Source organism: Psychrobacter sp. SC65A.3, from assembly GCF_025642195.1.
GTDB classification, from domain to species: Bacteria; Pseudomonadota; Gammaproteobacteria; order Pseudomonadales; family Moraxellaceae; genus Psychrobacter; species Psychrobacter cryohalolentis.
This window is the reverse complement of sequence record NZ_CP106752.1, coordinates 346,028-576,713: the sequence shown is the minus strand read 5'-3', so window position 1 is coordinate 576,713 and position 230,686 is coordinate 346,028. Positions and strand designations below refer to the sequence as shown.

Below are 230,686 nucleotides of genomic sequence, written 5' to 3'. Positions count from 1 at the left end.
CAGCAACGTCTTCAAAATTTACTTTGATTTGGTCTTCGGTTAGCATTTTGGCTTTTGATTTACCAAAGCTCATCGGTCCACCGCCTTTACCGCCAGCGCCGCCTTGCATATTACGCATAAAGAATAAAAACAGACCAATAATCAGCAAAATTGGGAAACTGGCTATCAGCAATTGCATCAATACGCTTTGGCGCTTCGGTGCAGTGCCTTGGACTTCAACTTTATTTTCACGCAGCAATGGCATCAGCTCGTCATCCATCACAGCTGGACGAATGGTTTCAAATTCAGAACCATTTTTCTTCTCGCCGGTGATTTGCTCGCCATCGATCTCAACACTGGCTACTTGATTTTCTGACACAGCGGTCACAAATTCAGAGTAGTTAAGGTTATCGGGCTCAGATGATTTATCAAAGCCACTAAACACCAGCACTAAAACGCCGATTACCACCAGCCACAATAAGGTATTTTTTACCATGTCGCTCACTAGTTATTCCCATCCCATACTTATTGGTGTGTTTACTAAACACGTGACGTCTATATATAAACGTATGTCTCGCTATTCAAAGTCTATTGGCGAATTATCATTTCTCATTGCAAATTTAAGGTATAAAACAACCTTATATTTTTATTAGAGAAATAAGCCGCGCAATAACGATAAATAACTGAGTTTATAAGGCGCTTACTGTCAGACGACTTTGCTAAAAATATCATATAAGCACTTAGAAAAATGCTTAAGAGTTGATTTCAAACAAAGTTAATATATCATGATATGTGGTATTAACCTGAATAATTCAAGCAGCATTCCCATTTATTCAGTTAACGATTGTAGCCGTTTTCATTCAATGATTTTAACTGGCTAATTTTGAGGTGAGAGTTTCATTTCATATTACTTGATTGCAATCCAAAATATCTCTTTTGAGCGCGGTCTAGAAGCACCAGGCTTAATACTACGGATTTTACTAAAATCCGCCTGCATCTGCTTGCGTAATTCTTGTGTACCCTCGCCTTGAAACACTTTCATAATAAGCGCGCCACCTTCTGGTAAGGTTGCCAGCGCGAAATCGACCGCCAGCTCACATAAGTACATCATACGCGGCTGGTCAATGGCACTATTACCTGCTGTATTGGGCGCCATATCAGACAGCACCACATCAACTTGTCTATCACCAACCTCAGCCATGATACGGTCAAAAACTTCTGGCTCGCGAAAGTCACCTTGGATAAAGGTAACATCCGGCAAGGTATCCATCGGCAAAATATCAGAGGCAATCAAGATACCTTTTTCCCCAACCAATTGACCAGCCACTTGAGACCAGCTGCCAGGGGCACTACCCAAATCAACAACGGTCATACCTTTTTTGATCAGATTGGTTTTTTCATTTATTTCTAATAATTTATAAGCAGCACGGGCACGGTAGCCATCTTTTTGGGCCTTTTGCACATAGTGATCATCAATGTGCTCTTTCATCCAAGCACTACTGCTCTTTGACAACTTTTTGTTTTCAATACGTGTGGCCAAAATTCCTGCTCCTATAACGTGCTTTTCTATATGCGCATATGTATTTATTAACTAATGTCTTAATATACTTTTTGCTTTATGTCACTTTCTACAACCATGCAATCAAAAACACTATTAACTATGATTTTCAATACTATCAAGCTATTTATTAGCTTCAAAAGACTAAACCGTTAATTTTTCTTAGTGAAAACACTGCTTTATAAGAGCGTAGCGTTTATAATGTACCCATAATGGCAGTTTAACATTTTCATCACGTAAAATCGTGCAAAATCCTGCTGATCTCATGCAAGATGATCATAGATTAATTATAATGGTCATCAATTGCTCTCAATTTTATTATATTTTGTTTTTACCAACCCCTAGGAATTCTATGCAACTTGATAACGCAACCATCAAACGCTTAAAAGGCATTGGTCATGATTTGAAACCGATTGTCATGATTGGCAATAAAGGTGTTACGCCAAGCATTACTGAAGAGATTGATCGCGCCTTATCAGATCATGAACTGATTAAAATAAAATTGCCTGCTGGTATCAAGGAAGAGCGTGATGTCATCGGCGCTGAGCTTGCTGCTACTGCAAAGGCGACTTTGATTCACTCAATTGGTCGTATGGCGCTATTGCTACGCAAAAACCCAAATGCCAATCCTAAACTTTCAAACCTTGCTCGTAATGCATAATGCGTCATTACTTGCTTCATATCGTCTGTTGAATATGAAATGGCTTAAAATAGCGTGCTGATTTATTTTTAGACAGATGATAACGGTAAATCATATAGTTAAAATATCTCAAAAACGCTACAGTGCTGCTGGTATAAATTTTTTGCAGCCTCTGTCGGCTAGCTACAGCAAGCAAGAAAAATTGATACCAGCAGTACATAATGTGTAGATATTACTTTTCATTGACTATAAAAGCCGCGATGCACTTTTGCTCGCGGCTTTTATGTCATTTATAGTTCACTATTTAATATGCGATGTTCGTTGGCAGCTATATCATGTTTTATGGTGCTAATAATTTTTGAGATAATAAGAATATGAGCCAAAGTTTTGATTTATACCTAGCAACTGAAACCTTAGCAGATGACGCGCAGCAACTTGGCGTGACAGTAAAAGTTTTACAGGATATTAGCATACAGGTAAGCGCAACGCTTGTAGCGCGGCCAGAAGCTTACTTGCAGCTAGAGTATCGTGTGACGTTGCCCGCTGAATCACTAGCTGCTCTATTAACTTGGCCAAAGTGGCAAGCAGATAAAATAGGCTTTAAGGATTATCTGTGGGAACAAACCTGCCTTGAGTGCTTTTTAACAGGTTCTTTAATAAGTAGCCGTTCAGAAGATAGCGATAAGTCCCCCAAAACCAATATGGCAATGTCCTATATTGAAATCAATGCCAGTCCTGAAGGTCAGTATGCTCTTTATGAGTTTGACAGCTATCGCTCTCCTACAACACTACCGCCAAGACCTCTTATATACGCTGACGGACAGACACGTGCTGCTATCGATTGGATAGACGGTAACAATCCGAAACTGTTAATAGACTACCCAATATCAACGCATGAACCTTATCACTACCAACGCAGCTTTAGAATGCCATTAGATTCATTGACGTCCTTGAATCGCAAGTCAGATTACAGTAATGATGCCCTTATCAAATACATACATCCTTGTGTTATTTTATCCTTTGGCGAAATCACTCTATACTTTGCGCCCAAACATGCCTCGCCACCCGACTTTCATAATCGTCAGTATTGGACACCATTTGATAGGCTATCCGCCGTTGCCAAGTAAAAATATCAACTTAATAGCTAGCCTTATTTAAGACATAAAAAAACTCAGTAATGTCATAAAGAGCATTACTGAGTCCGGAGAGAGCGCTTAACTGATACTTATTTGTCAGCCATAGCAAGGTAGATACCACGATCTGAAGCATCATCGACGTATCTAGCATCGCGCCACGTCGTATAGTTGTAATGACCGCTGTATGGGCTGATGCTGTTTTGACGGAAGTCAGACACCCAGTCATTACCATCAAATATTTGAATATGGCCATGAGGACGACTTGAGGTACGGTCATAAACAACCACATCACCAACCTGTGGTTCCATGTTATTACTGATTTTGGTAAAACCCGCTTGTGACAGTGTGCCACGAGACGCATATTGATACGCTGAAGGATTAGGCGTGAATTCGTAGCCCGCTGATTGTAACGCTTTACGGACATAACGAGCGCAATAGCCTGTGCTACTAGATAAAGCGACTCGTGAAGCATTCGCTGCTGCAATAGCAGGCGCCGAATAACGATCTGGCACTGAACTTACTTTCTGCTGACGTTGCTCATAAGACAAACGATTGGTTAGCGAAGCAAGCTGATATTCTTTTTGTTTTGCATGCGCGCTTAAATTATCGATTGCTTGGCTGATTTCATCATTGCTAGAAACATATGCACCGCTGTTGGTGCTGTAGATGTTACGACTAGAACCATAGTTCGCAGAAGTAGTGATATTGGTGATGGTATGACTCAAGGTATTATTTGATTGAAAGGTTGTTTCGGCAGCACCACTTGTCTGTGCTACGCCCATTCCCAATACTGATAAAATTAATAAAGCTTGTTTCATAAATTTACTACCTATTGTGAAAACAGAATTGCTCGTCATCCGTGACAAAGCATGAATTAGTTTAGAGAATATAATCATGAAATAAACATGATAAAATATTTAGTACAATCGCTCTTTTACTTCTTAAGTAGCTGATGCTGATATCATTAGCAGCTTAATCATCTACTACATAAATCGTTTGCTACGTCATACCTTGCTTTAAAAATGAGCGTTTAGAGCCTGTTTATTATGAGTATCGATTTTTCACCTATTAGATGAGTCATTACGATGTCCAAAAAAAACCCTAACCGCCTTGCCACTCTCATCGATCATCAAGCTTTTGCTGGTAGTGCGCTACCTCAAAACCTATCTGATAGTATGCGTTTATATGTGCAAGCGACCACTGAAATAAAAGCGCTTTTGGTAGATTGTCTACCTGAGGAAATCCTCAATAACTGCTGGGTCGTAGGCTTAACGTCTGAGCAATTGACACTCAGTGTCGAGTCCGTCACTGCTGCCAATCATATTCGCTATTTGCAGAGCGCGTATTTGCAAGTGTTAACAGAGCAGTCAATTACATTTAAACAACTCAAGCAAATTCGCGTCGTCATAGCCAATAAATCTACCAATAATAATTATTCTAAATCATCATCAGGCTTGTCAGCATTACGCTCAATGTCCGTTAAAGCCCATGAAAATCAGGCTCTTAGCCAAAACACAAAGCGGACTATATCACAGGCAGCAGAGCATGTCACCACTGATGAAAACCTCAAAAAAGCACTATTACGCCTTATAAATCCTTAAAAAACCCCTGCAGATAATGTAAAGTTATGTAAACTAATCCGGTAAATGATACGATTCAGGCTGGGTTTTTGTAATTCCAAAAACAAAAAAAATCATCTGTCAGTGTTATTCACATTGTGAACCTCACTGACAGATGATTTTGCTATTCGCTACAGCTTTTATCTCATCTACTATACAGACAAGTTATCATAAAATAAAGAAATATATATCCACTTATATGAATATAATTTCACTCTACTTATAACCATTTTATGTAATATTGCGTAAATGTTTCGATACTTCGTGTATATTCCTGTATTCATCCTTCGACAGTTATACCATTCAAAGGTAAATATTCGATAGGACATGTTACATTGTCATCAAAAGTTACAATTTCAAAGTTATTATGGTCAGATAAAATCTCACGTACCAATAAGTTATTTAAAGCATGACCGGATTTATAAGCATTAAAACGACCCAAAATGGGATATCCAATCAGATATAAATCACCAAGTGCATCTAGAATTTTATGACGAACAAATTCGTCATTAAAACGCAGACCTTCTTCGTTCAAAATATTACTTTCATCGATAACAATCGCATTATCCATGCTACCGCCTAATGCCAGATTGTTCTGACGCATGGCTTCGATATCACGTAAAAAACCAAAAGTGCGTGCTGAACTCAGCTGCTCAATGAAGTTTTGGGTTGAAAACTGCAATTGGGCATGCTGAAAGTTTTTATCAATCGCAGGATGATCAAAATCAATCTCGAAATTAAGCTCAAATCCATTATAAGGACGTAGCTCTGCCCATTTATCGTCAACTTTGACACGTACCGTACGTACAATCCTGATAAATTTCTTTGAAGCATCCTGTTCGCAAAAACCTGCTTGCAATAACAGTCCTACAAAAGGCGCAGCACTGCCATCCATAATAGGTATCTCTGATGCTGATACACGAATTAATAGATTATCAACGCCAAGTCCCGCTATCGCGCTCAGCAAGTGCTCAACCGTGCCGACACGTGTACCACCAAACACCAGATTAGATGACATCATGGTATCTTGTACCAAAAAGGCACTGGCAGGAATTGGCATGCTGCCAGTAATATCAGAACGCTCAAAGACGATTCCAGTATCGATTGGTTGCGGATGAAATTCTAAATCAACAGGTTGACCACTATGAAGACCAGTACCTGTAACAGCAATTGCTGTTTTTATGGTTCGTTGATTCATGGCTGTCTTCTCACATATTTTGTTACAATTGCCATAGTGTATCATTACCCGAACCCTGTTCGCTAGCGATAAAAAGCGTTAATTTACCTATCTCTTTGATTGATAACACTTATCGAAGCATTATTATCGGTGACTGTTTAGTCGCAATCACCAACAGACGGCTATGAAATATCGGGCTTTGAAAGGCTTCCTCTCTTGAAAATACCGCCTAAATTGGTATGAGTAGGTAACATTTTCTGATAAATAGGAATAACCAATATATAAGTAGTTGGTAAATAGCAGAAATTATGAATAGGCACAAAAAAGCCAGCGTTTGAACGCTGGCTTTTTTAGAGAGCAATATTTATACGAATGAGATCTATTTGTTCTGCTGACGCTTTAGATAATCTTGAATGCTATTGGTCTTAGTTTTAGTCTGTTCAGGCACAGTATTAGAGCGAATTGGGTTTTCTTGATACTGAGCTTGAGACTGTTTTTGACTGTTCAATGCACTGGTATGCAAGTTTGGGTCAACAGGTTGCGTACTATTTACAGAAGGCACAGGTTGCTCCACCACTTCAGGCTCTTCACCAGCGTTTTCATCTAAGGTTAAACCAGTTGCAATAACCGTCACATGCAAGTCGTCGCCCATTTTTTCATCAATCACTGAGCCATAGAAGATATGCGCTTCATCGATATCAGTAATTTCTTCGACGATCACACTGATCTTGCTCATCTCATCTAGAGATAAGGATTCAGATGAAATCACGTTGACGAGTAAGCCTTTGGCATTCTCTAGGCGCAAATCATCAAGTAATGGCGATCTGATGGCTTTTTCAGTCGCTTGACGCGCACGATCATCACCGCTGGCACGACCGATACCCATCATCGCATGGCCCTTAGCGGTCATTGCGGTACGGATATCGTTAAAGTCAATGTTGATCATACCTTCGCTAGCGATGGTCTCTGCAATACCTTGGACTGCATGCAATAGCACATCATCTGCTTTTTTAAACGCATCTTGCATAGAGATGTTGCCGTAGACACTCATCAACTTATCATTTGGAATCGTAATGATAGAATCTACAAAGTTAGTCAGCTGCTCGATACCCGCTTTGGCAGCTTTGATACGTTTGCCGCCTTCAAATTTGAACGGCGTGGTAACTACAGCAACGGTCAGTACTTCCATTTCTTTAGCAATACGTGCTACGACTGGTGCAGCACCAGTGCCCGTACCACCACCCATTCCAGCAGTGATAAAGACCATATCTGAATGCTCAAGCAGTGCACGAATTGCTTCTTCGTCACTTTCTGCTGCTTCACGACCCACTTCTGGATTCGCTCCTGCACCAAGACCACGGTTGGTTTTTGCACCAAGTTGTAGCTTATGCGGTGCGGTCAAACGATCAAGCGCCTGTTTGTCCGTATTGGCACAGACGAATGTTACACCTCTAATCCCTTGCTGTACCATATGTTCAACTGCATTACCGCCGCCGCCGCCTACACCGAATACAGTGAAGCTTGCTTGGCCATTATTTTGAAGCTGATTATCATCTGGCATGGTGTATTTTGACATAAAAAAGTTTCTCCAGTTGCAGATAGCGTGATGGTCGATACGTGGTAACACACGCATATGGCGCGCTATCGACTTACTATATATAAATGTATTTGATTAAAACAGGGCCATGGCTTAAATAGTAATGCTTAACCAAGATATGCCGTTATTATACAGGGTATTGCTTTTAATATGCTTGCTTGGTCTTGCTGACAAACCGCTTATCTAATTACGGTAAGTAGATTGTCAGCAGGATTATAGGACAATTATAATATCTTTTTTAGTACACTGGCAAAACGTTGACCAGCACTTTGAAAAACACCCGTCACACGATTTTTTTGAATCGCTTCAGGCTCGCTTTTTTCACTGCGCCGAAACTGCTCGCTTTGGCTATATAGTAGTGTACCAAATGCCGTTTGATAAGCCCGATCATTAACCTGAAGATTCAGCTGCTTAAAGGATTCATCATTATCAAAATGATTATAAGCACTAATCGCAGGATGCGTATTGGTTAATACCACTGGCATTTTTAATAATTTTTTCGCAAACGGTATCATGCCTTTAATCGCACTACCGCCGCCTGTGAGCACAATGCCCTTATCAATATAGCCTAATAAGTCCGCTTCATGTAACTGGCGTACTACTTCAGTGAAAATCTGCACGTAACGGGCTTCGATAATACGCGCAAGGTTATAGATACCAATGTTGATTTCATCACCTGACCCTTGCGGTTTAAACAGGAAAAACGAGCTTGGATCTACGCTGTTCACATCCACTGTACCATGCGATTTTTTCAGCTTTTCAGCCTCTATCATTGAAATACCAACGTCTGCTGAAATATCCATCGTCACTTCATGACTACCCGTTGCGATACAATGGGTAAAAATCAGCTTATTTTCTTTATAAACGCAAATACTTGTGGTGCTGGCACCTATATCTACCAAGCAAACGCCTTGTTGGCGCTCTTCGCTCATCAAGCTATATTCGGCACTGGTTACCGCATCGAAGACAATATGATCAATACCCACATCACAGCTTTGCAATAGTTTTTGGATATTTTGACGACCAGCAACTGGCATCATCATCATGTGATACATCACAGCTATATTGTGCGCCACCATATCAATGGCATCATCAACCATAAACTCTTGGTTATCGATATAAATACCTTGCTGACAACAATGCATCAAATAATAGTCAGATGACAAATCTTGCGATTTGGCATTTGAGAGCGCTTGCACCATATCTTTAGCACGAACGAATTCATCTTCTACTCTAACATCGCCCGCACTATTTTTGCTCAATAGCTCAGGAGTCGCCAGCGTCAGCCACACACTATGCACACGGCAATTAGCGGTATCTTCCGCTTCTTGAATAGCCTGTTTGATAGCGCCTTGCAAGCGTTCGCGATGCTTGATTTGACCTTGATAAAAGTCGCTATTCTTAACTTGCCCCACACCCATAATACGGATGTCTTTTGCAGACACAACACTACCAATGACGACATAAACTGCCGTGGCACTTAAATGGACAACAACCAAATTTTCAGTATTTTTCATGGTACCAGACAAATTATCGCTAAACAGGAGAACAAATGATGTCTCCATTAAATCATTAAAATAAGTCTATTATCAGCTGATAATAGCGTATGTATACTCTGTATAAAAAATAAAGCAGACAAGTTTAGCGTGTTGGCTACTTTATATATTACTTATAGAGGTGCTTCAGTTGTTGGTTTTTCTTTTACGGGTGTATCATTATCTTTTGGCACTGCTATATTCCATGCAATCGTAAATCCATTTTTGTAACGAAGATCTACTGATTGTATCTCATCACGGCGGTTTTTTAATTGATTACCCAGCAGCTGGCTTAAGTTCAGTAGCTTTTGCGCCGTATTCTCATTATCAACGATAATACGTAACCCATTATCAAAACGAATCAGCCACGTCATTCTTGGCGACAAAATAATATCTTCAACTTGTAAGCCAAGCGGAGCATACCAGTCATTGACTTGCTGCATCTGTTGCATAATGACTGGCGCTTGAGTCATATTGCCTTGCAAAGTTGCAAAGTTCTCTTGCGTTAAATCTCTACTATCAGCAGGGACAAACACATTGCCCGTTGCATCCACTAGACGTTCAGTACCAAAATTTGCCACTGCTTGCTTAGGTAATACAGTAACCACAATACCTTTTTGCCAGTTACGACTGATACTGACCTGATCAACCCAAGCCAAACCAGTGGTAATATCTCTCAGCGCTTGCAAATCAGAGGTGAAAAAGCTGCTCACACTTTGCTGATTCATAACATGCTGTAGCGCCCGATATTCGGCAACCGTCAATCCTTGATGATCGACATGAATAGCTGCTGGAGGTGCGTTACGTAAAGCCTTACCGCCCATTATCAATATCAGCACTAATAACCCAAGCACCAATACGGTAAAAAAGTATCTAACCGCAGTGGGTACTTGAAAGTTTGATTTTGGGTGACGGGTTTTATCACTCATCAAGTCAGCGACGTCATTGACAGTTTGAGCCATATTAAACTTCGTCCCTATATTTAATCAAAATAATCTGTATATTTCATACATTCGATTCATATTTACGTAAATCGATGATCTTTTTTATTTATGCAAAAGCGCTTATCACCATTATGCAGGTGTAAAATCCATTCAATAGATATGCTATCAATTCGTAACTTTAAATGGCAATATAAAGTGTGCTTGTCGGCCTTTAAATGTAACATTTCTCTTATTTAATGAAGGACTTACCAAAGCGTTGCATAACTATCACCAAAACCACTAGATAGTTACAATATTAACGCATTTTACCTTCAAACAATAGCCTAACCCCTACTACTACTAACGAATTTACACAAGTTTACATGAAGCTGTGGTATAGCAGCTATAGCGATACATTACGAATAATGAGAAGCTACTATTCAACAATGATAAATAGTTTAAATACCTCATTTATTGAAATAATCACTCTTGTATAATTACTAAGAACAGCTTGTTTTATGTAGGCAGTGACTTATTTAATAAAGTGTTACACCGTTTGCGCCAAAATATGCCAGCACAAGCTCTCGAAATCCATGCCACGAGCTTTGGCTGCCATGGGTACCAAACTATGACTGGTCATGCCCGGTACGGTATTAATCTCAAGTAGCCAAAAGTTGCCCGCTTCGTCTTGCATCGCATCGATACGTCCCCAGCCTTTTGCATCAACGGCACGAAACGCCGATAAACTTAGATCTTGCAAATGCTTTTCATCCGCAGCACTTAAACCACAAGGGATATAGTAGCTGGTATCGTTACGATTATACTTGGCTTCGAAGTCATAAAAATTGGTGATATCCGCAGGCTCTAGGCGAATGACAGGATAAGCTTCATCATCAATGATAACGATAGTAAACTCGCGACCAGTTATCCAGCGCTCCGCCATCACTACATCGCCACATTGTACGGCGGTTGCATAGGCAGCAGGAAGCTCATCAAGGTTATTAACCTTAGTCATACCAATGCTTGAGCCTTCATGAACAGGCTTGATAATCAGTGGTAGTCCTAACATATTAACCACCTGCTGCCAGTCGGTATCAGCGGTTAGCAGTGAAAACGGTGCAGTCGATAATCCGCAGCCTTGCCACAGCTGTTTGGTACGTACTTTATCCATACCAAGTGCTGACGCTAAAATACCTGAGCCAGTTTGAGGAATATCAAACCACTGTAGTACGCCTTGCAGCAGACCATCTTCGCCACCACGACCATGTAAGACATTAAATACACGATCATACTGACGTAGTTCAGTAATGTCTTGATGCTTAGGATCAAAATGCGTGGCATCAACCCCTTGGTTTTGTAGTGCTTGCAATACAGCTGCACCGCTGTCTAAAGACACGCTACGCTCATTACTATTACCACCGTAAATGACAGCAACTCTACCAAACTCACTCGCCTCTTTTACTTTACTTTCTTTAATAGCGGGTAACGTATTAGCGCTTTGGCTATTGTTATTTACTTTATCCTGCTCTGCTTGTGCAGCAGCTGCTAAAGCTGTTTCTGGATTGATAATAGGGGCAGCGTTATTTTGAACATTGCCTTTAATGTTGTTTTTACTGTTATCTGTAGCGTTTTGCTCAACATTAACGCCATCTTTATCAATATTATTATTTTCTTTAGTATTATTCATGGTCATCGTTAGTGCTCCTAATATTTTTAAAGCAATGCTTCTAATGCTTCTAAGGCTTATTTGATATAAAGATTATTGGCGGCGAGATCGATAGCTATTTGCCCAACATTACCCGCGCCTTGGGTGATCAGCATATCACCTGCTTTCAATAATCGCTGCATGACAGGGGCAATATTATCTTTATCCACTATCGTTGGCTCGACGGCACCGCGCAAACGTATACTACGTGCTAAGGCTTTGGTGTCCGCACCAGCAATAGGGCTTTCACCAGCAGAATAGACATCCAACAATAATAACTCATCAACACTTGAGAGTACTTCGACAAAATCATCGAAGCAGTCACGGGTACGGCTGTAACGATGAGGCTGGAACATCATCACTAAGCGACGCTCAGGAAAGCTTTGACGCGCCGCTTTAATGGTGGCATCAACTTCTTTTGGATGATGACCATAATCATCAATCAGCAGCACATTACCATCATCTATCTCCACAGAAGCATGTTGCTCAAAACGACGACCAACCCCTTCAAACTTCTGTAGCGCACGGGTGATTGCAGCATCATCGACGCCTTCATCAGTCGCCATAGTAATGGCTGCAAGCGCATTGTAGACATTATGCACGCCCGGAATATTCAGTGTCAGACGCAATGGCTCATGATCACGACGTAGCACTGTAAAATGGGTTTTTGTACCTTCGGTGACCAAATCAACGGCTTGTACATCATTAAATGGCTCAAGACCAAAGGTCAATACTGGACGCCCAATATCATCAATCATCGCGTACAGCTCAGGATCATCACCGCAGACTACTGCCAGACCATAAAACGGCATGTTTTGTAAAAACTGAATATAAGCTGCCTTTAATTTATCAAAACTATTGCCATAAGTTTCCATATGATCTTGATCAATATTGGTGACAATCGCCGCCATCGGATGCAATGACAAGAATGAGGCGTCAGACTCATCAGCCTCGGCAATTAGAAAACGACTGCTACCAAGCGCGGCATTTTTGCCCGAAGCATTAAGCTTACCGCCAATCACATAAGTAGGATCTAAATTGCCTTCTGCCATCATAGTGGTCAGCAAACTGGTCGTGGTGGTTTTACCATGCGCCCCAGCAACAGCAATACCGTGACGATAACGCATCAATTCACCAAGCATATCCGCACGGCGTACCACCGGAAGACGTGCTTCGAGTGCTGCTTTTACTTCGGGATTGCTACGATCGATGGCAGACGATACAATGATGACATCAGCATTGGCAATGTTTTTGGAATCATGACCGATAGCAATATCGATACCAATCTGCGCCAAACGTTTGGTCACTAAGCTCTCAGTAATATCAGAACCACTGACTTGATAGCCTTGATTATTCATAACCTCAGCAATACCACACATCCCCGAACCACCAATACCAATAAAATGTAGATGCTGAATACGGCGCATTTCTGGTATTTCAATCAAACGTTTGGTTAAGGCTTTAGCAGAGGTTGGCATAAGGGTTTCTCTTTTTATAAGACGGATAAAATATAGTAAGGCAAAAATATCAGGTATTTATTTGTTTATCTACAAAGCTTGCCAGATAATATTGGCAACGTGCTGGCAGGCTTGGCGATTGGCAAGCTCATGACCTTTTTTTGCCATCTCTAAGCAAGCAGGTCGATCAAGGTTTGTAAGCTCTTCACTCAAGCGTTTGGGCGTCAGTTCATTTTGCGGTAATAGAATCGCTGCTTTATGTAATGTTAACGTCCGCGCATTTGCCGTTTGATGGTCATCAACTGCACTTGGCAATGGTACAAAAATCGCGGCAATACCCACATTTTGGATTTCAGTAACGGTCAACGCACCAGCACGGCAAACAATAATATCTGCCCAGTTATAAGCCGCTGCCATATCATCGATAAATGGCTGTACGATAAACTGATGTGTACTTAAATTCTTACTATCATATGCTGCTTGCGTCGCCGCTTCATTATTGCGCCCACATTGATGACGTACCTCAAACGGACTCTCTATTAACGCCAGTGCTTTTGGCACGGTCTCATTTAGCACTTGTGCACCCAGTGAGCCGCCAACCACTAGCAGTTTTAATGCTGAGCGATCATTTATATCATAACGCGCTATAGGTTCAGCGACACCAGTAATCGCGTTACGTACTGGATTACCAACTGTTTCAAGTTTTGCATCAAGCTGACTATTACCAAAGGTATTTTCAAACGCTTGCAAGACTTTGGTCGCCATCTTTGCCAAGTAGCGGTTACTCATGCCAGCAATGGCATTTTGCTCATGGATAATAAGCGGTGTCTTGGTCAAACGGGCTGCTATACCGCCGGGTGCGCTGACATATCCGCCAAAACCAACCACTATATCAATATTATTACCACGAATGATTTTGATCACTGCCATAGTCGCAGAAAGCAAGGTAACTGGCATTTTAAGCAAACGCCCAATCCCTTTACCGCGTAAGCCTTGCATCTCAATCGCATGAAAAGGATAACCGGTTGGCGCCACCAAACCATTCTCCATACCGTTTGGTGTGCCTAACCAATGAATCACCGCACCGCGCTTAGTCAGTTCTTCACTAACCGCAAGTGCTGGAAATACATGCCCGCCAGTACCAGCAGCCATCATTAATATGTGCGGTGTCTTCATGAAACGCCTGCCTATCTTTTTTGTATTGATATGAAGGACTTATTGTCCTATAGCCATCTTACTCATTGGGTCATTAGAGCTGTTTAAAAGCCCGCATAGTATAGTGTAAATCGTGGTCTGATATATAGTCATTTCTGCCCGACCAATAACAAAAATCCAAGCCGTGAATAATCGCGACTTGGCTTTGGTAAATACCGCGAAATCGTTATCAAAACGCTAGTACCCTGACGTTTTAACGATCTATGTTAGCACAACTATTTTTACTCATTGTGCCAGTAGATGAGCATTACATTACTCTATCCTTACAGCTTATTTAACTAACAAACTTTAGCAGCCTATCAGATTGCCAGTCTTCGCTCTATTGCGATGATAAAATCGGTCGCAATGTCTGTACCACATTGGTCATCAATCTCACGCACACAGGTTGGACTGGTGACATTAATTTCCGTAATGCGTCCACCAATTAAGTCTAAACCAACGAACATTAAACCTTTTGCTTTGACAATAGGCGCGACCACTTCTGCGACTTGGCGTTCGATATCGGTCAGCGGCATGGCTACACCGCTACCACCAGCGGCAAGATTCCCACGCGTCTCACCCTTTGTTGGAATACGAGCCAAGGTATAGTCAACCACAGTGCCATCAACAATAAGCACGCGCTTATCACCTTCTTTAATCTCTGGTAGATAACGCTGTGCCATAATCGGCAGCGTTTCAAGCTCAGTCAACATCTCAAGCGTCACGCCAATATTTGGACTGTCAGCAGTCAGGCGAAATATGCCTGTACCGCCCATACCGTCTAATGGCTTAACAATAACGTCTTGCTGCTCAGCGATAAATTTGCGAATGTGAGCCTGTTTACTGGTCACAATCGTTGGGCTCATATAATCGCTAAACCAAGTGGCAAACAATTTCTCATTACAATCACGAATGGCTTGTGGGTCATTGACGACCAGTACACCTGCGGCCTTTGCATGATCAAGCATGTAAGTTGCATAAATAAAGCGCATATCAAACGGTGGATCTTTACGCATCAAAATCACATCATAATCGCTGACCGAACCTGTCGTCTTATCCCCTAACGTATAAAAATCCTCAGGATCACGCTTGACAATGACTGACTGCGTATCGACCATCAACTGCCCACGATCAAGCCATAAATCATGAATCTGACAGTAACCCAAACGATGACCGCGATCTTGCGCCGACCACATCATAGCCAGACTGGTGTCTTTTTTATAATTAACTTGCTCAATGGGATCCATAACCACAAGTATGTTCAAAGATTTTTTTGTCTGTTCTAGGCTCATAAGAATACTCATTTACAGGATGTTATTAATAGATAAAATACACACAAATCACATATCAGCATGCCAATATATACAAGTATAGATAGCAATAGTTACGCTTAACTATACGCCATACTGGGTACGGTAATGCTGCATTTTTGCAAGTTGAGTTGCATTTTGATTCGAATGACCACCCTCTGCCAGATAGCTGATTAAGTCGTCAATATCGACAAGGGCGCGCACTGGAACGTTTAACGTTGCCGCCAGTTCCTGAATTGCCGAGCGCTCTGCTAAGCCTTTTTCCTTACGGTCAAGCGCCACAATAATACCGGCAACATGTGCGCCTGCTTGTTCTAAAATCTCAACCACTTCACGCATCGCTGTACCAGCGGTAATGACATCATCCAATACCCAAACGGCTTTGCCATTAACATCAGCGCCGACCAAATTACCGCCTTCACCATGCGTTTTGGCTTCTTTACGGTTATAGCCCCAGTTGGCATTGATACCATGATGTAACCATAAAGCCTGTGCAGTTGCTGCCACAAAGGGAATACCCTTATAAGCGGCACCAAAGATAACCAGTTCTTGTGCGCCTTTACCCTCATTTGTAGCAGCCATCTGTTCAGCTAAGGCATCTGCATAACCACGTGCTAATAGCGACAACATCTCACCTGATGCAAGCAAACCTGCATTAAAAAAATACGGACTAATGCGACCAGACTTTAAGACAAACTCGCCAAACTTTAAGACTTGGTTGTCTAACGCCAGTTGAATAAAGGCATGAGATGAAAATGGGGCATTGTTAGCGTATTGGGCATGGGGCATTAGAGAATTCCTATGAACAAAAAGAAAGGTTTAAAAATGATTATCATGACGCGCATTATAGGCGTTGGCGCTTAACTTGACCAACCATTGATATCATAATCTTGTATATTGGGATATCGGGTCAGAAGACCGCAACGTGAGGAGAGGTCAAAATAACAGTGACCATCACGACTCATTTGAATATTCCAGCCCAAATGATGAGCGGCTATGATCACATGCCCTGCAAAAATTCGAATTTGGCGATAGGCATGCCGCTGAGCAGGCTCACAGATACTCTGACTGAGTAAGTAGCTGCGTATATGCTGGCAAATTTGCGCGGCACTATAACTATGGTTGATACTTTTGCGGCGGCTGCACTGCTTTAAAGCATGAACAGCAACGCTACACGCCATAATATCAGTCGCTAAGCTGCCTTCACCTAACTCGAACTGCTGCGGCTGCAGTATTACGTGCCAGTCATCAGCATACATACTATTTAAAAGCTCATCAGGGTTATAGCGTTTGGTCAGGGTGCGCAGAGATAGTGCAGCAGACGCTTTGGTTTTAGCATTAATATCTTTATCACTCTCTTCGCTCTCCGTCTCTGAAAATCCATAACGATTCAATCTTGGATACGCCCGAATTGCTTGTTGAATATCTGACATATCTAGCAAAACCATCTCATTTAACGACGACATTAATGGCTGCTCGCTCTGATTGTGATAAAAACTATCAGGCAGCGCTATCAATTTAGCAGCGTTTAGTAATGATAAATGTTCTGCTAATGCCTCTGACGCAATAAGCGACCATTTTGACAAGCTGTCCTTATCAGGCTGATAAAAACGGGCAGCATTGCCATATAATCGGCGTAATTGCCCATTTAAGCGTCGCGCTGGTTCTGGAATATCTGTCAGCGGTCTTGCAGGATCTAATGGCACTTGCGTCGGATCAAAATTAGGATGGACAATCGCAGGCTGGTCACTACTGAATAAAACGGCTGATTGCGCCGCATTATTATTTGCAAACTGACCCTCTGCCACAAGATCAACACTGAATAAACCCTCATCAGAAGTAAAAGGCTGGGTCATGAAATCTCCCTAAGTGAGTGCTATTATAAAACAGCACTCATGAACAATATATTTGAAAACGTATTTAAGCGCTATAGCAACTTATGAGTCTTGATGACGCAAAATATCTTCATATCCCATTTGCCAATCAGGATACGTCAGCCACGCTAACGGAATATTGCTATGTAGGCGCTTTCCGGTCATGGCGCTATTCTTATCATCAAGTACTGGCAGTGCTTCACCCAGTCGCTCACATAGCCAAGTGGTCAGCGTAAAGGAAGTCACTGGCAAATAATCGGTTGCAATATAAACAGGCTTTGGTACCTCTATCGTCAGTACTTTGGCGATAATATTGACCAAATCAGAGTCCATAATGCGATTGGTCCACACGCCAGCTACTATCGGCTTTTTCTCTGACTCTTTAGCTTTACGCACACGCATTAAGCGCTCGCGCCCATAAATACCACTTGGGCGGATGATAATTGCTTTATCATCAAAACCTTGTTTCAGCATTTGCTCTGCTTGCAATATCACCTGTGATGCTTCGCGTTTAGGCAGCATCGGCACGGTATCTTTATCTATCCATTCACCGTTATCTTGCCCATAGATGCCAGTTGAAGAAATAAAAACAATGCGCTGAAGATTGGCTAGTTTATCCGCAAGCGCCGCTAAATGCCGATTAATCGCCAAGTAGCTATTGTGATAACCATTGGTTGAGTACTCATCAGGGGTGACAATGATAGCAATATGAGTAAAGTCTTGCAGTTGCTCAGCGCTAAGCGTTAACACATCTGCTTGCATAAATTTAGCTTTATCATCCAGTGCGTAATGCTGTCGCTCATTACGTGCCAGCCCTGTGACATTTAAGCCATCTTGCGCAAGCTTATTGGTCACTGGTAATCCAATGTCACCTTGACCGATAATTAATATATTATGCGTATTCATCATAATTCCTGCCTGCCTTTGAAGATGTTACTTAAAATATTGGTGGCTACTAAAAATAACGTCGATATGACAGCTGTACATCGTCATTAGCATCAATGCGATCTTGCCATTCATAATTGGCATTGATACGTAATGCTTGTTTTTTATCGATATCGTATTGCAGCCCTAAGCTTGATATCGGCTGCCAATAATGACTGCGCACATTAGAGTCGTCGCTGCTGCCATGATACCAATATGGCAATTGCAATTCAGCCTGTGCACGTAACTGATTGTTAATCTGATAACGGCAGCCAGCGTTTACGCCTGCGCCGACACGAAAGCCTTTATTGATACCACGCCCCGTTTGCGCGGTACCTGCCAAAAAGGTATAACAAAGCTGCGGCGGCATCTCGCCTGTACCTGCACTAGGCGTACCAAATGCCCATGACCATCCTGATTCATAGCCCAAGCTACCAACTAAATGGTCAGTACCGTCTTGCTGCGAGCCATCGTTTACACGCGTGGCCTCTATACTCGCGCCCCAAGTCTTGCCCTTCTTAGCCGAATTGACAGGGTTAAAAGAACGCCCTTTAATCAAAGTCAAATTCTGTAACACCACACTTTTTGGCTGATTGGCTTTATCATTATCTGTGTCATACAAACGCACAGTCGCAGAAGCACCTTCTAAATCAAAGAACTGTGGAAAACCAGACGGATGATCAAGGGTATCGTGATAGCCTGCGCGTGCGCCAAGATCGATGTAATTATTATCGCCGCGCTGACCGATGCCAATACTGCCCATTTGCAGCGAATGTCGATTGAGAGGATTGGTATCTGAGACCGCAATCTGGTGAGTCAGTAACGTCTGACCATCAGCTGACATGCTCGAAACTTTATTGAGCTGGGCCGACTTAATCTCATTAATCGTCTGTTTTGGGTTGTTATGGTAGCCGAGCTGCTTACGCTCCTGTTTGACTTTGTTCAATTGCGCTTGGCGTAAGGTACTATCAGCCGGCGTATAATTGGTGCTAGCAAGAAAACCTTCTTTGTTCAGCAGCTGTACCACATCTGATGGAATAACGGCATAAGGCAGCTGACTTAATAAATGCTGCTCTGGACGTACCACATCTATCAAGCGCAAAATCTCAGAGGCGCAGTTGTCAGAGGTAAAGTAATAGGGCAATTTTAAATCTTTGGTTTCCCAAACGTGCAATATGATTTGCTGTACTTCCTCTGGGGTCAAATCCAATTGATATGTCCACGCATCACGCTCATCGTCTTGCAGATATTTAGCCAGCTTTTCTGGATAAGGGTCAATCTCGATCAGATTGTTATAGCCGCCCGTCATAGATTTGATGGCATACAATACAAAGTTATCTTTGGTATCGCCATCGACCGTATCATTTAGCGCATAAGCATGATGAATTTGGCTTGGATCAGCCACACTTGCTTTTGAATCGATACGCAACAAGGTATGCGCAAAAGCAGACAAAGGATTGTCTAAGTACTCTTGGGCAAACATAATAGACAGCTGCTCAGGTGCAAGCTTTTGCATCCATTCCGTCAGCTCTGGACAAGTTACCTGCATCGCTGACTTATCAATAGCCAAGGTATCGCTTAGCCATTTTGCTCTTGCTGGGAAACGGCATAGCGCAGAGTTGCTATTACTAGCTTGGGCAGTATGATTAGTTTTAAAGTTATTGGTTTTATTAGCTATTTCATCAGCAAAGGCAACAAGCATCGCATCAAGCTCAGCACCTGAATCCTCACGCCCATTTGAGCTCAAAAAGAAGCGAGCGTCATCAACCGCACTGATATTTTTATTTTTGCCAAACAAACCTTTTTTCTCATCAGAGAAATATAATAAGCGGCGCCACGTCGTATCTTGGGCAAGATTCTTTGTCTTAGCCTGCTCACGCCATAGATTTAGCAGCTGATTTGCATCTGTTTCGGCTTTAGCCTTGTTAGTATTAGTATTAGTATTAGTATTGGCATCAGTATTAAGTGCAAGCTCACCAGTCGTAACCAGTGATGCAGGCGTTGGTAAAAATGCCTGTGCTTGCGCAGTTAGCAGCAGTCCAGCTATCGCCCATGACAAACGTGCACGGCGGCTAAGCTGTATTGGCGTACCATCTAGCGCAATACGATTTGAAACTGAGTGTATGGACATAAGTAAAATCTCGCACTGTAAAGGTGATACGCTTATCGCGTGATGGACGCTCATTAAAAATTTGAACATTTATGAGTAACAATAGACTTTTAGCAAAATATTATTGACGTCTCTCTTGTTTATACTGAAATGACGATATATTTGCTATTTGTTTATACAAAATTTACGATAAAACGCATTCTTCTGCTGATTAATAACCACGATAAAAGAGAGCATTATGTCTATAGCATCATCAATGACTATCAACGAGGGTCAATTATCTGCCGCCACGTGGCTTGCATCGCCAAACACTAATAAAAGACCTGAACATATCAGCATTGATACAATTGTTATTCACAATATTAGCCTACCGCCTAACGAGTTTGGCGCGTGCGGTTCTGATGGCAACCACTACGTCAAAGCCTTGTTCACCAATCAATTAGACTGGGACGCCCATCCTTATTTTCAGACGATAAAAGGTGCTGAAGTTTCCGCACATTTATTTATCGAGCGTGACGGTACTATCACCCAGTTTGTGAATTTTAACGAGCGTGCATGGCATGCCGGCAGGTCGAGCTATCTTGGTCGAGCTGAGTGTAATGATTATAGCATTGGCATTGAGCTTGAAGGGTCAGATTTTGTGCCCTTTAGCGCGGCGCAGTATGAGTCATTGGCAAACGCAATCGTCGCAATCTATGACGCGTATCCCAAAACCCGTCGGCATCTGACTGGTCATAGTGACATTGCACCTGTTCGCAAGACTGACCCCGGTGATTGTTTTGAATGGACAAGATTGCGTGAAATGGTAGCCCGCCTTCTTGAGGGCTAAACCTTACTTCAATGAGGATAAAGTCTCAAGAAATAGAAGAATACATATTCCATATTCAATGCATTTACCTAGGTTATGAAAGTGCTATAATCTGACAGTTTTTTTGACTCTCGTAAATCAGCAAGCAACCATCACTAAACAAATTGGCATAATAGGTTCTCATGGCAAAAAGTCGGTTATTTCGTTCAACCATGGTAGTCAGTAGTATGACTATGCTGTCGCGTATTTTAGGTCTGGTACGCGATATTGTGTTATTAGGCGTCTTTGGCGCTGGCGGTCTGATGGACGCTTTCTTGGTCGCCTTTAAGATACCGAACTTTCTGCGACGCCTGTTTGCTGAAGGCGCATTTAGTCAGGCCTTTGTACCTGTTTTATCTGAATATAAAGAAAAATATAGTCTACGAGAAGTACAGATATTAGTCAGTCGCACGTCAGGTGCGCTGATGTTAATTTTATCGATGCTTACCGTTGTGGTTATTTTAATGGCACCGTGGGTCGTGACTTTATTTGCGCCCGGTTTTGCTGATCAACCTGATAAGTTTGCGATTACCGCTGAGCTGTTGCGCCTAACCTTCCCTTACTTATTATTTATCTCAATGACCGCTTTTGCCAGTGGCATTTTACAAAGTTACGGACGTTTTGCGGCACCAGCCTTTGCACCTGTATTGCTCAATCTGTGTATGATTGGTGGCGCGCTGGTTTTTGCACCTATGTTTGAGACGCCCATTATGGCGCTCGGTTATGCGGTCGCTATCGCCGGTTTATTACAGCTCCTACTGCAATTGCCACAGTTATCCCAGCAAAAACTACTGGTGATGCCCAAAATCGACTTCCAGCATGAAGGCGTCAGACGCATATTAAAGCTGATGCTACCTGCTATCTTTGGGGTGTCGGTTACTCAAATTAATCTGCTATTAAATACTATCTTTGCCTCTTTGATGATTGGCGGCTCAGTCTCGTGGTTATATGCCGCTGAGCGTATGAGCGAGTTACCCCTTGGTTTAATTGGTGTGGCAATTGGTACAGTCATTTTGCCAAGCCTATCAAAAAGTGAAGCCCAAAAAGACGATGTCAGTTTTAAAAAGACCATCGATTGGGCAGCTCGTTTAATTATCTTAGTCGGTGTACCTGCATCGGCAGCACTGTTTATTCTGTCTGACGTGCTCATGCAAGCGCTATTTTTACGTGGCGAATTTACTTTACGTGATGCGCAAATGAGTTCGCTTGCGCTAAAAAGCATGGCGGGTGGCATCTTAGGCTTTATGTTGATTAAAGTCTTTGCCCCTGCGTTTTTTGCTCGTCAAGATATCCGTACGCCCGTCAGAATCGGTATTATTTCCGTTTTCGCTAATATGATCTTTAGTGTTATCTTTATTGGGATATTTTACTTCCTTGAGATTCCATTGCATGGCGGTCTGGCACTTGCGACAACTGGCGCATCATTTGTGAATGCAGGCTTACTGTATTATTTCTTGCATAAGCGTGATATTTTCCGTTTTGGAAGTCACTGGAAAAAACTGTTTGCGCAGTTTGCAATCTCTACCAGTGCCATGATCGCTGTGCTTTATATCATGCTACCGTACTTTCCAACCGATAAGGCACAGTGGCAACGTTTGGTTGCGCTGCTGATTATGTGTGTGGTCGGTGCGCTGGTTTACGGCGGAGTATTATTGGCAACAGGCTTCCGTCCTCGCCAGCTCAAACATGGTTAAAAGGGTGTGATAAATTATTGGTTTACCAAACCAAAACAAGCTCAATATGAGAATTGACAGTGCATACTGCTGATAGTTGCCATAATGGCTTATTGTTAAATTACTCAATATTAAGGTTTTATATGACTACTCAGCAGCTTGCAGCTCAACGCTTACCTATGATTTTTGCGACCGGTCTACTCAGTGCTGGACTATTAATAAGCAGTTGTAGCGATAATAACAAGGTAGAGACCCAGCCAGCAGACGAGACAACGGACAGCTCATCTGCCATAAATACTGTTAACAGCACGGATGATGTCGATAGTACTGCTGATGTTAATAAGACTGATAGCATAGCTAACAGTGATGCGGCTAAGACAGATAACGACATCGTCAGTCAAGATATCAGCCCTATCGCAGCAGCTGTAAAAGAGCCAAGTATACTAACCAATCGAACCGAAGCAGGTACACCAGAAAATACGGTGAAACTAGCGCTTGATACCTTATATTATGGCGACGTTAAAAAAGCGGTGTCATACTATAAAGTCGATATGGAGAATTTCGCTGAAGAGTTAAAAAACACCCAGTTTGCCTTTAAGCAGACGGTTGAAGCGGTCACTATTATTGATACCAAGTACAATAGCGATAAAACAAAAGCCACGGTCACAGGTGAGCTAAGATTAAAAGGTCAAAGTGAGCCTGCGCCTTTGGCTTATGAGCTGCAAAAAATCAATGGTGAATGGAAAATTTTGGGGTAAAAAATTCTTGTTTAAAGCAGGAATGTCACCATAGTTATCTTAGATATCATTGTCATTATCTAGCACCCGTTTACCCAGCATCACCACATCAGCGATAAATCCATCCATATCACAGACTTGTGGCATCAACCCCCATTGCTCAAAGCCAAGCTTACGAAATAACCCCAAGCTTGGCTGGTTATGGGCAAAAATAAGCGCTGCAACATTACGAATACCGAGGCTTGGCGCTTGCTGCAACATCCAGCGAAGCAATAAACTGCCTAGACCTCGACTATGATAGTTGTTGTGAATATAAATGCTGATCTCGCTACTAATATGATAAGCCGGACGCGCATACAAATCACTAAAGCTGCCCCATGCGACAATTGACGGGTGTTTTTTATGCATATCGTCTTCCACAGCTATATCTATCATTCTAACGACATAGATAGGTCGTGTTGCACTCTCGATATGTTCTACAAACCAAGCTACCCGCTCTTCATAAGTCACTGGTTCTAGATTGGCTGTTGCCTGCTTACCAGCAATACTTTGATTATAAATGGCTAAAACTTCAGATAAATCATTTGCAGTCGCATACTGCACCATAAATGTATCGCCAAACTTATTCGTCAATATAGGCAAATTAGTCCGATCAAAAATAGGTTTAGAATGTGGGTTAGCTGTTATTGCAGACATAGCACCTCCGTAATGGGTTATTCATCGTTAATAGTTTGATCACCCTATAAAGCGATATCTAGGTAGTCAAACAAGCTTCAGTCAGTAAAATAACTGTGATATAAAACGGACAATACCGTTCTGCCATTATCAGCAGACTATAGGATGTTAGTCTGGCTATTTTACTTTATAATGGCTGATTTTAAACACATCGATTTTATATCCAAATGTGTTTTTCATTTTTTATCTGGTTTCATCTATCATAGCTGAACATTTATGAATACCTATTTTCTTGAGCAACTGCTGGCGTCTTCAGACGCTTCGCCTACCAATACCAACCCAGTAGCTTTAGCGCCCTGTGTGCTCACTATTGGCAATTTTGATGGCGTGCATTTGGGACATCAAGCGATGCTTACTCAAGTGCGCGAACTTGCAAAGGCGCGTAATCTTGGCTCTGCCGTGATGATATTTGAGCCACAGCCAAGAGAGTTCTTTGCTCCTGCTGCTGCCCCAGCCCGTTTAACCAATCTTGCTGAAAAGCAAGCGTTGCTAGCAGAATATGGCGTTGAAACCTTGATTGTGGCAGGCTTCGACAACGAATTTCGCTCATTATCAGCGCAGGCATTTGCAGATATTTTAGCACAGCGTTTAAATGTACAAGCCTTGGTATTGGGTGATGATTTTAAATTTGGGCATGATCGTACTGGTGACAGTCAGTTTTTACGCGATTATGGTTTGCATGTGACCAATCTAGATACGATTACTGACGATAATCATAAAGCAGCACGCATCAGCTCCACTCGTATTCGGGATCTCTTATTGGCAGGTGATATCAATGCGGCTAATGCATTACTTGGTCGAGATTACGCTATTACTGGCACGGTCGTTGGCGGTGATAAAATTGGTCGCACCATGGACTTCCCGACTGCTAATATTGACCTAAAACGTATTAAGCCTGCCTTACATGGTATTTTTGCGGTCGATGTGGTTAGCCTAGATAATGATGGCAATGTTATACCAAGCGATTTAGTCAAACGTGCAGATGATGGTCATAAAGGCATAGCAGGTTTGCAGGCACACAGTTTGTTTGGTACTGCTAATATCGGCACTAGACCTTCCGTCGACAAAACCCATGATTGGCGTTTGGAAGTACACTTTCCACAACTACAAGCCGACTTATATGGTTTAACCTTGCAGGTGCGTTTTTTGCATTATTTGCATGGTGAACGTCATTACGAAAGTTTGGATGCGCTAAAAGAAGGTATTCATCATGATGTACAAGAATTGATTGAATGGCGAGACAAGCAAACGGGCGGTTAAGTAGTGACCCTTTTAAACAAATCATTAATAAATAAAAACCCACAACTTTTAAAGTTGTGGGTTTTTTAATGGCTAGTTTATTATCAGGTTATTTTTTATTGCCTAGCTGATAACTTACGCCTGTGGGTGCAAACGTACATTCAACTCATCAATCACTTCTACCCACGCTGCATCTTTTTCCCATTCTTCTTGTAGGAACATACGTTGGTTGTCATTCCAGATACTGGCTTCTGTCAATTTTTCTTCTTTTGCTAATTGATTGTTTTCAATAAAATGATCAATCGCCTCATCAGAGCTATCAAGACCCAACTGAGCGAATAACTCACTCATATTATATTCAGGTTCGCCTAACATACATTTTCTCCTTAAATGGCAAAATTTACTTATGCTTATTATTTAAATGAACCTGATTATTGTAGCAAGCTTTATAGTAATAGCTGTTAATCAACGTTTATCTAACGTTATCAATTGTATTAACCTTTAAGCATTATGCGGAAATAGGCATCATAAGTAGGCTATTTATCGATGAACTATAAATAATGCTGACAGCATGCTAAAACTTAAACAAAAAAAGCCCTCATGATAAATGAGGGCTTTTTACTTAGTGCTGAATATAAACAGCCCTAATATGACAATAGCCTAAAAGCTTACGGTAATAAGTGTGCTACTGCATCACGCTCTTCGCTCAGCTCTTGCTCAGTGGCTGCCATTTTCTCTTTTGAGAAATCTGATGACACATCAACGCCATCTACGATAGACCAATCGCCGTTAGCACAAGTCACTGGGAATGAGTAAATCAAACCTTTGGCAATACCGTACTCGCCGTTTGAATAGACACCCATAGATACCCAATCATTCTCATCAGTACCCATTACCCATGTGCGTACGTGTGCGATAGCCGCGTTGGCAGCAGAAGCAGCAGATGATGCACCGCGTGCTTTGATGATTGCAGCGCCACGTTGTTGTACTTCTGGGATATAAGTACCTTCATACCATGCGCGATCAACCAAGTCTAACGCCGGTTTGCCATTTACAGTGCTCGCCGTCAAATCAGGATACTGAGTTGATGAATGGTTGCCCCAGATGATCATTTTCTTCACGTCATTAACCGTGCTGTCAGTCTTACCAGCTAACTGTGCCATTGCACGGTTATGATCTAGGCGAGTCATGGCAGTGAAGTTACGTGGATCTAAATCCGGTGCGTTACGCTGAGCGATAACAGCGTTGGTGTTAGCAGGATTACCTACTACTAATACTTTAACATCACGGCTTGCAACATCATTCAATGCTTTACCTTGCGCTGAGAAAATCGCAGCATTGGCTTCTAGCAAATCCTTACGTTCCATACCAGGACCACGAGGGCGTGAGCCTACGAGTAACGCATAATCGACATCTTTAAAAGCCACGGTCGCATCATCAGTTTGGACGACACCAGCCAATAATGGGAATGCACAGTCTTCTAATTCCATGACCACACCCTTTAGGGCGTCGAGTGCTGGAGCGATTTCAAGTAATTGCAGAATCACTGGCTGATCTTTGCCTAGCATCTCGCCAGAAGCAATACGAAATAACATAGCATAGCTGATATTACCAGCGGCACCAGTCACGGCAACGCGTACAGGCTGTTTCATTGACATTGAATACTCCCTAATTATTGATTAGATATTCACGATTCTAATTGGTGATTATCGATTTAGATAGCGATTTACTCGCTGAATGCTTACTAGATTAATATAGTAGTCATAAACCGAGAGCTAGTGTAGCACTTCAGTCTATTAAGCGTCTAGATAAAGCAAGAAACCTATCCCTAACTATATTGTTACATTTTACACGATGATATATTGGCAATTTATATAGCAGGATAGAAATAGGTTAAACGTAAGGTGTGCGATGTAAAAGGAGAGATAATCAAACCAGACAAAGGCGGATTATTTACCGCCTGAAATAACGAATTTGCTGCCACAATTGTCCACGACATTATGACAGTTGCCAAATTCACTGCCTTCATAACAGACATGTACATCCGTCAATATCATTTGACGTTGCGTACCTGCCTGACAAATCAGATCGACACTAGCAGGAGTCATACCACTATTTAAGCTGGTCATTTGACCGATAAAACGAGATTTTAATACCGTATAACTATTGCCCGTGTTTAGCTCATTTGGCAGCTTGAGAGCGCCCGCATAATTAGTGATTTGGCGGAAGTAATTACTGGAGCTTAATGGACTACAAGCGCCATAACGTTGCCACGCTTGGGTACGCACTGTGGTATCGGGCATAATACGGTTGACGACTTTTAACTGTAGCGGTGTAATACGCGGTTCACTACCACGTCCGCAGCGTTCTCCATAACCCATGTCTAAACCTGACACAGTCAAAGAATAGCCTTCTAAGCACTGACGCATACGCGAACGCGTTGGTTGCAAGTTACATAATGCTGGTGTCATCTCAATCATCAGCACGCGATGACCACTTTTACTAGCGTTAGCGGCTTGGGCAGACATAGCCATTGTCCCTTGCAACAGTAGCAAAGTGGCAATACTAAAAGCTGTCCAACCGCTATAGTTATACTGTTTACTTGTCATATTGTCACTTACGTACTCTGATATCACTGTTTTTTGGCATCAAGCCCAGTTTGGTTTAAAGAGTTCAACGATATAGGCGGATTAAGGTGTTTTTTATTATATGAAGGTAAAGTATAGAGTAATGATAAGGATCAGCTTTTGCAAAATAGCTTCTAGATTCGGGTAGTACTATTCAAATTGGCTAATCAGGCTCAAAGCATTGATTGATTGTCTCAAAAACACCTTATGAAAAAATCACTCATAATGACAACAATGGTAGCAAAAACCCTCTTTTAATCTATAGCAAAAACGTAAACATGCATGATAGATGAATCATCTATATTAACCACTGTCATTATTGAAAAAATTTGGTCGTCAAAATACGATTGCTAAGCTAACAAATTACAGCTGTAAAAAAACCATTAACCTTTTATCGTTAATGGTTTTTTGATATTACTCAAATTAAAATGCGGCAGGTACGGTACCCATACGCTGAGTGATTGGCTGACCATTACCCAATAAGCTGCTATAGATGGTGGCATTTTCCATCACGTGTTTGACATAATTCCGTGTTTCAGGAAAAGCAATAGACTCAACGTACTGATCCGCCGCCAGTGAGCCATAGGTTGGCTGCCAACGCTTGGCATTGTTTGGACCAGCATTGTAGCCCGCCGTCGCCAATACAGGCTGACTGTTTAGCTTCCCAAAGATATCACCCATATACCATGTACCATAACGGATATTGGTATCACCGCTATTGGCACGACTTGCGCTATATGTCTCGCCCAAATTACGAGCAATATATTTTGCGGTATCTGGCATGACTTGCATAAGTCCACTTGCGCCGACATTTGAGCGCGCAGAGGCTACAAATCGGCTCTCTTGACGCATGATGCCATATGCCCAAGCGGGATCGATACCAGCCGACTGACTATAGCGTACTACAGCATCTTGGTGCGGCATCGGATGCGATATTGCAACGCTATTGACGTTGTCAGTATTGTCAATGGCATATATCGCACGGTCTAGCCAGCCCATATCATAGGCTTGACGCGCTGCTGCAATGATTAATTTTTCATCACGGTTATCACGTGCTTTTTTGACCGCCCAGTTCCACTCACGATTGGCATAAGCTCGGCTGGCATCAGCGTTATATAACGCAAATGCACGGGCAAAATGTGGATTTTGCATGACGCGCGCACGATCCGCACTACTGACATTAGGTAAATTACTACCACCCAAACGGCTAGCATCAAAACGTTGACCAACTTTTTCCTTTGCCATCAAACCATAATATTCGTTACTTTTAGCGAGATTTTGATACATTTTCTTAGCAGTATTGCGCTTGCTGCCATCATTTGACTGCTCATAAGCGCGTGCCAACCAATACTGCCATTGATTGGCTTTTTGGGTTTCGGCATCCATTCTTGAGATGGCTTCGACCACATCATCCCAGCGACTAAAACGAATCGCTGCCATGGCATAATATTCTGCTTCTTCAAAACTAAAGTCATTGTCTAAGCTGTTACGGAACCAGTCGACGGCTTCAACGTTAAAGCCATCATCGGTATTGTGATTCATGCGTTGTACACCAAGAGTACGATAAGCTGCGCGGCGAGTATCATCGGTTAACAGTTTGGCTGAACGCTGATTGTCTTGCTTTATATCAAACTCTAACTGCAACGCCGCCTCACGATAAGACTTTTCAGCGACACGTCCCATCGCATAAAGGTACAAATATTGATTGGTTTGGCTGGCAGGTTCGCGGGCGAAACGACTAAAGAATGATGATGGATTAAGCTGGATGTCACTCAGTGATGCATAAGGAATGGGCATACCTAAGCGCGAAGATAACGCCATGATATCACCGGTTTTGCCTTTACGCAGCATACGTTTGAGGCGAGAAACTCTCTCTGGATTGCTAATCAGGGCATTGTTATTCATCTCAAGCGCTAGTTGATCACATAAAGCTGGCTGTTTTTTGGTGGTCAACCAGACATCAGACTTCGCTGCCATAGCACGCATGGTATCGCCGCCATTATTAAACCCAAGCGCAACGGCACACTTCTCACTGTCATCAGCATTGGTGATCAGATTTGCCACTTGGCGCACGGCAGCATAATCATTTGAACCCGCTTTGGTTTCAGCAAAATCAGCAGCCAGTTTTTCTGCCATGACCGTATCTGGGTATTGGCGCACAAACTGCGACACTGCCGCAGGGCTTTGCGAATTCAAATCTACATTCATCCGCCAGTAAGTAGGATACATGGCAAATAAGCCACCGCTCATAGCTTGCTCATAATCATAAAGCGCATTGACATCGCCGCGCTCTGCCGCAATGGCTGCTGCGGTGAATGAACCCACGCCATTATCTGATTGATAAGCATTGTTTTGTTGAGAAGTGTTTTGTTGACTGTTTGGTTGATAGCCATCAGGCTGATAGCGCTCTACTTGATATTTGCCTTGTTGCTCAGAACTGCCGCTCTCACCCCATGTCAATTCTGCACAGGCTACTTGCGAAAAGCCCAAAGCACCGACAGCCGCTGCCAAGCTCAGCGCGCTTTTTTTAAGCGTCATTTTTTTAGAACTCTTATGCGTATTATTTTGATATATATTTTTATCAATCATATCAGGAGCAACCTGCGGCTTTTTCATACTGACTCTCTTTTATAGTGGGTCTTATATAATTGGTCTTAAATAATATTTTAAAAAGGCTTTTAAAAAAGTGACTCTAATCAAATGATTCTAAAATACAGGTTTAAAAAATACATTCCTAAATCGATATTTTAGACAGATAGAAATCAGGATTTATTCAATGACGCTAATAGGATGGCATTCATCATACTATACTCGTTGCACTTTCAACCATAAGCTTTACTTTTCATTAATAAATTGGATAGCACCGCGTAACACGAAGGTGGTATTGCGTACAAATCGGCATCAATCATTATGCATCTTAGTTATAACCAAATAACGATCGATAAGCAATTGATACTATTATAAATAATCCAATCTACTTATAATAATGAGCAGACGCTAACTTTTCACATTAGCGCGGGGTTGTGATAAAATACGTCACCTGTTAATCGGCTAGCCCGCTATATTTTTGGTCAATCATGGACTTATCCTTATGAGTGTTACTTTATTCAATCCCCGTATCGATGACGCTGCTGCCTCTGACATTACCGCTGTCACGCCTGCGGTCACCGCACTCAATGAACTAAGTTCAGCACAAGCTCCTGTAAAATCAGCTACCAAAAAGGTTTTTGTCACCACCCAAGGCTGTCAGATGAATGTCTATGACTCGGGAAAAATGCTTGATGTGCTTGGCGACTCACATGGTATGGAAGTGACGCATAATATCGACGAAGCCGATGTACTGCTGATGAATACTTGCTCCATTCGCGAAAAAGCCCAAGAAAAAGTCTTTTCAGAATTGGGTCGCTGGCGCAAATTGAAAGAAAAACGCCCTGACCTTGTCATCGGTGTTGGTGGTTGCGTGGCTTCGCAAGAAGGCGATAACATTCAAAAGCGCGCGCCGTATGTCGATATGGTATTCGGTCCGCAAACGTTGCACCGTTTGCCAGAGCTGTATGACCAATCGCATCAACAGCGTGAGATTGCGCCTAAGAACCGTATTGGTACGGTGGATGTATCTTTTCCAAGTATCGAAAAGTTTGATTTTTTACCAGAACCAAGAGTAGAAGGATTTAAAGCCTTTGTATCAATAATGGAAGGCTGCTCTAAGTATTGCTCATTCTGCGTCGTGCCTTATACACGTGGTGAAGAATTGTCACGTCCACTGGACGATGTATTGGCTGAAATTGACAGCTTAGCGGCACAAGGTGTACGTGAAATCAATCTACTCGGTCAAAACGTTAATGGCTATCGCGGCGAAAAAGACGATGGCAGTATTTGCCGTTTCGCAGAACTCTTACATTATGTGTCACACGTCGATGGGGTTGAGCGTATTCGCTATACAACCAGCCATCCGCTAGAGTTCACTGATGATATCATTGACGCTTACGCGCAACTGCCAGAGCTGGTATCACACTTGCATCTGCCTGTACAAAGCGGCTCAAATGCTATCTTGGCGGCAATGAAGCGTAACCATACTATTGATGTTTATATCAATCAGATTAATAAGCTCAAAGCCATACGCCCTGATATTCACTTATCAAGCGACTTTATTATTGGCTTCCCAGGTGAGACAGAGCAAGACTTCCAAGATACGCTGAACTTGGCAAAAGAGTTAAACTTTGATCACTCTTATAGCTTTATCTATTCTAAGCGTCCAGGTACGCCAGCAGCAGAACTGCCGGACGATGTGAGCTTCAAAACTAAGAAAGAGCGCTTGGCAGAATTCCAAAAAGTTATTATCGACTCAACGCTTGCTAAAACTCATGAGATGGTCGGCACCACGACTCGCGTCTTGGTCGAGCAAGTCGCCAATCGTCATCCTGATTGTCTAATTGGTACAGCAGACAATACCCGTACGGTCATGTTCCCTTACGATGTTGATAAAATGGATGAGATGTTGGGTAAAATTGTGAGCGTACGTATTACCGATTTTGTGAGTCCGCACATGGTAAAAGGCGAGATTGGAGCAGTTTTAGCTTAATCATTGGTGCAAATAAAACAGCCAAAAAAGCCGTTCACTATTCACTAGTAAGCGGCTTTTTTATGACTATAGTCAAGCCACTATAAATCAAACACAGTGCTACTGGGATAAGTTTTGCGCTGCCTCTGTCTGCGCAGGCACAGCAAGCAAGAAAAATTTATACCAGTAGCGCGTTATAATATTTGTACTTATTTTATTTAGGACTGACTATAACTAATAGCGACTTTTAAATCATAAAACTATTGAACACATCAGCCAATAAAGCGACTGCAATTAATATAAATATAATGCCGCAACCACGATTGAGCCAAGCTAAACGCTTACCAACATCTAACCACCCTGCCAGCTTTTTACCGCCTAATGTATATATTATCTGCCAAATCGTCTCACTGAGAAACAGTCCTAAGGTAAGCACAATATATTGCGGCCATAGTGGCGCACCAAAATTAATGAATTTAGGAAAGAAGGCTGCAAAAAATAAAATTGCCTTTGGGTTAGAAAGTGATACCCACATCCCTGTGCGAAATAGCATAGCATTACTAGGTGCCATCTTGACCGCAGCACTAGAGAGCGAGCGCGGCTTGAGTGTCTCAGATTTATGAATGCTATCAGGGCGATTTGAGCTTGTTGCTAACTCTGCGCTAATTTCTTCGCTCATAGAATTGGCGTCATTCATTAAGCTACTATTGCTGCCACTATCACGCCACGATGCAACACCCAAATAAACAAGGTAAAGGGCACCGACTGTTTTAATGACCGTCAATAACCATGGTGACTGACGGCTAATGACATCCAAGCCTAGTAGCGTTGAGAGCAACAGAATAAAGAGCCCAAGACTGAGACCTGCTAGCGTCCATAATGTCCGCTTGACTCCGTAATTAATCCCATATTGAAATGCCAGTAGCATATTCGGACCCGGTGTCGCTGAGATAAAAAACGTACTTGCAAAAAATACCGCAAACAGATGCCAAGACATCAACCAACCCCTACTTTTTTATTTTAAACTGACTAAACGAAAAAATAAACACCGCCATAAAGACGGTGTTTATTATACCAACCATGACCTAAACCTTGCGGTTTATCTATCCATAGTACAACTTTCTAATAGACGCTGTAAGAAGCTATCACAGCGCTCAATCTCATTTAACTTAACATATTCATCGGCTTTATGCGCCTGCTCAATACTGCCGGGACCACAGATAATCGTTGGGATACCGCTATTAGTAAACTGTCCGCCTTCGGTAGCGTAAGCAACTTTATGGCGTTGAGTGTCACCTGTCAGTGCCGCTATCAATGCTTGTAGCTCGGCACTGTCATTATCTGTCATTGCCGGTACACTTTCTTCTTGCATCAGCTCAATGCCGGTATCGGCAGCGCGCGCTTGCATCTGTGCACTTAGTTCTGCAACTTTTGCTTGAATCGGTAGCAGAATGTCGTCCTGTGTCATGTGTGGCAGGTTGCGATAATCAAAGGTGAACTCACACAGATTGGGCACAATATTGGTCGCTGTACCACCTTGTATGGTGCCCACAGACAATGTCGAATAAGGGACATCGAACAGTGCATCATTATCGTCACGATGGCTTATTTGTTCTGCCAAGGTATCAACATAGCCAATCAAACGACTGGCATAACTGATGGCGTTCACACCTGTTGCTGTCAATGATGAGTGCGCAGATTTGCCGTGGACGCGGCAGCGATAAACAGCAATACCTTTATGCGCCACGACCATCGCCATATTGGTGGGCTCACCGACGATACAATAATCAGGAGTGATACCGCGAGCTTTTAAGTCTGCCAAAATTAATGGCGCACCCAAGCAGCCGACTTCTTCATCAAATGACAATGCCAAATGAAGAGGACGACTCAGCTGACCACTATTTGATAACTCCACCGCTTTTGGCAATAAAGTTAGCGCACACGCAATAAAGCCTTTCATATCGCAAGCACCGCGTCCATATAGCTTGTCACCACGAATCGTCGCAGTAAACGGCTCTGATGTCCATGCTTGACCATCAACTGGTACGACATCAGTATGCCCTGATAGCACCAAACCATGATTGATGATATCAGCACTGTTATTAGCATTGCCACCTGCTGCTACGGTGACAAATAAATTGGCTTTATTTTTGGCATCATTAAAGGTCAAATCTACGCTTAAGCCTAATTGCTCACAATAGCTTTGTACGTATTCAATCAATGCCAAATTTGAATGGCGACTGACCGTATCAAAAGCAATCAGCCTTGTAAGCCAGTCAATGCTATTCGATGGATAGTCAGTCTCCATTACAGCGTGAGATAAGCCATCAGTACGAGTTGATACAGTCATAAAAAATCCTTAATACGATAAAGATAAAAAGAGCTTAGCGTCTTTGAAATGCACGTTGTTGCAGCATTTTTACTTCTGCATCTAATCCAGCAATCGGACCTTCAACTGGCACATTTGGTGCTACCTCTTGAATACTTAATGAATTGATTGGTGATGAAGATTTTACACCCATCTCCTGCATCCATTCATCCAACTGTTTTGAGGAGCTAACATAAACAATGCGACCAAGCCCTGACCACGCATGAGCAGCGGAGCACATAGCACAATGCTCACCGGAAGTATAAACCACTGCTTGCGCACGCGCTTCAGCCGTCATATGCTTTGCTGCCCATTGGGCAACAGCAATCTCAGGGTGATAAGTAGCATCGACGCTATTGGCGCGATTACGGTCTTCGTGCAACACTTGACCATCACCAGCGACCAACACACTCCCAAATGGCTCATCACCTGCCTCTAAAGCTTCGGTAGCAAGCTCAATAGAGCGGCGCAAATGAATCATATCATCGGCTTTATCATCATTGTCAGTTATCATCTCAGTCTCCCTTTTATTACGTTATAGCAAATTACAGTCCTTTATTAGGCTTTATATTACTCCATATCTTACCAAACCCTTTATGACGGATCTGACTTACGATGGATGATTCTGATTCATCACATCAATGACAGGTGGCATCGGTTTTGGCTTAGTATTAGAAGCCTTACCTTCTGATTGTAACTCTTTAGTGGTTTTGGCATCGATAGCAAGACCAGCAATGAGCGCAATGTCTTTCACAGGCTTACGCTGACGAGTAGCAAAGCTCACTGGTACCATACGGGCAAATTCATAAATGTACAAATAAGACTCTTCGCCGCCTTCAAAATCTTCATCATCTTCTAAACGAATGCCACCAATTTTTGCCAAATCAGTAAGCATCTCGTTTTCTTCACTGCTCAGACGACAATCAGTGATACCAAAGCCGGTCATAAAACCATTTGCCCACTGTTTCAATGCCATTACGCGCTCGTATAGGTCATGTTCATCATCTGGCACAAGCGGCGTATAGGAATAAGCATCGTCCTTGTCTTTTAGCTGAAATACGGTGTCTTCGGCTTCTTCAGTTAACAAGGTTAACGCTTCGTCAGGTAATGTTGCAAAACTCAGTTCTTCAAATACCTTGGCCCATACCTGTTCATCAGGCGCGTCACAAGCAGTCATCAGCCCCGTCATTAGACCATGTACCTCACTGATAGACACATCAGTCCAGTCGTCAAAAGCCTTTAGCCACGTATTCCAGCCAGAGATATTGTCATTCATAATAGATGTCCTAATAATTGATGGTTAATGATTGCTTGTAAAATAAAATCAGTACAATGTTATCGATGAGGCAGTGATTCATAAAAAATAAAGAGATCAAGCCCAATGCTGGTAATTACTTTGTTGGTATAGATATTATGCGGTCACCTATGGCATTATTAAACGCAGACAACAACATTCATTTACGCTTATTTGTTAAGGATAAAAACTGACTATGTATGACCAACTTAGAATATTAGAAAAAATGATACTCGACATCAAAAAACAGTATCAGCTTGTCAGTGCTGAACTTAGCAGTCTCAAGCAACAACCATTAACCGACCCAAAAGAGCTTAGCGCCCTAAAAACCAAGTTAGATAGCAGCTATACAGAACGCGATGGTGCCAAAAAACAATTTAATGATCTTGATAAACGCTACCAAAGCTTGGCTGAAGCGCACCATATGATCGGTGAAGAGCAAGATAAACTTCATAAGCAGATTGAGCTGCTAGCACAACAAAACCATGACCTAAAACAGCATAATAATGAATTAAAGCAGCAGTATAGCGATATCAAGCAGCAAAACAGTGACTTAAAAAAGAAGAATGAATTGGCAGCGGAGCGTACACAAGTGGTATTACAACGCTTAACCCGTATTGATCAAACAGAAAGCCAGTAGTGTCTTATAGTCAAAAGTTAGCACTATTTTCGTTAATGAAGCTCACAAACGCTCACGATGACAGCATCCCTCTTCCACTTTATTGACCAGACATTGTAGGATTTATCATGACCGACAACCATAACAAAATCACTGAAAAACAGAAAAACAGCCCAGTAAAGAATGCTCAATTAGAAACGAACCAAGTAAAAAATAGTCAGGCACAAAAAACTGAGCCTCAAGCACAAAGTACTGTATCAACTAATGCAAATACGCAAAGCAGCCCCACTGCTAAAGTAAATAGCGCACCTGAGCCGCAAATCAAGAAAGTCGATATTGCGATTGCTGGCATTACTTATCCTATCTACTGCCCAGTACATGAACAAGAAGAATTGCGTTCAGCGGTATCTTATATCAACGACTTTGCTTTAAATTTAAAAAGAGACGCACCAAGTCTTAGCCAAGAAAGCTTACTGGTATTATGCTGCCTAAATTTATATGAAAAAATCCAAACTCATGAAAGAGGTGAAGAAGATCGCGGGCAACAGGATAAGCAGTCTATGGCTTTGCTAAACAAAGTTATTCAAGATGCTCATTCTATTTTATAAGTTAATGCAGTTCTTGATACTTATAAATCTATCAAACGCTTAGTTTATGAAACTAAGCGTTTTTTATAATCAATAGATAATGCTGTTTTTAGACTTATGGCTGGTAAACCTTACCTGCATGAAAATCTGCTTGGTGCTCATAATTGCAAAAGAACAGCTCACCAGATGCTGATTTATCCATAATCTCTGATCCCATGTTGGCATCAGCATCAGCGCTGATATCAATCGTTTTAGCGTTAATATTGCTTTCAAGCACGCCACGATATTCAGCCAAGCTATTGCCACAAAAGTCACACTGACGCGGTGTAATAACATCGCCTTTTTTGGGCATCATGCTTTTGGGCGCACGCGGGTACATGAACTTATAAAATCCCCACATCGAAACCCAGATAATGATGATGATAATAATAACAGCTAACACGGCAGCGCTCCTTCAAATATGGCTGAATACATTATAAACGCAACGCTTCAGAATAATCATATAAAAAACTGGCTACAGTGAGCCAGTTTTTATTTTATAGAATACATTATTTAGCCGTTATAGTGACTAAGCTATCAGGGACCAAACTATAACTGTAGCTCACTGATATCAGCCACAGTTAAAAACAATGCGCGTACTTGCTTAAGCAATGCTAAGCGGTTGGCTTTAAGTGCCGTATCTTCACTGTTGACCATCACATTATCGAAGAATTGCGTCAATGGCTCATCTAAGCTAGCAAGCGTTTGCAATACTTGCGTATAGTCAGCTTGCTCAAGTAATGGTTGTACCACTGTCTGTGCTTGCTTCACACTCGCATATAAATTTTGCTCAGCAGGTTCAGATAGTAGAGCTTCATCAACAGTGTCAGCAACGCTCACTTCTGACTTGGCTAATATATTGGCAACACGCTTGTTTGAATCAGCAAGCATCGACGCTTGAGGTAAGTCGCTAAACGTTTGAACGGCACGAATACGTTGATCAAAATCAAGCGGCATATGTGGATTAATCGCTTGCACTGCCTGAATCGTATCGACGCTAACGCCCTGCTCTGTATACATCGCACGATAGCGCGAGTTCAAAAATGCCATGACTTGGGTAAAAGTATCACCCATTTTGGCAATCTTGCTACCATCGCTCGTGCTATAGCCTTTGATGGCTTGCTCAACCAGCGCTACCAAGTTAATCGGTAGCTGCTTCTCAATCAAAATACGCAGAATCCCAATCGCTGAGCGACGTAAGCTAAACGGATCTTTTGATCCTGTCGGTGCTTGGTCAATCGCAAAAATACCGACGAGCGTATCTAAACGATCTGCTAACGCTAAGCAGATACCAATCGGCGTCTGTGGTAAAACGTCACCACTGAATTTCGGAAGATACTGTTCTTCTAAACTGGCCGCTACGGCTTCTGGCTCATCATTCAAACGTGCATAGTAAGTACCAGCGATACCTTGTAATTCAGGATATTCACCGACCAGTGAACTTGCCAAGTCTGCTTTGGACAAAATACCCGCACGTACCGTTTCATCGATACTAATCTGCTGACCTTGTTGTTGCATTAAGGCAGCGATAAATGCAGCAAGCTTGGCAATGCGTTCAGATTTTTCCCAAATCGTACCCAGCTTGTCTTGGAAGACGCGAGTTTTTAGGCTTTCTGTCAGCGCAAATAATGGCTGCTTTTGATCTTGTAAGAAGAAAAACTCTGCATCAGCCAAACGTGGACGCACGACTTTCTCATTACCTTCAATGATTTGGTTCGGATCTTTTGACTCAATATTGGTAATAAAGATAAAGTATGGCTGCAATTTTCCTGCTTTATCGGTTAAGCAAAAATACTTCTGATCCGCTTGCATAGTAGAAATAAGCGCTTCTTGCGGCACTTGTAAAAAACGCGCTTCAAAGCTTGCACGCAGGGCAATAGGGAAATCAACCAATGCGGTGACTTCGTCTAGCAACGCTTGCGGCACAATGGCATCAGAGTTGACTTCATCTGCCAATGCTTTGACTTGATTTTTGATCAGCATTTGACGCTTATCAAAATCAGCAACTACTTTTAAACCACCTAGTAATTCTTCATAGTCATTGGCATGACCAATGTTATGGTATTCAGGGCTGTGGAAGCGATGACCACGCGTTTGTGTCCCTGTCTGATGACCTTGGATAGTGGCATCAATGACAGTACTATCTTGCATCAATACTGCCCATTGTACTGGACGCACGAACTCATTGCGGCTCGCGCCTGAACGCATACGTTTAGCAATCGGCAAATTATCAAGTGCAGTTTGAAAAATAGCAGGTAGCAGCTCAGTGGTTGCTTGACCCTGAATCGTTTGTACATAACCGACGTAATCACCTTTATCGGTACTAATAGTGGTCAACTCGCTGGCTTCAATACCCAAACCTTTTGCAAAGCCCATCGCCGCACGGGTAGGATTACCATCAGCATCAAAGGCAGCTTTAATCGCAGGTCCACGTTTTTCCTCAGTACGATCCGGCTGTTTATCACTAATGCCTTGAATCTGTATTGCTAAACGACGCGGTGCCGCAAAGGCTTTGATACTATCGAAGCTGATATCAGCTTCAGTCAGCTGCTCAGTGACACTCGCTTGTAGCGCATCACGTAAAGGTTTTAGACTTTTTGGAGGCAGCTCTTCACACCCCAGTTCAAATAGAATAGTACTCATGGGATGCTCCTATTTATTATTGTTAGTTGATTGGTTTATATTTAATTCTTCAATTGCCATGTCAGTGTCTTCTTTTGGCAAATACTTATCGAGCGCCGCTTGACGATGCGCCTCATCCGCCAACGGGAAGCCCAGATTAGCGCGTGCTTCAACATAACCAAAGGCCACTTTCCGTGCTAGCGTACGTACTCGTAGGATAAAGCGCTGACGTTCGGTCACTGAAATCGCCCCACGAGCATCGAGCAAGTTAAAGGCATGTGAGGCTTTTAGTACCATCTCATAGGCTGGTAGTGGCAAACCTTCAGCCACAAGCTTATCTGCTTGCTGCTCATAAAAGTCGAACATCTGACCCATCATTGGCACATCGGCATGTTCAAAGTTATAGGTAGACTGCTCAACTTCGTTTTGATGGAAAACATCACCATAAGTGACACGACCAAACTCACCATCTGCCCAAACCAAATCATATACGCTATCGACGCCTTGCACATACATTGCCAAGCGCTCAAGACCATAGGTAATCTCGCCAGTCACAGGGAAACATTCAATACCGCCCACTTGCTGGAAGTACGTAAACTGTGTGACTTCCATACCGTTTAGCCAAATCTCCCAACCAAGTCCCCATGCACCTAGCGTTGGCGATTCCCAGTTGTCTTCCACAAAACGCACATCATGCACCAATGGATCAATACCAATTGCCTCAAGTGAACCTAAATACAGCTCTTGGATATTAGGCGGATTGGGCTTAAGCACCACTTGAAACTGATAATAATGTTGTAAACGATTTGGGTTATCACCGTAGCGACCATCGGTTGGACGACGTGATGGCTGCACATAGGCCGCGTTCCAGCGCTCAGGACCTAATGAGCGCAAAAATGTTGCGGTATGAAATGTACCTGCGCCGACTTCCATATCATAAGGCTGTAAGATCACGCAGCCCTTATCCGCCCAATAATTCTGCAAGGTCATGATTAAATCTTGAAATGTCATCGGTTGAGAGTCTTTTTCTTGTGTCATCGAGGTTGTCGCTTGTGATGTCATAGTTTGGATTGTCATAGTTTGGGGCATCGTAATAAAGCCACTGTGGAATTAGTATTATGAAATAAAATATTGATAGCGCTCGTATCGCCTATATAGCAACGAGTCTATTTGACTGCTCACCTTACTAAAAATTGACTATTTTATCTATATTTACCTGAACTAAATTTACACCCTATGCCGAAATATTTAGTGTATGGATCATCAATAAGTAGATTTATGAGTGAATTCTAATTTTAAAAGCAATCAATGGTATGGATAAAAAAATACCCAAATGCGTGAGCATTTGGGCAGGAGGAAAGGTATGTCTTGGGCATCCTGATTGTTCAGGCTTTTTGTTTTTTGGGGTATTGCAATTTCTTATTGAACTATTTTACTTTATCACTGCTCTTATAAATCAATACTTTACTGATAAGACTGACCATTTGCCTTCGGCATGATGATCCATAATATGATATAAATCAAAATACCAGGTACTGCGGCACTCAAAGTTGAGACAATAAAAAACAGTAATCTCACCCAGGTTGGTGACCAACCGACATATTCTGCAATGCCACCCATCACGCCCGCTATCATGCGATTATTCTGTGAACGATGTAATTTTGCTAGCTTAGCCAAATCAAATACCTCTTTTTATTATTTATTTTAATATTACTCTTATAAACTGCTTTATGATTTTATTTTAAAGACAGTAAAGACGTTTTACGTTTGTCTTTAAACTTATGAATAATTATAGCAATTATTTCTCTTCTATCTGTTGGCTGTGTAGACGTGCTTTGTGAATTTATGCTACTTAAGCTTACTCTAACCTCTCATTAACACTCGTAAACCTCTGATTTTAAATAGTTATTTCAAATTGTTTCAGAGGTAGCTTTGTTTCTCGCATATTACACCTTTTGTTACATATGCTATATTCTTTAATGAAACCAAATGCTTAGACCTTATTATTCTATCTTAAAAATAATCGCTTATTTATTGGAATCATAATCTAGTAAAACGAAAACATAATAAGCAGATAAATCATTATTTTATTGATAAATACACCATAAAATAGGGACTATTTACAATAATCTACGGGTAAGTCTTCACGAACCTTTATACCATGCTTATAAATACTAAAAACTTTAGACAACTAAAAATAAATTGCACTCAGTAAGTGTGAATAAGGACAGCTATGTACGAGTCAGGATTGATGATTGGACATTTTGAGCCGCTACATTTGGGGCAAATGCGCAGTATATTGGATGCAGCAGGACAAGCAAAAAACTTACATCTTGTCATTATGACGCACCCGTCGCCGCATCCAGATTTTAAAATCACGTTGCAAGATAAAGCGCGTTGGTTACAAATGGCTTGTGCTGATTTACCTTTTATTCATATTCATACCACTGATGAGATTGAGCTACCAGTACATGAAAGCTTTGCAGATGTGACGATTGATATCACTGCCAGTAACGCTAAGCTGCAACATTTGATAGATGCGTTAAACTTGCCTGCTGAAACCGTAGTATTTGTCGCAGAGAACCACCCTTTAGCACAGTCTGATATTTGTAAGCAGCTAATCATACAGGTGGTCACAACACCGTTACAGCCTGACTTTGACTCTTATGCCATTGCACGAAATCCGGTCGCATATTGGTCAGCGCTACATCCGCAAGCACGCAGTAACTATACTAAGACGGTTGCTATTGTCGGCGGCGAAAGCTCAGGTAAGACGACCTTGGTGCATAAGCTTGCCAATTATTATGGTGCTAGCTTTGCGCTTGAGATGGGACGGGTTTATGTCGGTACAGATTTGGGCGGCACCGAAATTGGACTACAATATAGCGATTATGGACCGATTGCCTTGCACCATGCGCAAGCGATTCGTGATGCAACAAGTATAGCCACGGTGCCAGTGACGATAATTGATACCGATTTTGTCACGACCCAAGCGTTTTGTGAAGAGTACGAGGGTCGCACCCATCCTTTTGTGGCTGCTTGTATCGATGAGTTTCGCTTAGACCATACAATTATGCTCGATAACAATGTGCCTTGGATTGATGATGGTATGCGCTCTTTGGGTACACCTGAGGCACGTGGTCGTTTTGAGGCGCGTCTATTGGATATTTTCGCCCGTCATGATATTAAGCCGCATATGATTGATCAACCAGATTATGAGGCGCGCTATCAGCAAGCATTGTTATTTATCGACCAGTATATTTATGGTCAAAAGCCGTAAAAGATAACCCAAATTAAAAAAGCATCACTGACACTATTATTTATTTTAGGAATATAACGCCATGCGTATTCAGCTACTAGACAATATCACTGGGAAATGGGCCATACAATGGATTGTCATTTGGTTTATTTGCGGTGTGCTTGCCTTATCTACAGGGTTTTGGCTGACCACCGAACATACCACGCTTGATTGGTTTTACTTAGGCGTGTCTTTTATCGGACTGGTATGCGTGGTTTCATTATCCTTTCGTAAAAACATTTTAGGCAATGGCTTTGGTATGGGCGCGACAGCCGGTGAAGTGGTCGTACAAGCGACCTCTGGCGCTGTTGGTCTGATGCTTGCGCCTTTGTTCAATTTCTTTACCCACGTCTATGGTATTTTTTATTGGTCAAAGCATACTGATGCTGATGGTGATATGGTGCCCAAATCTGCGAGCAAATGGATTTGGCTACTGACCATTAGCTTTATGGTGATTGGACTTGCCTTATTCCCAACGGTAAATAATTTACTAGCAAGCTATGGTTATGCGGTCGTTGAAGATGATAATAGTAAATTTTTAGGCCTTATCTCTTTCTTTTGGATTAACGTCATTGCCTTCGTACTGTCTATTACCGCTCAGGCAGCGATGATTCTGCGCTATTCGTTTAACTGGTGGTTATGGATTTTATCCAACTTCGTTTGGTTGACCGTAAACTTGATGTCTGGCAATTACATCTTTGCCATTCAGACCATGGTGTATCAAGTAAACTCGTTTGTCGGACTCTATGAATGGTATCGCAGCGAGCAAGAATCGGTCGAGACACCAACACATATCAGAAAATAAAAACCAATAGGCCGATTCTATATGAAAAGTAATGTGGCACTTCAGCTTGAGTAGATGAAAGGGTCTTAGATTAGAGTATTTGACTCTACGGTCTAACAGATAAAATGGCGAATTACTCAGATTAGTGCTACAACTGGTAGTCGTAAGTAACTTTATTTATCTATTAATCAGTCATTCATTTACTAACAAGGAGGTTGGTATGTCTGTCACTCAGAAAAAACGAATGTCCAAGCGCACTCTTGAGCAATGGCTCAGTGAGTATTCAGTCAGTCATCAAAATCTTATCAATAAAAAAATCCATTGGCTCTGTGTTCCGGCTATTTTTGTCAGTCTACTTGGGATGGGGATGTCGCTATCCGTTTGGTTTACCTTAATAATGAGTGCCTTGGTATTGTTATTTTATATGCGCTTATCAACGCCACTATTTATGGCAATGGGTATTTTTATTCTTATTTGTCTTTCAGTAATGACTCTATTCCCTTGGGGTTTTAAAGTTTGGGCGGCTGTCTTTGTGGTAGCATGGATTGGGCAGTTTATCGGTCATAAGCTTGAAGGTAAAAAACCTTCTTTTTTTGAAGATTTACAATTCTTGTTGATTGGTCCGGCATGGGTTGCAAATAGCTTAATGGGACGTAAGCGAGCTAGTAAATCATAGCTAAATAAGATATTGAGAGTCGATATTATTTTTAAATGGAAACGACTATACAATAAAGAAACGGCACCCAATCTCTTATTAAGTGCCGTTCCTATAGTCAGTCCTAAATAAAAGAAATACAAATTTTATAAAGCACTACTGGGGTTAATTTTTCTTGCTTGCTGTGCCTACGCAGACAGAGGCTGCGAATAATTAAACCCAGTAGTTCTGTACTCTTTTAAAAGTGGATCACCTATATCATAAAAACTACTGTCTATTAATCCAAAGTCTGTACACCGCCACCATTCACAAATATGGTTTGACCACTGACCCAAGTCGATATTGGCGCAGCAAAATACAACATAGCACCAGCGATATCATCTGCCTCACCCAAACGCTTAATAGGCGTATTTGCTAGCATTTTCTTCTCAATCTCTGGCGTTAGTACCGTCTTCAAAGCATCGGTACGCGTAGCCCCTGGACCTACCGCATTGACACGTACTTCAGGACCAAAGTCATGCGCCAAGTTTGCTACCATATGATTGACAGCCGCTTTTGAGCCTGCATAGCCGCTCATGTTCGGGCTTTTATTAACACTTGACATCGAGGTAGTAAATACAATCGAGCCATACCCTGATTTTTTCATATGCGGCGCGCACAGTTGACTTAAGCGCCAGCCACTAAAAACGTTTAACTCAAAATCACGGCGAATGTCATTGACCGATGCTGTGGTTGGGTTTTCACGACCGCCACCACCGCCGCCCGCATTGTTGATTAAGATGTTAACAGTCCCAAACTCAGCGACTACTGTATCGACCATAGTGACCAAATCATCGTCTTTTAGAATATTACATTCTACGGCAAGTGCTTTTACCCCAAGCGCCTCAATATCTTTTACTGCTGCTTGTGCATCTTCAAGTTTTAAATCAGCAATGGCAATGTTAGCACCTGCTTCTGCCAAACGTAGCGCCGTGGCTTTACCAATACCATTTGCGCCGCCCGTCATAATGGCAACTTTACCTGACAAATCGAATAGTTCGTTAAAGGCTTTATGTTGAAATTCTTGCATCATGATTCCTCAATATAGATGTACTCAGCTCGTTTACAGCACTATTAAATGCATAGCTATTGAAAGCGTACGGCTAATACCTGCATCAATCTTAAGAATAAGCAGTTGCCAGTACGACTATTTCAACGCGATTGTAATCAAAGCGCTGACTAGAAATAATTATGCGTGGGATAGTTTGTTCTAATGTGATAAGTTCACGCAGTTTTTGTAATGATTTATATTTGACTGAGTATCATGCCACTGTAGGCATTGTCATTAGCTGTGGATGCTGCTAACTGATTGTTAACTCAAATTTCAGACATAAAAAAAGCCTCACTTCTTATAAGAAGTGAGGCTTTTGTGCTTTTACAAGCCATATTTGGAGCGGGAAAAGAGATTCGAACTCTCGACCCCAACCTTGGCAAGGTTATGCTCTACCACTGAGCTATTCCCGCTTAATATCAATCTATAGCGTTATTGCTAACAGCTACGTCTCGATAGGCTGGCTATTTTAGCAAATATTCTGAGCGTGTCAACAGGTTTTTTTAACTTTCTTATAGATATCACAACTTTTAAGTGTTTATTAGCACGATAACTCTCATATACAATTGATTTTATGGTTTATTTTTCTAACCATTCATATCCAATTATTTTTATAAATAATTGCTCAAATGTTCTCTTTAACGTATTTGCTAATTATTCAAGCAGATTTATCAGCAAGTTATACATGAATGCCACTTACAATCCTACCTTGTATTGTTACTTTTGCTCTATTGGTTTTTAACAGTTAACATAATTATACTTATGCACAAGGACGGTTCAGGTAGAATTTTACTGTTTTAGTAGATTGAGAGAAGGTAGTAGAACGTCAATAATAAGCTTCCCTTACCTCTACTGCATCAACATTGCTGTTATTTACTTTAATTTTCTTATTTATAGCGAGGACATTTACTATGAAAAAACTACTTACCACGACAGTTATGGCAGCTTCATTGTCAGCACTGGCATTAACAGGTTGTACTAGCACGACCAGTACGGGTGCCGTTGGCGTTGATCGTCAGCAGTTGCTACTCGTATCAAGTGAGCAAGTATTGCAACTATCCGCTCAGAGTTATAATAAAACGATACAAGAAGCACGATCGAAACGTTTGCTTGATACCAATACTGCCCAGCTGAATCGCTTGAAGAATATCTCTAACCGTTTGGTCAATCAAGTTGGCGTCTATCGCCCTGATGCGGCAAAATGGCCATGGGAAGTGCATACGATTAAATCTAATGACTTGAATGCTTTTGTGCTGCCGGGTGGTAAAATCATGTTCTACACAGGCATTATCGATCGTCTGAACTTAAGTGATGATGAAATCGCTGCTATTATGGGTCATGAGATGTCTCATGCCTTACGTGAGCATTCACGTGAGCGCCTATCGCGTCAATATGCAACTCAGACCGGTATCGGTGTCGCAGCCAGTATTTTTGGTCTATCACAAGGTCAAGCTCAGCTTGCAAACGTCGCTGGTGACCTAGGTTTGAGCCGTCCGCATAGTCGCACCCAAGAAGCTGAGGCGGATCAAATCGGTCTTGAGCTAATGGCACGTGCAGGCTACAACCCACAAGCCGCTATTACCTTGTGGCAAAAAATGCAGCGCGCCAGCCAAGGCGAGCCACCACAATTCTTAAGCACTCACCCAACCAGTAGCAATCGTATCGCTGAGTTGCAGTCACTGATGCCAAAAGTAATGCCGCTCTATCAAAGAGCACGTCGTTAATAGTGCTTTTTAGGCAGAATTTTTAAAGTAGACACTCATAAGTCATGACAAGCAGAGCCCATATCATCATGTGGCGCTCTGCTTTTTTATACCTGTTACTAATAGAATGCATTCCATCAATACCATGCAGACTCGATATCAGCGTCTGCTATAATGGTGACGATATATTGTCTAACGACAATGAAGCTTAATAGAATAAAGGATTGTTATGACTACCATTACCTCTACCATCAGTAGCACCCCTACTGCCGACGCACTTAGTCAGCAGTTGCAAGAATTACAACCGCTGCATATGCAACTCGTTAACGAATCAGTGAATCATGCCGGTTACTTTGACGGTAAAGAAAGTCATTTTAAACTTATTATGGTCAGCGAAGCGTTTACAGGCAAGCGCTTGGTTGCCCGTCACCAAATGGTTTATCATTTGGCAGATGCATTATTAACCTCAAAAGGTGGTCAAATCCACGCCTTAGCGATTCATGCCTATACACCGACAGAGTGGCAAGGTCAAAACCCTGATAGCCCGTTATGTGCTGGACAAAATAAAGGCTAAATGATATTTATTTTTTGCAATAAACAATCAAATGCTATCGATGAAAAATATAATTTTAAAGGGAACCATATTTAATGAAACATTTACATATGCTCATGGCCGTGCTGTTGATTGTGCTGTTTTTATATCAAAGCTATCTGGTATTAAGCGCAAATAAGCAAGCACCACGCGTGGTCAAGATATCGTCGCACATCCTCTACGCTGTTATGATTCTTTCGGGCGTTGGTATGCTGATGCAATTGATGAGCGCCAATGCACCTGTACAATGGGTATTTGCCAAAATCATCTTGCTTGTGGCTGCTATCAGCGCCAGTATAAAAGCCTTTAATAATACTGCAACACCGAGCCAAAGAAAAACCGGTATTCTCATTGCTGGGGCAGCATATGTGGGTATTGTGATACTTGCCTTTACCAAACCGGGTAACTTATTCTGATAAGCACTTAGATAAGCACAAATACTCCTGCAATGAAAATGACGAAATATTCTATGTATTTTCAATATCTTAATGAGAATATTTTTGCTATCTTAAATAAATAAAAACGCAATATTAGCTTACTGGAGCCGCTATGAAAACTCTCACTGTAACAGCATTACTAGCAACCGCTGGCATTTTTGGTCTCTCAGGCTGTGCTTCTACGGGTAATATTACGCCGCAATACATCCCGCCAAGCACCTATCAGAGCTATGATTGCCAAGCATTAAATCAAGAGTATATCCGTGTCAATAGTTATGTGAATGCTGCCCGTAACGAGCAATCAACCTTAGCATCGACAGGTGTGGGTGTTGGGATATCTGCAGGGCGCTGGGGCATCTCCCCTAATATCAGCTTTGGGGTTGGTCAAAGCAACAATAATAAGGCTCGTGATGCCAAGTTATCGCGTCTATACGGCGAACGTGATGCGATTATCCAGTCAGCACGTATTCAACGCTGTAGCTTTGCTAATGGCATCAAGATTTATGGTGAGTAGGCTAAAACTGCTCTAATTCATCCAGCATAATAAAAAAGCCAATACGCGATACACGTATTGGCTTTTTGTTGAGTTCAATAAAGTCAGACTTATGAGACAGCATTTATTGCAATAACAACTACTTTAAGCTTTGTACCCATTGCACGATTTGATGGCTTGGTAGCGCTCCCGACTGCCGTGCTATCTCTTTACCATTTTTAAACGCTACCATCGTTGGTAAACTGCGAATATTATAAGGCGCCGCTGCTTGCTCATATTTATCGGTTTGTATTTTAGCAAACACGATTTGTGGCAACTGGCTGGCAGCTATCTTGAACTCCGGTGCCATCATAAGACAAGGTTGACACCAACTGGCCCAGAAGTCCACGATGGTCAGCACTTCATTTTTTTGAATGACTTTACTCACCGTTTGGGCATTTAACTCATGCGGCGTTGCAGTCAGTATAGGCTTGGTACATTTACCGCAGTTTGGTGCAGCACTGAGTCTGGAATCTGGTACACGATTCGTTGCTTGGCAATGTGGGCATACTACATGAGCATTTTTTTCACTCATAATAAGACTCCGTTAAATTATCATAAATATGAAATCATCATAAAAATCTATGAATTAGATAACACTGTACTAATACGGTGTTTATTCCCCAAGGACATTGATAGGTACTTTTAGATAACGTGTACCATTGTCTTCAGGTTTCGGGAAATGACCGGCATCGATATTGACTTGTACTGCTGGAATAATAAGCCTTGGCATCTCAAGATTGGCATCACGCCGCTCACGCATCTCTACAAACTCTGCTTCGTTGATACCCTCTTTTACATGAATATTGCCTAATTTTTGCGCAGCGACCGTCGTAGTTGGACAATGTTTACGACCCTTACTGGGATAGTCATGGCAAAGATACATCATCGTATCTTCGGGCAATTCGAGCAATTTTGTAATCGACTGGTATAGAGTTCTCGCATCCCCACCTGGGAAGTCACAGCGCGCCGTACCCAAATCAGGGGCAAATAAAGTATCACCGACAAACACCACTGTTTTTTCGTCGTCAGTGGCAAGATAAGCTATGTCAGCACGTGTATGACCGGGGACATACATAGCAGTAACAGTAATGCCGCCTAGTGCTAAAGTGTCGCCATCATCGGTCAAAACATCAAACTGACCGGCATCGGTACGAAAACTACTATCAAAGTTAAAAATCTGCTTAAATATTTTTTGAACTTCAGTAATGTGCTGACCGATTACTAATTGCCCGCCAAGTATCTTTTTGACATGAATAGCTGCCGATACATGATCAGCATGGGCGTGAGTTTCGATAATATAGATGAGCTCCCAACCATGATCTTTGACAAATTCAACCACTTCATCGACGCTCGTTGTACTCGTACGTCCTGACTTGGCATCAAAATCCAATACGGGATCAATAATCGCACACACTTGCTGCTCAATGTCGGCGAGCACATGGGTATAGGTTTCTGTATCGCTATGTAAGAATGAATGAACTTGCATGGCTACTCTCCATTTTTATATGAATGTTTTAATTTTCGATGAATTGTTACGTATAATAGGACGATATCTATCGTATTTAAAATAAGTATATCAATTGGCTATGAGTATCAATATAGCAATTATTATATACTATATCAATTTATATAATGTAAATAATGATAACTTGCTATAAATGGCGATATGATTGATAATTAACCCTATACAGTTATATATAATTTTTCCATTTATATTTTTATCTCTTATCTCTTATCTAAGGAGCTCGCTCTGATCACTTCTACTTCAGTACTGAGCACATTTGATACCAATGGTGACAGCAATGACGGCTTTGCGCCAAAAGACCTTGCTGAAAAAATGCAGCAAGCATCAATGCAAGCCAGCCAACTGCTTAAGTCACTCTCGCATCCTGATCGCTTGCTCCTCCTCTGTCAGCTAACTCAAGGAGAATACTGCGTCAGCGAGCTTGAAAGCTTAGTTGGCGTTGGGCAGCCAAGCTTATCGCAGCAGCTCGGTATTTTGCGTAAAGATGAGCTAGTGACGACACGCCGTGAAGGCAAGCAGATTTACTATAGTATCGCTAGTGATGATGCATTAGCCGTACTAGAGCTGTTATATCAGCGTTTTTGTGCCCCTGCTGAGGCATAGATGATTGGCTAAATCTCATTGATTAAATTCTGGTGTTCATGAACATTTTTTATTGTGAGGACGTACTGCCATGCCCTCTATTGCCACTCGACTGATACCTGTTTGGTTACGTCAATACCAGCTGTCTGCCTTGCCAACCGATATCATTGCAGGGATAGTCGTTGGCGTGCTCGTTATTCCGCAAAGCTTGGGCTATGCGGTCTTGGCAGGCTTGCCTCCAGTCTATGGCTTATACGCGGCTATCGTGCCTGTGGCGGTATATGCGTGGCTCGGCTCTAGTAATGTACAAGCCGTCGGACCTGCTGCTGTGACCGCCATTATGACTGCAAGCGCGCTGCATCCTTATGCGGATAAGGGCGCTGAGCAGTATATATTGATGGCAGCCCTACTAGCACTCATGATGGGTGCGATTTTGTGGCTGGCAGGACAGCTGAAATTGGGCTGGATTATGCAGTTTATCAGCCGCGGCGTCTCTGCTGGATTTATCAGTGGTGCCGCTGTGCTTATCTTTATAAGCCAGCTTAAATATCTAACTGGCATACCTATTTCAGGCGATGGCTTAATCGGTTATTTATCGAGCATGCAGATGTATGCCAATCAGCTGCATCCGTTGACGCTAGTAATTGGTATCAGCGCCTTTGCACTCATGCTTCTTAATCGCTATGGTAAAAAATGGGTTTGGCAGTCTTGGTTATCCGCCTCTTATGCGAAATGGGCAGAGCGCCTGTTCCCTCTTATATTGCTGACCGCTGCAATCGCTCTCAGTATCGTTTTACATTGGACGACAAGCGGTGTGGCAACGATTGGTAATGTACCGCAAGGACTGCCAAGCTTTACAGCGCCATATCTGCCAGACTTTCATGAAGCGCTCAATTTATTACCGACTGCAGGACTGATGGCGCTGATTGCGTTTGTATCGAGCAGCTCTGTTGCTAATACTTATGCACGTTTGCGCGGTGAGCTATTTGATGCCAATCGCGAGCTGACAGGGCTTGGACTGGCTAATGTTGCCGGTAGCTTTTTTCAAAGCTTTCCTATCGCTGGCGGATTTTCGCGTACGGCTATCAATGTCGATTCAGGTGCCAAAACGCCTTTAGCGAGCTTGGTCACAGTGTTAATTATGATAGCTGCCTTGATAGCATTTGGGTATCTGCTTGCCCCGCTGCCCTATGCAATTTTGGGCGCAACCATCATGGCAGCTATCATAGGTCTTATTGACATAGCGACGCTAAAGTCGGCATGGCACCGCGACCGCTTAGATGCAGCAAGTTTTATCGCCGCGTTTGTCGGCGTATTGATATTTGGGTTAAATACAGGGCTCGTGATTGGACTTATGGTGTCATTTGCTAGCTTAATTTGGCAGTCAAGCAAACCGCATGTCGCTATCGTTGGGCAGCTCGCAGGGACAGGTCATTTTCGTAATATTAATCGTCATGACGTAGTGACCTTTCATAATCTATTGATGCTGCGTATTGATGAGAGCTTGTTTTTTGGTAATAGCGAATCAGTGCATCGTCACGTGGTACAAGCCACGCGTCAATATCCAGAGGCAAGCGAGATTATTCTTATTATGTCCGCCGTTAATCATATCGATTTGACCGGACAAGAGATGCTTATCAGCTTAAATCAAGAGCTATTAAATCAAAATAAGCATTTGAGCTTTAGCTTTATTAAAGGACCTGTCATGGACATCATTGAGCACACACCGGTGATTACTGATTTATCAGGACACGTTTATTTAAGCACTATGGATGCAGTTAATGGTTTAAAAGACACTCATTAATGTCATTTGTACTGTTTATTAGGCTAAGAATAATTAATGGTTATCTATAACATATAGATATGATAAAAGCTGTGTTATGCTAAATTATTAGGATTACTAAAAAAACTACTAGCCTGTAGCGCTTTTTTTGAACTCATTATATCCTCTACTTTTTTTATAACCTTTATTGATATTACTTATGACCGATGACTTAACTATTTATAAACAAATTTACCCAAGCCAATGTATCAAAATTGCAGAGCTTGGCTACCGCTCTGTGCTCAATATTCGTCCTGACGCTGAGGTTGATTCGCAGCCTAATAGCTGTGACTTTAGCAGTGCAACGGCGAAAGCCAATTTGAATTATCAGCATTTACCCTTTGATGATGAGCGCTTGAGTATGGCGACTGTGGAGCAGTTTGCTGCTTTTTATCGTACGATGCCAAAACCCATATTGATGTTTTGTGGTACGGGCGCACGTGCCAAACTGTTGTACCAAAGCGCATTGATGCAAGGGCTGATATAAGCGTTGATATAAAAAGGCAATAAAGCTTACATACTTTATCTTTAGAAAATTATCCATTGCGCTTAGGCTTTGTATTCTCGTACTATCTATTTAATTTTAATATAAAAAATAAAAGGAGCTCTTATGAGCCATCAAGTAAGTATCACCGGACAAATCACCCCTGACCAAATTCCAATGATTGCAGAAAATGGTTTTAAAACCATTATTAACAATCGTCCAGATGGTGAAGAGCCGAACCAGCCAACCAGTGCTGAGATTGAAGCCGCTGCTAAAAAGGCAGGACTTGCTTATAAAGAAGTGTCTTTTGCTGGTAGTGAGCTAAATCAAAACCACGTTGAAGAGTTTGCTGACTTTTTTAATCAAGCTGAGCAACCAATGCTGATATTCTGCCGTACGGGCAATCGCTCAACTGGCATCTATGAAGCGGCTAAGCGTATGGACTTGCTAGACGACTGATATCATAATCAATAATTTAAAGCAATAAACCAAGAAGCCCATATAAAAATATGGGCTTTTATAATATTTAAGACTATATTTTAGATGCTGTAAAGCAATATATCGCCACAAGGAATGGGCGTTATAAATATAATGCAAGTATAACCGTTAACTTTACAAGGAATGTTCCATGAGTAATACCGCATTAGCTCTGCTGCCATTAGCCCTTGCTTATATTATGTTTACCTTAGGAACAGGGCTTAAGCCCAGTGACTTTAAGGTTATCGCAAGTCACCCCAAAGCATTCTTTATAGGGTTGATTAACCAAGTTGTCTTTGTACCACTCGTGGCTTTAGCAGTCGTCTTACTGATGTCGCCACCACCTGCCATCGCCTTTGGTATTATGCTGATTAGCTTTTGTCCCGGCGGCGTGACCAGTAATATGCTCACCTACTATGCCAAGGGTAACGTAGCACTGTCGGTCGCGCTCACGGGCGTAGTCAGTCTATTATCAGTAGTGACCCTACCTATCTTAATCACCTTGGCTTTCAATCACTTTATGAAAGACCAAGCAGGCTCTATCAGTGCAGTAAAAATCGGCGTTGTAATGTTTTTATTGACCACCTTGCCAGTGACGATAGGTATGCTCGCCCGTTATAAATTCACTGATTTTATGGTGCGTAGAAGCGGCATCTTAAATGGCTTAGCCAGTGTCTTTTTTGTCTTAATCGTCCTTGCTGCTATTGCTACTAATTGGCAATTACTACAGGAGCAATTGGCTTCTATTGGACTTGAGCTTGTGCTGATTATTGTCACCTTATTTATCATCAGTATTTTGACAGCAAAGGCGTTACAGCTAAGCTGGTTTGATACCAAAACCATCGCTATAGAAACCAGTATTCAAAACAGTACGACGGCGATTACCTTAGCCCCTATTATTATGGGCGTGAGTACATTGCCGGTCATTGCCCTACCCGCTGCTTTATATGGCGTACTGATGTATGTGATTGCGCTGCCAATTATTTTTCTGATTAGGAATAAAAACTGATTGAATAAGTAAGCCTGAATGAGACTATGAGCTATGCCCGTCTATATCGGATGGGCATTTGCACAATGAAATACCTAAATAACAAAATCGTTTAATTCAAGTAGCCTATAAGTGCTACTTTTTAAAAAACTATAGAGTATGACTATGAAAAAACCGCTACTCATTATCGGTAATAAAAACTATTCATCATGGTCACTGCGAGCTTGGCTACTACTCAAGGCATTCAATATTGACTTTGATGAGCAACTGATTGAGCTGTTTCATTCATCAGCGACACCCATTCTCAATGAACATGCGCCAACAGGAAAAGTGCCGGTTTTGATCTATGGTCAAGGTGATGAAAAAGTTACGATATGGGATACTTTAGCGATTGCCATTCATGCCAATGATTATCTGACAGACTTAGATATTTGGACAGGATTGAGTAAGTCTCATACTGAGAGCAATACTAGCAACAGAATAAATAGTGCTTATTGCCAAAGTATCATTGCTGAGATGCACTCAGGGCTAATAGGTATCCGTAGTGAGATGCCGATGAACATTCGAGCGACTGCTAAAATACGTCCGAGCGCTGCTTGCTTAGCTGATATTGCCCGTATTGAGCATATATTTGTAGAATGTTTGACCAACAGATCGTCAGATAGCTATTTGTTTGGTGATTTTACTGCCGCTGATGCGTTTTTTGCTCCTGTTGTTTTACGGCTGCAGACCTATGCCAAGGCTTCAGGAATCATATTAACACCGCTTACTGAACAATATTGCCAGACTCTTCTAGACAATCCCCATGTCCAAGCATGGCAAAAGTCAGCACTTAAAGAAACTCGTATCATTGAAGAAGATGAAGCAGGTGAGATACTATCTGTAGAAGGGATATTGGCTGAATAGCATTTACTTAACGTCTATAAGTAACAAAGCTCCGATACCTATTAGGATATCGGAGCTTTTTATTTTAGAAAATATTAAAGACTGGCTTACTGCATAACCAAGTATTCGAAAGCTGATAATGCCGCTTTACTACCTTCACCCATCGCAATATTAATCTGCTTAAAGGGTACGGTCGTGACATCACCACAAGCAAAGATACCTTTGCGATCTGTACGGCAGCGCTCATCAATTTCAATCTCACCAAAGCGGTTTAAATCGACAAAGCCTTTAACGAACCCAGTATTTGGTATCAAGCCAATCTGTACAAACACCCCTGCAACATCAAGCTTTTTATTCTCGCTGCTATTGCGATCTTGATAGACGATAGACGATACTTTACCATCAGTCGCTTTAATTTCTTGAGTCGCTGCACTGGTAATGATATCGATATTTGCCTTTTCTTTGGCTTTATTAATCAATACCTGATCCGCTTTCAAATCATCAGCAAACTCAAGCACGGTCACATGCTTCACGATACCAGCAAGATCTAATGCCGCTTCGATACCAGAGTTACCACCACCGACGACGGCAATATCTTTACCTTTGAAGAATGGACCATCACAGTGCGCACAGAAAGCCACGCCTTTACCGATGTTTTCTTCTTCGCCAGCGACCCCAAGCTTACGCCACTGCGCACCAGTCGCCAAGATAATACTACGCGTCTCAAAGGTCTCACCGGTATTTAGATGAATGCGATAATTTTCATCAGATGTCTCACTAATCTCTTTGACACTGACGTGCTCTTTAAGCGTAATATTATATTCACGCAAATGCTTTTCGAAGTTCATCGAGAGCTCGCCACCTGTGGTTAAAGGTACTGAGATTAAGTTTTCAATATCTTGCGTATCTTTTACTTGCCCCCCAATACGGTCAGCCACCATGGTGACTTTTAAGCCTTTACGCGCGGTATAAATCGCAGCAGCAACCCCAGCTGGACCCGCACCAATAATCGTCACATCTTGTTGCTCTAACTGTTCAGCATCATCTTCAGCTTCTGCTAACAAATCAGGGAATTGCTCTTGTAACTTCTCAATCAATTTAGCCGTGTCAATCAGACCATTAGCAAATGGCTTGCCGTTTAAGAATACTGCTGGTACGCCTTGGATATTATTCGCTTCTACTTGCTCTTGGAATAGTGCACCATCGATCATCTCATTACTGATGTCATCGTTTAGCAGCGCAAATTGGTTTAGCGCTTGCACAACTTCTGGGCAGCTGTGGCAAGAAAGCGACACGTAAGTTTGAAACTGTAGTGGCTTATTAAAGCGTTTAATCAGCTTTTGAATGCCTTCGTCAAGTTTTAAGGTATGACCACCAGCCTGTAAAATTGCCAATATCAATGAGGTAAACTCATGACCACCTGGAATACCACTAAAGACAATACCTGTATCCGTCAAAGCACCATCAATGTGACTGATTACTTTAAAACTGATTGGGCTTGGCAAACTGTCATCGTTAGCTTGTGCGTCAAAATTAATCTTATCTGTCGTACCGGCGATTTTGCTCAAAAAATCAATCAACTCAGCACGCTTGCTATGCTCGCCACTACCTAAGACAAAGCTGATTGGGCGGGTCATATTTACGCTATAGCTCTTTACTGCATCTAATAAGCTTTGGTCTATCATAATTGTTCCTTGTTATTATCGAATATGTAACGTCAGCATCAGTGCTGCGCGTTTAAATGAGTAAGAGTCATATGCCAATACTGCTATTTATATGCGGCATATAACCTTTGATACGTCTATTATCAAAGGTTTGAGGGTTTTGAGCAAGCGGATAAACTCAAACCTTATGTTTTATAAAACCTATCATAAATCAATATTTTTATTTAATTCCAAAATTACTTCTAAATGATAATCAATACTAACTATAGTATCTAAGTATTTTTTTCGCTACAATCGAGTGAAGCGGATAGAAGAATTCTATGCGTGTTATGGCAGATTTACTTTTACAAGTATTCGATAAATCTGTTTATCAAACATACTTTTTAAAAGTAGATTCGCTGGTATTAAGCCTCATCGTTATTCAGTTAAATAACGGTTCGGTTCCATAAAATCTAAGTCTCATAATTATAGTAATTCATCAAAACAATCTTAAGACCATGCGCGGATGCTTATACAAGCTTGCGCTTCATAACAAGGATGACAAGATGAGAAAGACAGATACATGGCAAGATAACAAAGATATTATTGCTGAGCTTAAACAAAAAGACAGTCACTTTGCGACTATCTTTGATGAGCATACCCAGCTAGACCAGCAAATCAATCAGCTTGATAAAGATATGGTCACGCACGCTAGCCGTGAAGAAGAAATCGAGCAGATGAAGCGGCGCAAGCTGCATCTAAAAGATGAGATTTATAAAATAATCGATAAAAATAAATTAGGATCTCATGCCTAACTAATAGTTATTTAGACCATTAGCTATCATGAAAAATGATAAAATTTAGATAAGAAAAAACCCCATTAGTGAACCGACCCCCATAAGTTGGACACAACTTATGGGGGTATTTTTATGCGTTACGATCTAGACTTTAAGATGCAAGTCATCGCATACTATCGGCAAGGACATACCGGACTTGCCACAAGTGAGAAGTTTAAAGTAGATTCGAAACTTGTACAAAAATGGGTTAAGCAATATCAAAGCGGTGGTATAGACGCGATCAAGCCAAAGACAAGTAAGGCCAAATACAGCAGTGGGTTTAAACTTAACGTACTAACCACCATGCTTAAAGATGATTTGAGTCAATCTGAGGTGGCACTTAGATTTAACATCAGCTCACCGGCGCTAATCAGTCATTGGCACAAAGCATATCGACAACAAGGCATGTCTGGCCTAATATCCAAACCCAAAGGTAGAACCGCCATGAGTAAACCCTTTATCACAGACAAACCAGATGATGAGAAAACCTTAGCAGAGCTTAAGCGTGAGAATGAGTACCTACGTGCAGAGAACGCCTACCTAAAAAAGCTCGATGCCTTGCTCAAAGCGGAGGAACAAGCAGGCAAAAAGCAAGGCTCATCGAAGCACTAAGACAAGCGCACCCTTTATCTGCTTTGCTAAACATCGCTAAGATGGCTAAGAGTGTCTTTTACTACCATAGGTGCCAGTTTGACGTTAAAGACAAATATGCAGACTTAAAACAGCGTATTGCTAAGCTGTATCATAAGCACAAAGGCAGGTATGGCTATCGCAGAATAACGGCCGCGCTAAAGCAGTTAGATTGTCATCATAACCATAAGCTCATTGCTAAGCTGATGCATGACATGACCCTTAGCGCAAAGATAAGACGTCAGAAGTATCGCTCCTATAAAGGACAACAAGGTAAGATTGCGAAGAACTATTTAAAACGCCAGTTTCATGCAGATAGACCGAACAAGCGCTGGCTCACCGATATTACCGAGTTTAAGGTCGGTGATGATAAGCTGTATTTGTCGCCCATACTAGATTGTTATAACAATGAGATTGTCAGTTATACACTCTCAAAGAGACCGACTTATGACTTAGTTGGCAAGATGCTAGGTGATGCTTTAGCAAAGACGAAAGCGTGTCGTGATAAGACGCTCATGCTACATTCTGATCAAGGATGGCATTATCAAATGAGACTGTTTGGACAGGTGCTGAAACAGCATGGTATTAAGCAAAGTATGAGCAGAAAAGGCAACTGTTTGGATAATGCGCTCATGGAGGGGTTCTTTGGTACCCTAAAGTGTGAGACGATTTATATTGAAAAGCCTAATTCGATTGAAGGTTTAGAGAAACAGATTCATGAGTATATTCACTACTATAATCATGAAAGAATTCAACTCAAACTAAAAGGACTGAGTCCTGTTAAGTACAGAACTCAGTCCTTGATATAAACTAAACCGTCTAACATTTGGGGGTCAGTTCATAGCATAAGTTAATGGGGTTTTTTATACTTCATTTAGTATGATGAATAAGCAGATACTGCCTTCACACTATCCAAGCAATATTTGCTTAGATTTTACCAACTAAATCAAGGCTTGGTTTTAGCGTTTCTTGACCGGCTTCCCAAGCGGCTGGGCAAACTTCGCCGTCGTTTTCACGAACATATTGTGCCGCTTTTACTTTACGTAGCATATCTTTTGCACTACGGCCAATACCACCAGCATGGATCTCAGCAACTTGAATTAAGCCGTCTGGATCTACTAAGAATGTACCGCGCTCAGCTAAACCTGCTTCTTCAATCATGACGTTAAAGCCACGAGTGATACGGCCAGTAGGATCACCGATCATTGGGTAAGTTACTTTACCGATTGCTTCTGAAGAATCATGCCATGCTTTATGGGTGAAATGTGTATCCGTCGATACTGAGTACACTTCTACGCCTAAACCTTTTAACTCGTCGTAATGACCTGCCATGTCTTCAAGTTCAGTTGGGCAAACAAAGGTAAAATCGGCTGGGTAAAATAGGAAAATTGCCCAGCTGCCTTTTACGTCTTCTGAAGTAATGGTTTTAAATTCACCATTTACAAACGCATCTGCTGAAAATTCTGGGATTTCTTGATTGATAATAGACGCCATGAGTGGCTCCTTTTTTTGATTGATTAAAGTTTCGTTAATTGAAATTTATTTATAGATTTGCATCTATTAACCCTTACACTATCGGGGCTACCTGACAAACTATACGCGAATTCTATGGTTAATCCAGTTAAAAGTTTTTAATGTGATGTTTTGTTTTATTAAACTTGTTAAACTATTCTCTCTACTTTTTATATCTATACATCAGTGAACATTGATAGTGTACACAAGATAAATAAGTAAAACAAATTACATGAAAAACTCATTATTAGAGAGGTTTTATGATTACTTTACGTCAACTTGAGTTCGCCTTAGCCGTTGCCAAACACCGTCATTTTAAACGTGCAGCAGAAGATTGCAATATCTCGCAATCGGCGCTGAGCTTGGGTATCGCTGAGTTGGAAAAACAGCTTGATACACAGATTTTTGAGCGAAATAATAAACAAGTCTTGATCACCCCTATCGGTGAAGATATCTTGGTGCGGGCGCAGCGGGTGTTTTCTGAAGTCAACGACTTGACCACGCGCGCGCATAGCCATCAATCGCCGCTTGCCTACCCTATGACCGTTGGTATTATTCCAACGATTGCGCCTTATCTGCTACCAAAAGTGTTGCCTGCGCTGCGTGAGCACTATCCAGAATTTCGTATGACTATCGTCGAGCAACAAACAGAACGCTTGCTTGAGCAAGTACGTTATGGACATATTGATACCGCTATTATTGCCCTACCTTATGCGGTAGATGGCTTACATAGTTTTGAGTTTTGGAGCGAAGACTTCTTTGCCGTCTTCCCAAAAAATGATGTACATGCCAAGCTCAAAACGATCAACGCTGATGAGCTGGCAACAGCAAATCTCATGTTACTTGGCGAAGGGCATTGCTTGACTGACCAAACGCTATCTGTCTGCCATTTTGACCGTGCGCAGATGAAATCCAGCTTTTCAGATGCCAGCTTAAACACACTTATTCAAATGGCACTTGCCAATATGGGGACGACATTAGTGCCAGAGATGGCGTTAGACCAGCTGCATCTGCAAAATCAAAATGCAGTTGCGGTGCCACTAGCCGAGGAAGGACCGCATCGTCATATCGCCTTTGTCACTCGTTTAAATTATGCCCGCGTCGATGATGTTAATTTATTAGGTAAGCTCTTTAAACAAGCATTTGAAGATGCGGCTAGTAAGAAGTAAGCATTTGCTAATAGATTGCAGTCATTAAATAAAGGCTAACTATGGACGGGTTGTCGCAAATAGATACTGAGCTTGGGACGACTTTCGAGTGGCATTTAACGGCTATTAATAATGCTATTGAGCCAGCAATATTAAAAGCACTTTGGCAAGATATCGCCGTGCGCTATAACGAAAGCCAGCGCGCTTATCATAGCTTGCAGCATATTCAGCAATTATTTTTGCAGTTCGAAAAGATTAAGCATCAGCTGCATGAGCCGCATATTATCGCTTTGGCGCTCTATTATCACGATATCATTTATGATCCAAGGCGCTCAGATAATGAACTAAAAAGTGCAGAATATGCGGTAGAAGCATTAAAAGGATATCTGAGTGCTGAGCAATGCCAACATATCTACGCACTGATTATGATGACAGCCACTCATGAGCTGCATGAATGTCTAGATACCGATACCGTCAGTGACGCCGCTTATTTCTTAGATATGGATTTAAGTATTTTGGGTACGCCTTGGTCTGAATATCAGGTCTACGCACAAGCGGTGCGTCAAGAGTATCGCCATATAGCAAACGAGGATTATCGTACTGGGCGTATTGCGGTCTTGCAGAAATTACTCGCACACCCAGTACTTTATTTGACAGCGTATTATCATAACCAGTTCGAAGTACAAGCTCGAGACAATATCAAGCGTGAAATCAGTCTTTTACATGCATCTTGATAAAAAGCTCACTGCCTTGCCGTGCTGGGTGTGAATTGTAACTCGGCTCCATAATATCAATGTTAAAATGAGTCGCAAAACGCTGCTGATATTCATCTTTTGTACCGCCAAACGGCGGCTCATCTCGCCCAAAATCTTTGTCAAAGAGCAACCCAATCAGCTTACCATTCGGTTTCAGTAATGCTGCCATCTGCTGCATATACTCGTCACGGCGTGATGGATTTATCGCACAAAAAAACGTCTGCTCAAGCACCCAATCAAACTGATATTGCTCAGGCGATAACTCAAAAAAGTCGGCACAGGTTAAATGCTCAACTGGAAAGTCAGGATAACGCTCAGCAAACGCTGCAATCGGCGCAGGGGCAAAATCAACCAAAGTCACATTGGTAAATCCTTGCTCATGCAGATAACCGACCTCGTAAGCATTACCTGCCCCTGGAACCAGAATCGCTTGGTCTTTGGCAGATTCGGGCAGTTGGTCAATATAAGCTTTGAGCGGTGATGACACCTGTCCCATATCCCAGCCGATACTATCCTCTTCATAACGCTGCTGCCAAAACTGCGCTTGATTGACATTTTCCATAAAACATCCTTGTCTCTCTAATTTTCTTATTCAACACGGTTTATATAATATACTCATTAAACAACACATTTTGTATCGTTATTATCTATCATATCAAGCTTATCGACATTACTGAAACCACCTAAGTATTATCTCTAATCGAGCTGACCACCTTTACCCGCCAACATATCGTGCCAACGCTGATAGTCAGGCATCGCAGTCGCCACTGCTTGCCAGAACGCGCTACTATGATTGGGATGATGTAGATGACAAAGCTCATGGACGATGACGTATTCTGTGCATTCAATAGGGTAAGCAGGCAAATAGATGGATAGCCAAATACGGCGTGCGCGAGTGTTACAGCTGCCCCAGCGCGTATGCATCTTTTTTAGGCGTATCTCATTGGCTGTTGCACCGACAATCGGTTGCCATTTATCAAACAATGTAGGCATTGCTTCAAAGAGTTGCTGCCGATAGTAGGCAATCTTTTTATCGTGGTTTAAGGTGAATGGTTGCTTTATCCCCCACAATAGCAAGGTGCTGTCAGCCTTTGAAGGAAATTGTTGGCGCTTATATTGTTCTAAGACTTGTGGGTGGTTTTCTATCGCCCATGGCACACGCTTCGCTATAGCCTGTGCGACTTGTGCTGAGCTAATAAACGATGGCACAGACACCATTAGTTTATGTGGCTTTAAGCGAAAATTAATATTTTTAACCCGCTTTTTGCTTATTTGTAATTCAATGCTTGCCTCTGACAAACATTGAATAGTGTTTTGCAACAAAGGACTATGGTACTCAGGTGTCACATTCATATCATAGTGCTTGCAAATGATTATCAAAAGACATTGTATGGCGTCTGCTATCTGTGCCGATATTGTCATTTTTGGCGATAGCGTCTGATTTTAGTTCTGAGTCTAATATTGTTAAATCATTGACCGTTAATCTGGTTAATTGACCTTGCCCATCACTAACGATAAAACCGGATTGTTGCTCTATATTAGTCTTAACAACATCGTTACCACTGCATATATTACGGCTATAAACGGAAGCACCTGCACAATCTGCCAAACTGACAGAGTTGATTAGAGCTCGAGTCGTTAAATCAAATATTGCTGCACAGCCACCCATTGGCGTGGTTACACATAGTAAATTGCGTTTACTATCAACCGCAACGCTAGCGATATATTGGTGGAAGCGTTGCCATTGGTTATTGGGCATAATAAGGGGTTTAAAGTCAATATCACCGCGCTTATGCGTCAATACTAATGGCACATTGATATGCTTTTCACCTTGGAACTGAATGCCTATCATCACTGTGCCATCATCGTGCATGGCTAGATGACGCACACTCATTTGATTATGCTCAGGCATAATTTGTTCAAGTAAATCGCCATTATGGCAGTTTAGGTACACCAATGATGGATGCATAGTATCGAGATTAAGCTCTTCACGCGATGCTCTCTCGGTCTTGATACCGCCATTAGCAATTACCAACGTTTTACCGTCTGGATGCATAATGAGCTCATGTGGACCTATACCGTACGATTCAAATTCTGCTATTTTTTGATAACTATTTTTAACATCATAAACACCGATTTTGCCGTCTAAAACTAGCGTATCATTTTCAGTCACGTATAACTTTGAGCCATCTGAACTATAGCAAGCATGACCATAAAAATGACGGTTGTTTGCAGCGTTGATCAAAAATTTTACTTGTCCTGTCGCAATATCAAGCACCCAGAATTTTTCACTAGGACGACGACCCATGACCACAACGTCACGATTTTGGTTGTGATTAACAAAGGTGTTTTGAGAATCAAAGGCAGGTTGGACGACAATATCATGGACACGTTCAGGCATGGTCGTTTGCCAAACGATTTGTCTATCGGCATCAATACCGACTACACCAAAATCGTTTTCATCCCTCTCACTTAGCAGTGAGATGTCTTTTGGCATAGAAGCCACGCCACTGACCCAGTATACAGGGCGAGTCAGCATAGTAGTGGTATGCATTGACCTAAAATCATTCGCAGACAAATCTCGGCTACTAGTCTGGTTATCATCCATTGGTAGGCGATACGCTTGTTGCCACGTTGACGCTGCCTGCTGGCAGGCGTAGCGCAAACGTCTAAGCGTTGACTTGGAACCAGTAGCAGCTGATTGCACAGCATTCAATTGAGCATAAATACCGCTCACATAATCTTGCAGGCGAGCATCAGCTAGGCGTTGCTTACGATAACGATGATGAATACCGACGAATGTTGCCGTACCAAGCGCTGTCAATAATGAGGTTGTCAGCAGCTCATGGCTAAACGGTTTTGCTTTTAGCGCATACGACTGCCTATGATTTTTATTCACTGAGACCTTTTGACTCGCTTTGATAATAGCCATTATTTAATCACCGTCGTTACTGTTAAAGCCGACACGGAGACCAAGTGCCGGAATCAATTGACGCTTGATTAAGCGCGTAACGCTAGTAAGATGATCATATAATTCTTGCTGCGTGGCTTTATCGGCAGTGGCTAAATCTTCTGGCATTTGTGCCAATAACGTAGTGGTATCAGCGAGCGCAGTCGATAGATTGTCAGCCACGTTATTTTCACTATTGCTGCCCAAGATAGCAGTCAGTACCGGATCGGTCATGGCTTTATTTAAAGTCGCTAATTTTGCATTGATAATCGCGCGGCTTTGCTCTGCGGTCGCAGCAGGTAGATGACCTTTGGCTTTACCGCTCAAGCCTAATGGCTGATCAATGGCGTTAGATTTCATCGTCTCAACCAACGACAGTAGGGAATTAATCCATTGGTTCAATCCTTGGTCGCTTTCAGCAGTTTTATCAATTGCTAATAGCTTAGTCGCATTTTGTTGCCAGTTTTTCTCAATAGCTTTTAAGCGTGTGCTCAGCGCACTGCTCGCGCTTATAACATACGCACACTGGCCAGCGTCCAAGCTGTCATTGGCATAAAGCACCTCTTCTAAACCGGGCACACCTTGGACAACGGCACTTTCGTTAGCAAGTTGTTCAGCGGTCAGTTTTGGATTGGCAGCGATAAGGTCCGCCACTCCGCTATGTACCAAACCGCGCTCGTCAGGGTAATAATTGATATAAAGATTACTCATACTGGCGGTAGCAGGACCGAAGTTGACCATTTCAGCACTTGCCCATGCTTGTGCCAATACTAGCCACTGGTCACGTAGCGCTTGCAATTCATCACCGCTGACTGGCGCTTGTTGACAATGCTTTTGTGCCAAATCATGCAATAAATCACTTTGTTTCGCGGCGTCAGCATAAGCAGGTATGACAATCTCATTAGCGACATGGGTCAAATAGGTTTTTTCAGTCTCAGCACTGATATCGACAGCGACTATTTTTTCAACATTCTTATCTGTATTGCCATCAACCGCAGCATTTTCGCCAGTTTTCAGCTCAGCACTGTCTTGTGCAACTTGGCTATCTACTTCAGCCGCTTTATTGTCATCAGCAGGTTTGACGCAGCTAATAAGTATGCCAGCACTTAATGCCGAGAGCGCCATTGCTAGCGCATGGTTTATTTTCATAGAGTTCTCAGTAATATTATCAATCGTTATCGTCGAGTATCAGTATCGTAGTGACAGAGCTCTCAGGCGGATAACCTTATCTATCTGTCATTGAAAGATTAAAAAATACACAGTCAGGCGCTTATAATGACTGTAAAAACGCACTCAATTCAGTACGTCCCTGTTTATCAAGCATCAGCACTTTTTGCTGCTGTTTTTTGGCTTCGCCGCCATGCCATAGTACCGCTTCCATCAGCGTGCGGGCACGGCCATCATGTAAAAACGTCGCTTGCGGATCAACGGTTTGAGCGAGTCCAATTCCCCATAAAGCGGGCGTACGCCACTCATAAGAATTGGCTAAAAACTCAACCTGCAAGTTTTTTGGCGGCAGTTTGCCAGCAATAGTGCGATCCGCAAGCTCATCACCCATGTCATGTAACAGCAGATCTGTATAAGGATAAATCACTTGTCCATGCTGCTCAAGATGGTCATCAGCGGTTTTTGGCAGCTGATATCTTGGTGTATGGCAGCTTTGACAACCCATATCATAAAAGCGTTTTTTACCTGCTAATACCAACTTATCCTCTGCATTACGGCGGTGCGGTACTGCCAAATTACGCGTATAAAATTCTACAAATTTTGCTACCTCATCATTGACTTCAACCGCAGGCTTACCATTGCCTTGCTCATCTGCGCCCGTTATCGCATTATTACAAGCGGTTTGTGTTGGCGTGCAGGATTCATGTGGGCGGATATTTGAAGTTAAACCCATGTCTTCATTAAAGGCGCTTTGATTTTGAGTAATCAGCTTGGTTTGCCCTGCTTTCCAGCCAAACCGACCTAAGCCAACTTTACCCGTTTGTGGGTCCATGACCCAGTTAAATTTACCCTTAATATCATTGCTGTTTTTATGATTGCTAGCCGCTTGTTTTTTAATATCCGCATCAGGTATTTGTTCAAGTAGCCCAAGCCCAATCATAGGTAAAGCAACACGTGGCGATACCATCATCTCATCATCAAACGTACCATACCCTGGATTGGTCAAGTTAAAGGTTGGTGCGCGCAAGGTTTCGATATGTCCATCGGCAAATGTAACTGGTTTATCTGTCCACTGCACGGCAATTCTTGCTTCTGCTGGCACGCCTTGAATACCGCGATCTTGCAATTGACCACCATACATAGGATGAGCAACTTTCTCAATAAGTGAATCTTTTAACTGCTGACGCTGTTTATCCGTGGTCGCTGGCATCGCCAAACGAATCAGAAAACTATCGGCATCGTCCTCAGCAGTCATAGGAGCATGACCACGACCGTCTTTGACATGGCATGACTGGCAGGCAGCGACGTTAAATAACGCACCAAGACCATCACGGCTATCCGTACTGGCAGGTGCAATTACCCACGGCTGACGGAAAAACGCATTACCAATAAAGAACGAGCCTTTGCGAGATGCGGTAATGTTCGATGAAGGTTTAGAGTAGCTCTCACTACTAGTAATACTAATCCCAGTATCACCGCCTTGCTTGATTTCTTGCGGATCAAAGCTTGCAAGCTGCTGCATAGGTACGCCAGCGAGTGTTTCGATGGTTCTGAGGCGTTCAGGAGTCAACACTTCTGATTGCAAGCTGTCTTTATTGACTGCATTATCATCAGTGTCTTTGACTGGCTGACAGGCACTGAGTGACAAGGCACCTACTAATACCAGTGATAAGGTAAATAGCGCAGACATGCCGACAGAGGCAGTTTTAAACTGGGATATAAGAGAAGAGTGGAGTATGGGGCGTGGTTTGCTGATAAAACCTTTCTTGACGTGCATAGAGTACCTTAGTTCTGGTATAGAACCATTAAAATCGCATGCTATAAAATTTTTTATTGCTAGTCGATAAGTGACAGCGACACGCTGATTTATCTGGCTATTTTAATACGCTATGAAAAAACACGTTGCCAAGCAAAATTGACAACGTGTTCATTATACCTATATTGTTTTCTTATGAAAATAAGTCTCATTCACTGTTAGCGACTCATTAGGCATTATCGATCAATGCTATGTCAATCACTGCTATGCTTGCTGTTAAGACAGTAAATTAGTGAGCAATTAAAACTGCGAACCTGCATCTGCATCTAAATTGTCAATACCGACGGCTTTTGCGGCATTTTCAATACCAGCTGTCAGCTCTTGCAGACTTGTGATACTGGTTTCAATCCAACCGCGACGCTTGTTTTGCTCTTCAGCAGAAACACCATGTTTACTCGCCTGTCCTACAGTGGCAATCATCTGATCAATCTTGATATTTTCTTTTTCACCTTTTTCAACAATGACATTAAAGGCGGCTTCTACTTTTGCAAAATCAGCAGCCAATTTATCAGCAGCTTCAGTATTTCCTGTATCGATAAGATAGTTTTTCAGTCCATAACCACCTACGGTTTTGCCCGCGACTGTTTTGTAACTACCATTAAAGACATTCTGGATACCGCGAGCGTTATTGGCATAGCTTAAGTGTGTCAAGTCACTAAAACACTCATGCTCATCTTCAGTAGATCCAGTGACGAACGCTACTTGGATGCGCTGAGAGGCAAGCTCCCCAAGTGCTAAGCTGCCCATTTGATACATAATTTGGCGCAAACTATTGCTATCCCTACGTGCCATCATGTCGCTACGCAAGGTGTTTTCACTGTCAGGTTGCCACTGCGCTTCCATCGCGGTCAAATCATCAACCAGTAGTTGAGTTGCTGCTTTTAGATACTGTCCGCGGCGCTCACAGATACTAGCGTCAGGATTGACACTCTCGCCGCTAGTGCATTGACCATCAGTCGTTAGATAATCACTGAACGGGCGGTTGCCAGCACCTTCAGCGACGCCATTGGTATCTTGACCCCATAGCATAAACTCAATAGCATGGTAGCCTGTGGTCACATTGGATTCACTACCGCCAATCTCATTCATCTCTGCGAGTAGCTCAGGCGTGATGGTACTGGTATCTTGCTTGAGGCTACCAACGCTAATGCTATCGCTATTAATGATGTTGTCTTTACTACTGTACTCGCCTTCATAGTCAGCGCTTACGTAGTCAATCAATGCTTCATCTAAAGGCCAAGCATTCACCTGCCCCTCCCAGCTGTCCGTACTACCAATATTACGATTGTCGTTGGCAGTCACAAAACCTTCATCGAATCTAAATACTTCAGTCTGTGAGTATGGCTGGCGCGCGGCTTTATAAGCGGCTTTTGCAGCATCCAAATTGGCTTGCGTTGGTGTTTCTATATAAGTATTGACGGCGCCCTGTAAAATCTTTGCCATCTCTAACGAATCTTTGTATGCAGCATGTGCCATATCCGCATAACTGATAAGCAAGCGATCCATATGAGCTTTATCAGCAGCTGATGAAGTTTTGCTAGCTGTTTTCTCTGCGGTTTCAACTGGTGCATCTGTGGTCGCTTTTTCATCAGACTGTTTGCTACAACCTGATACCATCAATATCCCTGTCAGTGCAGCAGCTAAAGTAGTCGGTAAGATTTTACGGCTTGTCACTGTCGTGATATTCATAGATGTCCTTGATGGGCTGCAAAATAAATAAGAGATAAGATAAATCTTTCACATCGATACTAGTAATGAAAATAGGCGAAACCAGCACTGTATCGGGCATTGAAACAGCTTGATTATAGATAATAGCAATGATCAGTTTGCTATTGAAAACTGAAAAAATAGCTATCCGCAAAATAAATGCATGGGAATTATAATGTTATTGATAACTATTATCAAATATAATTTCTTAATGAAAGACAAAATTCAAGACAAAAAAAAGGCCAGCTTTATGCTGACCTTTTTTCGATATTAACTATTAGCTAATCATTTAAAATTAACGAACGCTTTGTGGTGCGTTAACTGTCAGCTCAACACGGCGGTTCTGTTGACGACCAAATTCGCTATTGTTATCAGCAACAGGACGTGACTCACCATAAGCAACAACATTGATACGGTTAGATGCTACGCCACGCGCACTTAAGTAGTTCGCTACTGCATAAGCACGGTCACGTGATAACTTCATGTTATAAGCATCAGTACCTTTGCTGTCTGTATGACCAGCAATAGTGATGGTGTTTTGGTTATACTCATTCATTGTCGCAGCAAGTTTATCAAGCGTTGGCTTAAATGAGTTGTTCAAAGTCGCATCATCAAACGAGAAAGTGATGCTACCTGGCATAACCAGATCAATGTTACCGTTAGCGTTTGGCTTAACCGTTACGCCAGTACCAGCCATTTGTTGCTCAAGCTGACGAGCTTGACGCTCCATATAGTAACCAACGCCAGCACCTAATGCAGCACCAATAGCAGCATCACGACCAGTTTTATCACCACCAGTCGCTTTTGAGATAGTCGCACCACCTGCAGCACCAGCTAGAGCGCCGATAGCAGACTTGTTAAGACGTTGTTGTCCAGTGTTAGGATCAGTGACACAGCCAGTAAGAGCCAAACCTGAAGCGATTGCTGCAACCATTAATGTATTACGCATAATATGTCCTCTTAAGTTGAAAAAATAATCGTACTTTTATAAAAGACGCTAACGACAAATTAGCCATTAACTATATTGTTTGGGTGTTTATCGACACTAAAAGTATTATGGCAATCTCATTCTAATTCTGTGTAATATTTTGTCACATCTATGTATGAGAAGTGCATAAGTGTTGATAAATACGATTTTGTTAAATGCATAATTTGCTATCGCAAGTCACGTTTACAGCCGTACACTCTATTTTTTTCTGCTAAAATCACTCAGCAACATTAGAAGAATAAAAGTAAGGGTCTTATCACTTAAACGCTCTTTTATTAACAGCCAGTGCGAAAATATAAATATGAAATCACTCTACATAGAAGACTCTTTACTTATTAAAGCCTTATCTATATAAGGCTGCCGTTAACTATTAATATTAGCAATATCTGTAGGCTAAGTGAATATGACTACACTATCAAGAGTCTAGCAAAGTCAAAATGCGTAAAAATAAGACTTATTATGTGTTGTCTTATTACCTGCAAGCTAAGCCTTCGAGGCTATGTAGTGTTAGAAATACTTAAAACATACTATTGATATATTTGTAAAATCAACAGAGAGGAATGGGTCATGCGCTTAAACGCCACCATGCAAAAACTCCATCAGCGTGCCCCTAAATTGGGCAAAGCGGTTTCGCTAGCAACGGCAACGGGTGTCATTGCTGCCAATAGCTTTGGTGGTAGTATTCCCTTGTGGTTGATGGGTATGGGCAAAATTATCACTGGCGCACCTATTGCAGATCAAACAGTGATTAAAATTACCAATCACTGGATTAGTAGTAACAATGCCTTAATAAAAAACCTCTTACCAAGAAAAGATTGGCGCATCACGCTACCTGATGATGTACATGTGCATGGCAAATATCTGCTCGTCAGCAACCATCAGTCTTGGGTTGATACCAGTATTGTGCAGTACATTAGCGAAAAACGCTTACCCCTCACGCGATTTTTTACGAAATTTGAGCTGATTTATATCCCGATTGTTGGTCAGGCTTTTTACTTCTTAGATTTTCCGATGATGCGTCGTCACTCTAAAGAAGCAGTTGCCAAAAACCCTGCTTTAAAAGGTAAAGATATCGAAGAAGCAAAGCGTGCTTGTGCGTTATTAAAAGACAAACCTTTTACCTTGCTGAACTATTTAGAAGGCACACGCTTTACCAAAGAAAAGCATAATAAGCAAAACTCGCCTTATACCCATCTACTGAAACCAAGAGCTGGCGGTTTATCGCTGGCGATTAGTGCTTTAGGTGAACACATCGATGGTATCTTAGATATGACCATTGTCTATCCTGATGGGGTACCAACTTACGGGGATTTGTGGAAAGGCAATATCAAACGCTTAGGCGTTGATGTGCGCTATCTTGAAATACCTGATGATTTATTTTCTGGAATCAAAGAAGGTGGCTATGAAAACGATGAGGATATAAAAGCACAAATGTTTGATTGGGTAGAGCATGTTTGGCAACAAAAAGATCAGCGTATCACCACTATGTTGGCTGAGTTTGAAACCAATCCTAAGGTTGACAATTCGAGCAATTAAATGACAGGATTCTTTGAAAGAAGATAAATGGCAAAATACCAAATTATAATGGTTGATGGGTTGTTTTTTGGCATTATTCATTGATAATGTGAATGACCGTTAGAACGCTGTGTTGATTTTGTTGTGATTGGTGTAATACCTCTCATGACTGCTGCCATTTATTACTTATAAGGACTGACTGTGCCCGCCTCTTCCATTACTCGCCCGCCCATAGAGTCAACGTCCACGCTCAATCAGTCCTTAGCAGGGTCAGAGCCACCAACAGGGTCACCAGAGACTCCGCCTTCAAGACCAAATCGTCCTAAACCAAATCGTTTAAAGCTTACTTATGATATCGTGATGATTATCGCCATCAGTATTGATTTATTGGTTATCAGTACTGATGCTATTTTGATGAGTAGTTTTAGTAGTGACGCGGCAAACTGGCTTGGAATTTCCAATCAATTAATCTGGTATCAAAGTAATATCCATGACTCATTACGTACCGTGGGCGGCTTTTTTACCTTGTTTTTGATTGCAGAGCTGCTATTACGCTGGGCGATTGCCATCAAAGAAAAAATCTATTACCGCTGGTTCTTTTTTCCTTTTGTGCATTGGTACGAGGTATTAGGCTGTTTTCCGCAATTGCGTGCGCTGCGATTATTTCGCGTTGTTATTATCGGACGACGACTATATCAACTAGGCTATCAAGTATTGCCCCAGCCATGGATCAATAGAATCAACTTCTATATCGATGTAGTATTAGAGGAGTTGTCTGACCGCGTTATTTTAACGACCATTCAGACCTTTCGGCAAGAGCTTACTGATCCGAAGAGGCAAAAATCGTTTATCGACTCTACCATCTCGCGCAATCGTGATGAGATTGAAGCCGCTATACTGTCACTACTGCGTAAAGAGATGACACCAAAACTACAAGCTCTAACTGAGTCAGCAGGTGGCGGCGCTATTATCGCTAGTGAAGTGGGCAATGCGATCCAAGATGGGCTTGCCAATACGCCAGAATTGCGCCGCTATCTGCGTATGATACCTATTGCGGGTAGCTTGATTGAATCACAGCTACAACATGTGGGGCAAAATATTGGTGAAAATGTGGTTTATGCGCTCAACGAGCGTCTGCTTGACGCCGAACGCCTTGACGCATTGATGGTCGCTATCGCTAGTGGGATCGCTCAAATCGATACAGACAATCCGGCATTAGACCATCTCATTGCTAGCATTATCGATGATGGTCTGACAGAATTTGAAGCGCAAATAAAAGTTCAACAGTGGAAGCATCAAGACTTGCTTAAATTATAGAATCTTTAAAGCTTTAAAATAATGATTTGATAAGAAAAATATCACCACGAATATAGCATTACGATTACCTTTTGAGGATGTAAATTATGACCATTGCCGACAACTATACCGACACTTCGTCAGCCACGCCTGCTTTAGCCTTTTATGGCAAAATGCTGACCTTTTCACGGGTACAGTTTAGTACCGATGACTTTGTGGCGATTGCTGCTCAATTACAAAGCACGTTGAGCAATAAGAGCAGTCATATTCCTGTGTTGATTGATAGCGAGGTTGAGCAAGATCTATCAGCACTGGTCGAGTTGCTATGGTCTTGGGGTTTACAGCCTATCGGCGTCGTGACAGGGCTACTTGACGCGCAAGCACGTGAGCTACGCTTGGCAATATTTCCAGCAGATGGTAAGCGTATTGAGCGCATTTTACCCAGTAAAAAAGCAGTAACGCAACTAAGCCACGTTGCTGCTTCTACAACGGCTGCTACTGATAATAGTGAGTCTAAGACGGATAACGTGAGTGCTCATCAAGCGCTACAAACAAGCGCAGAAATGCAAGCTGATTCATCTGTAGAAACAGCAGAAACCCTTATCAGTACTGAGCATATTACCAGTCTTATCTATGATCAAATGCTGCGCTCAGGACAAAGTCTCAATCATGTCGGTGGCGATTTGATTTTGACCAACAGTGTCAATAGTGGCGCTGAAGCTATTACTGATAATAACTTGCACGTTTATGGTCGTGCTCAAGGTCGCTTGGTCGCAGGTGCTACGGGCGATAAAGACGCACGCATTTTTTGCCAAGTTTTTAACCCCTCTCTGGTGTCAGTCGCCGGTACTTATTGCTTACGCGACAATCTGCCTGAGCATGTGATTGATAAATCGGTCGAAGTGCGGTTTTTAGAAGGTCAAGGTTTGGTATTTACGATCATTGATGAATCTCAGATTAATAAAGGCATCAAACCCTAGTTATTTATATAGATATTGTTAAGGTTAAAAAGTAAATATGTCAAAAACCCTTTTAATTCATATTGTAGTAAGTTTATTTAACAAAACTGCGCTATGATGAATTTTTAGCTCTGCCACTATTTACCACACTTACGTCCTTATATATCAGTTAGGTAATCGCTTAATATTATATCTTAGCCGTTTGTATGCTTTAATAGAGACTTGCTATAAGTTCTGCTAGATTTATGCTAGGCTTACGCTCGCAGAGAGTATATATACAGTGTATGGACGACCAGAAAGCATAATGCTTTATATATAATATATATGCTGTTTTATATAATATATCTCATCAATTCATCAATTTATAGGAGTGTGCCATTGTGGCGAAGATTGTTGTAATCACTTCGGGTAAAGGCGGTGTGGGTAAAACCACGACCAGTGCTTCTTTTGCCGCCGGTTTAGCATTACGTGGCTATAAGACAGTTGTTATCGATTTTGATGTAGGCTTGCGTAATCTAGACTTGATTATGGGCTGCGAAAATCGAATTGTTTATGACTTTGTCGATGTAATCAATGGCAATGCACGCCTATCACAAGCGCTTGTCAAAGATAAGCAATTGGAAAATCTTTACATTCTACCTGCCAGTCAAACGCGCGATAAAGATGCGTTAACAGATGACGGTGTGGCAGAGATTATGGAAGAGCTTTCTAAGCAATTCGATTACATTATTTGCGACTCACCTGCAGGTATCGAACGCGGCGCGCAGCTCGCCATGTATCATGCGGATGAAGCCATCATCGTTACCAACCCTGAGATCTCATCAGTACGTGACTCAGATCGCATCATTGGTATCTTGCAAAGCCAGACGAAAAAAGTGGCTGAAAACCAAGGTTCTGTACGTGAGCATCTGATTATCACACGCTATAATGCAGAGCGCGCAGCAGCCAATGAGATGATGGATATTGAAACCATCTCAAATGACATCTTAAAAGTTCCATTACTGGGCGTTGTTCCTGAGAGCCATTCCGTGCTGGAAGCTTCTAACCACGGTGAGCCCGTGATTCATTATACCGACTCTATTGCTGGTCAATGTTATGATGATATTGTCGCTCGCTTCCTAGGGGAAGAACGTCCATTACGTCATATTGATGTGAAGAAAAAGAGTCTATTACAGCGCTGGTTTGGGGGTTAATAATGAGTAAGAAAAAAGGATTTTGGAGTAGCTTATTTGGTACTGATGACAGCAATGCAGGCAGTGCCAATATGGCAACTGAGCGCTTAAAGGTTATTGTCGCAAGTGAAAATCGCTTAAACAATCGCTTGACCGCAGACCGTATCGAAAAAATGAAACGTGAGATATTAGAAGTGGTCAATAAGTATGTCAATGGCGTACAGATTGATGATGTCAATATCAATCATCGTTCTGAAGATAGCTTGGACGTGCTTGAGATGAATATTAATTTACCTGAGCATAAAAAGTAAATTTATAGTTAGCCTATATTTATTTTGATCATCAAAAAAAGCCCTGTGTATGATACGCAGGGCTTTTTTACGGGTATATTTTACACTGTGGAAACTACGAAATAGATGCCATCTCTTAATACAAAAGTGCTATAAGCAGCACTTTTGATATGTCGTAACGACATTAAAAGTCTATTACTTGATACGTGCTATGAGATTGTCTTTTTTCACAAACTGATGATACAAAGCCGCCCCGATATGAAGCACAGTAAAGGCGATAATCATTGGCCAAATGATATCTACATGCCAGTCATTAAAGAGTCGAGCCAACCCTCTATCTGGGGTTACTAGTACAGGTATCTGAAATATACCAAATATATCAACCGGACGGCCACCATACAAAGACATCATTAACCCTGCTATTGGCATCGCAATCAACAGAGCATAAAGTACAAAATGCGACAATTGGGAAAGCAGCATTTGCCATTTCGGCATCAATACTGCTGGTGGCGCTTTGGTAAAGATGCGATTAATGACTCGTGCTATCATCCAAAATAATAGGCTAACCCCAAAGGCTTTATGTAGCCCAATATAGAGATTGCTATCTAGGTTGTCATATAAAAAAATCATGGTCCATGTAATCAGCAATAAAATCGCGCTAATCCAGTGAAAAAATCGACTGGCAAAGGACCATTTTGTTAGGTTGGAATGAGTAGTATTCATAAATTTACTGTGTTACCTCTGTCGCTACTGATTGCTTAATAAGCGCTTAGGCATAGATATAGATAGTGACTATCTAATGAGCAAACTAGCCGCCTAAATCTACCAATTGATGCGCAATTTTATCCAAATCTGGCACCAAATACAGCATATTATCAATCATGACCGTCTGAAAAAGATAGGATAGCACAACCTCTTCTTGTACACGTTCATGAACCGTATCGATATTGCTATTTGACTTGATAAAATGCTCAGGTAGCTCAACATCTTTCACATCAGAGATACGCGCCTGTAGTTGACGCACCTCACCTGTAGTTTGCAAAGCAATACGATGCGCTGATGTATTTCCTTCCAATATAACCATCTTATCTGGCGTTTGATGGCTCGGTAACATATGGAACACAGCGATTTGTTGCTGTTGCCACTCATAAAATTGCGTATATTCGCTGTACTCATCTATACTCAAAATCAAACCACTAGGAACAAGCCAATCCGGCTGATCAAGCGCTGGAATGATCGTCACATCGAGCATACCATTAGTGGTGGTCAGTAAGCTTACTGCCTCAAATGAATGTTTTAACATCTGTCTCATAAGTCGCTCACAATAAATGAATGTGGAGTGTCGTTTGTCGCTTTATTAGCAATATAGTTGGTCAGCTTTTCTGCCAATGCTTGAGGACTACCGATAAAGGTACAATATCCTGAGTCAATGATAGCCTGTGGCTGACTGGGACAAGTACTCAAACTTGGGTCTTGTGCCCATAACTGACTGTCATTATCTTGTATCAAATCTAAATACTGCGTACCATCATTGCCCATACCTGAAAAGATAATGTTTATTAGCTCGCTACCATAAACATCACTGGTGTTTTTAAGAATCTGACCAATAGCAGGTTTATAATCCCCTACCCAAGCCTGATCTAATAAGATAATGCGACCAGTTGAGTCACAGACAATCTGTTGATTGATAGGTACGATCAGACATTGACCTGTACGCATGCGCTGCGAGGAAGTAATCATCTGGCAGTGCCAGTCATTATGGCGATTTAATATACGTGGCAAGGTACTAATCATGGTTTGATTAAAATGATGCGCTAGTAAAATACTTATCGGCAGTGTTGGCGATAGGTGATCTAAGAACGCTTTAACCGCACTAGGACCACCCATAGATGCCCCTAAGAACACCACATAACGCCAATCACTAATATCATCCTTATAGACAGAATTATCGATAAGATTTGGCAAATCCAGCAGTTGCGCAAGCTTACGTTTGAATTTACGTTGCCATTTAGCGTACTGCTGCGCCTCATTAAGATAAGGCGCTTGACTAAACCCGACCAACATCGCTACAGGATTGGAAGCAGCTGTCATGGTCGCTAGATGCTCATCGTAATCACTGTCTATCAACCAGATATCAATAGCGCTTTCATAACCATCAAACTTATCCTTCAACTGCGATGGTGTAACGCAATCCACCAGATGAAAGCCACAGCTCCGCACTGTATCAGAGAACGCCATCCGCTGCTGATGGTCTTCTGCCACCACCAGTACTTTAATCTCATTTTTATCTTTTAACGCCAAGGCACGTATGTTACCCATGATGAGTTAGGTGGACCTTTTCATCCAATAAACTTTGGATTTTATCAAGCAGCTGGTTTTCTTGGAAAGGTTTGCCCATATAGTCATTTACCCCAATCTCAAGGGCACGTTCACGATGCTTCTCACCGGTTCGTGAGGTAATCATGATAATAGGCAGATGCTGCAAGCGTCCATTATGTCTGACTTGGGTAGCAACTTCAAAACCGTCCATGCGCGGCATTTCAATATCAAGCAGCATTAAGTCAGGCGTCATCTCTTGTAGTATCTCAAGCGCATCGATACCATCTTTGGCAAGTACCACATTGAACCCTTGACGCTCTAAGAATCGTGATGTTACTTTTCTGACTGTGACTGAATCATCAACGACCAGAATCGTGGTATTGGAATCCATATTTCTTTGTTCAGTAGCTTTAGAATGCGTGACGTCTTTGACTAAAGCCGCGTTACGCATCAAGGCTATCAAGTCTAGAATGAGCATCACTGAGCCATCGCCCATAATGGTAGCCGCTGAGATACCAGATAAATTTGAGAACTGTTGCCCCAAAGGTTTTACCACTACTTCAATACGTGAGCCTGCTATTTGATCAACTTGTAAGGCCATATTCTGACCACTGCGATTTTTGATAATAATAAGCGGCACGCTGGTATTGGTATTAACGACCAGCTCATTGAGCTTATTACCAGATAAAATCTCATTTAAATAGCGTACACGATAGTCGGTGTCTTCAAAATTGAGAGTCGCCTCGCCCGATTGATAATAGTCATAAACTTTTTCTGGATTGATACGTACAACGCGTTCAATCTGCACCAAAGGTATGGCATAGTAACGATCCGCTGCTCGAACCACCAAAGCATCAGACACAGCTACCGTTAATGGTACACGAATGGTAAAGCTCGATCCTTTGCCAAGCTCTGATACCACGGATACAGCACCACCTAGCTGACGAATTTCACTAATAACAACGTCCATACCGACGCCGCGCCCTGATATCTGCGTGACTTGTTTGCTGGTACTCAGACCGGCATTAAATATATATTGCATAATATCAAGGTCGCTAAGATTCCTATCTTTGGCGTCGATCAAACCCTGAGAGATGGCTTTTTCGCGTACCGCTTCTACATCAATCCCTTGTCCATCGTCATTGAGCAAAATGACAATTTCACTTCCTTCACGTAGTACTTCTAGCGTGATTTGACCACTGCGCTCTTTACCTGCTGCCAGCCTTGCTGCCACATTTTCGATGCCATGATCGACTGCGTTACGTAACATATGCTCAAGCGGTGAGGTGATGCGCTCTAGAATGGTTCTATCCATCTCATCATCAGCATTGATAATTTTTAGCTCAACCGACTTATTCAGCTCATTAGCCGTTTGGCGGACAATACGCTCAAGCCTTGGTGTTAATCGCGTAAAAGGAACCATACGTGAGTTCATCAAACCATCTTGTAATTCAGTCTGCGTCCGAGATAACTGGAGCAATAGACTTTCACTATCACGCGTTTTTTCTAATAAAGTATGGTTAATTTCGACCAAATCCGATGCCGACTCTGACAAAGATTTTGACAGCTGATTCAAAGAAGAGTATTGATCCATCTCCAGCGGGTCAAAACCTTCATGATTGACCAGCTCTTCATCAATCTGCGATAAAATCTGTGCCTCAAGCTCAATTTCCATACGGCGCAACTGATCCGCTAGACGCTGTACGGTAGTACCCATCTCTTCAATACTGTTGGTCAAGCTACTGATACCCATGTCGATACGAGCACGGTTAATTGCAGACTCACCTGACAGGTTAATCATATGCTCAATCAGACTGCCTGAGATACGAATCATCTCATTATTATTGGCATTTTGCTCTTGTTCAGTCGAATCGTTAACCATCAGCGGCATGGCGCTGATATCTTCTTGGATATAGGTTGTTTCTTGATTTTCTTTGGCAATTAAAATCGTTTCACGCTGAGCTTGCAGGGTTTCTGTTGGTATCTGCTTTAAGCTATTAGGATTTTTACTAAATTGCTGTAATGCCTCAATTAGTAAACTAGGTGTTGGCGGATTAACTTGCTGCGATAGGATAAAAACAGCATCTGCTAGCCAATCATAACAAGCAGCCAGCAACTCCAGCACTTTCGTGGTTGCAGGGCGGCGCTGAGCAACAAAGTCTTGATAAACTGATTCCATTTCATGAGCCAAATCAGCAATACCAGTAGCAGTAACCATACGTGCGCCACCTTTTAAGGTATGCAAGTCGCGTTGTAGTGCTTGCAGCGCAACCATGTCACCAGCATCATTCAAGAATAACTGTAGATATTCATTACGATTGGTGAGCGCTGTGGCCTCTTCTAAGAACACTTCTAAAATATCAGCATCAGGTAACCCATGCGCCCACGATTGCTGAACGATTTTATCTAAACTTAACGCATCTGCCTCATTTGCTACATGTTGGGTATCTTGATTGGCAAAGATTTGAGGCTCAGCTGCCACATGGTTATTTGGCATAGGAATAATAAGCTGTACCGTTTCTGGCAATGCTTGTGCTTTTAAAAACTGCTGTAATTGAGCCATGAGCTCAGGCGCAAAAAATGATTGTTGATAACGTACAATGTGTGCTACCTGCAGCGATAAAGTATCTTGTACCACTTGCATAATCTCAAGCCACTGTGCGGTTGGCTCGCGTTTAGATTCTACAAACGCCTCATAAACGCTTTCTGCTTCATGAGTCAAGTCGCCAATACTGCGGATACCAGCCATACGCGCACCACCTTTGATGGTATGCAGATGGCGTTGGAGTACCTTTAAGGTATTAATATGGGTGATGTCTGCACGCCACTTACTGAAACTCTCGACCAGCGCATCATCAAGCTCTTGCGCCTCTTCTAAGAAGATTTCTAGTAGCTCAATATCCGTATCAATATTTTCAAGCTCTAGCTCAGGTGCGGCAATACTTTGTACAGTAACCTGTTCTTCATCGGCTATATTTTCATCACTTTCATTCTTATCTTGCACAATATTGTCTTGCACGATACTAGTTTGCACGGTGTTGTATTGCTTGATACTCTCTAACCGCTCTAGTACTTGCTCATCAATTTTTAATGACGTACTGCCTGCTAAAGCATCAAATAAACCAACTAACTGCGCATGACCTGCAAGTAGGATTTCTTGGATATCAATATCTGCCGCTTCTTTTGGATATTGGCTCAAATAATGATAAGCATCTTGTAAGGCATCAAGAATAGAGACGAATTTTGGAAAGGCTTGTGCTTTTTCAGTTAAATATTTAATTTGTAAAATTTGCTCAGCGATATAGGCTTGGATTTGCTCGATATCAGCACTGTTAAGCGCTTCATCTAATTGCCACTCGGCATCTAATAACTCATCAATATTGCCATCTAACAAGTCATTAATCGTTGGTTTATCCTCAGTGCTTGCCTCACTATCGTCATCTTGCTCTTCAAGCATCGCCTGTAACGAGGCGATATCCTGCTCGCTTTGCATATGCTCTGCCGACATATCTTGCTGGTTTGCATGTTGTTTATAGTTATGGAGATAACCATCAATAAGCGTGACAGATTGGGCCAGTGCAGTTAAATGGCTTGCATTCATCGGTATATCCTGCTGCTGTAGAAGCTCTAAGCTTTGCTCTATCGTCGCACTCACGTCGCTAATGGCAGTCAATGCACTAGAGCCAGAAGCTGCTCTCAAAGTATGGAATGCGCGCACAATCTCGTCACTTACCTCGACATATGGCTCATTTTTATGATGACGGACAAAGTCATTAACGCCTTCTAACAACTCTTCTGCCTCTTCAATAAAGATGTCAAAAAACGCCTGTTCTTCTTCACTTTGAGGCATCACAATAACTGGTGCTTCTGCCATTTTTTCATTGACCGAATAAATCGTCTGCAAGGTGCGATCAATGGCTTCATCATTCTCCAAATCTTGAATATGACTGTCTAAATCAATGTGACTTGGCGTATGCTTAGCAGGCTGTAACCATTGATTGTATAATGCACAGTAACTGAATTCATCACCTAATTGTTTGCTATAAGCATTAGCACAGGCAACCCACAATGGCATCATAGTAGGATAATCTTGGCTTTCACGCTCGAAAGTGCTTAGTAACTCAGGATATACGGTCAATACATCACCAATCAGCTGCTGTATATCCGCTGAGGCAGTTATGCTCTTATCTAAAATGCGGTTTAGCATGTTTTCTATAGACCATGCTAATTCAGCACTGTAATGAGCACCGACCATCCGACCAGAGCCCTTCAGAGTGTGAAAGCCACGGCGTATGTCTTTCAGTTCAGTCAAATCAGTAGGTGAAAGCTGCCAATGTTCATATAAAGGGATGATTTCATCCAAGACTTCATTAGCCTCTTCTATAAATATCTCTTTAATATCAGGATCAGCATCGTTTGCATCTGTCACTAGCGACTCTGCTTCCAAAATAAATGGCTGCAATACCAAAGGGAGCTCTAAATCTGACAATGCATCCAAAGTGTTAGCTGGCTCTGAGACTGAGCTTATGGCTTGCGCGTGTAAATTATGGTCAAGTATATGATGATCTGATGCAAAGTCCGATTCTTCAATATCAGCTGTTAATGAAGTAGGCGCAGCTACTGGTAAACCTGCATTTAGTGGTTGCTGAGTCATCAAATTATGACTTTGCAAAAGAGTAATAGCAGGGTCAAAGCTTGGTGGCTGCTGTGCTGCAAAGTCAAATAACATAACGGGTAGGCGTTTAGTGGTTTCTGTTATCAACGTTACCACATCGTCCGTTACGGATAAGGTTTTATCCAATAAACGGTTGAGTAGATTTTCGATAGACCATGCCATCTCACTGATGCTAACAGCACCAACCATACGTCCCGAGCCCTTTAAGGTGTGGAAACCACGACGTAGTTCCGTTAATGGTGTTAAATCTTGCGCATCTTCCTGCCATATTGGTAAAAAGTCTTCTAGATCACCAATCACTTCTTCAACTTCTTCAATGAATATTTCTCGAATGTCTTCATCGATATCGAAGGTATCAGGATTTAGCTGTTGGCGCATTTTCAATAAAGCTTCGCTTGCCCCTGTCTCTATAGACTGTTTATAGTCTAATAGTGAGTCAGTCAACGTCTCAGCATTAAAAGACGGTTCAGTGCTAGGCGCAATCTCACCGCTGTCGTCATAGCGCAATACATCATTGGCGGCTGGTTTTTGGGTGAGGAAAGTATCGTTGACTGCTTCAGGCGCATCGATATATGCATTAAGTAGCTTGGCTGCCGTATCAATATAAGCATTTGCTTTTTCTAGTAGTGTTTGATCAACAAACTGTTGCGCAAGATAATCCAATAATAACTCAATGGCACTCAAACTCTCTGCCAACGCTTCGATAACGTCCCAGCTCAATATGGCAATATTATGAGTACGTATCTGTACAAATATATCGGCTATCTTGTCGACTACTTCACCAATCGCTGGCAGCCCCATAATATTAAAAGTCTGGCTCAGACTCGCAAGACTTGCCTGCTCTGGCAATAACTCTAACTGTTGTCGTTGTATATAGTTATGAAAATCTTGCTTAACTTCTTCAGCCGCAATACGTAACTCACGTAAATCCACATTAACAGAACCAACATCTAAACTGTTTGCTGGTTGCAAGTCATTATCAATGCTAGTAGAAACAGATGTATCGCCAATTTTGATAGAAATCATTTGTTCTGTATTATAGACAGCGCTATACAACTCTTGTAGCTGACGTTCAATCTGCCATTGTTCTTGCGTAAAATCCTGCTCTGATAAGAGGCTACGCTCTACATTAGTCGCAATAGCATCGATTTGTGAGGCAAATAATGTCCAGCCACGACTTTTAAGCTGGTTATGCATTTTCGCTAAAGGTTTTAGCAAAGTATGAGGCTTATCAAGTGCAAAAATAATCGTCTCAATCTCACTCAATATACGAGGTAAGAGACCTACTTCAGCGTCTATCTGTACACCGCCATTCAATAAAGATTCAGCATTATCACTGTTATGAATAAGGCTACTTAATTCGCTATAAATATGACTAATGAGACTTTGAATCTCACTTATAGGTGGCTCAATCTGATCTTGATGACTGTCTATCAATTGATCCAGCTGACTTAATATTCCTGCATACTGCTTAGGTAGTGGTATTTCATTTTGCCCAAGATCCTGTAGCCACAGCTCAGCCAGATACCACAAGCGCTGCAAATCAGCTTCTTGCGCCGTTTGCCATAAATAATGGCTGACCTTTTGTAGCACAGTCAGGATAGCAGTCTTATTCATATTGGCAGCAAGCAATTTTTGCGTCTGTTGGCGCCACACTAATAGCAATTGCCGATGCTGTTGACTATCTAAATCTGACACTGATCTACTCACAGGTAGAGTTATGTCAATATCATCATAATCCGATAAGCTAGCCAAATGACTGTCTGTCGTCAATGATAACGTATCTGCAAGCGGCTCTGTGACTATATCAAACTGCGATAAGACTTGTGCTAGATCAGTCAGCGTTTTATTCATTAAAACACTATGATATCTACCTGTGCACACATAATGTTCCAGCTCACGCTGTAACACTTTATGAGCAATCTGCCCTATTCTGAGTTTCTCAGCAGCCAAATTTATATCTAAGCTGTCATTATCTAGATCATCATTGTTTAGACCATCAAAAACACTGGCTTTTGCTAATAGGCTAAGCTTATTCGCTAAACTTGCTAGAGCAGGCAAATTAATCATGATCAGGGCACCAGCAATTTCATGATAGTACTGTTCCATTTGCTCATTATTAGTGCCTGCTGTCTCTAATTGCCAGCCATCAGCTACCTGTGTTAATTGCTGATTAAACAGTGGCAATAACCACTCAAGCGTTACCATGTCATTGGGCTGGTTTTTCATAGATTCATCCTGACTCTTTTAGGCGCTAATTTAGGTACTGATTTTTTGCCACGCATTGAGATGTGGGTGCGCAATACGGCGCATATTTGAAGGACGCCAAAATAGCGCCTCACCTGGAGCCAATATAATATAACCACCTAAGGCGCATTGTTTTGATAATCGAGCTAAAATATCACGCTGATCAAACTTGCGAAAATATAGCAGCATATTTTGACAAACAATCACCTGTTGTAGATGTGCGGTAGGCGGTTTTTCATCCATAATATTGTGTAAAGCAAAACGGACCTGCGATTTTAACGTTGCTGCGACCTGCCAGTAGCAATAGCTACTACTTGCCGTGGTTTTATTTAGATAAGCGTTACCAACACTCGCTTCGTCAGCCATGATTGCTGGTGATAATGGTTGCACAAACTGCTGACAATATGGCGGAATTAACGATTGCTGTTTAGCGTCATATTGACCTAATCGCGCCTTTGCTAGTACTTGTTGACTGACATCTGTACCCAAGATCGTGTAATTGCTCAATTGCTTTGCAGCCAAACTCATTGCCAGAGACCACGTCTCTTGTCCGCTCGCGCAGCCCACACTCCATATGTGAAACATCTCACTAGTATCAGCAGCTATCCACTTGCGGCGCTGATGCTGCTCTGCACATTCTGTGACAAAATTAATAGAAGGCAGATGACGGAAAAATCGGCTTTCATGGATCAATACTTTATCAAGCAAATGCTGGCGTAGCTCATTGTTAAACGGCAATTGCTGCCACAACTGGATGGTAGTCAATCCATAAAACAATGCCGTGTGAATCACCGCGTTTTCCAACCAATTACATTGAATATTAGGTAAAATAAAACCAATCTCACACTCTATATAGCGTTGCCACTGTCTAGTATCAAAATAATCGTCATGCCGTATCATTTTCACATTATCTTGCATGAGGCTGTCTATTGATGTAGCTTCAATTATATGAATACTGCCTTTTTGAATATGATGATTCATGTGACCTGCTATTAATGTTGCTGCTCCAAATTTTATAATGTTTATTTAGAGCAGCAATTTGGTTAACATTTCCATAGGAAAAATCATAGCTATTATCGACAGTTATTACATACTGGCTGAGACTCTCTCATCCATATCGAGATATTCATGATCCATGCTTTCATGATTCAACTGCTCATCATCATTTGATATTTTAAAGCCGGTGACTGATTCTTGTAGTGCTGCAGCCATTTCGCTTAGCTCACCAATAGAACGTGCAGTCGCCATCGTACCAGAAGACGTTTGAGAGGTAATATCTTGAATAATGTTCATGGTATGAGAAATATGACCTGCCGACTCTGCCTGTTGCAGAGCAGCATTTGAAATATTCTGAATGAGATCCGCCAAAGTATTAGAAACGGTTTGCACCTCTTCTAGTGCTTCACCCGCATCTTTTGCCAACCGCGCACCACGTACGACTTCAGACGTCGTTGATTCCATCGACATGACCGCTTCACTGGTATCTGCTTGAATGGTTTTTACCAACGTTTCAATCTGTTTGGTTGCATTTGCCGAACGCTCAGCAAGACGCTGAACCTCATCAGCAACAACCGCAAAGCCTCGTCCAGCTTCACCTGCCATCGATGCCTGAATCGCTGCGTTTAATGCCAAAACGTTAGTTTGGTCTGCAATATCGTTAATCAAACCAACGATATCACCAATTTCCTGCGAAGACTCACCAAGACGTTTAATACGTTTTGAGGTTTCTTGAATCTGATCACGGATAACGTTCATACCTTCAATAGAGCGCTGTACTACTTCTGCTCCATTGTAAGAGATGGCAACCGAACGCTGAGCAACCGTTGCAGATTCTGCAGCGTTATTCGAAACTTGGTCAATGGACACCGTCATCTCATTAATAGCCGCAGACACACCAGCGATTTCTTGTGCTTGATGCTCAGAGGCTGCCGCAAGCTCGACTGCATTCATCTGTGTTTGCTCTGATGACTGCGAAACGCGATCTGCGGTACTGTTAATAACCAGTACCAATTGGCGTAGTTGGTCGATAGCAAAGTTAACAGAGTCGGCAATTGCACCAGTGAAGTCTTCTGATACTGTTGCATTGACCGTCAAATCGCCGTCTGCCAAATCACCCAACTCATCAAGTAGGCGCAAAATAGCAATCTGGTTACGCTCGTTTTCTTCTTGGATTTGGCGCGCACGTTCAGACTCAGCTTCTGCTTCTTGACGACGACGTAAGGTCTCTTTTTCAATAAGTAAACGTTCTGAGCCACCACGCTGCTGTAGCAACTTATAAAAAGCGAAAAAGATACCCAGTACACTGAGCACAAAGACAACTACCGGTATTATGACAGCCTGATTAAAATCGGTTAAATACTCACTGACCGAGGATATGGCATTGATCAGCGCCAATAGAGCACCCATAGCCACTAGAGCACAACCGCCTAGTAATAGTTTCCATTGACTGTTTGCATTTGTCGCGGCTTTATTTACACCGCTTACAGGGTTATTTATAACATCACTCATCGCACTTATTCCTTTCAAACAATCATCAAAGTCTTATTGTGACTGACTCTGAAATCATAGTGTTATCAAAACAACCGTGATGAACAAAGCCTGTATGAATGCTGACACACTACCGGATCATGTCAGCTATGATTCTTCTGCCATCGTTTTAATGAACACCTAATGATCAAACATGACGGGTCATTAAAGACAGTTATATTGCAGCATCGGTATACTGTAGATCCTGTGTCAATAAGCTTGGCATAAACACATACCAATCTTGTTCATCTTTGAAAAATTTGCCATGGTTATAAGGTGCAAATGGCGAATTCGGTTCAATGGCTTCTGGACGATATTGGTCTTGAGTAAACTGCTCGATACCAATCACTTGGTCAACAAGTAATCCTGAAAACACATTATCATGGTCGATAACCATAACTTTACGCTGACTCATTTGCGCTAACCGACTGGGAACTTGTAAAAATCGAGACAAATCGGTCAATGGCAGTAAACGCCCACGAATATTAGCAATACCAAGCATCCAAGGCTTTACTAAGGGCACGCTGGTATATTCTGGCATGGATAATACTTCTGCTACTTGACCCATTGGCGCAACCAAGCGTTGACCGCCAATCTCAAATACTACCCCTTGCCAGTCAAATTCTTGTCCGCCGCGGCGTCCGCTTTTACGCGAACGTGCCATATCTGCTATACGCAGAAGCTCAATAAATCCTCTCGATGCCACAAGCTACTCCATTACTTTACGAATAATCTGGACCAGACCGCTTTCATCAATAGGCTTGGTAAGATACTCTTTTGCACCTTGACGCTTGCCCCATACACGATCGGTTTCTTGATTTTTGGTACTGATCATGATGATAGGAATATGTGCTGTTGCCTTGTCACGAGTGATTTTACGAGTTGCCTGAAAACCATTCATTTCAGGCATGACCACATCCATCAAAATGACGTCTGGTAGATGAGCAATGGCCATCTGGCAGCCTTGTTCACCATTTGTCGCTTCCAATACTTGATAGTTATTTTTAGAAAGCATGTCGCGAAATTTCGCCATCTCAGATGGTGAATCGTCAATGACTAATACAGTAGTCATAGTTATTTCCTTTATTTTCGATGATATCTGTTAGATATAGAGTGTTAAAACAAACCGATTGAAGTAATACTTCATGCTGAACTGAATGCACATTACTGATTATGACAACAATATTTTATCGTTATATGAAAAAGCCTTGACCACTTTTTATGATCATTTTACAGATTAACGATACTGGTTAATTGCCTCAAAAAGCTCATCCTTACTAAACGGTTTGGTCAGATATTCATCAGAACCTACAATACGTCCACGGGCTTTATCAAATAAACCATCTTTAGATGACAACATAATCACAGGTTTACTGGCATAGTCAGGGTTATTTTTAATCAAGGCACAAGTTTGATAACCGTCCAAACGTGGCATCATGATATCCACAAAAATAATATCTGGATTGTGGTCGACAATCTTAGCCAAGGCATCAAATCCATCAATGGCAGTGACAACTTCACAGCCCGCTTTTTGCAGCAAGGTTTCTGCGGTACGGCGAATGGTTTTTGAGTCATCAATAACCATTACTTTTAAACCATCAAAATTATTTTCCATTCTTATTGTCCTATTAACGACTGTTTATTCATTATGCGATATGTTCACAGTACTACTCACGCGTAGTACTGTTCACTCACAATGAATTATCTTAGTATGTTGGGCGTTATGCTAAATTTCTTACAGCATTATTATAGCCATAAATTCAATGATTACTCATACTCTGCAACCATTAATTATCGCAGGCAAATTTAATGAATAATGTAATCGAATCCTCTGTCAATAAACGAGTATCTCTTATTCAATATTGCTTGCTATAAAAACAGCTGAATATCTAGTCTCATCAAAAATCTACTATATTGAAAACCGAAAAAATCAACCAAGTTACAAGTGAATAGCCTCGTTGTTAAATGTCGTCTTTCCAATCGTAGCCATTATATAGAACCAGCATTCATCTTACTGAATAATTTACCTTTGTGATAAAAATGTATCAATATATTTTGATATGTTCGTTTTAGCACAGTTACCAGCCATTATCCAGTAATTAGTGAAATTATGTTCTAAATTTAGCCACTTAACGACTATTCTCTATATAAAAACGGCCTTTTACAGCGTCTCATCTAGCGCTTAAAAAAACCAGTTAAATACAATATGATAGAACCATTTCCCATACTTGTAATTCCCTATATAATAAAAAGTCGTTTATGATGGTGATTGGTATGACATTTTTTATGCGCTCGCTGCATTACATGCGTTTTATATGCTTACAGACTGCGCCGTTAAAAAAGAGCGTTTATATATTGAGCGCCCTATTTCTTATCGCCTGCCAGCCAACATCTCCTACCGAAGCGTTGACTAGCGAAAATAATGAGGCGGTTGATATACCACTCATTAGTGCCGATAGTGTCACCATCACACCTGATCATATTTTAAGTATCAAACCTACCCGTTATCAGCCCAGCCTTGGTTTACAAGGTCGTATCGAACCTATCAAGCAAATCAACCTTATGGCGGCACAGCCGCTGACGGTAGAGCAAGTATTAGTCAGTAATAACCAATGGGTGAAAAAAGGTACGCCGCTAGTCACGGTTCGACGTCAGGAAATTTTAAACAAAGCGATAGGCTCGGATAATACTGAAACCAATATAGAAGCAGAATTAAATACAACTGCTAGTAATGTTGATGGAGCTAGTACATCTGAGAATACTAGCCAGACCTCTGTCTTAAATAAAAAATCTAATGCTAGTATTGATAATAAGACAATGCCAACGCAACCTATTATTAATGATAATAGAGCCGAGCTTGCTAGTAATAGCAAAGGCAGAACAACGGCAAAGCAGTCCTCTGATTTAATCACATTGCGTGCCCGCTTTTCAGGACGCGTAGAGAATCTGTCGGTGCAAGCTGGACAAAAGATAGAAGCTCAAACAGTGTTATTGAAGCTCAGTGACGAAACGGAATTGCATTTTATCTCAACGTTGCCGATTGAAGCTGAATCGCAAATTTCTGTCGGTCAAACCGTCAACTTTACTGCCGAAGATAGAGTAGATAAATTTACCGGTCAGGTCAGTAAAGTGCAGGCGGTAAAACAACCGATGCAGCTTTTGGTCTATGTAAATGTGATCAACAATGAAGTCAGTCGCAATCAGCTAGCGCCTGATATGCAAGTCACTGGCAGAGTTGACTACGGGCAGATAGAAGTGGGTACTATTGTGCCTAAAATTGCCCTACATAATGTTGACTTGACACAAATACAGGTGCCGCCTTACAAACCGCTGCGTTCTTTGACTGCCAATATCTGGATAATAGGACAAGACCAGCGCTTAACCCGCCAGCCTATTGAAGTAATTGAGTACGATCCACTGACCAAACAATATTTAATCGCAGGTATCAGTAGTGACAGTTTGATTTGTTTGGCGAACTTACCCATTGAATCTAAAGGCAAAAAAGTGGTGGTTTCTTAAGCACAGAGCCATGCAGTTACATTGTGTAGAAACATTAACAAAGCACGCCTTGTTTAATAACATCCTGTTTAGGCAATATAGCGTATTATGGATAGTACGGATTACATACTTTTATTGCATAGCATTAAAGCATGGCTTGTATCTCTTGTATGGATAGCTACTTTTGATTTACATATTTATCATATGAGCATTTGGGATAATTGAAAACTAAGGGCAGACGCCACTTTTATAAATTGTAAAAGTGCATTAAGACAAATTATAACAACAACTAGAGGAAACATTATGAGTAAGCAGATTTTGTTAATTGAAGATGATCCAGATTTAGCAGAATTAATCAGTGATTATCTGACCATGAATTATTATGATGTGCATCATGCAGGTCTTGGTCAAGAAGGTCTGGATTTATTAGACACCAAAGAGCGTGATATTGACTTGGTAGTACTTGACCTCATGCTACCCGACATGGATGGTATGCAAGTTTGCCAAAAAATCCGTGGCAATAAAAACAATATGACCAATAAAGTGCCGATCATTATGTTGACAGCAAAAGGTGATACCACAGACCGCGTATTGGGTCTTGAGATGGGCGCTGATGACTATATTGCCAAACCGTTTGAGCCGCGTGAACTGTTAGCTCGTATTCGTGCGGTTATTCGCCGCCATGAGCAGCCAAACCAAGCGGACAGTCAGTCAGATAGCTTAACTTTTGGTCGTTTGAGCGTGTTCCCTGACAGTCATGAAGTGACTATCGATGATTTACCTGTACGCTTGACAACGCATCAGTTTCAATTGCTGCATTATTTTGCCACTCATTCAGGCAAAGTACTAAACCGCGAGCAATTATGGCAAGCTATGCCAAATGATGACAGCTCAGACAATATTGATCGCGCCATTGACGTACATATCTCGCGTCTTCGTGCGTTGATTGAAGACAATCCCCGTCAACCAAAGCGTATTATTACAGTGCGCGGCGTCGGTTATCAGTTTGCCACTGATCAAGTGTAGTCAGTAGTAAACTGTTGGTAAATAAACAGTCAAACAGCTTTAAAATAGTTCATTAAAAGGGGTATCATATGTATGATAACCCCTTTTATGTTTGATCATACAAAGTGGCATAAGTTTTTGATAATAGAGATTATTTAATGCAGCAATTGGGTTTTCGTTCCGTATTTGCCAAGCTATTTGCCAGTGTCATGCTGGCGCTTATCTTGTTTGCTGTTGCGATGGTATTATTAACACAGCTGGTACATGATAAAGATGCGGGCATTCGCTCAGAGGTATTGGCCACGCAAATTTTAGGACAGATCGATCCTTTTTTGCATGAGCTAAATATCGCAGTTAGTAAGGAAAATCGCCTACAATCGCGTTTTATGCTAGCCGTAGTCAAAAAAAGCTTCGATATCTTTGATGAGTCATTGCAGGCAAAAATGGGCTTATATGACAGCGAAGGTCATCTACTGATGCAAACAGATAATAGCGATTTGCCGCTAGAGCTTCCTGCTACGCCGTCTTTGTTCTCACGCGTTTTCCCCTCTTTTGCAGAAACGTCACCAACCAAGCAAGCTCAAGTTTATAGTAGTACTGGCTATACGCTATTATATGAGTCACGCTTGCCACCCAAAAAGCCGGTTCTCTCTGCGGCGCTTAACTTATTTACTGGCACGCTCTTATTGCTACTCATTATGGCAGGCGTCCTTTGGTGGATTGCCCGGACCATTACTTGGCGTATTAATCAGATGAGTCTACAGATGGCTCAGCTTGGCGATGGTGACTTTACCGTACGGGTAAATGCACGCGGCAATGATGAAATCGCCTCACTGGCACGTGGATTTAATCAAGCAGCACAAAAGATTGAACACCTTATTGATGCCAATAATTTATTACTTGCACATGCCTCTCATGAGCTGCGTACACCCATAACACGTATTCGTCTACAGATTGAGATGATGGACATGCTGACAGGTCCATTGCCAAGTGACAACAAAGCCAAATTTGATAAGCGCGCTCAAGCCATTAATCGCGACCTCTCAGGTCTCAATGATTTGGTTGAAAGTATTCTATTAGTGAGCCGTTTGGATGCTGGTCATGCCTTACAGCAAGTTGAAAATTTAGATTTATATGATTTGGTGAATCAAGAACGCCAACACTATCCTGAAGCAACGTTAATTGGCGAGCACATCGTGATTGACGGTCAATCATCAATGCTCACCCATTTAATTCGCAATCTATTAACCAATGCCATGCTGCATGGAAAACCCCCAGTCACTGTGCTACTGTATGGCGTGCAGACCCTTGAAGAAGCTGAAGACATCCCTGATTTTTTATTGCAGACAGTCCTATGCAGTAGCTTTATAGACTATAACAGCTCAGACTTTTATTCTGATGAGTCATCTTATAGTACAAATCCGCTTGCTCATCAGCAAGATACCGTATCAGAGCCGAATAATTCTATTAGCGCAGCGCTTCCAAAGCCAAAAGCAGCAAATAGTGAGTCTGTAGTGATATTACCAGCACCAGCTATTTATCAAAATGGTGAAAATTTGGTGAATGATGCTCATACTAGTACTGATAATGAATCTGATAATACTGTGAATCAAGATAGCGATAGTACTATTTTAGAGCAAGTAGAGCCTACTAATACGAGCAAGACATTTGAAAAGGTTGGTAATTCTTCATTGTTTGATAATTATCATAGTTTTACATCAGATTTGACCGATAAGCTAAAGAAAGTGATGTGGCGTGCCGTGCCTGAGAAGCAACGGTCTTCTGAAGATCCTGACCATGCTATTGATGACATCTCTGGTAAAAATGCTATCAATAGCAATAAAGAAGATACCAATAAAGTGAATAAAAATGGTGATATGGCGATAAAAGAAAGTGATAAAGCAATTGATAAAGAAAGTCCTGAAACGTCAAATACCACCCGTAAAGAAAGCCTATTTAGCAAACATCTCAAAAAATCTAAACCGGAGCCAACACTTCCGCTTCCGAAGTATGTGGTATTGGCAGTGATTGATGAGGGTGATGGCATCCCTGAAAATAAACGTGAAGAAGTTTTTAGCCCCTTTGTGCGCTTGCAGCAAAAAAATAAAGGCTCAGGTCTTGGGTTGTCCTTAGTATCACAAATTGTCACCGCCCATCAAGGAAGAATCACTACTGACACTATCAATGGTCACACGCGATTTTTGGTGGTATTACCTGTTAAGCTCAATCCGCATTACCACCATCATGACAATCGTGACTGATTTTATTCGTTCATATCATAAACAAACTCTCAAAAGTGCTATAGGATAAGAACTACAAGCCTTTAGCATGCATAGCGATCAATAAGTCAGAAAAACATACCATAATGACATCCTACCTATTTCATTCTATATATCTTGATATTGACTAAGCTAAGTTCAAAGTCAATCATCGATGCCTGTATCAAAAACCTTGCATAATATGCTATATTAGCGCCCCTTATTATGGGGTTATCGAATGTGGTTTTAACTCAACTGCTCAGCAGTCAGAGAGACGACGACCACTTCATAACCACTAAAACATTTATTGAATTTTGAGCCTTCCATGAGTGACATGATTGTCTTAAACGATGTGACCAAGAGTTTTTTGAGTGACCGGTCTATAAAAGATAAAAACGGCAAGCCGCATTGGTTTACTGCTGTTGAGCCGACGTCACTAACTGTCCAGCAAGGTGAGATTTTTGGCTTGATGGGCTATTCAGGTGCGGGTAAATCAACACTTTTACGCCTGATTAATTTGCTTGAACGTCCTGATTCTGGTCAAGTGATTATCGATGGTACAGACCTGACTTCTTTGTCTGCCAGTGACTTGCGTATCGCCCGTCACAATATCGGTATGATTTTTCAGCAATTTAACTTGATGTCTAATCGCACCGTCTTTGACAATGTTGCTTTTAACTTAACGGTTGCAGGCTACCCTCGCGCTGATATTCATAAGCGTGTCATGGATTGTCTAGACATCGTTGATTTAACCGACCGCGCTAGCCACTATCCTGCGCAGTTGTCAGGCGGACAGAAACAGCGTGTTGGTATCGCCCGTGCGATTGCGCCAAGCCCAAAAGTACTCCTTGCTGATGAGCCAACCAGTGCGCTCGACCCTGCCACTACGCGCAGTTTGTTGACTTGCTTGCGTGATATCAATGAGCAGCTTGGCGTCACTATCGTCATTGTAACTCATGAGATGAGCGTCATTCGTAGACTATGTGACCGTGCAGCCTTGTTACATCAAGGACAATTGCTCGAAGTAGCAGACATCCGCGATGGTCTCATTCAGGCCACCACCCCAATTGGCAAAGGCTTAGTCCACGAAGACTAATGAGGTAGGAGAAATAAACATGATAACTGGTGCAGAATTATCCGCCTCGATAGACAAGCTACTCGCCCTGCGTAAAGAGATTTGGCAGGCATTTTTAGATACTTTTATTATGCTTGGTATCTCAACGACAGTTGCCATTCTTATCGGCGGTCTGTTTGGCGTCTTCTTATTTTTATCCAGTGATCGGCAGTTTTTACAAAATAAAACGCTCTATGCTGTACTTGGTGGCATCACAAACTTTATGCGTGCCTTTCCATTCGTCATTTTGATGATTGCCATGAGTCCCTTTACCAAAGCTATCGTCGGTACTGGTATTGGTCCTATCGCCGCATCATTGGTGCTTGCGATTGCTGGCTCATTTTACTTTGCGCGCTTGGTTGAGCAAAACTTACGTGAAGTGCCGCGCGGTATTATTGAAGCAACTGAATCGATGGGCGCCCGTCCCTTTACCATCATCAAAGTACTGCTCAATGAAGCACGCTCTGGCTTGGTCTTATCCGTGACCATCCTTTGTATCAGCTTGCTCTCTTTTTCAGCAGCGGCTGGTATGATTGGCGGCGGCGGTTTGGGTGATTTGGCAATTCGATATGGTTACTATCGTTATCAGACTGAGGTGATGGTATTCATCGTCATTATGCTGTCAATCATGGTCATCGGTATTCAAGCCTTAGGGAATTGGGTTGCTACTCGATTAGATAAACGTTAAAAACCTGTGATCACTTGACTTATTGAAACTAGATATTAATGACTGAGTGATGCTTGATATGAAGAGTTTACAGGGTCTAATGCTGATTCATCCTAAGCAAACGCTTGACTTTGTAACTGATTCCCTTTAATTTTGATACTATCTTAACACTCGTTAACTTAGCAGCATTACTATTCATAATGTTGCTTTTTTAATGCGGTTTTTTAATTCTATTTTTAATCTCAGTATTTTATCCTTTGACTCCTACCCTTATTAAGGAAGTTCCATGAAATTAACAGATATCAGCCGTCAAGTAGCGACTGCATTTGCTGCTGTTGGCGTATCAGGCCTAGTGTTGGTCGGTTGCAATAATTCATCAGCACCAGAAGCCACCAAAGAGCCAGTTACTGAAGGCGCAACCGAAACTACCAATACAGAAACCACTGCTACCAGTGATATTGATCCTGAACACAGCAAAATCGTCATCGGTACGACCGAAGGTGACTTTGCAGATATGGTTCGTAACCAAGTAAAAGGTTCATTAGAAGCACAAGGCTATGAAGTTGAACTGGTAACCTTTACTGATTATGTCCGTCCAAACGTTGCGTTAGCAGATGGCGATTTAGACATCAACATCTTTCAACATAAGCCTTATCTAGATACCTTCAAAAAAGAAAACAACCTTGATTTGGTAGAAGTCTTCCAAGTTCCTACTGCCCCATTAGGTATTTACGCTGGTAAAAAAACCAAAATCGAAGACGTTTATAAAGGTATGAGCGTTTCTGCGCCTAATGACCCGAGTAACTTTGCTCGCGCATTAGTCATGATGAATGAGCTTGGCTGGATTACGCTAAAAGACAATATCGATCCATTGACTGCCTCAAAAACTGATATCGCTGATAATAGCAAATACGACATAAAAATCGTTGAGCTAGAAGCGGCGCAGTTGCCTCGTGCGCGTGACGAAGTAGACTTTGCTATCATTAACGGTAACTACGCGACCGATTCAGGTATCAAGCTGACTGAGGCGCTATTCCAAGAGCCAAGCTTTGCTTATGTAAACTGGTCTGCTATCAAAACTGCGGATAAAGATAAAAAATGGGTAAAAGACGTTACTAACGCTTATAACTCAGATGCCTTTAAAAAATATGCTCACGATAGCTTCCCTGGCTATAAATATCCAAAGATTTGGGGTACTGACACTACAAGTACCGCACCTGTAGAAGCTGCTAAATAGTGAAAACAGTCATGAATAGTTAATAGATTTAATACGACTCATCTATTCAAATGATTCCGTTTTAAGTAATAACAAAAAGTCCATTATTGATAAATAATGGGCTTTTTTTGATCTGTATTTTAGTAATGATAAGCAAAAAATAATTTAAATGACGTTACAGCCTGTTTGTCGTTTGTAGGAAAGCGTCACCTGCCCTTTCACTTACCGCCATTTCTTTCTATAGTGGTTAAGCTTATTAGAGATTGAGAACATTATATTTCTGATCAAATACTTTATTTAACTATAAAAGCTATTAGTAGATCACAAAAAAGACAAGGATAATAATATGCGTGCTAAAACTTATAACATTCGCACCGCTGGACAAGCGAACATTCCGGTACTCGGACTGGGTACGTGGCAATCAACGGGACAAGACTGTATTGATGTCGTCAGCCAAGGTCTAAGAATGGGCTATGAACACATTGATACGGCTCAAGCATATGGCAATGAAGTCGAGGTTGGTAAAGGTATTAAGCAATCAGATGTCGCTCGCGATAAGTTCTTTTTAACGACCAAGATATTCCCTGATGACATGAAGTTTGAGCCAGAAAAACTTATTGCCGCTGCTAAGCGCTCGTTGGAAAATCTAGATACCGATTACGTTGATTTACTGCTGCTACATTGGCCTGATGATCGTGTGCCCTTATCTGAGACCATCCCCGCGCTTTGTGAGCTGCAAAAACAAGGGCTGACTCGTAATATCGGTGTATCTAACTTTAATATTGCTAACATCATTGAAGCCAAGAGATATGCTGACGTGCCGATTGCGGTCAATCAGGTTGAGTTTCACCCCTTTATTAAGCAAAAAACGTTGCAGACCTTTTTAAACAATCACCATATTTTATTGGAAGCGTATTCGCCGCTTGCCCGCGGAGATGTTTTTGATAATAAAATCATTAAAGACATCGCTGATAAACACGGTATCACTGCCGCACAAGTTTCGCTGGCGTGGATTCTAGCCGATAAGCACCGTATTGCGATTCCAAAAACGTCTAATCCTGAGCACTTACAAGGCAACTTAGATGCCATCAAAGTAGAGTTGAGTGCGGATGAACTTGAGAAAATCGGCAGCTTAGCGCGTAGTGACGGGCGTAAAATTAAGCATCCAGATTATTCGCCAGAATGGGATGATTAATAAATAACTCATACTTATTTAAGTATTAGGTTCGCCAAAAAAAATCCAGTGATAAAGGTCACTGGATTTTTATGTTTAACGCTTTTTACGATAATTATCGTTTATTGTTGCCAGCGCAATTACTGCTGTAAAGTCTTGGTCTCATGAATTTTTTCAGCAGGATTGTATTGCTCAGAAGAAGGGACTGCACCATTGCGATTATTTTCTTTCATCGATTTAGCAACTTCTGGCGGCATATAGTTCTCATCGTGTTTTGCCAGGACTTCACCTGCGACAAAGGTATCACCTTGCATTTTACCCGTCGCGACAACACCTGAGTTCTCAGCGAACAAATCTGGCAAAATACCTTGATAAGTCACAGGGACGGTCGATTGAAAATCCGTGATGGCAAATTCAACGCTCAATGGGTCGTTTGGCGCACGCTGTACACTACCAGCAACCACCATACCACCAGCACGAATACGTTTGTCTTGTGGCGCTTCACCTTGCGCAATGGCAGTCGCGTCAAAGTAGTAGTCGGTCTGTTGCCCAATGGCATAAATCACCAATACCACGGCTATGGCTGCCCCTGCAAGCGTAAACATAACCCACATCAGTTTTTTACGACGAACTGCGTTCATACTACTACCTCATTGATGAGTCGCTGTTTTAGACATTATCCATCTATAAAACAGAAAATATTAAAGAAACTACCATTAGAAAAACGTCCTAAAAATGTCTTTCTAATCGTACTCTTCTAATAACTATATGGTAGCATTTTATGAATAACTCAATAAGGTTACCCACCTTTATAGAAATCCTTTATCTGCTCATTTATGTATCAGCGAAATGTATCAAATCCAGATATTAAGGGTATGAGATAAAATGATTTCTAGTGAGTATTTTTAGTCACCGGTGTTGGCGTTTTGGTCGTGCGCTGTGCCTGACGGGCTTGTTGAATCGCCAGCTGCTTAATAAGAGCTTGTCTTTGACGACGGCTATAAAATACAAAAGCCAGCATCATGCCAACGGTAATCGCCCAGCATGACCAGACAAAAACGCCATGCTTACCCATTGCAATAAACTCAGAAAAACTATAAAAGTAAGGCTGCATCATATTTTCCTAGCCATTATTTAGTTGGTCGACAGTCATTACAGTCATTTGGCTTGTCCACGGATGTATTCTTTCACCCACGCTTTACCTTGATCACGATGCAAGATTAAAGTGTTGGTACGGTAAATCGCTAAGGTTGCGACCAATAGGTAACTACCGATAATCATCAGTAGTAATGGCAGCCACATATCTGCTGACATCTTAGGTGCCGCAGTCAAGGTAAAGGTCGAGCCTTGATGTAAAGTGTTCCACCACTCTACTGAATACTTAATAATCGGCAGATTCACTGCGCCAACGATAGACAAAATAGCGGCAGCTTTACCGCGATTCGCCGTATGTTCAAAGGCGGCAAACAATGCCATCACACCGGCATATAAAAATGCCAAGATCAGCATCGATGTCAGCCGCGCATCCCAAACCCAGTAGGTTCCCCACGTAGGTTTTGCCCAAATAGAACCCGTCAGCAAACTAATCACACACAATAAAAACCCCAGAGGAGCAAGTGCCTGCGCCACAAGGCTGGCGGTCTTGATTTTCCAGACTAAGTAAATCACTCCAAGTACAGCTAAGGAAAAATAAATTGAAATAGCAAGGCTTGCTGCCGGTACGTGGATAAAGATAATACGATAGCTATTGCCTTGTAAGTAATCAGGCGGCGCAAAAGCCAGCCCCCAGATACTGCCGATGAGCAGGCAAAGACTTGCTAGTATCGCCAGCCACTTGACCCAAGGCGAAAAGATGCGAAAGAATTCCTTGGTACCCACCGTGGTCAGGAAAACTTGCCAAATGCGTTGCCACAGGCTAGGAGATGAGACATTATTTAGGTTGGGCATGGAAATAAACCTATTACGCAGCTAGTGATTATCAAGTTAAACGCATGATTCATAAAATTATCCGCTAACCTGCTGGCGTTAAACGCTGGATAGAATCTACACGTGAGTGTGTTTAATAGACTATTATAGCAAAGTTGCCAGTTTTCATCATGTTGTTAATATAAAAGGCTTTAATAAGAGAATGAACACCATGCCAGTATAAACTTTAATTCAACCACGACATTTTTAACGTCATAGCAATCACCCATGGCATCACTAGCACTGAGATAATACTACCTGCCAGCAACAACGCCAAAATAGGCAGACCGTTAAGACCCGTAGCAAATAAATCAACCGCACCGGTGGCAAAAATCAATACCGGCAACTGCATCGGTAAAGCGATTAAAGGCACTAGCACAGCGCCATTCTTCAATGATAACGTCAAACTACTAGCAACCGCTGACAGCATTAACAGCATCGGACTACCCGCAACAATTGATGCCATCAATATCCATGCTTCAAACCAACTCAGCTGAAATAAAGGCACAGCAAGCAAACTTAATACCGCCACAATACCACTGCTAAAAATCCAGTGAATCACCAAACGGATAAGCACCCATAACGGCAGCGACGCTTTGGCGACAACCAATTGCGCCAATGTGCCATTATCAAGCGCCGGCTTAAACAAACCATCAACGCCCATCACCAATGACAATAAAGCAGCAATCCACACCGCCGACACCCCAAGGCGTTGTAATAGTGCAGGCTCGCTTCCAACCGCTAGCGGAAACAAGGTAATAATCACCAAAAACAGCACTAACGGATATAACCACTGTAACGCTCCCTGCTGCTTTACTTGCCACTCACGGCGCCACAGCTGCATAAAACTGATACTGCGCACATCAGCTGTATGAGCATTTATGATTGATAATGAACTGTCTGTTTCTATCATTTATACGCTCTTCCACTAATGCCTATCGCATTTATACTGACAATGATACTGATAGCGTTATACCATGTAATCGGACAAATCAAGCACTTGATTGGCAACGCCGACTGCTTGGTGACTGGTCATTAATATCGCCCCGCCTTCATGAGCAAAATCGCGTAATCGGGCTTCCATGCGGGCTACCATATCAACATCGAGTGCGGTGAATGGCTCATCAAGTAACCATAATGGCGTCACTTCAGGCGTCAGTAAGTATAACCGCGCAAGGGTAATTCTTCGAGTTTGACCCGCGGATAAATGACTTGAGCTGATGGTTTCAAACCCTTGTAATCCTACCCAAGTGAGGGCGTCATCAATATCAGCAGCGCTTGGTGTGATACCATATAAATTCAGCAAAAAGGTGAGGTTTTGAGCAACGGTGAGATTGGGATGAATGCCCAATTGGTGCGATACATACAAAGGCTGAATCGGTAAACGAACTGCCCCTTGATAATAAGTCTCACCTGTTAGCACTGGCAATAATCCAGCCAGCTGCATAAGCAACGTGGTCTTGCCGGTACCATTGGCACCAATTAGATGGCAAATGCTGCCTGCAGACAACTTGAGTGACACTCCTTCACATAGAGGGATTTCACCACGCTGAACGGTCAGCTCATCAAGCGCAAGTAAGGCGGTATTCAGAGCCGTCATACAACCTCTCATTATTTATTGACCCGCAGTCAATATTCATCACAAACCAAGACGATGTTCGTGGCATAATACTTTATGCCCCATAACCATACAGTATAACAAATTGTCGATTACTATGACCTCAAAACCTATGCAGACTTCAAAAGATATTCAAACCCCAAATACGCCTATGCTAACGATAAACAGCTTAATTGATGCACAAGTCACGTTTATGCAGCAATGGTTACGTAAGCAAGCTGAACCGCTGAGCATTGAAGCTTGGCAGTGGCTTGGTGCGCAGCCATTGGACAAATATATCAGTAGCGATGATTTACAGCGCCTACTTAATGATTGGCTACTAGACCATCCTTTAAGCGAGGTGATGCGTGCCGATATCCGTGATATCTTGCATAGCATTATTTATCATCCAGCCAATGAAAATGTGCCGTTATCAGAGCTTATCGATGATACACAAGTTGAAACGCTAGCGAACTATGTCGGCAGCCATGAGCAGCAGCGTAATATCTTGATTCATACCTTGGTTGGCAACGATACATTTGCAGATTTGTTGACCCAAACGCTATACCACGCCATCAACGACTTTATGGAAAATACGCTAGAAAAAGCGGGCGGTGTTGGCAAACTGATGAAGCTTGGGCGCAGCTCATTTGAAAAGGCAACCAACAGAAATCTTGATGAAAAATTGCAGACGTACCTGCATCGTAATATTAAAGATTTGGCGCATCGCGCAGAAGCCAATGCTCAAGAACATTTATCCAATGAAGAGGTGGCTCGATTATTGGTCACTGGTTGGGCGCGCATTAAAGAGCAGCCGATTAGCCATCTCCAAACCTATTTACGTGATGAGCCTAATGATAGCAGTATCGATCATATTGAAGCCAGTATTCAGCAGAGTTACAACCGCTTACGCATCTCCCCTTATTTACATAGCCTTGTAGCAGCGAGCGTTGATACTTGGTATCGCAACCATCAGTCCGATACCATAGCACAGGTGGCAGAAAGCTTACATATTAATGAGGCAGCAATGATGCAGCTGTCCACTACCCTAATGCCTATCATCAATGATGCGTTTGAAAGCGAATGGTTGACCGCGCATCTGCGTGAAATGCTACAAGCGTTTTATAGCCAGCCCAATATCAAAGACAGTTTGAGTTTCAGCAACCAGTAATTTATTTTTGCCTGCTTCTTTATCTGTGCTTTTTCTTAATCTTTATATTTCATTTGTTGGTTAGCACACTATTTATGAGTCAACGTAATAAACTCAGCTTATGGCAAAAAATGACGCAGTTGCTAACCACATCCACTGTGCGCTCTGTTATTGAGAAGATCAAATCGTCGAAGGATTTGACAAGCGCTGACTTTGATGATGAGATTGATAGTCAGGTGAGTGCTTCACAAGTAGCTACTGACAATGTTAGTACGGATAATGTTAATACTAATCATAAAGAAACTGACCCTAACAATGTTGACAGCACTGTCAGCGATAAAAATGCCCCTAGTACAGACGCAAATGTCACCGATAACATCGATACTATGAATAAACCTATCGATGTTGAAACCGATATTGATACAGCTATTGGCAAAGATTTCGAAAATACTGCGGAGCAAAAAAGTGAGAGCGATTTATCCATTGTCGATTATCTAAAGCAATACTTCGACGATAAAGGATGGCATTATAATCATTATCAGCCTAAAGCAAGAGACAGCCAAAAATTCCATTATTTGTCTTTAAGAATGCGCAATAAGCAGCTCGACTGTGGTTATCTGTTTCGAGTACAAGAAAAAAATAAGCTGCTGGCAATCTATGGTATTTTGCCATTTTTGATACCAGAGAGTCATCAAAGCGCCGCTATGCTACTCATTACTCAAATCAACTATGACATGATGATTGGCAATTTAGAGATGGATATCAATGATGGTGAAATACGCTATAAAAACGCCATTGATGTTGAAGCGGTCGGACTTGACGACGATATCCTTGAGCATTTACTGCAAAGTATCATTGCAATGACGACGGTTGCTCATGAGATATTTAGTGATTTGGTCAATAACCAATACCCTGCTGAAGAATTACCAGACCTTCTGTTGCAGCTACGTCAACAATCCGATTCAAGAACCTTCTTTTTGCCCACTCAATTTGTACAGTGAGACTGGATTGTTTTTCCAGTGAAACCATCAGCTCAAACTTACTATGTTAGAAAACACTCTACCCAGAAAGCCTTCAATACGATATTAAAAATCCTATGTTAAAAATTGCCTACTCTGATATTTTTCGTTATTCAGTACCCGAAAAACATCGTTTTCCGATGCAAAAATACACCATGATTCCTGAGCACTTATTAGCGGAAAAGACTATTAGTGCAAATAACTTTTTTGCGCCCACACGCTTAAGCGAAGATGAAATCTTAACGACGCATACTGCTGACTATTGGTATCAACTTAAGACTCAAACGCTACCAAGAAAAGAAGCACGAGCGATCGGCTTTGAGATGACGCCTGAGTTAGTAGAGCGTGGGCGCTATATTGCTCACGCGACTTATGAATGCGCACTTTTTGCACAGCAATACGGCGTCGCGATGAATGTCGCGGGTGGTACTCATCATGCCTTTGCCGATCATGGTGAGGGATTTTGCGTCTTTAATGATGTCTGTGTCGCGAGCAATTTACTATTAAATCGCGGACAAGCACAAAGGATATTGGTCGTTGATTTAGACGTCCATCAAGGCAATGGCAATGCCAGTATCATGGCAGATGAGCCACGCGTTTTTATCTTTAGTATGCATGGCGCAAAGAATTATCCGTTTCGCAAGCAAGTATCAGACTTAGATATTGAGCTAGATAACGATACTGGTGATGAGCAATATTTGCAGATTTTAGCGCAGACCTTGCCCAGACTGATAACGGATTTTGCACCTGATATGATCTTTTATCAGTCGGCGGTTGATGTACTAGCGACGGATAAATTAGGCAAGCTAGGTTTAACCATAGAAGGCTGCAAGGCGCGTGATGAATATGTCCTACGCCAAGCCAAAACTGCCAATATTCCAATCGCTATCGTCATGGGCGGCGGTTATTCAGAAGATATTAATGATGTGGTTGAAGCGCATTGCAATACCTTTCGACTGGCGCAGCAGATATTCTTTGATGAGGCGACTGACTAAAATTTAGCATCAATTCTATTCTGGCTTCTGCTAAGCCATAAACGACATAATTCCCTGCCAGCCGATACGTATACCAAGTACTGTGAGGATCACTAAGATAAGCTGACGAAAGCGTGCTTGTGGTAAATAACGTCGCAAGCGGATACCGACTAAGAGCGCGGTGATTGACATAACACTAAGTAAAGCAATCAGTTGCCATTCACCACTGCTTAGTGCCATGATAGGCTCACGTAATACAATGATTTGGGCAATTTTACCCAAGAAATAGCACATATTGCCGACTTTAGCGATAGTATGCTTATCGTTGCTTGCAGACAATAAATACATCATCAATATGGTCGACATAGCATTGGTCGCGCCGCCAATCACGCCTGCACTAAAGCCAACGATGATTAACACAGGCTTGGTCGCAGGTAGACGAAGTTGCTTACCAAGCAAGCTGCTTATGACGTAAAAGCCAATAACGGCTGCCAATAACAATAAAATATATGCGCTATCGACCCATAGTAAGAGCTTCGCGCCTAGAATACTACCGAGTAAGCTGGTCAATGCCAGTAACCAATAGCGCCTGCCATAATAGATGAAATTTTGCCAAATCGTGCGACCACCACCTGCCAGCCAAGTCATCGCATTGAGTAATAACGATGGAAAAATGACTAATACAATAGCATGTGGTAAAGGATACATACTGGCAAGCGCGGTAGTAGTCACCAAGGTGATACCTAGGCCACTAATGCCGTGTAGTAAGGATGCCAGAGCAAAAATCGCAATAAGCAATAACGTTTGAGTACTATCGCCATCTATCATGTTAGCCCTACTAGTCAAAACTTCATATCTTCTTCGATATGTATTATGCTTATGCAACAAGTAATCATACTAATCGTCACTACAATGCGTGCTGTAATGAGCAGCATTGAGTACCACTAAACATTACTAAATACTGTGACGTTGCCAAATCGCCTCACCAATGATCGTCGTTAGCTGCTCAGCAATTTTATCCTTACTTGCTTTATCAAGTATGATGCTATCGTGCTCATAATGTGTTGAGAAAAAAACTTCCATTGCATTGTCATCACTGGCAAAGCCAATATCAGCACGTGAGACGTCATTGCAAGCAATCAAATCTAAATCTTTAGAAAGCAGCTTACCTCGAGCATAACGTTCAACATCTTGAGTTTCTGCTGCAAAGCCAACGACAAACAACTCAGGATGAGCAAGCGAAATCGTCGCTAAGATATCAGGATTTTTGACCAAGCTTAGCGTCATTGCGTCTTGGGTTTTTTTTATTTTTTGCGGTGCCGCCTCTTCCGTTCGATAGTCAGCCACCGCAGCGGTGGCGATAAAGATATCAGCCATTTTCACGCTACCGTCATCGATAGCATCAGTATGTTCTTCATCGCAATCACAGTCGCCATGGTCATGGCTGTGCTCGTGCATATGGTCGTGAGAATGATCATGTTCATCTTCAACCATATACTGTAGTGTACTATGCGTGCCTGTCACACACTGCTGCGCGACCGTCAACATCTCTTTAGCTGACAATACATCAATGCGTGTGACATTGAGCGGTGTTGGCAAAGCAACTTTGCCACCAGCAATCAAGATAACGTCTGCACCAGCAGCAACACAGGCACGCGCCAAAGCAAAACCCATTTTCCCCGTAGAATGATTAGACAAATAACGCACCGGATCAATGGCTTCAACGGTCGGTCCTGCGGTAATCACGACTCTTTTACCTGCCAATAACTGAGGCGTCGTCTGCATTGCTTGAAACAGTAAAATTTCTTCTAATAACTGTTCAGGCTCAGGTAAGCGTCCTGCACCCACATCGCCACAAGCTTGCTCACCACTAGCAGGCGCAATAATTTGATAATTCATATCACGCAAGGTTTGCACGTTTAAGTTAACGGCAGGATGCGCCCACATCTGTTGATTCATCGCAGGCGCGATAATGACTGGCGCTGTCGTTGCAAGACAGACCGTGGTCAGTAAATCATCTGCCATACCCATTGCCAGCCGCGCTAACGTATTGGCAGATGCCGGCGCGATGACCACAAGGTCTGCCCATTTTGCAAGCTCGATATGACCCATGCCCGCTTCCGCTTTTTCATCGAGTAACGAGATATGCACCTCATTACCCGTCAAAGCTTGTAGAGTTAATGGAGTGATAAAAGCCTGTGCACCTGACGTCATAACGACGCGCACCTCAAAGCCTGCCTTGATTAATAGACGGGCAAATACAGCAGATTTATAAGCGGCAATACCGCCAGTGATAGCAAGCAGGATATTTGACATAAGCGTGGCATCAGCAAAAAATTGAAAGATAAAATTGCGCTTATAGTAGCAATTATGCGATAAGTTAGGGAAAGTTTTCTAAATTTATCTCGTCGCAAGTGCATATTAAGGAATAAGCATGGCAATCAAAGACTGGCATGAGGATGATAGACCGCGTGAGAAGCTATTAAAATTTGGCGCCGCGCACTTATCCGACGCTGAGATATTGGCGATATTTCTGCGCACGGGCACACAGTCGCAGTCAGCCATTGAGCTGGCTCGCCATCTGATCGAGCAATTTGGTAGCCTAGCAGAGCTGTTAGCCGCGCCACAAGAAACTGTCCTTGCTTGTCACGGCATCGGTCCTGCCAAATACGCGCAGATACTCGCCTCACTTGAGATGGGCAGACGCTATTTGGACAGTCAGCTTAAAACGGGTCAAGGACTTGGACGCTCGCAAATGGTCAAAGACTATATCAGCACTCAGTTGCGCGGTGAGCCGCGAGAAGTGTTCGCTGTGCTATGTTTGGACAATGCCTTGAATCTAATCAATTTTGAGATATTGTTTACAGGCGGCATCTCTTCTTGCTCCGTCTGTATAAAGCATGTGCTACGTCATGCGTTAAGCCATGCCGCAAGCCAGCTCATTATTGCTCACAACCATCCGCATACCGATGCTAAGCCATCAACGGCGGATAACTTGTTAACCTATGAGCTCAAAAAAGCTTGTGACCTAATAGATTTGTCTTTGATTGACCATGTCATCGTTGGGCGCAATGAGACTTTATCTTATGCTGAAAACGGTTTAGCGCCTTTTAACTAACGTTTAATGACTCGCATTTGGTTATATACACAAATCTTGATACATATTATCGACACAGCGTAGCGTTTTCGCTCTTGATAGTTATAAACAACTGTTTCATATTGGTAGTTAACTTCATTTTTGGGAGAGCCTTTATTCCCGATGCGAAGTTTTTATTTTATATCAGCTCTATTTGAAATCACTAATGTCAAAAAACTAAAACTATTTTTCACTATAGAAAAGTAAGCTTGGAATATAAAACAACAATCATAGTTATTTCAAACTTTCTTATTCACTTATATTTTGACGCTTTTTTATTAAGCGTTGCAAAGGAGGCAGTTATGGCCATTGGCTTATTTATTTTGGCAGTCATCATTCAATTAGCCATGGTCTTGGCCATCTTTTTGTTGTCATTATCGCGTGTCACAGGCAGCATCATTGCCTTAATTACTGTCCTCGTTACTGCTTTTATCAGTCCATGGTCGCTTATCTTAGGTCTACCCATTGCGCTACTTTGCCTGATGTTGCTGATCACCCCTATTCGTCAAAGCATGATCACCAAGCCTGTTTATAAAGCCTTGGGCGGTGCCATGCCAAGCATGAGTGACACCGAGCGTGAAGCACTTGATGCTGGTACTAGCTGGTGGGAAAAAGAGCTGTTTATGGGCGCGCCTGATTGGGATACGTTTGCAAAATACCCCTATCCAGAATTGTCAGAAGAAGAGCAAAGCTTTATAGATAATGAAGTAGAAGTGCTCTGTGCAATGCTTGATGAGTGGCAAATTCATCATGAAGATAAAGAGCTGTCACCAGAGGCGTGGCGATTTATCAAAGCCAATGGCTTTTTGGGTTTAATTATTCCCAAAGAATATGGTGGATTAGAATTTAGCTCATATGCCCAAAGTCGCGTGATGAGTAAGATTGCCTCACGCTCGCCGACTGCTGCAGTGACCTGTATGGTACCAAACTCACTCGGTCCTGGTGAGCTATTGATGCATTACGGTACCGATGAGCAAAAGCAGCGCTGGCTACCGGGTCTAGCGAAAGGTGAAGAGGTTCCTTGCTTTGGCTTAACAGGTCCAGAAGCAGGCTCTGATGCAGGTGCGATTCCGGATACTGGCGTGGTTTGTTATGGCATGCATGAAGGCGAGCAAGTGCTAGGTCTACGCATGAATTTCTCTAAGCGCTGGATTACTTTAGCCCCTATCGCCACAGTAGTGGGTTTGGCATTTAAAATGCACGACCCCGAAGGTTTACTTGGTGATCTTGAAAAAACCGATTACGGTATTACTTGTGCGCTGGTTCCAGCCAGCCACCAAGGGGTCATTATCGGTCCACGCCACAATCCAATCGGTTCGCCATTTATGAATGGCACAGTCGATGGTCAAGATGTCTTTATACCGCTAGATTATATTATTGGTGGAGTGGAAAATGCAGGACGCGGTTGGCGTATGCTGATGGAGTGCTTGGGTGTCGGTCGCGGGATCTCATTACCTGCCCTCTCAACCTCAGCCAGTGAAATGAGCTATCTGTCAGTGGGTGCCTTTGCAAAGGTTCGTGAACAATTTAAAATCTCCGTCGGAAAATTTGAAGGCGTGCAAGATGCGACCAGCCGCATTGCCAGTAATACTTATATGTTAGAAGCTTTTAGGCATCTGGTGACTTGTGGTCTAAACCAAGGTGGTACGCCATCAGTGATGACAGCAATGGCAAAATACTATGCCACTGAGACCATGCGTTCAGTGATTAATGATGGTATGGATGTCGTTGGTGGTCGCGCAGTACAAATGGGACCGCGCAACTTTTTAGCAATTCCTTATCAAGCGATCCCAGTATCAATTACCGTTGAGGGCGCCAATATATTGACGCGCTCATTGATGATTTTTGGTCAAGGGGCGATGCGCTGTCACCCTTATCTATTCGATGAGCTGCAGCTACTACAAAGCGAAGATAAAGAAGGCGCACTCAAGCAATTTGATAATTTATTCTTTAAGCATTTGGGCTATACCTTTAATCGCGGTGCGAAGGCGTTCGTCGCAGGCTATGTTGGTGGCAGCAATGATGCGCCAAATTTTGCGGATAATTTTACCCGTCCCTATTACAAAGACATTAACCGCTTAAGCGCAGGCTTTGCTTTAACTGCTGACATGTCTTTAGGGTTATTGGCTGGTGATTTAAAACGCAAAGAGATGCTATCTGGGCGCTTAGCAGACATCCACTCTCATCTATTTATCTGTACAGCTATTTTGCAGTTTTATGAATATGGCAGCAAATCAGTCGCTGAGCGCTTGCATGCTGAAGTGGCGCTAAAAAATAGCCTTTATACTATCCAAGAAGCATTCCTATCTTTATTTGCCAATTTTCCAAATCAGTTTGCAGCCAAATTAGTGAGCTTTGTGACTTTTCCCAGTGGTCGTATCTTTGCCCCAGTGAGTGATGAATTAAAACGCCAACTGGGTGATACGTTTATGGATGACTTTGAAGCAAATCCCTTCCGCGACTATCTTAAAACCATGGTCTATTATAATACTGAGCCGGATGATGTCACAGGTCGTATGGAGCATGCTTATCAAATACTGCTCGAAGTCGAACCCTTATGGCAGAAATTTAAAAAAGCAGAGCATAAAGACAGTTTTGAAGGTTTAACTTTTGAAGATCATGTGGTCTATGCCAGTCAAAATGGCGACATTACTGAAGAAGAAGCTGAACAGCTAATAACCTATAATTCGATACGCTATGATTCCTTATTGACCGACACATTTGATAAGCATTTATCAAATGTGCAAGAACGTGCTAACCCACACAGTTTAGAGAACGCTGTACATAGACTAACTGACTATGCTGAACTAAAAAGCGATGCTCAGTTAAAAAACAATGCTCAGTTAAATCAGGCATTAAACCCTGATAATCTGCAGCAGACCCCTGAGAATATCGCATCAGTTGATTCAATGCCATACAATAACCAACCAACAGGAGATACTAACCCTGATCATGGCTATGAGAGTGATGGTGATGTAAAAATGGTCAATGAACAAGATACCGCCAAGGAAATTAATGCACAGACTGATTTTCAGGATTCACATCCTGAAATAGAAGCCCTTGGCTCGCGTCACCGTGATGCAGCATCGCATCTAAATGAACGTATGAGTTATAACCATAGATTAAACAAAGATAAATTTGCTAGCACAAGTAGCGAGCAAGACAATCACGAGCAGCAAATAGAAACCAGTGACCCTACATGGAAAGATGGTTTGCGCCGTGACGAAAACGACAATGTCTAACTAGGATTGATCTGCCTATCGCCATTTATCTATATTGATTGAAGCAAGTGAGATGGTCTCATCAGAGTCATCTCGCTTTTTTATTTTACCGCTCATATTATTTTTTTATGCTCCTTCAACAACGCTTCATTCAGTCAAATTCATATGGATTTTTGACAGATGAAAAACCCGAACATACTAATATTGTAATGTCACGTCATTTAAGTCATAAAAAAATCTTGCAGTCTCCCTAACTATTCTTTTATATTGTCCCCCAAAATCTGACTTAAAGGTCAGTTCATATATTTATAGACGTCACAGTAACAGTCATGACAGCAATCTTGCACTCATATTGAGCGCGCTATTGTGTCTATTGCTGTGCGTAACGGACACCAAGGATAGCGTTTATGTGGAAAAATATGGGTTTGACCGGCAAAATCATTGTTGCCATGGTGCTCGGTATTATACTGGGTCTATTTATAAACTACTCTGGCTTGAACACGGAAGGCAGCTTTGTTAATAATTATGTCACCAACGGTTTTCTTGCCATTGTCGGTAAGCTGTTTGTTAACTCGCTAAAAATGCTCGTCGTGCCACTGGTCTTGATTTCACTGATCTGCGGCGTATGCGGTATCGGTGATATTCGTCTATTAGGACGTATTGGTACCAAAACCTTTTTCATCTATATGGTGACGACCGCCCTGGCGATTGCAACTGCTATTGGGCTTGGCGTGCTGTTTGGTATCGGCAAAGGCATGAATATAGCAACAGAGGCGGCGTTTGAAGCTGAGAAAGCGCCACCACTACTCGATGTATTTTCCAATATTATTCCCTCTAACCCCATCAGTGCGATGGCAAACGGCGACATGCTATCAATTATCTTCTTTGCCGTTTTGATTGGTATTAGTATTTTGATGGTAGGAAAACCCGCTAAAGGCTTGGTTCAAAGTTTAGAGCTAATCAATGAAGTCATCTTAAAAATGGTGACTATCATTATGAATCTTGCACCATATGGTGTCTTTGCGCTATTGACCAAAGCCATGGCAGAGCTTGGCTTAGACCTGATTTGGTCATTACTTGGTTATGTTGCGGTACTGGTTGGTTCACTGGCATTCCATTTCTTTGTGACCATGATGATTGTCCTCAAGCTGTCTTCAGGCTTGTCAGTCAGAACGTTTTTGGCAAAAATGCGCGAAGTACAGATTTTTGCTTTTAGTACTTCAAGCTCGAATGCAACGATTCCAATTACCTTGCGTACGGTCACCAAGCGCATGGGTGTTAATAACTCAGTTGCTTCATTCACTATCCCTTTTGGCGCGACGATCAACATGGATGGTACAGCCATCATGCAAGGCACAGCGACCATTTTTATTGCCAATATTTATGGTATTGACTTGGGTATCACTGAGTATTTGACCGTTATTTTGATGTCAGTGCTCGCCTCTGTCGGTACGGCAGGTGTTCCGGGTGTTGGTCTAATCATGCTGTCAATGGTATTTGCCCAAGTCGGTCTACCGATTGAAGGTATTGGTCTTATTTTAGGGGTCGACCGTATCCTTGATATGTTACGTACAGCAGTCAATGTCGGCGGTGATGCTGCGGTGACCGCTATCGTCGCAAAATCAGAAGGTAAAATGGATTTAGCGATTTATAACGATCCTGATGCTGGCTCAAAAGATGTCTTTGACGGTCATATCGATGAGAACAGCGAACGCGAATTCTCTGAAGTCTTTAGCGATGGCATTATGGGCAGCGAGTATGACGATGTTAAGCGCGGCTAATCGTGATCAGTGATTGCCTATAAATAAGTCATAAAAAAACCTCAGCCGATTGAACTGACCCCCAAATGTTAGACGGTTTATTTTATATCAAGGACTGAGTTCTGTACTTAACAGGACTCAGTCCTTTTAGTTTGAGTTGAATTCTTTCATGATTATAGTAGTGAATATACTCATGAATCTGTTTCTCTAAACCTTCAATCGAATTAGGCTTTTCAATATAAATCGTCTCACACTTTAGGGTACCAAAGAACCCCTCCATGAGCGCATTATCCAAACAGTTGCCTTTTCTGCTCATACTTTGCTTAATACCATGCTGTTTCAGCACCTGTCCAAACAGTCTCATTTGATAATGCCATCCTTGATCAGAATGTAGCATGAGCGTCTTATCACGACACGCTTTCGTCTTTGCTAAAGCATCACCTAGCATCTTGCCAACTAAGTCATAAGTCGGTCTCTTTGAGAGTGTATAACTGACAATCTCATTGTTATAACAATCTAGTATGGGCGACAAATACAGCTTATCATCACCGACCTTAAACTCGGTAATATCGGTGAGCCAGCGCTTGTTCGGTCTATCTGCATGAAACTGGCGTTTTAAATAGTTCTTCGCAATCTTACCTTGTTGTCCTTTATAGGAGCGATACTTCTGACGTCTTATCTTTGCGCTAAGGGTCATGTCATGCATCAGCTTAGCAATGAGCTTATGGTTATGATGACAATCTAACTGCTTTAGCGCGGCCGTTATTCTGCGATAGCCATACCTGCCTTTGTGCTTATGATACAGCTTAGCAATACGCTGTTTTAAGTCTGCATATTTGTCTTTAACGTCAAACTGGCACCTATGGTAGTAAAAGACACTCTTAGCCATCTTAGCGATGTTTAGCAAAGCAGATAAAGGGTGCGCTTGTCTTAGTGCTTCGATGAGCCTTGCTTTTTGCCTGCTTGTTCCTCCGCTTTGAGCAAGGCATCGAGCTTTTTTAGGTAGGCGTTCTCTGCACGTAGGTACTCATTCTCACGCTTAAGCTCTGCTAAGGTTTTCTCATCATCTGGTTTGTCTGTGATAAAGGGTTTACTCATGGCGGTTCTACCTTTGGGTTTGGATATTAGGCCAGACATGCCTTGTTGTCGATATGCTTTGTGCCAATGACTGATTAGCGCCGGTGAGCTGATGTTAAATCTAAGTGCCACCTCAGATTGACTCAAATCATCTTTAAGCATGGTGGTTAGTACGTTAAGTTTAAACCCACTGCTGTATTTGGCCTTACTTGTCTTTGGCTTGATCGCGTCTATACCACCGCTTTGATATTGCTTAACCCATTTTTGTACAAGTTTCGAATCTACTTTAAACTTCTCACTTGTGGCAAGTCCGGTATGTCCTTGCCGATAGTATGCGATGACTTGCATCTTAAAGTCTAGATCGTAACGCATAAAAATACCCCCATAAGTTGTGTCCAACTTATGGGGGTCGGTTCAGATTGGTCTGAGGTTTTTTTATGCAGCAAGTGCGTTTTTAGAGCAAGAGTTGCATTCTTCTTGATTAATTTACCCTCCACTAACCAAGTACATATTTAGTCACCATCACAAGACAAACCAATACAATCATGGGACGAATGAGTCTACTGCCGCCTTTTACTACCATATGCGAGCCAAAATACGCCCCTATAGTTTGCCCTACCATCATCGCCAGCCCTACTGTCCACAATACATTACCGCCCAATATAAAGAAGATTAATGAGCCAATATTGGTCGATAAATTCAGTACCTTTGCCGCACCAGTTGCTTCGATAATTTTTCGACCACGTAACGCCACATTGCCAAGCGCAAAAAACATACCTGTCCCAGGTCCCATATAGCCGTCATAAAAACCAATTAAAGGGGCGGCAATTTTTTGCCAAGCACCTTCTGAGATACGAGGGGCAGCCTCCACTTCACCAAGTTTGGGAGCAAACAAAGTATAGATACCAATGGCTGCAATCAAAAATGGAATCAGCTTTTCTAACAAGTCAGGTGGCGATAACTGCACCGCGATTGAGCCAAAGATAGAGCCAATAAAAGCCGCAATAATCGCTGTTTTAATATTCTTGGGTTTGACCACACCCTTTCTAATCATGGTAATAGACGCTGCTAGTGCCCCTGATGCTGCTTGTAGCTTATTGGTACCCAATGTCAATACAGGCGGGATATTGGCAAGTAGCATGGCAGGAATGGTCAACAAACCACCGCCACCAGCAATAGCATCGATAAAACCTGCCAACGCGGCTACAGCGGTCAACATTAAAACAACTTCAATAGAAAGGGATACGTCCATGACACTGACCTGCAAAATTTATGATATAAGAGACACAAACCTTAAAAGATTCAACCAATTTTACTTTTTAGCAGCATTTTTTTAGCAATATTTTTTGATAGTATGTTTTTAAAAACGCTCATTTAAAAATAGTTGAATGAATATCAGGCAAAAAATATGGATAGATAATGTGTATATTATTTTGATAACGGCTAATGCTATAAGAGTCAAATCCAATGCTAACCGTTACGTAAAGCGGCTTATTATAAAGATAAAACTGCGAAAAAAGCCATAACCCTAGCAAAGTCTGCTAGATTTATCGCACAAGGTACTTTAAAAACAGCTTTTTTCGTCATGAAGCTTTCAAGTTAAAAGGTAAAACCGGTAACCTATTTCATTTGTTTATATGAATAAGAATATGAGAAACTAGGGATATACATCTATTACACTGGTATTATAAACATCAGTGCTAACAAAGACTCGTCCCCATATGTGGTCGCGTACTTAAGGCGGAGCCATTACAGACATACAAGAATACTTGAGCTTTTGAATACTTTCGCACGTTTTATTTGGTTAATGAGGACAATATGGCAATACATAAAATCAGAGCGTTTTTTAATCTCGAGGCTTCGGGCGGTATCGTCCTAGCGCTGGCAGCTATCGCAGCAATGATTATTGCTAATACTTCTCTAAATACGTGGTACGAATCCTTTATTCACGCACCTGTCGCTATTCAAATTGGCAGCTTCTCAATCGCTAAAGATGCGCATCATTGGATTAATGATGGCTTGATGGCAGTGTTCTTCTTTTTAGTGGGACTTGAGCTTAAGCGTGAAGTGTTAATCGGCGAGCTGTCCAATGTAAAGCAAATTATCTTGCCAGCAGGGGCGGCTCTTGGCGGCATGATCATGCCAGCCATCGTCTATCTGTTTTTTAACTATAATGAACCTGAGTTTTGGCGAGGTTGGGCGATTCCTGCCGCAACCGATATCGCCTTTGCTCTTGGTATTTTGAGTTTACTTGGTAATCGCGTACCCAATTCATTAAAAGTATTCTTAGTCTCCATTGCTATCTTTGATGATATCGGCGCGATTATTATAATTGCTTTATTTTATACCAATGATTTATCGCTTGGTTCACTGGCTATCGCGGGCTTATGTCTGCCGTTTTTATATCTGCTTAATCGCCGTAACGTTACTAGCATAACTCCTTATTTGTTAATTGGCGTTATCATGTGGGTTGCCGTACTCAAATCCGGTATCCATGCAACGTTAGCTGGGGTTGTATTGGCGCTATTTATTCCTTTATTTGATCGCACTGACCCTGAGCATTCCCCGCTTGAAGAGCTTGAGCACGACCTACAAAACACCGTTTCTTATGGTATCCTGCCATTATTTGCTTTTGCCAATGCGGGCATTTCGCTTAAGGGTGCAGGGTTTGGCGAGCTGTTTCATTCTGTGCCGCTTGGTATTGCCGCCGGACTGTTCATCGGTAAACAAGTAGGCGTTATGCTGATGTGCTGGTTAATCTTTAAACTGGGCATTTCTACTATGCCAAAAGGCATGAACTTTAAGCAAATCTACGGCGCAGCATTGTTATGTGGTGTGGGCTTTACCATGAGTTTGTTTATCGGTGGGCTTGCATTTGCCGGTGAGACACCATTATTTGATGAGCGTTTGGGTATCATTATGGGTTCAATCGTCTCTGGTATCGCAGGTTATATGATGCTCAAAGCCACTTTAAAAGATGAGGTTAATGTAACCTCTGTAGACTTAACGCGTCATTCTTAATGTACGATTGAGCTACTTTATCCCAAAGTAGCTCAATCAACTTCATAAAAAGCAGTTGATACAGAGTTGCTCATAAATATGGATTCCATCGACATCTCTAAAAAAATCGCTAAAACAAGTGCCGCCAGTGCTCGGCAAGGTGCAGGCTGTCATCAAGCGCCTGTTTCTTATCAGCGTCATGGACGCACCACTGCCATTGATGATCATAGTGATCTGCAAGTATTAAAACGCATTAAGCGTTATCTACTGCCAAAAGACTTTGTTATCTCGCAAGATTTGTTAGAGGAAATAGTTGCAGGCTACGATATTGGCGATCCAATAGCAGATGATCTAGCCTCTGATGGCATTCGTTTTGCCAAGCCATTACAGCAGTTTATTATTGATAAGAAAGTGGACTCTAACCTCAAGAATAATTTCTCATTCAACGCATTAAATGAACAATTTAGTCGCCATCCCGATTGGTTTGATCCTAAGCTTGCCCAAATCGGCGCGGTTACCTATCGCCGTTATCCACTGATGCTGATTTGGTTGTTGCGTAACGTAGCCCTCATGGCAGGCTACAGTATCCCTGCCTTATCGCTACCGCTGATTCAGACTGGCGCACTGATGCATGACGCTTTACCAAGATTGATGCGTACCTACGCCTATATCTTGGCGGTCTCTGAGCACCCTCAATTGCATTTAGATTCAGAGCATAGAAAACCTAATATTGAACGAGTATTGGCTATCGGCTCTGAAGGTTGGCAGCAATCCATTAAAGTACGTCAAATACATACCTCAGTACGACAGAACTTGCTCAAAGGTAAAGGCAATGCTGCTAAAGGCGTCATACCAGATGCCAACCAACATCACAACCCAGATGGCAGCTGGAATACTGCATATTGGGGTATTCCTATCAATCAAACCGATATGATTGCTACTCATTTGCAGTTTTCACTGTTGATTATGCGCGGATTAAGATTGCTTGGCGCCCGTATTAGCACTGAGGAAGCAGAAGGCATTTTGCATTTATGGAATCTTGCCAGTTATTGGATGGGGGTTGATTTGCAGCGACTACCAAAAGATGAAGCCGCCTGTTGGGAATGGCTCTATACCTATTTGTCGATTCAGCAGCTTGATTTTAAAATGGGACGACCACTGGCAAAAGCCCTGCATGATTTGCCACGTCAGCTGATGGGTGAGGACAATCGCCGTGGGCGTTTTGTTGAGATGGTCAATGCCAGCGTGACCCGTACCTTGGTTGGTGATGATATTGGCGATGGGCTAAACCTGCCAAAATCAAAAATACGCTTTGGCGTATTGTCTTCCGTGCCGATTCTATTTGCCCTCGATACTGCCCGTCAACACAATAGCAGAGTCGCCAACAAGCTAGAAGCATTTCGTGCTAAACGCCAAGACAATATGAACTGGTGGTTAAAGAAAAATGATGAGTATTATAAATAGAATGCATTCATTCATTATCACTAACGTTTATAATAACGATCCTCCTTCGCCAAAAACATGATTATTAGCGAGTATCTAACACTTCTATGATCGAGTGTCTTGTATGCGGTAATACCACTCTAGCTGCCGATCAAAGCCTGTTTCTAATAAACTGGCAATGACTCGTCCCGTCAGACCCCACACTGTTTCGCCATCTACTTGCCAGCTCGGTGTCAGAAGCGTTGCTGCCTGATCTTGCAATGTATATTCTATAGAATATTCGACTGTCGGCTGAGTTAATAAAGTCTCAAAATCTGCCCAAAAAATGCGTGATATCTCCCCAAGCTCTGGCACCAAAAGCAGATCTGGCGCAATAAGTGCCACAATAGGACGTACACTCATACCACTTTTAGAGGTTTGGATAGGCAGTTGACCAAGCAGCTGAACTTTATTAGGCGGTAGCGCAGTTTCCTCGCAAGCCTCACGTAGGGCGGTAACGACATTGTTACCATCACCTACTTCATGTTTGCCACCAGCACAGGATACCTCGCCAGCATGACTGTTCATATGAGCAGCGCGGCGAGTCAGCAGCAGCTTAGGATGGCGCTCATGAGTGATAGCGACCAAGATAGAGGCATCGGCGATTGGGGTTTGATAAAGACTATTTAAAATACGGGCACTGCGCGAATGGTCGTGAGAGTCATAAAGCGCGGGACTAGCAATAGCTTTTAAGGTCTCGTGCTGCACCCGTTCAGCCAACTTTCTGATCGTGGGATAACGTATAAAATCTGGTACAGCGACTGTCATTTCATCAAAACGTACGGACTGTGAGGGATTTAGCATTATAATTGCCCTGTATTTTTATCAGTATTAGCCATCAAAACCTTGAATAGTTGCAGCAAGCAGATTGCGACAACCGTCAGACAGACATGGTCTTTTATCATTGTACGACTGCAATTGGTCCTCATGGATCAAGGGTGTCATTCATATATTATTTAGGAAATGCTCGTGGATAAGATTTTTTCATTACATAAAATGCAGGGCAAAACTGATGATTGCCCGCAAAGATTGCCATTAGTCATCATTGCCATTGCTTGGGCTGGCGGAACAGTTGCCACTGCTGTATTGGCATTACTGGGAAATTGGCAAAATATCGCGATGATTTTGGGCTCATTTGGCGCCAGCTGCCTGCTTATTTTTGCTTATCCAGAAAGCCCTTTTGCTCAGCCAAGAAACATTGTCGGTGGTCATCTTATTACTACCTTTACTGGCTTAGCTTTTATGTCTTTATTTGGGGTTGAGTGGTGGAGCTTGTCCCTTGCCGTTGGTACGGCAATTGCTCTCATGTTACTGCTGCGCGTACCGCATCCACCTGCAGGATCCAATCCATTGATTGTGATGCTCGGCGGCGTAAAGTGGCATTTTTTGCTCACTCCGACGCTAGTAGGTGCCCTTGCTTTAGTAGTGGTAGCGCTGATTTACAACAACATTGGTCGTGGCAGACACTACCCGCGCTATTGGTAACATAGTCAATTTAAAATAGAGTCACTTATAGCCTAGCGCAATCTGATAATAACTGCATACCTTTTGTGTGACTGATAGGCTTGGTCTATTCTGTTAGCACACAAAGAATTCCAACGGTGATTCAACTCACAAAATACGCTGTTATTATCATTGCCAGTATGAGGAAGATTTGTGTTATCTTAATATAAAGGGCGATTGTCAGATAATCATCTGATATTCGATAGCCCTAGTATCTGATACAACAACAATTATAAATCTTAAAATTATACGTCTTAAAGTAACCTTATCTCTCTCATTTCATTATATAAGGCAGTCGATATGCGCTATTGTCTACAATGCGGTTGTGAAGCAGAACGCAAAATACCAGCTACGGATAATATACCGCGTTTGGTATGCCCAAACTGTCATTATATTCATTATGAAAACCCAAAGATAATCTGTGGTTCACTGGTCGTCCATAAACATCGGGTGCTGCTCTGTCGACGCGCAATCGAGCCGCAGTATGGCTTATGGACGTTGCCTGCAGGCTTTATGGAAAACGGCGAAACCATGGCCGAAGGTGCAGCGCGTGAGAGCTTTGAAGAGGCTGACGCGGTCGTGATCAATCCACATTTATATTGCTTGTATGACATTCCAGATATTGGTCAAATCTATAGCATCTATATCACCGAACTAAAAGACGGTGCTTATGGTATCGGCTCTGAAAGTCTTGATTGTGCGTTATTCACAGAAGAAGACATTCCTTGGGATAAGCTTGCATTTGAAGCGGTACGCCGTACCCTAAAAAGCTATTTTGCAGACCGTCAACATTACGACAGTTATGATCAATTCCCAATTCATCAAGAGATCATTGGTAAAGACCAAGCCATTAAGCGCTATTAATAACAAGGCTCGCTAAAAAGCTGACTTACAAAAGCAAGTAGTAAAGACCGTTGATAAGAACTAAGCTCAAATCTTATCAACGGTTTTTTATTGCCTAATATTAACTGCTTAAGCTAAGTCGCGAGGATACCATGCTGACACTACAACACTCTTTTGCCCTATTACCGCTAACTTTAGCCCTAGGGCTGACGAGTGTAAGCGGTCATGCTGAAAGCACTTCTTTAACCGCTAAGGAATCAGACCCGCAAACGCTCGGCTGGATGCAAGGTTTCCCGCCTCCAAAAGACAAGCTAATCACTCAACCACAGTCGGACTTTTTTAGCTTTCCCAAACTGCGTTGGACAGTCTGTCATATTCGAGAGCTAATGCCCACTACCGAAGTCAGTCGCGGTATCGGTGCACCATCCAAACTTGACTATGCACTCGATAAAAATATTGATGCCATTACCTTTACCCCAACCAATAGCAAACGTCCTATGACATGGCGGCAGTCACTTGATGCCAACTATACAGACGGCATTATGATCATGCATCATGGCAAGGTCGTCTATGAGCGTCAAAATGGTTGCCTCAATGAGCTGGGTAATCACGCCGCAATGTCGATGACCAAGTCAATGACAGGACTGCTAGCAGAAATCCTCGTCACCGAAGGTAAGCTTGATGATAAAGCATTAGTCGCCTCTATCATTCCAGAACTCAAAAACAGTGGTTTTGGGGATGCAACCGTACGCCAAGTGATGGATATGACCACAGCTCTCGATTATAGCGAAGACTATGCTGATCCTAACGCCGATATCTGGCAATATTCAGAAGCGGCAAGCCCGTTACCAAAACCCAAAGGCTATAGCGGACCCAATGGCTATTTTGAATACCTGCAAACGGTACCTAAAAAGGGCGAGCACGGTGTAGAGTTTAACTATCGGACGATCAATAGTGATGCGCTCGGCTGGATTATTTCACGCACCACTGGCAAGGCAATCGATGACCTGCTCTCTGAACGTATCTGGCAAAAAATCGGTGCCGAACAAAGCGCGTATATGACGGTCGATGCTAAGGGTACGCCGTTTGCTGGCGGCGGCATCAGTGCAGGTTTGCATGATATGGCACGTATTGGTAGCTTGATGCTCAATAAAGGCGAGATGAATGGTAAACGCTTATTCCCAACAGCGGTAGTCGATAATATCGAAGCTGGCGGTGATAAAGCCGCATTTGCAAAAGCGGGCTATAAACAGCTCAGTAATGGCAGCTATAAAAGTATGTGGTGGCTGTTTAATAATCCCACGCCTATTTATGCAGCGCGCGGCGTCCACGGTCAAACGGTCTATGTTGATCCAGCAGCCGATATGGTCATCGTTCGCTTTTCCTCATACCCTGAAGCCAGTAATGGTAAAATCGACCCAACTTCGCTACCTGCCTATAAAGCAGTCGCTAATTACTTAATTAAAAAGTAAGCCTTTAAGAAATAGCGCTTTAAAATACTCAACCAAAACAAAACCGCCGCTTTCAATATAAATACTGGAAGCGGCGGTTTTTTATATAGATACTGATTTTTTACAAGTTAAAAGCTAGCTTTTAATTTTACAGACTTTAAAGCCAAGCTCTTGTACTGCTGCTTCTTTATCATAAGGCGCTAGTATCGCACGGACATGCTTTTGCCCTTGCAGGTATTGCTTAGCAACACGTTGCAAGTCAGCTACTGTTACAGCCAAAATTGCTGCACGCATTTTACGTTGCCAGTCAACACCGCGATGATGCAAGTCAGCAAAGCACGCTTTAATTGCCTCACCTGCTGGAGAGCCTGGCTTATCCATACCTGAGATAATGCCTAAGATGGCTTCTTCTAACTGCTCGTCCGTTTGTGGCTCATTCAATAACCATTCGATACTGGCATCAAAATGAGCAAAAGTCTCAGCACACTGTGGATCGCGATAGCTAAAGAACTTAAAGGCACAAGCATTGGCGTCGTAGCCAGCACCACCGCCATAAGCACCGCCGCGCTCACGAATGGCGCTATGCAGATAGCCATTGCGCAGGTAAGGCGCTAATACCATCAGGGCTACCGTATCAGGATGATCAGCCGTAGGAACGGTATAAGCACTGGCATTATGATAGACGTTAGTTGGAACCAGCCATGCCAAATCGTCAACGGCTACTTCTTCTGTTGCAGCTGTGTTCTCACCACTTAACGCCGTATCAAGTTGCAATTCGGCAAACTCACTTGGAATATTGGCTTCGATACTCGCATCAGAATTTTTTAACTGCGCTGCAATCTTCGGCGCTTGACTGTCTTTCCAACTCTCAACGATTAAGTTACTCAAGCGTTCAGTTTGTTCGGCTTCGCAAATAATAACCGCGTGCTTAGGCAAACTAATCAAACGCTGATGTAAGTCCATCAAACTCGTCGCAAGCTTATCCCACTGTGCATCATCGCTACTGGCATGGGTTAAGAAGTCTTTTAGCGCATTCAATGCTGGCAGACCGCTACGCACATACTCTAGCTGCGCTTGGCGACTCATGCCGCGACTAGCCGTTTGCATGGCATAAGAATGCCCTGAACCAGCAAGGTTTGATTGCCAGCCTGCTTGACGCTGCTGCAAGATTTCTTTGATACGGTCATGCTCACTAAAGATACTGTGCTCCATGACTTCTTTGAGCAAATCAATCGCTTCAGGTTTACGATTCAGCGCTCGCGTTGCCACCACAAAATAGCTGCTAATCGCTTGGCTGTCATCGACATTGGTACGTTGGCTGATACGAGCAGTCACACCAGAAGAATGCGCTGCTTGCTTCGCTTGCATTTCATGAGCGCTTAGAGAATCCGTACCCAGCTCTGATAATAAGCTTAAATAGATAGGCAACAGCGGATGATTAATCACTTCATTAACTGGCAGCTCTTCATTCTTATCCCCACCAATCTCATCGGTTAACGGTACAATTATTTGATAATAATACAAGCCGTTAGTGCCCGCTTCATATTCGAATAACGTACTTTCTTTGCCACTTAAATTAATCTGCTTTTGGGTGCCTTGCTTAAAGCTGATATCGGTCGGTACGTCTTCTAGACCTACTTTTGGTAATAAGCTTAAATCATCAGGCGCTGCTTGGCGCACTGCCAAATCAAGCGCTTGTTGTTTTAAGATAGCTTTATCATCAGCGGTCAAATCCATCTCGATGGTATCAAGACGAGTCTGCTCAGCTGCTGCCAAACGGGCTGTTTTTTCACTATCAGGCGTCATTGTGACGCGCACACGATGCTGGTTATCTAACAGATGCGTCTTAATTAAATTTGGCAGCCACTGCGCATCTTTTACTTGCTCACGTAGCCACTGCAAATGCTCATCAACTTCCCAAACATCAATAGGGTTGCCATCGTGAATGGCAGTGCTAAAGCCTTCTAGCATGAGATTTAGACCATAAGGCATGCTATCGCCGCCGATATGACGCTGATCAATCTCGATTTGATGCAAGATAGTTTCAATGATTTCATCATCAATCGGTTGGCTCGCGACCTCTTTAAGCAAATCAATAATACCCTGCTCTACTGCTTCAGCATGTTCAGGGTTAGAGCCGCGTAAACCGGTATAAAAGACCATTTCATAATGACTGTCATCCAATCCCAATAATGGACTTGGCGCTTTACCGAGTGGATGGCTGTCCAAATAAGCACGTAGCGGCGAACCAGCATGCTCAATCAATACGCCTTCTAATAGACGCAAGGCCAAACGCTGCTTCGGATCAGTAATCGATGGTAATAACCACGCAAGCACGTGATGAGTCTGATCGGGACCAGCTTCATCAGCAGTATAAGTATCGGTGGCGCTAATCGGTGCAGACAAACGCTGCTCTGGACGCGAAACATGTTTTTTACCTGCTTCAAACTGAATCAAAGCATCGTCATGGATTTTAGCTTGGGTTTCAGCGACTGGAATATTACCAAAGCTCATAATCACACTGTTTGACGGATGATAATGGCTCTGATGGAATTCAACCAGCTCATTATGAGTCAAGTCTGGGATATCAGCAGGATCACCGCCCGAATTATAGTGATACGTCGTCGTTGGGAACAGATGATGGGCGACCGTATGATACAGCTGGTCAATCTCGCCACTCATTGCGCCTTTCATTTCATTAAAGACGATACCCTTAAATTGCGGCTTATCATTTTCATCCAACTCAACACGGATGCCTTCTTGGGCAAAATCAAGCGGATGAATATTGGGGAAAAATGACGCATCAAGATAAACGGCAAGCAAATTAAAGTAGTCGTTTTTATTTTGCGTGGCATACGGATATGCTGTCCAATCAGCCGCCGTCATCGCATTCATAAAGGTATTTAATGAGCGCTTAATCATCGAAAAGAACGGGTCACGAACGGGGAACTTCTCAGAGCCACATAAAGCCACGTGCTCTAAAATATGCGCCTCGCCTTTTGAATCCATCGGCTGGGTACGAAAGCCAACCAAAAAGGCATTTTCATCACTCGGATGCGCCAAGTGATAATGCATCGCTCCGGTTTTGATATGCTGACTGATCAGCACATCCATCGATAATGCATCGATATGGCGGTGCTCAATCAGCTCAAAGGCAGGATGCAGGGTTAAATCAGCAGTAAATAGCGTGTCAGTCATGGTTATCCTTATGCATTAATTACTTCAGTATCATCTTAGCCAATAACCAAGGTATGAAATCGATATCAGCAATTAAAATAGTAAAATTTATATTTATAAAAAGATCGCTTTGAATAAACAATTAAAGTTATCAAAGCCTCATAGGTCATCTTCGAATTGAATGGCATTTATCAGCTAAAAAGAATTTGCCTAACGACAGTAGATGGGGCTAATACGCTAGTAAGTCAAGGCAGTGGGTGGAGAAAAACACTAAGTCATCAAGAATAATGGATAAAGATAGCGCCCGATTTAACAAAGCCTACTTAACAGCAGTCATTAGTAGTGCTATAGTTAAAATCATCTGCCACAAGGAAGGAGCCGCTCATGAGTTACCAACATATTTTATTGGTCACCGACTTACTATCCGACGCTGACTTGGTTGCTCAAAAAGCCAAGCGTATCGTTGATAATCGTCCTGACTCCAAATTATCGGTATTACATATCGTAAAAGATACCATGGTTGGCTTTGGCTACGAGCTGGTGCCTGCCTCAAGCTTATATGATGAGATTGATGATGAGCGTTGCCAAGAAGCGCGTGCAAAACTGGCGCAGTTTTTGGATCGTAATGACTTACATGTGGTCAACTCTGAAGTGACAACTGCCATCTCAAATAGTGAAGGTATCGTCAACTATTGCCATAAGAATGATGTTGATTTATTGGTTATTGGTCGTCATGAACGTCATGGCATCGCAGCTTGGCTTAGCGGCGCAACGGCAGATAATATTTTGCCAAATGTACCTTGTGACAGCTTAGTTGTGAGACTTGATAAGCCAGTCAATAAATAAGTATAAGCATAGAATTAATACAGTCGATACTAAATAAGGCGAATGCACTTTATTATAGGGCGAAACTGGTACAAATTTTTCTTGCTTGCTGTGGCTGCGCCTACAGAGGCTACAAAAAATTTATTCCAGTTTCGCTATATTTTTTAATACGGAATTGACTATAGCTACCTTTAAACACAATCCTCTTGAATAATATCAATAAAGCTTTGCCAAATCGGGCTTTGATGGCGCGCTTTATGCCATACCAGCCACCATGTACGTGACAAATCAATTCCTGCAACCTGCACTTGTACCAGCTTCCCTGTTGCAAGCTCTGCTTCAATGACGTGCTGTGACAGGCACCCAAGTCCAATATCAGCGCTGACCATATGCTTAATCGCCTCCGACTGCTGTATTGCCATAATCACCTCGGCATTGGGCAAATGCTGCAATAATTGCTCATCGATGATCTGCCGCGTACCAGACCCCGCTTCTCGTACCAATAATGGCAGCATTGATAGTTGCTCAATACTCAGCTCATAGCAATTATTTGCATCGTTATAATAACCTACATCGGTCAACCATTTGCTGTCGTGCTTAGCAAAAATCATCAAAGTATCAGTGCGCCACACGCGCTGCTCAATCACCTTCATATCTACTGGGCGCGGCATACCTTCGACTAAAGCAATATCAATATTTAGTTGCTCAACTTCTGCTACTACCTCTTGAGTATTGGCAATATACATATCAACATCTGCATCTGGCAGCGCCTCATAGAGCTTGGCAAGCAGCGGCGGCAGTACGTAATTGCCAATAGTCGTACTAGCACCAATGTGGATCTGCCCTGCTTGGTGCTTATGATAATGCTCTAGTGTCAACGACTGCCCTAGGATAGCTTGAGCTTGTATATAAATAGGATGGGCATTGGGGTGCTGATTGAGCCTACGCCCAACGCGCTCAAACAATGGCATTTGCAGCCTTGCTTCTAATTCTGTCAACGCACTACTGACCGCCGACTGCGATAAATGCAGCACTTCACTGGCACGACTGGTACTACCTGTTTGATAAATACTGACAAACACTGATAATTGTTTGAGAGTAATCTTTGGTAATCCCTGCATGGCTTTTTTCATAATTTCTCTGACATCCTATCTTATTGATATAACCTAAAAACCATCTGTTATTTTAGAAACCCTCTATTATCTAAAAAACTATCTTTTTAACCCTAAGACTTTCTATTAACCTATTGAATCGATAGTTTGTATCTAATTAATCTGTTTTTATTATAGATTGGTCTATCTTATAATGTCTATTCATAAGCTTATGCTTATTTCGATTATAGATAATAGGACAGTCAGTCATGTACGCCTTGACCCAATCAGTGAACAACTATTTTCCACGCAGCCGCCATCTAGCAGGGCTCATCGTCGTGCTGATTGGCAGTTTATTTTGTTTATGGCTCAATACTAGTGTAAACATATGGACAAATGGGCGCATCGTAGGACTGTCATCACTGACGCTGGCGATTTTAATCGGGATGATACTTGGCAATACGGTCTATACCAATTTTTCTGAGCGTTTAAATGAAGGGGTTTGTTTTGCTAAAGGGCAGATTTTAAGACTCGCCATTATGTTTTATGGTTTTAAATTAACCCTCACACAAGTATCAAGTGTGGGTCTACCAGCAGTGATGAGCGATGCGCTGGTGCTCACCTCAACCTTTTTATTGACCTTTTGGATAGGTACCAAATTATTAAAAGTCGATAAACAAACCGTGCTATTGATAGGCTCAGGTGCCAGTATTTGCGGTGCTGCCGCCGTCATCGCCGCCGACCCAATCGTCAAAGCAGAAGCACATAAAGTCACTATCGCAGTCGCAACGGTCGTAGTATTTGGTACGGTTGCGATGCTGCTCTATCCGTTTTTATACCATATTGGTTGGTTGCAACCTTGGCTAAATGCTCAGCAGTACGGGATTTATACGGGTTCCACCATTCATGAAGTAGCGCAAGTCGTCGTCGCTGGTAACGCCGTCAGTCCCGAAGTGGGTGACACAGCGGTTGTCACCAAGATGATACGGGTCATGATGCTTGCCCCTTTTTTACTGGTATTGTCTTTTGCTCTGACCAAAGGCTGTAGTAAAAATGGTGAAAGTGCTTCATTTATGAGCCGTATTAAAAAAGTCAAAATCCCTTGGTTTGCCTTTATATTTATTACCATCGTCTTACTGCACACTTGGGTGCCGATGACCGCAAGCTTTGAGCGTAGTATGGTCATGCTAGACGATGTGCTGCTCACCATGGCGATGTTTGCACTAGGTTTGACGACTCATCTAAGCGCCATTAAGCAAGCTGGCGTGAAGCCACTGATCTTGGGTGCTATTACGTTTGCTTGGTTAATCATTGGTGGCGGTCTGATTAATATTGGTATTAGCTCTATCTGATAGACTCACCACACTCTTTAAAAAAAGGCCTCCAACTATTTATAGTCGGAGGCCTTTTTAATATATAGTCAAAATACCCTAAAAACGCTACGATACTACCGATATCAATTTTTTGTAGCCTCTGTCTGCATAGGCACAGCAAGCAAGAAAAATTGATATCAGCAGTGCGTGATGTATCGATATTACTTTTCACTGACTATATTGTTTTATCTAATACTAAATGACAGACGAAAAAAAACGAACCCGAAGGTTCGCTTTTTTTTCATCTTGCTCTAAGCGTCTATAAAGACAGATTAGATAGCAACGATGTTATGGGCTTGTGGGCCTTTTTGACCTTGAGTTACAGTGAACTCAACTTCTTGGCCTTCAGCTAAAGTTTTGAAGCCTGAACCAGTGATTTCGCTGTAATGAGCAAAAACGTCTGCGCCAGTTTCTGGAGCGATAAAACCAAAGCCTTTAGCTTCGTTGAACCACTTAACTGTACCTTTTTGAGTATCTGACATATTGATAATCCTACTTTTAAATTTATTAATGGTCTAGTGACCGGTAACGCTTGCAAATAGCTACTGAACGATAAATATTAAAACGAAGGATTATAACTAATACTACGAGGTAATGATTTGGTGCAGAACTGCTCTTAAGCTTGGAAGTATTATAAGGGCAAGATCCCATTTTCGCAAGTATTATCTTAGATTTCATGTAACCAAAGCCGCTTTTTGGCTGTTTTTCGCCCTAAAATCAACGCATTTTAGGCATTTGGCAAACGGAACAAATAGACCGCTACCCCAGTACAGACCGTGGCTACCAGCCAAGCTACCCACATCATATCTGCAGGAATGTTAAAAAATAACATTGTTGTTGAAATTGCCATCATTATCGTCGCTAGCCACTTGCCATATAAAGGTACAGCATGGCGATCTTCCCAATCTCGGACGAATTTACCAAAATATTTATGATTAATCAGCCAAAAATGAAAGCGTCGTGAGCTACGCGCCCAGCACCCTGCCGCTAGTAAGATAAAAGGTGCGGTCGGCATGACAGGTAATAATACGCCAATGATACCCAAGGCAAAAAACAACCAACCAAATATCAAAAACATCCAACGCACCGTTGGATTGTTATGTTGATTGGTCTTGGGTCGGTAATAAAAAGATTTTTTTAATTGAGTCATGATAGTTTTATCAGTCAGTGTGAGACATTAGGTCATCAGGTATGGACTACCTATATAAGTTATCAAAGATAAAGAAATTGAAACCTAGGTTCAAGACTGATTTTGCACGGTTTTGCTACCGATACGTAGCTTGTTTAGCAGTTAGGTAAATATCGGTCGTTATTCACAATGGTTTGGCAGGATAGCTTTCCCAGTAGTCTGCGATTGCCTTTGGAAAACAGTATTCTTTTGGCATTACGGTAATGGCGATGGGTACTAATATGGATTTGGTCACACCGCCGATACTGTCACAAGTGGCATTGGTAGGTACGTCATAATAAATCACGCGCAAGGTATTCTGCGGACAGAGGTCTGAGCACTGAAAGGATTTGACTACTTCGATACCGTTATGTATGCCGATGATTCTCTGCTGCGCGCCTTCCGTTGGTGCTGATTCTTTTTGCTGGGCAGCTCGAATGAGATCAGCATCTGTTAAGGTGTTTTCATTGGTAGGTAAAGAGACACAAGCGCTTAGACTTAAAAACAAAGCACTTAAAGTGAGGGCTTTTGTAGTTGATGTTGTTTTCACAGTGAACATGGCGGTTACTCCTCAGTTATGATGTTATCAATCCAATCTTACGAGCTTCTTTTAACCAGCTTGGGAACTCTTCTAGCATGTTTTCATACAACGCTTCTTCGCTGATATCATCCAAGTCATCGAGTTCAAAAAAGTCGCAATTATCAATCACGCGCCCTGCCATGTCGTCTAGTTTTTTTAGGATGCCATAACCACGACCACCCAAGCCCACAAACTGCCAAAATATCGGCAGTTTCGCCGCTTCCGTCATGACTCTGGCGATACCGCGATTGTCATTCACCCCGCCATCACTGATAAATAATACGTAGATAGGCACATCCAAACCGTCTTTTTGATAAAACTCCGTCACGGCTTTCATGACCTCTGCTTCATTGTTGATGCGCGGGCCAAGTGCCCATTTGCGCCAGCCGCCATGAGCGTTGTCAATGAAACCGTCATAGTTGCTCAGTCCAATCTCGCCCAAATACTGCGGATCTCGGGCAAACGCCCAGCAGTCTAACGCTTGGTCGTCATCGAAGCTTACTGCCAATGGCAATATGCGGTTGACCACTTCTTGAACGCGGCCTTGTTTATACTGTCTATTCATTGAGCCTGAGGCATCTAGCACCAGTGCTACTTTCGCCGTCAATTGCTGCAATTGGCGTTTTTCAAGCGATATCGCGGCTTTTTTGGCCAGATTAACGAGTTTTGGGGCTTTGTCTAGCATGACCTTTTCTAATGACGGTTTTGCTTGAACTGGCGTGGCGGTCGTATCTGCTGCTTGTGGGCTACTCTCTTCTACATCGCCACCGAAGTGCTGCACGATGGCGGCAAGCCCACCATTAAAGCCTTGCGCGACGTTAGATACTCGCCACACGCCACTCTTACGATAAAGCTGCATCAGCATACTGGCTTGCTGCTGGGCAAAGTCTGCTGCTTGATACGCTGCCTGTGCTTTTTGTGATTGCTGCCAAATGCCAATCTCTAACGATTGAATTTGATTCAGCGGCGTGTCGGCTGATAACACAAAAAACAAGCTGTCTATATTAGTAGCCAGTTTGGATAAGTTGACCTCAAACTCGGCTTGGATGCCTTTATTCGCCGTTGGCTGCGACTCATAATGGGTGAGCTTGATTTGCCCGCATGGTGAGGTTGGCTGATTATAAAACACCATGTAATCATCATTGATCAGCTTGCCCGCTGCGTCTAAGGCAAAGCAGCTGATATCCATCTCGATTGGACTCTGACGAGTGAATTTGAATGTGATCACTGTAGTATCATCAATTTCTAGATTGCTTAAGGATAAGCGTTGTCCAGTAGTTAGATAGTTCATGATTAGTGTTCTTAGAGTAGGGAAAAATAATATATTCTAATAAAGAGAAGATATGTCTAAAATTTATAATATAACTTAGCATAGAAGACTATTAGATTCATATTAAAAACTACTTTCTATTGGCTAAAAGAATCTACTACGAGTGCTAATTTTTTTACTTCATTCTCATAATAGCTATAATGAGGATGCTTAGAGTTAAAAATATTTTTTAAGGTTGCCAGTAGGATAATTAGCAGTGAATCATTCGATATATTTAAGCTAGATCTAAATCCATTAGAATTGAACTTTATAAATCTTAAAAGCCCAGATATTAATAAATGACCGTTAACTATATCTAAAGATGTATATTTAAGTTTTTCAACCACTGAATTTACTTCTTTTTTGTATTTTTCTTCTTCCATTAAAGAGCAACTTGTTTTAAATGAATCTACAAGCTTATTATCAACAACATATCCACTTCTAGCTTTTGAAAATTTTTCAAATCTTTTACCAATAACGCTACTTATATTATTTTCACAACAATATATTTCATGAGTTAGTAGCTCATCTACTATCAAGTCAATACTAGATGCAAATATTTTATATTCAGAATTTAACTCCGTTTTATTTTTAATACTTGATAATTTAGAAACTTGTAGTATAGAATCTTTTTGAATGAGTGTATTCTCAATCGAATGTCCATACGTTTTAATAACATTTGGATGATCGAAGCTTTCCTCAAAAAAGATAGAGTAATCTGAATCAGTAGCAATAAGAAATCTCGAATTATTCTCTTTTAATATCTCAAATACCTTCAACAACTCGGGCTTACCCTGTACACTTTCAAATTTAAAAACTTTATTCGAGAATAAATCAAAAATTTCTGGCCAGAATTTTTCATCATCAACACCTTCTACGTATATAACTGCATCTACTTCAAAGAATTCGTTACGAATGTCTAATGCTTCAGGAGAGTAATCGAGAGTATCAGTCATGGAATATCTCTTTCATACTAATCATTTTGTTTCTATTTGATGCTGCTATTTCTGGTGAATGAGTAGCTACAATTATTTGGGAATCGGGATTCAATTTTTTAATAGAAGGTATTATTTTTCTTTGCCAATCAATATGTAAAGACAACTCAGGTTCATCTGCTAGATATATATTGTTCTTACCTTTATTTAGTAATGCTTCAGCTAATAATATTATTATTTGCTTTTCACCAGAAGATAATTTATATATATCCACTTCATCATTATCTTTATTTATAACATTTAGTCCATTTTTATCTACTTTGAATTTTTTATTTTCGATAAAGTCTTCTATCAGTTTAATAAAATCATTAACCGGACTAAATATTTCTTTTTTCTCTTCTTCTGCCTTGTAAGACATTTTAAATACGTTTCTCGATTTTTTAATTGATTCAAAGGAAGCTAACAGCTGAGGAAGCATTACTTCATGCTCACTCTCATTATTATCTAACTCTATATTTTCACGTGTTTTATTATACTTACTCATTAAATCATTGATAGAATCAACATGAATTTTTATCTTTTTTTCAGTGGCTTTATCTAATATATTAAGTTGTTTAAATGCCTTTCTAAGCATTTCTGTTTCTGACTGCTTATCAAATTCAATACTATACTTACTATCAATTTTAGAGCTATCATATAGTACAGATAAAAGCACGTTCTTCTTTAATTCATCAGAAACTACAGTTGCATTGTTGGATAGCTCAAGCTGAAAGCTTACTAGTCTTTGCATGATTTCGTATAATCTTTGGTCTACAGATGAAACAACTTTTATTTCGCCTTCGCTTTCTAAGTTTTTTTCGTCTTCGTTCCTTAACCTATAGACTGAAAGAGAGCTTAGTTTAATTATTTCACTCACTTTCTGCTTTAAAAGTTGATGATTACTACCTCTATTCATCATGCTTCTACCAATAAAATTTCTATAATTATCAGAAATATAAAATGTATATTTTTTATTTGATAGTTGATAATCTACTTTATAAGTATTATTTTCATTATCTAGTAGCTCTTTATTTACCTTAATAGTTCTTGATAAAGTTCCATTACTAAGCCTTATAATTACCTTTTTGAAATCATTTTTAGCTATAGACCTTAAATCAACATTAAGGATATTAATCAAAATGCTCATCAGTGTGGTTTTACCTGAACCATTTTTACCAATGATTATATTTAAATCTTCATTAAATTTACATTTAATTGTATATCTGTTCCAAAAACCATTTATTTCTATTCCGCTTATATAGAACCCCATTACTAACCCTTAATTTATAATTTATTTTTAATATAATTAAAAACATAGCTGTAGATTAAATAATCAATATAAACTAATTCGAATATAAATGCTACAGCTGGCAATCTACTCTTTTATAAAGCTCATAATTTTTTCATATACTTAATTATTGCCTAATGAATTTATCAATCTTTTTAACCCAACAACTGACTAATCGCTACTTCCCTTCTCAACCCATCAATCCGACCCGATAGCGCATTCTCTTCCTCACTATACGCATCTTTTTTAAATAACGCCTTCGACTTCCTTGCCGCCTTAATATAAGCACTATTCTTATAAAGCGCTGCGGTTACTTCTCGATTCATACTAGCCAGCTGGTTTAAATAAGACTCTAATTCTCTATTATTGGTATTAAGCAGGATAATAGTATTTTCTAGCTTTTCTGAGTTATCTAAAATAGTTTTGATACGTTCTATCAGCGCTTTATCTTGCTGCTGAAATGCCTGTGTATTGGCACGAGATTTAGAGGCTGAAAATGCAACTATCGGTATTATCATAATCGCCAGCACTATTAGATAGCTCATCAGAGTCGTACCGCTACCGCCCAAGGCTAACAGTAAGAACCAAATCACCATGATGGTTAGCAGTCCAGCCATAATGCCAGTGAAGACCGAGAATGAGGGAAACCAGTTTTTTTAGCCGAGCGACTTTGGTAAAGCCGAGGCTATCGATAGTATCAACGTGGGTGTCGATTTTGTCGGTGTTTTTGAGCGCTTCTATGACTACTTTTATGAGTGCCGGATCAGTGACTAAGCGACTGCTAACTTTTAGCTCTTTTATCATTGCAGCGATATTTTGCTCTAATTTCACGATGCCTAGGTTGATGCGCTCTTGTAGTTCAGTGACTTTATTGAAGATAAAGCTATATTGCTCATAGGTATTATCGTAGGAGTATCTACTCTTGATTGAGTGTTCATGATTACCCAAAGTCGCTACATATAATAGCGTGCTCTTAAAGCGACTCTCAAAGTAATTTTCCCTATCGTAGTCGATATTGGTATAGGTCTTGAGCTGTCGGTATTTGGGAGAGTCATTGACCTTGCTACGATAGAAAAAATAGCCAGGGATAGCCAGTAGCAAAACGATAATGACCAGCTTGAAACAAATACTATCTATAAGTTAATTCCAGTGTTAATAAGGTGTTATGAATAGCGTTGGTTGCTACTTGTTGATTAACAAAAAGGCGATTATGAACAACGTTAATAAGTTAAAAATATGGCTTATGATAAATCTCATCATAAGCCATAGTGTTGTCAGAGTGAGTAAGGCTTGCAGATTATAACCTACAACGCCTTTAGCTCTTCCATCTGCGTCGTCATCGCGGTCAGCTGACCTTCAAGCTCAGCTAATTTTGCTTTCTCAGCATCGACCACTTCCGCAGGTGCTTTACTAACAAAGCCTTCATTACCGAGCTTACGCGCGATGCCTTCGGCTTGACCTTTCAACTTATCATATGACTTACCTAAACGTGCTAGCTCAGCCGTTGGATCAATCAGACCTTTCATCGGTACGAGTACACGTAACTGACCGACCATACTTGATGATGACAATGGCACTTCATCGCCTTCTTTGACGGTTTCCAAGCTCTCGACTTTGGCAAGCGCTTTGAACTGGTTTTTGATACGTGACAGACGCGCATCTTCATCGCTAGAGATATTTTGTAGTAGCACTGGCAGACGTACGGCATTACCCAGTTTCATCTCACCACGGATGTTACGGACGCTAGCAATTAGCTCCTGTAGCCACGCCATATCCGCCTCAACCTGCTCACTGATTTGTGCCTCATCCGTTTTTGGATAGTCAGCGACCACGATGCTATCGGTGTTTTTGCGATTCAGTAGCGGTGCCACCGTCTGCCAGATTTGCTCGGTCAGATACGGCATGATTGGATGGCTAAAGCGTAACGCCGTCTCTAGCACGTGCAGCAGTACATAGCGGATTTGCGCTTTGCGCTCGTCAGACACCGAGTCATCATTTAGACTGGCTTTGGCAAGCTCAACGTACCAATCACAGTATTCATTCCAGATGAACTCATAGATATCTTGGCTGACCATATCGAGACGATACTGAGCGAAATGCTGATGGATATCGGCAACGGTAGAGTTCAGACGACTCATGATCCATTTTTCTGGCAATTCCCAAACGTCAGGGTTTGCCGCTTGGTCGATAGGCTTGGCAGCACCTTCGCTATCGACACAGTTCATGAGTACAAAACGGCTGGCGTTCCAGATTTTATTACAGAAGTTACGATAGCCCTCGACACGCTTTAGATCAAAGTTGATATCGCGACCGGTACTGGCTAAGGATGTAAAGGTAAAGCGCAGTGCATCCGTACCAAAGGCTGGGATGCCTTCTGGAAACTCTTTACGCGTTTGCTTTTCAATTTTGGCTGCATCTTTTGGATTCATCATATTGCTGGTGCGTTTTTCGACCAGCGCTTCTAGATCAATACCATCGATTAGGTCAATCGGATCTAAGACGTTACCTTTCGATTTTGACATTTTTTGACCATTACCATCACGTACCAGACCATGCACATAGACGGTCTTAAACGGTACTTGCGGCGTGCCATCTTCGTTTTTCACGAAGTGCATGGTCATCATGATCATGCGGGCAACCCAAAAGAAGATAATGTCAAAACCCGTCACCAACACGCTGGTCGGGTGAAAGGTGTCCATCACGCGTGGATCGGCGTTGGCGTCTGCCCAGTCAAGCGTACTGAACGTCCATAGACCAGAGCTAAACCACGTATCGAGCACGTCATTATCTTGGCGCAATACGATATCATCGCTGAGACTATATTTACTACGCACTTCTGCTTCGTCACGCGCCACATAGATTTCACCCGTCGCATCGTTATACCATGCAGGGATACGATGTCCCCACCAGAGCTGACGGCTAATGCACCAGTCTTGCAGATCGGTCATCCACGACATATACATGTTTTTGTACTGTGCAGGGACGAACTCGATGCTACCGTCTTCTACCGCGTCAATCGCAGGCTTGGCAAGCTCTTTGACCGCGACATACCACTGATCGGTCAACCATGGCTCAACGATCGTACCGCCACGCTCAGCACGCGGGGCTTTGAGTGCATAGTCTTCGATATCTTCTAGCCAGCCCTGCTCGCCTGCTTGCTCTACAAGGAACTTACGCGCAGCAAAACGCTCAAGTCCTGCATACTCGCTTGGCGTGGTCTCTAACGTTGGCTCACGCGTTTGCAGATCAGGATAGACTTCCATCGCTGCTAAGATATTGGCGCGCTCATCAAGAATATTAATTAATGGCAAGCTATGACGACGACCCAATTCATAATCGTTAAAATCATGCGCTGGGGTGATTTTGACACAGCCCGTACCGAAGTCTTTTTCGACATAATCATCAGCAACGATAGGCACGACGCGACCAGTGATTGGCAAGGTAATGGTTTTACCGACTAAATGTGCATAACGCTCATCGCTAGGATTGACTGCGACAGCGGTATCACCCAATAAGGTTTCGGGACGTGTGGTGGCAACGACCAGATAGTTTTTACCATCTTGGGTCGTTAAATCTTTATCCGTGAAATGATAGCGGAAATGCCACAGGCTGCCTTTTTCATCGTGGTTTTCTACTTCTAAATCAGACAATGCGGTTTGGAATTTTGGATCCCAGTTGACCAAACGCTTACCACGATAAATAAGTCCATCATCAAATAGACGGACGAACACTTCTTTTACCGCATTAGACAAACCATCATCCATGGTAAAGCGCTCACGCGACCAGTCAACCGAGCTGCCCAAACGGCGAATTTGGCTAGTGATATTGCCGCCCGACTCTTCTTTCCATTCCCATACTTTATCGATGAAGTCTTCACGCGTCATATCACGTCGCTTGATACCTTGCGCCTCTAAACGACGCTCAACGACCATTTGGGTGGCGATACCCGCATGATCCGTACCTGGTTGCCACAGCGTATTGTCGCCATCCATACGATGATAACGGGTGAGCGCATCCATGATTGCATTGTTAAAACCATGACCCATGTGCAGCGAGCCAGTGACGTTCGGCGGTGGTAGTGCGATAGAAAATGACTCGTCTTTGTCAAAAGTCGGCTGAAAATAGCCGCTTTCTTCCCAGCCCTGATACATGCCTGCTTCGACTTCCGAAGGATTATAGGCGTTTTCAAGTTGGCTTAAGGCCGCTTGGATAGATTGGGTCAGGTTAGTTTTGCTGCTTTGAATATCAGAAGTGCTCATAATAGGGTGATCTTATTGTTGATAATGAATGTGGTCAAATAAATACGTTAAAAATAGGGAAAATAATGAATAGAGTGATTTTAACGCAGATAGCCAGATTTTGTTAGATGCTAAGGCAATTTATCAGCCTTACAGCGCGTCATTGCGCCCCTAACACCAGCAAATAGCAGAAAACACCAATAAACAACTCCAATCGGCTGAACTTCCCACAAAATAAATCCCAGTCGTGTTATAAAATACAGGTGATGCGAGAACTTATATAGTTATCGTATAGCATAATAAATGGCGTTTTTATCCTAAAATGATAGCCCGATAAATAGCGAGCCAACTGTGTCCCAAGATACTGAGCACACTTATAACAATAGCAGCCACTCTAAAGCTGACAAGATAGATGATAAGCGCTTGATTGATGAGAGCGCTAATCATCCATCTAGTAATAATAATAAAGATATTAGCGATGCGGATACGCCAGACGACACTAATGCAAAAGAAAAATTGGAATACGAAGACTTCTCTGAGGATATTAGCAAAGAAGACCAAGAAACCATCAAAAAAGTCGCTAATGATGACAATTTAAGTCAAGCAAAAAGCTATGCCAGTATCTTAGTTGAGCAAGTGATGGATGCCAGAGAAACTTTTGAGCGCTCACTTGGCTCACTATTTACCAGTGCTTTTACCGCTGGCCTTGAGATTGGCATCAGCTTTTTTATGATTTTAGCGGCTTTTGCGCTTTTGAGTGGCGTGCTACCGAGCCATTATGCGGTTGTACTCGCCTCCCTACTTTACCCGATTGGTTTTATCATCGTCGTCATCGGTCAGTCGCTATTATTTACCGAACAAACCTCACTCTTAAGCCTACCTGTGCTCAATAAAATCGAACCTCTCAATAAGCTGCTACGCCTGTGGGGCATTGTCATCGCTGGCAACGTCGTTGGTGGCTGTTTATTTGCGGCATTAATGATAGGTTTAGGTTTAAATATGCAGCTATTTAGCGTCAGCGACATTGATATTTACGCCGAGCATATCTTAGGGTTTAGATGGTGGGTAATATTTGGCAGTGCCATCTTGGCAGGTTGGATGATGGGCGTCACCGCGTGGCTTGTGACCTCAGCGCGCGATACCCTTAGCCGCATCGTCTTGGTGACGCTTATTACTGGCAGTATCGGCTTTTTGGGTTTGCATCATAGTATCGTGGGTAATATCGAAGTATTCTCAGCCTTGCTCTATGGCAATACCGTCAGCTTGGGCCGTTATTTGCTGTTTTTAGCCGTGGTGTTGGTCGGCAATACCGTCGGCGGCGTGGTGTTTGTCGCGATACTTAAAAACCGTACCTTCCTATTTGAATTAGCCAAAGTAAAGGAAGAAACAGCTAAGGATAAGCTAGAGGCAAAAAACAATATCCGTGGACCTTACTAGAGATAATCAGCACCGTATTTTTAAATCTCACGCTAAAACTCCATAACCGACGTTAACTATAATCAATTCCATTTAAAAGTAGTACAGGGCTGCTGGGATAAATTTTACGCCGCCTCTGGCGTGCAAAGCACACAGCAAGCAAGGAAAATTTACCACAGTAGCCCTTTATAACCTTTGTACTTATTTTATTTAGCACTGACTATATCGAAAGCGGTTATGCAGCTTTATAACTAAAAAATTATAATCGAGCAATTGTGAGTGCTTAATTATGATAAACCACACATTTCCGCTTACAGCATACGCGCTGCCAACACACTACTTTCTATCTCAGACTTTCTCAGCTTATTGTGCCGAGCGCTAAATATACGCACCAAAATGCCTGCCGTTAGGAACATTACCAAGGTATAAATAGCTGGCATCATCGACATATCGTAGTTAGATAATAGCGTTAATGCCATAAATATCGACAAGGTACTGTTTTGTAGACCGACTTCTAGCGTCACCGAAGTCCTTTGCGCTAAGTTAAGACCGAACCATTTGCTACTATAATAACCGAGCGCCATGGTTGAGACGTTTAATAATACCGATACAGGGCCGGTAGCGATAAAGGCGTCGACAATGATATCGCGTTGTACATAACACAAAAACAGCACTAAAAACGTTAAAAATATCACCCCAAATCGAGACACATAGACTTGTGAGCGATCGGCGACTTTTGGTGCGTAGCGTTTAATCAGCATCCCAATGCTAATAGGTACAATCGTCAGTACCACTAAGGTAAGCACGGTTTTTACTACCGGCAATTCAAACTCACTACCGCTGCCCATAAAATAAATCAATGAAAAACTCAGTACAATGGGAATGGTAAATACCGTAATAACGCTGGCAATCGCTGTCATCGTCACCGACAGCGCCACATCGCCTTTAGCCAAATAGGTAAATAAGTTTGAGGTAGTGCCGCCCGGACACAGAACGAGGAGCATAACTCCGACGGCGTATTCTGGGCGTAATGGCATGATATTAGCTAGGGCAAAGCCAATAATTGGCAACAGTATCAGCTGATTGGTCAAGCCAATACCAACGGCTTTTGGGTATTTTAATACCCGTTTAAAATCATTGGTAATAAGGGTCAAACCCATACCCATCATGATTAAAAACAAGCAAATAGGAATAACAACGCTATTTACTAAGGTGACTAGAGCCAGACTTTCCATAACTACATCCCTGTAGATAAGACCTATTGCTAGGTCAATTTATAATGATTCAATGATGCCTGATTAGCAATCCTTGCTAATACGCTTGTCACTACCTGCTAATGCTTATAGATAACGGACATCACCCGTTTTAAACCATTCTTTTATAGCATATCTCATAGCATGCTATTGCTAACTATCAACAATAATTAAGAATTAATAAGGGGAGTATATAGGGCAAAAGCTAGGTTTAGCTGTTTTATTCAACAACTCGCCAGTCAAATGCAGAATATAGAGATTGAGTAGGAATAAAAGGGATTGTAATGAGATTAAATGAGAGTGTTTAACGTGAGCTTTTGGATAATTTGGATTTTAATAATTGGCGTTAAATACTTTTAGTTAAATAGCTATGACGGTACAAGAAGTTATATTTTGGAAGTATTGATTGAGATTTTGGCAGGAGTATTGCTGAAAGCGTTATTGGGCGCTTTAGTAGAATTTTCAGTACTAAGCACTGCCGTACCGTAAGCGATCGCTTCGACCATACTACCCAATTGATTGATGTTACTGACTTCAAGACGCAAACCATAAATATGATTATAGCCTTTCGCCTGCGCTTGGGCGCGCATACGTACTAGAGCTTCACGGCGGGCGCGATCAAGCAAGGTCTCATAGGTTGTGAGATTTTTACCAAAGAAACTCAGCACTTTGGCAATGACCATTTTAAAATAATCCTGCGCAATAACGACGCTACCAAGCACCAACTCACCCTCAGACTGTGAGACCAGTTTTGGTACATAAAAACGCTCACTTGAGACAATAATATGGCTCAACTCAGCTTCGGCAATAGTCAATCTTGCCAAATGCTGACGCTCATGACGCGCACCAAAAAACCAGCCAACTATAAATAAGACCAGCAGCGGCGCATAGTTCATCAACATTTGGCTGAACGATTGATTCATGAAACGTCTCTTATCATCAAAAAGGCTACCTGTCAGTACTTGAGCGTAGTCTTATTCACCAAAAGGATTAAAGCGTGGTAAATCATCAGGTGACTTTACTGTTGAAGGCTGAGCAACTGACGCCACAGGTTCTTCATGTTGAGAATGATGATTTGATGACTGATTCGGCGGTTGATTCGTTGATTGATAGACAGGCTGTTGTGGCATCCGTACGGCTTTGACCGCTGTACCGTAAACAAATAGCTCAGAGGCACCTTGCGCAATACTAGAGGTCGAAAAACGCAGTCCAACCACTGCATCAGCGCCCAACGCCTCAGCTTTGACGATCATACGATCAATCGCCTCTTGACGCGATTCTTCTAACAGCTCCGTATAGGCAGTGAGCTCACCGCCTACGATGTTTTTTAGACCCGCAAATAAATCTTTACCAACATGCTTTGAGCGCACGGTACTGCCGTATACCACATCCAAGCGCTCAGTAATCTGATAGTTGGGCAAGTGCTCAAGATTGGAGAGTTGGACAGTCATAGTACAGCCTTATTGGTAACCTACAGAATTAGTGACTTACAGAATGATAAAAACGTATCGCCCGTTCAAGATAAAAGCGCGATACTTTAAAACGCATTAAAAAGCACATTGCTCAAATAATTTATATTGAGCAAACTCTTTAGTCGTTAGTATGGAACAACAAAAACAGCTCAGTTAAGTTGCCTTCGATGCTGTTTACCATTTGTACCATTTTATCTTGGTCTTTACGCATCTCAGCAAGCTCAGGGTCTTCATCATCGATACCACTCAGTACAATCATCGGCAAGGTCAAAACGGCCACATCTTCTGCGGTCTCTTCGTTTTCCATCCAATCACTGGCTTCATCACCATACATTGCATCCACAAAGCCAATCGACCAAGCAACGATATCTGAATCATCAGAAAAATCGACCGCCACTTCTTCATTGCCCGCATCTTCACCAAACGGTAGCTCAATAGGCGTCTCGTTTTTTAGCTCAGCGATGATCGACTCGCGCCAGCGCTGAATACCATCAATCACGTTTGCTGGAATCTCGCTCACATTATCTTCAAACAGTGCTTCTAACCAATTAGGCAGTGGACGCCCAATAACGGTCGCAGTCAAAAAACCATGAGTCGCAACACTATCAAGTACAAATGCGCTTTCTTCGTTGTCTAAATAATCGAGTAGTTCATCGAAACTAAGTTGGTTGGTCATGGTGTCGTTGTCCTTAAAAGATGGATTGCGTCATGCGCAATAAATAAGGGTTATATAAAATAACGAGAGGTATAAAGATGACGATTATCTTGAATAAGTCAATCTACCCAAAGATTTTTTAAATCAATCATTGCTAAAGTACAGCTGTGAGAAATAGCTGGTTAAATAGGTGCTGTTCACTATTGATACTATCAAAATCAGAACCCAACCAGCTTAGCACAGCACACTTAGGATAATTAGTTAACGATGGTTAGCTAATAGCCATAAGAGTGCAAATCAACACTTAAAAATTATTCGCAAAATATTTGCGTGATAACCTTATTATAGCGATGACGAATTAAAGTTCGTCATCATCCCAATCATCGCCATCTTCATCAAAATTATCGATATCGTCTAGATCATCCTTTAGCTCTTTAGCCAAACGTTTTTCTTCTAGCAGATTATCAATTAGACGACGCTTCTCAAGGCTACTTAAGCGTGTACGTACACTCGTCTCTGCTTCTTCAACCATCTTTGCATCATCATCATCAACGAAATCATCATCAAAATCGTCATCAATATCAGCATCACTCATGACCAACTCCTATCTTTTTTGGCAAAATTACTGAAAAGTTATCAATATATATATGCCTTATAAAGTCTCTATTAAGCCTTGTCAATGCTTTTTATTACTATGACGCATTTACAAGTCAACAACAAGACACTATTGGTCATTATCGCGCAGGCAATTGTAGACAATTTCTGCAAGTTAAATAGAGTATCTAATCCTACTCTTCTGAGTCATCGATCATCAATACCGCATTACGCACATCGGCCAAACGCTGAATCATCGCATCATTGCCACCATCGAATATCGCGCACTCACGCTCATAAACCGTCGTTGGACGCATGACGCTTTGTACTTGTACATGATGACTGATTTGTTTAAGACCACCATTCGGCAATAAAATCAGCATCTGCTCTTTTTTGCCGACGCTATCTAGCAGATGCGTCATGGCATCGACTTGGGCATTGTCACTCACACCAGCTTTGGCTGGCAGAGCAAATCGTGACAGCTCAATATGCTTATCATGAATAATTTTATTCAGCATCAAGTATAGCTTGGCTAGCATCACGCCTGCCAATGCAACTTTTGCATGGCTATTCTCTGCTTTAAGCATCACATAAGCACCACTTTCATCAAAGTGTGGTTCATTGATTGCGCTTACACCCAACAACAATGGCTGTTTCAGTAACTCAGTCACCGCTTGGTTTAGTAGCTGCGTACAGAGTGCCAAATACGGCAGACGTTGAGACGGTGCCAAGCGCTCAAGCATATTGAACTCATCATGAAAGACAATCTGGACACTGACACTATCAAATGCCCTGGTAGCAGACAATCGAGAGACATGATTGTTAGCATGCTGGCTACTGTCTTCAGCTTTATAAGCCGTAATATCATTGACATCACTGTCTGTCATATTACTGGCCGTATCCGCAGTTGTACCGTTAGTATTATCATCGAGCATCGAATCTTGATTCTGCTGGGTTCTGACATACTGATTGACAGCACTATGAATATCTAATTTACGCGTATTAGGTTGCTGGTTATACGCTGTACTGGCAGCTGCTTGACCATTAGATTGACCATCATGGACCAAACGATCACTTTGGCTAGTACCTGTCTCACCACTATCACCATCAGCAGCAGACATTGATTGACGACGTTCTCGCTCACGAGCATAACCGCGCTGATCAAGCTGCGTATATTGCTCACGATGCAAGTCTTGAACATCGCGGCTGATGGCGTTGATTTGCTCTCTGGTTGGACGAGCGATATAGCTGTAAATCAGCCACAGCAATAAATGCAGCACCATCGAACCAATCACAAATGGCCATTGCATGGCGATGATTTCACCCTTGCTAATATCCTTTAGAGTCAATGCCACACTACCGATGACTGCATCGCCTTTGGTTGCAATTTGGCTAATGGTATCACCCTGCTGCATCGGCGCATTGCCGACAGGCACCAAGATATCGCCATTATTGTCTTTAATCAGGATGCGAGTCACGTCTTGTTCGCTGGTATAGCGATTGGCAATAACGCTTAAGCTGACGCGGTCTTTATTTTCTAAAGACAGGCGCGCTTCATCAATGAGCTGAGCAACCATTTGCTCGCCTTTTTGCGCACGACTGTTGCTCAGCTGTTGATCGGTACTGATGACCAATAATAGGGTTTGCAAACAAAAACTAACCAGAAGAATGATGGCAAACAACCCTTGCCGCGGCGCTAAATAGGTCATGATATGGGAAACTTTTTTGGATAAATGGAGTTAAAAAACGAGGCTATTGCTCATTCGCTCATTTTTGCAAGAGTATGCAGCTATATTTGTTCAATTCAATACCGCATTGTCTAAATAATCTTTTTTTATAAGACTGATTATGTAACGCTGCTATCGTACAGTAGTTATGTTGTGCAATTATGTGTGGCGCAAGCATTTAAGCAGTATTTACGGCTCACTTACCCACTCATTGACATCTACTATATCACCATAGTAAGGGTTATGGCGTTAGCGAGTATCATAATTTTTTTGTAATGAGTCATTTCAATTTTACGGAGATTTTTTTGCAACAGTCGCCGTTTTATTTGCTGTTTTATTTGCTACTGATACTTTGCGTCTCATCTATAGTCGCTGCTTACTAAAGCTGTTATTATTCCTAATCTTATATCAGCATACAAGGGACAATTGAGCGATGCCAAACAATACCTCTTACTCGTTACCAAAAGACAGCAAAGCATGGCAACAGGCGGTTGATTCCGTGGCCTCGTTATTACCAGAGGGTACCAATTTACAGGATTTTGATGCACTACAATCCTTGCCTATTTTTGCTTTGATTGTGGTATTGCCGACGCATGTATCTTCACTTGATATCCACCAATATGTGCAATCATGGGTTGATGAGCAGCCAAATTGGCATCTGGTCACGGTTGCAGAAGATGCGGATGCCAATTTTGTAGATGTTGAAGTTGCTGATGTAGACACGGCGCAACCTTTTGCCAAACGCTCATTTATCGATGTGCAAGTGTTCCGTTATTTATTGGTGCCCGTGACTGATACCCTGATGCATCCTGCCAAAAAAACTGCCGCCGCACATATCATTGATGACCAATTGACCACGCGTTTGCGTCGCGACTTGACTGAAGCTTATAACAACGCTCAAAACGCCGTCGTAAGCGATCATTTGGATGTCGTCGATTGTCATATCTTATCGGTCGGTCATATGCTGCGCACTCATAAGCTTGCCTGCTTTGATATGGACTCTACGTTGATTGAACAAGAAGTCATCGTTGAGCTGGCAAAAACGGCAGGTATTGGCGAGCAAGTAGAAGCCATCACTGAAGCCGCCATGCGGGGCGAGATGGATTTTGATGAATCTTTTGCGCAGCGCGTGGCGTTATTACAAGGTATTCCAACCAGCGTGCTTGATGAAATTTGCAGTCGCTTAACATTATCAACAGGTGCCTTGGCCACCATTAGCGCTCTAAAAGCTTTGGGCTATCATACGGTCCTTGTATCAGGTGGCTTTACGTACTTCGCTCGCTATATCGCCGAGCAATTGGGTATTGATGAAGTACACGCCAACTCATTGGATATCGAAGAAGGTGAAGTCACCGGTCATATACAGTTGCCTATCGTTAATGGTGCTAAAAAAGCGGCTATTGTCGCCCATACGGCTGAGCGCCTAGGTATTACGATGTCTCAAGTGGTTTGTGTCGGTGACGGCGCCAATGACTTACCGATGATGGCACTGGCCGATTTGGGCGTGGCTTTTAATGCCAAACCTATCGTACAAGCGCGCGCCGATGCCGCTGTGAATGTCACAGGGCTTGAAGGGGTGCTCTATGCGCTAGGCTATCCTGCATTTGTACGCAGCAGTGAACGCAGCAAAGTTTAGCTAATTATAAAAGATATCGAACCAAAAGCTGGGCTGATACATTTTAATTGGTCCAGCTTTTATGGTTTATTCTCTGCTTTACAGTGTTTTTTGGCGCTACTATACTGCCATACGCGATTGTCATTTCATATTGCCACTTTTATCTTATCCAGTAACTTTATCTTGTCCAATAAAAAGGATTGTCCATGACGGCATCACAATCACCACGGCCAGATGCCCAGTCATCTTCCACCCAGTTAGATAACCAACCTGCGGCTGACGAAAGCAGCCCGATTTATAAAAATAGCCCCAAGGAATTACTGGGTGTCTATGTGCGAGGGTTGGCAATGGGCGCGGCTGACATTGTACCGGGCGTCTCTGGTGGTACGATTGCATTGATTGCAGGTATTTATGAGCGCTTAATTAACGCTTTGAGCAGTGTGGGTCCCAATCTTTGGCAGGTCTTTCGCCAAGAGGGTGGTATCAAAGGTTTAATTGCAGTATGGCGACAAGTCGATGCTACTTTTTTATTGTTTTTGTTGATGGGTATTGCCACTAGCCTTGCAACGCTTGCCGGTGTTATTAAGCATTTATTAGACAATCAGCCTTTAATGATTTGGTCTTTCTTTTTTGGTTTGGTCATTGCCACTGTTTTTCTGTTATTAAGTGAGATTAAGCGCTGGAATATCGGACGGGCGCTATTGTTCCTGCTTGGAGTAGCCAGCGCCGTTATTATTAGCAGCTTGCCTCTGATGAATACGACCCCAAGTTTGCCGTATTTGTTTGTTGCCGGTGCTATCGCTATTTGCGCGATGATATTACCAGGCATCTCAGGATCTTTTATTTTATTGTTGATGGGTGCTTATGATACGGTGCTCGAAGCGGTTCATACTTTAAACTTTGCTATTATCTTTACATTGGTCGCTGGCATGGCAACGGGATTATTGCTCTTTACCCGTGTGCTAAAATGGTTATTGTCTCGTTATTATCAAGCAACTTTAGCGCTACTTATCGGCTTTATCGCAGGCTCGTTAGTCAAAGTCTGGCCTTGGAAAACAGATGCCCTAGGGACATTAAATAGTGAAGCCATCCATAACGTCATGCCATGGCATTACCCTACCGGCGCAGAGTGGTTAACGACCTTGAGCTTGATGCTATTAGGTGCCATTCTAGTGACTGCCTTATCGCTTTGGGGTCGCCGTAGCCCTCGCCCTTAGTATCTGTCTACTCTTGCTATAGTCGATTCAATTTAAAAAGAATACAGTACTGCTGGAATAAATTTTACGAAGCCTCTGGAGTGCAAAGCGCACAGCAAGCGAGAGAAATTTATACCAGCATAATGCTATTCTTAACATAACTCTTCTATATTGAACTCACTATATTAAATCTTACCATCAAAAAAAGCGCCCATATTAAGGCGTTTTTTTGTTGTCTAAAACTGTAAGATTTACCATTTATTTTGCTAAACACTTTTAAAAAATCAAACGTCAGCTGTTGTCGCAAAGTCGCCTTCAGAGGCTTTAGCTTTCTGCTACAAACTTCCATAATAGCCTTGTTGGAATTCACCTTATGAAGAGCGAGATGAACAATGTTATTAACAATATTTTCTACATTTGGTAGCGAGGCGTTGAGTACAAGTGCCATATTGGGCTATGGTTTATTTTTAATCGCAGTTGTTGCCATTGCTGTGTCATCACAGCGCTGGTTGCTTTGGTATTTGTTTGGTGGCATGGGATACTGGTTAGCCGTAGAAATGATTCATAGTTTAGTGACACATTGGTTCTTATGGTCAGAATGGCACAATTATGTAATTGCTATGGGTATCAGTTGGCTGCCTTTGGGCGCATGGGTCTTATATCGAGCGTTACGTTATGAGGATGTCAGTCGCGGTATGGTACAAGAGCGTGAGCTACAAGCAGCGCGCTATATTGAGCATACACCCGTCTATGACGACGACTATCAGCCACGCTTTCATTAAACCCTGCGTTATCATATTGCTGTCATCGAATGTTACAAGATACTTAAGGCTCTCTACGTAACTCCTAAAGAATTGACACCTAGCAATCGTTTATAATCTACTTATATATTTGTCACAAAAATTGTTATAAAGTACGCATTATTTGCGTCTTATTTTTTAGGAGTTTGTCTATGTTTACTGTACCGGTTTTGGATATTAAGTCTGATCCATTAGATGTTTTATTAGCTGTGATTGGTTATCGTTTGTCGATGCTAGCTGATAGCGATAATGAAGATGTTAAAAAAATACTTGCAGATCGTAAGGTTATCATTGAGCTTGCTAGCACTGAAGCAGATGTGGCACGTTATTATAGCTTTGATAATGGTGAATTTAGCCAACATAGTGGTCATGCTAAAGAAGCTGACCTGACTATCAATTTTAAAGACTCTATGACAGGCGTTAAGCTTTTAACTAAAGGTAGCCTTCCTGCCTTTATGACTGCCGTACAAGAAGGCAACTTAAGCATCGAAGGCGATTACAGCCTAATGATGTGGTTCAATAAACTTGCTAAGCATATCGTGCCAGCCATTCCAGAAGAATGTAAACCTTATATCCAAAAAGCCAAGCCATATGCTTATAAAGCACAAAAACTTGCCAACCATTGGGTCGGCGTTGCTAAGCACAAGTTGGGTAAATAATCGAATAATCAGAAGCGATAGCTAGCTAGCTGTTACTGATAGCTGAATGACTGCTTCGCTAGTTTCTGATTTTCTAAAAAGGTTGCGCTATACTATAGCGCAACCTTTTTTATTGTAGATAGTACTACTAAAAAATTAAATCAGATGAGCGACATCCGATGTTTATCTTCTATGACCATGCCTAATATCTTTATAAAAGGATTTATATTATGTCAGCACTGCTTAATATCACAGAGCCAAATAACAACGCTAATAGCAATGACAACGATTTTTTAGCATCACTAACGACCGATGCCACACAAGCCACTGCCAGCAAATACAGTCGCGAGCAAATTGCCCAATTGTTCGATTTGCCATTGATGGATTTATTATTACAAGCGCAAACCATACATCGTCAGAACTTCAATGCCAATGAAGTACAAATCAGCACCTTGTTGTCTATCAAGACTGGCAACTGCCCTGAAGATTGCGGCTACTGCTCACAATCCGGTCATCACCGCGATAAAACCAAGCTGGTCGCTGAGAAGCGCATAGAGGTGGACAAGGTGATTGCCGCTGCCAAACGCGCAAAAGCTACTGGCTCATCACGATTTTGCATGGGCGCAGCATGGAAGCACCCTAGTGCCAAAGACATGCCTTATGTGGTCGAGCTGGTCAAAGAAGTCAAAGCCTTAGGGCTTGAGACCTGTATGACTCTAGGTATGCTAGATACTGATCAGGCCACGCAACTGGCAGACGCAGGACTGGATTACTACAATCATAATTTGGATACGTCTAGAAGCTACTATGAGCAAGTAGTTAGTACGCGCAGCTACGATGAGCGTCTAGATACCATCACCAACGTACGCAACTCAGGTATCAACGTCTGTAGCGGCAATATCGTCGGTATGGGTGAGAGCCGTGACGACCGCATTGACTGGGTGCACGAGCTACTAAAAATGCCTAAAGCACCAGAGTCTATTCCAGTCAACTTATTGGTACCGATTCAAGGCACGCCAATCGGTGATAAGGTCTTGGCAGAAGGTCAATTGTCAGTTCTTGAGTGGATTCGTACCATTGCTGTGACACGTATTTGCTGTCCAAGTAGCTATGTACGTTTATCTGCTGGTCGCGAAAGCTTATCTGACGCTGAGCAAGCATTAGCATTTATGGCAGGTGCCAACTCATTCTTTTATGGTGACAAACTGCTGACCACGGGTAACGCCAGTCAATCAGGCGATGATAGACTCATGCGCGAGCTTGGCTTAACCAAGCAATTTGCCGCTCCTCGCGCACCAAAGCAAGTGCCTGTCATGGACGCCATGAGCGGTCATCAATCACAAGTAGTTTTGGCTTAACGCTACCATTATTAGATAATCTGCGCTAAGCTTGCCCGCGTTTATCATTGCTTAAAATAACCAAAGAGACTTCAGCATGGCAGATTATTTTAATTGGATTAAAGCGGCACATATTATATCCGTGGTGTGCTGGTTTGCAGCGATTTTCTACCTGCCGCGCCTATTTGTCTATCATGCAATGAGCGATGACAAGATCAGTCAAGAGCGCTTTACTATCATGGAGCGCAAGCTCTATCGCGGCATCATGACGCCAGCTATGATAGCGACGTGGGCTTTTGGGTTATGGATGGTGTTTTTGGGTTGGGACGTTTATAAAACCCAAGGCTGGCTACACGTAAAGATCTTCTTAGTTATTCTATTGTCCGCTTATCATGGTGCCTGTGGTTTTTATCGTAAAAAGCTGGTCGATAATCCACAATATAAGTCGCATGTATTTTGGCGTTGGTTTAATGAAGTACCCGTATTTGCTTTAGTCATTATTGTGATTCTAGTGGTGGTTAAACCGTTCTAAAATTGGCTGCAATATAGACAATAATTCATAGAAAAAGCGTCCATTACTTGATGAAGTAATGGACGCTTTTTTATAGCTGAATAAATTATATTAAAAAGATCTACATCAAACGTTTGGGCGCATAATCTGATAGACATTGCTCAAATCATAAACACGATAGCGCGCAGGCTCGCGGCGGCTTTCACCAGCATAGCTTAATATCAGCGCTTGCTTTGCTTGCTCATCAACCCAGCCGACAAACAATCCGCTGTGCTCGACACCGTTATAACCATGATTGATATAGTAGAGCCAGTCACCAACTTCGATTTCACCACTATTGGCATAAGGACCTTGACCATAGGTACCTTTATGGATGGTATCGCGCGTCACCCCTGCTCGTTTAAATACTGCATTCAGATAATCCCAGCAGCCGCCTTGAATAATCGTACGCTCGTTCAGCGCCATTTTACGGGCAGTGCTGATGACTTCACGGGCAGCCAGACTACTTTGTGTTTCGGCATTGCTGAGTAACGGTAGATACTCGCTATCGACATTATCATAGTTGCCTGATAAAAATGCTGGCAGAACTGATGATGCTTGGCGTTGTACTTCAGGATAACGATAATTAGGTTGGTTGTTGCTAACATAAGCATTTTGGTTAGAGTAGGTTTTATTAGCATAGCTGCTATTAGAATAACTTGGTTGTGTATTACTTGTATTCGAACGATAACTATTAGAAGTACCAGCACGTTGGATAGTGGATCGCGTACTGATTTTAGCAGCAGGGACAGCGGGGTACGATGGTGTATAGCGGGCGCTATAATCAGTTAGAGAAGATTTTTGAGCAATCAAGCTGCTCATACTATCGGCGTGAACTTGACCGACTGCACCCAGAGTAAGTAATAATGCACTGCACGACGTTGTGATTGACCAAATGGGCAAACGCGACATGACTAGCTCCTTGTCAATATAGTATCAATAACCATAGTAGCGATAACCGTATTCATTATAAGTATGATGAGATTTTTCAATCTTACTTATAAACCATTTGGACAGGATTCTGCAAGCCTTATCACGCTTAAATAAACGATAAAAGGTATAAATATAAGAATAAGCGGTAAATAAATGAGACAAGATGAGCAGGTTAAAAATCTCAAACATTAAAAAAACCTTTAATAATAAAGGTCTTAATCGCTGCTCATTTTGATATTAACATGACGTTTGGTCAGTGTTTGACCTTGCAAGATCGCTTTGGTAGCAGTGGCTTCTTGGATATTATCAAAGCCACTAATACAATATTTACGTTTAGAATTGCCATCAGTAATCTCTAATTGCTCGCCTACTAGACTGACTTTATCTCTATCAGTTAGCTGAATAGGCATACGCTTGCCTTGGTTGTCATGTACCAGCTCACCAGCACGCACCCACAAGATGCCGCTACTAATATTACCCGCTGTCGCTTTTTTATGCTGTTGGCGCTGCCGATTAAAAAAGAAGCTACCCATAATCAGCAGTGCAAGCGCACCAATTGACCATCGTACCGGCAACAAACTCATTGCCAGCGCGACGCATACTGCACCTACCAATAACGCCGCACCAAACCAAAACAGCCCATTGTCTAATGCTTGGGGCTGTCCTTGTAAGGTAATTTTGGCGCCGTCATCAGTCAGCTTAAGCATGTACATTTACCTATAAAAAAGCAGTGAAAGTATTATAAAAATATGAATAGTAAGCCATATTGCGGTCTTATATGACTACCAACCTAAGGCAGTTTTTTGCATAGCAATCAGCTCAGCGATACCTTTTTCGGCTAGAATAAGCATGTCATCAGCTTGAGCACGAGTAAATGGCTTTTCTTCCGCCGTCCCTTGTAGCTCAATAAATTCGCCTTTTTGGGTCATCACCACGTTCAAATCCGTATCACAGCTGGCATCTTCTTCGTAGTTTAAATCTAAGTACGCTTTACCATCTTTCATACCAACAGAAACCGCCGCAACCAAACCAATCAATGGATCCGCTTTTAGTTTCTTAGTTTTTTGGATGCTCTCTAAGGCATCGATAAGGGCAATCGCGGCACCGGTCACACTAGCAGTACGAGTACCACCATCCGCTTGCAAGACATCACAATCTAAGTAAATGGTATTTTCACCAAGCTTACTCAAATCGATCATGGCACGTAAACTACGACCGATTAAACGCTGAATTTCTTGAGTACGACCTGATTGCTTACCGCGAGCCGCTTCACGTTGATTACGAGTATTGGTCGCGCGTGGCAACATGCCATACTCAGCCGTGATCCAGCCTTTGCCTTTACCTTTAAGCCAACGCGGTACGCCAGACTCTACACTTGCGGTGCACAGTACTTTGGTGTCGCCAAAGCTGACCAATACTGACCCTTCAGCATGCTTAGTGTAATGGCGCTCAAAGCTGATTGAGCGAAGTTGATTAAGCTCACGGTTGTCAATACGCATAAAATTCCCTAGTACGAAGTTGTAAAAGCAGTGTTATAAAATAAGAGGTTTAGATTTAAATTTATGGTTATGTGGTTAGCCAATCAGTATTTCCAGCAAATTTATATATTAAAATAAATGACAGCTGAATGCTCTAGCAGGGCTAAATGTTAGGTTATCCTAACGTGACAACGGTGCAATAGCAAGATTCACACAAGCTATCGCACCGCTGTCTTGATTAAAAATAGCTGTAAAAGTTATTCTAAACCTTCCATCTTACGCAATTCTTTACGCAGGATTTTGCCCACGTTTGATTTTGGTAATTCGTCAACGAATTGAATATGACGTGGACGCTTATAGCCGGTAAGTTGTTTTTTGCCAAAATCAAGCAGCTCTTGCTCGGTCACATTGCCTTTTTTGACCACATATAGCTTTGGGTCTTCGCCGCGATCATCATTTGGAATCCCGATCGCGCCGCACTCTACTATCCCTGGATGCTCGCTCATGGCTTCTTCGATTTCATTTGGATAGACATTAAAACCAGAGACCAAAATCATGTCTTTTTTGCGGTCAACAATTTTGATAAAGCCTTTTTCGTCCATAATGCCGATATCGCCTGTTTTAAGATGACCACTGGCAGTAAAGCTTTCAGATGTTTCTTCAGGGCGGTTTTGATAGCCAATCATGACTTGTGGACCTTTGACACAGATTTCACCGCGCTCACCGATAGCCACCATGTTTTCATCATCGTCAATCAAAATGACATCGGTACTAGGGGCAGGGATACCAATCTTCCCGGTAAATTCAGCAATGGTCATTGGGTTAAAGGCAACTACTGGTGAGGTTTCAGACAAGCCATAGCCTTCAACGATAGGCAGACCAGTGATTTTATGCCACTCTTTTGCCACACTTGGTAGTACCGACATACCGCCACCGATAGAGGCTTTTAGACTAGAAAAATCCAAATCTGCAAAACTTTCTTTATGTACCAAGCCATTAAACAAAGTATTTACTGCAGGGATAAAGGCCGGTTTGTATTTGCCCATCTCTTTAATCAAACCATCAAGATCACGCGGATTTGGAATCAGCAAACCAGCACAACCTTGGTACATGCTATACATCCCGCAAACCATAAACGAGAACACATGGTATAGCGGTAGCGCGGTCAAAAGCACATCAGTAGCGTCTATATCCTCTTCAAAAGCGCTGTCCATGAGCGCGCTAATCTGTAACATATTGGCGATTAAGTTACCATGAGACAGCATCGCACCCTTAGCTACCCCAGTCGTACCACCAGTATATTGCAATAATGCCACATCGCTTAAGTTCAAATCAGGACGCTGATATTTGCTAGCTGATACGGCACTTAATGCCTGCTTAAAGCTCGTGCTCTCTGGCAAACGATACGCGGGAATCATTTTTTTGACATGGCGGGCGACCAGATTGACCACGGGTCCTTTGATCGTACCTAACATATCGCCAATTTTACAGACGATGACATGCTTCACTTGACCCTTATCTTGCGCATCTTGATAAGTTTTTGCAAAGTTTTCGACGATGAATAATGCTTTGGTGCCACTGTCATGCAACTGATGCGATAACTCGCGGCTGGTATACAATGGATTGACATTGACCAGCACCATACCTGCGCGAATGATACCCAAAGCCACCACAGGATACTGCAAGATATTGGGCATCATGACACCGACTTTATCACCTTTTACGAGCCCTAATGACTGTAAATAACTGGCAATTTGACGACTGTATAAATCTAATTGCTTAAAGGTAATAGAAGCACCCATGCAGATATAGGCAGTTTTCTGTCCATAACGGCTGAAATTACGCTCGAACACATCAAGTAAAGAGGTACTGTCATCTGGCATCTCAATGGTAGCATTAATGCCATAGCGCTCATAAGCACTTAACCATGGACTGTCACTCGCTATCGTCGGCATAGTAGGAAACGCGTTCGTTCCAGCCTTTGATTGAGTATTGTTCGCAGCTTTATGGTCTGTCATCTCTTTATTGATATTATCAGTCATAATTTTCCTTAAATGTGGCCGTTAAAATATAGAATATGTCTAATTAAATCACCGTGGTCGTTAGTCACTCATTTGCAAAATCAAAAACTTGTGAATAAGAAGTCTTTTCGCTCATAAGCAAACAGATCTTATCATTCACAAATCTTTTAAATCAAAATTATTACCTTCATACCCCACTCTATTATTTACTATAAAACCATTAAAGCTAACACAGCTACAGTGCTTTATAGTGATCATTCTGTGAAAGCTCTGGGCTAAAAAATCTACACTTTTATCGTTAAGTGCAAAAAATATCGATACGGACTATATCAGCTTTATGGAGAATTCTCTATGAATACCACCAAATCATAATAGGAAAACAAAAAAATGATAAGGCCCTATATAAGCGACCTTATCATCATTGATAACCATCTTTTACAACAATATATCATAGCTATTTTTACTGGCTGTTTCTACTAACTGCCACATCAACTATTAAGCGGTTTTCATCCCTGCTTCTTACTAATAGATAAAGATGAACGCAGATGAAAAGCGCTTTGAACTTGATGGTAAATATTCTAACCGTGGTTCTTTTCTTCAAGTACGCGTAGATCTTTATGTAAAATCTTACCGACGTTCGATTTTGGCAACTCATCGATGAACTCAACGTAACGCGGACGCTTATAACCGGTTAGGTTTTCTTTGCTATAGGCAAGCACTTCTTCTTTCGTCAAGCTGTCATCACTACGCACCACATAAATCTTCGGTACTTCGCCACTCTTTTCGTCTTCGACACCGATGACACCACATTCCAAAATCTTTGGATGGGCTGACATCACATCTTCTACTTCGTTTGGATACACGTTAAAGCCTGATACCAAAATCATGTTTTTCTTACGATCAACGATTTTAAAGTATCCTTCTTCATCCATTACACCGATATCACCCGTACGGAAATAACCGTCAGACGTCATGACTTCAGCCGTAGCATCATCACGTTTCCAGTAGCCTTTCATCACTTGCGGACCACGAACACAAATCTCACCGCGCTCACCAAGATCTACTTCATTGCCTTCTTCATCCAAGATAGCCATGTCAGTCGCTGGCATCGGCAGACCGATATTGCCTGAGAATTCGCCATTACCTTGTGGGTTTGCAGACGCAACCGGAGAAGTCTCTGACAGACCATAACCTTGTACAATCACGTTACCAGTAATTTTTTGCCATTTTTCAGCAGTATCTTTTAGAACCGCCATGCCGCCGCCCATAGACATCTCAAGCTTGCTATGATCTAAGGCTTTAAATACCTCACTGTTTGCCAATGCATTAAACAGGGTATTAACTGCTGGGAAAAATGCAGGTGGGTAATCTTTATAAGCCTTGATTAAGCTTGCACCATCACGTGGATTCGGTACCAGTAGACCGATACAGCCGCGATATAAGCCGAACATGCCACAAACGGTAAATGAGAAGATATGATACAGCGGCAATGCCGTCATGATAACGGGTTGCTCAGCCATACCGTCAAATTTATCGAAAGCGTCACCAAGATAGGTATCACACTGAATCAGGTTGGCAACTAAGTTGCCATGGGTAAGCATCGCGCCTTTGGCCACACCTGTAGTACCACCGGTATATTGCAGAACAGCAATATCATCAAGGCAGATATTATCTGGACGTTTATAATTTTTCGCCGGAAAGCGATTCAGTGCCGTTTTAAAGTTGGTGCTGCTTTTAAGGTTATAATCAGGTACCAGTTTTTTCACATGGCGCACGACCATATTGACAATAAAGCCTTTCAACGGGCTCATCAAGTCGCCCATTGAGGTTACAACGACATGGTCAACCAAGTCTTTACCAATCTCTTCATAGGTTTTGGCAAAGTTCTCTAAAATAAATAATGCTTTGGTATCAGAGTCTGTTAGCTGATGCTCAAGCTCTTTTGAGGTATAAAGCGGATTGACGTTGACCAAGGTCATACCCGCACGCAGCACACCCAATACTGCAACTGGTAGCTGCAAAATATTTGGCATCATAACGCCGACTTTATCGCCTTTTTTCAGCCCAAGTGACTGCAAGTAGGCAGCAATTTGTTTACTATAGCGATCTAAATCTTCGTAGGAAAGCTTGACGTCCATACACACAAACGCTGTTTTACCAGCATGTTTAACAAAATTCCGTTCAAATATATCGATTAAAGAAGTATTAGCGGCGGGCATATCAATATCATATTGAATACCAAGCTTTTCATAAGTTTTTACCCATACTTTATCGTTACGACGGATCTGGTTACCTTGATTTTCCATAATCTTACTTCTCCTAATAAATAATGCGCTACTGTAAACCCATAATTATCACAATGTGATAAACGTACAAAAAATCGGTGTGCAAGCTCACCACAGTGATGGCAAGCAAGGCTGGCGGTGCAAAGATATTGTGATGAGTCAACAATTTAGCGGTAAATAGCCCTTTATTGTTTAACATACACACTTTATACAAACTACTCAATACAAAAAAATGCTACTTGAGTTCGTAAAGTAACTTGACGGTCAATATTTACATTTATATCAGTGAGTTAATTAGGATTCCGAGCAAATAACCCACTTTTTGTTGATAAGTATTTATCGTCTATTCGTAGATAGAATCCATTAAAATGTGGAAGTGACATTGAGCAAAACGATAAGCGCTTAGCCTGTACACTGCTTGCCTGTATCGATTTTATGATTATGAGCATTATTAAGGCTATATGGATGAAAACGTAAATGTGATAAGTAAGAGAATAAAAAACAGTAACATGAACGACACTCATCTTAGTTTCTAAAAACTATCGACCAAAACATTACAGGATCATCATGCTTCATAAGACCATTAGCTTAAGCACGTCATGCACTGTCGTTTATACTGAGTAGTGGCTTTTTAATTGCACCAATATCCTTTAGGATAGCACTATCCTATTTGCACGATTGCACCGATTTTTTATACCTATTAAAACTGATAAGTGAACCCTATTTTATGTCCGATGTTATCGATCACACGCTTGACCCAATCCTTGCAAATGAACCAATGGATACGCGCTCAGTGGCAGAGTTCGCTGAGCAAGCCTATCTTAATTATGCCATGTACGTCATCATGGATCGGGCGCTGCCAAATATTGCTGATGGTCTAAAGCCTGTCCAGCGCCGTATTGTTTATGCCATGAGCGAGCTTGGGCTAAAATCGACAGCGAAGGCGAAAAAATCTGCGCGTACAGTCGGTGATGTATTGGGTAAATATCATCCGCATGGCGACAGCGCTTGTTATGAAGCGATGGTACTGATGGCACAGCCTTTCAGCTATCGCTATCCACTCATCACTGGTCAAGGTAACTGGGGTAGCCCAGATGATCCGAAATCATTTGCGGCCATGCGTTATACCGAAGCCAAAATGTCTGCTTATGCCAATACCTTGCTCGCGGAACTTGGTCAAGGTACGGTTGACTGGCAAGATAACTTCGATGGTACGATGTTGGAGCCAACCACCCTGCCTGCCCGCCTGCCTAATATCCTATTAAACGGTACAACTGGTATCGCCGTCGGTATGGCAACGGATATTCCGCCACATAACCTGAATGAGGTGGTACGCGCGGCGATTCGTCTGCTCAAAAACCCTGAGCTGTCGGTTAAGCAATTAACTCAATCGATACCAGCGCCTGATTTGCCAACCCCAGCTGAGATCATCACCAGCAAAAAAGACTTGCAAGCGATGTATGAGACTGGACGTGGCAGCTATAAAATGCGGGCGACCTTCCATATTGACCCGAAAGAGAAAAATCTTGTTATCATCAATGCCCTTCCTTACCAAGTCTCAGGCAATAAGATTCAAGAGCAAATCGCCAAGCTGATGACCGATAAGAAACTGCCTTGGATTGTTGATATTCATGATGAGTCAGACCACGAAAATGCCTGCCGTATCGTCTTAGAGCTAAAATCTACCCGCGTCGACGTGCAGCGAGTAATGAGCCATTTATTTGCCAGTACCGACCTAGAAAGCAATTACCGCGTCAATATGAATATGATTGGCCTAAATGGTAAACCGCAGGTTAAAAACCTGAAAGAAATATTGGAAGAATGGCTCGTCTGTCGCCGTTCTGTAGTCACGCGCCGCTTGCAATATCGCCTTGATAAAATTGATAAGCGCTTACATATCCTCGCAGGTTTGCTGATTGCTTATCTGAATATCGATGAAGTTATTCGCATCATTCGTGAAGAAGACGACCCAAAATTATCATTAATGCAAGATTATGACCTGACTGAAATACAAGCCAATGCTATCTTGGATATTCGTTTGCGTCAGTTGGCAAAGTTAGAGGAGATTGAGCTACGCCGCGAGCAAGATGATCTAGCTGCTGAACGCGCCATCATTCAAGAATACTTGGACAATCCAGATAGCCTGACCAATTTGATGATTGATGAGCTAACTGCTGATATGAAAGAACACGGCAACGAGCGCGTATCGCAATTGGCAGAACGCGAAGAAGCGCAAGCGCTCAAAGAATCTGACCTCGTACCAAGCGAGCCTGTCACCGCTATCTTATCGAAAGCTGGCTGGATACGCGCGGCTAAAGGTCATGACGTCGATGCTGTTAGCATGGCTTATCGCTCAGGTGATAGCTACCAAGCCCACGTTCGCGCTAAATCTAATGAGAAGATCTACGTGCTCGATAGTACCGGACGCAGCTATAGTATCGATGCGCATAGCCTCGCTTCTGCTCGTGGTCAAGGCGATCCTCTGACCAGCGTCTTAAAACCGCCAGCAGGTGCGACTTTTGAGCAATTGCTAACCGGTGATAATGACCAGCGTATCCTCCTTGCCAGCTCGCAAGGCTATGGTTTTATCAATACGCTTGGCAATTTGGACAGTAACCAAAAAGCGGGTAAAAATATCATCAATCTAGCGGCTAATAGCCGTCTATTACCTATCGCACGTATTGATGCTCAAACTGAGGTGATTGTAAGCTCTGAGAACAATGGCATCCCTGCTAGCGAAAATAGCGCTACTCTCGATCATATCGCTGTGGTCACCAATGCTGGCTATTTATTGATATTTGCGCTTGATGATTTGCCTGAACAGGCTCGTGGTAAGGGTAATAAGATGATTAACCTAAAAGGTGATGAGGAAGTGCTTACCATCACGCCACTCAGTAAACAAGACAGCTTAGTCATTACTGCTGGTAAGCGTCATGTGACTTTAAAACCGATGGACTTAGCCAACTACACGTCTAAACGCGGTAGTCGTGGCGGTCAGCTGCCAAGAGGCTTTCAGAATGTGACGAGTGTTGAGGTTATATAATGAAAAAATTTGCTGTTCTAATTGATGCTGATAACTCATCACACCGTAGTATAGAATCTATTTTAGAAGAAATTGCGAAATACGGTATTGCCAGTGTCAAACGTATTTATGGTGATTGGAGCGTAGAAGCACTTAAATCATGGCGTGATAAATTACTACCTAATGCGATTACTCCTGTACAACAATTTGCTTATGTCAGTCAAAAAGATGCTACTGATATGAAATTAGTGATAGATGCTATGGACATATTATATGCAGGAGATGTTGATGGCTTCTGTATTGTTTCAAGTGATAGTGACTTCACTCCATTAGCGTCTCGTATTCGTGAAAGTGGATTACTTGTTTATGGATTTGGGAAAAAGAGTACGGTTAAATCGTTTGTGAATGCCTGTGATAAATTTATTTACGTTGAAAACCTATTACCTGAGCATGAAAACAAGACTTTAATAGCAAAAAATTTAAGTGCCCAAATCAGCTCTAGTGCTATTAAAGTTGACAGTAAAACTGTCAATTTACAAATAAATTCAATACCTATTAAAAGCACCGAAATAGACATACCTACTCTCAACCTTATCTACAAAGCTATCAAAGATAACTCTGATGATGAAGGCTGGGCAAGCCTAGCAGAAATAGGTAATTATATTAATAACGTGAGACCAGATTTTGATACACGTACTTACGGGCGAGCTAAACTATCAGGATTACTAAAAAAACTATTAAAGTTTGAATGTAAAATTGAAGACAGCCATATGCTCGTTAGGAAGTTTAACTTTCCACTCTTTATTGAGATCATTAGGACAACAGTTGTTGAAATGGCTAGGGAAAATAGTAATGACTGGGTTAACTTATCTGAACTAGTTGCAAGATTAAAATACCAAGTTCAAAGATATCCGATACTGACTCACCTATCAGAGCACGAAATTGAACAAAAAATTCTAGCCATTGATCCAAAATATGTAAAATTTAATGACGATAAAAATCTTATTCGGGTTACTACCTAATTAAAAATAAATAATTAAGTTATTATTTATTAGGTAGTAAAGATCGATTTTCATATTGTTTAGAATTTTATGAATCTGATTATTTACTATAAATAGGACTTTCAAAGCCATTATGAATAATAAAACACCCACCCCCAAAATTATATTTTTTGATATCGACGACACCTTAAGCCGTAACGGTGTTATCGCCGCGCACAATCAAGCAACGCTTGAAGCGCTTGCCCAAACTGACATTAAACTGGTGATTTCAACCGGACGTTCCAAAGCCATATTGCCTGCTGATATATTAGCCTTACTTGAGGCTGATGTATTGGATGCCATTATCTGTATGAATGGACAATATAGCTTTAATAAAGATGGTGTAATTAGTCATTACCCATTAACCGATACGCAGACCAACAAGATTGTAATGCTATGCCAAAAAAGTGAACTCATCCACAAATTTGACTCCGCAACGCATATTGCATGGTCACATGAAAACGCGCGCCTGCGTGAATACAATGCGATAACGCCTAATTCTATCCTTGACCCAGATTATCATAAGGCAAATACGGTTTATCAATGCTCGGTATTCTTTAACACTCAAGAAGAGAAAATGCAGGAAGTTGACTTTGCCCAAGATGATTTGAAACTGGTGCATTGGCATCATATTGGCGCAGATATATTACCAATCGAGGCATCTAAAGCACGCGGTATCATCGATTTATGCCTGCATTACGATATTGACGCAAAGGATTGTATGGCATTTGGTGATGGGCTAAATGATTTAGAGATGTTTGATTTGGTCGGCTATGCGGTGGCAATGGGCGATGCAAAGCCTGAACTGATCGCGCGTGCGGATTTTGTCACGGGGACAATTGAAGAATATGGAATACAAGCGGTACTCGATCATTTGCATATAGCATCGTGACAGTGTGGGCTTAAATAGGGTCATTTATCAGTTTAGTCAAGCAGATGAATGGTCTGCAAATAGGCAGGTTGAACCATTCATCTGATCTATCACTACATTTAACTGCGTTTAAATACTAATCCATAAAGCCAACTACCTAGTTTATAAAGTGCGAGAGCGATCAAAACAAAGATCAATGCGGCGATTAAATAAGCCAAAAAAGTGGGTAAATTGGTCAACCAGCCAATAGTGAATGCCACGCCAAGATAAGCTTCCAATGGCCAGCTTAACAAGGGTGTGTTCATACCATCATTGAAAAAAGCGATGATGGCGCACAGTCCTATAATAGCAGTAATAATGCCAGCGATTTTACGGTTCGTCATCTCGTCTCTCTTGTACAATCAATTCAATTTATTTAGTAAATAATGCCATTATTAAGGCATCGTTAAACCGCCATCAACGGCGATAGATTGACCAGTAATAGCTGAGCTTAAGTCAGATGCCATCAATAGTACTGAATTTGCAAAGTCGGCAACTGAGGTCGCTTGACGAAGTGGTGTCGTCGTTGCGATATAATCAAACACTTCTTCAGTGGTTAATTTACTAGCGTCAGTCGTTTTTAATAGTCCACCTGCTAGCAAGTTCACACGAATACCATATTGCCCAAGCTCCGCTGCTAGATTACGTGTTAGACCAATAAGCGCTGATTTTGCCGTCGTATAGTCGTAATAAGTGACGACCGGATTATAAACCAAGTTGGTTGAGATATTGATGATCTTACCCATCTGCTGAGTTTTCATTTGCGGTAATACCGCTTGTACTGTATTGACGGCACCTTGGACAATGCCGTCAATTTGCTGAGAAAAATGTGCCCATTTTACAGTCTCGATACTAGTGTAATCAGCACTCGGGTTAAACTGATAGCTTGGTAAAGCATTGTTAACTAAGATATCAATACATCCGAAACGTTCTATAACTTCTGCTGCCATTGCTTGCATTTGTGCTAAATCAGTCACATCTCCTTGATAAGTAAAAGCACGCCCACCTTCTGCTTCGATATCAGCAACCACTTTTTCAGCCGCCTCTTTACTATGCAAATAATTCACGCAAACGGTCGCGCCTGCCGCTGCCATCTGCATGGCGATTTGAGCGCCGAGACCACGACTGGCGCCTGTGACGATAGCAACTTTATCAGTAAGAAGTGCCGGAATAACGGTTTGAGCCATGATGTTGCATCCTTTATTATTATGTTATGGTTAGAGTATGACTATACTTAAAGAGCTCTGGCTAAAGACCAAGTCATGCTTATCATAGCATGATTGATTGCTATCATTTCATGAGCAGTACTCCTAGCATTGGCTAGTGCTGAACTCAGTTAAATCACTGCCCTGTAAATTTCGACTTACCATGATCATAACCGTATAATGAATTAATTTTATGACGGATCATGCGCCCGCTTTTCACCTTTTGCCCTAATTTAGGAGAAACATTTTGTCCCATTTATCTTCATCCAATTGGTCTACTCACGCCTCTATTAAAATACTGCCGAAAGCATTGCTCTGTGCCGCCATCGGGCTCTCTATTACCAGCTGTAGCAAATCTGATAACGCGCCTATCGATAGTTCTGCTACCAGCGATGTCACGTTGAACCTTTATAACTGGTCAGAGTATATGCCGCAAGAAATACTTGACGGCTTTACTGAAGAGACCGGTATCAAAGTCAATTACACCACATTTGACTCTAATGAAGCCATGTATGCCAAGCTAAAGCTGCTTGATGATTCTAGCCAATACGACTTGGCGATTCCATCGACGTATTATGTCGAAAAAATGGCAAAAGAAGGTCTGCTACAAGAGCTTGATAAGTCTAAATTGAGCAATTTTAAAAACCTTGATACTTCTTTTACCAATACCAAAGTTGACCCAGAAAACAAATACTCGATTCCTTATATGTGGGGCAGCACCGGTCTTGCTATCAATGGCGAGACGGTTGATCCAGCCACGGTCAATAGTTGGAATGACCTATGGCGTCCTGAGTATAAAGGTCAAGTGATGCTGATGAATGATATGCGCGAAGTGTTTGGCATGGCGCTATTAACCCTAGGCTACTCTGGCAATAGTAGAAATCATGACGAAATTAAAGCCGCTTATGAGAAGCTCACGACCTTGATGCCGAATGTAAAAACCTTTAACTCAGATGCTTCACGTATGCCATATATGGAAGGTGAAACCAGCGTCGGTATGACGTGGAATGGTGAAGCTATCATCGCCAATAGTGAAGGTCTTACCAGTTTGGTGTATAAATACCCAACCGAAGGTGCGATATTATGGATGGACAATTTTGTCATTCCTAAAAACGCCACGCAAGTCGATGCAGCCCACAAGTTTATAGACTATCTGCTACGTCCTGAGAACTCCAAAATTGTTAGTGAAGAGATAGGTTATGCGTCGCCTAATAGTGCGGCACGTGAAATGATGCCAGATGACGTCAAAAATAATCCAACCATCTACCCTAGTAAAGACGTATTGGCAAAAGCTGAATTCCAAGAAGATGTTGGTGATGAAGCATTGCAGGTGTACCAACAGTATTGGGATAAGCTAAAAACTGGTCGTTAATCATTGTTTATTAATGGTCGTTTTTTGATAGCCGTTTTTAATAATTATGATTGTAAAAAAACGCTGACTTTATAGAGTCAGCGTTTTTTATTTATAAATGCAAATCTGTTTCACCGCCATGCTCCTCTATACGTCGTTGTTCACGGCGCTGGTAGCGCAGACCAGAAGCCGCAAACCACTGCGGCTTAGTCTCTTGTAATAAGTCACTGAGCTGCTGTAATTGCACTTGTAAAGTTTGTGTCAACCAAAAGTAGCCCTGCCATTCAAAGCCTAAATTTTCTACGCTTGGGTATTCTGATAAGGTAATACGCGTAATAGGACGAAACACCTCATCACTTGGGCTACGCAACACTGCTGCCATATGTTGCATCACTTGGGTTAATTCGTGCTGATAATGTATGAGCAGGATATGATTATCCTCATCGATCTCGATACTGGCTAAGCGTGGTGCTGCGGTTAGCAGCAGATCAATCGTACCAATAATATTTCGGTGGGTACGTTGAATACTCTCAATTGTCTCTTTATCGATACCAGACTCGCTCGTTGTTGCTGCTAAATGGGGGCGTACCGCTAAGAGTCTTTTATTGATCTGCTGTAGCTCTATCACTAAGGCTTTGTTAACAGGTACGGCAAAGACTGTTGGATTGACGTATTGAACAGCACCATCAATCAATTCTTCAGCAGTATCGATATGATTGCCTACCCTAGCATAGAGATTACTACAAGCATCGAGGTTACTAGCCAGTAAGAATCGCCACATCAACGTGGACTTCAATGGCAAAATCAATGTCGCTGCAACGGCAAGGCCAGTACCAAGTAAAATATTAAGGGCACGGTAGATACCATCTTGACCGATAGTGCTTTGACCCAAATCTGAGACAATCATCAACATGGTTATACCAGTCAATAACCCTGTGTAGCCAAGATTCCTAATCGCCAGATAGCCAATAACACCACTCATCAGTCCGATGATGACATAATCTACCCACAACCATGTCCCTACGCCTTGACTAAACCATACAATACCGAGCGCAGCACCAATACCTAATAAAGTACCAAGTACTCGCTCTTTAGCCTTAGTATAGATTGCACCTTGGTACTGTAGCAATCCTAGAATAATAAAAACAGTGATAGTCGTCCATTCTCCATGTGGAAAATTGGTGACTTTATTGACTAATAAAGCGAGTATAACTGCCACGCCCAAACGAATAGCATGCAGCACATCAGCATGCTGATAGCGAGCGTATGGCTCTATCACAGGCGCGGTAAATCGTTGTAAAAAATTCGGCTTCACGCAGCACATCTCTTATCATTAATGAGAATTAGAATTAAAAAAAGCATAAAAATAACGCCTTTTACCTATTAGAAGATAAAAGACGTTAAGTGTCAAAACAAGCTCGCACATCACCAGAAAAAGGCAAGGTTAAGTGAGCATTTGGGTGTCAATCAGGCTAATTACTACACTTCTAAATAATCTAAAATCCCTTCAGCCGCTTCACGACCTTCCCAAATGGCAGTGACCACCAAATCAGAGCCACGTACCATATCGCCGCCGGCAAAGATCTTAGGATTATTGGTTTGGAACTTAAAGGTTTGTTTTTCCGCTGCCAATACTCGACCAGATTTGTCCATAGAAATCTGCTGCGCGTCAAACCAATCCGCAGGGCTTGGACGGAAACCAAATGCCATAATTACTGCATCACAGGGAATAATCTCTTCTGAGTTGGCAATTGGCTCAGGATACTGACGACCGTTTTCGTCTGGTGCGCCCAGATGCGTCGTTACTACTTTTACCGCATTAACCTTACCGTTTAAGCCAATTATTTCAGTCGGTTGACGGTTAAATAAGAACTCAACCCCCTCCTCGCGTGCATTGACCACTTCACGACGTGAGCCTGGCATATTTTCCTCATCACGGCGATAAGCACAGAATACTTGCTCAGCACCTTGACGAATACTGGTACGATTACAGTCCATCGCAGTATCGCCACCACCCAACACCACGACTTTTTTGCCTTTTAGGTCGATATACTCGCCTGAGTCTTTTTCCCAATCATTACAGCGATTGACGTTGGCAATCAGGTAATCCAGAGCGTCATACACACCCTCCAACTCTTCACCAGCAAAGCCACCACGCATATAGGTATAAGTACCCATACCCATAAATACAGCATCATACTCGCCAAGCAGCTCATCAATACTGACATCGGTACCGATTTCTGTCTCAAGGCGGAATTCCATGCCCATGCCTTCAAAGATGACACGTCGATTACGCATGACGTCTTTTTCCATTTTGAACTCTGGAATACCGAAAGTTAATAAACCACCAATCTCTGGACGTTTATCAAAGATAACGGGTTTGACGCCATTTCTGACCAAGATATCTGCGCAGCCAAGACCTGCAGGTCCTGCTCCGATGATGGCAACCTTCTTGTCTGTCCAAATGACTTTAGACATATCAGGACGCCAGCCGAGGGCAAAAGCAGTGTCATTGATATACTTCTCGACATTGCCAATCGTCACGGCACCAAAGCCGTCATTGAGTGTGCAAGAGCCTTCACATAAGCGGTCTTGCGGGCACACACGTCCACAGACTTCAGGCAAAGTATTGGTTTGATGACACAATTCTGCAGCTTGGAAAATTTGACCCTCAGCGGCTAGTTTTAACCAATTAGGAATGTAATTATGTACGGGGCATTTCCACTCACAATACGGATTGCCACATTCTAAACAGCGATGCGATTGCTGAGCGACTGATTCACTTTCAAACGGCTGATAAATTTCAACAAACTCTGTTGAACGCGTGGCGATGTCTTTTTTGATCGGCTCAAGCCGTGGCACATCTAAAAACTGAAAACTATTTTCTAAGCGTTTTGCCATGGTATTGTCTCTTTTATATAGGGGTCTTTTATAGTGGCTAACAACAGTCGATATAGGCAGCCTCAATGAGGCAAATTTACTTATATAGGCTGTCATTTACCTGCTCAAAACATCTATAAATTCATCTTTAGAATAACGTCGTGCACCTCTAATATCTATATATTATGGTACACAACGCTATCAATAAATCAGATCAATTATTGCGGATCAGCGGTCGTGGTTTTAAGCAAAGTTGCAACGTTTGCTGCTTTTGGCTTAACCAAGTAGAACTTACGCGCATAATGCTCGAAGTCCGCTAATATGGTCTGCCCCCATGCGCTACCCGTTTTATCGACATGCCTTTCGATGACCTGCTGTAAGTAGATACGGTGGCTTTCCATCTGCTCACTTGAGATACGATTTAAATCAATCAACTCATGGTTGCAGCGATCAAAGAAATCACCTTCCAGATCGAGTACATAAGCAAATCCACCTGTCATGCCTGCGCCAAAGTTAAGACCAGTACGTCCAAGTATGGTGATGATACCGCCCGTCATATACTCGCAGCAATGGTCGCCTGTGCCTTCGATAACAGCATGAGCACCTGAGTTACGAACGCCAAAACGCTCCCCTGCCGTACCAGCAGCATATAGCTTGCCACCTGTTGCACCATACAAGCAGGTATTACCTACAATAGCAGTATCTTGCGTCACAAAGCTTGAGTCTTTTGGTGGATAAATCACAATCTCACCGCCTGCCATGCCTTTACCAACATAATCATTGGCATCGCCTTCAAGTTCAATATGCAAGCCACCAGCATTCCAAACACCTAGACTTTGTCCTGCTGTTCCGGTCAAATGCAGCTTAATAGGTTTGTCACTCATGCCAAGATTGCCCCATAACTCTGCAATCTCGCCTGAGATACGCGCCCCAATCGAGCGATCACAGTTACCAACGTAATAACTATAGTCGCCACCATTGCCTTGACGAATATTCAGCAGCATATCACTAATCATCTGCTCAGCAAGCAAGCCTTTATCAAATGGCTCATTGCGCTCAACTTGACAAGTCTGCGCTTTGCCGCTACTGGCAGGATGACTAAATAATAGAGGCGATAAATCAAGATGCTGTTGCTTAGCAGTATTGCCTTCTAATATATCAAGCAAGTCAGTACGTCCAACCAACTCTTCCATCGTGCGCACGCCAAGCTTTGCAAGCCATTCGCGGGTTTCGGTTGCGACAAATTTAAAGAAGTTAATCAGCATTTCAGCTTCACCGATGAAGTGATCATCGCGTAGCTGGGCTTTTTGAGTGGCAACGCCCGTTGGACAGTTATTTAAATGGCAAATACGTAGGTATTTGCAACCGACCGCTATCATCGGCGTGGTGCCAAAACCAAAGCTCTCAGCACCAAGAATGGCCGCTTTGACTACATCAAGTCCTGTCTTCAGACCGCCGTCGGTTTGAATACGGACTTTATGACGCAAGCCATTAACGCGTAATGATTGATGAGTTTCAGCAAGACCTAACTCCCAAGGCGAGCCAGCATGATGGATAGACGACAGTGGTGATGCTGCCGTACCGCCGTCATAACCTGAGATAGTAATCAAGTCAGCATAGGCTTTTGCCACACCTGTTGCAATCGTGCCAACACCCGGACGCGAAACCAACTTAACTGACACCAACGCATCTGGATTGACTTGCTTAAGATCAAAAATAAGCTGCGCCAAATCTTCAATCGAGTAAATATCATGATGCGGCGGCGGTGAAATCAACGTCACTCCAGGCACAGAGTAGCGTAAGCGGGCGATTAAAGCATTAACCTTACCACCTGGCAGCTGACCACCTTCACCCGGTTTTGCCCCTTGAGCAACCTTGATCTGCATGACTTCTGCTGAACGCAAATAGGCGGGCGTTACCCCAAAACGACCAGAGGCAACTTGTTTAATTTTTGAGTTACGCAGTGTTCCGTAACGTACAGGGTCTTCACCGCCCTCACCTGAATTTGAGCGACCACCAATGGTATTCATAGCGATAGCGATGGCTTCATGCGCTTCTGGCGACAGCGCGCCTAGCGACATACCAGCAGAGTCAAAACGCGACAAAATGGCTGAGATATCTTCAACCTCATCAACGTCAAGTGGATTGTCCGTTTTAAGCTGTAATAAATCACGTAAAGTAGCGACCGGACGGCTATTGACAATTTCTGCATATTGACGGTAATTGTCATAATTACCAGTTCGTACCGCCAAATGTAGGCTATTAATCACATCAGGATTAAAGGCATGATACTCTTTATTAAAGACAAATTTTAATAAGCCGCCTTGATCAAGTGGGGCACGACGCTTAAAGGCATTTGCCGCAAGCTGCGCTTGATCCGCCGCCAAATCAGCAAAAGTTGCGCCTTTAATACGACTTTGCACGCCTTTAAAGCACAGATTAACCACTTCTTCAGAAAGACCTACCGCCTCAAATAACTGCGCACCGCGATATGACACGATGGTAGAGATACCCATTTTTGATAAAATCTTTAGCAGACCTTTATCTAAGCCTTTACGGAAATTTACCCGTGCCTGAATCGGATCACCAAGCAGCTCGCCAGTCGCAACCAAATCATCAATCACGTCATAAGCTAGATAAGGATAAACGCAGGTCGCACCAAAGCCAATTAATACCGCGACTTGATGTGAATCACGTGCTAGACCGGTTTCAATAATTAAATTGGCATCGGTACGTATACCTTGTGCAATCAGATAATGATGCACCGCCCCTGTGACCATTATGGCGTTGGCAGGGACTTTATCTACCGCAATGTCTTTATCAGATAAGACAATCAAGGTATGACCAGCACGAATGCTACTGGCGACTTGCTCGCAGATAGAGATAATGGCAGCGGAAAGTTCTAATGTACGGTCATAATTTAAGTCGATACGTGCCATCTTAAAGGCAGGATCATTCACAGTTTCAAGTTGCTGCATCTTACTTGCTGACAGCACCGGTGATGACAAGATAAGGCGATGCGCGTCACGTGCCGATGGTGCAAACACGTTGGTTTCAGCACCAAGACAGGTCTGTAATGACATGACGATAGATTCACGTAGCGGATCAATCGGTGGATTAGTGACCTGTGCAAACTGCTGACGGAAGAAATCACCGACATGGCGGATCTGCTGTGATAGTACTGCCATTGGCGTATCATCACCCATCGAACCGACTGGTTCTTGGGCATTTTCGGCATTAGGACGGATGATTTCTGTGCGTTCTTCATTGGTGATGTGATACATTTTTTGCAATGCTTTTAGCGGCTCACCGCGACATGCCTGCGCTGCTAACTCTTCTTCTAAGCGCTCATCATCACGGATACGAGTTGCCTCGTCACGTAACCATTTACGATACGGATGCGCCTTTTTGAGCAAGGTCGCAATGGCTTTGGTATCCATTATTTGACCGGTTTGAGTATCAATGACCAGCATTTGACCCGGTCCAACACGACCTTTAGCAAGCACGTCTTTTGGCTTATAGTCCCAAACCCCTACTTCTGAGGCGACCGTAATATAACCATTCTTCGTCGTTACCCAACGTGATGGACGCAGACCGTTTCGATCCAGCATACAGACGGCATAGCGACCATCTTGAATCACGAGACCTGCAGGACCATCCCATGCTTCCATATGCTGCGAGTAAAACTCATAAAATGCCCGCAAGTCCATATCCATGCTATCGACATTCTGCCAAGCAGGTGGTACCAGTATCGACATTGAATGAAACAAGCTCATACCGCCTGACATCAGTACTTCTAGCATGTTATCTAAGCTAGATGAATCTGAGCCAGTGCTATTGACCAATGGCGTTAATTCGTTCAAATTGGGCAGTTTGTCTGATTTTAATTTTGGCGTACGCGCCTCAGACCAGCTGCGGTTGCCGGAGATGGTATTTAGCTCACCATTATGTGCCAAATAGCGAAAAGGCTGTGCCAATGGCCAGCGCGGTAGCGTATTGGTTGAAAAGCGCTGATGGAATACCACGATATGCGACGCCAAACGCGCATCTTGCAAATCTAAGAAGAAAGCTGGCAAGTCTGATGGCATCACCAAACCTTTATAAATAATAGTCTGACAGCTCAATGAGCAGACATAAAACAGCTCATCATCAACCAAGCGTTGCTCAGATTTTTTACGCGCCACAAACAGCTTGCGATTAAAATCATCTGCCGCTAAACCATCCGGCGCATTGACAAATACTTGCTTAAAATCTGGTAATGTCTGACGCCCAATTTCACCGACAATGCTTAAATCAAGTGGTACATCGCGCCAGCCGGCTACTTCTAAGCCTTGTGCGGTAATCTCTTCATTTAATACTTGTAGGCTATGCTGAGCCGTTGCCGTATCTGGATTGACGAATACCATACCAACCGCGAAGTTATCCGTTATCTCAAACTGTTGCTCTGCTGCAATGTCTCTAAAAAAGGCAACGGGCGTCGCTAATAATAAACCACAACCATCGCCGGTTTTGCCATCAGCTGCCACGCCGCCACGATGGGTCATACAACTTAGGCTGTGAATGGCTGTTTTTACCAAGTCATGACTGGCCTGACCCTCAATATGAGCAATCAAACCAAAACCGCAATTGTCAGAAAAGTCATCTGGCGAGGCCAAATGCGTATGGGAGGAAATCATTGACATAGCTGGTCCTTTTAAGTAAGCGGAAGTTTATGCAACCAATGTGATGCACAAACCGTTTTCCGCAAGCAGAACGGGCTGGATTATATTTACATATCCGGATTAACAAAGCGCGAGCAGAAAAATTATTGCCAGTGCGCTGGGTATGATAAGAACAATTATCAAAGTACCCTGTATGCTAGCAACATTTGAGCCATCAATTTAACGCGGACTGATAGGATAACTTGGTGAAAGTATTCAATATCAATCGTCGCAAATCAAAATATTAAGCACTTCAACGTGACTACTTGTCGATCTTATGTCGGCTATAGGTTTCAATATGAATCTTATAATCTCCAATGATCAAACTAGTAAATAGCTGAAAAAACGCAGTTTATCCATCAAATGTGAATATAAGACGCCTATATTCAAGCGCCTTAACAATCCTAATAAGGATGATAGTAAGAGAAGTTGCGCCACTTGCGATATGCTGATCGTAGCGGATAACTAGTAACCAGCTAACAAGTAGCAGCGCTTGAGATATGATGTTTTCTGTTAATCATTTATCCTAAGTTTAATAAAATCTTATTAAATTAGGAGCTAACAAATGACCATTTACGATAACTATACAGAACGTCACCCATCCTTATATTAGTGAATGAGCGACAAAAAATCTAGTCTTTTCTGCTGATTCATCCGTCAGATTTTGTAAGTGTTTATATTGCTATTGGTTATATAAGATATCATAACCCATAAGTAAATGATTCATAAAAAAGCCCACTGTATTTTTTAGTGGGCTTTTTGACGTATGTGCTTACTTAAAATTAGTCTTTCTTTTCTTCGATGAGCTCTTTTATACTGTCGTTTTTGGCTTTTGGCACTGCCGCATTGTTAGAACTATTATTGGTATTTTTATTCGCCGAGCTTGCATTTGAATTTTTATTATCCAAATTTGTACTGTTGGGATTGGCAGTGTTATTCGGCGCCTTAGGCGTGGCAACCACTGGTGGTTTTTTCGCTGAATTAGTATCAGCACCAGATACAACAGGCTTTTTGCTTTCTTGCTCAGGCTTACGGTTATTATCAGTATTCTTAGAGGCTGAGGTAGTAGGAGATTGCTCTTCTATACCGAAAATACGCTCTTCATTAACTGTCAAGGTATCAGAGGTATCAACGGACTGACGAATGCTTTCAGTCGCACTGCTACTGGTCGATTCCTGAGGAGTACGGTTGATCGCATTGCTTGCGGGTTGCTCACTGTTATTTACCGTAGGTGTTTTTTGACGTAGCGGCACTTCACGCTTGGTTGGTCGCAGATTGACAGCACGGGTGCGTTTTGTACTCAAATCTTTTACAGGATCAGGGCGCTCATAATTATCAATGATGCTGACGTAGCGATTGATCTCTTCAGGCAATACTCGCACATTGGCAGGCAGCTTAAAATCTATCAGCTTAGCCGCACCAACTGCTTCTTGTGGACTGCCCATCAAGCCATAAGTCAGCATATAACGGACTTGCTCATTTTCATCAAGGTAGCGGAAATATGTAAATTTGCTACGGTCTTCACGTCCTTCTAGATAACTGACAATCACCTCATTTTCAGCGACATTCATGACCTGTACTGTCCACTTGCCTTTGTTGGCAAGCAGATAACGCTTATCTTTAAACTCATCAGGATAGCTGCGCAAATCACGAACCGTTTCATCAAAACTTATCGGTTGTACGTCAGTATCAAGCTCATGCAGCGATTCAATTTTCAATGGCTGCTCAAGCTCCGCACTCAGTGTTTTCGGCGCTGCTATGGGCGCGTTTTCTATCTTGGCGCCCATCGCTGGCGTTTGGCTAAACATCCATACCAAAGCGGTGGTCACACCCAACATCAGAGTCGCTATCAGCCAAATCAGCGCTTGACGGCGATAGGATTGACTCGCGGTGCGAGTCGTCGAGCGAGATGCTGCCATGGAGGTGTCCTTGGTAAAGATATGCTTAGGATAGGGTCATAAAAATGATACAGATAAAATAAAACCAAGCGCTCTATACTCACTTCAAAATAAAAGAGAATCGCTTTTAATACCGTGCTATTTCTATATTGAAAAATTAACTGCTCATAGCCATTTATAATATACGTTCTTTTATAGCTTACGGTGAATGCATGGCTAGCACATCGGTAAGCAGATGCGGGGCAAAATCATTGGTTAATACTGCTTCACCCAATGATTTTAACAAAATAAGGCGGATTTGTCCGTGTTTCACTTTTTTATCATGTCCCATTAAGTCCAAAGCGGTCTGAACTTCAATAGGCGGCGGCGTGATCGGTAAATTGGCTAATGACAATATGCGCTTAACACGAGCAACCTCATCGCTCGTTAACCAGCCGATTTTTTGCGACAGCTCAGCCGCTTGTACCATGCCCGCAGCAACTGCCTCACCATGTAGCCAACTACCGTAACCTTCATGAGTTTCAATCACATGACCAAACGTATGACCAAAATTTAATAAAGCACGTACACCTGATTCTCTTTCATCTTGGGCGACAACATCAGCTTTGTACTGGCAGCAGCGCTTGACCGCTTCACCCAGTACCGCTAGATCTAAAGCCATCATCGCAGGCAAATTGTGCTCAAGCCAAGTCAAGAACTCGGCATCCATAATCAGCGCATATTTAATAACTTCAGCAAGCCCTGCTGACAGCTCGCACGCTGGCAGGGTTTTGAGTGTGCTCATATCTGCCAATACCATTTGCGGCTGCCAGAAGGCGCCAATCATGTTTTTGCCTTGCGGATGATTGATACCAGTTTTGCCGCCGACACTTGAATCCACTTGAGATAGCAAGGTGGTTGGTATCTGAATAAAATTGACGCCGCGCATAAAGCTTGCCGCTGCAAATCCCGTCATATCACCAATGACACCACCACCAAGCGCAATCAGAGTCACATCACGATTAAAATGCGCTGCCATCAACACATCATAAATCTGATTGATACTCGACTGGTTCTTATATTGTTCGCCATCTGGCAGCACGCACACCTGCACGGTAAATTGGGTTTCTAACGGCTTCTGTAAGGCTTGAAGATAAATCGGCGCAATGGTCTCATTGGTAACAATTAATACCTGCTGACCCGCAACATAAGGAGCAACTTGGCTAGCCATACTGCTATTTTCTGCTATCGCGTTTTCAGTAATGACGATTGGATAGTCATGACTTTGCGTATGTACTGTCAAGTCAGCATGAAAAAGTGGCGTTGCCATGAAAATCTCCTTAATTCTTACGAGTAAAATTTAACTAAATAGGTATTCGATAATATTGGTCATACTAGTCATTTTTTGACATCAGTCTTTTTCAGACTCTGAATCGACAGACGTAGAGATACAAAATGAGTTAAGCTGCTGTAATAATTGATTGACCATGTGCCGTGGATACGTATGTCCTGTTGGCATAATGATATGCGCTACTTCCCTGTACAATGGATCGCGCGCGCTATATAAACCTTGCAGTATTTTTCTGGGGTTTGGCTGCTGTAATAAAGGACGCGATTTGTCTTTCGCAGTACGAGCCATTTGTACATCGACAGGCGCATTGAGATATATAACGATACCGCGCTGCTTTAAATACTCACGATTTTCAGCTGCCATCACAGCACCGCCGCCAGTCGCTAAAACAATTTGCGGTTGCTGTGTTAGCTCATCGATTGCACGCGTTTCCCGTTCTCGAAAGCCTGCTTCACCTTCTTTGGCAAATATCCAAGCGATATCGGCACCGGTCTGCGATTCGATATACCAATCGCTGTCTACAAACGAGCGCCCGAGCTGCTTTGCCAGTAATCTGCCGATTGTGGTCTTCCCTGCTCCCATCGGCCCTACCAAAAATACCGACGGTAATTCCTCAACCATAGTACTCACTCAGCTAAATTAGGTATGATACAACGTCATTGATATTCTGGCTAGTAATGAGCTGTGATTATTGTTAGTAAAATCCTTGCCAGCCTAAAAATCAACCATTAAAAAAGCAAGCACTAAGGCTTGCTTTTTATGACTCAAAACCAACTAAAATCTGACTAATCTAAGCGACTAATACCATCATTGATCAGTTTCGGCGTGATAAATATCAGCAGCTCTTCTTTGGTATTGCTGCGCACGTCTTTACGGAAGGCACGACCGATATAAGGCAAATCACCTAAGAAAGGTACTTTATCGACGCCATTATTAGTACGGTTTTTAAAGACGCCGCCCAATACAATGGTTTGACCATCTTCAACAATAACGTTGGTAGAAATCGAGTCTTCAGCGATGGCAACCTGATTATTAATAATGGTCGGTGTGCCATTGGTGATTAACAGTTGCAAACCAATCTTACCGTCTGGAGTAATATTTGGCGTGGCTTCCAAACTTAAAGCAGCTTCTTTAAAGCTAGTAGTAGTCGCACCACTTGCTGATGCTTCTTGATAAGGAATCTGCGTACCAGAAGATACTTTTGCCGTTTGCTTATCAGAGGTCAAAATCTTTGGCGTAGAAATCACTTCACCGCGGTTGTCTGCTTGCATGGCTGACAATTCTAGATCGAGCATAAAATCAGAAATACCTAGCAGACCAAAGGCAATACGACCTGCTGGATTATCAACGCCTAAGTCAACGTTTAGATTGTCAGGACGAGTAATATCGTATTTAGGATAAGAGACGGTCTGACCATTAATAGTCGTGGTCTGCACATCAAAATCTTTTAAGTCCCATAAAGTTTGGTTACTGCCACCGACCAACAAGTTGCGGTTATTGGCAGCGCCATTTGATAAGATACCCCAACGCACGCCAATCTCTTTACTAAAGCTATCAGTCGCGCTAACGATACGTGCTTCAATCATGACTTGACGGACTGGAATGTCAATTTTACCAATCAGCTTATGGATATTTTCAATGCTGGCTGCCACATCTTTAACAATCAAAGTATTGGTACGCTCATCGACTGTTACCGTCCCACGATTAGAGAGCAAGCTATTGCTATCTTTAGTATTAGCATTGGGGCTGCCAGTATTGCTACCGCCAGAAGCTCCACCACTACCTTGAGAGATCAGGGTTAGGACATCTGCCGCTTTTGCGTAGCTTAGACGGATATATTCAGTACGTAACGGTGCATAAGATTCAACTGCTTGCTGTGCTTCAAGCTCACGTGCTTCTTGTTCAGCAAGCTCAGTTGAAGGCGCAACCAAAATTACGTTACCGTTTTCACGTTTGCCCAAATTTTTACTTTTAAGAATGATATCAAGTGCTTGATCCCAAGGTACGTTGATAAGGCGCAAGGTAATATTACCGGCGACCGAATCACTAGCAACGATATTCATTTCTGTAAACTGCGCTAAGATATCTAGGACACTACGAATCTCAACATCTTGAAACTCCATAGATAGCGCTGCACCGGTATAGACTTTTTCTTCAAGCGTCGGCTCACGTAGCAGCTCAGGTCGTCTGATACCAATATTTAGCTGACTGCCTGATTGATAGGCTTGGTATTCAAAATCGTCTTTCATATTGATGGTAATAACACCATTTTGACCTTGGTTTTTAGTATCAATACTGTCTACCAAACCACCATTAACATTCAAGCGACGTAGCAGATTTCTAGGTACGGTACTACCTGTCAAACGCACAACCAGCTTATTACCTTGACGCTGAACGTCTACAGGAATCGCTTCATTGGCAAGTGAGATACTAACGTTACCACCGCCATCATTCCCTGCTGAAAAATTCACAGCGCTTAGCCCATCATAGCTATACTGCTTACTGACTTGTGCAGAGGCAAGTTGTGGGCTTAATAAAGGGTTGACACGTACGACCATGGTGTCAGCAGGTACTTGGTTTTTTGTGACCGTGGTTCTAATAGGCGCAACAGCAACGCTACTGGTTTCAACAATGGGCGTAACCACAGCCGTGGTAGTAATAGCCGAATTGCCATTTAGGACATCTTGTACAGGGTCGTTGGTAATGACTTTCGTGACCACCGGAGCAATCACTGGACGATTAGGGTCCGTAATCGTCAGCAATAATTCATTGCCATCAATCGCGGTGGTATAGTTGCCCGTCTTTTTTAGCCCAACGATAAGACGGGTGGTATTGTCACTATTTAAGGTGGTGACCTCATTGACCATACCGATATTATATTCTTTAAAGCGACTAGCAAGACCGTTTTGCACCTGTTCAAAATCCAGCACCAAACGGCTAGGATTGTCGAGCTGATAAGCGGCTGGTAATACTGGCGCACCTGAAAACCCTAAACGCATTTGCGTTACGGCTGGCGCAGTCTGCACCACAGAGACATTGTTGATGCGCTGCTCGGCATGGGCAATGCTACTTACAGCTACCATACTCATTGCCAATGCAGAGATGGCAAAAGTAGAAGATACGCGGTTGCTCATCGTCATTACCTTGTTATTGCGTACTGTCATTATTTATTCCTCAAAAAATCTGCCGACTTAGCTTATAGGGGACACCAGTGACTGGGGTTTTTCAACAAACCCAGCACGGCTGTCTGGCACAATTTCAATCAAGTTAATCTGAGTCGGTGTGATTTCAACAATACGACCGTCATTCAATCCAAGATAATTACCCACTCTAACACTAGCAACTGAGCCATCAGGACGCTGTACTAAAGCATACTGTTGACCTTCAGGCGAGATAACCACACCGCGAAAAATCAGTTGTGTCAGCTCGTACTGTTCAAGCGGTTCTTTGACTCGGGTTATATCAGGGCGTACCCCATCAATAAAGGTGGTCGGACCTTGTACGTTCACTAAACTCGGTGGCAAAAATGGACTACGCTGCGCACTGGCGCTATAGACAAAATCTTCTACCAGCTCGGCCTGAGGAGGAGGCTCAATCGGCTGCGCAGGCTGGTTACGGATATCAGCCATTGCCTGTTCTGCTAAACCGATACGATCCGTACAACCCGTTAGAGATAAAACAGTAGCGCTTAACAGCAATAACCTTAACTTAGGCAATTTTTGACTAGTCATTAGTTGCCTCCTGCAGCAGCATCGGTGGGTACAGCTTCAGCCGCCGCTACATCACCTTCAGGGACAGCTTCTTTTGAGCGATAGGTTTTGGTTTGCAATACCAAATTCAGCTCGGGTAAAACATCCAAGGTTGGCTGCGGATTACTGACTTCGAAGTCGTGCATGGTGATAATCCTTGGTAAAGCTGCCAAACCACTGATAAAGCTACCAAATTGATGGTAGTCACCCAACGCTGCAATACGAATAGGCTGCTCAATAAAGAATTCATTTTCAATTTCAGGCTCAACAGATATGTCCTGAAAACGTATGTTACTACCCACGCCCGTCATATTGATACCCTCAACCAATTCTGATACACGGGTATCTTTTGGTAGCTGGTCAAGCAAAGTATTAAACTCCGCTTCCATTTGAATCACTTGAGCTTGATAAGCTTGTAGATGGCGCGCGCGTGATTCTTTTTCACGGTAGCTATCGAGCAAGGTTTGTTGTTGGCTTTCTGCTGCTGTAATTTCATCGATTTTACTGCTGATTGGTAATGCCCATGACAAAGCAGCAATCAAAGCAATAATAAAACCAATGACGGTGACTTTAACAGCGAGCGGCCAACTGCCATAGTTTTCAGAATCCAATGACTCAAAACTGCGGCGAAACTCATTTAAATCAAACTGTTTTCTTTGTCTTATCACCGTCTTTTTGAGTTTAATGCGGGTTTTTTTACGGGTCAGTTTCATAACTCACCTCCAGGTACAATAGCGCCATCAGCACCTTCTACAGGAACGGCCGTTTCAGACTGTACTTTAGTCGTGATTACAAACTGCACATAGCTGTCTTCAGGATAAATAGGACGCGGTTGTTCACCTGGCGTAGTGACCGTATTTTCTAAAACAGGGGCTGCTTGATAAGCGGTAATGTTTTGCTGAATATTGCTTACGGCTGAATCGCCCATCCACTTACTGCTATCAAGATTACGAATCAAACTTGATACCACATTTGGATTGTCAGCAAGACCTGTTAATGTTAATACATCCCCTTCACGTTTTAGATTATTCAAATAAAGCGCTGGCGGAATGGCTTTAGCAAGATCATCCCATAAACGCACAGGTACAGGACGTCGACCTTGCAAGTCTTGAATAACTTGCATACGTGAGATGATATCTTCACGGCGCTGCTCTAAGCTATCAATCTCGACCAACGCTTTATCCAAGCGAGCGTTTTCTTGTTCAATCAGTGCATTGGCATCTAATTGTTCAGCAAGTTCGTTATTAAAATAACTCCACGTCGCAAATGCTGCAAGCAGAGACAACAGTGTCACTGCCACCACCAAGGTGATAAACTCTTTATTGCGGCGGGCACGCTCTTCTTCTCGCCAGGGCAGTAGGTTAATACGAGCCATTAGTCAAAGCTCCTTAACGCCAGACCGCAAGCGGCCATTAAGCTGGGTGCATCAATCGCCAGTTGCTCATGATCGATATGCGGCGCAATAGTCATATTAATGAACGGATTTGCAATACTCACAGGCACGCCCAATCGCTGCTGCGCCATACCAGCAAGACCCGCAATAGAGCTACTGCCACCAGCAAGAACCACATGATCGATACTACTATATTGACTTGAGGAGAAATAAAACTGTAAAGAGCGAGTGATTTGTTGGATGGTATTTTCTATAAATGGTGTTAAGACATCGGTATAGTAATCATCAGGTAGAGCACGCTCGCGCTTACTAATAGAAGCTTCTTCAGCAGACAAGCCATAGCGGTTTTGGATGGCTTCTGTCAGCTGACTGCCTCCAAATAACTGCTCACGACTATAGATAAACTCGCCATTTTTGGCGACATATAATGTTGTTTGATTGTGTCCGATATCAACCAGCGCCACCAAATCTGGCAAGTTTGGCAGACTGTCTGCCATCAAGCCAAAAGCACGCTCAATGGCATGTGACTCAATATCCATTATCTTGGTTTGCAGACCACCAAAGGTTAAGGCATCAACTCTTTGGTCAACGTTTTCTGAACGAGAGGCGGCAAGCAGTACTTGCACCATGTCATCATTGATAAGAGAGGGACCCAATACTTCAAAGTCCAAATTGACGTCTTCTAGCGGATAAGGTATGTATTGGTCAGCATCCAAACGAATTTGAGCTTCACGCTCAACGTCACTTAGCACCATATCCATATCGATGATTTTAGTAATCACCGCTGATCCTGAGACTGCTGTGGCTGCACTACTACCCGCCGCTTGGCAACGCCTTGCCAAGCCTGCTATAGTATTGCCTACCACTTCCGTGTCTACAATGAGTTTGTCGATGACTACGCCTTCAGGTAATATTTCAGTACCATAAGATCTTAGGTGAAAAACGCCTTGTTGGCGCTGTATGTCAACCAACTTCACTGAGGTGGTACAGATATCCACGCCAATCAAATGTCGACTCTTAGAAGTAAATAGCCTCACAAACTCTATACCTTATATTAAGTGTACAATCTGATAGTTATTTGTAATAATTTAGTACAATACTTTACTTAACAGATAGATTCAAGCATTTAAATGTCCTGTAGAGGCTAACTTACACATTTATTATTACTTGGCTATTTTGTTCAAGGTATAATGTTTTTTATCTGTTGCAAACCTTAATCGATAAGTCTGACTATGACCAAAAAAAATGCCACCGTTCGTCTCATTCACTTTTTGGTGGGGCTTTTCATTGCCTGTCTAGCGTTGGCGGTTGTATTAGCGCTTGCCGTTCCTATTGGCTTCTATGGTATGGCGATGTATTTATCGCCAACGTTGCCAAGCACGCAAGAAATTAAAACGGCAACTTTAGAGATGCCATTACAGATATATAGTAGTGATGACAAATTGATTGGGCAATATGGCAACCGTTTATCATTGCCTATTACCTTTGAGGAGATACCGGAAGACTTGACCCATGCTTTTTTGGCAGCAGAAGATTCTTCATTTTTTCAGCACAGCGGTATTAGTATTAAAGGATTAGGGCGCGCGGTCACCGAAGTGGTGACGGATGATGAAAGCCAAACAGGTGGCTCGACCATCACCATGCAGGTCGCCAAAAACTATTTTCTAAGCTCAGATCGCACGTTAAATCGCAAACTAACGGAATTATTTTTAGCCCGTAAGATTGAAGACGAGCTGAGTAAAAACGATATTCTTACCCTTTATGTCAATAAAATTTACTTAGGTGAAGGCGCTTACGGTATTCGTGCGGCTGCCAAAAAATATTATAGTAAATCGTTAGAAAATCTCACCATTGCTGAGATGGCAATGCTTGCAGGTTTGCCGAAAGCGCCCTCTAAATACAATCCTGTTGCCAATCCAAGCCGTGCGCTCACGCGCCGTAACTGGATTATTGGTCGCATGCATGAATTGGGTTACATCGACAAAACCCAATATGACGAAGCCATTAATGCGCCCATCGGTATTAAGCTTTATCAAGAAAAGCTGGATGTTAATATGCCGTATTTGGCAGAAATGACGCGCGCAGCTTTGGTTGATCGTTATGGTGAGCAAGTTATGCATGGCGGCTGGCGTGTACGCTTGACGGTTGATAGTCAAGCACAAATAGATGCAGAAAAGGCAATTTTATCTGGCTTGGTTGCTTACGAGCATCGCCATGGCTGGCGCGGCGCCGAAGCAAATGATGAACCGCTAAAGAATTTTAGTCGCTATAGCAATATGTCGCCTGCCAAAGTGACTAAAGTGAATACCAGTAGTTTTGAGGCAATCATGCTTTCAGGAGAAAGCGTGACCGTTAATTGGTCTGGTATGCGCTGGGCACGTAAATACATCTCTGCTGATCGTATTGGTTATTTTCCAAGTAATGCCAGCCAAATAGTGAGTAAGAACGATATTATTCGCCTGATACCGACTGCTAGTGGTGGCTGGCAGCTTGGTCAAATACCTGAGATACAAGGTAGTTTGGTTTCTCTGAATCCTGATACCGGTGGCGTTCGTGCCTTGGTCGGTGGCTTTGATTTTAACCATAGTAAATTTAACCGTGCTCTGCAGGGCTGGCGTCAACCGGGTTCCACCATTAAACCCCTTGTCTATACAGCAGCATTAGAAAAAGGCTATCGTCCAGATAGTATAGTTTCGGATCGCCCGCTTCAAGTAGGTGACTGGAAACCAAAAAACTCTGATGGTCGCTTCTTAGGTGATATCACGTTAAGCCGCGGACTTTATTTATCACGTAACTTAGTATCTATTCGCTTGCTGCAAGCAATTGGCATCTCTGACGCTCGTAACTTATTAGATGAATTTGGTCTTGATAAAGAGAAGCTGCCAACTACTTTGTCTTTAGCGTTGGGTACAGGTCAAGCAACCCCATTACAAATGGCAACCGCTTACGCCACCTTTGCCAATGGCGGGCATCGCATTCAACCTTATTTTATTGAACAAATTTATAACTATAATAATAAGCTTTTGTTTCAAGCCAATCCCCAGCAAGCTTGTGCCCTATGTTTTAATGAGCAGCTCGACGATGTCAATAAAAAACTAACTGAAGAATATGATGCAAAAATAGAGGAAAGTAAAAAAGTAGCTGAAGACAATAAAACAGGCGACGCTAAAGAATCGCCGGCAAGTAAAAATACAGAAACTGATATAGAGGCTGACAAGAGTAACACCCCTACTAAAGACAGTAACAAGATTGATTTGAGCATTTACGATGCCAGTCCAGAATCAGATCGCCTAAAAGCACCTGTTGTACAGTACGTACGCGCTGAACAGGCTCCGCGTATTTTAAAGCCTAAAGTCGCTTATGAGATGGCAGATATCTTACGTGATGTAATACAGCGTGGTACAGCGTTTAAAGCAAGATCTTTGGGACGTGATGATATTGGCGGCAAGACAGGAACCACCAATGAAGCGAAAGATGCTTGGTTTGCAGGCTTCCATCCTACCAATGCAACCGTCGTCTGGATGGGATTTGACCAACCATCAACCATGGGTCGTCGCGAATATGGTGGTGTGGCAGCCCTACCCGTTTGGATGGATTTTATGAAAGCCCAACTTAACGACACGCCTAGCCAATGGGTCTCTATTAACAACCGTGCCAAATCCAAGAAACAAAAGCAAAACATTATAGAGATGATGGATGAAGGGGTCACTGAACTTGATGGCGAAGATACTGATACAGGCAAATCGGAAAAACCAGTAAAGACATCTATTCAGAAGCGCCAGCCACCTGCTCCAAAACCTGTTGAAACGCCGGCAGTTACGACCGCTGTTAAACCTGCTAATAATGGTATTACTAATAGCCCAGCGCAGAAACCAAAACCATTAGTAGTCAAGCCTGTAGAACGTATGCCAGCGATGCCTGAGTAATAGACTGCTTTCAATATTGATACATTTAAAAAAGGCTGGTTCAGTAAACACTGAGCCAGCCTTTTTTATAGGACATATTTCAATTGCATTTAATTTTATGCCCTACTCAGCTTAAAGGTAGCAGCTAATCATTAAGTACTCATAACGAAGCTTTGAAAATATAATCTAAGCCATAAGAACTAAAATTCCACCATACCAGCACGTAGCTGATCAATCAGCTCCAAAAACTGCTGACGCCATTCACGTATGGTCGCATCATCTGGCAACCATTGATTGGACAGTGTCACTACATTGACAATCAAATCAGGCACTTGTTTTTTGTCATCAGCCGCTTTATCCACCGAATGCTCAGATATCACGGCATATAGACAACGCTGATAGGCATGTTCTATATCAGCCAGAAATCCTTGCTGCTGTAACTGCTTTAGACGCTGCACTTCAGGTGATACTTGCGTACGCTCGATCAGTGCTTCTTCGATATCTAGCAATGTCGGCGTCGTCAGCGTTATATTATAAAAGTGACCAAGCTCTTGTAAAAAAGCTAAAAACGTACCGTATAGATGAAAAATAGCGGTCTCACAATGTGCTTGATATAACTGCTTGTCAGTCGTGTCTGCAGCGGCTTGACAGGCAAGGCGGCAAAAATACAGCTTTTGATTGGTACGGTCAGCTTGATACTTGGCAACGCGAGTTTTATCTGCCATGCGCTTATCCTTTTTAGTGAGTACTGCTAAAAATAATCAGAAATTACGAATACTTATGAATACTAGAGCCAAAATCTCTGACTATTTAAGTAATGCAGTTATGCAGTTATGCAGTTATGCAGTTATGCAGTTATGCAGTGTACTATTTTATCTCATCATTTCCCAAGAAGAAACTTGTTGTGATGGAATTTTAAAGCAAAAAAAGCCAGCAACTTAGGCTGGCTTTTTTATTTATTCAAATAACTAAACGCTATCTAGTTTAATGATTACCTTGATTCAACTCTTGAGCAAAGGCTTCATCGAAGCTTGCAAAGTCTGTCGCATCAGTCGTTGCTGACATATCAAACGCCGCATTTAAGTCTTTATCTTGCAGTTTTTGCTCTGCTTTTTCTTTACGAGCTTTATGATAAGCAAGACCAGTACCAGCCGGAATCAAGCGACCAACGACTACGTTTTCTTTCAGACCACGTAATTCATCCACTTTACCAGTAACTGCAGCAGCCGTTAGGACACGAGTCGTTTCCTGGAACGATGCGGCTGAGATAAAGCTTTCGGTTGCCAAACTTGCTTTGGTAATACCAAGTAATTGACGTTCAAACTGAACTGGAAATTTGTCTTCCGCTTCTAGCTTGGCATTCAATGCTTTGATATCAGCATATTCTACTTGATCACCTTTAAAGTGGTTTGAATCGCCGCCATCAGTAATCTCAACTTTACGCAACATCTGACGAATGATAACTTCGATGTGCTTATCGTTGATTTTTACGCCCTGCAGACGATAAACGTCCTGTACTTCGTTAACGATATAGTCAGCAAGCGCGGTTTGTCCTTTCAGACGTAAGATATCATGCGGATTCTGTGGACCATCAGCAATAACCTCACCACGAGCAACAGTCTCGTTTTCGAAGACGTTAATCTGACGCCATTTCGGGATCAGCTCTTCATGAATCTCGCCATCTTCATTAGTAATAATGAAGCGATTTTTACCTTTGGTTTCTTTACCAAAGCTAACAACACCCGTCATTTCAGCCATGATAGCGTGATCTTTTGGACGACGTGCTTCGAATAAATCAGCTACACGTGGCAGACCACCGGTAATATCTTTGGTACCTGAAGACGCTTGTGGTACACGACCTAGAATCGAACCGGCTGCAACTTTCTCACCGTCGCTGACGCGAATGATGGTTTCAGCAGGTAAGAAGTAAACGACTTCTTTACCTTCGTCTGTGTTCAAGATAATCGCCGGACGTAAGTCTTTTGCTGAGCTTGAACGATCTCGAGTTGCTAGAATCTCAAACGAGCTCATACCAGTCGCGTCATCAACTTTTACGGTAGCCGTTAAGCCATCAGTGATTTCACTGAAACGTGCGGTACCCGCGAATTCTGTAATAATAGGATGCGTGTGCGGATCCCACTTAGCGATGGTTTGACCGCCTTCAACTTGGTCTTCATTTTTTACAAGAACGCTTGAACCATAAGGTACTTTATAGCGCTCACGCTCACGACCAAGCTCATCAGTCAAGGCGATTTCAGCTGAACGCGATACGATAACCAAATGACCATCAGTATGCTGTACAGTCTTCATGTTTTCAAAATGCGCTTGACCAGCACTACGAACTGAAATGCTGTTGTCCACAGAAGCAGAACTTGCCGCTCCACCAACGTGGAAAGTACGCATGGTCAACTGAGTACCAGGCTCACCGATAGACTGCGCCGCCATAACACCAACAGACTCGCCGATATTCACTTTATGACCACGAGCAAGGTCACGACCATAGCACTGTGAACAAACGCCATGTTCGATATTACAAGTAATCACTGAACGTACCCAAATATCATCGATTGCATTGTTATCTAGTACTTTAACCCAATGCTCATCGATCAACGTACCCGCTGGAATCAAGATTTTTTCAGCATTATCGTTATAAGTGACATCACGTGCCGTTACACGACCTAGTACTAGCTCGCCTAACTTCTCAATGATTTCACCACCTTGGATATGCGGCTTCATGAGCAAGCCTTGCTCAGTACCACAGTCATCACTGGTAATAACCAAATCTTGTGCTACGTCAACCAAACGACGCGTCAAGTAACCTGAGTTAGCTGTTTTCAATGCCGTATCCGCAAGACCTTTACGCGCACCATGCGTTGAGATAAAGTACTGAAGTACGGTCAAACCTTCACGGAAGTTAGCTTTGATCGGTGTTTCAATGATTGAACCATCTGGCTTAGCCATCAAACCACGCATACCAGCAAGCTGACGAATCTGGGCGGCACTACCACGAGCACCAGAATCTGACATAATAAAGATAGAGTTAAATGACTTCTGCTCTTCTTCTTCACCTTTGGCGTTGATAATTTTATCAGTCGCTAAGTTGTCCATCATCGCTTTAGCGACTTTGTCATTGGTACGTGACCAAATATCGACCACTTTATTATAACGCTCACCAGCCGTTACAAAGCCTTGCTCAAACTGGTCTTCAATTTCACGCACTTCAGCTTCAGCGACTTCGATGATTTGCTTTTTCAGTGGTGGAATAACCATGTCATCGATACCGATAGACACACCAGATAGTGTCGCTTGTGCAAAACCAAGATACATCAATTGGTCAGCAAACATAACACTTTCTTTTACGCCCACTTTACGGTAGCAAGAGTTGATCAATTTAGAGATATTCTTCTTAGTCATCTCTTCATTACATTCGTCAAACGACATACCCACAGGCATGATGTTCCAGATTAACAAGCGACCAGCAACAGTATCTTTGATACTCGTCTCTTTAGTACGATTGCCATCATCATCAATATGCGTTTCAGTAACGCGTACTTTAATCTTGGCGTTAACATGTAAATCGTTTGAACCAATCGCACGCAATGCTTCATTAACGGTAGCAAAAATCATGCCCTCGCCTTTGGCATTTACTGATGAGCGGCTGATGTAATACAAGCCCAATACAACATCCTGTGATGGTACGATGATTGGCTCACCGTTCGCAGGAGACAAAATGTTGTTGGTAGACATCATCAGCGCACGTGATTCAAGCTGAGCTTCTAGCGTCAATGGCACGTGAACGGCCATTTGGTCACCATCAAAGTCGGCGTTGAATGCGGTACAAACTAGAGGATGGAGCTGAATCGCTTTACCTTCGATTAGTACTGGTTCAAATGCTTGCAAGCCCAAACGGTGAAGCGTTGGTGCACGGTTAAGGAGTACTGGATGCTCACGGATAACCATGGCCAGCATATCCCACACTTGTGGCTCTTCACGCTCTACCATCTTTTTGGCAGCTTTAATCGTCGTCGCCAAACCATGAGACAATAGTTTGTTATAAGTAAATGGCTTGAACAATTCAAGTGCCATTTTCTTTGGTAGACCACACTGATGTAGACGTAGGGTTGGACCAACAACGATCACCGAACGACCAGAATAATCAACACGTTTACCTAGTAAGTTTTGACGGAAACGACCTTGCTTACCTTTGATCATATCAGCCAAAGATTTCAATGGACGCTTGTTACTACCAGTAATGGCACGACCGCGACGACCGTTATCAAGCAAGGCATCTACTGATTCTTGCAACATACGTTTTTCGTTACGTACGATGATATCAGGAGCACTTAACTCAAGCAGACGCTTTAAACGGTTATTACGGTTAATAACGCGGCGATATAAATCGTTCAAATCTGATGTTGCGAAACGACCGCCTTCTAGTGGTACTAGCGGACGCAAATCTGGTGGTAGTACTGGTAAGATATTCATTACCATCCACTCAGGCTTGTTATTAGAATCACGGAATGCTTCTAATAATTTAAGACGCTTAGACATCTTTTTAAGCTTGGTTTCAGAACCCGTTTGCGGAATCGCTTCACGCAGCTCATCAATCTCTAAATCTAAATCGATATCTTTTAAAAGGTCTTGAACCGCTTCCGCACCCATTTTGGCAGTGAATTCATCACCAAATTCTTCAAGGGCTTTATAATAATCTTCGTCATCAAGCAGCTGATACTTCTCTAAAGAGGTCAGACCTGGCTCAGTCACGATGTAGCTTTCAAAATACAAAACGCGTTCGATATCACGAAGTGTCATATCTAGCAATAGACCGATACGGCTTGGCAATGATTTTAAGAACCAAATATGCGCAACAGGGCTCGCTAAATCGATATGACCCATGCGGTCACGACGAACTTTAGCGGTCGTGACTTCAACGCCACATTTTTCACAGATAACGCCTTGGAACTTACGACGCTTATATTTACCACATAAACATTCAAAATCTTTTACTGGACCAAAAATTTTGGCACAAAAAAGACCATCACGTTCAGGTTTGAACGTACGATAGTTAATGGTTTCAGGTTTTTTTACTTCACCATGCGACCATGACTTAATAACGTCAGGCGATGCCAAGGTAATTTGGATGCTATCAAACTCATGGTTACCATTGCTGGTAGGGCTTTGCATGATATCGAGTAAATCTTTCAAGTTGCTTCTCCGTTATCTTTATAATCATCTGACAGCGTATTATGAGCGCGGCCACGATGAATGAAGGCAATGAATAGGGTTGAGACAAATTACTAAAAGCAGCAGCAATGAGCATACTGCCTTTAGTTGACAACTAAGTTAAACAACGGATTTAGTTGCTTTGTTTTAACTCAATATTGATACCCAGTGATTTGATTTCTTTGGTCAATACGTTAAACGATTCAGGCATACCTGGATCCATATATTGCTCACCATCGACGATGTTTTTGTACATACGCGTACGGCCTTCAACGTCATCCGACTTCACAGTCAGCATCTCTTGTAGCGTATATGTCGCGCCGTAAGCCTCTAGTGCCCAGACTTCCATCTCACCGAAGCGCTGACCACCAAACTGAGCTTTACCGCCGAGTGGCTGCTGCGTCACTAGTGAGTAAGAACCTGTTGAACGCGCATGCATTTTGTCATCGACCAAATGGTTAAGTTTAAGCATATACATATAACCGACCGTTACTTTACGGTCAAACTTCTGACCAGTACGACCATCATACAACGTCTGTTGACCATCGCGATCCATACCAGCAAGCTCTAACAGATCTTTAACTTGGCTTTCTCTTGCGCCGTCAAACACTGCTGTGCCCATTGGAACACCAGCACGCAAGTTGTCTGCTAGCGCCATGATGTCATCATCACTCAAGCTATCAAGATCAACTTGCTCACCGCCGACTTGGTTATAGATTTTGTCTAAGAAGTCACGTAAGTCTTTGATCGCTGCTTGCGATTTAAGCATACCATCGATCTTCTCGCCCAAGCCTTTTGCCGCCATACCCAAATGCGTTTCTAGGACCTGACCGATGTTCATACGAGATGGTACACCAAGCGGGTTCAAGACGATGTCGACGGTATTACCATTTTCATCATAAGGCATATCTTCGACTGGCATAATGCGCGAGACAACACCTTTGTTACCATGACGACCAGCCATTTTATCACCTGGCTGAATACGACGCTTAACCGCTAGATATACCTTAACGATTTTTTGTACGCCATGTTGTAAGTCATCACCAGCGGTTAGTTTGCGTTTTTTCTCAGCAAACTTCACATCGATGTCTTTTTGCTTATCAACCAAATACTCAGCGATTTGCGTTAGACGCTCAGAGATTTCTTCTTCAACAGGCTGAATATCAAGCAAAGTCTCAAGGCTCATATCTTTCATATCAGCCAATGCCATCACTGTACCGGCTTTTAGACCAGAACCACCACTGACTTTTTGACCATCTAATAAGTTACCAATACGACCACGGGCCGCTTCTTCAAAGATACGTAGCTCTTCTTTTAAATCTTTACGATAGCTATCAAGCTGTGATTTTTCAATTGCTCTTGCACGTGCATCTTTTTCAACGCCGTCACGAGTAAAGACTTGAACGTCAATAACCGTGCCTTTGCTTGATGTTGGAACACGTAGCGACGTATCTTTCACATCAGCCGCTTTTTCACCAAAGATAGCCCGGAGCAATTTCTCTTCTGGCGTTAGTTGCGTTTCACCTTTTGGCGTCACTTTACCAACTAGAATATCACCAGCATCAACTTCAGCACCGATATAAACGATACCCGCTTCATCAAGGCTTGATAGAGCTGCTTCGCCAACGTTTGGAATATCCGCAGTAATCTCTTCAGTACCAAGCTTGGTATCACGAGCCACACAAGTCAATTCTTGGATATGAATAGTGGTGAAACGATCTTCTTTAACTACTTTTTCAGACAGCAAGATTGAATCTTCGAAGTTGTAACCATTCCACGGCATAAATGCGATGCGGATGTTCTGACCCAATGCCAACTCACCAAGATCCGTTGACGGACCATCGGCCAAAATATCACCTACAGCAATAGCATCGCCTTGGTTAACGATAATACGTTGGTTGATACAAGTGTTTTGGTTAGAACGCGTATATTTAACTAAGTTATAGATATCAATACCGGCTTCACCAGCAATCATCTCATCTTCATTTACACGAACCACAACACGTGAGGCATCAACGTCTTCGATCACACCGCCGCGCTTAGCAATAACACAAACGCCAGAGTCACGAGCAACGTGACGCTCCATACCGGTACCTACTAATGGCTTATCAGCACGTAGCGTAGGAACGGCCTGACGCTGCATGTTTGAGCCCATCAAGGCACGGTTAGCATCATCATGCTCTAGGAATGGAATCAGACCAGCGGCTACAGATACAACCTGACTTGGCGACACATCCATATGTGTCACTTTTTCTGGCGGCATACGGACGAATTCACCATAGCTACGTACACTAACCATTTCATCAGATAACGCGCCATCGGCAGTTACTGGTGAATCAGCCTGTGCAATGACCGTACCGACTTCTTCAATCGCTGACAGATATTCAATAACGTCCGTTACTTTACCATCTACTACACGGCGATAAGGTGTTTCCAAAAAGCCAAAGCTGTTGGTTTTAGCAAAAGTCGCTAATGAGTTAATCAAACCAATGTTTGGACCTTCAGGAGTCTCAATCGGACATACGCGACCATAATGGGTATCATGTACGTCACGTACTTCAAAGCCTGCACGCTCACGGGTCAGACCACCGGGTCCTAATGCAGACACACGGCGTTTATGCGTGACTTCAGACAATGGATTATTCTGATCCATAAACTGAGACAACTGGCTCGAGCCAAAGAATTCTTTGACCGCCGCAGCAACAGGTTTTGAGTTAATCAAATCTTGTGGCGATAAGTTATCTGATTCTGCTGAGCTTAAACGCTCTTTGACGGCACGTTCAACACGTACTAGACCAACACGGAATTGGTTTTCTGCCATCTCGCCTACTGAACGAATACGACGGTTACCCAAATGGTCGATATCATCAACTTCGCCGCGACCATTACGAATCTCGATTAGCTCTTTTAGAACGTTAACGATATCAGCATTGGTCAATACGCTACGTTCGCGCTGGATGTCAGCGTCATCAGTATCTACAAAATCAAGACCTAAACGACGGTTAAACTTCATACGACCGACATTCGATAAGTCATAACGATCCGCGTTAAAGAACATGCTGTCAAAAAGTTTCTCAGCAGTTTCAACTGTTGGTGGCTCACCTGGGCGCATGACTTTATAAATTTCAATCAAAGCTTCTTCACGGCTTGACGTGCTATCAGCACGTAGCGTATCTGCAATGTAACTACCTTGATCGATATCGTTGGTAAACAGAATACTAAATTCTTTAATAGATTCACTGGCTTCAAACGCACTTAATTTAACCAATAATTCATGGTCAATGAGCGTGTTAGCGCGAGCAATAACTTCATCATTAACGATGATGTCTTCGGCTAAAATGCGCTCATATAAGTATTCATCAGGAATCGAGATTTTCGTCATACCGGCTTCTTCAAGCTGACGGATACGGCGAGCATTAATACGTTTGCCCTGCTCAACAACCACGTCACCTGCAGGAGTCACGATGTCGAACTGTGCCATCTCGCCACGTAAGCGATCCGCAACCAGATCAATCTCGAACTGCTCTTCGCCTTTATAAACTCGCACTTTTTCAAAGAATAAATCTAAGATCTCAGAAGTGCTTAAGCCTAAAGCGCGTAAAATAATAGATGCCAATAACTTACGACGACGGTCAATACGAGCAAAAACCAAGTCTTTAGCATCGAACTCAAAATCTAACCATGAACCACGGTAAGGAATGATACGCGCGTTATAAAGCACCTTACCACTTGAGTGCGACTTACCTTTATCATGGTCAAAGAACACACCAGGTGAACGATGTAGCTGAGATACGATTACACGCTCAGTACCGTTAATAATAAAGGTACCGTTAGCAGTCATAAGTGGCATCTCGCCCATATAGACGCTTTGCTCACGGATATCTTTAATAGCCGCTTTGCTGTCTTTATCTTTGCTGTCTTTGTCTTTGATGATTAATCGAATTTTGACACGCATAGGCGCAGCAAATGTCGAACCACGTAAGATACACTCACGCTCATCAAATTCAGGCGTACCTAAATAGTATTCAACGAATTGTAGCTCTGCGTTACCAGAGTGACTCTCAATTGGGAAAATAGAAGAGTATGCAGCTTGCAAGCCAGTATTCTCACGAGCTTTTGGCTTTTTATGCTCTTGCAAAAATTGCTCATAAGAATCTACTTGGATAGACAACAAATAGGGAATGTCCATCACAGTAGGCAATTCAGCAAAACTTTTGCGAATACGCTTTTTTTCAGTATAAGAATATGCCATCGAGAGTCCTTACAGTAAACGTGGAAACAAATTAAAATCGCGGCTGGCGTGCATAAATACTATGCAAACTAAGCGACGTAAACGATAATATAAAACAGGTGTTCTTTTTAAAGCATAGTTAATCTTTTTAGGGCGTTGTATCAATTACTATCTTAACAATCAGTGCTTGCTTTGCACTCTAAATACGATCTTGCTATCGTCATTTAAGTCAGCCTATATGACTGCTCAGAGCGAAAACTTCAATCTTAAAGTGTTGCCAATATGTCACTTTTAAAGCTTAAGTGACAGTTGCTTTATCTAAATATAAATGCGACTAACATTGTGTATAAACGATTTAACATCCAAACTGGCTACTGCCAAAATCAATATCGTCGCTGATGTATACCGTCTACGAGCCTATATACTGACAGTAAAATCACGCTAGAAAGCTTATTCAATAGTTTTTAATTAGTAATAAATAGGACAATTATAATGCTTATAAATAATAATATTCAGAGTCAATATAAGTGATAATGTTAATAGAAAACGTGCAGACACAAAAAAATGCCAAACATCTATTGACGTTTAGCCACATTATCTGATTTCAATAACTACTAAGTGTGCTTGCATGTATATCGTCTGTCCTTTTGATGGGTATCCACCGTGTTGTTGCTTACGACTGTTGGCAGACACAAAAGGTCAAGCTACGAATTATAGTAAAAAAAAGCTGATAATGCAAGGCATTACCAGCTTTTTTTCGTACTGCCGTTAAACTATTTTAGTTCAACAGTTGCACCAGCTTCTTCAAGTTTCTTTTTCAACTCTTCAGCTTCAGCTTTGTTAACGCCTTCTTTGATTGGAGCTGGAGCGCTTTCAACCAAATCTTTCGCTTCTTTCAGGCCAAGACCAGTAGCTTCACGTACGGCTTTAATTACGCCAACTTTCTTCTCGCCAAAGCTGGCAAGAACTACGTCAAACTCGTCTTTTTCTTCAGCAGCAGCAGCAGCAGGACCAGCAGCAGCAGGTGCAGCAGCAACAGCAGCTGTTACGCCGAATTTTTCTTCCATAGCGCTGATTAATTCAACGATATCCATTACTGACATTTCAGCGATTGCGTTTAACACGTCATCTTTAGATAGTGCCATGAGAACTCTCCGTTATCTGATAAAAATTAATTGATTTTAAAATCGCTTGGATTGCTTGCCAAATTTTCAAATAGTGTTGGCAATAAAGTGCAATCGGCGATGTCAAAGTTACGTTAAAACAAGCAATTAAGCAGCTTCTTTTGCGTCTTTGATTGCTGCAACAGTGCGAACGAACTTGCCAGGAACTGCGTTCATAGTCTGGACAAGCTTGGTCACTGGTGCATTCATAGTAGCCATCAAGATAGAGATTGCTTCGTCGCGAGTTGGTAGCTTCGATACGCGCTCTAGCTCTTCTGGACCATAAACAACACCACCAACTGATACCAATTTGGTCTCTAAAGCTTTGTGATCTTTGCTGAAGTCAAAAATGACTCGAGCGGCAGATCCCAAATCTTCCATAGAGAAAGCCAAAAGTAATGGACCAGTCATACGGTCTGACATGCTCTCAAATTTAGTGCCTTCAAACGCACGTTTTGCTAGGGTATTTTTTACCACTTTTAAAACGACGCCTTTTTCACGGGCTTGTTCGCGTAGCTTAGTAAGCTTTGCAACACCAATACCATGATATTCGGCAGCTACTGCTGAGTAAGCATTAGCAGCAACTTCAGACACTTCAGCCACAACTTGTTGTTTTTGCTCTAGCGTTAATGCCATAAGTTGACTCCTTTAATCTAATCAATCATCCTGTAATCTAAATCACAAACTAAGATTGACTTGATACGACACGTTACGAGTTATATTTATTAAAAACAAATGTACTCATAACGACTGATTACGGCACCGTTATCAGAATGACATCAAGTGATAGGTTGCCCTATCGGCTCTTATCAACAACTGGGTGGGCCACCGTCTGCGTAGGACAATTAAGATTTTCATCTGTCATCGATTAACAACAGCAGCTCAATGTAATGAATTTTGATCTACAGGAGTCACAATCCATTCTACCAAACCGCTGTCTACCTACGGTCTTAGACAGCATAGCGTTTGCTACGCTGACCTAATTCTTTAAAATATCTTGTTCCATTATTCAAAATCGTTGAATAACAGATTATACTTAATTATTTCGCTGTGCGGTATGGCACTGGATCGATACTTAGACCAGGACCCATGGTGCTAGACAAGGTAATTTTCTTAATGAAAGTACCTTTAGAAGTAGCAGGCTTAGCACGTCTCAAATCTGAAATAAGTGCTTCAGCATTCTGGATTACTTGCTCAGCAGTAAAACCAACTTGACCGATAGTCGTGTGAATAATACCTGCTTTGTCTACACGATACTGTGCTTGACCAGCTTTAGCGTTAAGAACGGCTTCAGCAACGTTAGGCGTAACCGTACCGACTTTAGGGTTAGGCATTAGACCACGTGGGCCTAAGATAGTACCTAACTGACCAACAACGCGCATTGCATCAGGAGCAGCGATAACCACGTCAAAGTCCATATTACCGGCTTTGATTGATTCTGCTAGGTCTTCAAAACCAACGATGTCAGCACCAGCTTCTTTGGCAGCTTCAGCAGCAGCACCTTGAGCAAATACAGCAACGCGTTTGGTTTTACCAGTACCCGCAGGTAGGTTGGTTGCGCCACGTACGACTTGATCAGATTTACGTGGGTCAACGCCCAAGTTTACAGCGATATCAATAGACTCTTTAAATTTAAGAGCTGGCAAATCGTTTAGGATTTGAACCGCTTCTTCGATCGTGTATTGTTTTTCGTGCTCAATACGGCTATTGATTTCTTTTTGACGCTTAGTAAGTTTACTCATTTACACACCCTCCACGGTAATACCCATTGAACGTGCAGTACCAGCGATGGTACGAACAGCAGCATCAAGATCAGCAGCAGTTAAATCTGCATCTTTAGTCTTAACGATGTCTTCTAACTGAGCACGGTCAACTTTACCGACTTTAGCGGTATTAGGTGTACCAGAACCTTTAGCAATACCAGCAGCCTTACGCAAAAGGTAAGCAGCAGGTGGTGACTTCATGATGAAGGTAAAAGACTTATCGCTGTATACAGTGATCTCAGTAGGAATCGGTAAACCCGGCTCTTGGTTTGAGGTCGCAGCGTTAAATTCTTTACAGAACGCCATAATGTTCACGCCTTTTTGACCCAATGCTGGACCAATCGGTGGTGAAGGATTTGCTTTACCTGCAGGCACTTGCAGTTTGATGTAACCATCAATCTTCTTAGCCATGATTCTCTCCTAAATGGGTAATAGCGCCAAATCAATATGGTATAAACCTTATTGACTAACAGCTCCCCGGTTGATGAACTTTTTTGCTGATTTAATCTAGCTTCTCAACTTTACTAAACTCAAGCTCAACCTGAGTCGGTCGATTAAATACGTTTACGGTTAAATGTAGTTTAGACTTCTCATAATCCACTTTTTCAACCAACCCTTTAAAGTCAGTGAATGGACCATCGATAACCAATAACTCTTCGCCCGGCTCAAATAGAGTCTTAGGACGCGGGTCAGTTTCAGTCTGATTCAAACGGTTTAGAATACGATCAGCTTCTACTTCCGTAATCGGCGCAGGCGTCTCTGGCGTACCGCCAACGAAGCCCATAATACGTGGGCAATCTTTAACGATGTGCCAAGTATTGTCGTTCATATCCATCTGGATCAATACATAACCCGGAAAGAACTTACGCTCACTTTTACGTTTTTTGCCGTCTTTCATTTCGACGACTTCTTCAGTAGGTACCAATACATCGCCGAAAAACTCAGCGAATTCACTACGATTAATACGATCAGTTAATGAACGCTGTACTTGCTTTTCATATCCTGAAAATGCTTGGACAATATACCAACGCATATCACGCTCCTGATCATTATAAGTAAGTCGTTATCCATAAATCTTGGCTAAACAGTCGCTAATACGCGCCATTAACCAATAAATATGCCAACGAACCAATTAAAAAAGTTATCTAATAGCCAAACTAATAAACCAACAACCGCAATCATGACAATCGTTTGCCATGTATATTGGAAGGTTTCGTCTTTGCCAGGCCAAGTAACGCGGCGTAGTTCTACAGCAGCGTCTTTCAATAAAGTTTTAAATGCACGGCCCTGATTCGTCATTGCAAGACATAACAGCGCAAATACAAAAAGCGCAACGATAATACCAATACGTACCCAAAGGTCATTGGCAGGTTGCCAATAGCCGGGCAGATATTGATTAACTAACGTTGCACCAATTAAAACAACTGCGGCTAGTAGCCACAAAATCACATCTTTTACTGAACCCGTCTTAGCAATCTCAACAGCAGTCGTTTGATTACCTGCTGAAACATGCTTATCTTTGGACAGCATTCCACCAGCAACTGCCTTGGCATCAGATAACTTAGTCTCGAGGTTATCTTGATTATTGCTCATAAAGAACTCACTTCGGAGATGATGGGGTATGACAAAGATGTGATAAGAAGATGGCAGGCGATGTAGGACTCGAACCTACAACCCTCGGTTTTGGAGACCGATGCTCTACCAATTGAGCCAATCGCCTAGGGGTGTTAAGGCTGATAATTATACAAGGTTTTACTAAGAATGCAAGTTTTAAGACGATATTTTATTTGCTTAATACAATGAATCATTACTTTAATGGAGAAAAGTCAGAAAACTCTGTTTAAAATCAAAAATAGAAGTCAAAATCTGAGATAGATTTATTGCTTTAAATTTTTAAACATACAGACCTTATTTTAATAAATACTAAATTGATTAGCACTTCTGCGATTTAGCAAACCATACCCAAAAAAAGCCACCCTCTTTCGAGGATGGCTTTTGACTAAATTATTAACAACAATCAGATTACTCTGACAGCGTTAAGTATTAGTTCAATACGTTAGCAACAACACCAGCGCCTACAGTACGGCCGCCTTCACGAATAGCGAAGCGTAGACCTTTGTCCATAGCGATTGGGTGGATAAGCTCTACGCCCATCTCAACGTTATCACCAGGCATAACCATTTCAGTGCCGTCTTGTAATTGGATTGCGCCAGTTACGTCAGTCGTACGGAAATAGAACTGTGGACGATAGCCGTTTAGGAATGGTGTGTGACGACCACCCTCTTCTTTTGACAATACATATACTTCAGCGTCAAACTTGGTGTGAGGAGTGATTGAACCTGGCTTAGCTAGTACTTGGCCACGTTGTACGTCTTCACGCTTAGTACCACGTAGTAGTACGCCACAGTTTTCGCCTGCACGACCTTCGTCAAGCAGTTTACGGAACATCTCTACACCCGTACAGGTGGTTTTTTGAGTGTCACGGATACCGACGATTTCGATTTCGTCGCCAACGCGTACGATACCAGATTCAACACGGCCAGTTACAACAGTACCACGACCTGAGATTGAGAATACGTCTTCGATTGGCATTAGGAATGCTTTGTCGATGTCACGCTCTGGCTCTGGGATGTAGGTGTCAAGAACGTTTAATAGTTCTACAACGGCTGGTTGACCATATTTTTCTTGTGAGCCTTTTAGGGCTTCAGTTGCAGAACCATGGATGATTGGGGTGTCATCACCTGGGAAGTCATAGTCGCTTAATAATTCACGAACTTCCATTTCTACGAGTTCAAGCAATTCTTCGTCATCAACAACGTCACATTTGTTCATGAATACAACGATGTACGGTACGCCAACCTGACGTGAAAGCAGGATGTGCTCACGGGTTTGTGGCATAGGGCCGTCAGTGGCAGATACGACTAGGATTGCGCCGTCCATCTGGGCTGCACCGGTGATCATGTTTTTAACATAATCGGCGTGACCTGGGCAATCAACGTGAGCGTAATGACGTGATGGGGTGTCATATTCTACGTGTGAGGTGTTGATGGTGATGCCACGTGCTTTTTCTTCTGGTGCTGAGTCAATAGACGCGTAGTCTTTGGCTTCGCCACCTGAGGTGATTGCAGCTACGGTTGCGATAGCAGCGGTAAGGGTGGTTTTACCGTGGTCAACGTGTCCGATGGTACCGACGTTAACATGTGGTTTTAGACGTTCAAACTTGGCCTTTGCCATGGGTATTTCCTCTTTTTTTAGGGTCAACTGCTTAATTTATATAAAGTAATTAAGTGAATACTGACCACATTAAGATAACTGTTAAAAGGGTGCACATACTAATGTGCAGATATTATAAGAAAATCACGAGCAATAACAAGTCTTTTAACCAATTATTGCTCGATTATCTACTGACAATATAAAGATATGTCCTATATTGCCATTATCGATAGATTTTTGCTTATTCGTCATCATCTTTATTGTTGAATTTAGAGATGATAGCTTCTGCAACTGATTTTGGAATTTCAGCGTACTTTTGGAATTCCATAGAGTAAGTTGCACGGCCCTGTGACATTGAACGCATTTGTGTGGCATAGCCAAACATTTCCGCTAATGGTACTTCAGCACGAATCTGCTTAGTGCCGCCAGGTAAGTCTTCCATACCTTGAACCATACCACGACGACGGTTAAGATCGCCCATGATATCGCCCATATAGTCTTCAGGTGTTTCAACTTCTACTTTCATCACTGGCTCAAGTAGCGTTGGGTTTGCAGCCATGAAGCCTTTACGGAATGCGATAGAACCAGCCATTTTAAATGATAACTCATCCGAGTCAACATCATGGTAAGAACCATCATACAAGGTCGCTTTTACGCCAACGATTGGGTAACCTGCAAGTACGCCGTTTTTCATGCGCTCTTGAATACCTTTATCAACCGCACCGTGGAATTCTTTTGGTACCGTACCACCAACAACTTCTTCTTTAAATTCATAAAGAACATCGCCAGCTGGATCCATAGGCTCAAGACGTAACCAAACGTGACCGAATTTACCACGACCACCAGTCTGACGTACGAATTTGCCTTCTTGCTCAACCGTGTTACGAATCGTTTCGCGATAAGCAACCTGAGGTGCGCCGATGTTAGCTTCAACACCAAACTCACGCTTCATACGGTCAACAAGAATCTCAAGATGCAGCTCACCCATACCACTGATGATAGTCTGACCAGATTCTTCGTCAGTATGTACACGGAACGATGGATCTTCTTTCGCCAAACGACCTAAAGCGATTGACATTTTTTCTTGGTCAGCTTTGGTTTTAGGTTCAACCGCTAGACTGATAACTGGATCTGGGAATTCCATACGCTCAAGCGTAATAACATTTTGCTCATCACACAACGTATCACCAGTGGTTACATCTTTCATGCCAACCAAGGCTGCGATATCACCAGTACGGATTTCTTGCAACTCTTCTTGAGAGTTTGCCATCATCTGTACGATACGGCCAACGCGCTCACGTTTCATTTTAACTGGGTTGTAAACGCTGCTACCTTGCTTTAGAACACCTGAATAAACACGAACGAAGGTTAAGTTACCAACGAACTTGTCATTCATGATTTTGAATGCTAAAGCTGAGAACGGTGCTTCGTCTGACGCTTCACGAGTGCCTTCAGATTCATCTTTATCATCAAGGATACCTTTAATAGCAGGTACATCCATTGGTGCAGGAAGATACTGAATAACAGCGTCCAACATCTTCTGTACACCTTTGTTTTTAAAGGCAGTACCACAAAGAAGTGGAATGATTTCGTTATCAATAGTCAACTGGCGAATAGCAGAGTTAATTTGTTCAACAGTTAATTCACCGTTCTCAAGATACTCATTCATCAATTCTTCAGTCGCTTCAGCAGCGCTTTCTACTAGATACTCACGATATTCTTCCGCTTTTTCTTGTAGTTCTGCTGGGATTTCACGCTCATCATATTCCATACCTTGAGACGCTTCGTCCCAATAGATGGCTTTCATCGTTACTAGATCTACAACGCCTTCAAAGTCGTCTTCTTTACCAATTGGGATAACCAATGGTACTGGCTTGCCGCCTAGACGAGTTTTAATCTGTTCTACTACGCGGTAGAAATCAGCGCCAACGCGATCCATTTTGTTAATGAATGCAAGACGTGGAACTTTATATTTGTTTGCCTGACGCCATACGGTTTCAGACTGTGGCTGAACGCCGCCTACTGCACAGTAAACCATGCAAGCGCCATCAAGAACACGCATAGAACGTTCAACTTCAATCGTGAAGTCAACGTGACCTGGGGTGTCAATGATATTGATACGGTGTTCGTCAAACTGTTTTGCCATACCTGACCAAAAACAAGTTGTCGCCGCTGAGGTGATAGTAATACCACGCTCTTGTTCTTGCTCCATCCAGTCCATAGTGGCTGCGCCATCATGTACTTCACCAATCTTGTGGCTAACACCGGTATAGAACAAAACACGTTCAGTAGTGGTCGTTTTACCAGCATCAATGTGCGCAGAGATACCAATATTGCGATAGCGCTTTAGGGGAGTTTTACGAGCCATAGTGTTTTCCTAGGGAAATTCGTGTATATATTAATGTGTTGTGTCTCTACCTCTACTCTATGACAAAGCCATTCAGCCCTGCAATATTACTAATCATTGAACCTAATACGGGCAAAAAAGAGTAACTACTAAGAATAGTGCGGCATCAAACTCAGGAGACTTTCTTTACAGAATAGCATCCCTTTTCAGAACAGCATCTTGACAGATGTCCGCCATCTGAAATGAGTGTGTCTGTTATTATCTTTCAATAATTACAAGCAAATCATTTATTAACAATGGCGACAATCAATAGAATAAATAAATTATATCTAGATGACTGGCATATACCAGTCATCCAAAACTACTTTTAAAAAAATAAATTAATTAAGAGTAGCTTAGAAACGGTAATGAGAGAATGCTTTGTTAGCATCTGCCATGCGGTGAACTTCGTCACGCTTCTTCATAGCATTACCTTTGCCATCAGCAGCATCATTCAATTCGCCAGCTAAACGCAAAGCCATTGATTTTTCAGAACGCTTTGCAGCAGCTTCAGCTAACCAACGCATAGCCAAGGCGGTACGACGGGAGGGGCGTACTTCCATTGGCACTTGGTAGGTTGCACCACCAACACGGCGAGCTTTTACTTCGACCATTGGGCGAACATTTTCCAATACTTCTTCAAAGAAAGAAACTGGATCTTCGATGTTACGCTTTTGGCTTACTGTCTCAAGTGCACCGTAAACGATACGCTCAGCAGTAGATTTTTTACCATGACTCATGACATGGTTGATGAATTTTGCAACAGTTTGGCTACCAAACTTAGGATCCGGTAGGATCTCACGGGTAGCAACGACGCGACGTCTTGGCATAATAAATATCCTTTTCTTCAGGAGTGTCTGACATTCACAATCTCGCACCAATTAATATTGGATGGCGTTATATCGAGTTGTCAGTCAGCCTTACTGCATGGCGGTGTGTGATAAAGATTAGTGACTCATTTGGTCAAAAATTACTCACATCAGACCCATGCACAGTTAATGTTTGATACAAAGAAACTCATTTAATAACGGTTAGTTATTAAACTTTAGGTTTCTTAGCACCATATTTAGAACGACCTTGCTTACGGTCTTTAACGCCTGCGCAATCTAGTGCACCGCGAACAGTGTGATAACGTACACCTGGTAGATCTTTTACACGACCACCACGGATAAGAACAACACTGTGCTCTTGTAGGTTATGACCTTCGCCGCCAATGTAGCTTGATACTTCATAACCTGAAGTCAAGCGTACACGACATACTTTACGCATGGCTGAGTTAGGTTTTTTAGGGGTAGTAGTATATACGCGAGTACATACACCACGGCGTTGTGGGCACGCTTCCAACGCAGGAACTTTTGACTTTTCCTTGATGGTTTTGCGACCTTTACGAATCAATTGGTTAGTTGTTGCCATGAGGCATCCTTCTCCCGTTTGGTAAAAAACAAAAAAATAGGGAAACGCACCATCGATCTGACTTTAACGACAGATTTTGGCACACCCATTTTTAGGACAGTGTATTATAAAGACTTGTTGCTGCTATTTCAACCACTTATGAGCAGTTGGACTTTACAGCAGCGGATAGATATGTATTCGGTCTACTACTATACCACTTTATCTGTTTTTAACGGCATAACCGAAAAAACAGCTAACTAAATACGGTATCAAAAGTAGATGCTTACATCATTTAGATAAGATATTTAGAGATAAAAAACAGTCGTTTACCTGAGCTATATGGCGATATCGGTTTAATTTTCAATAGAAGTAAGCCGATATCGCCAACATTAAAGATAAATAGCAATTACGTAGAGCTTCAGTATTCTAAAACGAAATAATAAATAAACCTTAATAGCTTATTATTTACTCGACTTAGCAGCGGCTTTTTTTGTTTTGCTGTCAGAAGATTTAACTGCACTATTCTGCTTATCATTCTTAGTGCTGTCGACTTTCTTTTCGTCAGCTGTAGTATCAACATCGTTTTCTTTATCGTCAGCTTTTTTCTGAGTATCTTTTTCATCCTCTTTTGCAGCATTAGCGTCTGACTTTATGTTTTTTGATGCTGCATCTTTTGATTCTTTTTCTTTAGATTCCTTCTCTAGTGGTGCGGCATCTTGAGCTTTGTCTTCTTTCTGCTCAGTGCTGCCCGTTGCCTTACTAACCTTTACTTCGCTGCTACTGTCATCAGTAATAGCGCGATTGGCAAGCTTAGCTTCTGGCGCAAAAGTTGCTTGAGCAACGCCAATGACCTCATCAATCAGCTGACTGTTATAGCGCATACCAACGATAACGGCAGTGGCTGGTAGGAATCGGCGTATCCATGTTAAGTTAATTTGATCCAAATCAACACCGACCTGACTAGCAATACTGTCCACTTGCTCTGCGTAAAAATTAACTTTTTTATTCTGCAAGCCTAAGTTTTTGAGCTCATTGTGTAAACCGCTGCTTTGGGCGCTATCCAGTAAACCTTTACCAATACCAATACCTGCCAGCAATGCTTGCTTCTCTTGCATTTTGCTGAGATCTGCATTGGCAAGTAACTCATAGGCCATTTTGACGCCTTGCTTACCAGTTAACGGCTTATTATAAACAGCGCCCAATTGATAAACCGTGCGTAGAGAAACCAACAATAACCATAACGTATCCGCAAGCAAGCCCGGCAAACCTGCCAAACCTGTAACACCGCCAAGCGTCGCTAATGCACGGTTTTGATTGGCGATATCGGTCGCTAACGCGTAACGCTGCTCGTCGTCTAAGCTCACAATATTGGCAAAGCGATGCTGATTCGGTAAATCAATTTGACTCCAGTTGTCGGCAAGCTTAGCAATTTGAGCAAAAGCGCCATCAACGGTCGATTCAAAAAAGCTGTTCGGTACCACTTTTTTGGCATATTTACCATAAGCAGCAAAGCGTGTGCCCAATAACTGCTGAGTGGCTTTTAACGTTTGCTCACGGAACAAATCTTGTTGGTAATCTTCATCGCCTAAGTTCACCGCTTTAAATTGACGCGGTTTGCCAGTTTTTGCATTCGCGCTATCAATCATGGCACCCATACGCTCTAGATTGCCACGCGTAAAAGAGCCAACCGTACTAATACCTTTCGATAAAGTGCTACGCTTTCCCATCTTGATATCCTTAATATGATGTTTGTTATAAAGTAATATGGTTAAAGTACTAAGTGTTAAATTACTATTGTTAAAATGCTGCTCTAACACCCTTTTTATAATAATACGCTGTTTGCCATTCTAGCGAACCCCTACTGTGAGTGTCAGTGCGAACAATGTTATCGCTATCAGCCCTTTTGTATCTAAAAGTGTCATTTATCGATAACAACTTAACCATCATAGTATATCTATTACATCAGCTCATATTAAAGAAGCTTGTACCATGGCATGCATCGCCCTTATTGTTTGCTTCTTAATAACAAACTGCATAAAACTATAGAATAACCATTGTTGCTGATAAGCCCTATTTTATTATTATTTTGCATTTACTCAAACATTTTGCCACCTCGATACGGTATCATATGCCATAATTCAAAGTACACTTGTACCATTATTTACCTGCATTCTATTTCTCTCAACTCTCTATGAATCCATGATAACGTTAGCGTCCGCTGTTAGCACTTAAATGCCTTGGTATAACAACACCTTTGTTATCAAAAACAGATAGAGATGAAGTGATATGGTAGAAGTAGATATTTTAAAACGATGATTAAAAGTAATTATCAAAAAAATCGTTACTAATAAGGAATATTGTATGCGCCGCGTTGTTATCACTGGAGCAGGGATTGTATCTTGTATCGGACATGATTTGGCTACTGTCACAGAGGCTCTTAAACAAGGACGCTCTGGCATCACATTCAACGAATCTTATGCTGAGCACGAGTTCAAATCACACGTCAGCGGCAGTATTGATCACTCACAGCTTGATACCTCAGCTATTGACCGCAAACTAAAACGGTTTTTTAGTGACGCAAGCCTATATGCTTATGTCAGTGCGTTAAGTGCCATTAAGCACGCTGGACTCTCTTTAGAAACCATCAATAACAATCCGCGTGTGGGCGTAGTCGCCAGCTCAGGCGGCGCGTCAACAGAAAATATCGCCAATGCAATAGACGCCATGCGAGAAAAAGGGTTACGCGGCGTTGGTGCGATGGCTGTACCAAAAACAATGGGCAGCTCAGTATCGGCGGCGCTCGCTACTGGTCTAAAAATCCAAGGTATCTCATACTCATTAACCTCGGCTTGTGCCACGTCAACGCATTGTATCGGTCATGCTGCCGAGCTTATTCAATTGGGTAAAGCAGATGTGATACTCGCTGGTGGTAGTGAAGCAGAACATTGGACTCAGTCTTGTATGTTTGATGCCATGGGTGCAGTCAGCACTCAATACAACGGTACTCCAGAGCTTGCCTCAAGAGCTTATGATAAAGACCGTGACGGTTTTGTTATCGCGGCAGGTGGCGCGATGGTAGTCGTTGAAAGTCTTGAGCATGCCCAAGCACGTGGTGCCAATATCTTGGCTGAAATTGTTGGTTATGGTGCCAGCTCTGATGGCGCAGAAATGGTTGCGCCAAGCGGTGAAGGCGCAGTACGCTGCATGAAGCTAGCACTTGCTGAAGCGGGTTTAGAAAGCGTGGATTATATCAATAGCCATGGTACTAGTACGCCACTTGGTGACATCACTGAGCTTAAAGCTATTGCCAAAGTATTTGATAACGATATCAGTAAAGTGCCTGCCATTAGCTCGACTAAGTCTATGACAGGTCATAGCTTAGGTGCTGTTGGTGCACAAGAGCTGATTTATTGCTTACTGATGTTACAAGACAGCTTTATTGCACCAAGTATCAATATTACAGAATTAGATCCGGCTGCCGAAGGCTTTGATATCGTCACTGAAAAACGCGATGTTGAGCTTGAAACTCTTATGAGCAATAGCTTCGGCTTTGGCGGTACCAATGCAACACTAATCATCAAAAAGTTTGACGCTTAAACTATGGTTGTAATAGATACTCATACCACTGTGCAGACAGATTCTGCCCTACCGCCAGCTAGCAAAACTAGCTGGCGTTTTGGTGACTTATCTGCTGCCGAATTAATGCCGCACCTGCAACGACATTTGTTAGAACAAAATAGCAAAGCAAACTGGCAATTGGTTTGGCTCAATAATGATGGGCGACCTGTGATTGGCTTATTACCAAAGACGAGCTGGTGCGTTTATCCTGTGACTAATGACACGCTGCATGCTACTAAACAGGCAAGCCTTTATAAAATCGAGAAAACACGGCGTGGGCATGTTCACCTTTATAGTAATTCCAGTGATAGTGCTATTACAAGCTATATGAGTTATAGCGACTGGCAAGAAGAATTAATTGCTTACAGTCGGGCTCATGAAAATAACAGTGCTAGCTCAATTTCAATAAGTCAGGATAATCAGTCGCCGTATTATCAGCATGGCTTAATAGGTTTTATCAGTTATGACATTGGCGCTCATGAATTAAGCCCAACTGCCAATATTGAGATGGCAGCACAGCCGTGCGCGTTATTGGGGCATTATGATATTTACCTAACCGCTGATTCAGACAGTCAAAGCAGTTGGCAGCTAAAGGTAAAAAATGATAACAATAATAACTCTGACAGCAGCTCAGTCCAGCAGGATACAAATGCACTAATCAGAGTGCTGACATCTTATTTAGATGGTTTGGATAATCAGCTATCGAATGAGAATGGCACTAAAAAATACTCCTGTAAAAAGCCGCCTTTATTACTAGAAGCTCAGTGGAGCAAACAGCATTATCAGCAGGCGTTTCATCAAACGCAAAATTATTTGCAGCAAGGCGATTGTTATCAAATCAATTTAACCCAAGCATGGAGTGGCTATTTAAGCACTTATGAAGATAATTCAGTCACAAGCCTCATTGACTATTTACCTGCTTTGCACACTAATACCCAAGCACCTTTTGCAGGATATATAGCCATTGATAGCTATAATCATGAAGGTAAAGTAAATACATCAAACCATCAGTTTGAATTATTAAGCTGTTCGCCGGAATTGTTTTTTACCTTTAGCAAAGATATTGAGACTGGCAAGCATCATATACGTACCAAGCCAATCAAAGGAACCATGCCGCGCGGCTTAACAATCGAACAAGATAATGACTACAAGCAGCAGTTAATCAACAGCGAAAAAGACCGTGCAGAAAACGTTATGATTGTGGATTTGTTACGTAATGACTTGGGTAAATACGCCAAAATCGGTAGCGTAAAAGTGCCTCAGCTATTTGCGATCGAGAGCTTTAGTAATGTACATCATATGGTCAGCACCATTACCGCCGAGCTCAAGACAGATACCCATCCGTTAAGCGTCTTATTTGGCAGTTTGCCTGCAGGATCAATTACTGGCACGCCAAAGAAACGGGCGGTGGAGATTATTGCAGAATTGGAAGCGGCACCGCGTAGTGCTTATTGTGGCACTATGGGCTATATGAACTTTGATGGTAGCGGTCAGTGGAATGTACTGATTCGCACACTACAGACAACCAGCACAACAGACAACCCTAAACAAGTCAGTTTATGGGCGGGTGGAGGTATTACCGTTGCCTCAGACTGCGATGCTGAATATCAGGAGTGCCTAGATAAAGTCGGCAACCTATTATCTGTCCTTGCTAATACAGCCAACCACTGAGCTTTATATTCGAAAACAGCTTAAAGCGGCACAAAAGAGCCTGCTAACATCATGTGAGCAGGCTCTTTTTATTACTTATGAAACATTGTTTTAGTACTATAGTTGAGCTAGGTATTAATTTGCCTCGACATCCGCTACAGCCTGTAGCGCTTTTAACGCATCAATTAAACGCTCGTTCTGGGCAGCGGTGCCAATCGTAATGCGTAAATACTCATTAATACGCGGCTTATCAAAATGACGAACAATGATACCTTGCTCACGTAATACTTCTGCTACTTGACTGGCAGCACCATCATGAGGGCGCGCAAAGACAAAGTTGGCATGTGATGGCAGTACCTCATAACCTAAGGCCGTCAACTCAGCCGTAAACGATGTACGCAAATCAATGACCTGCTGGCGAGTTTTCTCAAAATATTCAACATCTAAGACGCTAGCTGTTGCACCAGCTTGTGCCAACTTATCAAGTGGATAGCTATTAAAGCTGTTTTTCATACGCGTTAATGCTTCAATCAATGAAGCATTACCAAATGCCATACCGACACGCAGTCCGGCAAGCGAACGCGATTTTGAAAAGGTCTGGGTAACTAGCAAGTTATCAAATTCATCAATAAGGCTAACTGCTGATACTTCTACGTCTGGACTACTCTCTTCTAGCTGAGCAAAATCAATATACGCCTCATCAATCACAATCACTGAGTTTGAGTGCTCGCCTGCAAGCTTACGGATATCAGCAAGCGACAATAATAAACCAGTTGGCGCATTTGGATTGGCAATAATGATACCACTGCAAGGTCGACGATAGGCATCAGGACTGATACTAAAATCTGCTTCTAATGGGATTTGCACAAGCTCTATACCAAAGGTATTGGCATAAACGGGATAAAAGCTGTAGCTAATATCAGGCGCCAAAATTGGGCGCTCTTTTAAGAAGAAGCTGGCAAATACCAATGCCAATACTTCATCTGAGCCATTACCAACGAACACTTGATTGATATCAAGATCATAAAGCGTGGCCAATGCGCCGCGCAATTCTTCAGACTCAGGTGCAGGATACAAGCGCAAATCGTCCGCTTGCTGTGCTAAGACTTTAATAATCGCCTCACCCACTTTTGGTGAAGGTGGAAATGGATTTTCATTGGTGTTCAACTTGCACAAATCGTCATGCTGGGGCTGCTCGCCAGGAACATACGGCGATAAATTACGCGCTTTAGATGACCAAAGTCTGTTATCTATCTTTGATTCACTCATAAGTTATCCTACTATTAATCACAGAAATGGTTATTTCCAAAACTGTTATTCCAATAATTGTTTTTGAGAAAATTAGGACTGGTAACGATAACGGGCTGAACGCGCATGGGCTTCTAAGTCCTCATGCTGCGCTAAAATATCTGCCGTCTCAGCCAAAGGCTTACTGCCCGCTTCACTACAATAAATAATGGATGATTTCTTTTGAAAATCATAGACGCCAAGCGGTGACGAAAAGCGTGCTGTACCCGATGTCGGTAGCACATGATTCGGTCCTGCACAGTAGTCACCGATTGCCTCTGGCGTATGACGTCCCATAAAGATAGCACCTGCATGACGAATACTACCAAGCAACGCGTCTGGATTATCAACAGACAGCTCCAAATGCTCAGGCGCAACGCGATTGATAACTGCCATGCCTTCTGCACGGTCTTTAACCAAGATAAGCGCGCCACGATTTTTTAGCGAATCACGAGCGATATCTGCCTTGGGTAATTCAGCCAAGGCTTTTTCAATTTCAATGGCGACTTCTTTAAGCTGTTTTTCACTTGTGGTCACAAAAATCGCTTGGGCAATACGGTCATGCTCTGCCTGTGATAATAAATCCATCGCTAACCAATCAGCACGGTCTTTCGCCGTGCCTTCTGCATAAACCAGAACCTCAGAAGGTCCGGCAATCATATCGATACCGACTTGACCAAATACCGCGCGTTTGGCGGCTGCAACATATTTATTGCCCGGTCCAGTGATTTTATCTACTGCCGGAATCGTTTCAGTACCATAAGCCAATGCAGCTACTGCTTGCGCGCCGCCAATAGTAAAAACGCGATCAACTTGTGCCAAATGCGCCGCCGCTAATACCAAGGGATTGAGCACACCTTTTGGAGCGGGTACGACCATAATGACATCTTTGACACCAGCAACTTTGGCAGGGATAGCGTTCATTAATACTGAAGAAGGATAAGATGCCAGACCGCCCGGCACATAAATACCGACACGGTCAAGCGGCGTGACCTTTTGACCTAAACGATTGCCGAATTCATCTTCATACTGCCATGACTCTTGTACTTGTCGCTCATGAAAGCTCTGCACGCGCGTCGCTGCTGTGGTCAGAGCGCTTTTCACGACATCATCAAGATTGGCAAATGCTTCAGCAAGTGCCTCTTTGGATAATTCTAGAGCCTTCATCGTCGTTGCTGGATGTTGATCAAACTGCTGCGTCAATTCTAGCACCACACTATCCCCGCCATGACGCACTTTACTAATAATGTCATCTACCGTTTTGAGTAAATCGGCATCATTAACGGTTTCAAAAGCAAGCAGTTCTGTCAACTGACTGTCAAAATCGGCGTCTTGCGTACTTAATTGGCGCATGGCTTTGTCCTATATTTGAGCATGAATACGGCGGTAAAAAGGATAATATGAGGGCTTAGATGTCAGCTTATTTATAGTAATCACATTCAGACTATACGGTGCTTTTATTAGCTGACATGCAAATACAATAAAACCAGTTTAGCACGCTATGTTCTCCTTAGAGCGCTAAACTGGTTTGGAATTTTGTATAACCATACTTGATATTATCAATCTACGATACGCTTTTATCATGTACTGATTTATGGAGTACTGCTGATACTGTTTTTAAAACTATCTAATATCGGCTCAAGCAGTGAAAACTTGCGCTTATAACTGACTTGGTTGACGATAAGACGGGAAGAGACATCACAGATATGATCACGCGCTTCGAGTCCATTGGCACGTAAGGTATTGCCCGTATCAACCACGTCGACTATCAAATCACCTAAACCAACCAAGGGCGCAAGTTCCATCGAGCCGTACAACTTGATCACATCAACTTGCTGTCCTTGACTTGCAAAATAAGCACGGGCAACATTCACATATTTGGTGGCAATACGTAGGCGACGGTTTGGCAAAGGTGCATCTTTTACGCCAGCGGTCATGAGCTTACACTGAGCAATCTTCAGATCTAATAATTCATAAACATGATTGGCGCCATGTTCAAGCAAAACATCTTTACCTGCCACACCAAAGTCCGCTGCCCCGTGTTCAACATACGTTGGCACATCGCTTGCGCGTAAAATTAATACTCGGACATTGGGGTTTGAGGTTGGAAAAATAAGCTTGCGTGAGGCTTCAGGATCCTCCAATAATTCAACGCCAGCGGCACGCAAAAGTGGCATCGTCTCTTCTAAGATACGACCCTTGGATAACGCCAGTGTTAAGCCTAAAAACTCATCATTTACTTCGTTCAATAAACCACTGGTTGGTAAGCTGTTGGTTACTTCAGTCATAGTGACGCTGGTCCGTGTGCTGATGGTGCTGAAAGTTGTCGCCGTCAAAGGGCATTTTTAATATTACACTAGGCTTAAAATTTATTTTGATTATAACGCCAGTGTTAATACTAGCGTTATAACTTTTAGCAAGCTCTATTAATCGTTGCTGTTAATACGCTCGATATTGACACCAAGCGCACGCAATTTGTCTTCAACGTGCTCATAGCCACGGTCGATATGGTAAATGCGGTCAATTAAACTCTCGCCTTCTGCTGTTGCGGCTGCCATTACCAATGACATCGAAGCACGCAAATCAGTCGCCATCACAGGCGCGGCTGTAAAGCATTCAACCCCTTTTACCACAGCCGTATGACCGTCTACTTGGATAGAGGCACCCAAACGATTAAGCTCAGGGACGTGCATATAACGGTTCTCAAAGATATTTTCGATAAAGGTACTGGTGCCATCAGCCAAACAAGCAATCGCCATCACCTGTGCCTGCATATCCGTTGGAAAACCTGGATGCGGCTGGGTACGAATATCGACCGCTTTTGGTCGACCTTTCATTTGCGCGCGAATCCAATCATCACCGGTAGTGATAATTGCACCCATGTCTTCAAACTTTTCTAGCACAGGTGTTAATAGTAGCGCAGAAGTATTCTTAGTCAATACATCACCGCGTGTCATCAAAGCACCTGCAAGGTAAGAGCCTGTTTCGATACGGTCTGGCACGACCGAGTACTCACAACCATGCAAGCGCTCAACGCCTTCAATTGTCATGGTTGCTGTACCAATACCACTGATTTTAGCACCCATTGCGACCAACATATTAGCCAAATCAACCACTTCTGGCTCAAGCGCACAGTTGCCCAAAACAGTCGTGCCTTTAGCAAGTGCTGCTGCCATGATGACGTTTTCAGTACCGCCTACCGTCACCATGTCAAATGAGAACTTACAACCTAACAGCTTACCGCCCTTTGGGGCTTGCGCAATTACATAGCCGTTTTCCACTGTAATACTAGCACCCATTGCTTCAAAGGCTTTAAGATGCTGATCAACGGGGCGCGAACCAATCGCACAACCACCCGGCAAGGAGACTTCTGCCTCACCAAAACGTGCCAACAATGGACCCAGTACTAAGATTGAGGCACGCATGGTTTTAACCAAATCATAAGGCGCATAAAAATTATCGATACTCTTGGTATCGCAAGTGACGGTATCACCCTGCTTTTGGATTTTGATACCCATGCCACCGATCAACTCAATCAAAGTGCGCACATCTTGTAGCGATGGCACATTGTGCAATGTCGTCGGCGTCTCAGCCAATATCATAGCCGCAAGCAACGGCAACGCGGCATTTTTAGCGCCTGAAATGGTGACTTCCCCTGCGATACGACTACTACCAGTGATTAAAAATTGATCCATAAAGGTGACAACCTAACGATAAGTATAAAAACAATGAGAAACCGAATCAATTATCAATGGCAAAAATACTTGCTCGTAATAAACAATCCAGTCGTAAATAAAAAGCTTTAACCTACTCTAGCCTTGCGATTGAACATCCCATTCAGCAGGCGTTAACGCTTGAATATTGAGCGCATGAATATCACCACTGGCGATTTTATCATTGACCAAAGCATAAACGGCTTGCTGACGTTGAACGGCGCGTTTGCCCTCAAAACTGGCATCAACCACACGTACATCAAACTTAGTTCCTTGATTAGCAGCTTGAATAAAGGCATCTGGAAAATGCGTTTGTAAAAATGCAATCAAATCGTCAGCGTTCATGCTCATAGAATATTCTGCCTTAAGGTTTTAGATAGGGTATAGAGGTAAAGTGACGACATTATAACAAGAGTTTGACCATCTTACAGCACTGTCTTACACAACGATGCTTAACCATTATTAGCCTAAAATAGAATCAATACCCATGTCGGACTTATTAATTGCAACCCTTATTTAAGGGTTTTATCCAAATAACTTAATACTTGTGCACGTACATCATTGACCCAGCGTAGAGGTGGTGCCATCGCGCCAATACTGGTGGCATGACTGGCACCCGCAATTTCACTTGTCTGCACGGTAACACCTGCCGCTTTTAAAGCCTGTGTCATTTTGATGGTATTGGTCGCATAAACAACTTTGTCTTTTTCAGCTGTCAATAATAAATACGGCGGCTGCTGCCCTTTGATCTGACGATCTGGCATTACCTCATCAGGTGTCGCGTCGGCAGCAAAAGCGGTGACGCTACTAAATTTACGAAAGTCATAACTATAAGGACCTGCAATACCAATCACTGCAGTGATATCTTTTGGCTTAATACCATAAGGCTTTAAAAAATCCTCATTGGCGACCGCAGCAACAGCGTTAAACGCTCCGGCAGAATGACCAACGACTGCAAAACGCTCTGGATTGGCATGGAAACGCTTGGCATTTTTATAGCTCCACGCAATCGCTTGCGCCGTATCTTCGACATAATCAGGATAGACATGCTCAGGGGCTTTACGATAATTAATCACTGCAGTCACATAACCTGCTTGCGCCAAACTCTGCCCGACAAAGGCATATTCCTCCTTACTTCCACTCTCCCAAGAGCCGCCATGGACGAATACCACCATCGGATAATCTTGTTTGATGGTGGTATTCGTTTTCATAGCCTGCGCTAAAGGTTTTGGATAGTAAATATCCAAATCTTGTAATGGCTCGTCACCATACAGGATGTCTTTACTAACCCCAATGCCGCCATTTGAAGTAATACCATTAACGATAGCAAGCGCTGATAACGCTTGTGCTTGCTGCGTCGCTAGGGCAATACTGCCTACTGCCAACGCAGTAGTAACCCCTACACGTACGAGTTTGGACATACCTACCTTAGGTCGCTGTACATCATTATTTAAAGCCTTCATAGCAGTATTCCTGTTATATGTCAGTCAGTTATAGATTTATAATCTTACCTACACTGCATTAACTATATTTGCGATTAATATTTTTTGACTGTACATATTTTACGGAATAACAGGGGATTTATCGTGCTTCTACTGTTATGGGTATTTAGTGTTCTTGTGAGTGATATTTGGACTACTTTAAGATAAAACTAGCATTAGATAACAATATCTTATCAAGATTAATCACTCATCTAATTCACTACAATCTATGGGTTTCGATACAGGTCAATGTAAGGGCTGGATGAAGGCTCGGTAACTGGTGAGCCATCTTCGGTCACTATAATAGGTGTGGCACTGATAGTCGCATCTGCTGCGACAGAACCACTAGTATTAGATATTGCTCTGTTATTAACGACTGCAACTCTAGTTGGATGGGCTGAATTTGCAGCATTGGCCTCATACATGATGTCATCGTTACCCAACTTTACGCCTCGATCATCAACGACAGTAGTCAGTAGTACCAATTCTGTAACACCAACCGTGCTATTGGCAATATCAATCAAGTGGCTTTGCTGCGTCGGTGTCATACGACCCATGATATAAACCACGCCATTATTAGTCACTGCTCTAATTTGTGACGCTTTTACCCCATCAGCAGCGGCTGTTTTTGCCATCAGCTTTGATGTGATATAACCGTCATGGACAGTTTGGCTATAGCCTTTTGAGGCACCAACTGTCAACTCATTATAGACTTGACGAACATCTGGCATAGAGCCTACGACTTTACTGACTTCTGCCTTAATTATCTCAGTCGGCACTTCACCGGTCAGTAATACAATACTATTAAAGCTATCAATACTCATGCGACTGGTTTGCTGCAAATTTTCCTGCAAACCATAAACGTTAATCTTGACGGTATGCTCAATACTACGATCAAGCAGACGCTGCGGAATAGTGCGCTCAGTCATGGGCACGCCATAAGTACCTTCTGTACTATTGGTCAAATAATTGGTGGTACAGCCAGTCGTGACAATGCTCGACATTAATATAATGCCTATCGCGTTACGGCGCGGTGAGCCAAAAATAGCAGTGCGCAGATTCATCTGTGTCATGATTTACCTCTTTAGTACATGAGTATTCATAATAAATAATAGCAACAGTCAATGGTTGTAATTTTAACAAATATGACAAAAACTTGATTCAATAAAATTATTTTAGTGCCGCTACTCTACTGAATTTTTACTGCTTACAGTTAGGCTTTTGGTAACGACAACTTCATTTAATTTGCTTTGACATTATAAAATTAGCCACGCTTAAATAAATCATAAACAAGTTTTATTACCAAGCTGACGTGATAAATGCGCCTTGCAGCCATTCAGGCTGATTAATTTCTAACCGTTGATTTGGTTGATTATCCAACGTGATATTGGCTTCATTTTTATTTTTTTTATTCATTGTATTATAAGCAATCACATCAAACCGGCATTCATATTTATGATATTGAGGGTTTTGCTGTAAAAAATAACGCGCTGCTTTGATAATTTTACGTTGCTTGGCTGCTGTGACGCTGAGTGCCGCATCACCAAAATGTGATTGCTGTCTTTGCCGCACTTCCACAAATACCAGTGTCGACCACGCTTGTCCTTTTTCTAACATCACCAAATCAAGCTCACCAACTTTGGGCTGCTGCCAGTTTTGCGCAATCAAAATCAGCCCTTGTCCTTGCAAAAATTCACACGCCTGCTGCTCAAAATAACTACCTTGGCGCTGCTTTGGGGAGGTTAACATTAAAGGTTTATCATTTGCCATGACGTCTATAAGTCTGCTCAACATTTCAGAATTATCATAGCACATCATGCTAAACTAACCACTTTCGCGTGCAGATACTGGTGTGGTTTTTTAGGCTGTGCTTAAGCCTTATTTGATAAGGCAGTTTTGCCTTTAATGTTGAATGTTGTTAGCCAGTTTTATCAGTCAGTGCGCCATATCCCTTTATTTATTATCTTAATGACCCGAGGTTTTCATGTCTAGCCCTACCGCGATGCCAGCTTGTCTATATATCGTTGCCACGCCGATTGGCAATCTGAGCGACATGACACCGCATGCCATTGACGTCTTAAAGCAAGTCGCTATCATTGCCTGTGAAGATACGCGCACTTCAGGTAAGCTGTTATCACATTTTGGCATCAACACCAAAGGCAGTAAGGATGATGATACTGAAGAGGTAACAGTACACAATAATAAGAATGATGGCGAAAACGACTCTGATAGCACGGCTAAACAAAAAGGTCATAATAAGCTTTGGGCTTATCATGAGCACAATAGCGCCATTCAAACACCCAAAATTATTGAAATGATTGAGCAAGGTCACTCTGTTGCTTTAATTAGTGATGCTGGCACGCCACTTATTAGTGACCCAGGTTATCAATTGGTACAAGCAGCACATGCTGCTGGCGTTCGTGTATCCCCTATTATTGGCGCCTCTGCTGCTATTGCCGCACTGTCTGTTGCAGGATTGCCCTCAGACCGCTTTAGCTTTATTGGTTTTCTACCAGCAAAAACACATGGTCGTCAAAAGCAGCTGGCAGCATTGCACTCTCGCACTGAAACCTTAATATTTTACGAAGCGCCGCACCGTATTATTGCCAGTTTAGAAGATATGGCGACTGTATTTGGTGCTGAGCGCGAAGTAACGTTTTGCCGTGAATTGACCAAAACCTTTGAGACCGTAAATAAAAGTACGCTTGGCGAATTGATTGAATTTGTTAAAGCGGATGACAATCAGCAGCGCGGCGAAATAGTGGTGGTGGTCGCTGGAGCCAATGTTGCGCAAGACGATGATGACATCAGTATTCATGATAAATTACTGCAACGGCTACTAGAGGATTTGTCAGTTAAAAAAGCTGCCGCTTTAGGTGCTGATATTACCGGTGTTAAAAAGAATGCGCTCTATCAGCGCTTACTTGAGCTACAAGCATAATAATTTTTGGATATTATAAACAAACAGACGCAGTTATAAATTCTTTGAGGAGAGATAAGCAATGTACGATGTGATGGCGATAGGTAATGCTTTGGTTGACCACGAATATCTGTTATCAGATGCTGCACTAGAAGAAACTGACCTGACTAAAGGTAATATGACGCTGGCAGGTATTGAAGAACAACAGCAATTATTGGCATATTTTAAGCTGGCAGAAATAGAACCATCAAAACAAGCGGGTGGCGGTTCAGCTGCCAATGCCATGTACACGTTTTCAAGTTTGGGCGGTAAACCTTTTTATGCCTGCCGCGTCGGCAACGATAAGCAAGGTGAATTTTATTTAAAAGACTTACATGAAGCAGGTGTTGCCACCTCACCTCAGTCCATTCATATAGGCGGTGTAACTGGCTCATGTGTGGTTGCAGTGACTGAAGATGGTGAGCGTACTATGCAGACGTTCCTAGGTACTTCAAGCGATATCACCGCTGACAACGTTGATTTTGACGCGTTAACTCAAGCTGAGTGGTTGTATTTGGAAGGCTACCTTGCGATGTCTGCAGGTATTCAGCCAGCGATGGATCAATTGCGTCAGCAAGCGACTGTAAACGGTGCCAAGATTGCCGTTAGTTTTGCTGATCCAGCCGTTGTGAAATTCGCTAAAGAGGGTTTGCTAAATATGCTCGGCAATAAAGTTGCGGTGATATTTTGCAATAGTGAAGAGGCGCGCTTATTCACAGATAAAAAAGATCATAAGTCAGCAGCGCAGGCACTACTTGAGCATTGCCAAATTGCAGTAGTCACTGATGGTGCTAATGGTGCAGTGATTGCACATCAGCCAAATGATGAGTCCAACATTGAAATTCATGATATCCCTACGCCAGCAGTCGATAGTGTCATCGATACCAATGGTGCCGGTGATAACTATGCGGGCGCATTTCTATATACTTTGTCACAGCAATATAGTTTGCCAGAATGTGGTCGTTTTGCCAGCGCAGTTGCCGCGCAAGTGATTCAACAGCTCGGTCCACGTTTAGCGTCAGAAGATTATCAGAATATTGCCAAACGTGTACTGACTGCTTAAAAAATCAAGCCTAATACTTAGCAGTATTTAGATATCTTAGAAAATATAGTTTAGAAAATAAAAAAGCCCATATCGATTTGATATGGGCTTTCTGATTTATAAACTATTATTTAATTAAGCCGCTGCCAATGCTTGCTCTAAATCGGCTTTGATATCTTCGATATGCTCAATACCAATTGATAAACGAACCATATCAATGCTGACGCCTGCCTTTTCGAGCTCTTGCTCATTGAGCTGACGATGCGTCGTCGTTGCTGGATGACAAGCTAGTGATTTGGCATCACCGATATTCACCAAGCGTGTAATCAGCTGCAAAGCATCGATAAAGCGCGAGCCTGCTTCAAGCCCACCTTTTACCCCAAAAGTCAAAATAGCAGATGGCGTACCTTTCATGTATTTTTTGGCAAGTTCATGCTCAGGATGGTCAGGCAGACCAGCATATTTTACCCAAGCAACTTTATCATGATCACGTAGATACTCTGCAACCGCTTGCGCGTTTTGAACATGACGCTCCATACGTAAACCTAGCGTCTGTAAACCTTGCAAAATACTAAAGGCATTGAGCGGGCTTAACGCTGCGCCAGTATTTCGCAGCGGTGCCACACGAGCACGGGCGATAAATGCCGCAGCGCCAACGTCTTTGACGAAGTTTACGCCATGATAGCTAGCATCTGGGGTATTTAATAACGGAAAACGTTCAGGATAATCGCCCCAAGGGAAAGTACCACTATCGACAATAGCGCCACCAATCGAGGTACCGGTACCGCTCATATATTTGGTCAATGAATGAATGACAATATCCGCACCAAACTCAAATGGACGACATAATGCAGGTGTCGCAACGGTGCTATCAATCACCACTGGCACGCCATATTCATGCGCGATATCACTGAGTGCTTGGATATCAATAATATTGCCGAGTGGATTACCAATACTTTCCGCAAAGACCATTTTAGTCTTATCATCGATTAAATCACGTATCGCGGCAGGATTTTTATGGTCAAAAAAGCGCACCTCGATACCTTGGCGTGGTAATGCATGAGCGAATAAATTATAAGTACCACCATATAGTGTCGATACCGCAACGATATTGTCGCCTGCTTCACAAATGGTTTGAATCGCATAAGTGATGGCAGCCATACCAGAAGCCACAGCAAGCGCGCCGATACCGCCCTCAAGCGCAGCAACGCGCTCTTCTAGTACCGCATTGGTCGGGTTCATGATACGGGTATAAATGTTGCCAGCAACTTTTAAATCAAACAAGTCTGCACCATGCTGAGTATTATCAAAGGCATATGAGCTGGTATGATAAATGGGTACGGCGACTGCTTTGGTAGTCGGTTCTACAGTATATCCGGCATGAATCGCCAAGGTTTCAAGGCGTTGATTATTTTGCTTAGCTGGTTGTCCGTCACTCATGTTGTGCTCCTATATATTTATTCGCTATCAAAAAATACTTGTTGATTAAAATAGCTATCGCTAAACGATAGGCATAAAAAAAGCTGAGTTAATCATAACTCAACTTCTTTATGAAAAGAATAGCAAATTATCCATCGCTTAATGACAAAAATTCATAAGCAATAAAAAACAAGCATCCTATTCGTACTTATAATCACCGATTAGGTTTTATTAATCAAAGCATTCTTATTTATAATACGCGTTTTCAGTACGAGTATGATCGGTCTCATCAATCACTTGAGTAAGCTCTGGTATTTGCTGTTTTAGTTGCACTTCAACACCTTGACGCAAAGTCATATCAACTGCTGAACAGCCTTGGCAACCACCACCAAATTTCAATACGGCAGTCAAGCCAACGCCTTCTTCATCAATCAATTCAAGCAATTGCACATCACCACCATGCGCCGCTAGGCTTGGATTGATCTCAGACTGCAACACATAGTTGATACGCTCTTCCACACTGGCATCAGCGCCCACTTTTGGCACTTTGGAGTTTGGTGCACGGAAGGTCAACTGACCACCAAAACGGTCTTTATTATAGTCAATCACCGCATCTTCTAAATAAGGTACTGATGCCGCTTCAATAAAAGCAGAGAAATTATCGTAGCTGAATTTCAGGTCAGCACTATCCTCTTCGCCTGGCTGGTTATAAGCCATACAGCACTCAGCACGTGGTGTACCCGGATGTTCAACAAAAATACGTACGCCAATACCATCGGTGTCTTGCTTCGATAACAAATCCGCTAAGTAACCTTGCGCCGCTTCCGTGATGGTAATATTGCTTTTAGCTTCGGTTTGCTCAGTATCAAGCGCTGACTCGTAATCGGCAGCAGGTTCTACTTGAGTATCCGTTGGGTTATGTTCACTCATAATGCGTCCTATCTGTGTTATGACACCAGCGTGCTGTGTACCCGCTTCTTGTGTCGTCAATGCAAGGGAATATGTGTCAGTGACTATCATGCTTATCGCTTGTTGCTTTGACCATGACAGCTATCTATTTATACGGCTCATTATAGCGCACTTAGTCGACTATTCCGACTGCAGCGGTGTGAATTAGCAGTGGCTATCTGTAATGATACTCACTTATAGTGAGCTGACCGTATCTTCATTGTATATAAAGACAGTAAGCTGACTTATCAAGTCTATGATGCATTCAGTGTAGTTAAAAGCTGTTACAAGCAATGAGAGCAGCTAAAGAAATTTGCTCAGAAAACTTAAGTCTTAAGAGAGCCCTGTATGTTGACTGAAAATCTAAAATTTGTGAGCACAAAAGATAATGTACAAATTGCTATTTGGCATATATTTTCTAGTGAAAAACAGCAATATTTATCTAACAACTCTACTTATAGAGCCCAAAATATCTTTTTAACTCATGGTACTTTTTCAGATAAAAACACCTGCTTAAGAATCGCTGAATACTTAGCTGAGCTTGGCCATCATTGTTATATCATGGAGTGGCGTGGTCATGGTGCAAGCTCGTTACCAAAAGACAAATTCAACTTTGAAACCGTCGCAACCTACGATTTTGCTGCCACTTTCGATTATTTATTTAATGAATTAAAGCTCAGCAATTTACACTGCGTCACTCATAGCGGCGGCGGTGCTTGCTTAACGATGTTTTTAATCCAAAATCCGCATTACATCGCTAAAATCAATAGTATCAGTATGTTTGCTTGCCAAGTTTATGGTGCAATAGTCAATCCGAAGAACTATTTTAAAATAGTCGCCGCCAAGATATTTACGCGTATATTCGGCTATATACCTGCCAAAAAACTCAACATGGGACCCATTAACGAAAGCCATCACACCATGAATCAATGGTACGAATGGAATTTGCGTAAAAATTTTCACAGCAGTTTTATTAAGCAAAAAGATATAGACGCTGCTGGTGTCAAAGACAGTGCTTTTGATAATTATAGCTGTCAGAAAAATGCTATTCAGTTAACGGATGACGATTGCTTTGATTATCGACAACATATGGCAAAGATTACTACGCCGATTTATGCCATCAGCGCCAAGGGTGATACATTCATCTCGCCTTCTCAAGGCTGCCAGTCACTTTTTAACGATTTTAGCAATCCTGATAACGTTTTTCGCGAATACTCAATTATTAATGGAGATTTAGACGATTATACCCATAGCCGTATCTTAAACAGTCGTCCTGCCGCCAAAGAGATTTGGCCAACGGTTACTGCGTGGATTGATAAGCATGCCAATTAAAAGAGTCTTATATTTATTTGTCTGAACAAACTTGAATACAGGTAATAGCCAATGGTGATACCCCTCTAAACATCTTTGCACTTGTCAGCAACTCCCCTGCTGTGTCAGTATTGGCGGCATTACTTTTTTTAATCAATGAAATATCAGTAGTAGGAAAGTGGCATATATGAGCGATTCAGCAGAGCAGCATGCAGATAAAAACAAACACTATCGTTATTTGGTATTTATTGGGCGCTTTCAGCCGTTTCATTGCGGTCACAAAGCGGTGGTCGATGAAGCGTTAAAACGTGCCGATAACGTCATTATGCTGATCGGTTCTGCCAACCTACCACGTAGTCTGCGTAATCCATTTAGCGTCGATGAGCGCGCGACGATGATAAAAAACGCCTACTCGCCAGCAGAAGCGGCACGTATCCACTGCGTTGCACTCGACGATGCACTCTACAATGACACGCGCTGGCTGCAATATGTGCAAGCGGGCGTCAAATCTGTCACTAGCGACTTACAGACGGATATTGGGCTGATTGGCCATTCAAAAGACAGCTCATCGTATTATTTGTCATTATTCCCAAGTTGGGCGTCGGTTTCTGTGCCCAATTATCACAATTTATCCGCCACCCCTATTCGTGACAGCTACCTGATGGGTGCCACGCCAACGCCTGAGCGCACCCCTGAGTCGACCCGCAACGTCCTCAATGACTTTAAAAAGACTGACACTTATCAAAACCTGCATGAAGAAGCGGATTTTGTCGATAAATATAAAAGACAATGGGAATCTGCGCCCTACCCACCAACCTTTATGACTGCTGATGCCTTGGTCGTACAATCAGGGCATATTTTATTGGTTGAGCGCCGTAGTATGCCTGGGCGCGGGCTGTGGGCATTACCGGGTGGCTTTTTGAATCCAAAAGAAACTTTATTTGATGCCTGTATCCGCGAGCTACGCGAAGAAACCCGTCTAAAAGTCCCTGAACCAGTGCTACGCGGCTCTTGTCATAGCCAGCATACCTTTGACGACCCTTACCGCTCGGCACGTGGTCGCACGATTACCCAAGCATTTTACTTTCAATTGAAAAACGACCCAAAAGGCTTACCAAAAGTAAAAGGCGGCGACGATGCTGCCAAGGCTTTTTGGCTACCGCTTGCTGAGCTTGATGCCACCATGATGTTTGAAGACCATTATGCAATTATTACTAAAATGGTTGGTTTATAGAATTTTATCAGACGGCTATTCAATCTTTTATTGACAAATTTTCACGCCAGCGCCGATAGACGGCAATGGTTTAGCGCCGCAACTGTTGTTTAAAAAAACAGCTACGGCATCTCAAAGCAGATGAGTTCTGTGATGTATACCAGCAATCTAAACAATTTAATCTTAAATAGCGACAGCTATAAAACCTCCCATTGGGTGCAATATCCAAGCGGTAGTGAGTATCTATCAAGCTATATAGAGGCGCGTAAAGGCGATTACGATGTGGTGTTTTTTGGCTTGCAAGCCTTTATTAAAGAATACCTGAGCACGCCTATTACCCATCAAGATATCGATGAAGCCGAAATGGTCATTCAGGCGCATGGCTTGACCTTTAACCGTGCTGGTTGGGAGCTGATAGTCGATAAGCATGGCGGCTATCTACCACTACGCATCGAAGCCATTCCTGAAGGCAGCGTGGTGCCATCATCCAATGTGGTCTGTCAAATCATCAATACTGACCCTAAGTTTTATTGGCTACCAAGCTATATCGAAACGGCGCTACTGCGTGCGATTTGGTATCCTTCAACGGTTGCGAGCGTCTCGCACTATTGCAAAGGCATCATACGTCAGGCACTAGAAAAATCTGCGAATAATACCGAGTCTCTGATTTTCCGTTTGCATGATTTTGGTTCACGCGGTGCTTCGAGCCAAGAATCTGTGGCACTTGGCAGCCTTGCGCATTTGGTGAACTTTTCTGGTACTGATTCGATGACCGCTTTGGTTGCCGCCAGCCGTTGGTATCACATGGATAAAGAGATGCCAGCCTTCTCTATTCCTGCCGCTGAGCACAGTACCATGACTGCTTGGGGCCGTGATGGAGAAACCGCCGCCTTTGCCAATATGATTGAGCAGTTTGGCGGCGCTGGTAAGAGTTTTTCCGTGGTATCTGACAGCTATGATTTATGGAATGCTATTGATAATATTTGGGGCGGTAGCCTAAAAGACGACGTCAAAAATATGGGTGGGACTTTAGTTATTCGACCTGACAGTGGCGATCCTGCAAAGGTCGTGCGTGAAGCCTTGGAGCGCTTGGCAGTAAAATTTGGTACGACCATTAACAGTAAAGGTTATAAAGTGCTGCCTGATTATGTACGGGTCATCCAAGGCGATGGTATCAGCCCGCAAAGCTTGGGCAAAATCATCGATGTGATATTGAAGGCAGGTTTTAGCGCCGACAATATCACCTTTGGCATGGGCGGCGGGCTACTACAGCAAGTCAATCGCGATACCATGAGTTGGGCGATGAAAGCCAGCGCCATCTCTATCGACGGCGTGTGGACCGACATTTATAAAGACCCCGTCACTAGCCGCTCAAAACGCTCGAAAAAAGGCCGTTTGGCGCTGATAAAAAACAGCAACGGAACGTTAGAAACTATTAAAGTTGATAATTTATCAGCAGCAGAAGACAACCTATTACGCGATGTATATATCGATGGTAAATTACTTATTGAATACAATCTCACCACTATTCGGGAGCGAGCAGGATGGTAGCCACTAAAAAAATGCAGAATAAAATAGCTTCGGTTGCAAGAGACGTGCTGTTCGCCCCTGTGTACCTGTATCAAGGGCACAAAATTAAGCGCGATACCGTGCGCTTGCCTGAACCAAATGGCGAGAGGCATGGTCAAGTTCAATTAAACAATGCAAATAGCAGCGCTGCCAATACCTCAAAAGATACACAGCAAACGCTAAACTTGATGGTCGTTGGCGATTCGGCAGCGGCTGGCGTCGGTAGTCAGACGCAGCAAGAGGCGCTTGTCGGCAATTTGATTCCCATCTTGACCGAGCAGCCTATTATTCAGAGCGCATTTCATACATTAAACTGGTCTCTGCAAGCGACGACTGGTCATACCAGCTTTGATATTTTGCGCAGGCTTTATGTGTTGCCTGCGCCAAGCCAGCCTATCAATGTGATGGTATTGAGTGTCGGCGTCAATGACACTACTTCCAACGTCTCTGTTAATCAATGGCAACAGCAAATCGAAAATATCATTGCTATTGCCCAGCGCAAATTTGGTGTGCGAGAGCTGATTTTTTTAAGCTTACCGCCGATGGCACAAATGCCGGCGATACCTGCACCGTTGAATAACTTCGTCGGTGCCAAAGCCTCTATCCTTGATACGACATTACAGCAAATTTGTGCCGCTCACGATAGTGTCACCTACATGGCAACCGACTTTGCCCGCATGATAGACGAGCATTCTAATGGCACCCCAATCGATATCAGGGTGATGTTTGCCAGTGATGGCTTTCATCCTAGCAGCCTTATGTACGGTTATTGGGCGCAGCAGTTAGCTGAGTTGATAGTCGACTTGCTAGATTCATCAGCTACCAAATTAAACCGTTCTACACTCTAAACACTGGCAACTTAAAATTTAACGTTAAAATTTAAACAAAAAAAACCGCTGAATGTTCAGCGGTTTTTTATGGCTTAGCAAAAGACTGCTTAGCGAAATACATTTATACCATAAGTATAAATTATTCTGCAGCGTCAGTATCAGCAGCTTTCTTACGGCCACCAAACGCACCAAAGCGTTTGTTGAAGCTTGCAACACGGCCTTCAGTAGAAGTTTTACGCTGTTCGCCAGTATAGAATGGATGCGACGCACTTGAGATATCAAGTGGGTAGTATGGATATTCTGTGCCTTCGTATTCACGAGTGGCTTTGGTTTTAACGGTTGAACGAGTTAAGAAAAACACGTCAGCGTTAGTGTCATGGAACAAAACTTCTTGGTAATTAGGATGGATATCTTTACGCATAATAAACTCTCTATGTCCGATGTATGTACAGCGCTTTTGATTGACAGTATGATTGAGCGATCAACCAAACAATGACATACGTAACTGAGGCACTAAGGACATCTTCTGGTCTGGCAACTGCGTCACTGGCTTATTCCAGCACCCAACACCACACCGCTGCTCACTTAGCCTTTCCCCAGCGGGAAAATCAAACCGCGATTTTACCGGTTTTTGGGGTTTGATGCAAGCAGCAGTTGTGAGGGTTATCGATGCTAATTTGTCACTGCAGCATCAATAGTATTGAGGCAGATAGACAAGCTGCGTATAATAATACGTTAGATAATATAATCAATAACTACTAATTTTTAAGGTTAATTTAATAATAATATTCAATTAGTATTGGTGATTTAATTATCAATACTAATTGAATACTAACATTTAATAAGGATAAGACAATGAAAAATACAATAGCGAAAAACAGTATAAAAGCTGTTCTATTTGGCTCAGCAATTGCTATGACAACGCTGGCAAGTGCGGCGCTGCCAACTCAATGGCAGCTAGATGACGCACATACCCGTGTCGGATTTTCAGTCAATCACTTAGGGTTTTCGACCACCATGGGTCACTTTAATGATGTCAAAGGCATGGTCAATTACGATATTAAAGCACCTAATAAAGCCAATATGGATTTCACT

General features: G+C 42.4%; 193 protein-coding genes, 2 tRNA genes and 1 pseudogene (2 of these 196 cut by a window edge). 74 read left to right on the top strand and 122 right to left on the bottom strand.

Going from position 1 to position 230,686, the window contains the following annotated elements:
- Together ftsH and OEG80_RS02465 are read right to left on the bottom strand one after the other, a co-directional pair.
- Positions 1–484, bottom strand: partial view of an ATP-dependent zinc metalloprotease FtsH gene (ftsH, locus tag OEG80_RS02470; RefSeq protein WP_020444182.1) — the 5' portion only. The gene continues 1,412 nt to the left of window position 1, outside the view; 484 of the gene's 1,896 nt are visible here — the first part of the coding sequence; it begins with the start codon at positions 482–484; the stop codon falls past the left edge of the window.
- 402 nt (positions 485–886) lie between these two features.
- Positions 887–1,519 (bottom strand): RlmE family RNA methyltransferase, encoded by a 633-nt coding sequence (locus tag OEG80_RS02465; protein WP_020444183.1) that lies wholly within the window; start codon positions 1,517–1,519, stop codon positions 887–889.
- 370 nt (positions 1,520–1,889) lie between these two features.
- Between OEG80_RS02465 and OEG80_RS02460 the strand changes: the two genes are divergently transcribed.
- Positions 1,890–2,198 (top strand): YhbY family RNA-binding protein, encoded by a 309-nt coding sequence (locus OEG80_RS02460; RefSeq protein ID WP_263241583.1) that lies wholly within the window; start codon positions 1,890–1,892, stop codon positions 2,196–2,198.
- A 353-nt stretch (positions 2,199–2,551) separates the two neighbouring features.
- On the top strand, positions 2,552–3,304 hold the full coding sequence (locus OEG80_RS02455; RefSeq protein WP_263241582.1) for a DOMON-like domain-containing protein: 753 nt from the start codon (positions 2,552–2,554) through the stop codon (positions 3,302–3,304).
- 98 nt (positions 3,305–3,402) lie between these two features.
- Here the strand turns inward: OEG80_RS02455 and OEG80_RS02450 are convergent, their stop codons facing one another.
- On the bottom strand, positions 3,403–4,131 hold the full coding sequence (locus tag OEG80_RS02450; RefSeq protein ID WP_011514341.1) for a CHAP domain-containing protein: 729 nt from the start codon (positions 4,129–4,131) through the stop codon (positions 3,403–3,405).
- 267 nt (positions 4,132–4,398) lie between these two features.
- Between OEG80_RS02450 and OEG80_RS02445 the strand changes: the two genes are divergently transcribed.
- Entirely contained in the window at positions 4,399–4,914 is a 516-nt protein-coding gene (locus OEG80_RS02445) for a DUF721 domain-containing protein (RefSeq protein ID WP_263241581.1), read from the top strand.
- A 298-nt stretch (positions 4,915–5,212) separates the two neighbouring features.
- On the opposite strand, the gene lpxC is transcribed toward OEG80_RS02445, so the two are convergent.
- The 12 genes from lpxC to OEG80_RS02385 form a co-directional block, all read right to left on the bottom strand.
- Positions 5,213–6,130, bottom strand: coding sequence for a UDP-3-O-acyl-N-acetylglucosamine deacetylase (gene lpxC, locus OEG80_RS02440; RefSeq protein WP_263241580.1), 918 nt, complete (start codon positions 6,128–6,130; stop codon positions 5,213–5,215).
- Positions 6,131–6,488: 358 nt separating this feature from the next.
- On the bottom strand, positions 6,489–7,685 hold the full coding sequence (ftsZ, locus tag OEG80_RS02435; protein WP_011514344.1) for a cell division protein FtsZ: 1,197 nt from the start codon (positions 7,683–7,685) through the stop codon (positions 6,489–6,491).
- A 245-nt stretch (positions 7,686–7,930) separates the two neighbouring features.
- Complete coding sequence (gene ftsA / locus OEG80_RS02430; protein WP_201551241.1) at positions 7,931–9,223, bottom strand: cell division protein FtsA; 1,293 nt, start codon at positions 9,221–9,223, stop codon at positions 7,931–7,933.
- A gap of 152 nt (positions 9,224–9,375) precedes the next feature.
- Positions 9,376–10,203, bottom strand: a complete 828-nt coding sequence (locus OEG80_RS02425) for a cell division protein FtsQ/DivIB (RefSeq protein ID WP_263241576.1) — start codon at positions 10,201–10,203, stop codon at positions 9,376–9,378.
- A gap of 508 nt (positions 10,204–10,711) precedes the next feature.
- Positions 10,712–11,857, bottom strand: a complete 1,146-nt coding sequence (locus tag OEG80_RS02420) for a D-alanine--D-alanine ligase (RefSeq protein WP_263241575.1) — start codon at positions 11,855–11,857, stop codon at positions 10,712–10,714.
- Between the two features lie 50 nt (positions 11,858–11,907).
- On the bottom strand, positions 11,908–13,347 hold the full coding sequence (murC, locus tag OEG80_RS02415; protein WP_263241574.1) for a UDP-N-acetylmuramate--L-alanine ligase: 1,440 nt from the start codon (positions 13,345–13,347) through the stop codon (positions 11,908–11,910).
- Positions 13,348–13,416: 69 nt separating this feature from the next.
- Positions 13,417–14,502 (bottom strand): undecaprenyldiphospho-muramoylpentapeptide beta-N-acetylglucosaminyltransferase, encoded by a 1,086-nt coding sequence (gene murG, locus OEG80_RS02410; RefSeq protein ID WP_263241572.1) that lies wholly within the window; start codon positions 14,500–14,502, stop codon positions 13,417–13,419.
- Between the two features lie 338 nt (positions 14,503–14,840).
- Positions 14,841–15,812 carry a glutathione synthase gene (gene gshB / locus OEG80_RS02405; protein WP_263241570.1) on the bottom strand — a complete coding sequence of 324 codons (972 nt, stop codon included), beginning with the start codon at positions 15,810–15,812 and terminating at the stop codon, positions 14,841–14,843.
- 102 nt (positions 15,813–15,914) lie between these two features.
- On the bottom strand, positions 15,915–16,619 hold the full coding sequence (pyrE, locus tag OEG80_RS02400; RefSeq protein WP_020444194.1) for an orotate phosphoribosyltransferase: 705 nt from the start codon (positions 16,617–16,619) through the stop codon (positions 15,915–15,917).
- 71 nt (positions 16,620–16,690) lie between these two features.
- Positions 16,691–17,686: a hypothetical protein gene (locus OEG80_RS02395; protein ID WP_263241568.1), complete on the bottom strand. Its 996-nt coding sequence runs from the start codon at positions 17,684–17,686 to the stop codon at positions 16,691–16,693.
- A gap of 81 nt (positions 17,687–17,767) precedes the next feature.
- Positions 17,768–18,610 (bottom strand): SDR family oxidoreductase, encoded by an 843-nt coding sequence (locus OEG80_RS02390; RefSeq protein ID WP_263241566.1) that lies wholly within the window; start codon positions 18,608–18,610, stop codon positions 17,768–17,770.
- Positions 18,611–18,659: 49 nt separating this feature from the next.
- Positions 18,660–20,759 (bottom strand): Lnb N-terminal periplasmic domain-containing protein, encoded by a 2,100-nt coding sequence (locus tag OEG80_RS02385; RefSeq protein WP_263241565.1) that lies wholly within the window; start codon positions 20,757–20,759, stop codon positions 18,660–18,662.
- 217 nt (positions 20,760–20,976) lie between these two features.
- On the opposite strand from OEG80_RS02385, the gene ampD reads away from it, so the two are divergent.
- The 3 genes from ampD (at position 20,977) to OEG80_RS02370 (ending at position 24,016) form a co-directional block, all read left to right on the top strand.
- Positions 20,977–21,567: a 1,6-anhydro-N-acetylmuramyl-L-alanine amidase AmpD gene (gene ampD / locus OEG80_RS02380; RefSeq protein ID WP_263241563.1), complete on the top strand. Its 591-nt coding sequence runs from the start codon at positions 20,977–20,979 to the stop codon at positions 21,565–21,567.
- Between the two features lie 161 nt (positions 21,568–21,728).
- The gene (gene murJ, locus OEG80_RS02375; protein ID WP_263241561.1) at positions 21,729–23,279 is read left to right on the top strand and encodes a murein biosynthesis integral membrane protein MurJ; all 1,551 of its coding nucleotides are present in this window, start codon (positions 21,729–21,731) and stop codon (positions 23,277–23,279) included.
- Between the two features lie 122 nt (positions 23,280–23,401).
- Positions 23,402–24,016, top strand: a complete 615-nt coding sequence (locus OEG80_RS02370; protein WP_263241559.1) for a hypothetical protein — start codon at positions 23,402–23,404, stop codon at positions 24,014–24,016.
- A 39-nt stretch (positions 24,017–24,055) separates the two neighbouring features.
- Here OEG80_RS02370 and OEG80_RS02365 read toward each other — a convergent pair whose 3' ends face one another.
- Positions 24,056–24,691 (bottom strand): GNAT family N-acetyltransferase, encoded by a 636-nt coding sequence (locus tag OEG80_RS02365; RefSeq protein WP_263241557.1) that lies wholly within the window; start codon positions 24,689–24,691, stop codon positions 24,056–24,058.
- Between the two features lie 255 nt (positions 24,692–24,946).
- On the opposite strand from OEG80_RS02365, the gene ribF reads away from it, so the two are divergent.
- Positions 24,947–25,990 carry a bifunctional riboflavin kinase/FAD synthetase gene (gene ribF, locus OEG80_RS02360; protein WP_263241556.1) on the top strand — a complete coding sequence of 348 codons (1,044 nt, stop codon included), beginning with the start codon at positions 24,947–24,949 and terminating at the stop codon, positions 25,988–25,990.
- Positions 25,991–26,104: 114 nt separating this feature from the next.
- On the opposite strand, the gene OEG80_RS02355 is transcribed toward ribF, so the two are convergent.
- The 4 genes from OEG80_RS02355 to OEG80_RS02340 all read right to left on the bottom strand — a co-directional run bounded on the left by OEG80_RS02355 (position 26,105) and on the right by OEG80_RS02340 (position 31,212).
- The gene (locus tag OEG80_RS02355) at positions 26,105–26,344 is read right to left on the bottom strand and encodes a DUF2789 domain-containing protein (RefSeq protein ID WP_149409328.1); all 240 of its coding nucleotides are present in this window, start codon (positions 26,342–26,344) and stop codon (positions 26,105–26,107) included.
- Between the two features lie 293 nt (positions 26,345–26,637).
- Entirely contained in the window at positions 26,638–27,627 is a 990-nt protein-coding gene (locus tag OEG80_RS02350; RefSeq protein WP_011514361.1) for a malate dehydrogenase, read from the bottom strand.
- Between the two features lie 291 nt (positions 27,628–27,918).
- Positions 27,919–28,578 carry a ribonuclease T2 gene (locus OEG80_RS02345; RefSeq protein WP_020444206.1) on the bottom strand — a complete coding sequence of 220 codons (660 nt, stop codon included), beginning with the start codon at positions 28,576–28,578 and terminating at the stop codon, positions 27,919–27,921.
- 441 nt (positions 28,579–29,019) lie between these two features.
- Positions 29,020–31,212: a lytic transglycosylase domain-containing protein gene (locus OEG80_RS02340; RefSeq protein ID WP_263241555.1), complete on the bottom strand. Its 2,193-nt coding sequence runs from the start codon at positions 31,210–31,212 to the stop codon at positions 29,020–29,022.
- Positions 31,213–31,687: 475 nt separating this feature from the next.
- Here OEG80_RS02340 and miaB point away from each other — a divergent pair, with 475 nt between their 5' ends.
- Positions 31,688–33,178, top strand: a complete 1,491-nt coding sequence (gene miaB / locus OEG80_RS02335; protein WP_263241554.1) for a tRNA (N6-isopentenyl adenosine(37)-C2)-methylthiotransferase MiaB — start codon at positions 31,688–31,690, stop codon at positions 33,176–33,178.
- 226 nt (positions 33,179–33,404) lie between these two features.
- Here the strand turns inward: miaB and OEG80_RS02330 are convergent, their stop codons facing one another.
- The 4 genes from OEG80_RS02330 to OEG80_RS02315 form a co-directional block, all read right to left on the bottom strand.
- The gene (locus tag OEG80_RS02330) at positions 33,405–34,154 is read right to left on the bottom strand and encodes a LysE family translocator (RefSeq protein ID WP_263241552.1); all 750 of its coding nucleotides are present in this window, start codon (positions 34,152–34,154) and stop codon (positions 33,405–33,407) included.
- A 102-nt stretch (positions 34,155–34,256) separates the two neighbouring features.
- Entirely contained in the window at positions 34,257–35,507 is a 1,251-nt protein-coding gene (gene argE, locus OEG80_RS02325; RefSeq protein ID WP_263241551.1) for an acetylornithine deacetylase, read from the bottom strand.
- Between the two features lie 34 nt (positions 35,508–35,541).
- The gene (locus OEG80_RS02320) at positions 35,542–36,039 is read right to left on the bottom strand and encodes a nucleoside deaminase (protein WP_263241550.1); all 498 of its coding nucleotides are present in this window, start codon (positions 36,037–36,039) and stop codon (positions 35,542–35,544) included.
- Positions 36,040–36,135: 96 nt separating this feature from the next.
- Positions 36,136–36,801, bottom strand: a complete 666-nt coding sequence (locus OEG80_RS02315) for a UPF0149 family protein (RefSeq protein ID WP_263241549.1) — start codon at positions 36,799–36,801, stop codon at positions 36,136–36,138.
- Positions 36,802–37,015: 214 nt separating this feature from the next.
- Between OEG80_RS02315 and OEG80_RS02310 the strand changes: the two genes are divergently transcribed.
- Together OEG80_RS02310 and OEG80_RS02305 are read left to right on the top strand one after the other, a co-directional pair.
- Positions 37,016–37,459, top strand: coding sequence for a hypothetical protein (locus tag OEG80_RS02310; protein WP_011514369.1), 444 nt, complete (start codon positions 37,016–37,018; stop codon positions 37,457–37,459).
- 107 nt (positions 37,460–37,566) lie between these two features.
- Positions 37,567–38,046, top strand: a complete 480-nt coding sequence (locus OEG80_RS02305) for a cell division protein ZapA (RefSeq protein WP_263241547.1) — start codon at positions 37,567–37,569, stop codon at positions 38,044–38,046.
- 94 nt (positions 38,047–38,140) lie between these two features.
- Here the strand turns inward: OEG80_RS02305 and OEG80_RS02300 are convergent, their stop codons facing one another.
- The 4 genes from OEG80_RS02300 to OEG80_RS02285 all read right to left on the bottom strand — a co-directional run bounded on the left by OEG80_RS02300 (position 38,141) and on the right by OEG80_RS02285 (position 42,363).
- Positions 38,141–38,467 (bottom strand): hypothetical protein, encoded by a 327-nt coding sequence (locus tag OEG80_RS02300; RefSeq protein ID WP_410477375.1) that lies wholly within the window; start codon positions 38,465–38,467, stop codon positions 38,141–38,143.
- Between the two features lie 146 nt (positions 38,468–38,613).
- Complete coding sequence (glyS, locus tag OEG80_RS02295; RefSeq protein WP_263241546.1) at positions 38,614–40,707, bottom strand: glycine--tRNA ligase subunit beta; 2,094 nt, start codon at positions 40,705–40,707, stop codon at positions 38,614–38,616.
- 9 nt (positions 40,708–40,716) lie between these two features.
- Positions 40,717–41,697 (bottom strand): glycine--tRNA ligase subunit alpha, encoded by a 981-nt coding sequence (glyQ, locus tag OEG80_RS02290; protein ID WP_263242453.1) that lies wholly within the window; start codon positions 41,695–41,697, stop codon positions 40,717–40,719.
- 453 nt (positions 41,698–42,150) lie between these two features.
- Positions 42,151–42,363 carry a PspC domain-containing protein gene (locus OEG80_RS02285; RefSeq protein WP_133104735.1) on the bottom strand — a complete coding sequence of 71 codons (213 nt, stop codon included), beginning with the start codon at positions 42,361–42,363 and terminating at the stop codon, positions 42,151–42,153.
- A 556-nt stretch (positions 42,364–42,919) separates the two neighbouring features.
- Here OEG80_RS02285 and nadR point away from each other — a divergent pair.
- The 3 genes from nadR to OEG80_RS02270 all read left to right on the top strand — a co-directional run bounded on the left by nadR (position 42,920) and on the right by OEG80_RS02270 (position 45,444).
- Positions 42,920–43,966: a multifunctional transcriptional regulator/nicotinamide-nucleotide adenylyltransferase/ribosylnicotinamide kinase NadR gene (gene nadR / locus OEG80_RS02280; RefSeq protein WP_263241544.1), complete on the top strand. Its 1,047-nt coding sequence runs from the start codon at positions 42,920–42,922 to the stop codon at positions 43,964–43,966.
- Positions 43,967–44,027: 61 nt separating this feature from the next.
- Positions 44,028–44,789 (top strand): nicotinamide riboside transporter PnuC, encoded by a 762-nt coding sequence (pnuC, locus tag OEG80_RS02275; protein WP_263241543.1) that lies wholly within the window; start codon positions 44,028–44,030, stop codon positions 44,787–44,789.
- 199 nt (positions 44,790–44,988) lie between these two features.
- The gene (locus tag OEG80_RS02270; RefSeq protein ID WP_263241542.1) at positions 44,989–45,444 is read left to right on the top strand and encodes an Mpo1 family 2-hydroxy fatty acid dioxygenase; all 456 of its coding nucleotides are present in this window, start codon (positions 44,989–44,991) and stop codon (positions 45,442–45,444) included.
- A gap of 256 nt (positions 45,445–45,700) precedes the next feature.
- Here OEG80_RS02270 and OEG80_RS02265 read toward each other — a convergent pair whose 3' ends face one another.
- Together OEG80_RS02265 and OEG80_RS02260 are read right to left on the bottom strand one after the other, a co-directional pair.
- Positions 45,701–46,492, bottom strand: a complete 792-nt coding sequence (locus OEG80_RS02265; protein ID WP_263242452.1) for an SDR family oxidoreductase — start codon at positions 46,490–46,492, stop codon at positions 45,701–45,703.
- Between the two features lie 359 nt (positions 46,493–46,851).
- A tRNA-Gly gene (locus OEG80_RS02260) sits at positions 46,852–46,926 on the bottom strand.
- A gap of 498 nt (positions 46,927–47,424) precedes the next feature.
- On the opposite strand from OEG80_RS02260, the gene OEG80_RS02255 reads away from it, so the two are divergent.
- The 4 genes from OEG80_RS02255 to OEG80_RS02240 all read left to right on the top strand — a co-directional run bounded on the left by OEG80_RS02255 (position 47,425) and on the right by OEG80_RS02240 (position 49,759).
- The gene (locus OEG80_RS02255) at positions 47,425–48,237 is read left to right on the top strand and encodes a M48 family metallopeptidase (RefSeq protein WP_011514379.1); all 813 of its coding nucleotides are present in this window, start codon (positions 47,425–47,427) and stop codon (positions 48,235–48,237) included.
- 208 nt (positions 48,238–48,445) lie between these two features.
- The gene (locus OEG80_RS02250; RefSeq protein WP_263241541.1) at positions 48,446–48,790 is read left to right on the top strand and encodes a BolA family protein; all 345 of its coding nucleotides are present in this window, start codon (positions 48,446–48,448) and stop codon (positions 48,788–48,790) included.
- A 74-nt stretch (positions 48,791–48,864) separates the two neighbouring features.
- Positions 48,865–49,224, top strand: a complete 360-nt coding sequence (locus OEG80_RS02245; protein WP_011514381.1) for a SirB2 family protein — start codon at positions 48,865–48,867, stop codon at positions 49,222–49,224.
- A gap of 133 nt (positions 49,225–49,357) precedes the next feature.
- Complete coding sequence (locus OEG80_RS02240; protein WP_011514382.1) at positions 49,358–49,759, top strand: hypothetical protein; 402 nt, start codon at positions 49,358–49,360, stop codon at positions 49,757–49,759.
- A gap of 118 nt (positions 49,760–49,877) precedes the next feature.
- On the opposite strand, the gene trxA is transcribed toward OEG80_RS02240, so the two are convergent.
- Together trxA and OEG80_RS02230 are read right to left on the bottom strand one after the other, a co-directional pair.
- Positions 49,878–50,312, bottom strand: coding sequence for a thioredoxin (trxA, locus tag OEG80_RS02235; protein WP_263241537.1), 435 nt, complete (start codon positions 50,310–50,312; stop codon positions 49,878–49,880).
- A gap of 81 nt (positions 50,313–50,393) precedes the next feature.
- Positions 50,394–51,266 (bottom strand): MBL fold metallo-hydrolase, encoded by an 873-nt coding sequence (locus tag OEG80_RS02230; RefSeq protein ID WP_263241535.1) that lies wholly within the window; start codon positions 51,264–51,266, stop codon positions 50,394–50,396.
- Between the two features lie 351 nt (positions 51,267–51,617).
- On the opposite strand from OEG80_RS02230, the gene OEG80_RS02225 reads away from it, so the two are divergent.
- The 6 genes from OEG80_RS02225 to OEG80_RS02200 all read left to right on the top strand — a co-directional run bounded on the left by OEG80_RS02225 (position 51,618) and on the right by OEG80_RS02200 (position 56,564).
- Positions 51,618–51,908: an ArsR/SmtB family transcription factor gene (locus tag OEG80_RS02225; protein WP_041772646.1), complete on the top strand. Its 291-nt coding sequence runs from the start codon at positions 51,618–51,620 to the stop codon at positions 51,906–51,908.
- A 70-nt stretch (positions 51,909–51,978) separates the two neighbouring features.
- Entirely contained in the window at positions 51,979–53,691 is a 1,713-nt protein-coding gene (locus OEG80_RS02220; RefSeq protein ID WP_263241533.1) for a SulP family inorganic anion transporter, read from the top strand.
- Between the two features lie 178 nt (positions 53,692–53,869).
- The gene (locus OEG80_RS02215; protein WP_011514387.1) at positions 53,870–54,196 is read left to right on the top strand and encodes a beta-lactamase hydrolase domain-containing protein; all 327 of its coding nucleotides are present in this window, start codon (positions 53,870–53,872) and stop codon (positions 54,194–54,196) included.
- Between the two features lie 123 nt (positions 54,197–54,319).
- Positions 54,320–54,652, top strand: coding sequence for a TIGR01244 family sulfur transferase (locus OEG80_RS02210; RefSeq protein WP_020444228.1), 333 nt, complete (start codon positions 54,320–54,322; stop codon positions 54,650–54,652).
- A gap of 169 nt (positions 54,653–54,821) precedes the next feature.
- Positions 54,822–55,679 (top strand): bile acid:sodium symporter family protein, encoded by an 858-nt coding sequence (locus tag OEG80_RS02205; RefSeq protein ID WP_011514389.1) that lies wholly within the window; start codon positions 54,822–54,824, stop codon positions 55,677–55,679.
- A gap of 144 nt (positions 55,680–55,823) precedes the next feature.
- Complete coding sequence (locus OEG80_RS02200) at positions 55,824–56,564, top strand: glutathione S-transferase family protein (RefSeq protein ID WP_263241529.1); 741 nt, start codon at positions 55,824–55,826, stop codon at positions 56,562–56,564.
- An 86-nt stretch (positions 56,565–56,650) separates the two neighbouring features.
- Here the strand turns inward: OEG80_RS02200 and ahpF are convergent, their stop codons facing one another.
- Positions 56,651–58,228: an alkyl hydroperoxide reductase subunit F gene (ahpF, locus tag OEG80_RS02195; protein ID WP_263241528.1), complete on the bottom strand. Its 1,578-nt coding sequence runs from the start codon at positions 58,226–58,228 to the stop codon at positions 56,651–56,653.
- A gap of 524 nt (positions 58,229–58,752) precedes the next feature.
- On the opposite strand from ahpF, the gene OEG80_RS02190 reads away from it, so the two are divergent.
- From OEG80_RS02190 to OEG80_RS12955, 3 genes are all read left to right on the top strand, one after another.
- The gene (locus OEG80_RS02190; RefSeq protein WP_011514392.1) at positions 58,753–59,001 is read left to right on the top strand and encodes a YdcH family protein; all 249 of its coding nucleotides are present in this window, start codon (positions 58,753–58,755) and stop codon (positions 58,999–59,001) included.
- 114 nt (positions 59,002–59,115) lie between these two features.
- Entirely contained in the window at positions 59,116–59,634 is a 519-nt protein-coding gene (locus OEG80_RS12960; protein ID WP_442792446.1) for a helix-turn-helix domain-containing protein, read from the top strand.
- Positions 59,622–60,461, top strand: coding sequence for an IS3 family transposase (locus OEG80_RS12955; RefSeq protein WP_442792459.1), 840 nt, complete (start codon positions 59,622–59,624; stop codon positions 60,459–60,461). Before OEG80_RS12960 ends, OEG80_RS12955 begins: the two co-directional genes overlap by 13 nt.
- 118 nt (positions 60,462–60,579) lie before the next feature.
- Here the strand turns inward: OEG80_RS12955 and ahpC are convergent, their stop codons facing one another.
- The gene (ahpC, locus tag OEG80_RS02180; RefSeq protein WP_011514393.1) at positions 60,580–61,146 is read right to left on the bottom strand and encodes an alkyl hydroperoxide reductase subunit C; all 567 of its coding nucleotides are present in this window, start codon (positions 61,144–61,146) and stop codon (positions 60,580–60,582) included.
- Between the two features lie 278 nt (positions 61,147–61,424).
- Here ahpC and OEG80_RS02175 point away from each other — a divergent pair, with 278 nt between their 5' ends.
- Positions 61,425–62,333, top strand: a complete 909-nt coding sequence (locus OEG80_RS02175; protein ID WP_263241527.1) for a hydrogen peroxide-inducible genes activator — start codon at positions 61,425–61,427, stop codon at positions 62,331–62,333.
- Between the two features lie 41 nt (positions 62,334–62,374).
- Positions 62,375–63,046: an HD domain-containing protein gene (locus OEG80_RS02170; protein WP_263241526.1), complete on the top strand. Its 672-nt coding sequence runs from the start codon at positions 62,375–62,377 to the stop codon at positions 63,044–63,046.
- Here OEG80_RS02170 and OEG80_RS02165 read toward each other — a convergent pair.
- From OEG80_RS02165 to OEG80_RS12920, 7 genes are all read right to left on the bottom strand, one after another.
- Entirely contained in the window at positions 63,024–63,629 is a 606-nt protein-coding gene (locus OEG80_RS02165) for a TPMT family class I SAM-dependent methyltransferase (RefSeq protein ID WP_263241523.1), read from the bottom strand. The two genes, OEG80_RS02170 and OEG80_RS02165, sit on opposite strands and share 23 nt — an antisense overlap.
- A 134-nt stretch (positions 63,630–63,763) precedes the next feature.
- Positions 63,764–64,420, bottom strand: coding sequence for a M48 family metallopeptidase (locus tag OEG80_RS02160; protein WP_263241522.1), 657 nt, complete (start codon positions 64,418–64,420; stop codon positions 63,764–63,766).
- A gap of 1 nt (position 64,421) precedes the next feature.
- Positions 64,422–65,999, bottom strand: a complete 1,578-nt coding sequence (locus OEG80_RS02155) for a DUF1513 domain-containing protein (protein ID WP_263241521.1) — start codon at positions 65,997–65,999, stop codon at positions 64,422–64,424.
- A 3-nt stretch (positions 66,000–66,002) separates the two neighbouring features.
- Complete coding sequence (locus OEG80_RS02150; protein ID WP_263241520.1) at positions 66,003–67,166, bottom strand: imelysin family protein; 1,164 nt, start codon at positions 67,164–67,166, stop codon at positions 66,003–66,005.
- Between the two features lie 121 nt (positions 67,167–67,287).
- On the bottom strand, positions 67,288–68,961 hold the full coding sequence (locus tag OEG80_RS02145) for a di-heme oxidoreductase family protein (RefSeq protein WP_263241518.1): 1,674 nt from the start codon (positions 68,959–68,961) through the stop codon (positions 67,288–67,290).
- A 279-nt stretch (positions 68,962–69,240) separates the two neighbouring features.
- Positions 69,241–70,689, bottom strand: coding sequence for an imelysin family protein (locus tag OEG80_RS02140; protein ID WP_263241517.1), 1,449 nt, complete (start codon positions 70,687–70,689; stop codon positions 69,241–69,243).
- A gap of 313 nt (positions 70,690–71,002) precedes the next feature.
- A complete protein-coding gene (locus OEG80_RS12920) occupies positions 71,003–71,656 on the bottom strand; it encodes an OmpA family protein (RefSeq protein WP_011514402.1) in 654 nt (217 codons plus the stop codon).
- 606 nt (positions 71,657–72,262) lie between these two features.
- On the opposite strand from OEG80_RS12920, the gene OEG80_RS02125 reads away from it, so the two are divergent.
- From OEG80_RS02125 to minE, 5 genes are all read left to right on the top strand, one after another.
- Positions 72,263–73,231: an acyltransferase gene (locus tag OEG80_RS02125; protein ID WP_181209665.1), complete on the top strand. Its 969-nt coding sequence runs from the start codon at positions 72,263–72,265 to the stop codon at positions 73,229–73,231.
- A gap of 180 nt (positions 73,232–73,411) precedes the next feature.
- Complete coding sequence (locus OEG80_RS02120) at positions 73,412–74,527, top strand: hypothetical protein (protein WP_263241516.1); 1,116 nt, start codon at positions 73,412–73,414, stop codon at positions 74,525–74,527.
- An 86-nt stretch (positions 74,528–74,613) separates the two neighbouring features.
- Positions 74,614–75,486, top strand: a complete 873-nt coding sequence (gene minC, locus OEG80_RS02115) for a septum site-determining protein MinC (RefSeq protein WP_263241515.1) — start codon at positions 74,614–74,616, stop codon at positions 75,484–75,486.
- A gap of 359 nt (positions 75,487–75,845) precedes the next feature.
- A complete protein-coding gene (gene minD / locus OEG80_RS02110; protein ID WP_011514406.1) occupies positions 75,846–76,658 on the top strand; it encodes a septum site-determining protein MinD in 813 nt (270 codons plus the stop codon).
- Between the two features lie 2 nt (positions 76,659–76,660).
- The gene (gene minE / locus OEG80_RS02105) at positions 76,661–76,948 is read left to right on the top strand and encodes a cell division topological specificity factor MinE (RefSeq protein WP_011514407.1); all 288 of its coding nucleotides are present in this window, start codon (positions 76,661–76,663) and stop codon (positions 76,946–76,948) included.
- A gap of 174 nt (positions 76,949–77,122) precedes the next feature.
- Here the strand turns inward: minE and OEG80_RS02100 are convergent, their stop codons facing one another.
- From OEG80_RS02100 to pilG, 9 genes and pseudogenes are all read right to left on the bottom strand, one after another.
- On the bottom strand, positions 77,123–77,650 hold the full coding sequence (locus OEG80_RS02100; protein WP_263241514.1) for a cytochrome b: 528 nt from the start codon (positions 77,648–77,650) through the stop codon (positions 77,123–77,125).
- A gap of 85 nt (positions 77,651–77,735) precedes the next feature.
- Positions 77,736–78,230 carry a hypothetical protein gene (locus tag OEG80_RS02095; RefSeq protein WP_263241513.1) on the bottom strand — a complete coding sequence of 165 codons (495 nt, stop codon included), beginning with the start codon at positions 78,228–78,230 and terminating at the stop codon, positions 77,736–77,738.
- Between the two features lie 5 nt (positions 78,231–78,235).
- Complete coding sequence (locus OEG80_RS02090; RefSeq protein WP_263241512.1) at positions 78,236–79,246, bottom strand: chemotaxis protein CheB; 1,011 nt, start codon at positions 79,244–79,246, stop codon at positions 78,236–78,238.
- On the bottom strand, positions 79,239–86,150 hold the full coding sequence (locus tag OEG80_RS02085) for an Hpt domain-containing protein (protein ID WP_263241511.1): 6,912 nt from the start codon (positions 86,148–86,150) through the stop codon (positions 79,239–79,241). Before OEG80_RS02085 ends, OEG80_RS02090 begins: the two co-directional genes overlap by 8 nt.
- Positions 86,151–86,180: 30 nt before the next feature.
- A complete protein-coding gene (locus tag OEG80_RS02080) occupies positions 86,181–87,149 on the bottom strand; it encodes a CheR family methyltransferase (RefSeq protein WP_263241510.1) in 969 nt (322 codons plus the stop codon).
- 189 nt (positions 87,150–87,338) lie between these two features.
- Positions 87,339–88,343 (bottom strand): annotated as a pseudogene (locus tag OEG80_RS02075) (methyl-accepting chemotaxis protein); the annotation flags it as partial.
- 526 nt (positions 88,344–88,869) lie between these two features.
- A complete protein-coding gene (locus OEG80_RS02070; protein WP_020444252.1) occupies positions 88,870–89,400 on the bottom strand; it encodes a chemotaxis protein CheW in 531 nt (176 codons plus the stop codon).
- 3 nt (positions 89,401–89,403) lie between these two features.
- The gene (locus OEG80_RS02065) at positions 89,404–89,766 is read right to left on the bottom strand and encodes a response regulator (protein ID WP_011514415.1); all 363 of its coding nucleotides are present in this window, start codon (positions 89,764–89,766) and stop codon (positions 89,404–89,406) included.
- A 165-nt stretch (positions 89,767–89,931) separates the two neighbouring features.
- Positions 89,932–90,309 (bottom strand): twitching motility response regulator PilG, encoded by a 378-nt coding sequence (pilG, locus tag OEG80_RS02060; RefSeq protein ID WP_011514416.1) that lies wholly within the window; start codon positions 90,307–90,309, stop codon positions 89,932–89,934.
- A gap of 659 nt (positions 90,310–90,968) precedes the next feature.
- On the opposite strand from pilG, the gene OEG80_RS02055 reads away from it, so the two are divergent.
- The 7 genes from OEG80_RS02055 (at position 90,969) to OEG80_RS02025 (ending at position 99,647) form a co-directional block, all read left to right on the top strand.
- The gene (locus OEG80_RS02055; protein WP_263241508.1) at positions 90,969–92,213 is read left to right on the top strand and encodes an efflux RND transporter periplasmic adaptor subunit; all 1,245 of its coding nucleotides are present in this window, start codon (positions 90,969–90,971) and stop codon (positions 92,211–92,213) included.
- Positions 92,214–92,495: 282 nt separating this feature from the next.
- Positions 92,496–93,218, top strand: a complete 723-nt coding sequence (locus OEG80_RS02050; RefSeq protein WP_011514418.1) for a response regulator transcription factor — start codon at positions 92,496–92,498, stop codon at positions 93,216–93,218.
- A 137-nt stretch (positions 93,219–93,355) separates the two neighbouring features.
- Positions 93,356–95,458 (top strand): ATP-binding protein, encoded by a 2,103-nt coding sequence (locus tag OEG80_RS02045; RefSeq protein ID WP_263241507.1) that lies wholly within the window; start codon positions 93,356–93,358, stop codon positions 95,456–95,458.
- A gap of 322 nt (positions 95,459–95,780) precedes the next feature.
- Positions 95,781–96,551, top strand: coding sequence for a methionine ABC transporter ATP-binding protein (locus OEG80_RS02040; protein WP_011514420.1), 771 nt, complete (start codon positions 95,781–95,783; stop codon positions 96,549–96,551).
- Between the two features lie 19 nt (positions 96,552–96,570).
- Complete coding sequence (locus OEG80_RS02035; protein WP_011514421.1) at positions 96,571–97,257, top strand: methionine ABC transporter permease; 687 nt, start codon at positions 96,571–96,573, stop codon at positions 97,255–97,257.
- A 265-nt stretch (positions 97,258–97,522) separates the two neighbouring features.
- Positions 97,523–98,473 (top strand): MetQ/NlpA family ABC transporter substrate-binding protein, encoded by a 951-nt coding sequence (locus OEG80_RS02030; RefSeq protein WP_181209654.1) that lies wholly within the window; start codon positions 97,523–97,525, stop codon positions 98,471–98,473.
- A 325-nt stretch (positions 98,474–98,798) separates the two neighbouring features.
- Entirely contained in the window at positions 98,799–99,647 is an 849-nt protein-coding gene (locus OEG80_RS02025; RefSeq protein WP_263241503.1) for an aldo/keto reductase, read from the top strand.
- A gap of 119 nt (positions 99,648–99,766) precedes the next feature.
- On the opposite strand, the gene ccmE is transcribed toward OEG80_RS02025, so the two are convergent.
- From ccmE to ccmA, 5 genes are all read right to left on the bottom strand, one after another.
- The gene (gene ccmE / locus OEG80_RS02020; protein ID WP_133104766.1) at positions 99,767–100,267 is read right to left on the bottom strand and encodes a cytochrome c maturation protein CcmE; all 501 of its coding nucleotides are present in this window, start codon (positions 100,265–100,267) and stop codon (positions 99,767–99,769) included.
- A 251-nt stretch (positions 100,268–100,518) separates the two neighbouring features.
- Entirely contained in the window at positions 100,519–100,740 is a 222-nt protein-coding gene (gene ccmD, locus OEG80_RS02015) for a heme exporter protein CcmD (RefSeq protein WP_011514425.1), read from the bottom strand.
- Between the two features lie 44 nt (positions 100,741–100,784).
- The gene (ccmC, locus tag OEG80_RS02010) at positions 100,785–101,573 is read right to left on the bottom strand and encodes a heme ABC transporter permease CcmC (RefSeq protein ID WP_011514426.1); all 789 of its coding nucleotides are present in this window, start codon (positions 101,571–101,573) and stop codon (positions 100,785–100,787) included.
- 205 nt (positions 101,574–101,778) lie between these two features.
- Positions 101,779–102,435: a heme exporter protein CcmB gene (locus OEG80_RS02005; protein WP_263242450.1), complete on the bottom strand. Its 657-nt coding sequence runs from the start codon at positions 102,433–102,435 to the stop codon at positions 101,779–101,781.
- A 126-nt stretch (positions 102,436–102,561) separates the two neighbouring features.
- A complete protein-coding gene (gene ccmA, locus OEG80_RS02000; RefSeq protein ID WP_263241501.1) occupies positions 102,562–103,191 on the bottom strand; it encodes a heme ABC exporter ATP-binding protein CcmA in 630 nt (209 codons plus the stop codon).
- Positions 103,192–103,321: 130 nt separating this feature from the next.
- On the opposite strand from ccmA, the gene OEG80_RS01995 reads away from it, so the two are divergent.
- The 3 genes from OEG80_RS01995 to OEG80_RS01985 all read left to right on the top strand — a co-directional run bounded on the left by OEG80_RS01995 (position 103,322) and on the right by OEG80_RS01985 (position 106,352).
- Positions 103,322–104,359: a hypothetical protein gene (locus OEG80_RS01995; RefSeq protein ID WP_263241499.1), complete on the top strand. Its 1,038-nt coding sequence runs from the start codon at positions 103,322–103,324 to the stop codon at positions 104,357–104,359.
- A 74-nt stretch (positions 104,360–104,433) separates the two neighbouring features.
- A complete protein-coding gene (locus OEG80_RS01990) occupies positions 104,434–105,339 on the top strand; it encodes a YbjN domain-containing protein (protein WP_263241497.1) in 906 nt (301 codons plus the stop codon).
- A 95-nt stretch (positions 105,340–105,434) separates the two neighbouring features.
- Positions 105,435–106,352: a histone deacetylase family protein gene (locus OEG80_RS01985; RefSeq protein WP_263241496.1), complete on the top strand. Its 918-nt coding sequence runs from the start codon at positions 105,435–105,437 to the stop codon at positions 106,350–106,352.
- A 30-nt stretch (positions 106,353–106,382) separates the two neighbouring features.
- Here OEG80_RS01985 and OEG80_RS01980 read toward each other — a convergent pair whose 3' ends face one another.
- Positions 106,383–107,159 carry a sulfite exporter TauE/SafE family protein gene (locus tag OEG80_RS01980; RefSeq protein ID WP_201532515.1) on the bottom strand — a complete coding sequence of 259 codons (777 nt, stop codon included), beginning with the start codon at positions 107,157–107,159 and terminating at the stop codon, positions 106,383–106,385.
- Between the two features lie 126 nt (positions 107,160–107,285).
- Positions 107,286–108,647 carry a bifunctional phosphopantothenoylcysteine decarboxylase/phosphopantothenate--cysteine ligase CoaBC gene (gene coaBC, locus OEG80_RS01975; RefSeq protein ID WP_263241494.1) on the bottom strand — a complete coding sequence of 454 codons (1,362 nt, stop codon included), beginning with the start codon at positions 108,645–108,647 and terminating at the stop codon, positions 107,286–107,288.
- A 118-nt stretch (positions 108,648–108,765) separates the two neighbouring features.
- Between coaBC and radC the strand changes: the two genes are divergently transcribed.
- The 3 genes from radC (at position 108,766) to OEG80_RS01960 (ending at position 114,469) form a co-directional block, all read left to right on the top strand.
- Positions 108,766–109,449: a RadC family protein gene (radC, locus tag OEG80_RS01970; RefSeq protein ID WP_020444268.1), complete on the top strand. Its 684-nt coding sequence runs from the start codon at positions 108,766–108,768 to the stop codon at positions 109,447–109,449.
- Positions 109,450–109,769: 320 nt separating this feature from the next.
- Positions 109,770–112,709, top strand: coding sequence for an acyl-CoA dehydrogenase (locus OEG80_RS01965; RefSeq protein ID WP_263241492.1), 2,940 nt, complete (start codon positions 109,770–109,772; stop codon positions 112,707–112,709).
- A gap of 386 nt (positions 112,710–113,095) precedes the next feature.
- Positions 113,096–114,469, top strand: coding sequence for a dicarboxylate/amino acid:cation symporter (locus tag OEG80_RS01960; RefSeq protein WP_011514436.1), 1,374 nt, complete (start codon positions 113,096–113,098; stop codon positions 114,467–114,469).
- Positions 114,470–114,551: 82 nt separating this feature from the next.
- Here the strand turns inward: OEG80_RS01960 and OEG80_RS12950 are convergent, their stop codons facing one another.
- From OEG80_RS12950 to OEG80_RS01950, 3 genes are all read right to left on the bottom strand, one after another.
- Positions 114,552–115,391 carry an IS3 family transposase gene (locus tag OEG80_RS12950; RefSeq protein WP_442792459.1) on the bottom strand — a complete coding sequence of 280 codons (840 nt, stop codon included), beginning with the start codon at positions 115,389–115,391 and terminating at the stop codon, positions 114,552–114,554.
- Entirely contained in the window at positions 115,379–115,897 is a 519-nt protein-coding gene (locus OEG80_RS12945) for a helix-turn-helix domain-containing protein (RefSeq protein WP_442792446.1), read from the bottom strand. The genes OEG80_RS12950 and OEG80_RS12945 overlap by 13 nt, the downstream gene beginning before the upstream one ends.
- Positions 115,898–116,021: 124 nt before the next feature.
- Positions 116,022–116,777, bottom strand: a complete 756-nt coding sequence (locus tag OEG80_RS01950) for a TSUP family transporter (protein WP_263241489.1) — start codon at positions 116,775–116,777, stop codon at positions 116,022–116,024.
- Positions 116,778–117,343: 566 nt separating this feature from the next.
- On the opposite strand from OEG80_RS01950, the gene nhaA reads away from it, so the two are divergent.
- Complete coding sequence (gene nhaA / locus OEG80_RS01945) at positions 117,344–118,546, top strand: Na+/H+ antiporter NhaA (protein WP_011514438.1); 1,203 nt, start codon at positions 117,344–117,346, stop codon at positions 118,544–118,546.
- 78 nt (positions 118,547–118,624) lie between these two features.
- Positions 118,625–119,989: an oxygenase MpaB family protein gene (locus OEG80_RS01940; RefSeq protein WP_263241487.1), complete on the top strand. Its 1,365-nt coding sequence runs from the start codon at positions 118,625–118,627 to the stop codon at positions 119,987–119,989.
- Between the two features lie 84 nt (positions 119,990–120,073).
- On the opposite strand, the gene OEG80_RS01935 is transcribed toward OEG80_RS01940, so the two are convergent.
- Positions 120,074–120,811 carry an NUDIX hydrolase gene (locus tag OEG80_RS01935; RefSeq protein WP_020444274.1) on the bottom strand — a complete coding sequence of 246 codons (738 nt, stop codon included), beginning with the start codon at positions 120,809–120,811 and terminating at the stop codon, positions 120,074–120,076.
- 159 nt (positions 120,812–120,970) lie between these two features.
- On the opposite strand from OEG80_RS01935, the gene OEG80_RS01930 reads away from it, so the two are divergent.
- The 3 genes from OEG80_RS01930 to OEG80_RS01920 all read left to right on the top strand — a co-directional run bounded on the left by OEG80_RS01930 (position 120,971) and on the right by OEG80_RS01920 (position 123,825).
- A complete protein-coding gene (locus OEG80_RS01930; RefSeq protein ID WP_011514441.1) occupies positions 120,971–121,492 on the top strand; it encodes an HPP family protein in 522 nt (173 codons plus the stop codon).
- Positions 121,493–121,810: 318 nt separating this feature from the next.
- Positions 121,811–122,374: an NUDIX hydrolase gene (locus OEG80_RS01925; protein ID WP_011514442.1), complete on the top strand. Its 564-nt coding sequence runs from the start codon at positions 121,811–121,813 to the stop codon at positions 122,372–122,374.
- Positions 122,375–122,505: 131 nt separating this feature from the next.
- Positions 122,506–123,825, top strand: a complete 1,320-nt coding sequence (locus OEG80_RS01920; protein WP_263241486.1) for a serine hydrolase domain-containing protein — start codon at positions 122,506–122,508, stop codon at positions 123,823–123,825.
- Between the two features lie 114 nt (positions 123,826–123,939).
- Here OEG80_RS01920 and OEG80_RS01915 read toward each other — a convergent pair whose 3' ends face one another.
- The gene (locus OEG80_RS01915; RefSeq protein ID WP_263241485.1) at positions 123,940–127,002 is read right to left on the bottom strand and encodes an insulinase family protein; all 3,063 of its coding nucleotides are present in this window, start codon (positions 127,000–127,002) and stop codon (positions 123,940–123,942) included.
- Positions 127,003–127,365: 363 nt separating this feature from the next.
- Here OEG80_RS01915 and OEG80_RS01910 point away from each other — a divergent pair, with 363 nt between their 5' ends.
- Entirely contained in the window at positions 127,366–127,827 is a 462-nt protein-coding gene (locus tag OEG80_RS01910; protein WP_011514445.1) for a universal stress protein, read from the top strand.
- 170 nt (positions 127,828–127,997) lie between these two features.
- Here the strand turns inward: OEG80_RS01910 and OEG80_RS01905 are convergent, their stop codons facing one another.
- Positions 127,998–128,939: a LysR substrate-binding domain-containing protein gene (locus OEG80_RS01905; RefSeq protein WP_133104779.1), complete on the bottom strand. Its 942-nt coding sequence runs from the start codon at positions 128,937–128,939 to the stop codon at positions 127,998–128,000.
- 227 nt (positions 128,940–129,166) lie between these two features.
- On the opposite strand from OEG80_RS01905, the gene OEG80_RS01900 reads away from it, so the two are divergent.
- Positions 129,167–130,249 carry a YeiH family protein gene (locus OEG80_RS01900; RefSeq protein WP_263241484.1) on the top strand — a complete coding sequence of 361 codons (1,083 nt, stop codon included), beginning with the start codon at positions 129,167–129,169 and terminating at the stop codon, positions 130,247–130,249.
- Between the two features lie 293 nt (positions 130,250–130,542).
- Here the strand turns inward: OEG80_RS01900 and OEG80_RS01895 are convergent, their stop codons facing one another.
- The 9 genes from OEG80_RS01895 to OEG80_RS01855 all read right to left on the bottom strand — a co-directional run bounded on the left by OEG80_RS01895 (position 130,543) and on the right by OEG80_RS01855 (position 139,848).
- Positions 130,543–130,752: a cold-shock protein gene (locus tag OEG80_RS01895; protein ID WP_010201661.1), complete on the bottom strand. Its 210-nt coding sequence runs from the start codon at positions 130,750–130,752 to the stop codon at positions 130,543–130,545.
- A 245-nt stretch (positions 130,753–130,997) separates the two neighbouring features.
- A complete protein-coding gene (locus tag OEG80_RS01890) occupies positions 130,998–131,420 on the bottom strand; it encodes a YbaN family protein (protein WP_011514448.1) in 423 nt (140 codons plus the stop codon).
- Between the two features lie 163 nt (positions 131,421–131,583).
- The gene (locus OEG80_RS01885; protein WP_263241482.1) at positions 131,584–131,997 is read right to left on the bottom strand and encodes a hypothetical protein; all 414 of its coding nucleotides are present in this window, start codon (positions 131,995–131,997) and stop codon (positions 131,584–131,586) included.
- Between the two features lie 16 nt (positions 131,998–132,013).
- On the bottom strand, positions 132,014–133,309 hold the full coding sequence (locus OEG80_RS01880) for a VWA domain-containing protein (RefSeq protein ID WP_263241481.1): 1,296 nt from the start codon (positions 133,307–133,309) through the stop codon (positions 132,014–132,016).
- Positions 133,310–133,425: 116 nt separating this feature from the next.
- Positions 133,426–134,283 (bottom strand): DUF4435 domain-containing protein, encoded by an 858-nt coding sequence (locus tag OEG80_RS01875; protein ID WP_263241480.1) that lies wholly within the window; start codon positions 134,281–134,283, stop codon positions 133,426–133,428.
- Complete coding sequence (locus OEG80_RS01870) at positions 134,276–135,571, bottom strand: AAA family ATPase (RefSeq protein WP_263241478.1); 1,296 nt, start codon at positions 135,569–135,571, stop codon at positions 134,276–134,278. The genes OEG80_RS01875 and OEG80_RS01870 overlap by 8 nt, the downstream gene beginning before the upstream one ends.
- 173 nt (positions 135,572–135,744) lie before the next feature.
- Positions 135,745–136,206 carry a hypothetical protein gene (locus OEG80_RS01865; protein ID WP_263241477.1) on the bottom strand — a complete coding sequence of 154 codons (462 nt, stop codon included), beginning with the start codon at positions 136,204–136,206 and terminating at the stop codon, positions 135,745–135,747.
- Positions 136,148–136,690 carry a hypothetical protein gene (locus OEG80_RS01860; RefSeq protein ID WP_263241476.1) on the bottom strand — a complete coding sequence of 181 codons (543 nt, stop codon included), beginning with the start codon at positions 136,688–136,690 and terminating at the stop codon, positions 136,148–136,150. Before OEG80_RS01860 ends, OEG80_RS01865 begins: the two co-directional genes overlap by 59 nt.
- A gap of 203 nt (positions 136,691–136,893) precedes the next feature.
- Positions 136,894–139,848 carry a valine--tRNA ligase gene (locus OEG80_RS01855; RefSeq protein WP_263241475.1) on the bottom strand — a complete coding sequence of 985 codons (2,955 nt, stop codon included), beginning with the start codon at positions 139,846–139,848 and terminating at the stop codon, positions 136,894–136,896.
- Positions 139,849–140,178: 330 nt separating this feature from the next.
- Here OEG80_RS01855 and OEG80_RS01850 point away from each other — a divergent pair, with 330 nt between their 5' ends.
- The gene (locus tag OEG80_RS01850; protein WP_133104784.1) at positions 140,179–141,264 is read left to right on the top strand and encodes a formate/nitrite transporter family protein; all 1,086 of its coding nucleotides are present in this window, start codon (positions 140,179–140,181) and stop codon (positions 141,262–141,264) included.
- A 290-nt stretch (positions 141,265–141,554) separates the two neighbouring features.
- On the opposite strand, the gene OEG80_RS01845 is transcribed toward OEG80_RS01850, so the two are convergent.
- The 6 genes from OEG80_RS01845 to OEG80_RS01820 form a co-directional block, all read right to left on the bottom strand.
- Positions 141,555–142,478, bottom strand: coding sequence for a bile acid:sodium symporter family protein (locus OEG80_RS01845; protein ID WP_020444287.1), 924 nt, complete (start codon positions 142,476–142,478; stop codon positions 141,555–141,557).
- A gap of 404 nt (positions 142,479–142,882) precedes the next feature.
- Positions 142,883–143,419: a YbjQ family protein gene (locus OEG80_RS01840; protein WP_263241473.1), complete on the bottom strand. Its 537-nt coding sequence runs from the start codon at positions 143,417–143,419 to the stop codon at positions 142,883–142,885.
- Between the two features lie 51 nt (positions 143,420–143,470).
- A complete protein-coding gene (locus tag OEG80_RS01835; protein WP_263241472.1) occupies positions 143,471–143,947 on the bottom strand; it encodes a YbjQ family protein in 477 nt (158 codons plus the stop codon).
- 139 nt (positions 143,948–144,086) lie between these two features.
- Positions 144,087–144,644: a UPF0149 family protein gene (locus OEG80_RS01830; RefSeq protein WP_020444290.1), complete on the bottom strand. Its 558-nt coding sequence runs from the start codon at positions 144,642–144,644 to the stop codon at positions 144,087–144,089.
- A gap of 337 nt (positions 144,645–144,981) precedes the next feature.
- On the bottom strand, positions 144,982–145,218 hold the full coding sequence (locus OEG80_RS01825) for a PA3496 family putative envelope integrity protein (RefSeq protein WP_011281113.1): 237 nt from the start codon (positions 145,216–145,218) through the stop codon (positions 144,982–144,984).
- A 193-nt stretch (positions 145,219–145,411) separates the two neighbouring features.
- The gene (locus OEG80_RS01820; RefSeq protein WP_263241471.1) at positions 145,412–146,926 is read right to left on the bottom strand and encodes a hypothetical protein; all 1,515 of its coding nucleotides are present in this window, start codon (positions 146,924–146,926) and stop codon (positions 145,412–145,414) included.
- Positions 146,927–147,377: 451 nt separating this feature from the next.
- Between OEG80_RS01820 and serB the strand changes: the two genes are divergently transcribed.
- From serB to hemJ, 6 genes are all read left to right on the top strand, one after another.
- Entirely contained in the window at positions 147,378–148,580 is a 1,203-nt protein-coding gene (serB, locus tag OEG80_RS01815) for a phosphoserine phosphatase SerB (protein ID WP_263241470.1), read from the top strand.
- 185 nt (positions 148,581–148,765) lie between these two features.
- Complete coding sequence (locus tag OEG80_RS01810; RefSeq protein WP_263241469.1) at positions 148,766–149,776, top strand: DUF368 domain-containing protein; 1,011 nt, start codon at positions 148,766–148,768, stop codon at positions 149,774–149,776.
- 371 nt (positions 149,777–150,147) lie between these two features.
- Positions 150,148–150,537, top strand: coding sequence for an AciT family ciprofloxacin tolerance protein (gene aciT / locus OEG80_RS01805; protein ID WP_181209628.1), 390 nt, complete (start codon positions 150,148–150,150; stop codon positions 150,535–150,537).
- Between the two features lie 170 nt (positions 150,538–150,707).
- Complete coding sequence (locus tag OEG80_RS01800; protein WP_011514462.1) at positions 150,708–151,214, top strand: hypothetical protein; 507 nt, start codon at positions 150,708–150,710, stop codon at positions 151,212–151,214.
- 209 nt (positions 151,215–151,423) lie between these two features.
- Positions 151,424–152,551 carry a biotin synthase BioB gene (bioB, locus tag OEG80_RS01795; protein WP_263241467.1) on the top strand — a complete coding sequence of 376 codons (1,128 nt, stop codon included), beginning with the start codon at positions 151,424–151,426 and terminating at the stop codon, positions 152,549–152,551.
- 76 nt (positions 152,552–152,627) lie between these two features.
- Complete coding sequence (gene hemJ, locus OEG80_RS01790) at positions 152,628–153,062, top strand: protoporphyrinogen oxidase HemJ (protein WP_011514464.1); 435 nt, start codon at positions 152,628–152,630, stop codon at positions 153,060–153,062.
- A 105-nt stretch (positions 153,063–153,167) separates the two neighbouring features.
- Here the strand turns inward: hemJ and OEG80_RS01785 are convergent, their stop codons facing one another.
- From OEG80_RS01785 to OEG80_RS01765, 5 genes are all read right to left on the bottom strand, one after another.
- Positions 153,168–153,992, bottom strand: coding sequence for a hypothetical protein (locus tag OEG80_RS01785; protein WP_263241465.1), 825 nt, complete (start codon positions 153,990–153,992; stop codon positions 153,168–153,170).
- Between the two features lie 236 nt (positions 153,993–154,228).
- Positions 154,229–154,720, bottom strand: coding sequence for a hypothetical protein (locus tag OEG80_RS01780; protein ID WP_263241463.1), 492 nt, complete (start codon positions 154,718–154,720; stop codon positions 154,229–154,231).
- A gap of 75 nt (positions 154,721–154,795) precedes the next feature.
- Positions 154,796–155,512, bottom strand: a complete 717-nt coding sequence (gene rph / locus OEG80_RS01775) for a ribonuclease PH (RefSeq protein ID WP_011514467.1) — start codon at positions 155,510–155,512, stop codon at positions 154,796–154,798.
- A gap of 236 nt (positions 155,513–155,748) precedes the next feature.
- Positions 155,749–157,533, bottom strand: coding sequence for an AMP-binding protein (locus OEG80_RS01770; protein WP_263241461.1), 1,785 nt, complete (start codon positions 157,531–157,533; stop codon positions 155,749–155,751).
- A 557-nt stretch (positions 157,534–158,090) separates the two neighbouring features.
- Positions 158,091–159,818 (bottom strand): AMP-binding protein, encoded by a 1,728-nt coding sequence (locus OEG80_RS01765; protein ID WP_011514469.1) that lies wholly within the window; start codon positions 159,816–159,818, stop codon positions 158,091–158,093.
- A 706-nt stretch (positions 159,819–160,524) separates the two neighbouring features.
- On the opposite strand from OEG80_RS01765, the gene parC reads away from it, so the two are divergent.
- The 3 genes from parC to OEG80_RS01750 all read left to right on the top strand — a co-directional run bounded on the left by parC (position 160,525) and on the right by OEG80_RS01750 (position 164,751).
- Positions 160,525–162,840 (top strand): DNA topoisomerase IV subunit A, encoded by a 2,316-nt coding sequence (gene parC, locus OEG80_RS01760; RefSeq protein ID WP_263241460.1) that lies wholly within the window; start codon positions 160,525–160,527, stop codon positions 162,838–162,840.
- Positions 162,840–163,841, top strand: a complete 1,002-nt coding sequence (locus OEG80_RS01755) for an NYN domain-containing protein (RefSeq protein ID WP_263241459.1) — start codon at positions 162,840–162,842, stop codon at positions 163,839–163,841. Before parC ends, OEG80_RS01755 begins: the two co-directional genes overlap by 1 nt.
- Before the next feature lie 112 nt (positions 163,842–163,953).
- Positions 163,954–164,751, top strand: coding sequence for a Cof-type HAD-IIB family hydrolase (locus OEG80_RS01750; RefSeq protein ID WP_263241458.1), 798 nt, complete (start codon positions 163,954–163,956; stop codon positions 164,749–164,751).
- A 98-nt stretch (positions 164,752–164,849) separates the two neighbouring features.
- Here the strand turns inward: OEG80_RS01750 and OEG80_RS01745 are convergent, their stop codons facing one another.
- Together OEG80_RS01745 and OEG80_RS01740 are read right to left on the bottom strand one after the other, a co-directional pair.
- A complete protein-coding gene (locus OEG80_RS01745; RefSeq protein WP_263241456.1) occupies positions 164,850–165,113 on the bottom strand; it encodes a hypothetical protein in 264 nt (87 codons plus the stop codon).
- Between the two features lie 51 nt (positions 165,114–165,164).
- Complete coding sequence (locus OEG80_RS01740; protein WP_263241455.1) at positions 165,165–165,956, bottom strand: 3-oxoacyl-ACP reductase; 792 nt, start codon at positions 165,954–165,956, stop codon at positions 165,165–165,167.
- Between the two features lie 265 nt (positions 165,957–166,221).
- Here OEG80_RS01740 and OEG80_RS01735 point away from each other — a divergent pair, with 265 nt between their 5' ends.
- Positions 166,222–167,346, top strand: coding sequence for an ABC transporter substrate-binding protein (locus OEG80_RS01735; protein WP_263241454.1), 1,125 nt, complete (start codon positions 166,222–166,224; stop codon positions 167,344–167,346).
- A gap of 91 nt (positions 167,347–167,437) precedes the next feature.
- Here the strand turns inward: OEG80_RS01735 and OEG80_RS01730 are convergent, their stop codons facing one another.
- From OEG80_RS01730 to pilM, 11 genes are all read right to left on the bottom strand, one after another.
- Positions 167,438–168,649 (bottom strand): FUSC family protein, encoded by a 1,212-nt coding sequence (locus OEG80_RS01730; protein WP_263241452.1) that lies wholly within the window; start codon positions 168,647–168,649, stop codon positions 167,438–167,440.
- A gap of 155 nt (positions 168,650–168,804) precedes the next feature.
- Positions 168,805–170,226 carry a glutamate synthase subunit beta gene (locus tag OEG80_RS01725; RefSeq protein ID WP_011514477.1) on the bottom strand — a complete coding sequence of 474 codons (1,422 nt, stop codon included), beginning with the start codon at positions 170,224–170,226 and terminating at the stop codon, positions 168,805–168,807.
- A gap of 197 nt (positions 170,227–170,423) precedes the next feature.
- Complete coding sequence (gene gltB, locus OEG80_RS01720; protein ID WP_263241449.1) at positions 170,424–174,887, bottom strand: glutamate synthase large subunit; 4,464 nt, start codon at positions 174,885–174,887, stop codon at positions 170,424–170,426.
- Between the two features lie 800 nt (positions 174,888–175,687).
- Positions 175,688–176,824, bottom strand: a complete 1,137-nt coding sequence (locus OEG80_RS01715; protein WP_263241447.1) for a hypothetical protein — start codon at positions 176,822–176,824, stop codon at positions 175,688–175,690.
- A gap of 178 nt (positions 176,825–177,002) precedes the next feature.
- On the bottom strand, positions 177,003–178,112 hold the full coding sequence (aroB, locus tag OEG80_RS01710) for a 3-dehydroquinate synthase (protein ID WP_263241446.1): 1,110 nt from the start codon (positions 178,110–178,112) through the stop codon (positions 177,003–177,005).
- An 81-nt stretch (positions 178,113–178,193) separates the two neighbouring features.
- Complete coding sequence (gene aroK / locus OEG80_RS01705) at positions 178,194–178,754, bottom strand: shikimate kinase AroK (protein WP_263241444.1); 561 nt, start codon at positions 178,752–178,754, stop codon at positions 178,194–178,196.
- 164 nt (positions 178,755–178,918) lie between these two features.
- Positions 178,919–181,297, bottom strand: a complete 2,379-nt coding sequence (pilQ, locus tag OEG80_RS01700) for a type IV pilus secretin PilQ (RefSeq protein ID WP_263241443.1) — start codon at positions 181,295–181,297, stop codon at positions 178,919–178,921.
- A 27-nt stretch (positions 181,298–181,324) separates the two neighbouring features.
- Complete coding sequence (locus OEG80_RS01695) at positions 181,325–181,864, bottom strand: pilus assembly protein PilP (protein WP_263241441.1); 540 nt, start codon at positions 181,862–181,864, stop codon at positions 181,325–181,327.
- Entirely contained in the window at positions 181,864–182,595 is a 732-nt protein-coding gene (locus tag OEG80_RS01690; protein WP_263241440.1) for a type 4a pilus biogenesis protein PilO, read from the bottom strand. The genes OEG80_RS01695 and OEG80_RS01690 overlap by 1 nt, the downstream gene beginning before the upstream one ends.
- Positions 182,592–183,257, bottom strand: coding sequence for a PilN domain-containing protein (locus OEG80_RS01685; protein ID WP_133104811.1), 666 nt, complete (start codon positions 183,255–183,257; stop codon positions 182,592–182,594). The genes OEG80_RS01690 and OEG80_RS01685 overlap by 4 nt, the downstream gene beginning before the upstream one ends.
- The gene (gene pilM / locus OEG80_RS01680; protein ID WP_133104812.1) at positions 183,257–184,312 is read right to left on the bottom strand and encodes a type IV pilus assembly protein PilM; all 1,056 of its coding nucleotides are present in this window, start codon (positions 184,310–184,312) and stop codon (positions 183,257–183,259) included. Before pilM ends, OEG80_RS01685 begins: the two co-directional genes overlap by 1 nt.
- A gap of 195 nt (positions 184,313–184,507) precedes the next feature.
- Between pilM and OEG80_RS01675 the strand changes: the two genes are divergently transcribed.
- The gene (locus OEG80_RS01675) at positions 184,508–187,201 is read left to right on the top strand and encodes a penicillin-binding protein 1A (RefSeq protein WP_263241438.1); all 2,694 of its coding nucleotides are present in this window, start codon (positions 184,508–184,510) and stop codon (positions 187,199–187,201) included.
- Between the two features lie 179 nt (positions 187,202–187,380).
- Here OEG80_RS01675 and OEG80_RS01670 read toward each other — a convergent pair whose 3' ends face one another.
- From OEG80_RS01670 to OEG80_RS01600, 15 genes are all read right to left on the bottom strand, one after another.
- Positions 187,381–187,905 (bottom strand): DUF6586 family protein, encoded by a 525-nt coding sequence (locus OEG80_RS01670; RefSeq protein ID WP_263241437.1) that lies wholly within the window; start codon positions 187,903–187,905, stop codon positions 187,381–187,383.
- 259 nt (positions 187,906–188,164) lie between these two features.
- A complete protein-coding gene (rpoC, locus tag OEG80_RS01665; protein ID WP_041753252.1) occupies positions 188,165–192,385 on the bottom strand; it encodes a DNA-directed RNA polymerase subunit beta' in 4,221 nt (1,406 codons plus the stop codon).
- Positions 192,386–192,536: 151 nt separating this feature from the next.
- A complete protein-coding gene (gene rpoB, locus OEG80_RS01660) occupies positions 192,537–196,655 on the bottom strand; it encodes a DNA-directed RNA polymerase subunit beta (protein WP_263241436.1) in 4,119 nt (1,372 codons plus the stop codon).
- Between the two features lie 752 nt (positions 196,656–197,407).
- Positions 197,408–197,779 (bottom strand): 50S ribosomal protein L7/L12, encoded by a 372-nt coding sequence (gene rplL / locus OEG80_RS01655; RefSeq protein WP_011514491.1) that lies wholly within the window; start codon positions 197,777–197,779, stop codon positions 197,408–197,410.
- Positions 197,780–197,905: 126 nt separating this feature from the next.
- The gene (gene rplJ, locus OEG80_RS01650) at positions 197,906–198,433 is read right to left on the bottom strand and encodes a 50S ribosomal protein L10 (protein WP_011514492.1); all 528 of its coding nucleotides are present in this window, start codon (positions 198,431–198,433) and stop codon (positions 197,906–197,908) included.
- A 404-nt stretch (positions 198,434–198,837) separates the two neighbouring features.
- Positions 198,838–199,539: a 50S ribosomal protein L1 gene (gene rplA, locus OEG80_RS01645; RefSeq protein ID WP_011514493.1), complete on the bottom strand. Its 702-nt coding sequence runs from the start codon at positions 199,537–199,539 to the stop codon at positions 198,838–198,840.
- Positions 199,540–199,971 carry a 50S ribosomal protein L11 gene (gene rplK / locus OEG80_RS01640; protein ID WP_010201717.1) on the bottom strand — a complete coding sequence of 144 codons (432 nt, stop codon included), beginning with the start codon at positions 199,969–199,971 and terminating at the stop codon, positions 199,540–199,542. It abuts the gene before it with no gap.
- Between the two features lie 91 nt (positions 199,972–200,062).
- The gene (nusG, locus tag OEG80_RS01635; protein WP_011514494.1) at positions 200,063–200,593 is read right to left on the bottom strand and encodes a transcription termination/antitermination protein NusG; all 531 of its coding nucleotides are present in this window, start codon (positions 200,591–200,593) and stop codon (positions 200,063–200,065) included.
- Positions 200,594–200,664: 71 nt separating this feature from the next.
- Complete coding sequence (secE, locus tag OEG80_RS01630; protein WP_263241433.1) at positions 200,665–201,153, bottom strand: preprotein translocase subunit SecE; 489 nt, start codon at positions 201,151–201,153, stop codon at positions 200,665–200,667.
- Between the two features lie 51 nt (positions 201,154–201,204).
- Positions 201,205–201,280: transfer RNA gene (locus OEG80_RS01625), tRNA-Trp, on the bottom strand.
- A 323-nt stretch (positions 201,281–201,603) separates the two neighbouring features.
- Complete coding sequence (tuf, locus tag OEG80_RS01620; protein WP_011512793.1) at positions 201,604–202,794, bottom strand: elongation factor Tu; 1,191 nt, start codon at positions 202,792–202,794, stop codon at positions 201,604–201,606.
- Positions 202,795–203,014: 220 nt separating this feature from the next.
- Positions 203,015–205,141, bottom strand: a complete 2,127-nt coding sequence (gene fusA, locus OEG80_RS01615) for an elongation factor G (RefSeq protein ID WP_133104816.1) — start codon at positions 205,139–205,141, stop codon at positions 203,015–203,017.
- A 374-nt stretch (positions 205,142–205,515) separates the two neighbouring features.
- Positions 205,516–205,989 carry a 30S ribosomal protein S7 gene (gene rpsG, locus OEG80_RS01610; protein WP_011514497.1) on the bottom strand — a complete coding sequence of 158 codons (474 nt, stop codon included), beginning with the start codon at positions 205,987–205,989 and terminating at the stop codon, positions 205,516–205,518.
- 208 nt (positions 205,990–206,197) lie between these two features.
- The gene (gene rpsL / locus OEG80_RS01605) at positions 206,198–206,572 is read right to left on the bottom strand and encodes a 30S ribosomal protein S12 (RefSeq protein ID WP_011281154.1); all 375 of its coding nucleotides are present in this window, start codon (positions 206,570–206,572) and stop codon (positions 206,198–206,200) included.
- 440 nt (positions 206,573–207,012) lie between these two features.
- A complete protein-coding gene (locus OEG80_RS01600) occupies positions 207,013–208,278 on the bottom strand; it encodes an EcsC family protein (RefSeq protein ID WP_263241431.1) in 1,266 nt (421 codons plus the stop codon).
- Positions 208,279–208,912: 634 nt separating this feature from the next.
- Between OEG80_RS01600 and OEG80_RS01595 the strand changes: the two genes are divergently transcribed.
- Together OEG80_RS01595 and OEG80_RS01590 are read left to right on the top strand one after the other, a co-directional pair.
- A complete protein-coding gene (locus OEG80_RS01595) occupies positions 208,913–210,148 on the top strand; it encodes a beta-ketoacyl-ACP synthase II (protein WP_263241430.1) in 1,236 nt (411 codons plus the stop codon).
- 3 nt (positions 210,149–210,151) lie between these two features.
- Positions 210,152–211,840: an anthranilate synthase component I family protein gene (locus OEG80_RS01590; RefSeq protein ID WP_263241428.1), complete on the top strand. Its 1,689-nt coding sequence runs from the start codon at positions 210,152–210,154 to the stop codon at positions 211,838–211,840.
- A gap of 114 nt (positions 211,841–211,954) precedes the next feature.
- Here OEG80_RS01590 and hisC read toward each other — a convergent pair whose 3' ends face one another.
- From hisC to OEG80_RS01550, 8 genes are all read right to left on the bottom strand, one after another.
- Positions 211,955–213,088 (bottom strand): histidinol-phosphate transaminase, encoded by a 1,134-nt coding sequence (hisC, locus tag OEG80_RS01585; RefSeq protein ID WP_263241427.1) that lies wholly within the window; start codon positions 213,086–213,088, stop codon positions 211,955–211,957.
- 72 nt (positions 213,089–213,160) lie between these two features.
- A complete protein-coding gene (gene hisD / locus OEG80_RS01580) occupies positions 213,161–214,459 on the bottom strand; it encodes a histidinol dehydrogenase (RefSeq protein ID WP_263241425.1) in 1,299 nt (432 codons plus the stop codon).
- A gap of 239 nt (positions 214,460–214,698) precedes the next feature.
- On the bottom strand, positions 214,699–215,394 hold the full coding sequence (gene hisG, locus OEG80_RS01575; protein WP_263241423.1) for an ATP phosphoribosyltransferase: 696 nt from the start codon (positions 215,392–215,394) through the stop codon (positions 214,699–214,701).
- A gap of 138 nt (positions 215,395–215,532) precedes the next feature.
- Positions 215,533–216,801 (bottom strand): UDP-N-acetylglucosamine 1-carboxyvinyltransferase, encoded by a 1,269-nt coding sequence (gene murA, locus OEG80_RS01570; RefSeq protein WP_020444326.1) that lies wholly within the window; start codon positions 216,799–216,801, stop codon positions 215,533–215,535.
- Positions 216,802–216,918: 117 nt separating this feature from the next.
- Positions 216,919–217,164, bottom strand: coding sequence for a BolA family protein (locus OEG80_RS01565; RefSeq protein ID WP_187289149.1), 246 nt, complete (start codon positions 217,162–217,164; stop codon positions 216,919–216,921).
- A gap of 167 nt (positions 217,165–217,331) precedes the next feature.
- Positions 217,332–218,282 (bottom strand): alpha/beta hydrolase, encoded by a 951-nt coding sequence (locus OEG80_RS01560; protein WP_020444327.1) that lies wholly within the window; start codon positions 218,280–218,282, stop codon positions 217,332–217,334.
- A 245-nt stretch (positions 218,283–218,527) separates the two neighbouring features.
- Positions 218,528–219,373, bottom strand: a complete 846-nt coding sequence (locus tag OEG80_RS01555) for a BON domain-containing protein (RefSeq protein WP_263241420.1) — start codon at positions 219,371–219,373, stop codon at positions 218,528–218,530.
- Between the two features lie 226 nt (positions 219,374–219,599).
- Positions 219,600–220,118, bottom strand: coding sequence for a YraN family protein (locus tag OEG80_RS01550; protein WP_041772321.1), 519 nt, complete (start codon positions 220,116–220,118; stop codon positions 219,600–219,602).
- A 166-nt stretch (positions 220,119–220,284) separates the two neighbouring features.
- On the opposite strand from OEG80_RS01550, the gene rsmI reads away from it, so the two are divergent.
- Entirely contained in the window at positions 220,285–221,241 is a 957-nt protein-coding gene (gene rsmI / locus OEG80_RS01545) for a 16S rRNA (cytidine(1402)-2'-O)-methyltransferase (RefSeq protein ID WP_263241418.1), read from the top strand.
- A gap of 61 nt (positions 221,242–221,302) precedes the next feature.
- The gene (locus OEG80_RS01540) at positions 221,303–222,322 is read left to right on the top strand and encodes an adenosine kinase (protein WP_263241415.1); all 1,020 of its coding nucleotides are present in this window, start codon (positions 221,303–221,305) and stop codon (positions 222,320–222,322) included.
- Positions 222,323–222,436: 114 nt separating this feature from the next.
- Here OEG80_RS01540 and OEG80_RS01535 read toward each other — a convergent pair whose 3' ends face one another.
- Both OEG80_RS01535 and nfuA read right to left on the bottom strand, forming a co-directional pair.
- A complete protein-coding gene (locus OEG80_RS01535; protein WP_149409995.1) occupies positions 222,437–223,741 on the bottom strand; it encodes an O-acetylhomoserine aminocarboxypropyltransferase/cysteine synthase family protein in 1,305 nt (434 codons plus the stop codon).
- Positions 223,742–223,966: 225 nt separating this feature from the next.
- Positions 223,967–224,650, bottom strand: coding sequence for a Fe-S biogenesis protein NfuA (nfuA, locus tag OEG80_RS01530; RefSeq protein ID WP_041753256.1), 684 nt, complete (start codon positions 224,648–224,650; stop codon positions 223,967–223,969).
- A 366-nt stretch (positions 224,651–225,016) separates the two neighbouring features.
- On the opposite strand from nfuA, the gene OEG80_RS01525 reads away from it, so the two are divergent.
- The 4 genes from OEG80_RS01525 to OEG80_RS01510 all read left to right on the top strand — a co-directional run bounded on the left by OEG80_RS01525 (position 225,017) and on the right by OEG80_RS01510 (position 229,609).
- The gene (locus OEG80_RS01525) at positions 225,017–226,000 is read left to right on the top strand and encodes an alpha/beta fold hydrolase (RefSeq protein WP_263241414.1); all 984 of its coding nucleotides are present in this window, start codon (positions 225,017–225,019) and stop codon (positions 225,998–226,000) included.
- Positions 226,001–226,166: 166 nt separating this feature from the next.
- A complete protein-coding gene (locus tag OEG80_RS01520) occupies positions 226,167–227,213 on the top strand; it encodes a bifunctional nicotinamide-nucleotide adenylyltransferase/Nudix hydroxylase (RefSeq protein WP_263241413.1) in 1,047 nt (348 codons plus the stop codon).
- A 132-nt stretch (positions 227,214–227,345) separates the two neighbouring features.
- Positions 227,346–228,743, top strand: coding sequence for a nicotinate phosphoribosyltransferase (locus OEG80_RS01515; RefSeq protein WP_263241412.1), 1,398 nt, complete (start codon positions 227,346–227,348; stop codon positions 228,741–228,743).
- Positions 228,737–229,609 carry an SGNH/GDSL hydrolase family protein gene (locus tag OEG80_RS01510; RefSeq protein ID WP_263241411.1) on the top strand — a complete coding sequence of 291 codons (873 nt, stop codon included), beginning with the start codon at positions 228,737–228,739 and terminating at the stop codon, positions 229,607–229,609. Before OEG80_RS01515 ends, OEG80_RS01510 begins: the two co-directional genes overlap by 7 nt.
- 121 nt (positions 229,610–229,730) lie before the next feature.
- Here OEG80_RS01510 and OEG80_RS01505 read toward each other — a convergent pair whose 3' ends face one another.
- On the bottom strand, positions 229,731–230,012 hold the full coding sequence (locus tag OEG80_RS01505) for a type B 50S ribosomal protein L31 (protein WP_149491046.1): 282 nt from the start codon (positions 230,010–230,012) through the stop codon (positions 229,731–229,733).
- Positions 230,013–230,446: 434 nt separating this feature from the next.
- Here OEG80_RS01505 and OEG80_RS01500 point away from each other — a divergent pair, with 434 nt between their 5' ends.
- Positions 230,447–230,686, top strand: partial view of a YceI family protein gene (locus tag OEG80_RS01500; RefSeq protein WP_263241410.1) — the 5' portion only. The gene runs 384 nt beyond the window's last position; 240 of the gene's 624 nt are visible here — the first part of the coding sequence; it begins with the start codon at positions 230,447–230,449; its stop codon lies beyond the right edge, outside the window.

Excerpts from the sequence above, each read along its gene's own strand:
- OEG80_RS02460 (WP_263241583.1), top strand. The coding sequence starts at position 1,890 with ATGCAACTTGATAACGCAACCATCAAACGCTTAAAAGGCATTGGTCAT.
- OEG80_RS02455 (WP_263241582.1), top strand. The coding sequence starts at position 2,552 with ATGAGCCAAAGTTTTGATTTATACCTAGCAACTGAAACCTTAGCAGAT.
- OEG80_RS02450 (WP_011514341.1), bottom strand. The coding sequence starts at position 4,131 with ATGAAACAAGCTTTATTAATTTTATCAGTATTGGGAATGGGCGTAGCA.
- OEG80_RS02445 (WP_263241581.1), top strand. The coding sequence starts at position 4,399 with ATGTCCAAAAAAAACCCTAACCGCCTTGCCACTCTCATCGATCATCAA.
- lpxC (WP_263241580.1), bottom strand. The coding sequence starts at position 6,130 with ATGAATCAACGAACCATAAAAACAGCAATTGCTGTTACAGGTACTGGT.
- ftsZ (WP_011514344.1), bottom strand. The coding sequence starts at position 7,685 with ATGTCAAAATACACCATGCCAGATGATAATCAGCTTCAAAATAATGGC.
- ftsA (WP_201551241.1), bottom strand. The coding sequence starts at position 9,223 with ATGAAAAATACTGAAAATTTGGTTGTTGTCCATTTAAGTGCCACGGCA.
- OEG80_RS02425 (WP_263241576.1), bottom strand. The coding sequence starts at position 10,203 with ATGGCTCAAACTGTCAATGACGTCGCTGACTTGATGAGTGATAAAACC.
- OEG80_RS02420 (WP_263241575.1), bottom strand. The coding sequence starts at position 11,857 with ATGACCATGAATAATACTAAAGAAAATAATAATATTGATAAAGATGGC.
- murC (WP_263241574.1), bottom strand. The coding sequence starts at position 13,347 with ATGCCAACCTCTGCTAAAGCCTTAACCAAACGTTTGATTGAAATACCA.
- murG (WP_263241572.1), bottom strand. The coding sequence starts at position 14,502 with ATGAAGACACCGCACATATTAATGATGGCTGCTGGTACTGGCGGGCAT.
- gshB (WP_263241570.1), bottom strand. The coding sequence starts at position 15,812 with ATGAGCCTAGAACAGACAAAAAAATCTTTGAACATACTTGTGGTTATG.
- pyrE (WP_020444194.1), bottom strand. The coding sequence starts at position 16,619 with ATGCCCCATGCCCAATACGCTAACAATGCCCCATTTTCATCTCATGCC.
- OEG80_RS02395 (WP_263241568.1), bottom strand. The coding sequence starts at position 17,686 with ATGACCCAGCCTTTTACTTCTGATGAGGGTTTATTCAGTGTTGATCTT.
- OEG80_RS02390 (WP_263241566.1), bottom strand. The coding sequence starts at position 18,610 with ATGAATACGCATAATATATTAATTATCGGTCAAGGTGACATTGGATTA.
- OEG80_RS02385 (WP_263241565.1), bottom strand. The coding sequence starts at position 20,759 with ATGTCCATACACTCAGTTTCAAATCGTATTGCGCTAGATGGTACGCCA.
- ampD (WP_263241563.1), top strand. The coding sequence starts at position 20,977 with ATGTCTATAGCATCATCAATGACTATCAACGAGGGTCAATTATCTGCC.
- murJ (WP_263241561.1), top strand. The coding sequence starts at position 21,729 with ATGGCAAAAAGTCGGTTATTTCGTTCAACCATGGTAGTCAGTAGTATG.
- OEG80_RS02370 (WP_263241559.1), top strand. The coding sequence starts at position 23,402 with ATGACTACTCAGCAGCTTGCAGCTCAACGCTTACCTATGATTTTTGCG.
- OEG80_RS02365 (WP_263241557.1), bottom strand. The coding sequence starts at position 24,691 with ATGTCTGCAATAACAGCTAACCCACATTCTAAACCTATTTTTGATCGG.
- ribF (WP_263241556.1), top strand. The coding sequence starts at position 24,947 with ATGAATACCTATTTTCTTGAGCAACTGCTGGCGTCTTCAGACGCTTCG.
- OEG80_RS02355 (WP_149409328.1), bottom strand. The coding sequence starts at position 26,344 with ATGTTAGGCGAACCTGAATATAATATGAGTGAGTTATTCGCTCAGTTG.
- OEG80_RS02350 (WP_011514361.1), bottom strand. The coding sequence starts at position 27,627 with ATGTCAATGAAACAGCCTGTACGCGTTGCCGTGACTGGTGCCGCTGGT.
- OEG80_RS02345 (WP_020444206.1), bottom strand. The coding sequence starts at position 28,578 with ATGACAAGTAAACAGTATAACTATAGCGGTTGGACAGCTTTTAGTATT.
- OEG80_RS02340 (WP_263241555.1), bottom strand. The coding sequence starts at position 31,212 with ATGAAAAAGCCGCAGGTTGCTCCTGATATGATTGATAAAAATATATAT.
- miaB (WP_263241554.1), top strand. The coding sequence starts at position 31,688 with ATGAGTGTTACTTTATTCAATCCCCGTATCGATGACGCTGCTGCCTCT.
- OEG80_RS02330 (WP_263241552.1), bottom strand. The coding sequence starts at position 34,154 with ATGTCTTGGCATCTGTTTGCGGTATTTTTTGCAAGTACGTTTTTTATC.
- argE (WP_263241551.1), bottom strand. The coding sequence starts at position 35,507 with ATGACTGTATCAACTCGTACTGATGGCTTATCTCACGCTGTAATGGAG.
- OEG80_RS02320 (WP_263241550.1), bottom strand. The coding sequence starts at position 36,039 with ATGATAACTGACAATGATGATAAAGCCGATGATATGATTCATTTGCGC.
- OEG80_RS02315 (WP_263241549.1), bottom strand. The coding sequence starts at position 36,801 with ATGAATGACAATATCTCTGGCTGGAATACGTGGCTAAAGGCTTTTGAC.
- OEG80_RS02310 (WP_011514369.1), top strand. The coding sequence starts at position 37,016 with ATGTATGACCAACTTAGAATATTAGAAAAAATGATACTCGACATCAAA.
- OEG80_RS02305 (WP_263241547.1), top strand. The coding sequence starts at position 37,567 with ATGACCGACAACCATAACAAAATCACTGAAAAACAGAAAAACAGCCCA.
- glyS (WP_263241546.1), bottom strand. The coding sequence starts at position 40,707 with ATGAGTACTATTCTATTTGAACTGGGGTGTGAAGAGCTGCCTCCAAAA.
- glyQ (WP_263242453.1), bottom strand. The coding sequence starts at position 41,697 with ATGACATTTCAAGATTTAATCATGACCTTGCAGAATTATTGGGCGGAT.
- nadR (WP_263241544.1), top strand. The coding sequence starts at position 42,920 with ATGTACGAGTCAGGATTGATGATTGGACATTTTGAGCCGCTACATTTG.
- pnuC (WP_263241543.1), top strand. The coding sequence starts at position 44,028 with ATGCGTATTCAGCTACTAGACAATATCACTGGGAAATGGGCCATACAA.
- OEG80_RS02270 (WP_263241542.1), top strand. The coding sequence starts at position 44,989 with ATGTCTGTCACTCAGAAAAAACGAATGTCCAAGCGCACTCTTGAGCAA.
- OEG80_RS02265 (WP_263242452.1), bottom strand. The coding sequence starts at position 46,492 with ATGCAAGAATTTCAACATAAAGCCTTTAACGAACTATTCGATTTGTCA.
- OEG80_RS02255 (WP_011514379.1), top strand. The coding sequence starts at position 47,425 with ATGAAAAAACTACTTACCACGACAGTTATGGCAGCTTCATTGTCAGCA.
- OEG80_RS02250 (WP_263241541.1), top strand. The coding sequence starts at position 48,446 with ATGACTACCATTACCTCTACCATCAGTAGCACCCCTACTGCCGACGCA.
- OEG80_RS02245 (WP_011514381.1), top strand. The coding sequence starts at position 48,865 with ATGAAACATTTACATATGCTCATGGCCGTGCTGTTGATTGTGCTGTTT.
- OEG80_RS02240 (WP_011514382.1), top strand. The coding sequence starts at position 49,358 with ATGAAAACTCTCACTGTAACAGCATTACTAGCAACCGCTGGCATTTTT.
- trxA (WP_263241537.1), bottom strand. The coding sequence starts at position 50,312 with ATGAGTGAAAAAAATGCTCATGTAGTATGCCCACATTGCCAAGCAACG.
- OEG80_RS02230 (WP_263241535.1), bottom strand. The coding sequence starts at position 51,266 with ATGCAAGTTCATTCATTCTTACATAGCGATACAGAAACCTATACCCAT.
- OEG80_RS02225 (WP_041772646.1), top strand. The coding sequence starts at position 51,618 with ATGCAGCAAGCATCAATGCAAGCCAGCCAACTGCTTAAGTCACTCTCG.
- OEG80_RS02220 (WP_263241533.1), top strand. The coding sequence starts at position 51,979 with ATGCCCTCTATTGCCACTCGACTGATACCTGTTTGGTTACGTCAATAC.
- OEG80_RS02215 (WP_011514387.1), top strand. The coding sequence starts at position 53,870 with ATGACCGATGACTTAACTATTTATAAACAAATTTACCCAAGCCAATGT.
- OEG80_RS02210 (WP_020444228.1), top strand. The coding sequence starts at position 54,320 with ATGAGCCATCAAGTAAGTATCACCGGACAAATCACCCCTGACCAAATT.
- OEG80_RS02205 (WP_011514389.1), top strand. The coding sequence starts at position 54,822 with ATGAGTAATACCGCATTAGCTCTGCTGCCATTAGCCCTTGCTTATATT.
- OEG80_RS02200 (WP_263241529.1), top strand. The coding sequence starts at position 55,824 with ATGAAAAAACCGCTACTCATTATCGGTAATAAAAACTATTCATCATGG.
- ahpF (WP_263241528.1), bottom strand. The coding sequence starts at position 58,228 with ATGATAGACCAAAGCTTATTAGATGCAGTAAAGAGCTATAGCGTAAAT.
- OEG80_RS02190 (WP_011514392.1), top strand. The coding sequence starts at position 58,753 with ATGAGAAAGACAGATACATGGCAAGATAACAAAGATATTATTGCTGAG.
- OEG80_RS12960 (WP_442792446.1), top strand. The coding sequence starts at position 59,116 with ATGCGTTACGATCTAGACTTTAAGATGCAAGTCATCGCATACTATCGG.
- ahpC (WP_011514393.1), bottom strand. The coding sequence starts at position 61,146 with ATGGCGTCTATTATCAATCAAGAAATCCCAGAATTTTCAGCAGATGCG.
- OEG80_RS02175 (WP_263241527.1), top strand. The coding sequence starts at position 61,425 with ATGATTACTTTACGTCAACTTGAGTTCGCCTTAGCCGTTGCCAAACAC.
- OEG80_RS02170 (WP_263241526.1), top strand. The coding sequence starts at position 62,375 with ATGGACGGGTTGTCGCAAATAGATACTGAGCTTGGGACGACTTTCGAG.
- OEG80_RS02165 (WP_263241523.1), bottom strand. The coding sequence starts at position 63,629 with ATGGAAAATGTCAATCAAGCGCAGTTTTGGCAGCAGCGTTATGAAGAG.
- OEG80_RS02160 (WP_263241522.1), bottom strand. The coding sequence starts at position 64,420 with ATGAATGTGACACCTGAGTACCATAGTCCTTTGTTGCAAAACACTATT.
- OEG80_RS02155 (WP_263241521.1), bottom strand. The coding sequence starts at position 65,999 with ATGGCTATTATCAAAGCGAGTCAAAAGGTCTCAGTGAATAAAAATCAT.
- OEG80_RS02150 (WP_263241520.1), bottom strand. The coding sequence starts at position 67,166 with ATGAAAATAAACCATGCGCTAGCAATGGCGCTCTCGGCATTAAGTGCT.
- OEG80_RS02145 (WP_263241518.1), bottom strand. The coding sequence starts at position 68,961 with ATGCACGTCAAGAAAGGTTTTATCAGCAAACCACGCCCCATACTCCAC.
- OEG80_RS02140 (WP_263241517.1), bottom strand. The coding sequence starts at position 70,689 with ATGAATATCACGACAGTGACAAGCCGTAAAATCTTACCGACTACTTTA.
- OEG80_RS12920 (WP_011514402.1), bottom strand. The coding sequence starts at position 71,656 with ATGCGTAATACATTAATGGTTGCAGCAATCGCTTCAGGTTTGGCTCTT.
- OEG80_RS02125 (WP_181209665.1), top strand. The coding sequence starts at position 72,263 with ATGCGCTTAAACGCCACCATGCAAAAACTCCATCAGCGTGCCCCTAAA.
- minC (WP_263241515.1), top strand. The coding sequence starts at position 74,614 with ATGACCATTGCCGACAACTATACCGACACTTCGTCAGCCACGCCTGCT.
- minE (WP_011514407.1), top strand. The coding sequence starts at position 76,661 with ATGAGTAAGAAAAAAGGATTTTGGAGTAGCTTATTTGGTACTGATGAC.
- OEG80_RS02100 (WP_263241514.1), bottom strand. The coding sequence starts at position 77,650 with ATGAATACTACTCATTCCAACCTAACAAAATGGTCCTTTGCCAGTCGA.
- OEG80_RS02095 (WP_263241513.1), bottom strand. The coding sequence starts at position 78,230 with ATGTTAAAACATTCATTTGAGGCAGTAAGCTTACTGACCACCACTAAT.
- OEG80_RS02090 (WP_263241512.1), bottom strand. The coding sequence starts at position 79,246 with ATGGGTAACATACGTGCCTTGGCGTTAAAAGATAAAAATGAGATTAAA.
- OEG80_RS02085 (WP_263241511.1), bottom strand. The coding sequence starts at position 86,150 with ATGAAAAACCAGCCCAATGACATGGTAACGCTTGAGTGGTTATTGCCA.
- OEG80_RS02080 (WP_263241510.1), bottom strand. The coding sequence starts at position 87,149 with ATGAATCATCATATTCAAAAAGGCAGTATTCATATAATTGAAGCTACA.
- OEG80_RS02065 (WP_011514415.1), bottom strand. The coding sequence starts at position 89,766 with ATGACTACTGTATTAGTCATTGACGATTCACCATCTGAGATGGCGAAA.
- pilG (WP_011514416.1), bottom strand. The coding sequence starts at position 90,309 with ATGGAAAATAATTTTGATGGTTTAAAAGTAATGGTTATTGATGACTCA.
- OEG80_RS02055 (WP_263241508.1), top strand. The coding sequence starts at position 90,969 with ATGACATTTTTTATGCGCTCGCTGCATTACATGCGTTTTATATGCTTA.
- OEG80_RS02050 (WP_011514418.1), top strand. The coding sequence starts at position 92,496 with ATGAGTAAGCAGATTTTGTTAATTGAAGATGATCCAGATTTAGCAGAA.
- OEG80_RS02045 (WP_263241507.1), top strand. The coding sequence starts at position 93,356 with ATGCAGCAATTGGGTTTTCGTTCCGTATTTGCCAAGCTATTTGCCAGT.
- OEG80_RS02040 (WP_011514420.1), top strand. The coding sequence starts at position 95,781 with ATGAGTGACATGATTGTCTTAAACGATGTGACCAAGAGTTTTTTGAGT.
- OEG80_RS02035 (WP_011514421.1), top strand. The coding sequence starts at position 96,571 with ATGATAACTGGTGCAGAATTATCCGCCTCGATAGACAAGCTACTCGCC.
- OEG80_RS02030 (WP_181209654.1), top strand. The coding sequence starts at position 97,523 with ATGAAATTAACAGATATCAGCCGTCAAGTAGCGACTGCATTTGCTGCT.
- OEG80_RS02025 (WP_263241503.1), top strand. The coding sequence starts at position 98,799 with ATGCGTGCTAAAACTTATAACATTCGCACCGCTGGACAAGCGAACATT.
- ccmE (WP_133104766.1), bottom strand. The coding sequence starts at position 100,267 with ATGAACGCAGTTCGTCGTAAAAAACTGATGTGGGTTATGTTTACGCTT.
- ccmD (WP_011514425.1), bottom strand. The coding sequence starts at position 100,740 with ATGCAGCCTTACTTTTATAGTTTTTCTGAGTTTATTGCAATGGGTAAG.
- ccmC (WP_011514426.1), bottom strand. The coding sequence starts at position 101,573 with ATGCCCAACCTAAATAATGTCTCATCTCCTAGCCTGTGGCAACGCATT.
- OEG80_RS02005 (WP_263242450.1), bottom strand. The coding sequence starts at position 102,435 with ATGCAGCTGTGGCGCCGTGAGTGGCAAGTAAAGCAGCAGGGAGCGTTA.
- ccmA (WP_263241501.1), bottom strand. The coding sequence starts at position 103,191 with ATGACGGCTCTGAATACCGCCTTACTTGCGCTTGATGAGCTGACCGTT.
- OEG80_RS01995 (WP_263241499.1), top strand. The coding sequence starts at position 103,322 with ATGCAGACTTCAAAAGATATTCAAACCCCAAATACGCCTATGCTAACG.
- OEG80_RS01990 (WP_263241497.1), top strand. The coding sequence starts at position 104,434 with ATGAGTCAACGTAATAAACTCAGCTTATGGCAAAAAATGACGCAGTTG.
- OEG80_RS01985 (WP_263241496.1), top strand. The coding sequence starts at position 105,435 with ATGTTAAAAATTGCCTACTCTGATATTTTTCGTTATTCAGTACCCGAA.
- OEG80_RS01980 (WP_201532515.1), bottom strand. The coding sequence starts at position 107,159 with ATGATAGATGGCGATAGTACTCAAACGTTATTGCTTATTGCGATTTTT.
- coaBC (WP_263241494.1), bottom strand. The coding sequence starts at position 108,647 with ATGTCAAATATCCTGCTTGCTATCACTGGCGGTATTGCCGCTTATAAA.
- radC (WP_020444268.1), top strand. The coding sequence starts at position 108,766 with ATGGCAATCAAAGACTGGCATGAGGATGATAGACCGCGTGAGAAGCTA.
- OEG80_RS01965 (WP_263241492.1), top strand. The coding sequence starts at position 109,770 with ATGGCCATTGGCTTATTTATTTTGGCAGTCATCATTCAATTAGCCATG.
- OEG80_RS01960 (WP_011514436.1), top strand. The coding sequence starts at position 113,096 with ATGTGGAAAAATATGGGTTTGACCGGCAAAATCATTGTTGCCATGGTG.
- OEG80_RS12945 (WP_442792446.1), bottom strand. The coding sequence starts at position 115,897 with ATGCGTTACGATCTAGACTTTAAGATGCAAGTCATCGCATACTATCGG.
- OEG80_RS01950 (WP_263241489.1), bottom strand. The coding sequence starts at position 116,777 with ATGGACGTATCCCTTTCTATTGAAGTTGTTTTAATGTTGACCGCTGTA.
- nhaA (WP_011514438.1), top strand. The coding sequence starts at position 117,344 with ATGGCAATACATAAAATCAGAGCGTTTTTTAATCTCGAGGCTTCGGGC.
- OEG80_RS01940 (WP_263241487.1), top strand. The coding sequence starts at position 118,625 with ATGGATTCCATCGACATCTCTAAAAAAATCGCTAAAACAAGTGCCGCC.
- OEG80_RS01935 (WP_020444274.1), bottom strand. The coding sequence starts at position 120,811 with ATGCTAAATCCCTCACAGTCCGTACGTTTTGATGAAATGACAGTCGCT.
- OEG80_RS01930 (WP_011514441.1), top strand. The coding sequence starts at position 120,971 with ATGCTCGTGGATAAGATTTTTTCATTACATAAAATGCAGGGCAAAACT.
- OEG80_RS01925 (WP_011514442.1), top strand. The coding sequence starts at position 121,811 with ATGCGCTATTGTCTACAATGCGGTTGTGAAGCAGAACGCAAAATACCA.
- OEG80_RS01920 (WP_263241486.1), top strand. The coding sequence starts at position 122,506 with ATGCTGACACTACAACACTCTTTTGCCCTATTACCGCTAACTTTAGCC.
- OEG80_RS01915 (WP_263241485.1), bottom strand. The coding sequence starts at position 127,002 with ATGACTGACACGCTATTTACTGCTGATTTAACCCTGCATCCTGCCTTT.
- OEG80_RS01910 (WP_011514445.1), top strand. The coding sequence starts at position 127,366 with ATGAGTTACCAACATATTTTATTGGTCACCGACTTACTATCCGACGCT.
- OEG80_RS01905 (WP_133104779.1), bottom strand. The coding sequence starts at position 128,939 with ATGAAAAAAGCCATGCAGGGATTACCAAAGATTACTCTCAAACAATTA.
- OEG80_RS01900 (WP_263241484.1), top strand. The coding sequence starts at position 129,167 with ATGTACGCCTTGACCCAATCAGTGAACAACTATTTTCCACGCAGCCGC.
- OEG80_RS01895 (WP_010201661.1), bottom strand. The coding sequence starts at position 130,752 with ATGTCAGATACTCAAAAAGGTACAGTTAAGTGGTTCAACGAAGCTAAA.
- OEG80_RS01890 (WP_011514448.1), bottom strand. The coding sequence starts at position 131,420 with ATGACTCAATTAAAAAAATCTTTTTATTACCGACCCAAGACCAATCAA.
- OEG80_RS01885 (WP_263241482.1), bottom strand. The coding sequence starts at position 131,997 with ATGTTCACTGTGAAAACAACATCAACTACAAAAGCCCTCACTTTAAGT.
- OEG80_RS01880 (WP_263241481.1), bottom strand. The coding sequence starts at position 133,309 with ATGAACTATCTAACTACTGGACAACGCTTATCCTTAAGCAATCTAGAA.
- OEG80_RS01875 (WP_263241480.1), bottom strand. The coding sequence starts at position 134,283 with ATGACTGATACTCTCGATTACTCTCCTGAAGCATTAGACATTCGTAAC.
- OEG80_RS01870 (WP_263241478.1), bottom strand. The coding sequence starts at position 135,571 with ATGGGGTTCTATATAAGCGGAATAGAAATAAATGGTTTTTGGAACAGA.
- OEG80_RS01865 (WP_263241477.1), bottom strand. The coding sequence starts at position 136,206 with ATGGCTGGACTGCTAACCATCATGGTGATTTGGTTCTTACTGTTAGCC.
- OEG80_RS01855 (WP_263241475.1), bottom strand. The coding sequence starts at position 139,848 with ATGAGCACTTCTGATATTCAAAGCAGCAAAACTAACCTGACCCAATCT.
- OEG80_RS01845 (WP_020444287.1), bottom strand. The coding sequence starts at position 142,478 with ATGGAAAGTCTGGCTCTAGTCACCTTAGTAAATAGCGTTGTTATTCCT.
- OEG80_RS01840 (WP_263241473.1), bottom strand. The coding sequence starts at position 143,419 with ATGAATCAATCGTTCAGCCAAATGTTGATGAACTATGCGCCGCTGCTG.
- OEG80_RS01835 (WP_263241472.1), bottom strand. The coding sequence starts at position 143,947 with ATGACTGTCCAACTCTCCAATCTTGAGCACTTGCCCAACTATCAGATT.
- OEG80_RS01830 (WP_020444290.1), bottom strand. The coding sequence starts at position 144,644 with ATGACCAACCAACTTAGTTTCGATGAACTACTCGATTATTTAGACAAC.
- OEG80_RS01825 (WP_011281113.1), bottom strand. The coding sequence starts at position 145,218 with ATGAGTGATGCTGATATTGATGACGATTTTGATGATGATTTCGTTGAT.
- OEG80_RS01820 (WP_263241471.1), bottom strand. The coding sequence starts at position 146,926 with ATGACCTATTTAGCGCCGCGGCAAGGGTTGTTTGCCATCATTCTTCTG.
- serB (WP_263241470.1), top strand. The coding sequence starts at position 147,378 with ATGCCAAACAATACCTCTTACTCGTTACCAAAAGACAGCAAAGCATGG.
- OEG80_RS01810 (WP_263241469.1), top strand. The coding sequence starts at position 148,766 with ATGACGGCATCACAATCACCACGGCCAGATGCCCAGTCATCTTCCACC.
- aciT (WP_181209628.1), top strand. The coding sequence starts at position 150,148 with ATGTTATTAACAATATTTTCTACATTTGGTAGCGAGGCGTTGAGTACA.
- OEG80_RS01800 (WP_011514462.1), top strand. The coding sequence starts at position 150,708 with ATGTTTACTGTACCGGTTTTGGATATTAAGTCTGATCCATTAGATGTT.
- bioB (WP_263241467.1), top strand. The coding sequence starts at position 151,424 with ATGTCAGCACTGCTTAATATCACAGAGCCAAATAACAACGCTAATAGC.
- hemJ (WP_011514464.1), top strand. The coding sequence starts at position 152,628 with ATGGCAGATTATTTTAATTGGATTAAAGCGGCACATATTATATCCGTG.
- OEG80_RS01785 (WP_263241465.1), bottom strand. The coding sequence starts at position 153,992 with ATGTCGCGTTTGCCCATTTGGTCAATCACAACGTCGTGCAGTGCATTA.
- OEG80_RS01780 (WP_263241463.1), bottom strand. The coding sequence starts at position 154,720 with ATGCTTAAGCTGACTGATGACGGCGCCAAAATTACCTTACAAGGACAG.
- rph (WP_011514467.1), bottom strand. The coding sequence starts at position 155,512 with ATGCGTATTGACAACCGTGAGCTTAATCAACTTCGCTCAATCAGCTTT.
- OEG80_RS01770 (WP_263241461.1), bottom strand. The coding sequence starts at position 157,533 with ATGACTGATAATATCAATAAAGAGATGACAGACCATAAAGCTGCGAAC.
- OEG80_RS01765 (WP_011514469.1), bottom strand. The coding sequence starts at position 159,818 with ATGGAAAATCAAGGTAACCAGATCCGTCGTAACGATAAAGTATGGGTA.
- parC (WP_263241460.1), top strand. The coding sequence starts at position 160,525 with ATGTCCGATGTTATCGATCACACGCTTGACCCAATCCTTGCAAATGAA.
- OEG80_RS01755 (WP_263241459.1), top strand. The coding sequence starts at position 162,840 with ATGAAAAAATTTGCTGTTCTAATTGATGCTGATAACTCATCACACCGT.
- OEG80_RS01750 (WP_263241458.1), top strand. The coding sequence starts at position 163,954 with ATGAATAATAAAACACCCACCCCCAAAATTATATTTTTTGATATCGAC.
- OEG80_RS01745 (WP_263241456.1), bottom strand. The coding sequence starts at position 165,113 with ATGACGAACCGTAAAATCGCTGGCATTATTACTGCTATTATAGGACTG.
- OEG80_RS01740 (WP_263241455.1), bottom strand. The coding sequence starts at position 165,956 with ATGGCTCAAACCGTTATTCCGGCACTTCTTACTGATAAAGTTGCTATC.
- OEG80_RS01730 (WP_263241452.1), bottom strand. The coding sequence starts at position 168,649 with ATGTGCTGCGTGAAGCCGAATTTTTTACAACGATTTACCGCGCCTGTG.
- OEG80_RS01725 (WP_011514477.1), bottom strand. The coding sequence starts at position 170,226 with ATGGCAAAACGCTTAGAAAATAGTTTTCAGTTTTTAGATGTGCCACGG.
- gltB (WP_263241449.1), bottom strand. The coding sequence starts at position 174,887 with ATGTCAATGATTTCCTCCCATACGCATTTGGCCTCGCCAGATGACTTT.
- OEG80_RS01715 (WP_263241447.1), bottom strand. The coding sequence starts at position 176,824 with ATGGCAGCATCTCGCTCGACGACTCGCACCGCGAGTCAATCCTATCGC.
- aroB (WP_263241446.1), bottom strand. The coding sequence starts at position 178,112 with ATGGCAACGCCACTTTTTCATGCTGACTTGACAGTACATACGCAAAGT.
- aroK (WP_263241444.1), bottom strand. The coding sequence starts at position 178,754 with ATGGTTGAGGAATTACCGTCGGTATTTTTGGTAGGGCCGATGGGAGCA.
- pilQ (WP_263241443.1), bottom strand. The coding sequence starts at position 181,297 with ATGACAGTACGCAATAACAAGGTAATGACGATGAGCAACCGCGTATCT.
- OEG80_RS01695 (WP_263241441.1), bottom strand. The coding sequence starts at position 181,864 with ATGACTAGTCAAAAATTGCCTAAGTTAAGGTTATTGCTGTTAAGCGCT.
- OEG80_RS01690 (WP_263241440.1), bottom strand. The coding sequence starts at position 182,595 with ATGAAACTGACCCGTAAAAAAACCCGCATTAAACTCAAAAAGACGGTG.
- OEG80_RS01685 (WP_133104811.1), bottom strand. The coding sequence starts at position 183,257 with ATGGCTCGTATTAACCTACTGCCCTGGCGAGAAGAAGAGCGTGCCCGC.
- OEG80_RS01675 (WP_263241438.1), top strand. The coding sequence starts at position 184,508 with ATGACCAAAAAAAATGCCACCGTTCGTCTCATTCACTTTTTGGTGGGG.
- OEG80_RS01670 (WP_263241437.1), bottom strand. The coding sequence starts at position 187,905 with ATGGCAGATAAAACTCGCGTTGCCAAGTATCAAGCTGACCGTACCAAT.
- rpoB (WP_263241436.1), bottom strand. The coding sequence starts at position 196,655 with ATGGCATATTCTTATACTGAAAAAAAGCGTATTCGCAAAAGTTTTGCT.
- rplL (WP_011514491.1), bottom strand. The coding sequence starts at position 197,779 with ATGGCACTATCTAAAGATGACGTGTTAAACGCAATCGCTGAAATGTCA.
- rplJ (WP_011514492.1), bottom strand. The coding sequence starts at position 198,433 with ATGGCATTAACGCTAGAGCAAAAACAACAAGTTGTGGCTGAAGTGTCT.
- rplA (WP_011514493.1), bottom strand. The coding sequence starts at position 199,539 with ATGAGTAAACTTACTAAGCGTCAAAAAGAAATCAATAGCCGTATTGAG.
- rplK (WP_010201717.1), bottom strand. The coding sequence starts at position 199,971 with ATGGCTAAGAAGATTGATGGTTACATCAAACTGCAAGTGCCTGCAGGT.
- nusG (WP_011514494.1), bottom strand. The coding sequence starts at position 200,593 with ATGCGTTGGTATATTGTCCAAGCATTTTCAGGATATGAAAAGCAAGTA.
- secE (WP_263241433.1), bottom strand. The coding sequence starts at position 201,153 with ATGAGCAATAATCAAGATAACCTCGAGACTAAGTTATCTGATGCCAAG.
- tuf (WP_011512793.1), bottom strand. The coding sequence starts at position 202,794 with ATGGCAAAGGCCAAGTTTGAACGTCTAAAACCACATGTTAACGTCGGT.
- fusA (WP_133104816.1), bottom strand. The coding sequence starts at position 205,141 with ATGGCTCGTAAAACTCCCCTAAAGCGCTATCGCAATATTGGTATCTCT.
- rpsG (WP_011514497.1), bottom strand. The coding sequence starts at position 205,989 with ATGCCAAGACGTCGCGTCGTTGCTACCCGTGAGATCCTACCGGATCCT.
- rpsL (WP_011281154.1), bottom strand. The coding sequence starts at position 206,572 with ATGGCAACAACTAACCAATTGATTCGTAAAGGTCGCAAAACCATCAAG.
- OEG80_RS01600 (WP_263241431.1), bottom strand. The coding sequence starts at position 208,278 with ATGGGAAAGCGTAGCACTTTATCGAAAGGTATTAGTACGGTTGGCTCT.
- OEG80_RS01595 (WP_263241430.1), top strand. The coding sequence starts at position 208,913 with ATGCGCCGCGTTGTTATCACTGGAGCAGGGATTGTATCTTGTATCGGA.
- OEG80_RS01590 (WP_263241428.1), top strand. The coding sequence starts at position 210,152 with ATGGTTGTAATAGATACTCATACCACTGTGCAGACAGATTCTGCCCTA.
- hisC (WP_263241427.1), bottom strand. The coding sequence starts at position 213,088 with ATGAGTGAATCAAAGATAGATAACAGACTTTGGTCATCTAAAGCGCGT.
- hisD (WP_263241425.1), bottom strand. The coding sequence starts at position 214,459 with ATGCGCCAATTAAGTACGCAAGACGCCGATTTTGACAGTCAGTTGACA.
- hisG (WP_263241423.1), bottom strand. The coding sequence starts at position 215,394 with ATGACTGAAGTAACCAACAGCTTACCAACCAGTGGTTTATTGAACGAA.
- murA (WP_020444326.1), bottom strand. The coding sequence starts at position 216,801 with ATGGATCAATTTTTAATCACTGGTAGTAGTCGTATCGCAGGGGAAGTC.
- OEG80_RS01565 (WP_187289149.1), bottom strand. The coding sequence starts at position 217,164 with ATGAACGCTGACGATTTGATTGCATTTTTACAAACGCATTTTCCAGAT.
- OEG80_RS01560 (WP_020444327.1), bottom strand. The coding sequence starts at position 218,282 with ATGAAGGCTTTAAATAATGATGTACAGCGACCTAAGGTAGGTATGTCC.
- OEG80_RS01555 (WP_263241420.1), bottom strand. The coding sequence starts at position 219,373 with ATGACACAGATGAATCTGCGCACTGCTATTTTTGGCTCACCGCGCCGT.
- OEG80_RS01550 (WP_041772321.1), bottom strand. The coding sequence starts at position 220,118 with ATGATGTGCTATGATAATTCTGAAATGTTGAGCAGACTTATAGACGTC.
- rsmI (WP_263241418.1), top strand. The coding sequence starts at position 220,285 with ATGTCTAGCCCTACCGCGATGCCAGCTTGTCTATATATCGTTGCCACG.
- OEG80_RS01540 (WP_263241415.1), top strand. The coding sequence starts at position 221,303 with ATGTACGATGTGATGGCGATAGGTAATGCTTTGGTTGACCACGAATAT.
- OEG80_RS01535 (WP_149409995.1), bottom strand. The coding sequence starts at position 223,741 with ATGAGTGACGGACAACCAGCTAAGCAAAATAATCAACGCCTTGAAACC.
- nfuA (WP_041753256.1), bottom strand. The coding sequence starts at position 224,650 with ATGAGTGAACATAACCCAACGGATACTCAAGTAGAACCTGCTGCCGAT.
- OEG80_RS01525 (WP_263241414.1), top strand. The coding sequence starts at position 225,017 with ATGTTGACTGAAAATCTAAAATTTGTGAGCACAAAAGATAATGTACAA.
- OEG80_RS01520 (WP_263241413.1), top strand. The coding sequence starts at position 226,167 with ATGAGCGATTCAGCAGAGCAGCATGCAGATAAAAACAAACACTATCGT.
- OEG80_RS01515 (WP_263241412.1), top strand. The coding sequence starts at position 227,346 with ATGTATACCAGCAATCTAAACAATTTAATCTTAAATAGCGACAGCTAT.
- OEG80_RS01510 (WP_263241411.1), top strand. The coding sequence starts at position 228,737 with ATGGTAGCCACTAAAAAAATGCAGAATAAAATAGCTTCGGTTGCAAGA.
- OEG80_RS01505 (WP_149491046.1), bottom strand. The coding sequence starts at position 230,012 with ATGCGTAAAGATATCCATCCTAATTACCAAGAAGTTTTGTTCCATGAC.